The 209,089-nt window shown below is 63.5% G+C and carries 196 protein-coding genes, 9 tRNA genes and 1 pseudogene (1 of these 206 only partly in view); 86 read left to right on the top strand and 120 right to left on the bottom strand.

Features of this window, described 5'->3' with window-relative positions; all coding sequences use genetic code 11:
* The 5 genes and pseudogenes from RQP55_RS12060 to accC form a co-directional block, all read left to right on the top strand.
* A pseudogene (locus RQP55_RS12060) lies at nucleotides 1-89 on the top strand (integrase catalytic subunit); the annotation flags it as partial.
* Nucleotides 90-125: 36 nt separating this feature from the next.
* The gene (locus tag RQP55_RS06100; RefSeq protein ID WP_315609290.1) at nucleotides 126-506 is read left to right on the top strand and encodes a hypothetical protein; all 381 of its coding nucleotides are present in this window, start codon (nucleotides 126-128) and stop codon (nucleotides 504-506) included.
* Nucleotides 507-580: 74 nt separating this feature from the next.
* Nucleotides 581-994 (top strand): holin family protein, encoded by a 414-nt coding sequence (locus RQP55_RS06095; RefSeq protein WP_315609289.1) that lies wholly within the window; start codon nucleotides 581-583, stop codon nucleotides 992-994.
* Nucleotides 995-1,184: 190 nt separating this feature from the next.
* Nucleotides 1,185-1,637 carry an acetyl-CoA carboxylase biotin carboxyl carrier protein gene (gene accB / locus RQP55_RS06090; RefSeq protein ID WP_410000271.1) on the top strand — a complete coding sequence of 151 codons (453 nt, stop codon included), beginning with the start codon at nucleotides 1,185-1,187 and terminating at the stop codon, nucleotides 1,635-1,637.
* A gap of 12 nt (nucleotides 1,638-1,649) precedes the next feature.
* Nucleotides 1,650-2,999 carry an acetyl-CoA carboxylase biotin carboxylase subunit gene (gene accC, locus RQP55_RS06085; protein ID WP_315609287.1) on the top strand — a complete coding sequence of 450 codons (1,350 nt, stop codon included), beginning with the start codon at nucleotides 1,650-1,652 and terminating at the stop codon, nucleotides 2,997-2,999.
* Nucleotides 3,000-3,010: 11 nt separating this feature from the next.
* Here accC and RQP55_RS06080 read toward each other — a convergent pair whose 3' ends face one another.
* Together RQP55_RS06080 and RQP55_RS06075 are read right to left on the bottom strand one after the other, a co-directional pair.
* Nucleotides 3,011-3,340, bottom strand: coding sequence for a hypothetical protein (locus RQP55_RS06080; RefSeq protein WP_315609286.1), 330 nt, complete (start codon nucleotides 3,338-3,340; stop codon nucleotides 3,011-3,013).
* A 4-nt stretch (nucleotides 3,341-3,344) separates the two neighbouring features.
* Nucleotides 3,345-3,809 (bottom strand): Lrp/AsnC family transcriptional regulator, encoded by a 465-nt coding sequence (locus tag RQP55_RS06075; protein ID WP_315609285.1) that lies wholly within the window; start codon nucleotides 3,807-3,809, stop codon nucleotides 3,345-3,347.
* Between the two features lie 192 nt (nucleotides 3,810-4,001).
* On the opposite strand from RQP55_RS06075, the gene RQP55_RS06070 reads away from it, so the two are divergent.
* From RQP55_RS06070 to RQP55_RS06050, 5 genes are all read left to right on the top strand, one after another.
* Nucleotides 4,002-5,666: a histidine kinase dimerization/phospho-acceptor domain-containing protein gene (locus RQP55_RS06070; protein ID WP_315609284.1), complete on the top strand. Its 1,665-nt coding sequence runs from the start codon at nucleotides 4,002-4,004 to the stop codon at nucleotides 5,664-5,666.
* A gap of 71 nt (nucleotides 5,667-5,737) precedes the next feature.
* Complete coding sequence (locus RQP55_RS06065; RefSeq protein ID WP_315609283.1) at nucleotides 5,738-6,718, top strand: polysaccharide deacetylase family protein; 981 nt, start codon at nucleotides 5,738-5,740, stop codon at nucleotides 6,716-6,718.
* A 42-nt stretch (nucleotides 6,719-6,760) separates the two neighbouring features.
* Nucleotides 6,761-6,837 (top strand) — tRNA-Ile (locus RQP55_RS06060).
* A 42-nt stretch (nucleotides 6,838-6,879) separates the two neighbouring features.
* Nucleotides 6,880-8,349, top strand: a complete 1,470-nt coding sequence (locus RQP55_RS06055) for a M20 family peptidase (RefSeq protein ID WP_315609282.1) — start codon at nucleotides 6,880-6,882, stop codon at nucleotides 8,347-8,349.
* A 20-nt stretch (nucleotides 8,350-8,369) separates the two neighbouring features.
* A tRNA-Pro gene (locus RQP55_RS06050) sits at nucleotides 8,370-8,446 on the top strand.
* Nucleotides 8,447-8,464: 18 nt separating this feature from the next.
* Here RQP55_RS06050 and RQP55_RS06045 read toward each other — a convergent pair.
* A complete protein-coding gene (locus tag RQP55_RS06045) occupies nucleotides 8,465-9,808 on the bottom strand; it encodes a M28 family peptidase (RefSeq protein ID WP_315609281.1) in 1,344 nt (447 codons plus the stop codon).
* A 112-nt stretch (nucleotides 9,809-9,920) separates the two neighbouring features.
* Here RQP55_RS06045 and ettA point away from each other — a divergent pair, with 112 nt between their 5' ends.
* A complete protein-coding gene (gene ettA / locus RQP55_RS06040; RefSeq protein ID WP_315609280.1) occupies nucleotides 9,921-11,600 on the top strand; it encodes an energy-dependent translational throttle protein EttA in 1,680 nt (559 codons plus the stop codon).
* 33 nt (nucleotides 11,601-11,633) lie between these two features.
* Here the strand turns inward: ettA and RQP55_RS06035 are convergent, their stop codons facing one another.
* Nucleotides 11,634-12,224: a pyridoxamine 5'-phosphate oxidase family protein gene (locus tag RQP55_RS06035; protein ID WP_315609279.1), complete on the bottom strand. Its 591-nt coding sequence runs from the start codon at nucleotides 12,222-12,224 to the stop codon at nucleotides 11,634-11,636.
* A 137-nt stretch (nucleotides 12,225-12,361) separates the two neighbouring features.
* On the opposite strand from RQP55_RS06035, the gene RQP55_RS06030 reads away from it, so the two are divergent.
* Entirely contained in the window at nucleotides 12,362-13,273 is a 912-nt protein-coding gene (locus RQP55_RS06030; protein WP_315609278.1) for an RcnB family protein, read from the top strand.
* Nucleotides 13,274-13,337: 64 nt separating this feature from the next.
* On the opposite strand, the gene RQP55_RS06025 is transcribed toward RQP55_RS06030, so the two are convergent.
* A complete protein-coding gene (locus tag RQP55_RS06025) occupies nucleotides 13,338-13,892 on the bottom strand; it encodes a cytochrome b (RefSeq protein ID WP_315609277.1) in 555 nt (184 codons plus the stop codon).
* Between the two features lie 85 nt (nucleotides 13,893-13,977).
* Between RQP55_RS06025 and RQP55_RS06020 the strand changes: the two genes are divergently transcribed.
* Nucleotides 13,978-14,652: a 2OG-Fe(II) oxygenase gene (locus RQP55_RS06020; protein WP_315609276.1), complete on the top strand. Its 675-nt coding sequence runs from the start codon at nucleotides 13,978-13,980 to the stop codon at nucleotides 14,650-14,652.
* Nucleotides 14,643-16,457 carry a DUF885 domain-containing protein gene (locus RQP55_RS06015; RefSeq protein WP_315609275.1) on the top strand — a complete coding sequence of 605 codons (1,815 nt, stop codon included), beginning with the start codon at nucleotides 14,643-14,645 and terminating at the stop codon, nucleotides 16,455-16,457. Before RQP55_RS06020 ends, RQP55_RS06015 begins: the two co-directional genes overlap by 10 nt.
* 1 nt (nucleotide 16,458) lies before the next feature.
* Here the strand turns inward: RQP55_RS06015 and RQP55_RS06010 are convergent, their stop codons facing one another.
* Nucleotides 16,459-18,051 carry a lysine--tRNA ligase gene (locus tag RQP55_RS06010; protein WP_315609274.1) on the bottom strand — a complete coding sequence of 531 codons (1,593 nt, stop codon included), beginning with the start codon at nucleotides 18,049-18,051 and terminating at the stop codon, nucleotides 16,459-16,461.
* A gap of 105 nt (nucleotides 18,052-18,156) precedes the next feature.
* Here RQP55_RS06010 and RQP55_RS06005 point away from each other — a divergent pair, with 105 nt between their 5' ends.
* On the top strand, nucleotides 18,157-19,842 hold the full coding sequence (locus RQP55_RS06005; RefSeq protein ID WP_315609273.1) for an amidohydrolase: 1,686 nt from the start codon (nucleotides 18,157-18,159) through the stop codon (nucleotides 19,840-19,842).
* Nucleotides 19,843-19,845: 3 nt separating this feature from the next.
* Here the strand turns inward: RQP55_RS06005 and RQP55_RS06000 are convergent, their stop codons facing one another.
* Together RQP55_RS06000 and RQP55_RS05995 are read right to left on the bottom strand one after the other, a co-directional pair.
* Complete coding sequence (locus tag RQP55_RS06000) at nucleotides 19,846-20,403, bottom strand: phosphoribosyltransferase (protein ID WP_315609272.1); 558 nt, start codon at nucleotides 20,401-20,403, stop codon at nucleotides 19,846-19,848.
* Nucleotides 20,393-21,412: an adenosine deaminase gene (locus tag RQP55_RS05995; protein ID WP_315609271.1), complete on the bottom strand. Its 1,020-nt coding sequence runs from the start codon at nucleotides 21,410-21,412 to the stop codon at nucleotides 20,393-20,395. The genes RQP55_RS06000 and RQP55_RS05995 overlap by 11 nt, the downstream gene beginning before the upstream one ends.
* A 76-nt stretch (nucleotides 21,413-21,488) precedes the next feature.
* Here RQP55_RS05995 and RQP55_RS05990 point away from each other — a divergent pair, with 76 nt between their 5' ends.
* From RQP55_RS05990 to RQP55_RS05980, 3 genes are all read left to right on the top strand, one after another.
* Nucleotides 21,489-24,200, top strand: a complete 2,712-nt coding sequence (locus tag RQP55_RS05990) for an ATP-dependent DNA helicase (RefSeq protein ID WP_315609270.1) — start codon at nucleotides 21,489-21,491, stop codon at nucleotides 24,198-24,200.
* Nucleotides 24,197-24,736 (top strand): SixA phosphatase family protein, encoded by a 540-nt coding sequence (locus RQP55_RS05985; protein ID WP_315609269.1) that lies wholly within the window; start codon nucleotides 24,197-24,199, stop codon nucleotides 24,734-24,736. Before RQP55_RS05990 ends, RQP55_RS05985 begins: the two co-directional genes overlap by 4 nt.
* Before the next feature lie 105 nt (nucleotides 24,737-24,841).
* Nucleotides 24,842-25,822, top strand: coding sequence for a nitronate monooxygenase family protein (locus tag RQP55_RS05980; protein ID WP_315609268.1), 981 nt, complete (start codon nucleotides 24,842-24,844; stop codon nucleotides 25,820-25,822).
* Between the two features lie 6 nt (nucleotides 25,823-25,828).
* On the opposite strand, the gene RQP55_RS05975 is transcribed toward RQP55_RS05980, so the two are convergent.
* The 3 genes from RQP55_RS05975 to RQP55_RS05965 form a co-directional block, all read right to left on the bottom strand.
* On the bottom strand, nucleotides 25,829-26,359 hold the full coding sequence (locus RQP55_RS05975) for an AHH domain-containing protein (RefSeq protein ID WP_315609267.1): 531 nt from the start codon (nucleotides 26,357-26,359) through the stop codon (nucleotides 25,829-25,831).
* The gene (locus tag RQP55_RS05970) at nucleotides 26,359-26,856 is read right to left on the bottom strand and encodes a hypothetical protein (RefSeq protein ID WP_315609266.1); all 498 of its coding nucleotides are present in this window, start codon (nucleotides 26,854-26,856) and stop codon (nucleotides 26,359-26,361) included. Before RQP55_RS05970 ends, RQP55_RS05975 begins: the two co-directional genes overlap by 1 nt.
* Nucleotides 26,857-27,230: 374 nt before the next feature.
* On the bottom strand, nucleotides 27,231-27,803 hold the full coding sequence (locus RQP55_RS05965) for a flavodoxin family protein (protein ID WP_315609265.1): 573 nt from the start codon (nucleotides 27,801-27,803) through the stop codon (nucleotides 27,231-27,233).
* Between RQP55_RS05965 and recJ the strand changes: the two genes are divergently transcribed.
* The 9 genes from recJ to phoB all read left to right on the top strand — a co-directional run bounded on the left by recJ (nucleotide 27,802) and on the right by phoB (nucleotide 37,077).
* Nucleotides 27,802-29,589 carry a single-stranded-DNA-specific exonuclease RecJ gene (gene recJ / locus RQP55_RS05960; RefSeq protein ID WP_315609264.1) on the top strand — a complete coding sequence of 596 codons (1,788 nt, stop codon included), beginning with the start codon at nucleotides 27,802-27,804 and terminating at the stop codon, nucleotides 29,587-29,589. The two genes, RQP55_RS05965 and recJ, sit on opposite strands and share 2 nt — an antisense overlap.
* A gap of 81 nt (nucleotides 29,590-29,670) precedes the next feature.
* A tRNA-Glu gene (locus RQP55_RS05955) sits at nucleotides 29,671-29,746 on the top strand.
* An 86-nt stretch (nucleotides 29,747-29,832) separates the two neighbouring features.
* On the top strand, nucleotides 29,833-31,026 hold the full coding sequence (locus tag RQP55_RS05950; RefSeq protein ID WP_315609263.1) for a sensor histidine kinase: 1,194 nt from the start codon (nucleotides 29,833-29,835) through the stop codon (nucleotides 31,024-31,026).
* A 57-nt stretch (nucleotides 31,027-31,083) separates the two neighbouring features.
* Nucleotides 31,084-32,118 (top strand): substrate-binding domain-containing protein, encoded by a 1,035-nt coding sequence (locus tag RQP55_RS05945; RefSeq protein WP_315609262.1) that lies wholly within the window; start codon nucleotides 31,084-31,086, stop codon nucleotides 32,116-32,118.
* A gap of 26 nt (nucleotides 32,119-32,144) precedes the next feature.
* A complete protein-coding gene (pstC, locus tag RQP55_RS05940; protein ID WP_315609261.1) occupies nucleotides 32,145-33,539 on the top strand; it encodes a phosphate ABC transporter permease subunit PstC in 1,395 nt (464 codons plus the stop codon).
* The gene (pstA, locus tag RQP55_RS05935; RefSeq protein ID WP_315609260.1) at nucleotides 33,532-34,761 is read left to right on the top strand and encodes a phosphate ABC transporter permease PstA; all 1,230 of its coding nucleotides are present in this window, start codon (nucleotides 33,532-33,534) and stop codon (nucleotides 34,759-34,761) included. Before pstC ends, pstA begins: the two co-directional genes overlap by 8 nt.
* Complete coding sequence (pstB, locus tag RQP55_RS05930; RefSeq protein WP_315609259.1) at nucleotides 34,761-35,546, top strand: phosphate ABC transporter ATP-binding protein PstB; 786 nt, start codon at nucleotides 34,761-34,763, stop codon at nucleotides 35,544-35,546. The genes pstA and pstB overlap by 1 nt, the downstream gene beginning before the upstream one ends.
* Nucleotides 35,546-36,229, top strand: a complete 684-nt coding sequence (gene phoU, locus RQP55_RS05925) for a phosphate signaling complex protein PhoU (protein ID WP_315609258.1) — start codon at nucleotides 35,546-35,548, stop codon at nucleotides 36,227-36,229. Before pstB ends, phoU begins: the two co-directional genes overlap by 1 nt.
* A 158-nt stretch (nucleotides 36,230-36,387) precedes the next feature.
* Nucleotides 36,388-37,077, top strand: a complete 690-nt coding sequence (phoB, locus tag RQP55_RS05920) for a phosphate regulon transcriptional regulator PhoB (RefSeq protein WP_315609257.1) — start codon at nucleotides 36,388-36,390, stop codon at nucleotides 37,075-37,077.
* A 26-nt stretch (nucleotides 37,078-37,103) separates the two neighbouring features.
* Here the strand turns inward: phoB and RQP55_RS05915 are convergent, their stop codons facing one another.
* From RQP55_RS05915 to RQP55_RS05900, 4 genes are all read right to left on the bottom strand, one after another.
* Nucleotides 37,104-40,649 (bottom strand): error-prone DNA polymerase, encoded by a 3,546-nt coding sequence (locus RQP55_RS05915; RefSeq protein ID WP_315609256.1) that lies wholly within the window; start codon nucleotides 40,647-40,649, stop codon nucleotides 37,104-37,106.
* Nucleotides 40,642-42,252 (bottom strand): DUF6504 family protein, encoded by a 1,611-nt coding sequence (locus RQP55_RS05910; protein ID WP_315609255.1) that lies wholly within the window; start codon nucleotides 42,250-42,252, stop codon nucleotides 40,642-40,644. The genes RQP55_RS05915 and RQP55_RS05910 overlap by 8 nt, the downstream gene beginning before the upstream one ends.
* Entirely contained in the window at nucleotides 42,155-42,829 is a 675-nt protein-coding gene (locus RQP55_RS05905) for a hypothetical protein (RefSeq protein ID WP_315609254.1), read from the bottom strand. The genes RQP55_RS05910 and RQP55_RS05905 overlap by 98 nt, the downstream gene beginning before the upstream one ends.
* A gap of 169 nt (nucleotides 42,830-42,998) precedes the next feature.
* Nucleotides 42,999-44,552 (bottom strand): amino acid permease, encoded by a 1,554-nt coding sequence (locus RQP55_RS05900; RefSeq protein WP_315609253.1) that lies wholly within the window; start codon nucleotides 44,550-44,552, stop codon nucleotides 42,999-43,001.
* 147 nt (nucleotides 44,553-44,699) lie between these two features.
* On the opposite strand from RQP55_RS05900, the gene panB reads away from it, so the two are divergent.
* Complete coding sequence (gene panB, locus RQP55_RS05895) at nucleotides 44,700-45,569, top strand: 3-methyl-2-oxobutanoate hydroxymethyltransferase (RefSeq protein ID WP_315609252.1); 870 nt, start codon at nucleotides 44,700-44,702, stop codon at nucleotides 45,567-45,569.
* 10 nt (nucleotides 45,570-45,579) lie between these two features.
* Nucleotides 45,580-46,650 carry a DUF475 domain-containing protein gene (locus RQP55_RS05890; RefSeq protein WP_410000269.1) on the top strand — a complete coding sequence of 357 codons (1,071 nt, stop codon included), beginning with the start codon at nucleotides 45,580-45,582 and terminating at the stop codon, nucleotides 46,648-46,650.
* Here the strand turns inward: RQP55_RS05890 and RQP55_RS05885 are convergent.
* The 6 genes from RQP55_RS05885 to RQP55_RS05860 all read right to left on the bottom strand — a co-directional run bounded on the left by RQP55_RS05885 (nucleotide 46,634) and on the right by RQP55_RS05860 (nucleotide 51,958).
* Nucleotides 46,634-47,563, bottom strand: a complete 930-nt coding sequence (locus RQP55_RS05885; protein WP_315609251.1) for a bile acid:sodium symporter family protein — start codon at nucleotides 47,561-47,563, stop codon at nucleotides 46,634-46,636. The two genes, RQP55_RS05890 and RQP55_RS05885, sit on opposite strands and share 17 nt — an antisense overlap.
* Before the next feature lie 25 nt (nucleotides 47,564-47,588).
* Nucleotides 47,589-48,647: a CaiB/BaiF CoA-transferase family protein gene (locus tag RQP55_RS05880; protein WP_315609250.1), complete on the bottom strand. Its 1,059-nt coding sequence runs from the start codon at nucleotides 48,645-48,647 to the stop codon at nucleotides 47,589-47,591.
* 80 nt (nucleotides 48,648-48,727) lie between these two features.
* Nucleotides 48,728-49,348 (bottom strand): hypothetical protein, encoded by a 621-nt coding sequence (locus RQP55_RS05875; RefSeq protein WP_315609249.1) that lies wholly within the window; start codon nucleotides 49,346-49,348, stop codon nucleotides 48,728-48,730.
* Nucleotides 49,349-49,376: 28 nt separating this feature from the next.
* Nucleotides 49,377-50,168, bottom strand: coding sequence for a hypothetical protein (locus tag RQP55_RS05870; RefSeq protein WP_315609248.1), 792 nt, complete (start codon nucleotides 50,166-50,168; stop codon nucleotides 49,377-49,379).
* Complete coding sequence (locus tag RQP55_RS05865) at nucleotides 50,132-50,491, bottom strand: hypothetical protein (protein WP_315609247.1); 360 nt, start codon at nucleotides 50,489-50,491, stop codon at nucleotides 50,132-50,134. Before RQP55_RS05865 ends, RQP55_RS05870 begins: the two co-directional genes overlap by 37 nt.
* A 75-nt stretch (nucleotides 50,492-50,566) precedes the next feature.
* On the bottom strand, nucleotides 50,567-51,958 hold the full coding sequence (locus RQP55_RS05860; RefSeq protein ID WP_315609246.1) for a short-chain fatty acyl-CoA regulator family protein: 1,392 nt from the start codon (nucleotides 51,956-51,958) through the stop codon (nucleotides 50,567-50,569).
* A 144-nt stretch (nucleotides 51,959-52,102) separates the two neighbouring features.
* On the opposite strand from RQP55_RS05860, the gene RQP55_RS05855 reads away from it, so the two are divergent.
* From RQP55_RS05855 to RQP55_RS05845, 3 genes are all read left to right on the top strand, one after another.
* Nucleotides 52,103-53,689 carry an isocitrate lyase gene (locus RQP55_RS05855; protein WP_315609245.1) on the top strand — a complete coding sequence of 529 codons (1,587 nt, stop codon included), beginning with the start codon at nucleotides 52,103-52,105 and terminating at the stop codon, nucleotides 53,687-53,689.
* Nucleotides 53,690-53,729: 40 nt separating this feature from the next.
* Nucleotides 53,730-53,906: a hypothetical protein gene (locus RQP55_RS05850; RefSeq protein ID WP_315609302.1), complete on the top strand. Its 177-nt coding sequence runs from the start codon at nucleotides 53,730-53,732 to the stop codon at nucleotides 53,904-53,906.
* Between the two features lie 127 nt (nucleotides 53,907-54,033).
* Nucleotides 54,034-54,585, top strand: coding sequence for a hypothetical protein (locus RQP55_RS05845; RefSeq protein WP_315609244.1), 552 nt, complete (start codon nucleotides 54,034-54,036; stop codon nucleotides 54,583-54,585).
* Nucleotides 54,586-54,588: 3 nt separating this feature from the next.
* Here the strand turns inward: RQP55_RS05845 and RQP55_RS05840 are convergent, their stop codons facing one another.
* The 7 genes from RQP55_RS05840 to efp all read right to left on the bottom strand — a co-directional run bounded on the left by RQP55_RS05840 (nucleotide 54,589) and on the right by efp (nucleotide 60,180).
* On the bottom strand, nucleotides 54,589-55,185 hold the full coding sequence (locus RQP55_RS05840; RefSeq protein ID WP_315609243.1) for a DUF3501 family protein: 597 nt from the start codon (nucleotides 55,183-55,185) through the stop codon (nucleotides 54,589-54,591).
* A 5-nt stretch (nucleotides 55,186-55,190) separates the two neighbouring features.
* Nucleotides 55,191-56,516, bottom strand: a complete 1,326-nt coding sequence (locus tag RQP55_RS05835; protein ID WP_315609242.1) for a heterodisulfide reductase-related iron-sulfur binding cluster — start codon at nucleotides 56,514-56,516, stop codon at nucleotides 55,191-55,193.
* A gap of 66 nt (nucleotides 56,517-56,582) precedes the next feature.
* On the bottom strand, nucleotides 56,583-57,008 hold the full coding sequence (locus RQP55_RS05830) for a rubrerythrin family protein (RefSeq protein WP_315609241.1): 426 nt from the start codon (nucleotides 57,006-57,008) through the stop codon (nucleotides 56,583-56,585).
* Between the two features lie 148 nt (nucleotides 57,009-57,156).
* On the bottom strand, nucleotides 57,157-58,494 hold the full coding sequence (locus RQP55_RS05825; protein ID WP_315609240.1) for an amidohydrolase: 1,338 nt from the start codon (nucleotides 58,492-58,494) through the stop codon (nucleotides 57,157-57,159).
* Nucleotides 58,495-58,643: 149 nt separating this feature from the next.
* Nucleotides 58,644-58,727 (bottom strand) — tRNA-Leu (locus RQP55_RS05820).
* Between the two features lie 63 nt (nucleotides 58,728-58,790).
* Nucleotides 58,791-59,609, bottom strand: a complete 819-nt coding sequence (locus tag RQP55_RS05815; protein WP_315609239.1) for an inositol monophosphatase family protein — start codon at nucleotides 59,607-59,609, stop codon at nucleotides 58,791-58,793.
* Between the two features lie 4 nt (nucleotides 59,610-59,613).
* The gene (efp, locus tag RQP55_RS05810; RefSeq protein WP_147090868.1) at nucleotides 59,614-60,180 is read right to left on the bottom strand and encodes an elongation factor P; all 567 of its coding nucleotides are present in this window, start codon (nucleotides 60,178-60,180) and stop codon (nucleotides 59,614-59,616) included.
* 139 nt (nucleotides 60,181-60,319) lie between these two features.
* On the opposite strand from efp, the gene RQP55_RS05805 reads away from it, so the two are divergent.
* On the top strand, nucleotides 60,320-60,691 hold the full coding sequence (locus RQP55_RS05805; protein WP_315609238.1) for a hypothetical protein: 372 nt from the start codon (nucleotides 60,320-60,322) through the stop codon (nucleotides 60,689-60,691).
* Here the strand turns inward: RQP55_RS05805 and thiE are convergent.
* Together thiE and RQP55_RS05795 are read right to left on the bottom strand one after the other, a co-directional pair.
* Complete coding sequence (gene thiE / locus RQP55_RS05800; protein WP_315609237.1) at nucleotides 60,688-61,305, bottom strand: thiamine phosphate synthase; 618 nt, start codon at nucleotides 61,303-61,305, stop codon at nucleotides 60,688-60,690. The genes RQP55_RS05805 and thiE overlap by 4 nt on opposite strands.
* Before the next feature lie 16 nt (nucleotides 61,306-61,321).
* Entirely contained in the window at nucleotides 61,322-61,981 is a 660-nt protein-coding gene (locus RQP55_RS05795) for a lysoplasmalogenase (protein ID WP_315609236.1), read from the bottom strand.
* Nucleotides 61,982-62,049: 68 nt separating this feature from the next.
* Between RQP55_RS05795 and trmFO the strand changes: the two genes are divergently transcribed.
* Complete coding sequence (trmFO, locus tag RQP55_RS05790) at nucleotides 62,050-63,411, top strand: methylenetetrahydrofolate--tRNA-(uracil(54)-C(5))-methyltransferase (FADH(2)-oxidizing) TrmFO (protein ID WP_315609235.1); 1,362 nt, start codon at nucleotides 62,050-62,052, stop codon at nucleotides 63,409-63,411.
* Nucleotide 63,412: 1 nt separating this feature from the next.
* Here the strand turns inward: trmFO and RQP55_RS05785 are convergent, their stop codons facing one another.
* Together RQP55_RS05785 and RQP55_RS05780 are read right to left on the bottom strand one after the other, a co-directional pair.
* The gene (locus RQP55_RS05785) at nucleotides 63,413-63,880 is read right to left on the bottom strand and encodes an EF-hand domain-containing protein (RefSeq protein ID WP_315609234.1); all 468 of its coding nucleotides are present in this window, start codon (nucleotides 63,878-63,880) and stop codon (nucleotides 63,413-63,415) included.
* An 18-nt stretch (nucleotides 63,881-63,898) separates the two neighbouring features.
* Entirely contained in the window at nucleotides 63,899-64,486 is a 588-nt protein-coding gene (locus RQP55_RS05780) for a hypothetical protein (RefSeq protein ID WP_315609233.1), read from the bottom strand.
* 199 nt (nucleotides 64,487-64,685) lie between these two features.
* Between RQP55_RS05780 and RQP55_RS05775 the strand changes: the two genes are divergently transcribed.
* Genes RQP55_RS05775 through RQP55_RS05765 form a run of 3 tightly spaced genes read left to right on the top strand, consistent with a single transcriptional unit; the run spans nucleotide 64,686 to nucleotide 67,935 of the window.
* On the top strand, nucleotides 64,686-66,665 hold the full coding sequence (locus tag RQP55_RS05775) for a TadE/TadG family type IV pilus assembly protein (RefSeq protein WP_315609232.1): 1,980 nt from the start codon (nucleotides 64,686-64,688) through the stop codon (nucleotides 66,663-66,665).
* A complete protein-coding gene (locus tag RQP55_RS05770; RefSeq protein ID WP_315609231.1) occupies nucleotides 66,665-67,261 on the top strand; it encodes a TadE/TadG family type IV pilus assembly protein in 597 nt (198 codons plus the stop codon). The genes RQP55_RS05775 and RQP55_RS05770 overlap by 1 nt, the downstream gene beginning before the upstream one ends.
* Nucleotides 67,258-67,935 carry a pilus assembly protein gene (locus tag RQP55_RS05765; protein WP_315609230.1) on the top strand — a complete coding sequence of 226 codons (678 nt, stop codon included), beginning with the start codon at nucleotides 67,258-67,260 and terminating at the stop codon, nucleotides 67,933-67,935. The genes RQP55_RS05770 and RQP55_RS05765 overlap by 4 nt, the downstream gene beginning before the upstream one ends.
* A 19-nt stretch (nucleotides 67,936-67,954) precedes the next feature.
* Here the strand turns inward: RQP55_RS05765 and RQP55_RS05760 are convergent, their stop codons facing one another.
* From RQP55_RS05760 to RQP55_RS05745, 4 genes are all read right to left on the bottom strand, one after another.
* Nucleotides 67,955-69,307 carry a pyruvate dehydrogenase complex E1 component subunit beta gene (locus RQP55_RS05760; protein WP_315609229.1) on the bottom strand — a complete coding sequence of 451 codons (1,353 nt, stop codon included), beginning with the start codon at nucleotides 69,305-69,307 and terminating at the stop codon, nucleotides 67,955-67,957.
* Nucleotides 69,307-70,374 (bottom strand): pyruvate dehydrogenase (acetyl-transferring) E1 component subunit alpha, encoded by a 1,068-nt coding sequence (gene pdhA / locus RQP55_RS05755; RefSeq protein ID WP_315609228.1) that lies wholly within the window; start codon nucleotides 70,372-70,374, stop codon nucleotides 69,307-69,309. The genes RQP55_RS05760 and pdhA overlap by 1 nt, the downstream gene beginning before the upstream one ends.
* 118 nt (nucleotides 70,375-70,492) lie before the next feature.
* Nucleotides 70,493-70,801, bottom strand: a complete 309-nt coding sequence (locus RQP55_RS05750; RefSeq protein ID WP_315609227.1) for an FtsB family cell division protein — start codon at nucleotides 70,799-70,801, stop codon at nucleotides 70,493-70,495.
* A 58-nt stretch (nucleotides 70,802-70,859) separates the two neighbouring features.
* The gene (locus tag RQP55_RS05745; protein ID WP_315609226.1) at nucleotides 70,860-71,099 is read right to left on the bottom strand and encodes a hypothetical protein; all 240 of its coding nucleotides are present in this window, start codon (nucleotides 71,097-71,099) and stop codon (nucleotides 70,860-70,862) included.
* A gap of 141 nt (nucleotides 71,100-71,240) precedes the next feature.
* On the opposite strand from RQP55_RS05745, the gene RQP55_RS05740 reads away from it, so the two are divergent.
* Together RQP55_RS05740 and RQP55_RS05735 are read left to right on the top strand one after the other, a co-directional pair.
* Nucleotides 71,241-71,450, top strand: coding sequence for a hypothetical protein (locus tag RQP55_RS05740; RefSeq protein WP_315609225.1), 210 nt, complete (start codon nucleotides 71,241-71,243; stop codon nucleotides 71,448-71,450).
* Nucleotides 71,451-71,717: 267 nt separating this feature from the next.
* A complete protein-coding gene (locus RQP55_RS05735; protein ID WP_315609224.1) occupies nucleotides 71,718-72,014 on the top strand; it encodes a helix-turn-helix transcriptional regulator in 297 nt (98 codons plus the stop codon).
* A gap of 231 nt (nucleotides 72,015-72,245) precedes the next feature.
* Here RQP55_RS05735 and RQP55_RS05730 read toward each other — a convergent pair.
* The 4 genes from RQP55_RS05730 to grxC form a co-directional block, all read right to left on the bottom strand.
* A tRNA-Arg gene (locus RQP55_RS05730) sits at nucleotides 72,246-72,322 on the bottom strand.
* A gap of 37 nt (nucleotides 72,323-72,359) precedes the next feature.
* Complete coding sequence (locus RQP55_RS05725) at nucleotides 72,360-72,818, bottom strand: DUF1178 family protein (protein ID WP_315609223.1); 459 nt, start codon at nucleotides 72,816-72,818, stop codon at nucleotides 72,360-72,362.
* Nucleotides 72,819-72,826: 8 nt separating this feature from the next.
* Nucleotides 72,827-73,645 carry a carbon-nitrogen hydrolase family protein gene (locus RQP55_RS05720; protein WP_315609222.1) on the bottom strand — a complete coding sequence of 273 codons (819 nt, stop codon included), beginning with the start codon at nucleotides 73,643-73,645 and terminating at the stop codon, nucleotides 72,827-72,829.
* A 9-nt stretch (nucleotides 73,646-73,654) separates the two neighbouring features.
* Nucleotides 73,655-73,918 (bottom strand): glutaredoxin 3, encoded by a 264-nt coding sequence (gene grxC, locus RQP55_RS05715; RefSeq protein ID WP_315609221.1) that lies wholly within the window; start codon nucleotides 73,916-73,918, stop codon nucleotides 73,655-73,657.
* A gap of 159 nt (nucleotides 73,919-74,077) precedes the next feature.
* Between grxC and RQP55_RS05710 the strand changes: the two genes are divergently transcribed.
* Nucleotides 74,078-74,548, top strand: coding sequence for an Hsp20 family protein (locus RQP55_RS05710; RefSeq protein WP_315609220.1), 471 nt, complete (start codon nucleotides 74,078-74,080; stop codon nucleotides 74,546-74,548).
* A 218-nt stretch (nucleotides 74,549-74,766) separates the two neighbouring features.
* Here RQP55_RS05710 and RQP55_RS05705 read toward each other — a convergent pair whose 3' ends face one another.
* The 3 genes from RQP55_RS05705 to tpiA form a co-directional block, all read right to left on the bottom strand.
* Complete coding sequence (locus RQP55_RS05705) at nucleotides 74,767-76,401, bottom strand: CTP synthase (RefSeq protein ID WP_315609219.1); 1,635 nt, start codon at nucleotides 76,399-76,401, stop codon at nucleotides 74,767-74,769.
* Between the two features lie 100 nt (nucleotides 76,402-76,501).
* Nucleotides 76,502-76,879 (bottom strand): preprotein translocase subunit SecG, encoded by a 378-nt coding sequence (secG, locus tag RQP55_RS05700; protein ID WP_315609218.1) that lies wholly within the window; start codon nucleotides 76,877-76,879, stop codon nucleotides 76,502-76,504.
* 72 nt (nucleotides 76,880-76,951) lie between these two features.
* Nucleotides 76,952-77,710: a triose-phosphate isomerase gene (gene tpiA / locus RQP55_RS05695; RefSeq protein WP_315609217.1), complete on the bottom strand. Its 759-nt coding sequence runs from the start codon at nucleotides 77,708-77,710 to the stop codon at nucleotides 76,952-76,954.
* A gap of 192 nt (nucleotides 77,711-77,902) precedes the next feature.
* Between tpiA and RQP55_RS05690 the strand changes: the two genes are divergently transcribed.
* The 10 genes from RQP55_RS05690 (at nucleotide 77,903) to lexA (ending at nucleotide 88,410) form a co-directional block, all read left to right on the top strand.
* The gene (locus RQP55_RS05690) at nucleotides 77,903-79,837 is read left to right on the top strand and encodes a peptidylprolyl isomerase (protein WP_315609216.1); all 1,935 of its coding nucleotides are present in this window, start codon (nucleotides 77,903-77,905) and stop codon (nucleotides 79,835-79,837) included.
* 11 nt (nucleotides 79,838-79,848) lie between these two features.
* Nucleotides 79,849-81,360, top strand: coding sequence for an anthranilate synthase component I (trpE, locus tag RQP55_RS05685; RefSeq protein ID WP_315609215.1), 1,512 nt, complete (start codon nucleotides 79,849-79,851; stop codon nucleotides 81,358-81,360).
* Between the two features lie 41 nt (nucleotides 81,361-81,401).
* Entirely contained in the window at nucleotides 81,402-82,463 is a 1,062-nt protein-coding gene (locus RQP55_RS05680; RefSeq protein WP_315609214.1) for an alpha/beta fold hydrolase, read from the top strand.
* The gene (gene pip / locus RQP55_RS05675; protein WP_315609213.1) at nucleotides 82,460-83,434 is read left to right on the top strand and encodes a prolyl aminopeptidase; all 975 of its coding nucleotides are present in this window, start codon (nucleotides 82,460-82,462) and stop codon (nucleotides 83,432-83,434) included. Before RQP55_RS05680 ends, pip begins: the two co-directional genes overlap by 4 nt.
* 143 nt (nucleotides 83,435-83,577) lie before the next feature.
* Complete coding sequence (locus RQP55_RS05670; protein ID WP_315609212.1) at nucleotides 83,578-84,162, top strand: aminodeoxychorismate/anthranilate synthase component II; 585 nt, start codon at nucleotides 83,578-83,580, stop codon at nucleotides 84,160-84,162.
* Between the two features lie 10 nt (nucleotides 84,163-84,172).
* On the top strand, nucleotides 84,173-85,138 hold the full coding sequence (gene trpD, locus RQP55_RS05665) for an anthranilate phosphoribosyltransferase (RefSeq protein ID WP_315609211.1): 966 nt from the start codon (nucleotides 84,173-84,175) through the stop codon (nucleotides 85,136-85,138).
* On the top strand, nucleotides 85,135-85,911 hold the full coding sequence (gene trpC, locus RQP55_RS05660; RefSeq protein ID WP_315609210.1) for an indole-3-glycerol phosphate synthase TrpC: 777 nt from the start codon (nucleotides 85,135-85,137) through the stop codon (nucleotides 85,909-85,911). Before trpD ends, trpC begins: the two co-directional genes overlap by 4 nt.
* Nucleotides 85,912-85,948: 37 nt before the next feature.
* Nucleotides 85,949-86,422: a cyclic pyranopterin monophosphate synthase MoaC gene (gene moaC / locus RQP55_RS05655; RefSeq protein WP_315609209.1), complete on the top strand. Its 474-nt coding sequence runs from the start codon at nucleotides 85,949-85,951 to the stop codon at nucleotides 86,420-86,422.
* Nucleotides 86,422-87,624: a molybdopterin molybdotransferase MoeA gene (locus RQP55_RS05650; RefSeq protein ID WP_315609208.1), complete on the top strand. Its 1,203-nt coding sequence runs from the start codon at nucleotides 86,422-86,424 to the stop codon at nucleotides 87,622-87,624. Before moaC ends, RQP55_RS05650 begins: the two co-directional genes overlap by 1 nt.
* Nucleotides 87,625-87,720: 96 nt before the next feature.
* Complete coding sequence (gene lexA, locus RQP55_RS05645; protein ID WP_315609207.1) at nucleotides 87,721-88,410, top strand: transcriptional repressor LexA; 690 nt, start codon at nucleotides 87,721-87,723, stop codon at nucleotides 88,408-88,410.
* Here lexA and RQP55_RS05640 read toward each other — a convergent pair.
* Nucleotides 88,407-90,617, bottom strand: coding sequence for a ComEC/Rec2 family competence protein (locus RQP55_RS05640; protein ID WP_315609206.1), 2,211 nt, complete (start codon nucleotides 90,615-90,617; stop codon nucleotides 88,407-88,409). The two genes, lexA and RQP55_RS05640, sit on opposite strands and share 4 nt — an antisense overlap.
* A 28-nt stretch (nucleotides 90,618-90,645) precedes the next feature.
* Between RQP55_RS05640 and gltX the strand changes: the two genes are divergently transcribed.
* The 3 genes from gltX to RQP55_RS05625 all read left to right on the top strand — a co-directional run bounded on the left by gltX (nucleotide 90,646) and on the right by RQP55_RS05625 (nucleotide 93,818).
* Nucleotides 90,646-92,088, top strand: coding sequence for a glutamate--tRNA ligase (gene gltX, locus RQP55_RS05635; RefSeq protein ID WP_315609205.1), 1,443 nt, complete (start codon nucleotides 90,646-90,648; stop codon nucleotides 92,086-92,088).
* 13 nt (nucleotides 92,089-92,101) lie between these two features.
* Entirely contained in the window at nucleotides 92,102-93,385 is a 1,284-nt protein-coding gene (locus RQP55_RS05630; RefSeq protein ID WP_315609204.1) for a citrate synthase, read from the top strand.
* Nucleotides 93,386-93,614: 229 nt separating this feature from the next.
* Nucleotides 93,615-93,818, top strand: a complete 204-nt coding sequence (locus RQP55_RS05625; RefSeq protein WP_315609203.1) for a hypothetical protein — start codon at nucleotides 93,615-93,617, stop codon at nucleotides 93,816-93,818.
* On the opposite strand, the gene RQP55_RS05620 is transcribed toward RQP55_RS05625, so the two are convergent.
* The 4 genes from RQP55_RS05620 to RQP55_RS05605 form a co-directional block, all read right to left on the bottom strand.
* Nucleotides 93,771-95,210: a HAMP domain-containing sensor histidine kinase gene (locus tag RQP55_RS05620; protein ID WP_315609202.1), complete on the bottom strand. Its 1,440-nt coding sequence runs from the start codon at nucleotides 95,208-95,210 to the stop codon at nucleotides 93,771-93,773. The two genes, RQP55_RS05625 and RQP55_RS05620, sit on opposite strands and share 48 nt — an antisense overlap.
* Nucleotides 95,211-95,213: 3 nt before the next feature.
* The gene (locus tag RQP55_RS05615; protein ID WP_315609201.1) at nucleotides 95,214-96,167 is read right to left on the bottom strand and encodes a hypothetical protein; all 954 of its coding nucleotides are present in this window, start codon (nucleotides 96,165-96,167) and stop codon (nucleotides 95,214-95,216) included.
* Between the two features lie 25 nt (nucleotides 96,168-96,192).
* Nucleotides 96,193-97,371, bottom strand: a complete 1,179-nt coding sequence (locus RQP55_RS05610; protein WP_315609200.1) for a hypothetical protein — start codon at nucleotides 97,369-97,371, stop codon at nucleotides 96,193-96,195.
* Nucleotides 97,372-97,476: 105 nt separating this feature from the next.
* Nucleotides 97,477-97,776, bottom strand: a complete 300-nt coding sequence (locus tag RQP55_RS05605) for an Hpt domain-containing protein (RefSeq protein ID WP_315609199.1) — start codon at nucleotides 97,774-97,776, stop codon at nucleotides 97,477-97,479.
* Between the two features lie 71 nt (nucleotides 97,777-97,847).
* On the opposite strand from RQP55_RS05605, the gene RQP55_RS05600 reads away from it, so the two are divergent.
* Nucleotides 97,848-100,454 carry an ATPase gene (locus tag RQP55_RS05600; protein WP_315609198.1) on the top strand — a complete coding sequence of 869 codons (2,607 nt, stop codon included), beginning with the start codon at nucleotides 97,848-97,850 and terminating at the stop codon, nucleotides 100,452-100,454.
* Between the two features lie 36 nt (nucleotides 100,455-100,490).
* Here the strand turns inward: RQP55_RS05600 and RQP55_RS05595 are convergent, their stop codons facing one another.
* The 23 genes from RQP55_RS05595 to rpsB form a co-directional block, all read right to left on the bottom strand.
* Nucleotides 100,491-102,452 carry a potassium transporter Kup gene (locus RQP55_RS05595; protein WP_315609197.1) on the bottom strand — a complete coding sequence of 654 codons (1,962 nt, stop codon included), beginning with the start codon at nucleotides 102,450-102,452 and terminating at the stop codon, nucleotides 100,491-100,493.
* Nucleotides 102,453-102,541: 89 nt separating this feature from the next.
* Entirely contained in the window at nucleotides 102,542-103,210 is a 669-nt protein-coding gene (locus tag RQP55_RS05590; RefSeq protein ID WP_315609196.1) for a tetratricopeptide repeat protein, read from the bottom strand.
* Nucleotides 103,207-103,620 carry a cytochrome c-type biogenesis protein gene (locus RQP55_RS05585; RefSeq protein ID WP_315609195.1) on the bottom strand — a complete coding sequence of 138 codons (414 nt, stop codon included), beginning with the start codon at nucleotides 103,618-103,620 and terminating at the stop codon, nucleotides 103,207-103,209. Before RQP55_RS05585 ends, RQP55_RS05590 begins: the two co-directional genes overlap by 4 nt.
* On the bottom strand, nucleotides 103,617-104,165 hold the full coding sequence (locus RQP55_RS05580) for a DsbE family thiol:disulfide interchange protein (RefSeq protein WP_315609194.1): 549 nt from the start codon (nucleotides 104,163-104,165) through the stop codon (nucleotides 103,617-103,619). Before RQP55_RS05580 ends, RQP55_RS05585 begins: the two co-directional genes overlap by 4 nt.
* Nucleotides 104,162-106,105, bottom strand: a complete 1,944-nt coding sequence (locus RQP55_RS05575) for a heme lyase CcmF/NrfE family subunit (protein ID WP_315609193.1) — start codon at nucleotides 106,103-106,105, stop codon at nucleotides 104,162-104,164. The genes RQP55_RS05580 and RQP55_RS05575 overlap by 4 nt, the downstream gene beginning before the upstream one ends.
* Complete coding sequence (ccmE, locus tag RQP55_RS05570) at nucleotides 106,102-106,548, bottom strand: cytochrome c maturation protein CcmE (protein ID WP_315609192.1); 447 nt, start codon at nucleotides 106,546-106,548, stop codon at nucleotides 106,102-106,104. Before ccmE ends, RQP55_RS05575 begins: the two co-directional genes overlap by 4 nt.
* Nucleotides 106,545-106,685 (bottom strand): hypothetical protein, encoded by a 141-nt coding sequence (locus RQP55_RS05565; protein WP_315609191.1) that lies wholly within the window; start codon nucleotides 106,683-106,685, stop codon nucleotides 106,545-106,547. Before RQP55_RS05565 ends, ccmE begins: the two co-directional genes overlap by 4 nt.
* Nucleotides 106,678-107,433 (bottom strand): heme ABC transporter permease CcmC, encoded by a 756-nt coding sequence (gene ccmC / locus RQP55_RS05560; protein ID WP_315609190.1) that lies wholly within the window; start codon nucleotides 107,431-107,433, stop codon nucleotides 106,678-106,680. Before ccmC ends, RQP55_RS05565 begins: the two co-directional genes overlap by 8 nt.
* Before the next feature lie 65 nt (nucleotides 107,434-107,498).
* The gene (locus RQP55_RS05555; RefSeq protein ID WP_315609189.1) at nucleotides 107,499-108,563 is read right to left on the bottom strand and encodes a Glu/Leu/Phe/Val family dehydrogenase; all 1,065 of its coding nucleotides are present in this window, start codon (nucleotides 108,561-108,563) and stop codon (nucleotides 107,499-107,501) included.
* Between the two features lie 43 nt (nucleotides 108,564-108,606).
* Nucleotides 108,607-108,683, bottom strand: a tRNA-His gene (locus tag RQP55_RS05550).
* A 254-nt stretch (nucleotides 108,684-108,937) separates the two neighbouring features.
* The gene (rpmE, locus tag RQP55_RS05545) at nucleotides 108,938-109,162 is read right to left on the bottom strand and encodes a 50S ribosomal protein L31 (RefSeq protein ID WP_315609188.1); all 225 of its coding nucleotides are present in this window, start codon (nucleotides 109,160-109,162) and stop codon (nucleotides 108,938-108,940) included.
* A gap of 208 nt (nucleotides 109,163-109,370) precedes the next feature.
* A complete protein-coding gene (fabZ, locus tag RQP55_RS05540; protein WP_315609300.1) occupies nucleotides 109,371-109,850 on the bottom strand; it encodes a 3-hydroxyacyl-ACP dehydratase FabZ in 480 nt (159 codons plus the stop codon).
* A gap of 37 nt (nucleotides 109,851-109,887) precedes the next feature.
* Nucleotides 109,888-110,631: an OmpH family outer membrane protein gene (locus tag RQP55_RS05535; protein ID WP_315609187.1), complete on the bottom strand. Its 744-nt coding sequence runs from the start codon at nucleotides 110,629-110,631 to the stop codon at nucleotides 109,888-109,890.
* Nucleotides 110,631-113,321 (bottom strand): outer membrane protein assembly factor BamA, encoded by a 2,691-nt coding sequence (gene bamA / locus RQP55_RS05530; protein ID WP_315609186.1) that lies wholly within the window; start codon nucleotides 113,319-113,321, stop codon nucleotides 110,631-110,633. The genes RQP55_RS05535 and bamA overlap by 1 nt, the downstream gene beginning before the upstream one ends.
* Before the next feature lie 149 nt (nucleotides 113,322-113,470).
* The gene (gene rseP / locus RQP55_RS05525) at nucleotides 113,471-114,586 is read right to left on the bottom strand and encodes an RIP metalloprotease RseP (protein WP_315609185.1); all 1,116 of its coding nucleotides are present in this window, start codon (nucleotides 114,584-114,586) and stop codon (nucleotides 113,471-113,473) included.
* Nucleotides 114,583-115,740, bottom strand: coding sequence for a 1-deoxy-D-xylulose-5-phosphate reductoisomerase (locus tag RQP55_RS05520; RefSeq protein ID WP_315609184.1), 1,158 nt, complete (start codon nucleotides 115,738-115,740; stop codon nucleotides 114,583-114,585). Before RQP55_RS05520 ends, rseP begins: the two co-directional genes overlap by 4 nt.
* The gene (locus RQP55_RS05515) at nucleotides 115,740-116,417 is read right to left on the bottom strand and encodes a phosphatidate cytidylyltransferase (protein ID WP_315609183.1); all 678 of its coding nucleotides are present in this window, start codon (nucleotides 116,415-116,417) and stop codon (nucleotides 115,740-115,742) included. Before RQP55_RS05515 ends, RQP55_RS05520 begins: the two co-directional genes overlap by 1 nt.
* On the bottom strand, nucleotides 116,404-117,048 hold the full coding sequence (uppS, locus tag RQP55_RS05510; RefSeq protein ID WP_315609299.1) for a polyprenyl diphosphate synthase: 645 nt from the start codon (nucleotides 117,046-117,048) through the stop codon (nucleotides 116,404-116,406). Before uppS ends, RQP55_RS05515 begins: the two co-directional genes overlap by 14 nt.
* 44 nt (nucleotides 117,049-117,092) lie before the next feature.
* Nucleotides 117,093-117,650 (bottom strand): ribosome recycling factor, encoded by a 558-nt coding sequence (gene frr / locus RQP55_RS05505; RefSeq protein ID WP_315609182.1) that lies wholly within the window; start codon nucleotides 117,648-117,650, stop codon nucleotides 117,093-117,095.
* Nucleotides 117,651-117,654: 4 nt separating this feature from the next.
* Nucleotides 117,655-118,371: a UMP kinase gene (pyrH, locus tag RQP55_RS05500; protein ID WP_315609181.1), complete on the bottom strand. Its 717-nt coding sequence runs from the start codon at nucleotides 118,369-118,371 to the stop codon at nucleotides 117,655-117,657.
* A 100-nt stretch (nucleotides 118,372-118,471) separates the two neighbouring features.
* Entirely contained in the window at nucleotides 118,472-119,488 is a 1,017-nt protein-coding gene (locus RQP55_RS05495; protein ID WP_315609180.1) for an aldo/keto reductase, read from the bottom strand.
* Nucleotides 119,489-119,622: 134 nt separating this feature from the next.
* Nucleotides 119,623-120,549: a translation elongation factor Ts gene (gene tsf, locus RQP55_RS05490; protein ID WP_315609179.1), complete on the bottom strand. Its 927-nt coding sequence runs from the start codon at nucleotides 120,547-120,549 to the stop codon at nucleotides 119,623-119,625.
* Nucleotides 120,550-120,638: 89 nt separating this feature from the next.
* Nucleotides 120,639-121,424, bottom strand: a complete 786-nt coding sequence (rpsB, locus tag RQP55_RS05485) for a 30S ribosomal protein S2 (protein ID WP_315609178.1) — start codon at nucleotides 121,422-121,424, stop codon at nucleotides 120,639-120,641.
* Nucleotides 121,425-121,763: 339 nt separating this feature from the next.
* On the opposite strand from rpsB, the gene RQP55_RS05480 reads away from it, so the two are divergent.
* On the top strand, nucleotides 121,764-122,012 hold the full coding sequence (locus tag RQP55_RS05480; RefSeq protein ID WP_315609177.1) for a hypothetical protein: 249 nt from the start codon (nucleotides 121,764-121,766) through the stop codon (nucleotides 122,010-122,012).
* Here RQP55_RS05480 and RQP55_RS05475 read toward each other — a convergent pair.
* Genes RQP55_RS05475 through RQP55_RS05465 form a run of 3 tightly spaced genes read right to left on the bottom strand, consistent with a single transcriptional unit; the run spans nucleotide 121,966 to nucleotide 124,619 of the window.
* A complete protein-coding gene (locus RQP55_RS05475) occupies nucleotides 121,966-122,730 on the bottom strand; it encodes a phosphatidylcholine/phosphatidylserine synthase (protein WP_315609298.1) in 765 nt (254 codons plus the stop codon). The two genes, RQP55_RS05480 and RQP55_RS05475, sit on opposite strands and share 47 nt — an antisense overlap.
* A gap of 8 nt (nucleotides 122,731-122,738) precedes the next feature.
* Nucleotides 122,739-123,488, bottom strand: coding sequence for a phosphatidylserine decarboxylase (locus RQP55_RS05470; RefSeq protein WP_315609176.1), 750 nt, complete (start codon nucleotides 123,486-123,488; stop codon nucleotides 122,739-122,741).
* A gap of 3 nt (nucleotides 123,489-123,491) precedes the next feature.
* Entirely contained in the window at nucleotides 123,492-124,619 is a 1,128-nt protein-coding gene (locus RQP55_RS05465) for a beta-ketoacyl-ACP synthase III (protein WP_315609175.1), read from the bottom strand.
* Nucleotides 124,620-124,768: 149 nt separating this feature from the next.
* Between RQP55_RS05465 and RQP55_RS05460 the strand changes: the two genes are divergently transcribed.
* A tRNA-Tyr gene (locus tag RQP55_RS05460) sits at nucleotides 124,769-124,854 on the top strand.
* Nucleotides 124,855-124,895: 41 nt separating this feature from the next.
* A complete protein-coding gene (gene rlmB, locus RQP55_RS05455; RefSeq protein ID WP_315609174.1) occupies nucleotides 124,896-125,702 on the top strand; it encodes a 23S rRNA (guanosine(2251)-2'-O)-methyltransferase RlmB in 807 nt (268 codons plus the stop codon).
* Between the two features lie 4 nt (nucleotides 125,703-125,706).
* On the opposite strand, the gene RQP55_RS05450 is transcribed toward rlmB, so the two are convergent.
* Nucleotides 125,707-126,324: an energy transducer TonB gene (locus RQP55_RS05450; protein WP_315609173.1), complete on the bottom strand. Its 618-nt coding sequence runs from the start codon at nucleotides 126,322-126,324 to the stop codon at nucleotides 125,707-125,709.
* Between the two features lie 86 nt (nucleotides 126,325-126,410).
* Between RQP55_RS05450 and argJ the strand changes: the two genes are divergently transcribed.
* Entirely contained in the window at nucleotides 126,411-127,637 is a 1,227-nt protein-coding gene (argJ, locus tag RQP55_RS05445; RefSeq protein WP_315609172.1) for a bifunctional glutamate N-acetyltransferase/amino-acid acetyltransferase ArgJ, read from the top strand.
* Complete coding sequence (locus RQP55_RS05440; RefSeq protein ID WP_315609171.1) at nucleotides 127,634-128,437, top strand: inositol monophosphatase family protein; 804 nt, start codon at nucleotides 127,634-127,636, stop codon at nucleotides 128,435-128,437. The genes argJ and RQP55_RS05440 overlap by 4 nt, the downstream gene beginning before the upstream one ends.
* On the opposite strand, the gene trxA is transcribed toward RQP55_RS05440, so the two are convergent.
* The 9 genes from trxA to RQP55_RS05395 form a co-directional block, all read right to left on the bottom strand.
* Entirely contained in the window at nucleotides 128,434-128,754 is a 321-nt protein-coding gene (gene trxA, locus RQP55_RS05435) for a thioredoxin (RefSeq protein WP_315609170.1), read from the bottom strand. The two genes, RQP55_RS05440 and trxA, sit on opposite strands and share 4 nt — an antisense overlap.
* Nucleotides 128,755-128,821: 67 nt before the next feature.
* Nucleotides 128,822-132,319 carry a double-strand break repair helicase AddA gene (gene addA / locus RQP55_RS05430; protein WP_315609169.1) on the bottom strand — a complete coding sequence of 1,166 codons (3,498 nt, stop codon included), beginning with the start codon at nucleotides 132,317-132,319 and terminating at the stop codon, nucleotides 128,822-128,824.
* Nucleotides 132,316-135,309 (bottom strand): double-strand break repair protein AddB, encoded by a 2,994-nt coding sequence (addB, locus tag RQP55_RS05425; RefSeq protein ID WP_315609168.1) that lies wholly within the window; start codon nucleotides 135,307-135,309, stop codon nucleotides 132,316-132,318. The genes addA and addB overlap by 4 nt, the downstream gene beginning before the upstream one ends.
* Complete coding sequence (locus tag RQP55_RS05420) at nucleotides 135,302-136,009, bottom strand: nucleotidyltransferase family protein (RefSeq protein ID WP_315609297.1); 708 nt, start codon at nucleotides 136,007-136,009, stop codon at nucleotides 135,302-135,304. Before RQP55_RS05420 ends, addB begins: the two co-directional genes overlap by 8 nt.
* 20 nt (nucleotides 136,010-136,029) lie before the next feature.
* Complete coding sequence (locus RQP55_RS05415) at nucleotides 136,030-137,013, bottom strand: aminoglycoside phosphotransferase family protein (protein ID WP_315609167.1); 984 nt, start codon at nucleotides 137,011-137,013, stop codon at nucleotides 136,030-136,032.
* Nucleotides 137,004-137,432, bottom strand: coding sequence for a tRNA (adenosine(37)-N6)-threonylcarbamoyltransferase complex ATPase subunit type 1 TsaE (tsaE, locus tag RQP55_RS05410; RefSeq protein ID WP_315609166.1), 429 nt, complete (start codon nucleotides 137,430-137,432; stop codon nucleotides 137,004-137,006). The genes RQP55_RS05415 and tsaE overlap by 10 nt, the downstream gene beginning before the upstream one ends.
* A 17-nt stretch (nucleotides 137,433-137,449) precedes the next feature.
* On the bottom strand, nucleotides 137,450-139,807 hold the full coding sequence (locus RQP55_RS05405; RefSeq protein WP_315609165.1) for a PAS-domain containing protein: 2,358 nt from the start codon (nucleotides 139,805-139,807) through the stop codon (nucleotides 137,450-137,452).
* 85 nt (nucleotides 139,808-139,892) lie between these two features.
* Nucleotides 139,893-141,296: an adenosylhomocysteinase gene (gene ahcY / locus RQP55_RS05400; RefSeq protein ID WP_315609164.1), complete on the bottom strand. Its 1,404-nt coding sequence runs from the start codon at nucleotides 141,294-141,296 to the stop codon at nucleotides 139,893-139,895.
* A gap of 119 nt (nucleotides 141,297-141,415) precedes the next feature.
* Complete coding sequence (locus tag RQP55_RS05395) at nucleotides 141,416-141,874, bottom strand: S-adenosyl-L-homocysteine hydrolase (RefSeq protein ID WP_315609163.1); 459 nt, start codon at nucleotides 141,872-141,874, stop codon at nucleotides 141,416-141,418.
* Nucleotides 141,875-142,047: 173 nt separating this feature from the next.
* On the opposite strand from RQP55_RS05395, the gene RQP55_RS05390 reads away from it, so the two are divergent.
* Both RQP55_RS05390 and RQP55_RS05385 read left to right on the top strand, forming a co-directional pair.
* On the top strand, nucleotides 142,048-142,527 hold the full coding sequence (locus RQP55_RS05390; RefSeq protein WP_315609162.1) for a peroxiredoxin: 480 nt from the start codon (nucleotides 142,048-142,050) through the stop codon (nucleotides 142,525-142,527).
* A 173-nt stretch (nucleotides 142,528-142,700) separates the two neighbouring features.
* Nucleotides 142,701-144,260, top strand: a complete 1,560-nt coding sequence (locus RQP55_RS05385) for a S10 family serine carboxypeptidase-like protein (RefSeq protein WP_315609161.1) — start codon at nucleotides 142,701-142,703, stop codon at nucleotides 144,258-144,260.
* A gap of 38 nt (nucleotides 144,261-144,298) precedes the next feature.
* On the opposite strand, the gene folE is transcribed toward RQP55_RS05385, so the two are convergent.
* The 4 genes from folE to RQP55_RS05365 all read right to left on the bottom strand — a co-directional run bounded on the left by folE (nucleotide 144,299) and on the right by RQP55_RS05365 (nucleotide 147,149).
* The gene (gene folE / locus RQP55_RS05380; protein WP_315609160.1) at nucleotides 144,299-144,898 is read right to left on the bottom strand and encodes a GTP cyclohydrolase I FolE; all 600 of its coding nucleotides are present in this window, start codon (nucleotides 144,896-144,898) and stop codon (nucleotides 144,299-144,301) included.
* Between the two features lie 2 nt (nucleotides 144,899-144,900).
* Nucleotides 144,901-146,412, bottom strand: coding sequence for a phospholipase D-like domain-containing protein (locus RQP55_RS05375; protein ID WP_315609159.1), 1,512 nt, complete (start codon nucleotides 146,410-146,412; stop codon nucleotides 144,901-144,903).
* Between the two features lie 228 nt (nucleotides 146,413-146,640).
* Nucleotides 146,641-146,717 (bottom strand) — tRNA-Arg (locus RQP55_RS05370).
* Between the two features lie 45 nt (nucleotides 146,718-146,762).
* Nucleotides 146,763-147,149: a (deoxy)nucleoside triphosphate pyrophosphohydrolase gene (locus RQP55_RS05365; protein WP_315609158.1), complete on the bottom strand. Its 387-nt coding sequence runs from the start codon at nucleotides 147,147-147,149 to the stop codon at nucleotides 146,763-146,765.
* Nucleotides 147,150-147,246: 97 nt separating this feature from the next.
* On the opposite strand from RQP55_RS05365, the gene RQP55_RS05360 reads away from it, so the two are divergent.
* Together RQP55_RS05360 and RQP55_RS05355 are read left to right on the top strand one after the other, a co-directional pair.
* Nucleotides 147,247-147,441: a Flp family type IVb pilin gene (locus tag RQP55_RS05360; RefSeq protein ID WP_315609157.1), complete on the top strand. Its 195-nt coding sequence runs from the start codon at nucleotides 147,247-147,249 to the stop codon at nucleotides 147,439-147,441.
* Between the two features lie 94 nt (nucleotides 147,442-147,535).
* Nucleotides 147,536-147,706, top strand: a complete 171-nt coding sequence (locus tag RQP55_RS05355) for a Flp family type IVb pilin (RefSeq protein ID WP_315609156.1) — start codon at nucleotides 147,536-147,538, stop codon at nucleotides 147,704-147,706.
* A 75-nt stretch (nucleotides 147,707-147,781) separates the two neighbouring features.
* Here the strand turns inward: RQP55_RS05355 and RQP55_RS05350 are convergent, their stop codons facing one another.
* The 5 genes from RQP55_RS05350 to RQP55_RS05330 all read right to left on the bottom strand — a co-directional run bounded on the left by RQP55_RS05350 (nucleotide 147,782) and on the right by RQP55_RS05330 (nucleotide 153,260).
* Nucleotides 147,782-149,275: a M48 family metalloprotease gene (locus RQP55_RS05350; protein ID WP_315609155.1), complete on the bottom strand. Its 1,494-nt coding sequence runs from the start codon at nucleotides 149,273-149,275 to the stop codon at nucleotides 147,782-147,784.
* A gap of 118 nt (nucleotides 149,276-149,393) precedes the next feature.
* Nucleotides 149,394-150,341, bottom strand: coding sequence for an acetyl-CoA carboxylase carboxyltransferase subunit alpha (locus RQP55_RS05345; protein WP_315609154.1), 948 nt, complete (start codon nucleotides 150,339-150,341; stop codon nucleotides 149,394-149,396).
* A 9-nt stretch (nucleotides 150,342-150,350) separates the two neighbouring features.
* Entirely contained in the window at nucleotides 150,351-151,253 is a 903-nt protein-coding gene (locus RQP55_RS05340) for a tyrosine recombinase (RefSeq protein ID WP_315609153.1), read from the bottom strand.
* Nucleotides 151,240-153,129 (bottom strand): hypothetical protein, encoded by a 1,890-nt coding sequence (locus tag RQP55_RS05335; RefSeq protein WP_315609152.1) that lies wholly within the window; start codon nucleotides 153,127-153,129, stop codon nucleotides 151,240-151,242. The genes RQP55_RS05340 and RQP55_RS05335 overlap by 14 nt, the downstream gene beginning before the upstream one ends.
* Nucleotides 153,126-153,260, bottom strand: a complete 135-nt coding sequence (locus RQP55_RS05330) for a hypothetical protein (RefSeq protein WP_315609151.1) — start codon at nucleotides 153,258-153,260, stop codon at nucleotides 153,126-153,128. Before RQP55_RS05330 ends, RQP55_RS05335 begins: the two co-directional genes overlap by 4 nt.
* 78 nt (nucleotides 153,261-153,338) lie before the next feature.
* Here RQP55_RS05330 and RQP55_RS05325 point away from each other — a divergent pair, with 78 nt between their 5' ends.
* Both RQP55_RS05325 and aroB read left to right on the top strand, forming a co-directional pair.
* On the top strand, nucleotides 153,339-153,908 hold the full coding sequence (locus tag RQP55_RS05325) for a shikimate kinase (protein WP_315609150.1): 570 nt from the start codon (nucleotides 153,339-153,341) through the stop codon (nucleotides 153,906-153,908).
* Nucleotides 153,899-155,005, top strand: a complete 1,107-nt coding sequence (gene aroB, locus RQP55_RS05320; RefSeq protein ID WP_315609149.1) for a 3-dehydroquinate synthase — start codon at nucleotides 153,899-153,901, stop codon at nucleotides 155,003-155,005. Before RQP55_RS05325 ends, aroB begins: the two co-directional genes overlap by 10 nt.
* Before the next feature lie 16 nt (nucleotides 155,006-155,021).
* On the opposite strand, the gene RQP55_RS05315 is transcribed toward aroB, so the two are convergent.
* Nucleotides 155,022-155,882, bottom strand: coding sequence for a sterol desaturase family protein (locus RQP55_RS05315; RefSeq protein ID WP_315609148.1), 861 nt, complete (start codon nucleotides 155,880-155,882; stop codon nucleotides 155,022-155,024).
* Nucleotides 155,883-155,956: 74 nt separating this feature from the next.
* Here RQP55_RS05315 and RQP55_RS05310 point away from each other — a divergent pair, with 74 nt between their 5' ends.
* Nucleotides 155,957-156,604, top strand: coding sequence for a Crp/Fnr family transcriptional regulator (locus RQP55_RS05310; protein ID WP_315609147.1), 648 nt, complete (start codon nucleotides 155,957-155,959; stop codon nucleotides 156,602-156,604).
* Nucleotides 156,605-156,949: 345 nt separating this feature from the next.
* Nucleotides 156,950-158,473, top strand: coding sequence for an oligopeptide:H+ symporter (locus RQP55_RS05305; protein ID WP_315609146.1), 1,524 nt, complete (start codon nucleotides 156,950-156,952; stop codon nucleotides 158,471-158,473).
* Nucleotides 158,474-158,475: 2 nt separating this feature from the next.
* On the opposite strand, the gene RQP55_RS05300 is transcribed toward RQP55_RS05305, so the two are convergent.
* The gene (locus RQP55_RS05300) at nucleotides 158,476-159,252 is read right to left on the bottom strand and encodes a thioesterase family protein (RefSeq protein WP_315609145.1); all 777 of its coding nucleotides are present in this window, start codon (nucleotides 159,250-159,252) and stop codon (nucleotides 158,476-158,478) included.
* A gap of 46 nt (nucleotides 159,253-159,298) precedes the next feature.
* Between RQP55_RS05300 and RQP55_RS05295 the strand changes: the two genes are divergently transcribed.
* Nucleotides 159,299-160,066 (top strand): cyclase family protein, encoded by a 768-nt coding sequence (locus RQP55_RS05295; RefSeq protein WP_315609144.1) that lies wholly within the window; start codon nucleotides 159,299-159,301, stop codon nucleotides 160,064-160,066.
* On the opposite strand, the gene RQP55_RS05290 is transcribed toward RQP55_RS05295, so the two are convergent.
* From RQP55_RS05290 to RQP55_RS05265, 6 genes are read right to left on the bottom strand one after another with little or no spacing between them, the layout of a single operon-like run.
* Nucleotides 160,063-161,067 carry an alpha/beta hydrolase gene (locus tag RQP55_RS05290; protein WP_315609143.1) on the bottom strand — a complete coding sequence of 335 codons (1,005 nt, stop codon included), beginning with the start codon at nucleotides 161,065-161,067 and terminating at the stop codon, nucleotides 160,063-160,065. The genes RQP55_RS05295 and RQP55_RS05290 overlap by 4 nt on opposite strands.
* Nucleotides 161,068-161,074: 7 nt before the next feature.
* A complete protein-coding gene (locus RQP55_RS05285; RefSeq protein WP_315609142.1) occupies nucleotides 161,075-163,093 on the bottom strand; it encodes an acetyl/propionyl/methylcrotonyl-CoA carboxylase subunit alpha in 2,019 nt (672 codons plus the stop codon).
* A gap of 11 nt (nucleotides 163,094-163,104) precedes the next feature.
* Entirely contained in the window at nucleotides 163,105-165,222 is a 2,118-nt protein-coding gene (gene scpA, locus RQP55_RS05280; protein ID WP_315609141.1) for a methylmalonyl-CoA mutase, read from the bottom strand.
* A gap of 37 nt (nucleotides 165,223-165,259) precedes the next feature.
* A complete protein-coding gene (locus tag RQP55_RS05275) occupies nucleotides 165,260-166,048 on the bottom strand; it encodes an enoyl-CoA hydratase-related protein (protein WP_315609140.1) in 789 nt (262 codons plus the stop codon).
* A 46-nt stretch (nucleotides 166,049-166,094) separates the two neighbouring features.
* Nucleotides 166,095-166,547: a methylmalonyl-CoA epimerase gene (gene mce / locus RQP55_RS05270; protein ID WP_298183236.1), complete on the bottom strand. Its 453-nt coding sequence runs from the start codon at nucleotides 166,545-166,547 to the stop codon at nucleotides 166,095-166,097.
* Nucleotides 166,548-166,557: 10 nt separating this feature from the next.
* Nucleotides 166,558-168,090 (bottom strand): acyl-CoA carboxylase subunit beta, encoded by a 1,533-nt coding sequence (locus RQP55_RS05265; RefSeq protein WP_315609139.1) that lies wholly within the window; start codon nucleotides 168,088-168,090, stop codon nucleotides 166,558-166,560.
* 109 nt (nucleotides 168,091-168,199) lie between these two features.
* Here RQP55_RS05265 and RQP55_RS05260 point away from each other — a divergent pair, with 109 nt between their 5' ends.
* Nucleotides 168,200-169,600, top strand: coding sequence for a short-chain fatty acyl-CoA regulator family protein (locus RQP55_RS05260; RefSeq protein WP_315609138.1), 1,401 nt, complete (start codon nucleotides 168,200-168,202; stop codon nucleotides 169,598-169,600).
* Here the strand turns inward: RQP55_RS05260 and RQP55_RS05255 are convergent.
* From RQP55_RS05255 to pgi, 4 genes are all read right to left on the bottom strand, one after another.
* Nucleotides 169,597-170,613: an NAD-dependent epimerase/dehydratase family protein gene (locus RQP55_RS05255; protein WP_315609137.1), complete on the bottom strand. Its 1,017-nt coding sequence runs from the start codon at nucleotides 170,611-170,613 to the stop codon at nucleotides 169,597-169,599. The two genes, RQP55_RS05260 and RQP55_RS05255, sit on opposite strands and share 4 nt — an antisense overlap.
* Nucleotides 170,614-170,626: 13 nt before the next feature.
* Nucleotides 170,627-171,349: an SDR family oxidoreductase gene (locus RQP55_RS05250; protein ID WP_315609136.1), complete on the bottom strand. Its 723-nt coding sequence runs from the start codon at nucleotides 171,347-171,349 to the stop codon at nucleotides 170,627-170,629.
* Between the two features lie 64 nt (nucleotides 171,350-171,413).
* Nucleotides 171,414-172,760: a glutathione-disulfide reductase gene (gene gorA / locus RQP55_RS05245; protein WP_315609135.1), complete on the bottom strand. Its 1,347-nt coding sequence runs from the start codon at nucleotides 172,758-172,760 to the stop codon at nucleotides 171,414-171,416.
* A gap of 43 nt (nucleotides 172,761-172,803) precedes the next feature.
* A complete protein-coding gene (gene pgi / locus RQP55_RS05240; protein ID WP_315609134.1) occupies nucleotides 172,804-174,318 on the bottom strand; it encodes a glucose-6-phosphate isomerase in 1,515 nt (504 codons plus the stop codon).
* 160 nt (nucleotides 174,319-174,478) lie between these two features.
* Here pgi and lepB point away from each other — a divergent pair, with 160 nt between their 5' ends.
* From lepB to era, 3 genes are read left to right on the top strand one after another with little or no spacing between them, the layout of a single operon-like run.
* Nucleotides 174,479-175,336, top strand: a complete 858-nt coding sequence (gene lepB, locus RQP55_RS05235; RefSeq protein ID WP_410000268.1) for a signal peptidase I — start codon at nucleotides 174,479-174,481, stop codon at nucleotides 175,334-175,336.
* Between the two features lie 7 nt (nucleotides 175,337-175,343).
* A complete protein-coding gene (rnc, locus tag RQP55_RS05230; RefSeq protein ID WP_315609133.1) occupies nucleotides 175,344-176,012 on the top strand; it encodes a ribonuclease III in 669 nt (222 codons plus the stop codon).
* A 50-nt stretch (nucleotides 176,013-176,062) separates the two neighbouring features.
* Nucleotides 176,063-176,971, top strand: coding sequence for a GTPase Era (era, locus tag RQP55_RS05225; protein WP_315609132.1), 909 nt, complete (start codon nucleotides 176,063-176,065; stop codon nucleotides 176,969-176,971).
* A 3-nt stretch (nucleotides 176,972-176,974) separates the two neighbouring features.
* On the opposite strand, the gene RQP55_RS05220 is transcribed toward era, so the two are convergent.
* From RQP55_RS05220 to plsY, 4 genes are all read right to left on the bottom strand, one after another.
* On the bottom strand, nucleotides 176,975-177,154 hold the full coding sequence (locus tag RQP55_RS05220) for a hypothetical protein (protein WP_315609131.1): 180 nt from the start codon (nucleotides 177,152-177,154) through the stop codon (nucleotides 176,975-176,977).
* On the bottom strand, nucleotides 177,154-179,694 hold the full coding sequence (topA, locus tag RQP55_RS05215) for a type I DNA topoisomerase (protein ID WP_315609130.1): 2,541 nt from the start codon (nucleotides 179,692-179,694) through the stop codon (nucleotides 177,154-177,156). Before topA ends, RQP55_RS05220 begins: the two co-directional genes overlap by 1 nt.
* Before the next feature lie 94 nt (nucleotides 179,695-179,788).
* Complete coding sequence (gene dprA / locus RQP55_RS05210; RefSeq protein ID WP_315609129.1) at nucleotides 179,789-180,877, bottom strand: DNA-processing protein DprA; 1,089 nt, start codon at nucleotides 180,875-180,877, stop codon at nucleotides 179,789-179,791.
* Nucleotides 180,877-181,458, bottom strand: coding sequence for a glycerol-3-phosphate 1-O-acyltransferase PlsY (gene plsY / locus RQP55_RS05205; RefSeq protein WP_315609128.1), 582 nt, complete (start codon nucleotides 181,456-181,458; stop codon nucleotides 180,877-180,879). The genes dprA and plsY overlap by 1 nt, the downstream gene beginning before the upstream one ends.
* A 75-nt stretch (nucleotides 181,459-181,533) precedes the next feature.
* Here plsY and murI point away from each other — a divergent pair, with 75 nt between their 5' ends.
* The 3 genes from murI (at nucleotide 181,534) to hemA (ending at nucleotide 184,526) form a co-directional block, all read left to right on the top strand.
* On the top strand, nucleotides 181,534-182,337 hold the full coding sequence (murI, locus tag RQP55_RS05200; protein WP_315609127.1) for a glutamate racemase: 804 nt from the start codon (nucleotides 181,534-181,536) through the stop codon (nucleotides 182,335-182,337).
* Entirely contained in the window at nucleotides 182,337-183,248 is a 912-nt protein-coding gene (locus RQP55_RS05195) for an MBL fold metallo-hydrolase (RefSeq protein WP_315609126.1), read from the top strand. The genes murI and RQP55_RS05195 overlap by 1 nt, the downstream gene beginning before the upstream one ends.
* A 63-nt stretch (nucleotides 183,249-183,311) precedes the next feature.
* Nucleotides 183,312-184,526: a 5-aminolevulinate synthase gene (hemA, locus tag RQP55_RS05190; RefSeq protein ID WP_315609125.1), complete on the top strand. Its 1,215-nt coding sequence runs from the start codon at nucleotides 183,312-183,314 to the stop codon at nucleotides 184,524-184,526.
* Nucleotides 184,527-184,602: 76 nt separating this feature from the next.
* Here hemA and RQP55_RS05185 read toward each other — a convergent pair whose 3' ends face one another.
* The 4 genes from RQP55_RS05185 to RQP55_RS05170 all read right to left on the bottom strand — a co-directional run bounded on the left by RQP55_RS05185 (nucleotide 184,603) and on the right by RQP55_RS05170 (nucleotide 189,614).
* Nucleotides 184,603-185,793, bottom strand: a complete 1,191-nt coding sequence (locus RQP55_RS05185; protein WP_315609124.1) for a type III PLP-dependent enzyme — start codon at nucleotides 185,791-185,793, stop codon at nucleotides 184,603-184,605.
* A gap of 128 nt (nucleotides 185,794-185,921) precedes the next feature.
* Nucleotides 185,922-187,166, bottom strand: coding sequence for a serine hydrolase (locus RQP55_RS05180; RefSeq protein ID WP_315609123.1), 1,245 nt, complete (start codon nucleotides 187,164-187,166; stop codon nucleotides 185,922-185,924).
* 37 nt (nucleotides 187,167-187,203) lie between these two features.
* Nucleotides 187,204-188,403, bottom strand: coding sequence for a carboxynorspermidine decarboxylase (locus tag RQP55_RS05175; RefSeq protein ID WP_315609122.1), 1,200 nt, complete (start codon nucleotides 188,401-188,403; stop codon nucleotides 187,204-187,206).
* A complete protein-coding gene (locus tag RQP55_RS05170; protein ID WP_315609121.1) occupies nucleotides 188,403-189,614 on the bottom strand; it encodes a saccharopine dehydrogenase family protein in 1,212 nt (403 codons plus the stop codon). Before RQP55_RS05170 ends, RQP55_RS05175 begins: the two co-directional genes overlap by 1 nt.
* A 49-nt stretch (nucleotides 189,615-189,663) precedes the next feature.
* Here RQP55_RS05170 and RQP55_RS05165 point away from each other — a divergent pair, with 49 nt between their 5' ends.
* From RQP55_RS05165 to RQP55_RS05155, 3 genes are all read left to right on the top strand, one after another.
* The gene (locus tag RQP55_RS05165) at nucleotides 189,664-190,641 is read left to right on the top strand and encodes a threonine/serine dehydratase (RefSeq protein ID WP_315609120.1); all 978 of its coding nucleotides are present in this window, start codon (nucleotides 189,664-189,666) and stop codon (nucleotides 190,639-190,641) included.
* 70 nt (nucleotides 190,642-190,711) lie between these two features.
* Nucleotides 190,712-191,143, top strand: a complete 432-nt coding sequence (locus tag RQP55_RS05160) for an MAPEG family protein (RefSeq protein ID WP_315609119.1) — start codon at nucleotides 190,712-190,714, stop codon at nucleotides 191,141-191,143.
* Nucleotides 191,144-191,161: 18 nt separating this feature from the next.
* Nucleotides 191,162-191,593 carry an MAPEG family protein gene (locus RQP55_RS05155; protein WP_315609295.1) on the top strand — a complete coding sequence of 144 codons (432 nt, stop codon included), beginning with the start codon at nucleotides 191,162-191,164 and terminating at the stop codon, nucleotides 191,591-191,593.
* Nucleotides 191,594-191,636: 43 nt separating this feature from the next.
* Here RQP55_RS05155 and RQP55_RS05150 read toward each other — a convergent pair whose 3' ends face one another.
* The gene (locus RQP55_RS05150; protein ID WP_315609118.1) at nucleotides 191,637-194,126 is read right to left on the bottom strand and encodes a TonB-dependent receptor; all 2,490 of its coding nucleotides are present in this window, start codon (nucleotides 194,124-194,126) and stop codon (nucleotides 191,637-191,639) included.
* A 251-nt stretch (nucleotides 194,127-194,377) separates the two neighbouring features.
* Here RQP55_RS05150 and infA point away from each other — a divergent pair, with 251 nt between their 5' ends.
* From infA to RQP55_RS05125, 5 genes are all read left to right on the top strand, one after another.
* Nucleotides 194,378-194,626, top strand: coding sequence for a translation initiation factor IF-1 (infA, locus tag RQP55_RS05145; RefSeq protein WP_147090742.1), 249 nt, complete (start codon nucleotides 194,378-194,380; stop codon nucleotides 194,624-194,626).
* A 9-nt stretch (nucleotides 194,627-194,635) separates the two neighbouring features.
* Nucleotides 194,636-195,214 carry a nucleoside triphosphate pyrophosphatase gene (locus RQP55_RS05140; RefSeq protein ID WP_315609117.1) on the top strand — a complete coding sequence of 193 codons (579 nt, stop codon included), beginning with the start codon at nucleotides 194,636-194,638 and terminating at the stop codon, nucleotides 195,212-195,214.
* Nucleotides 195,207-196,157 (top strand): ribonuclease E/G, encoded by a 951-nt coding sequence (locus RQP55_RS05135; protein ID WP_315609116.1) that lies wholly within the window; start codon nucleotides 195,207-195,209, stop codon nucleotides 196,155-196,157. Before RQP55_RS05140 ends, RQP55_RS05135 begins: the two co-directional genes overlap by 8 nt.
* Nucleotides 196,154-196,324, top strand: coding sequence for a DNA gyrase inhibitor YacG (gene yacG, locus RQP55_RS05130; protein ID WP_315609115.1), 171 nt, complete (start codon nucleotides 196,154-196,156; stop codon nucleotides 196,322-196,324). Before RQP55_RS05135 ends, yacG begins: the two co-directional genes overlap by 4 nt.
* An 84-nt stretch (nucleotides 196,325-196,408) precedes the next feature.
* Nucleotides 196,409-196,484: transfer RNA gene (locus tag RQP55_RS05125), tRNA-Phe, on the top strand.
* 61 nt (nucleotides 196,485-196,545) lie between these two features.
* Here the strand turns inward: RQP55_RS05125 and RQP55_RS05120 are convergent.
* The 5 genes from RQP55_RS05120 to RQP55_RS05100 form a co-directional block, all read right to left on the bottom strand.
* Entirely contained in the window at nucleotides 196,546-197,148 is a 603-nt protein-coding gene (locus RQP55_RS05120; protein WP_315609114.1) for a MarR family transcriptional regulator, read from the bottom strand.
* Between the two features lie 270 nt (nucleotides 197,149-197,418).
* Complete coding sequence (locus RQP55_RS05115; protein WP_315609113.1) at nucleotides 197,419-198,504, bottom strand: LLM class flavin-dependent oxidoreductase; 1,086 nt, start codon at nucleotides 198,502-198,504, stop codon at nucleotides 197,419-197,421.
* Nucleotides 198,505-198,575: 71 nt separating this feature from the next.
* Nucleotides 198,576-199,490, bottom strand: coding sequence for an aldo/keto reductase family oxidoreductase (locus tag RQP55_RS05110; protein ID WP_315609112.1), 915 nt, complete (start codon nucleotides 199,488-199,490; stop codon nucleotides 198,576-198,578).
* Complete coding sequence (locus RQP55_RS05105) at nucleotides 199,490-200,500, bottom strand: LacI family DNA-binding transcriptional regulator (RefSeq protein WP_315609111.1); 1,011 nt, start codon at nucleotides 200,498-200,500, stop codon at nucleotides 199,490-199,492. Before RQP55_RS05105 ends, RQP55_RS05110 begins: the two co-directional genes overlap by 1 nt.
* Nucleotides 200,497-202,488 carry an alpha-glucosidase gene (locus tag RQP55_RS05100; protein ID WP_315609110.1) on the bottom strand — a complete coding sequence of 664 codons (1,992 nt, stop codon included), beginning with the start codon at nucleotides 202,486-202,488 and terminating at the stop codon, nucleotides 200,497-200,499. Before RQP55_RS05100 ends, RQP55_RS05105 begins: the two co-directional genes overlap by 4 nt.
* A gap of 200 nt (nucleotides 202,489-202,688) precedes the next feature.
* Between RQP55_RS05100 and RQP55_RS05095 the strand changes: the two genes are divergently transcribed.
* The gene (locus RQP55_RS05095; protein WP_315609109.1) at nucleotides 202,689-205,079 is read left to right on the top strand and encodes a TonB-dependent receptor; all 2,391 of its coding nucleotides are present in this window, start codon (nucleotides 202,689-202,691) and stop codon (nucleotides 205,077-205,079) included.
* 226 nt (nucleotides 205,080-205,305) lie between these two features.
* Here the strand turns inward: RQP55_RS05095 and RQP55_RS05090 are convergent, their stop codons facing one another.
* Nucleotides 205,306-206,547, bottom strand: a complete 1,242-nt coding sequence (locus tag RQP55_RS05090; protein WP_315609108.1) for an MFS transporter — start codon at nucleotides 206,545-206,547, stop codon at nucleotides 205,306-205,308.
* Between the two features lie 70 nt (nucleotides 206,548-206,617).
* Between RQP55_RS05090 and RQP55_RS05085 the strand changes: the two genes are divergently transcribed.
* Nucleotides 206,618-207,721: a YeiH family protein gene (locus RQP55_RS05085; RefSeq protein ID WP_315609107.1), complete on the top strand. Its 1,104-nt coding sequence runs from the start codon at nucleotides 206,618-206,620 to the stop codon at nucleotides 207,719-207,721.
* A gap of 99 nt (nucleotides 207,722-207,820) precedes the next feature.
* Nucleotides 207,821-209,089: the 5' portion of a S46 family peptidase gene (locus RQP55_RS05080; protein WP_315609106.1), read on the top strand. It continues 864 nt past the right edge of the window; 1,269 of the gene's 2,133 nt are visible here — the first part of the coding sequence; it begins with the start codon at nucleotides 207,821-207,823; its stop codon lies beyond the right edge, outside the window.

The following is a 209,089-nucleotide window of genomic DNA, read 5'->3' as shown; positions in this document are numbered from 1 at the left end:
CAGAAACAGCGCCATCGCCATGGCTGCCCTCCGGTTCCGCTTCGCTCCACCTACGGCCAGCCATGGCGCAGGAGGCGATCATGCACTAACAAACCGAACGGACCACTCAGTGGGGGCCGGTCAAAATGATCGACCTTGCAGACAATGGCCGGGTCATCCTGACCAGCCTGGAATACGATACGACCGAAGCAAAGCAGTTCATCCATTGGCAGCGCTGCGTCGGCGATCTCGACAAGTCTTCCGACTATGGCAATGACACAACTAACAACGGCCTGAATGGCGACGAGATCACGGCAATCGGAAACGGCACGCAGAAAGTCTCTGCCGCAGAGGATTCAGCCGTGATGTTCGCCGAAGTATTCTATAAGCATAAGGGGCTCTTCGGAACCTTGTTCATTGACGACATAACGATGAAGCGAGAGGCGGCCTTCATTATCAGGGATGACCGAAACCTTGACCCCGGTATTACCGGCACCGGCGGGACCTCTGCCTGCTCCAACTCGTAGCCCGGCCCATAAGTTTTCCTACACCGCGCAATTGGTATAACTGGATCGGCTTCTTGCAACGCAAAGGAGCCTCCATGCCCATTCTCGAAGCCCTGATTGGCCCCGTCGCCGCCATCATTGACAAGGTCATCCCTGACAAGGGCGCGCGCGACAAGGCCAAGCTGGAACTGCTGCAACTCCAAGGATCGCAGGCCCTGGCTGAGATCGAAGCACGGCTCTCGGCCATTGTCGCAGAGGCCAATTCGCGGGACCCGTGGACCAGCCGGGCCAGGCCGAGTTTCCTCTATGTCATGTATTTGCTGATCCTGTGGGCCCTGCCGATGGGGGTGATCGCAGCGTTTCGGCCCGACACGGCGCAAGCGATCGCCTCTGGCATGACCGCCTACCTCTCTGCCATGCCCGAAGCGCTCTATGCGTTGTTCGGCACCGGCTACCTTGGATACACCGCGGCGCGCCAATGGGGCAAAGTGGCCGGATCTGATCGATAGGGCGCGGCCCATTGGCCGGGCTGCTACCCTGCCCGGCCAAGGCCTCCAGCCCTTTCGATCCTGTGGGTTGCTAACATTCCGTAGCGTCTGGGGTCTTGCCTAGGTTCGCTGGCCCGCGCATAGGCGATCGCCAAAGCAACCAGTCGAGGAACGCATGGCCGACAGCAAGGCAGGCAGCCGCCCCACCGGAATGAACATCGATACTGCGCTGGTGCGCGAACTGGCGGAAATGCTCGCCGAAACCGGCCTCACCGAGATCGAGGTCGAAGATGGTGACCGCAAGATCAAGGTCTCGCGCGGTGGCGGCATCGCCCCGGTGATCCACCACGCCCCGGCACCGACTGCGGTACCGCAGGCTGCTCCGGCCGCCGCCGCTGCACCTGCTGCCCCGGTTGCTCCGGCCACTGATCCCAATGCGGTCAAATCGCCGATGGTCGGCACGGTCTACATGGCTCCCGAACCCGGCGCGGCGAACTTCGTCAGCATCGGCCAGGCCGTCAAGGAAGGCGATACGCTGCTGATCATCGAAGCGATGAAGGTGATGAACCCCATCACCGCACCGCGTGGCGGCACGGTCACCGCGATCCTCGTCGACAATGCCCAGCCGGTCGAATTCGACCAGCCGCTGGTCGTGATCGCGTAAGGCGCACCATCCATGGGTATCTCGCGAATCCTGATCGCCAATCGCGGCGAGATTGCGCTGCGCATCCACCGTGCGGCCCATGAAATGGGGATTGAGACGGTTGCCGTCCACTCCACCGCCGATGCCGATGCCATGCACGTGCGGCTGGCTGATCATGCGGTCTGCATTGGCCCGCCGGCGGCAAAGGATAGCTACCTTAACGTCGCAGCGATCATTTCTGCGGCGGAAATCACCCAGGCGGACGCGATTCACCCCGGCTATGGCTTCCTCTCGGAAAACGCGAAGTTTGCCGAGATCGTCGAAGCGCATAACATCACCTGGATCGGCCCGAAGCCGGAACACATCCGCACGATGGGTGACAAGATCGAGGCGAAGCGCACAGCCGGCGCACTGGGTCTGCCGCTGGTGCCGGGTTCGGATGGTGCCGTCTCTGATATCGAAGAAGCCAAGCAGATTGCCGAAGCCGCCGGCTATCCAGTGATCATCAAGGCCGCATCGGGCGGCGGCGGGCGCGGGATGAAGGTCTGCAATGGCCCGGACGAGCTGGAAACGCTGATCCAGCAGGCCGGCAGCGAGGCCAAGGCCGCCTTTGGCGATGCCACCGTCTACATCGAAAAGTACCTCGGCAATCCGCGCCACATCGAATTTCAGGTGTTTGGCGATGGCAATGGCAATGCGATTCACCTGGGTGAGCGGGACTGCTCGCTGCAGCGCCGCCACCAGAAGGTGCTGGAAGAGGCCCCCTCGCCCGTGATCTCGCCCGAAGAGCGTGAGCGGATGGGTGGCATCGTTGCCAAGGCCATGGCCGACATGGGCTATCGCGGTGCGGGCACGATTGAATTCCTTTGGGAAAACGGCGCGTTCTATTTCATCGAAATGAACACCCGCCTGCAGGTGGAACACCCGGTCACCGAAGCGATCACCGGCGTTGACCTGGTGCGCGAACAGATCCGCATCGCTGATGGCAAGCCGCTTTCGGTTGCCCAGGAAGATATCGAATTCAACGGCCACGCGATCGAATGCCGCATCAACGCGGAAGATCCGTGGACCTTCGCCCCCTCACCCGGTCTGATCAGCAGCTATCACGCAGCTGGCGGGATGAATGTCCGTGTCGATTCAGGGCTTTATGCCGGTTACAAGGTACCGCCTTATTACGACTCAATGATCGCCAAGCTGATCGTCAAGGGCCGCACCCGTGAAGGCTGCATCATGCGGCTCAAGCGTGCGCTTGAGGAAATGGTGATCGGCGGCGTCAAGACCAGCATCCCGCTGCATCAGGCACTGATGAGCGAGCCCGATTTCATCCACGGCGATTACACGATCAAGTGGCTGGAAGAGTGGTTGGCGCAGCGAGCGAGTTAGCTGGATCGATTTCAGCCGCCGCGACGGATCAACCAGATATGGAGCAGGTGGGCAGCAACAAATGCTGTGGCCACGACTGTCATTACGCCTAGCATTGCCGGCACATCAGGCTCCCACTGCACTGGGATCAGGAACGCGATTGCCAGCATCGTCAGTGAATATAACGCCGGCGTAAAAGCCAACGCCAGTTTGCGAGGCGCGCTCCAGGTTGGACGACCGTCAAAACCCCATTGCATTGGCAACTCGGCGGAATTGGGCAGAGAACGGTTGGCATGGATCGAAATGCCCGCCAACAGCAATCCAAAAAGAGTGACCAGCGCAAAGTAGGCTACCAGCGCCACACGCCTAATCCAGCGGGACTCCGGGGATCTGCTTGGCGGTGCGGATGGTTAACGAAGTCTTCACGCTTGCCACGTTCGGCGCCGGGGTCAGCTTGCTGGTCAGGAATTCCTGGAAGCTCTGCAGGTCCTTGCTGACGATCTTCAGGATAAAGTCGATCTCGCCGTTCAGCATGTGGCATTCGCGGACTTCGGGCAGGCCCTTCATCGCATCCTCAAACTGACGGAGCGAATCTTCAGCCTGGCTCTTCAGCGAAACCATCGCGAACACGGTAATCGCGAAGCCCAGCTTCGAGGCATCCAGATCGGCGTGATAGCCGCGGATTACGCCCGATTCTTCCAAGGCACGAACCCGGCGCAGGCACGGCGGGGCAGTCAGGCCGACCCGCTGGGCCAGCTCCACATTGGTTACGCGCCCTTCGTCCTGCAGTTCCGCAAGCAAGCGCCGGTCGATTCCATCAAGATTAGCCATCAAACCCACCCTTTTCGCTTCCATCTGCCACCGCGCGGCCAAAAGCTCGTAATTTTTACAGCCCCACATGCAGGATCGCGATAATAATATTGTTTCATATCGTAACCGTCCCGCTTTGCAACGCATCAATCGGAACGCTATGGCGCAAGCGGGAGTTTGCTATGGCGACCTAGTAGAAGAGCCAGTTCGAACTTGAGCGATACCCCAATGCATTTTGACGATCGTCTGGCCACCGTTCTTCGCCTGCGTGCGCAGGGAACGGCGCTGGCCCGCATTCAATATCGCCAATTGCTTGACCTGCTGGGGACTCAACCAAGCGACGCACGCAGTGACAGCATCGAGGCCGCCTATCAGCGGCTGGCAGAACTGTCCGCCATGATCCCGGCCCCGGAACGCGCCACAATCCTGCGCGACAAAGCGATGCGCCTGCGTTCACCCCGGCTGGTTGCGGCACTCAGTGCGACCGAGCCTGTGCTGGCTGGTGCGGCCATTGACACAGCCCGGCTTGAACCAGCCGAATGGACTGATCTGCTTCCCGCCCTCCCTCCCACCGCGCGCGCGCGGCTGGGCAGCCGCAGCGACCTTGTCCCGCTGCTGACCGAACAACTGGAGCGGCTTGGCATCGCCCGGACCAGCCTGCCGCCCACCCAAGCGGCTGCCATCACCAAAGCAGGCCTTGAACAGGAGCCGGCAACCACAGCCACCGCGCCAGCGGACGGCGAAGGCTCAATCTCAGCAATAGTAAAGCGGATCGAAGCCTACCGGAAATCGCGCAATCCCGAAGTTACCGGGGAATCGCCGCGGCTGCCGTTGGACGAGGAGCACGTCCTGCATGTCCCGCCAGAAGCACGCGCGTTTGATTTTGCCACGAATACGAACGGCCAGATTGTCTGGGCGGATCCGGGCGTAGCTCCGATGATCATCGGCCAGCACCTGGCGGCCCCCGGGGCACCCGATCCGCTGATTAACGCCATCGCCCGCCGCCAGCCAATTGGCGGGATACGGATCGAGCTGGCGGGAAGCCCCGGAATTGCCGGCGCCTGGCGGGTCGATGCGAGCCCACGGTTTGATCCATTGAGCGGACAGTTCCTTGGTCATCAGGGACGGATGCGTCGCTGGCCAAGCCTGGTGGCTACGGCGCCGACGCCCTCCCCAGACAGCGAAGCCGAGCGCATCCGCCAGTTGCTCCATGAGCTGCGGACACCTGTAAATGCGATCCAGGGCTTTTCGGAAGTGATCCAGCAGCAGTTGTTTGGCCCCACTCCGCATGAATATCGCGCCCTCGCCGCCGGTATTGCTGGAGACGCAGCGCGGATGCTGGCAGCCTTTGAAGAACTGGAACGTCTGGCCCGGCTAGAAAGCGCAGCAATGCAGCTGGAAACGGGCGAATGCGATCTTACCGAAGTATTCACCGCAACAATTGCGCAGCTTGCCGCCCACACCGGCCAGCGTGGCAGCAGCTTCACCCTCTCCGCAGGACCAGACCCTTGCCGCGTTGCACTCGCCCGGCTTGAGGTAGAGCGCCTTGCGTGGCGGCTCCTTGCCACTCTTGCCGGAACTGCTGCGCCTGGCGAAACGCTCGACATAGCGATCGCTGAGAATGTGGCCGGCTTCCGCATGGCGCTTAGGCTGCCGGCCAGCCTTGCCACACGCTCTGATCAGGACCTGTTTGAAGCCGCACCGGGTGCTGTCCCGCAGGCAATTTCCGCTGGCGTCTTCGGTGTTGGCTTCGCCTTGCGCCTCGCCCGTGCCGAAGCCTCGGCTGCTGGCGGCGACCTGACCCGAAGAGGCTCAGATTTGATTCTCACGCTCCCGGGCTTGACCGGGATTTCAGAGCATCATAGCCACGCATCGTAACGCCGCCACGGTCACGAAGTACCTGGCGGAAAAGGGGAACCCCAATCGTACCGCAGGCGCGCATCACCGATTTGCCGGGCCATTCGCAAAGGGTCCGCTTCCCGGCTGATTTCGGCCAGCGCTTTCTGCTGACTGTCGATACCGAAGAGGAATTCGACTGGTCCCGCCCAATCCGGCGCGAAGGTTATACCCTCCATTCGGTTGCCCGGCTCGCCCGCTTTCAGGAATTCTGCGAGGGCGCCGGCGTCGTGCCGGTCTATCTGGTCGACTTTCCCGTGGCGACATCTCCCACCGCCCGCGCAGCACTGTGCAATGCGGTTGCGCAAGGCAAGGCCGAAATCGGCGTGCAGCTGCATCCCTGGGTTAACCCGCCCCATGATGAGGATGTGACTGAGGCCAATTCCTTTGCCGGAAACCTCCCCGTCACGCTTGAGCGCGAAAAGTTCCGCCGACTGCGCAGCGCGATCGAAGATGGCTTCGGCACCACCCCGCTGATCTATCGCGCCGGGCGATATGGCCTGGGCCCTGGAACCGCCGACATGCTGATTGAGCATGGCATGGCAATCGATACGTCGGTCCGTTCCCGGTTCGATTACAGCGCCGTTGGCGGGCCTGACTATCGCGATCACCCGGTAAGCCCCTGGTGGGTTGATCCGGACCAGCGATTGATGGAGCTCCCCCTGACCACAGTCTATTGGGGCCTGCTGCGCCAATTCGGGCCAAAGCTCTACCCGATGATGTGGCGCATGCCGCAACTGCGCGGTCTGCTGGCCAAGACCGGGCTGCTCGAACGCATTCCGCTAACGCCCGAGGGCATCACCCTGGAGGAAGCGATCCGCGGGATCGATATTGCCCTGGACGAGGGGCTGGCAGTACTGGTCTTTGCCTTTCACAGTCCCTCACTTGCCCCCGGTTTCACGCCCTATGTCAGCAGCGAGGCAGATCTCGACGCTTTCTATGACTGGTGGCGCGGCGTGTTCGCCTATCTACGGCAACGCAATGTCGCATCAACCTCTGTCAAAGACCTCATGCAAGCCGTCACCCTTGCCTAAGAGCATCGCCCCGGCTAACCCGGCAACCGCCATCGCGCAGATGGGCCTGTAGCTCAGTTGGTTAGAGCTGGCCGCTCATAACGGCTAGGTCGCGGGTTCGAGTCCTGCCGGGCCCACCATCCCCCACAGTCCACGCGTGAGTGACCGGGAGGGGAAAGTATATGCGTAAGAAGATTGCTTGGGCGGTTCTGCTTGGGCTTGGTGTGGCGGCCGGTGTGGTTGCCTGGAATACGGCTACGTTTTCGCCCGAAGGCCTCGCACAGGCCAACGATATCAAGCTGGCCCCGGCCATCGAACCTGACGTCAATGCCGCGGCAAGCCGGCTCGGCGCTGCAATCCGCTTCGAGACCGTTTCGAACCAGGATCCGGCCCAGAACCGCTTGGACCAGTGGCAAGGCTTCCAGGCTTGGCTCCAGGCCACTTATCCCGCTGCACACAAGGCGATGCAGCGCGAGTTCGTGGGCAAGGCCACCCTGCTCTACACCTGGCCCGGTAGCGATACCTCGCTCCAGCCCATCATTCTGATGGCCCACCAGGATGTGGTACCCGTCACCCCCGGCACCGAAGGGGACTGGAAGCACCCGCCCTTCGCTGGTGTCATTGCCGACGGCGCAGTCTGGGGGCGCGGCGCGGTGGATGACAAGGGCTCGCTGGTCACCCTGTTCGAAGCCGCCGAACTGCTCGCCGCCAAGGGCTTCAAACCCAAACGGACAATCATCATCGTTTCCGGCCACGATGAGGAAGTTGGCGGCACCGGCGCGCAGGCCGCGGCCGAGGTGCTCAAGGCCCGCGGAGTCAAATCGCTCTTCACGCTCGATGAAGGCAGCGCAATCATCAACGATGCTCCGATCATTAACGGACCCGCAATCATGATCGCGGTTGCCGAAAAGGGCTATGCCACCCTGCGCGTGACAGCCAAGGCGCCCGGCGGTCACTCGTCGATGCCGCCTGAGGAAATCGGTACGGTTACGCTCGCCAAGGCGATCACCGCGATCCACGCCAGTCAGTTCCCGGCGCGGCTGGATCAGCCGGCCTTTGGCACGATCGAAGCCCTTGCCGCCGAAAAGGGCGGACTGATGAAAGTTCTGGCCGCCAACCCCTGGCTGTTCGGCAGCCTGATCAAGTCGCAAATGGGCAGCTCGCCCGCCGGCGCGGCGCAGCTTCACACCACGATCGCCCCAACCATGCTGCAGGGCAGCCCCAAGGAAAACGTCCTGCCGCAGGAAGCCTTTGGCCTGGTCAATTACCGGCTGGCACCCTGGGATAGCTCGGCCGACGTATTGGCCCGCGCCAAGCAAGCCGTTGGCAAGCTGCCGGTGACGTTCAGCTGGGAACGCGAGCCGCGCGAAGCTTCGCCGGTTTCCTCAACCACCTCGCAAGGCTGGAAGCTGATTCGTGCCGCTGCCGAAGCTGAGGCCCCCGGCGCGCCGGTGGCCCCGTTCCTGGTCGTAGGCGGGACCGACAGCCGCTATATGAAGGATGTGTCGCAGGATACCTATCGGTTCCAGGCGCTACGGCTCTCCTCCAAGGAGACCAAGATGATCCACGGCACCAATGAGCACATCTCGACGGAGAACCTTGCCAGCATGATCCGATTCTTCACGCGCCTGATTGCCACCAGCGCAAGTTGAGCCTAAGGGGCCCACACGGTCGGGGAGTGGCGCAGCCCGGTAGCGCGCTTGCTTTGGGAGCAAGATGTCGCAGGTTCGAATCCTGTCTCCCCGACCAAATCCCTCTCAGCCCGGCTTAACTCCCGCCCAGCGGGCCTGCCTCGTTCGCCACGATCGCCAGCACCCGCCGCCAGGCTTCGACATTCTGCGCAAGTTGCGCCGGATCAACCTTGTCGAGCGTATCGTCCGGGGTGTGGTGCAGATCGAAATAGCGGGTGCCATCCTGGCTCAGGTCCACCACGGCAAGCTTCTGCGCGCGGGCAATCGCACCCACATCGGCCCCGCCATTGGCCTTGCCACCCGCCCGGACCACGCCGATCGGTGCCAGCGATGCCGCGATCCGATCAGCCAGCGCGGCATTGCCCGGACCAAAATCGAACTGGACGCGCCAGACCTTGTCCGCGCCGAAATCGCTTTCCATCGCCAGGGCGTGGGGTTCGTTCTTGTGCGCCTCGGCATAGGCCGCGCCGCCAAACACGCCGACCTCCTCGGCCCCGGCCCAGAGCACGCGGATCGTGCGAAGCGCCTTTGCGTCCTTCTGTGCGGCCAGCGCGGCCTCGGTGATGATCCCGCAACCTGCCGCATCGTCGAAAGCACCGGTTCCCAGGTCCCAGCTGTCGAGGTGACAGGCAACCAGAATCGGCGGCAGCGAGGGATCGCGCCCTGGCAATTCGGCCACGACATTGCCCGACGGCAGCTTGGCCACCGGCTTGCCCTCAAGCTGCAGGCTCAAGCTCATTGGCTTGCCGGTCTTGGCAATGCGAACAATCAGGTCGGCATCGGGGTTGGACACTGCACCGGCCGGAATCGAGGTCACGTCCTTGCTCCAGCTGGTTGCGCCGGTGTGCGGATTGCGCTGCCAGTCGGTACCGATTGAGCGGATCACCACGCCGGCCGCACCCTTGGCGGCAGCGATGGACGGGCCCTGCCGCCGGGCAGCGCCATAGGGACCATAGCCTGCACCATCCTGCGCGGCGCGCATGGCATGGTCGATACAGGCGATCTTGCCTTTCAGCGAGCCCTCGGGCGCAGCCTTCAGTGCTTCCAGCGTCGGGAAATAGACCAGCGGCGCGGTGATCCCGCCCTTTGGGGTTGGCGCGCTATAGCCCAGCGCGGCGATGGCCAGCTTGTGCGGATAGGGCGCGGTCAGCATCGCGCTTTCCGGGCCGCGCACCCAACCATCGAAAGTGAACGGTTCAATCCGCACGCTCTCGAAGCCCAACGCCTTGAGCCGGGTCACGGCCCAATCGCGGGCCGCGGCTTCGCGATCCGATCCGGCCAGGCGCTGGCCGATCTCGGTCGTCAGGCCTGCGGTAATGTCCCAAGCCACGCCCGAACCTTCAGTCGGCGGGGCAGCGTGGGCGGCGGTGGTGAGCAGCAGGGCGGAGAGCGCAGCGGCGCGGGTCATGGTCTTGAACATGCCCCTGCTTTACCCAGCGCCCGATCAAAGGCAATCCGCTTGCCCACTGCCGCGCCAGCTTGTACTGGCGCGGCCAAATCCCAGTTTGTGATACTTTCCAGAGGACCCCCTGATGGCCGCCCAATACGCCTATGTCATGAAGGGCATGACCAAGACCTTCCCCGGCGCGCAGAAGCCGGTGCTGAACGACATCAGCCTGCAGTTCTATCAAGGTGCAAAGATCGGCATCGTCGGTCCGAACGGCGCGGGCAAGTCCACGCTCATGAAGATCATGGGCGGGATCGATACCGACTTTACCGGCGAAGCCTGGCCGGGTGAGAACATCACGGTTGGCTATCTTCCGCAGGAGCCGGAACTCGACAAGACCAAGACCGTGCTGGAAAACGTCAAGGACGGCGCGCGTGAAACTGCTGACCTGGTCGACCGCTTCAACGAAATTTCCAACATCATGGCCGATCCGCCAGAGGACGCGGATTTTGACGCGTTGATGGAGGAAATGGGCGAACTGCAGGGCAAGATCGACGCGGTTGACGGCTGGACGCTCGACAACCAGCTCGAGATCGCAATGGAAGCCCTGCGCTGCCCACCGGGGGACTGGTCGGTTGATAACCTGTCCGGCGGTGAAAAGCGCCGCATCGCGCTGACCCGGCTGCTGATCCAGAAGCCGGACATCCTGCTGCTCGACGAACCAACCAACCACCTTGATGCCGAAAGCGTCGAATGGCTGGAAAATCACCTGAAGGAATATGCCGGCGCGGTGCTGATGATCACCCACGACCGCTACTTCCTCGATAACGTCGTCGGCTGGATCCTCGAACTCGATCGTGGACGTTACTTCCCTTACGAGGGCAACTACTCGACCTACCTGGAAAAGAAGGCCAAGCGCCTTGAACAGGAAGACCGCGAGGAAAGCGGCAAGCAGAAGGCGCTGCAGCGCGAACTGGAGTGGATCCGCCAAACCCCGGCCGCGCGCCAGACCAAGTCCAAGGCCCGTATCCGCAAGTTCGAGGAACTGCAGAACGCCCAGGACAACCGTCCGATCGGCAAGGCCCAGATCGTGATCCAGGTGCCCGAGCGCCTTGGCGGCAAGGTGATCGAGGTCAAGAACATCTCGAAAGCCTATGGCGACAAGCTGCTGTTCGAAGACCTGTCCTTCATGCTGCCGCCGGGCGGCATCGTTGGCGTGATCGGTCCGAACGGTGCGGGTAAGTCCACCCTGTTCAAGATCATCACCGGCAAGGAAGTGCCCGATACCGGTACGATCGAAGTCGGCTCAACGGTACACCTCGGCTATGTTGACCAGAGCCGTGACCACCTCGATCCGAAGCACAACGTCTGGGAGGAAATCTCCGACGGGCTCGATTACATGAAGGTCAATGGCCAGGACATGTCGACCCGAGCCTATGTTGGCGCGTTCAACTTCAAGGGTGCGGACCAGCAGAAGAACGTTGGCAAGCTCTCCGGCGGTGAACGCAACCGCGTCCACATGGCCAAGATGCTGAAGCAGGGCGGCAACGTGCTGCTGCTCGACGAACCGACCAACGACCTTGACGTCGAAACCCTCGCCGCGCTGGAAGAAGCAATCGAGAACTTCGCCGGCTGCGCCGTGGTCATCTCGCACGACCGCTTCTTCCTTGACCGCCTGGCAACGCACATTCTGGCCTTCGAAGGCAACAGCCACGTCGAATGGTTCGAAGGCAACTTTGCGGCCTATGAAGAAGACAAGCGCCGCCGCCTGGGCGATGCAGCCGATCGCCCGACCCGCCTGGCCTATAAGAAGCTGACGCGCTGACGCGCTAGGGCAAGAAGCTGACGTGCTAACCGGTCAGGGGATCACCCAGGTCCCCTGCCAGTCCTGACCCGCCCCGCCCCGCGTGAACTGCGCGCGGCGGTGGCCGTCATGCGCCAGGTAGAGCCAATCGAGCGAGACAGGCTCAATCACCAGGACGGCAAAGTTTTCGCGCGCGGGAAGCAGCTGTTCCTCGCTGGGCCGAATACCCTCAACGGCTTCGGGCAATCCCGACATCGGCCGTTCGGCTGGCGATCCCGGGGCGGCAACAGCCAGATAGCATCGCCGCGCATAGGGCGATGATGCCGCCCAGGCAGCATCGGCAACCGGCCCCGCGCACTCGATCCGGGCAGAACCCTTTACACGCAACTGGATCTTGGCTTCGGCATCGAAAGCCAGGACGCTGGCCACCGCGTGGCTGCCAAGCTGTCGTGCCTTGGGGCTGCGCGCATCGGTGTGAAAGCGCAGCAAGCCGATGTCCGGATCGCAGGCCCGCAGCACCATCATTCTCAGGTCGCCATCACCCGTGCCGACCACGGGCACGTGCATCGGCGATTTCCGGTCCCGCGCGGCGCGAGTCAGGTGGGCGGCGGCATCGGCCAGCACGGCATCAAGCGTTTCGAACATGCCAGCCCCTTAACCGGCTTGGTGTGATTCCTGAACAAAGAACCATGCTTGCCATTCAGCCTGGCGACAGCGCGAATCACTTAGCTGGTTGTTCTTGGTCGTCGTCGATGGTGCGGCGCGTTGGATGGAGAGCGGCCATGGCCGTGAAGCTCAAGTCGATTGCCGGCAAGGTCAGCGCCCTGGCGCTTGCAGTCTCCGCCCTGGCACTGCCGCTGAATGCGCAGGCGCAGGAAGAAGGCCGCCGGTTCCGCGATAGTGAAGCCGCCGGCAATATTAGTGGTGACTATCAGGCTCGGCCTGCGCCCCGGTCGGCCCCGCGCGAAGACCAGGGCAGAGGGTGGGCCCGTCCCGCACAAGCCGCTCCGCAGGCCGCTCTCGTCGGCGATTTCCAGCAGAGCCGCGCGGCCCAGGCGCCCGGGTGGAACCGCAGCGCGGATCGCCGCGCCGAAAACGGCGGGAACGGCAACCCGCGCGGCTGGGACAACCGCGGTGGCGGCAACGGGCATGGCAATGCTGCCCGCCCCGCAACCCTCCCGCAGCCGGAAGCCGCGCCTGCACCCGCTGTTCGAGCGCGTGGCTGGACCGACCGCCAAACCGATCGTTCGCAAGACTGGTCACGCGGGGATGCGCGGCGGAGCTATTACGAAGCCTACCGCCGTGTTGAAAATCGCCGCGACGCAGCCCGCCAGTGGGACAATCGAGGTGATCGCGCCCGCTATGCCGCCCAACAGGACTACCGCCGCTGGGACAACCGCTGGCGCGATAACCGGCGCTATGACTGGTATTCCTATCGCCGGACCTATCCCAGCACGTTCCGGGTGGGGATCTATTATTCGCCTTTCCGGAATTACAGCTATCGTCGGCTGAACATCGGGTTCTTCCTCGATTCGCTGTTCTATTCGAACCGGTATTGGATCAACGATCCTTGGCAGTACCGCCTGCCCGACGTCTACGGACCCTATCGCTGGGTGCGGTACTATGATGACGCCCTGCTGGTGAACACCTACTCCGGCGAAGTCGTGGACGTGATCTACAGCTTCTTCTGGTAACGGTCCGAGAGTGGACGGACCCCGCGGAGCCCCTGCCCGGACACGGGTGGGGGCTCTCCTGCGTTCAGCGTCCGAAGGGCTTCATGCGGGCCAGGGTGCCATCGCGATCCAGGAACTGGTGCTTCAGCGCCGCCGCAACGTGAAGCCCAAGCAAGACCAGCATCGCCGTGGCCGTCACCTCGTGCAGTTCATGGAATAGCCCGATGGTCGGCTTGTCGATCCCGACCGGCAGGGCTGGGAAATCGAACAGGCCAAAGATGCTGACAGGCTTGCCCTGTCCGAAGGCCGAATGCAGCCCCAGCCCGGCCAGCGGCACGGCCAGCATCAGCACATAGAACAGCGCGTGTGTGACCCGCGCGAGCGCCGCCTCCCAGGTTTTCAGCGTCTCAAGCAGCGGCGGCGGAGGATTGATCAGGCGCCAGCCGATCCGCACCAGTGTGAGCAGCAGGATCACAATGCCCGTTGCCTTATGATAACCCATCATGATCATCCGCTGGTCGCGCGGAAGATCTTCCGATGTCCAGGCCCCAACAAAGTTGCCAATGATCAAAAGCGCGATCAGCCAGTGAAGGATGATTGCTCCGCGCGAATAGCGCGCTGTGCTGTTGGTTGTGCTCATGGATCAGGAAGTTGGCGCAAGCCGTGATTGTCTGCAAGCAGCTTTTGCTTGCTCTGCCGCGCAGCCGGACGATAGGCATATTTGCATGGACTACCCCCCCTGCCCCAACCCGGACAAGGTCGCGCTGATGCGGCTGGGCGCCCATGTCCGCCGCCGCCTGGAAGGCGATCCAGCGGCACACAAGGTTCCCGTCGATCGCGCTGAAATCTGGGCCCTGGGTGACTTTGTCAGCCCTGATGAATGCGATCAGCTGATCGCCATGGTGGACCGAACCGCCCAGCCTTCGGCCGTGCTTGACCACGGCTATGCTTCAGACACCTGGCGCACGTCCTATTCCGGCGATGTCGATCGCAACGATCCCTTCGTCAAAATGATCGAGCGCCGGATCGACGACCTGCTGGGCATTCCGCACGAATTCGGTGAGACGATGCAGGGACAGCGCTATGCCCCGGGGCAGGAGTTCAAACCCCACCAGGACTGGTTCTGGACCAAGGCACCCTACTGGAAAACGGAAAGCAAGCGTGGTGGCCAGCGCTCGATAACGGCGATGATCTATCTTAACGATGTTGAGGAAGGCGGGACGACTGACTTTCCCAAGATCGGCGTTTCGATCCCGCCCCAGCGCGGCGCATTGATCGTCTGGAACAACAGCTGCCCCGATGGCTCGCTGAACCAGGACACGCTGCACGCCGGGACCCCGGTGATCAAAGGCACGAAGTACATCATCACCAAGTGGTATCGCACCCGCAAATGGGGCTGACCCGTGCATTCCTGTTGGCGGGACTTTTGCTGGCGGCGATCGCCCCGGCTCCTGCGCCCGCGGCTGCCCCCGCACTCACTGCCGTGCCCCGGCAAGACGAAGACGCCCGGTTGCTGGCGCTGCTCAATTCCTTCGCCCGCGCGCAGGAAGCACTTGATCCCCTGGGCGCCCTGGCGCGGGGCGACAACAGCAATCCGCAGGCGCTCCAGCGGCTGTTCAGCGATGAACTGGCAGCAGCACAGCGCACCGAGCTGCGCCGCGAACTGATCGCGCTCGCCCGCATCGACCGCGCCCGGCTCAGCCCGGAACGGCAGCTGTCCTACGATGCCTTCCGGGAGCAGAACCGCGAAGCCCTGGGCTGGCTATCGCCAGACATCGTTGCACTGACCCTTGTGCGCCCTTTCAACCATTTCGGCGGGCTGCATGAGGAATTTCCTGCCCTGATCGGCGCGGGCGGTAGCCTGCCCTATCGTGATGAGCACGATTACCGCCGCAACCTGGCGCTGCTACGCACCTTCCCCACCGTGCTGGACCGGGCGAGCGCCCGCTTTCGCCAGGGCATGGCCAGCGGTGTGGTCGAAACCCGCCTGACAACGGTCAACATGATCGCCCAGCTTGATGAAGTGCTGGCGCGTCCGGCCGAGGAGTCGGTCTTCACGGCGCCGCTGGCCGAAATGCCCGAAGCGATCCCGCCTGCCCGCCAGGCACTGATCCGGGCAGACTGGATCGAAGTGGTCGGTCAGGATGTTCTGCCGGCCTATCGCCGCCTGAGCCGTTTCCTGGCCGAAGAATATCTTCCCGCAGCCCGGACTGAACCTGGCATCTCCGCCATGAAAGGCGGCGCAGGTATCTATCGCCGACTAATCCATCGGCACACAACCCTGCCGCTGGAGCCAGAGGCAATTCATGCCCTGGGCCTGCGTGAAGTGGCCCGGATCCAGGGCGAAATGGAACAGGTCAAGGCGCAGTTCGGCTATAACGGCACTTTGCCAGCCTTCTTCAACCACATTCGCTCTGACCCGCGCTTTCACCCCAAGACGCCAGACGAACTGACCGAGGGCTATGCCAAAGTGGCACGTTCGGTCGATGCGCAGCTCCCGCACCTGTTTGACCGCCAGCCACGCGGACGGATGGGCATTGCCCCTTACCCCGCCCACCGCGGCAAGTTTGAGGCCGGGGGCTCCTATTCGCTCGGCTCGCCTGATGGACGCCGGCCCGGAATGTTCTACTTCAACACCTATGACCTGCAGAGCCGGTTCCTGTCCGGTGTCACCACGCTCTACCTGCACGAGGGCATCCCGGGGCACCACTTCCAGACCAGCCTGGCCGAGCAGGACCTGACGCTGCCCGATTTCCAGCGTTTTGGCGATAATGCCGCCTATGTCGAAGGCTGGGCGCTTTATGCCGAAACCCTTGGCTATGAGATGGGGCTTTACACCGATCCGCTGCAGCACTGGGGCACGCTCGATGACGAGATGCTCCGCGCCATGCGGCTGGTGGTCGATACCGGCATCCACGCCCAGGGCTGGAGCCGCAGCCAGGCGGTGGCCTATATGCTCGGCAATTCCGGCATGGGCCGCAGCGACGCCGAGGCCGAGGTTGATCGCTACATCGCCAATCCCGGCCAGGCATTGAGTTACAAAATCGGCGGATTGACGATCCAGCGGCTGAGGCGCGAGGCCGAGGCAGCCCTTGGCCCGCGCTTCGATCTGAAGGCCTTCCACACGCAGATTTTGGGCAGCGGCGTCCTGCCGCTGCCGGTGCTGGAAACCAAGGTCCGCCGCTGGATCGCCGCTGTGCGCTAGATCAGCCCAGTGCCTCGGCGATCAGCTTGCGGGTGTTGGCGATCCCGTAAAGCGCGATGAAGCTGCCCATGCGCGGCCCCTGCGAGGAACCGAGCAGCGTTTCGTAGAGGCACTTGAACCAGTCGCGCAGCTGCTCGAACCCGTAATGCGGGTCCTTGCCGATTTCATAGACCAGGTTCTGCAACTCTTCCGCAGTGGCATCATCGCTGGTCGCGGCCAGTTCTTCGTCTAGCGCGGCGAGTGCCTGAGCCTCGCTGCCCTCTGGCTTGCGGCGCAGGAGCGTGGGCGCGATGAAATCGCGATTGTAGGCCAACGCATTGGTAACCAGCTTATCCAGCTCAGGATGCGCCGCCGGATCGGCATTCTCGACATAGTTGCCAAGATAGGACCAGACCTGCTCCCGCGTCGCCTGGGCACCCAGCACGCCAACCAGGTTCAGGAGCAAGCCATATGTCACCGGCAGCTTATCGCCCGCCCCGCCCTGATCGCCATTGGCGCGCAGCAGGTGCCAGACCGGGTTGCCTAGCTGTTGCTCAATCGGCTGATCGGCCAGCTTTTCGCGGAACTGCCAATATTCATCGACCGCGCGCGGGATGATGCCGACGTGCAGGCTTTTGGCGCTCTTCGGATCACGGAACAGGTAGAAGCCAAGGCTCTCTTCACTGCCATAGGTCAGCCACTGTTCGATCGTCAGACCATTACCCTTGGACTTGGAAATCTTCTCGCCGTTCTCATCCAGGAACAGCTCGTAGATCATCCCTTCGGGCGCACGGCCGCCGAGCGCGCGGGCAATCTTGCCGCTTTCGCGCACGCTGTCGGTCAGGTCCTTGCCGCACATTTCATAGTCGACGCCCAGCGCCACCCAGCGCATCGCCCAATCGACCTTCCATTGCAGCTTGGAATTGCCGCCCAGGATGCAGCTTTCGACCATTTCGCCGTGATCCTCGAACCGGACCATGCCGGCCCCGGCATCGACCACCTCAACCGGCACCTGCAAGACCTGCCCGGTCTTGGGGCTGACGGGCAGGACCGGCGAATAGGTCTGGCGGCGTTCCTCGCGCAGGGTCGGCAGCATGATGTCCATGATCGCCTGCCAATTGCGCAGCACGCCGCGCAGGGCATCGTCGAACTGGCCCGAATTGTAGCGATCGCTGGCCGAGACGAATTCATAATCGAAGCCGAAGCGATCCAGGAAGTCACGCAGCATCGCGTTGTTGTGGTGCGCGAAGCTTTCGTACTTGCCGAAGGGATCGGGAATGCGGGTCAGCGGGTGGCCGAGATAGGCGGCCAACAGCCCCTTGTTCTCGATATTGTCTGGCACCTTGCGCAGGCCGTCCATGTCATCGCTGAATGCCACCAGCCGGGTCGGCGCGCCGCCAGTCAGCGTTTCAAAGGCGCGGCGGACCAGCGTGGTGCGCAGCACTTCCTGGAAAGTGCCGATATGCGGCAGCCCCGATGGGCCATAGCCGGTCTCGAACAGCACGGGGCTGCCATCGGGTTTGCCCTCCGGATACCGCTTCAGCAGCTTGCGGGCCTCTTCGAAGGGCCAAGCCTTGGAAACCTGTGCGGCGGTCAAGAGAGCTTCTTCAGTCATGCGCGGCCCTTTCGCGCCAAAGCGCCTGCGTTGCAAGGTGCGATTGCCCCTTGCGCCAGACCGACGCACGCCCGAAAGCGGTCGGAACAACGTGAAGGGGTAACTATGCGCATCGCAACCTGGCTGGCCGCCGCAGGGCTGACACTGGCTGCGCCGGCAGTCGCGAAGGACCCCGGCGCAACGCTGTGGCATGGCGGCTCCATCCTCACGATGGATGGCGATGAGCCAACAATGGCCGAGGCCGTGGTCGAGCGCGAGGGCAAGATCGTCTTCGTCGGTCTAGAAGCCGAAGCGCGCGCGGTGGCGGGCAAGGGAGCGAAGCTTCATAATCTCAAGGGGGCCACCCTGCTGCCTGGCTTTGTCGATGCCCACTCGCACTTCGCGATCGGGCTGCAAACTGCCGGCGGCCTTGATCTAGGTGATCCGGCCACTGGTGACACCGCTTCGGTGGCTAAGCTGCTGGCAGCGGTAAAGCGCTATGGTGCATCGGTGCAGAAGGGCGGCTGGGTGGTCGTCTGGCGTTATGACGATGCCAGCCTGGCTGAGCGCCGCCACATCACCCGCGCCGAACTGGATAGCGCGCTGCCCGATCGCAAAGTCGTGCTGATGCACATTTCCGTCCATGGCCTTGTTGCCAACAGCGCTGCACTGGAAGCCGCAGGACTGCGCGATGGGATGAAGCCCCCGGCCGGCGGAGTGATGCCCAGCGACGCGGCGGGCCATTTGACCGGGCTGGTCTTTGAAAAGGCCATGTTACCCATCGCTACTGTTCTGCCGCAGCCAAGCAATGCCGCGCGTCTTGAAACGCTTGACCATCTGCAAATGCGCTATGCCCGCGAAGGTTTCACCTGGGCGCAGGACGGCGCAACCAACCCGGTCGACCTGGCCTTCCTCACTTCACCGGCCGCCCAGCAAAGGCTCAAGATCGACCTTGCCATCCTGCCATTCGCCATGACCGGAATCGATGCCATGCTCGAAAACCCGGCGATGAGGCCCGGTGCCCATTTTGGGCGGGTCAAGCTGCAGGGGATCAAGTTCACGCTCGATGGATCCCCCCAGGCGCGAACCGCCTTTTTCACGCGTGACTATGCCTTGGGCTCGCCCGATGGCCAGCATCCCTGGCACGGCCAGCCCGTAACCACGGACAATGCCTTCCAGACGCTCGCCCGCAAGGTTCATGAACGCGGCTGGCAAATCTTTGTCCACGCCAATGGCGATGCGGCGATCGATATGGCGATCCGCGGCTTCGATGCCTTGGGGATCAAGGCCGCCGATGATCGCCGTCCGATCGTGATCCACTCGCAGTTCATGCGGCCTGACCAGATCCCGGCCTATGCCCGGATCGGAGTTGGCCCGTCCTACTTCTCCAACCACACCTTCTATTTCGCTGACACGCATCGCCGGAATTTCCCGGACGAAGTGGTCAATTTCATCAGCCCCTTCGCGGCGAGCCGGGCGGCAGGCCTGATTGCGTCCAACCATTCGGACTATCCGGTTACCCCGCTCGATACCCGAGCCCAGTTGTGGAGCGCGATGAGCCGCACCTCGCGCACCGGTGTGGTCAGCGGGGAAAGCCAGCGCGAGGATGCCTGGCACGCGCTTCAGGCTCTCACCACAGGACCGGCCTGGCAAGCGTTCGAAGAAGGCCGCCGCGGCCGGATCAAGCCGGGCCTGCTGGCAGACTTCGTGGTGCTGGATCGCAATCCGCTGACCACTCCGGTTGCCGAAATTCGTGCGATCCGGGTGCTGGAAACGGTCAAGGAAGGCGCAACCATCTGGCGCGCCGAATAGGCCTCAGCCCTCGCGCAGGATGATCGCCGCCCCCGGCTTGTGGGCGCGGATTTCCGCTTCGGTCAGCCCGCAGATCTCGTGCGGGAAGACCAGCCATTCCTCGGTCTCATGCACGTAGAAATCGGGCTTGAGCGCGGTCTGGTTGCGGCTTGGCTTGTAATAGGCCGTGGCGATCTTGATGGTTTCGGGGGTGTTGTGCCGGCAGCGCGCTTTCAGTTCGCGCAGAAAGGCTTCGACCGAGCGGCCGGTATCGAACACGTCATCGATCACCAGCAGCCGGTCATCCGGATCCAGCACGTCGATCAGGTAGCCCAGGGCATAGACCCGCACTTCCTTGTCCTGCTTGTCGATCCCGGAATAGCTGGCGGTGCGGATCGCGATATGATCGGTCTCGACCCCGCGATAGGCCAGCAGTTCCTGAACCGCGATCCCCACCGGCGCGCCGCCGCGCCAGATGCCGACGATATGGGTCGGCACAAACCCGGCATCGAGCACCGTGTTGGCCAGGGCAAAACTGTCTTCCAGCAGGCGGTCAGCCGTCAGGTAAACCTTATCGACCACCGGCCACCTCCGCGATTTCGGCCAGATGCTGGATCTGGTCCGCCATCGGCAGGAACGATCCGGTAAAGCTGTTTTCCGCCAGCTTGATGATCTCCGCCTCGGACAGGTCCAGCGCATCGGCGATCGCGCGGAAGTTGTCGTTGATATAGCCGCCGAAATAGGCCGGATCGTCAGAATTGACCGTGGCTTTCAGACCAAGCTCAAGCATCTTGCGTACCGGGCTTTCGCCAATGTCCCTGATCACGCAAAGCCGCAGGTTGGAAAGCGGGCAAACCGTCAGAGTCAGCCCCTCGTCGGCAATGCGGCGGACCAGCGTGGCGTCTTCCAATGCGCGGTTGCCGTGATCAATCCGCTCTACCTCCAACAGGTCAAGCGCCTCGTGGACATATTCGGGCGGCCCTTCTTCACCGGCATGGGCAGTGACATGCAGACCCAGCTCGCGCGCCTTGGCAAAGACCTGCTGGAACTTGCTCGGCGGGTGTCCAACTTCAGACGAATCCAGCCCGACGCCGTGGATGCGATGAAGGTGCGGCATGGCCTGATCCAAGGTGGCAAAGGCTTCTTCCTCGCTCAGATGACGCAGGAAACACATGATCAGGCGGTAACTGATGCCCAACTGCGCCTCGCCGTCCTTGAGCGCACGTTCGATGCCGTTCAGCACCGTCTCAAATTCGACGCCCCGCTCGGTATGGCCCTGCGGATCGAAGAAGATTTCGACGTGGCGAACCGTGTCATCCGCCGCGCGTTCCAGATAGGCCCAGGTCAGATCGTAAAAGTCCTGCTCGGTCAGCAGCACCGACATACCCTGGTAATAGATGTCCAGGAAATCCTGGAGGTTCGAGAATGAATAGGCCGCCCGAACCGCCTCGACCGAGGCGAACGGGATTGAGACTCCGTTGCGCTGGGCGAGCGCGAACAGCAGCTCTGGCTCAAGCGAGCCTTCGATGTGGAGGTGGAGCTCAGCCTTGGGCAGGCGGGCGATCAGCGCGTCACGCGAGGGATTCGACATTTTCCGACGCTTAACCTTCACGGCTGCCCGGTCAACAGCTTGCCCTGCGTTCCAGTTCCGTTCTATCGCAAGGCGCGTGACTACCGCCCTGCCCCTGCCCGCGATTCACGCCAGCCATTCCGGCTGCTGGCTACGCGACAGCCATGGCAGCACCCGTGCCACCGGCAAGGGTGAAGCGATCATTGCCGCGGCCGATACGCCGCTACTGATGCTTAATGCGCCGCTGGTGGCAACGCGGCTGGGCTATCCAGACCTTTCCGGGCTTGATCTGCTGGAGCTGTTCGCCTTCATTCACCCGGCGCGATTCATGGTCCCGACGCCGAAGGGCCTGGCCCACGTGCTTGATCTGCCCGAGCCAGACGGAGACGATGCGGTCCCGGCCCTGCTCCAGATCGCGGCTGAGACGCTGCTGGCAACCTGTTCCGATCCAAACTGGCCCGAACGCGAAGGTGCGTGGAGCGCGCTGCAGAACCTGACCCGAATGCGCTGGCCTTGGGCACCGCTGCTCGCGGCGCGGCTGGCAACTCCGGCGAAGGCCGAACGTTGGCTGTTCGCGCGCCTGCCCGAGTGGGAGGAAGCGCCAGAACGACCACAGCCGGCGCAGGTCGCCCTTGCCCCCGAAGCCATCACCCAGCGGCTGGGGCAATTGACCGGCAGCGGAGCTGAAGCGCGACCAGCCCAGGTGGCCTATGCCAGCGAGGCGGGCGAAGTCTTCGCTCCCCGCCGCCGCGAAGGCCTGCCGCATGTACTGCTGGCCCAGGCTGGCACCGGCATCGGCAAGACGCTGGGCTATCTGGCCCCGGCCTCGCTCTGGGCCGAGCAATCAGGGGGCACGGTCTGGGTTTCAACCTATACCAAGGCCCTGCAGCGTCAGCTCCGCCGTGAAAGTCGCCGCGCCTGGCCGGGCCAGCGCGGTAACGGAACGCAGCCCGTAGTCGTGCGCAAGGGTCGAGAAAATTATCTTTGTTTATTGAATCTTGAAGATGCTTTGCAAGGTGGTTTCGCAGGTCGCGCTGCCATCATGGCCCAACTGGTGGCGCGCTGGGCGGCCTATAGCCAGGACGGCGACATGATCGGCGGCGATCTGCCGGGTTGGCTTGGTACCCTGTTCCGCCAGCGCGGGATCAAGGCGCTGACCGACCAGCGCGGCGAATGCGTCTATGCCGGCTGCCCGCATTACCGGAAGTGCTTCATTGAGCGCGCCGCCCGCGCCTCGGCTCAGGCCGATCTGGTGATCGCCAATCATGCGCTGGTGATGGTCAACGCCGCCCGGGGCCGCGACCATGCCCAGCGCCCCACCCGACTGGTCTTCGACGAAGGCCACCACGTGTTCGAAGCGGCTGACTCCACTTTCGCCGCAGCCCTGACCGGCGCGGAAACGATCGAGCTGCGCCGCTGGGTTATCGGCCCGGAACGCGGCTCCAAAGGTCGCCGCAGGGGCCTGTCGGCGCGCCTCGCCGATGTTGCCAGCTATGACGAGGCAGGCGGCAAGGCGATTGCGGCGGCCCGCTATGCTGCCGAAGCCCTGCCCGGCGATGGCTGGCTGCAACGCCTGGCCGAAAATGCGCCATCCGGCCCGTTGGAGGAACTGCTCGCCGCCGTCCGCGCCACGGTTTATGCCCGCGATGAAAGCGGCGGACAGGAAGCTGGCTATGGCCTTGAGACCGAGGCGGCCCAATTCGAAGGCGCCTTCGTCGAACGCGCCCAGGCCGCGCAAGAGGCGCTAGCCGAGCTGCGCGTGCCGCTTGTGCGCCTGGGCGTGCGCCTGGAAGCAATCCTGGCGGAGCCACCGGATTGGCTCGACGGCGCGGGCCGCGCGCGGATTGAGGGCGCCCGCCATTCGCTGGCCTGGCGGATTGACCTGCTGGCCGCCTGGGAAGCCCTTCTCGATCGGCTCGGCGGCCCGGCCGACCCCGAATTCGTCGATTGGCTTGCGGTGGAACGCAGCGAGGCGCGCGAATTCGACGTTGGCATCCACCGCCGCTGGCTCGATCCGATGAAACCCTTCGCCCGCACCGTGCTGGAAGGCGCACACGGGGTGATGATCACCTCCGCAACACTGCGTGATGGGGCCAACTGGGATACCGCCATCGCCCGCAGCGGCGCAGCGGCGCTGGAAATCGCGCCGCGCCTGTCCAGTTTTGATAGTCCGTTCGACTATGCCGGGCAGGCCGAGGTGCTGATCGTCACCGATGTTCCCAAGGGCGATGTAGCAGCCCTGGCCGGAGCCTATGGCCGCCTGATCGAAGCCTCAGGCGGCGGCGTGCTGGGCTTGTTTACCGCAATCCGCCGCCTGCGCGTGGTCTATGGCCGGATTGCCGACCGGCTCGCCCGGACCGGCCTGCCGCTCTATGCCCAGCATGTCGATCCGATCGACACCGGCACCCTGGTCGACATTTTCCGCGACGATCCGCGCGCCTCGTTGCTGGGCACCGATGCGCTGCGCGACGGTGTTGATGTGCCGGGTCATTCGCTGCGATTGGTGGTGATGGAACAGGTGCCCTGGCCCAAGCCTTCGATCCTGCACCGAGCGCGGCGGCTGGCCGGTGGCGGCTCTGCCTATGATGACCAGATAATCCGCGCCCGCCTTGCCCAGGCCTTTGGCCGCCTGATCCGCAGCAAGGAAGATCGCGGGCACTTTGTCGTTTTATCTTCGGCATTTCCCAGTCGACTACTCTCAGCCTTCCCTGACGGGACGCCAATCACCAGAGTAACACTGGACGAGGCTTTACATCGCGTCAGCGGCAGTGTTTCTGCACGTACCATTCGTAGCGAGAGCCCCGCGTGAAACTCCTCGGCCTGTTCCGCCATGCCAAGTCTGACTGGGGTGATCCCCGGGCGCGGGACTTTGATCGCCCGCTGAATGAGCGCGGGCGCGCCGGGGCGGCAATCATGGGCCGGCACATTCGCGACCATGGCATGCTTTGGAACCGCGTGCTGTCATCACCCGCCGTGCGCTGTGCCGAAACGATAGAGCTGGCCTGTCATGCTGCCGGCCAGCCGGTGAAGGTCAACTGGGATCGCCGGATATACCTGGCCAGCAGCGTTACCCTGGCAGACGTATTGCGCGAGCAGGAAGGTGATCCTGCGGCGATCCTGATGGTCGGCCACAATCCAGGGCTGGAGGACCTGATTTTTGATCTGGTCCCCGATGATGGCAACAACCCGCTGCGCGACGCGGTCGAGGAGAAGTTCCCGACCGCCTGTTATGCGGTGCTGGAACTGGACATAGATCGCTGGGCCGATCTACGCGATCGTTGCGCCCGGCTGGTCCACCTGACCCGACCGCGCGATCTTGATCCTGCGCTGGGGCCGGTTTTCTGATCGCCCAAGGGCGTGGATTCCTTCACCTTCCCCCACTCGACAGCGCCCCGCCCTCTGCTATGACGCCGCTTAACCGTTCGATTAAGCTTCCGGAGAAAATCGCCCATGCCGTTGCCCGCCCCGTTTGATCGCCTGCGTCTGCCCGTCATCGGTTCGCCGCTGTTCATCGTCTCCGGTCCCGAACTGGTGATAGCCCAGTGCAAGGCCGGGATCGTTGGCAGCTTCCCCGCGCTCAACGCCCGTCCCTCGGGTGTGCTGGACGAATGGCTACACCAGATCACCGAGGAACTGGCCGCGCACAACCGTGACAACCCGGATCGGCCGGCCGCCCCGTTCGCCGTCAACCAGATCGTCCACAAGACCAACAACCGGCTTGAGGAAGACATCGAGGTTTGCGCCAAGTGGCAGGTACCGCTCACCATCACCTCGCTCGGCGCGAGGGAGGACATCAACGCGGCGGTCCACGCCTGGGGCGGGATCGTTATGCACGACGTGATCAATGATCGGTTTGCCCGCAAGGCGGTGGAAAAGGGCGCGGACGGCCTAATCCCGGTTGCCGCCGGGGCCGGCGGCCATGCCGGCACCCTCTCTCCCTTCGCGCTGATGCAGGAAATCCGCGAGTGGTTCGATGGCCTGGTTGCGCTGTCAGGCTCGATCTCCTGCGGCCACTCGGTCCTGGCGGCGCAGGCAATGGGTGCGGACTTTGCCTATATCGGCACGCCCTGGATCGCGACCAAGGAAGCCAATGCGGTTGACGGCTACAAGGAGAGCATTGTCGCCAGCAAGGCCGAGGACATTGTCTATTCGAACCTCTTCACCGGGGTTCATGGCAATTACCTGCGCCCCTCGATTGTCGCTGCCGGGCTTGACCCGGACAACCTGCCGGAAAGCGATCCGAGCAAGATGAACTTCGGCTCGGGCGGCAATACCGAAGCCAAGGCCTGGAAGGACATCTGGGGTTCGGGCCAGGGGATCAACGCAGTGAAGGCCGTGGAAACCGTGGCCGAACGCGTGGCCCGGATGGAAGCCGAATACGACCGCGCCCGTACCGAACTGGCCGCAAAGGCGCGGATGGCGCTGGCCTAAGCCAGACTAGGGCCCGCTAACTTCGGTTGCGGGCCACAGTTCATCCACCAGGGCATCAAGCTCGGTAAAGTCTGCCCCGCTTCCCAGCGGATCCTTGCGGCTGAGTAACAGCCTCCGCCGCTGGTCCAGCAGGCGCCGCCGCAGCGCGCGTTGCAGCAATTCCAGCCGCGCAAGTGCGTCAGAAATCGCAACCTGGGGTGAAACACGTCGGCTTCGGGCCCATCCCGCCTCGATCTGGCCGACCCGTTCGCTGACCATCTCGTTATAAGTGCGATGCGGCCCCCGGTGCAGCGGCAGCCCAACCCGCAGCGCAGACCGATCCGTGGCCGGAAGCAACAGGCCGTTACGCCTGAAATCATCAAATCGTAGCTGGTCACGCCCAACTGCGTGAAACAATGCCGCCGTGCCGCCTTGGCGCAACAGCTGCATGGGAAGCAGATGGTGGCGCTGCATGCCGGGATCAAAACCCGGCCGGCCACGCAGGTTTACGGCACGGAATGGCAGCCACCCCCGATCGCAACCTCGATGCCCGCTCATCACCCGTTGCCAAGACCGCTCAACAGGATCCGGATCTGCGTGCCATCACGCACAGGCACAGCCAGAAGATGTTCCCCTTCGGGACCTTTAAAGTCCCGCTCAAACATAAGCGGACCGGACTGCACCAGCTCGTGGATCAGACGGACAGCAAGCCGCGCCATCGCTGCGCTCGGTAAGCGCTTGTCTGGCTCAAAGCGGACTTCCTGCCCAATAAGCAAATGAAGCCCGCGCGAAACCATCGCGCCATTCCGCTCCCGCTCAAGCGAGGTCAGCGCCAACCCCGGGAATGCGCCACCCGCCAGCCAATCCCCAATCGAACGGCGAAATAGTTCAGGGGCGACCCATGATGCGGCAGGGGACCAGACAAGCGCCTTAACGCCGGGCAATGCCGCAAGTTCAACCCCCAGCCGGGCAATTGCCTGAAGCACCGGCAGCAGCCCCGCTGCTCCCGCCAGGTGGGGCCCGGGCGCGAGAGCAATCACCTCACCCGCCGGCATTGATCTAAGTCCGACGGGCGTACCAACCGGAGGCTGTGGCTCATCGGGCCCAGGCGCCAACCCGGTACAATCGAAAGTCAGACCATTGGAAAGGATTTCCGCCCAATCGGCATTGGCGCCGTGATGCGAAATACTGAACGCAGCTCTGTGTTTCGATAGCAGCTGAAGCGCGCGCAAATCGGGCCGAGTACCGGGCGCAAATACCAGACACAGCCGCGGTGCCTGTCCATCAGCCTGGTTGTCCCGCTGTGCTTTGATAGTCATTCCCCCCAAGACCCAAAATGTCTGGCATTTTTAGCCGCAACAAGTCGAGTCCTTACGGCCCAGTTACCTCTGCTTCGGACCTATTTTCTGACAGCGGATTGCACGGCACTTCAGAAAACGCCCATCGCAATCCCTTCGGCAATGGCGGCGCCCAGATTGGCAGCCGCAACCAGCGCGGAGCTTGGCACGATCTTAGGCGCCAGGATTGCCTCCGGCGTCTGTGCGCCAAGATTGACAATCATAGGCTCAGCCACCCGTCGTAGCCGCCAGCCGGTCACGATCCGGTCAAGCTGGGCCTGGGCACCCTGACCGTCAGTGCCTGCACTTATAATCGATGCATAGGGCCGGCCTTCAACTCGGCCTAGCAAGGGATAGTAGTTGCGGTCGAAGAACTCCTTCATCGCCCCGCTCATCGTGCCAAGGTTCTCTGGGCAGACGAGTAGATAGCCAGATACCGCCAAGAGGTCTGCGGCCTGCACCAATTCTGCTGGCAGCAGACGGGATCGCCCCTTGCTCGCCACGTGGGCAGCTTCGGCCAGGGCGCGAGCGGCGCCAGTGCGGCTGTGCCAGATAATCGCAAGCATGACAGAGATCATGGCCCAGCCGCGCGCACCTGCAAAGCCGTGAAAAGCCGAAGTGCGCCCCTTCTCACCGACCGCTGGTTCGGCTAGCCCGAACGGCATGGCATCTGCCCCTTCATCCATTCTCGGCATTGAACGCTCTCTAACCGGGCGTGTCTGGCGCTGGCGTGGAGGGAATATGGACCTGTCGAACAGCCAAGCCTCGCTCGACCATGATCTGGTAACGCAGTTGCTGCTGGCCCGCGGCGTAGCCCACGATGATGTCGAACGGCACCGCAACCCGTCACTGCGCGCCTTTTTGCCCGATCCCTCTGCCTTTCGCGATATGGACCAGGCAGCTGACCGGCTGGCTCAAGCCGTCATCACCGGTGAAGTACTGACAGTCTACGGCGATTACGACGTCGACGGGGCCACCAGCGCAGCTTTGTTGATCCGCCTGTTGCGCATGTTGGGGCACCCGGCGCGCTATTACATCCCTGACCGCCTGCTAGAAGGCTATGGCCCATCGGGCGAGGCGCTGGTTCGGCTTGGGCAGGAAGGGTCGAGCCTGATCGTTACCGTCGATTGCGGGGCGATGGCATTCGAAGCGCTGGAAATGGCACACGCTGCCGGGATCGATGTAATCGTGGTCGATCATCACAAGTGCGCGGCCGAATTGCCCCGTGCCATGGCGCTGGTGAACCCCAACCGCCTTGACGAGGATGACCTGGCCGCCGCGCATGGCCATCTTGCAGCGGTAGGCGTTGCATTCCTGTTGGCCATCGCAACTGTGCGTGTTCTACGCCAGCGCGGGTTTTTCGAGACGCGTCCAGAGCCGGATCTATTCTCGCTGCTTGACCTTGTCGCCCTGGGCACGGTCGCAGACGTTGCTGCACTGCACGGTCTTAATCGCGCGCTGGTGGCGCAGGGACTAAAAGTCATGGCCCGGCGCGAAAATATCGGGATGGCTGCGTTGATCGATGCCAGTCGCTTGAGCCGCGCGCCCACATGCAGCGATCTGGGCTTCGCGCTCGGCCCGCGGATCAATGCTGGCGGCCGCGTGGGCGAGGCGACGCTGGGCGTACGCCTGCTGACCACGGAAGACCCCGAAGAAGCCCGCGCCATTGCCGCCCAGCTATCGCAATTGAACGAAGAGCGGCGCGCAATCGAAGCCGCCGTGCAGGAAGCTGCTGAAGCGCAGCTTGAAGCGCAGCACAACCGCGCGGTCGTGCTGCTGGCCGGCGCTGGCTGGCATCCCGGCGTGATCGGGATCGTGGCAGGACGGATCAAGGAGAAGTCCGGCCGGCCGGCGATTGTCATTGCGCTTGATGCCGATGAGCACGGCCACGGCAAGGGTTCGGGCCGCTCCATCGCAGGGGTTGACCTTGGGGCGGCGATCATCGCTGCGCGCGAGGCCGGTCTGCTGGTTGCGGGAGGTGGCCATGCCATGGCCGCCGGCCTGACCATCGCGCCGGACCGACTGAGCGCCCTTGCCGAATTCCTTGATGAGCGGCTTGGCGCGGCGGTCATCACAGCACAAGCGGGGCAATCGCTGCAGTTGGACCTGGCGGTTGCGCCGGGCGGCCTGGTGCCGCCACTGGTCGAAACGCTGGAAAGCGCCGGACCCTATGGCATGGGCTGGCCGGGGCCGCGCGTCGCGGTCGGGCCAGTGCGGCTGATCAAGGCAGACCTGGTTGGAAAGGACCATGTTCGGCTGATCGTCCGCGGTGATGATGGAGCCAGCTTCAAGGCGGTCGCTTTCCGCCAGGCTGAGACCGAGTTGGGTCAGGCTTTGCTCAATCGCGCTCAGGGCCGCCGATTCTGGCTCGCCGGTCGAGCCAAGATCGACGATTGGGGTAGCCGCCCCGCCGCGGAACTGCACGTTGACGACGCCGCCTGGGCCGATTGAAACATTCTTTTAAAAACCGGCTTGACCCCCTCGGCTCGCTTCCCTAAACGCCCGGCCTGCCTGACGGCCTCAAGCCGGTTTGGCCCCTTCGTCTAGCGGTCTAGGACGCGGCCCTTTCACGGCTGAAACACGGGTTCGAGTCCCGTAGGGGTCACCACCACATCCCGGCAGATTTTGCCGGTCGGTGCCGGTAGAATTGCCATCTGGCTTGCTTGGCCTGGACAGACTAATCATCCACTCCGCATGACCGGCAAGCGCACCCCTCCGATTGCAGGACTGTCTCTTGCCGCGCTGGCTGCGCTTGGCCTTATCGTTGCCGGCGTAGATCTATGGCTGGTTGGTGCCGTTGCCTTGGTCTGGTGCGGATCGCTGTGGCTGACCCTGCCTGAACCCGAAATTGCCGAGGCCCGCGTCGACAAGGCCGAAGTTACCCGAGATGCGGTGCGCGAAACCATCGAATCGCTCGGAGCGCCACTGCTGGTGTTGGAGGGCACACGAATCGTGATGGCCAATGCCGCAGCCCGCGCCGCGCTTGGTGATCACGTCCAGGGGCAGGACGCACGAATCGGCCTGCGGCATCCGGACGCCATGCGCCTGCTGGAGATGGGCGACGGTGATTGTGTAACCATCCCTGGGTTCACTGGCACCCGCAGCCTCTGGCAACTGACGCGCCGCAGGATCGACAAGCAGCGCTGGCTGATCGAACTGGCTGATCGCACCACTGAAGCCGATGTGAGCCGCGCCCACACAGACTTCGTTGCCAATGCTAGCCATGAACTGCGCACGCCGCTGGCCGCGATCATCGGCTATGTCGAAACGCTTGAGGAAGGCGGCCCTGCGGTCGATGCAGAGGCAGAGAGGCGCTTCTTGGGTATCGTCCTGCGCGAGGCACGGCGGATGCTGTCGCTGGTCGAAGACCTGCTATCCTTGAGCCACGCTGAGGCCGAGAAGCACGATCACCCGACAGAACCGCTTGATTTGGGCAAGCTTGCCGCTCGCGTGGTTGGCGAAGTCGCCTCGCTGCGCGGAAAGGAACGCGTACACCTAACCGGCGTGACTGATGACGCCATGGTCGCCGGCGATTCGACCCAGCTTGAACAATTGCTGCGCAACCTGATCGACAATGCCTTGAAGTATGGCGGCGAAGATTCGCCAGTCGAAGTTGCCGTTTTAGCCGATGGTTATGATCGCATCACACTGTCGGTTGCCGACCATGGCCCAGGCATTGCGGCCGAACACCTGCCCCATTTGACCCGGCGCTTCTATCGTACTGATCCGGGCCGCAGCCGGGCCTCGGGCGGCACGGGTCTGGGCCTTGCGATTGTTAAGCATTATGTCGAACGCCACCGCGGCACGCTGGATATCACCAGCGTCCTGGGAGAAGGCACCAAGGTGACAATTTCGCTTCCCGCCCTGCGCGAAATCGAATTGTCATAAACCTGTCATGGAACTCCGCCAGAGCGACCAGGTCATCGCCAAGAAGGGGCTGATTCCATGACCAAGACCAAGCTGCTCATTGCTGCCGCCACCGCCACCCTGCTGGCTGGTTGCGGCACCCAGTCGACCTCGCGCGACCAGATCCGCGCTGTCGGTTCATCGACCGTCTATCCTTTTGCCAAGGCAATTTCGGATTCGCTTGCCAAGTCGAACGCCGAAATCAAATCGCCGATAATCGAATCGACCGGTACAGGTGCCGGCATGAAGCTGTTCTGCGCCGGCGTAGGCGTGCAGCATCCCGACATCGTCAATGCCTCGCGGCGGATGAAGAAGTCGGAGTTTGAAGACTGCCAGAAGAACGGCGTCAAGGACATCATCGAAGTCCAGGTTGGCCTTGACGGTATCGCCTTTGCCGAAGCCAAGAATGGCCCGTCGATCACTCTTACCCAAGCCGATGTCTACAAGGCGCTGGCCGCCAATCCGTTTGGCAAGCCCAACACGGCCAAGACCTGGGCCGATGTGAACCCTGCCCTGCCGGCGATTCCGATCCTCGTCTATGGCCCGCCCTCGACCTCGGGCACGCGTGACGCGCTCAAGGAACTGGTCCTGATGAAGGGCTGCGACACCGATCCGGCGATGAAGGCACTGAAGGACAGCGACAAGGAAAAGCACGAAAAGATCTGCACCGAAGTGCGGAACGACGGTGCCTATGTCGATGCCGGCGAAAACGACAACCTGATCGTTCAGAAGCTGGAAGCCAATCCCAAGGCGCTTGGCGTGTTCGGTTTCTCCTACCTTGAAGAAAATGCCGACAAGCTGAAGGGTTCGCCGATGAACGGTGTGCTCCCGACCTATGCCTCGATTGCCGATTTCAGCTATCCGGGTGCACGTCCGCTTTACATCTACGTCAAGGCGGCGCACGTCAGCGCGATCAAGGGGCTGAAGGAGTTCCTGGGCGAATGGGCCAAGAACTGGAGCAAGGGCGGTCTGCTCGCGCGCCAGGGCATGGTTGTCGCCCCGGATGATGTTCAGGCCAAGAACGCCAAGGTGGTCAGCGATCTGGCCGTCATGGACGCTAGCGGCCTCAAGTAAGCGTGTAACAGGGACCAAGACGAACGATGTCGCCAGCCATTCCTCTCCTGCTCGCCCTTGGGTTGGGCCTGATTGCATGGCTGGCGGCGCGTTCCAAGGCCTGGATGTTCAAGCGCGCGGCCCCGGCGGGTACGCGCGCTCCGCTGCATTCGCTGCCCAATTACCATGGCTGGTACGTCGCGCTATGGACGGTGGTTCCCGCCGCCCTGTTTGCAATTGTCTGGAATGGCATCAGTCCTGGCCTGATCCTGACCCAAGTAACCAGCAACCCGGCCGCAGCCAGTCTTCCGGCCTTCGGGATTGAACGCGATTCGATCCTGGCTGAGGCCTATGCCGTTGCGGCTGGCACTGCTTTTGGAGCCTTCAACCCGGCAGCCAACGCACTGGTTCAGCCGTTCCGCGAGGCCTTGGCTCTCTATGGAACGATCGGGGTCGTCGTTACCCTGCTGCTTGGGCTGATTGGCGGTGCCTATGCCTTCCTCAAGCTTCGCGCGAATTTCACAGCTCGCACCCGGGTCGAACGGGCTGTCATGATGGCTCTGCTCATGGCTTCGCTGGTTGCGATCCTCACGACCTTTGGGATCGTCGCCTCGCTGCTGTTCGAAACGATCCGCTTCTTCGGCTTCGTCAGCCCCGGTGAATTTCTGTTCGGCACCCATTGGGGGCCCGATCCGATGGCCACTCCGGGGGCCAACCTGGGGCAGGATTATGGCGCGCTGCCGCTGTTCTGGGGCACGATCTTCATCGGCGCGATCATCGCCATGCTGGTCGCTATCCCGCTGGGCCTGATGAGCGCGATCTACCTTACGCAGTATGCCAGCGCCAATGTCCGCAAGTGGATGAAACCGCTGCTTGAAATCCTCGCGGGTGTCCCGACCGTGGTTTACGGCTATTTCGCCGCACTGACTGTCGCCCCGTTGGTGCGCGATGCCGCGCAGGCTGCCGGCATCGCCAGCGCCTCCAGCGAAAGCGCAATGGCCGCGGGCCTTGTCATGGGGATCATGATCATTCCGTTTGTCTCGTCGATGGCCGATGACAGCATCGCCGCGGTCCCGCAGGCGATGCGTGATGGCAGCCTAGCGATGGGCGCCACAACCTCGGAAACGATCAAGAAGGTGCTGATCCCGGCCGCCCTTCCGGGCATTGTCGCCGGGGTCATGCTCGCCGTCAGCCGTGCGATTGGGGAAACAATGATCGTGGTGATGGCTGCAGGCGCGACTGCGCGCCTCACGGCCAACCCGTTCGAATCGATGACCACGGTGACATTCCAGATCGTTGCCATGCTGACCGGCGAAGGCAGCTTCGATCACCCGGCAACGCTATCCGCCTTTGCATTGGGCTTCGTGCTGTTCTGCGTCACCCTCGCCCTTAACTTTATCGCCCTGCGCGTCGTAAAGCGGTTCCGCGAAGCCTATGAGTAACGTCTCCTCCGCCCGCCTGAAGGCCCGCTATGCCGCCGAGCGCCGCTTCCGCGCGCTGGGTCTGATAGCTGTGCTCTTCTCTGCGCTGGTCCTGGCCTTCCTGCTCGTTACGATGACTGCCAACGCGGTTGGCGGGTTCAAGCGGGCTGAATTGCGCTTTCCGGTTAATCTTGCTGCTAGCGGGATGACCGTAGATCCGGCCAACCTCTCCTCCGGCGATGCTGTCTCGCAGCTTGAAACCGCTGGGCTGCCTGATGTTGTGACCGCAGCCGCGGCCTCGGCGCTTGGCGTCAATGCCGCAGCAGAGCTTGATCCACAGGCCTGGCGTGAACTCGCAATGACAATCGCAGCCGACCCGCAGTCGCTCCGTGGCTCGGTCAATGCGGAATTGCCCGCCAGCGACGACCTGGCCGCAGCACTGCGTGGCGATGGCGCTTCGGATGACCTCAAGGCGATGGCCGCCAAACTGCGCGCCGAAGGTAAGCTCGCCCAAGCCTGGGATCTGGGCTTCCTGACCCGCGCCGATGCCACCGGCCCGCAGGCAGTCGGGATCTGGGGAGCGCTCAAGGGTTCGATGTTGACGATGCTGATTACCCTCGTCCTCGCCTTCCCAATCGGTGTGTTGGCAGCGGTTTATCTTGAGGAATATGCCCCAAAGAACCGCTGGACCGACATTATCGAAGTATCGATCAACAACCTGGCCGCCGTTCCTTCGATCATCTTTGGCCTGCTTGGACTGGCAGTGTTCCTGACCATCTTCCCGAACTACCGGTCTGCTCCGTTGATCGGGGGCATGACCCTTGCGCTGATGACCATGCCGGTGATCGTCATTTCGGGGCGCAACGCGATCAAGGCCGTGCCGCCTTCGATCCGCGATGCCGCGCTGGCTGTAGGGGCCAGCCGGGTCCAGACCGTGTTCCACCATGTCCTGCCGCTGGCCCTGCCCGGTATTCTTACCGGCACCATCATCGGCATGGCCCGCGCCCTGGGCGAAACCGCGCCGCTGCTGATGATCGGCATGCGGGCCTTCGTAGCTACACCGCCGGAAGGGTTCACTTCGCCGGCCTCGGTTCTCCCGGTCCAGATCTTCCTCTGGTCCGATGAAATTGACCGCGGCTTCGTTGAGCGGACCTCGGCCGCGATCATCGTCCTGCTGGCATTCCTGCTGGTGATGAACGGCCTCGCCATCTACCTTCGCAACCGTTTCGAGAAACGCTGGTAATGACCACGACCCATTCCCTTGATCCCGTGAACGCCAAGATCAGTGCGCGCAACGTCTCCATTTTCTACGGAGAGAAGCGCGCGATCGACGACGTTTCGATCGACATCCCGACCGACTATGTCACGGCCTTCATCGGCCCGTCGGGCTGCGGCAAGTCAACCTTCCTGCGCTCACTCAACCGGATGAACGATACGATCGTTGGCGCCCGGGTAGAAGGTGAGATCACGCTCGACGGCGAAGACATTTACAAGTCCGGCATGGACGTGGTGCAATTGCGCGCCCGGGTCGGGATGGTGTTCCAGAAGCCCAACCCTTTCCCCAAGTCGATCTATGAAAACATCGCCTATGGCCCGCGCATCCACGGCCTTTCAGGCAGCAAGGCTGATCTCGACAATATCGTCGAAAAATCGCTGAAGCGCGCCGGCCTGTGGGACGAAGTCAAAGACCGGCTGACTGACAGCGGCACGGCCCTGTCTGGCGGTCAGCAGCAGCGCCTGTGCATCGCCCGCGCGATTGCGGTCGATCCTGAAGTTATCCTGATGGACGAGCCCTGCTCGGCGCTCGATCCGATCGCCACGGCCCGTATCGAGGAGCTGATTGGCGAACTGAAGGGCCGTTACGCCATCGTTATCGTCACCCACTCGATGCAGCAGGCCGCGCGCGTTTCGCAGCGTACGGCCTTTTTCCACCTCGGCAAAATGGTGGAATACGGCAAGACCAGCGATATCTTCACCAATCCCCGCGAAGAGCGGACCAAGGATTACATCACGGGACGGTACGGCTGATGGCACAGGAACACACAGTCAAAGCCTTTGACGAAGACATCACCCGCCTGCGGGGCCTGATCGCCGAAATGGGCGGCCTGGCCGAAGTCTCTCTGGCCGAGGCGATGGAGGCTCTGGTCAAGGGCAACAGCGAACTCGCCAAGGGCGTGATCGCCCGTGACAAGCGGATCGACGCCCTGGAAGCCGAGGTCGACAAGCTGGCAATTCGCGTGATCGCCCTGCGCGCACCGATGGCCGATGACCTGCGCGAAGTGATCGCGGCGCTGAAAATCGCCGGCGTGGTCGAACGGATTGGCGACTATGCCAAGAACATCGCCAAAAGCACCGATAAGATCGAACATCGCAAGAAGTTCGATCCACTGACCCTGATCCCGGCCATGGCCGAAGTGGCCGGTGAGATGGTCCACGATGTGATGACCGCCTTTGCCGCGCGCGATGCTGCCCTGGCAACCGAGATCGTGGCCCGCGATGACAAGGTCGATGCCTTCTACAATTCGATCTTCCGCAACCTCGTCAGCCATATGATCGAGAACCCCACCTCGATCAGCAGCGCAGCCGAACTGCTGTTCGTCGCCCGCAACATCGAGCGGATTGGTGACCATGCCACCAACGTGGCCGAAATGGTCCACTATGCGGCAACGGGCTCTTACTTGACCGACCGGGAAGATACGACCGGGGCCTGACAGCTGAACACCCGTTTGCTATCGCTGCGCCACCCCGCACCTGCTTCGCCGGTCGGTGACTTCGCGCGCGGGGCGGTTGTGAAGCCGCGCTCTGTCACGCAATTGCAATCAAACCGCTCCAACGGCTTTGGCAGTGCGATTGATGGAGCGTACTTTAGATGAGCAAGCCGCGCCTTCTGCTGGTTGAGGATGATCCGGCGCTGGCCGAGCTGCTGGAATTCCGTTTCACTGCGGAAGGCTATGCCGTAACCGTCACCCCCGATGGTGATGAAGCCCTGTTGCTCGCCCAGGAAGAATCCCCGGATCTGGTCGTGCTGGACTGGATGGTCGAAGGCACCAGCGGGATCGAAGTCTGCCGCCGCCTGCGCCGGGACAAGGCCACCGCCCATGTTCCAATCATCATGCTGACCGCCCGCGGCGCCGAGGATGACAAGATCCGCGGCCTTGAAACAGGGGCGGACGACTATCTCACCAAGCCATTCTCTCCGCGCGAACTAATCGCCCGGGTTGGCGCCATTATGCGGCGGATCCGCCCGGCGCTCGCAGGGGAGACGATCACGGTCGGCGATCTCTCGCTCGATGCCACGGCGCACAAGGTTACGCGGCGCGGTCAGGTGATCCAGCTTGGTCCCACCGAGTTCCGCCTGCTGAAGTTCTTCATGGAGCACCCCGGTCGGGTCTTCAGCCGCGGCCAGCTGCTCGATGCTGTCTGGGGCACCGAAAGCGAGATCGAACTTCGCACGGTTGATGTCCATATCCGCCGCCTGCGCAAGGGTATCGAACTGGACGGCGCGCCCGATCCGGTACGGACCGTTCGTTCGGCGGGCTATGCTCTGGAAGCGGTCTGAGAGTTCCCCAAGCAGGCATTTGCTGATCAATGAAAATCCCGCGATTTCGGGATGACCCGCGCATCGCGGGGATGACCGGCACGATGGTAAGGGGATAGGCGCCCCTGGATAGGCCGTCGAACCTCATCCGCGCGGTCCAGTGTCGGCGGCAGAAGATCATCCGATAGCGCATGGAGTGCCGAGGTAGCGTCGGTCAGGTGAGTGGCGATCACGTGGACCACCTCGTCATCGTATTCGACCCGGCCCTTCACCTCGATCAGCCGCGCGCCCATGATCACCTTGCGCTGTTTCTCCATCAGGTCAGGCCAGATCACCAGGTTCACCACCCCGGTCTCGTCCTCCAGCGTGATGAAGCAGACGCCCTTGGCGCTGCCTGGACGCTGGCGGATCAGCACAACGCCCGCCACCTGTACCGCCGAACGGTATTTGCGTTCCCGCAGTTCCGAGGCGCGGACAAAGCCCCGGTCGGCCAGGCTGGCGCGCAGGAAGGCCAGCGGATGGGCCTTCAGGCTCAGCCGCTGGGTCTGGTAATCGGCCACCACCTCTTCCGACAGGGGCATAGCCGGCAGGCGGGTGGCGCTGCGCTCCGTCCCCTCGTCGCGCGCGGCCATGGCGGCGAACAACGGAAGGTCGGGCGCGGTGACCAGACTGCGCGCATCCCACAGTGCCTGCCGGCGGGTCAGCCCCAACGAATTGAAACAGTCCGCCGCAGCCAGCCGCTCAATCAATGCCGGTGACAGCCCGGCCCGCTCCTTGAGTTCGCGCACATCGCGAAATGACCCCGTCTCCCGCGCCGCGACGATCCGCGCGGCGGCAGCCTCGGGGAAACCATCGACCTGACGCAGGCCAAGGCGCAGGGCGCCGTCCTCGAGCGCATTGTCCCACCCGCTGGCATTCACATCGACCGGCAGCACCGCCACACCGTGCTCGCGCGCATCGCGGACGATCTGGGCCGGTGCATAAAATCCCATCGGCTGTGAATTAAGCAGCGCGCAGGCGAAAGCCGCCGGGTAATGGCACTTTAGCCACGACGAGACATAGACCAGCAAGGCAAAGCTGGCGGCGTGGCTTTCCGGAAAGCCGTATTCGCCAAAGCCCTTGATCTGGCTGAAGCAGCGCGTGGCAAAGTCCGGATCATAACCGCGCGCCACCATCCGCCCGACCATCAGGTCTTCCAGTTCATGCACCATGCCGCGGCTGCGGAAAGTGGCCATGGCCTTGCGCAGCCGGTTGGCCTCCAGGCTGGAGAACTTGGCAGCATCGAGCGCGATCTTCATCGCCTGTTCCTGGAAGATCGGCACCCCCAGCGTGCGGCCGAGGATGGAGGTCAACTCATCGGGCGGGCCATGGGCCGGACCCGGAGCGGGAATCGCTACCGCTTCGGCCCCGCGCCGCCGCTTGAGATAGGGGTGGACCATGTCGCCCTGGATCGGCCCGGGACGGACAATCGCCACCTCGATCACCAGGTCATAGAAGCAGCGCGGCCTGAGGCGCGGCAGCATGTTCATCTGCGCCCGGCTTTCAACCTGGAAAACGCCCAGCGAATCCCCCCGGCACAGCATGTCGTAAACCGCCGGATCCTCTCGCGGGACCGTGGCGAGCACCAGGTCCTGCCCGTGAGACCCTCGCAACAGATCGAGGCATTTGCGGATGCAGGTCAGCATGCCCAGCGCCAGCACATCGACCTTGAGGATGCCCAGGGCGTCGATATCGTCCTTGTCCCATTCGATGAAGCTGCGATCAGCCATGGCGCCGTTGCCTATCGGCACGGTTTCGGTCAGCGCCCCCTCGGTCAGGATGAATCCCCCGACATGTTGCGATAAATGTCTCGGCATTCCAATCATCTGCTGCGTTAATGTAAGAACGCGCTTAAGATGAGGGTCGCTGATATTCAGGCCGGTTTCAGCCATGTGTCGCTCCTCGATCGAACGGCCGTAACTGCCCCAGACCGTGCGTGCGAGCATGCTGGTCACATCCTCGGACAGGCCCATCGCCTTGCCGACTTCGCGGATCGCCATGCGCGGACGATAGTGGATCACCGTGGCGCACAGGCCGGCGCGGTGGCGGCCATACTTCTCGTAGATGTGTTGGATCACCTCCTCGCGCCGCTCATGCTCGAAATCGACGTCGATATCGGGGGGCTCGTCGCGATCCTCGGAAATGAAGCGCTCGAACAGCAGCGCATGCTCGACCGGATTGACCGAGGTGATCCCCAGGCAGAAGCACACCGCCGAATTGGCCGCCGAGCCGCGCCCCTGGCACAGGATCGGCGGCTGGCGGCTACGGGCGAAATCGACGATTTCCTTGATGGTCAGGAAGTACTGCGCGAGTTGCTTCTTGCCGATCAGCGCGAGTTCCTTGTGCAGTGTCTCGGCCACGCTTTCCGGCACACCGGTGGGGTAATGCAGCGCCGCCCCTTCCCAGGTCAGCCGCTCCAGATAGGCCTGGGCATCGAGCCCATCGGGATAGTCCTGCCGCGGATATTCATAGCGCAGCTCATCCAGGCTGAACCGGCAGGCATCGGCCAGTTCCCGCGCCGCGCCGATCGCATGGGGCCAGCGCGCGAACAGCCGCTGCATCGCTTCGGGCGATTTCAGGTGCCGTTCGGCATTGGCTTCAAGCAAATGCCCGGCTGCCGCAACCGTGGTCTTGTGTCGGATCGCCGTCATCACATCGTGCAGCGGGCGGCGCTGAGGCGCGTGATAGAGCACCTGGTTGGTGGCGAGCAGCGAAAGACCTTGCGCTTTCGCCAGGGCGTCGAGCCGGGCAATCCGGGCCAGGTCATCGCCAGTGTAGAGATAGCTGGCAGCCAGGTAGCGCAGACCGGGCAAGCAGGCGACCAGGTGCGGGAGCAGATCCGGGAACGGGGCGGTGAGCAAGGACGGCTCACGCATAGACGCAAAGGCGCGAAGATCTTTTGCCTGCTCCCTATCGTCATCTCCGCGAAGGCGGGGATCCAGCTTTGGCGCAGGAGATGGGTCTCCGCCTTCGCGGGGATGACAATGGATTTTTGCGCTTTGCGTATTTGCGTCTTTGCGCGAGTCAAATCGCGAAAAGGGAACCACATTGCTATCCACCGCGATGGTGAACCGCGCATCCAGATCATCCGGCGGCATCAGCACCAGGTGCAGCCCCTCCGCATGCTCTGCCAGCAGAGCCAGGTCGATGTCGCAGGCGCCCTTGCCCTGCCATTCGCCGTCCAGCGTGCTCATTCGCCCGGTCGAGATCAGGCGGCAGAGCCGGCCATAGGCAGCGCGGTCCGATGGGTAGGCCAGGAACCCCAGCCCTTCGACCGTTTCGATCCGGCAGCCGATCACCGGGGTCAGTCCCAATGCCTTGGCCTCGGCATGGATCCGCACCACCCCGGCCATGGTATTGGCATCGGCAATCCCGATCGCGTCATAGCCCAGCGCCCGCGCCGTGGTGACAAGATCAACCGCATCAGATGCTCCGCGCAGGAAGGAAAAGCAGCTGACCAGTCCCAGCTCGACGAACGGGGCGCGCGACGGCGGGCCAAGGCCAGGCTGCGGACTGGCTCTTCGGCGTTCAGGAGTAAGCGGGGCCTCAGGCATAGAGCCCCTGCAGGAACCATTCGGGAATACCGCCCCGGCCATCATCGGGCAGGCCATTGCGGTAGATCCAGTAACGCCGCCCTTCCCCGTCCTCGATCCGGTAATAGTCACGCAGCCGCACGGTGGAGCGTTCGCGCCACCATTCCGGCGCGATCCGCTCTGGCCCCTCGGCCCGGGCGATCTCGTGCACCTGCCCGCGCCAGCGGAACCGCCGCGGCAGGCCATCGGGGCTGGCATAGAGCACGGCAATCGGTTCAGCCCGGTCAAGCAGCTTCAGGGGGCGATGTCCTTGTCCAGCCTCACGGCTGGAAGCTGCATCGGCCAGCCGGTGCAGCAAGCCATCAACGGATGTCGATGGCGCACCCAACAAGGAAACCCATTTCTGGGCGCGTTCCGGCACATGGCTGGCACGCGGGGTCGGCCGCCGCACAGCATCAGGACCAAGCCGGATCACCAGCCGGTCAATACAGGCGGCAAGCGAAGTGCCATGCGCCTCCGCCGCCGCCTCGAAATCACGCTGGCTGAGCGGCAATGGCTCGGTCCAGGGCGCGCGCAGGCGGGCCAGTTCGATCCCAAAGCCCGCGTCGAGATCGTCAAGCTTGCGGCCGAACAAGGCGGCGATATGGGCCGGATCACGGCTGGCGGCGGCGAGTTCGAGGCGGCGCTGCAGCACCTCGCCATCAACCTTCCACAGCGCCAGCTCCAGCCGCCGCGCGCCCAGCGCCCGCCCTTCCAGCACCCGCACCAGATCGGCGCAGAGATCGCCCAGCACCTGATCGAGCAGGCTGCGGTGGCGGATTGGCTCCATCAGCCGCCGCTGGACCAACGGGACGTCGACCGGCAGGACCGGCAGCAAGGGTTCCGGGACCCGGCCCAGCAACTGGTCGAGCCGGATCAGCGGATTGGCCGCGGGTGCCTTGTGGTTGCGGAACCGCCGCGCCAGCGCATCGCGCGCAACGCCAGACAGCTCCCCAATCCGCTTGAGGCCGAGCCGCCGCAGTACCAGCACGGTGGCCGGATCGAGGCGCAATGCTGCGACGGGGAGAGCATCGAGATTGTCACCGGGATGCAGAATTGCCCCTTCCTGCCCATAATGCGCCAAGGCCCAGGCCGCCCCGGCAGTCGGCGCAATCGCCAGCCGGGCAGCAAAGCCCCGCGCCGCTAGCGACTGCGCGGCATCCTTGATCAGGCCGGCTTCCCCTCCGAACAGATGCGCCACGCCGGTCACGTCAACCACCAGCCCATCGGGCAGGTCAAGCGCCGACCACGGCCCCCAGCGCTGCGCCCACAGCGCAAGGGCTTCCAAGGCGGCGCGGTCGCCCACCGGATCGGCCGGGCTAACGGCCAGCGCCGGACACAGTGCGCGCGCATCGGCCAGGACGGTGCCCACTTGCACACCCTCCGCCAACGCAGCCGCGTTCGCCGCGGTAATCCGCGGGCCGTGCGCAGTCTCGCTGATCAGGGCATGGGGAACAGCATCGCCGCCTTCCCCCGCGCGCAGTCCTTCAGCCAGCCGCCAGCGGTCGATCGCCAACCGCACCAGCCAGATCGACAGGATGCGTCGACTGCTGGGCCGGCTGGGCGATGAGGGCCTGTCCGTCATCGCGCAGGATCCATTCTCCGGGCGGGTGATTGCGGGCGCGGAACAGTTCGGCGCGCCAGGCAGCAGTGCCGGGCGCCTGCGCGTTCCAGCGCGGCGGGAGCGAGGCGGCCGGGCGCAGGGCCCAGCGCTGGCGGGCAGAAGACAGGTCGCGCCCTGCCCCCACCCGCACCAGCCACAGCGGCACGCCATGCTTTTCCGCCATCAGGCTGAGCCGGCGCTGGGCGGTGAGGGAAAGTGCGCGGGGATTGCCGGCGATCTCCCCCACCACAAAAGCCAGATCGCGGCAGCGCAACCCTTCTTCCAGCGCGAACAGCGCATCCTCGGGCGTGGTGACGGCAACATGAACCAACCTGTGGCGCAGTGCGCGCGGCAGGCCGGGGCGATAGGGCCGGCCGGTTTGCCGCAAGCTGGCACGATCCTGCACCCACAGCCAGGGTCGCTCATCGCCAGGCAGGGTACGGTGGCCTTCCAGCGCCAGGGCAAAGGCCGCCCCGGCACAGTCCTGCGCCCCGGTAAACAACTCGGCATGGGTCGCTCCGCCCGATGCGGGGGCAAGCACATCGGGCAAAATCGGCACAGGGGCGGGAACAGCGGCAATCATCGAATCGGGACCTTTCGTTCCTATTATGTTCCATTTTACAGAACAGGCAAGGGAACTCCGCTCCGGATGCCAGCCAGGAAAAAGGCCGCTTCCCTTGCAGGAAGCGGCCCCTCTCTCCCCACCCCTACGGGTGAACTGGAATGCCTCAGTCGAGCTTGGCGCCCGGCAGCGGCGGAACCGGCTGCGGCGGGATGCCGGCATCCTGTTCGTGCACTTCAACCAGACCGCGGCCAACGTGGCTCTTGCGGCGGCCATAAGAGAAATAGACCACCAGGCCGATCGCCGCCCAGCCCAGGAACATCAGTTCCGTATAGCCCGAGAGGTTGAAGAACAGGTAGGCGCAGCCGGCTACAGCAGCCGGACCGACCACCCAGACGATCGGCGTGCGGAACGGACGATGACGATCCGGCGCAGTGCGGCGCAGGATGATCACACCGATTGCCACGGTCATGAAGGCGAACAGCGTGCCCGAGTTCGAGATGTCAGCCAGCTGGCCAACCGGGAAGAAGGCTGCGGCGGCCGTCACGAAGACGCCGGTGATCATGGTCACCACGTGCGGCGTCTTGAACTTCGGGTGCACCTTGGCCAGGCCTTCAGGCAACAGACCATCGCGGGCCATCACGAAGAAGATGCGGGTCTGGCCGAACAACATCATCAGCACCACCGAAGGCAGCGCCAGGAAGGCAGCCAGGCCGATCAGGTTACCGACATTGACGTACCCGATCTCACGCAGAACGTGGGCCAGCGCTTCATCCGAACAGACCAGCGGGGTGTTGCCCGCACCAGCCAGCGCGGCGCACTGAGCCTGAAGTTCCTTGCTACCCGTAGCCAGCGCCTGCCCGGCGGCATCAACCACCGGCTGCGCGCCAACGGCACCGATCGCACCAGCAGCAACCAGCAAGTAGAAGATGGTGCAGATCACCAGGCTGCCGATCAGGCCGATCGGCATGTTGCGCTGCGGGTTCTTGGTTTCCTCGGCCGCGGTCGAAACCGCATCGAAGCCGACATAGGCAAAGAAGATCGAAGCCGCAGCTGCCGAAACCCCACCAAAGCCCAGCGGCGCGAAGGGTTCAAAGTTCTCCATCTTCATCACTGGCACAGCCAGGATGATGAAGGCGGTCAGCGCGACGATCTTGATCACCACCAGCACGGCGTTGAACGTGGCCGATTCCTTGGTGCCGACTACCAGCAGCGCGGTAACCGCCAGCGCGATGAACACAGCCGGCAGGTTAATCCCGCCGCCCACAGCGGCAAGCGCGCCCTTGGTAAAGAAGGTTGGCAGCTCTATCCCCAACCCGGATTGCACCAGGCCAATGAAATAGTTGGACCACCCGACCGACACGGCCGAGGCCGCGATCGCATATTCGAGGATCAGCGCCCAGCCGACGATCCAGGCCACGATTTCGCCCATCGAGGCGTAGGAATAGGTGTAAGCGGAGCCGGAAACCGGCACCATTGACGCCATTTCAGCATAGCAGAGCGCCGCCACGGCACAGACGAAACCGGCGATGATGAAGCTTATCATCATGCCCGGCCCAGCCTTTTGCGCGGCTTCCGCAGTCAGCACGAAAATCCCGGTGCCGATGATGGCCCCGATCCCGAGCATGGTCAGCTGGAAGGCACCGAGCGAGCGGTGCAGCGATTTCTTTTCGGCTGTGGCCAGAATGGCGTCGAGTGATTTGACGCGACCGAACAACATGCAATTCCCCTAGAATTAACGAGGCCGGTTACGCTTTGCGCCCGGCCTTCCTGTCCCTGGTGCAGGAAGCTAGCGGCAACCCAGCCATTGGCAAGCGCAAATCGCCGCACTTCCCCAGCTTTGCGAGACAGTCTAAAGGCCACTCCCATGTCCACGACCTTCCAGCTCGATACAGCGACCAGTCGCGCCAATCCCACCCCGGCGCCCATGAAGCGCCTGACGATCCCCGCGATCCGCAAGCGCAAGGTGGATGGAGTCACGGCCGATCCCGTCGTCATGCTCACCGCCTATACTGCGCGGCAGGCGCAATTGCTCGATGCCCATTGCGATCTGCTGCTGGTCGGGGACTCGCTGGGCCAGGTCATCTATGGCCTACCTTCGTCAGTGCCGGTGACGCTCGACATGATGGCGGCGCATGGCGCGGCCGTGGTGCGCGGATCCTATCACGCCGCGGTCGTGGTCGACATGCCATTCGGAGCCTATGAGGCTTCACCCCAGCAGGCCTTTGAAAGCGCCGCCCGGCTGCTCAAGGAAACCGGGTGCGCAGCGGTAAAGCTTGAAGGTGGTGCGGCCATGGCTGAAACCGTTGCCTTCCTGACCCAGCGCGGCATTCCGGTGATGGGCCACGTCGGGCTGACCCCGCAGGCAGTCAACGTGCTGGGTGGCTACAATGCCCGCGGCCGCAGCGATGCTGAAGCCGCCAAGATTGTGACTGACGCCCAGGCGCTCGATCAGGCCGGGGCCTTTGCCATCGTGGTCGAAGGCGTGGTCGAACCGATCGCCATTGAAGTGACCAAGGCCGTATCCTGCCCCACCATCGGCATCGGCGCCTCGGCCCAGTGCGATGGCCAGGTTCTGGTGACCGAAGACATGCTCGGCATGTTCGACCGCGTTCCCCGTTTCGTTAAACGGTACGAGGAGATCGCCGAAACGATCTCTGCCGCGGCAGCCCGCTATGCCGCCGAAGTTCGGGACAGATCGTTCCCGGGCATTGAACAGACTTACCAGCCGAAATAGGAACGCCCCCATGCTGATGCGTTTCTATAAAGGTTCGATCCTCTTCACCCTCGCCTGTCTGGCGCTTGGTGTCTGGTACGGCTGGACCATGACCGGTAACATTGCCGCGACCGCCTCGATGTTGTGGATCATCCTGGTCCTCTCGATCCTCGAAGTATCGCTCTCGTTCGACAACGCTGTCGTGAACGCGGCGGTTTTGAAGGACATGGACGATGTCTGGCAACGCCGGTTTCTCACCTGGGGCATGGTCATTGCCGTCTTCGGAATGCGGATCGTCTTCCCGCTGGCCATCGTGGCCATTGCCGCAGGACTTGGGCCGATGGACGCCCTTCAGCTTTCCCTGAACAACCCGGCTGAATACGAACGGATAGTCAGCAGCGCCCATGTCGGGATTGCCGGCTTTGGGGGAGCTTTCCTGGCCATGGTTGGCTTGTCGTTCTTCTTCGATGGCGAAAAGGACGTACACTGGATCGAATGGATTGAGGAAAAGCTTTCGCTCGTCTCCAACATCAAGGCTGCCGAAATCGCGCTGCTGTTGCTGGTTCTCTATGCCATCTCAGGAATGCTGCCGGCAGATGAGGCGCTGACCTTCATGGTTGCGGGCGTGCTGGGCCTGGTCACATTTATTGCCGTAGAGGCGATCAGTACGATCCTGGAAATGCGCGAAGAAGCGCTGAAACTGCAGGGCGCGGTAGTGCGCTCGGGCCTGGGCGGGTTCCTCTACCTCAATATCCTTGACGCCTCGTTCAGCTTCGACGGCGTGATCGGCGCCTTCGCCCTGTCCAACAACATGGTGATCATTGCGCTGGGCCTGTCGATCGGCGCGATGTTCGTGCGTTCGATGACGATCCACCTGGTCAAGCAAGGCACCCTGGCGGAATATCGCTATCTTGAGCACGGCGCCTTCTGGGCGATCATCGCCCTGGGCGTGATCATGCTGCTTTCGGCCAAGTTCCACATTCCTGAAACGGTCACTGGGCTGATTGGTGCGGTGCTGATCGGTCTGTCGCTGTGGTGGTCGATCCGCCACAACCGGCGTTATCCGGACGGCGAAATCGAAAGCGCTATGCGGGCCGATTGAGCCGCGCCGCAATTGGCGCGGCAATCACCAGCTGAACCAGATGATAAAGCAGGATCGGCAGCAGCACGATCCCGGCTGCAGCGGGCGCGAATAGCACGGTTGCCAGCGGTGCCCCCATCGCGATGCTTTTCTGGGCACCGGCAAACAGGAAGCTGATCCGGTTGGCACGATCGAGCCGGACCGAGCCGCCAACCAGCCAGGCCCCGAAATGGCCGAAGACCAGAAACAACGCGGTACCACCGGCAAGCCAGGTCCAGCCTACCGCATCGATCCGTTCCCAGAACCGCTGCACGACAGCACCCGAAAAGGCGACATAAACTGCAATCGCGATCGATGTTCGATCCATCCGGGTCACCAGTGGGCGATGCCCGGCCACCCAGGCGCCCAGCTTCCCCTGCAAGGCCTGCCCCAGCAGGAAGGGGATCAGCAGGATCGTCACGACCTTGACCAGCCCTTCAGCGCGGAACTCTGCAGCCCCGCTTCCAGCCAACAGCGAAAACAGCGGCGCCGTGATGAAGACGCCGAGGATATTCAGCAAGGCCGCCGCAACGACCGAGCTTGCGACATTGCCACCCGCCAGTGACGAATAGGCCGTAGCCGACTGCACGGTTGAAGGCAGGCAGCCAAGGTAAAGAAATCCCAAGGCAAGCAAATGCGGCATCCAGCCCTGCCCGCCCTGCCAAAGTAGCCAGCCGGCCAGCCCCATTGCCCCGAAAACCCAGCCAACAAGCGGCCAGAGCAGCCGGTGGTTGCCCATGCCGGCGCGCACATCGCCGCGCGGCAGCCGCAGGCCATTGAGGAAGAACAGCAGGAAAACTGCCCCGTTGGCGACGAACTGCGCCAGGTCCCTCGCGGCACCCTGCACCGGCAAAACCAGCGCCAGGCCAATCGCCAGCGCGAGCAGCCGCACCATCGGGTCGATGCGGCTAAGCAAGGGATCAGCGCCCGGCCAGCTTTACAGCCGGTGCCGGCGTAACAGAGAACCGCGGTGCCGGAGCTGGTTGAACCATGCCGCCATCCTCCACGAAGGTGCTGCGTGCCACATTGTGCGGATGCTTTGGCGCTTCCTTGAGGCTCAGCACAGGGGCAAAGCAGATGTCAGTGCCGTCCATGATCGCGCACCATTCGTCGCGGGTCTTGGTTAGGATCAGCGCAGTCATCCGCTCCTTGAGTTCATCCCACTTCATCGGGTTCATCTGCTGCGCAAAGTCCGGATCGCCAGCAAGGCCCGTTTTCTCGAGCAGCAGCGCATAGAACTGCGGCTCGATCGAACCGAGCGAAATGTACTTGCCGTCGCGGGTTTCATAAGTGTCATAGAAGTGCGTGCCGCTGTCGAGCAGGTTGACCCCCCGCTCATCGCGCCACTGGCCATTGCCCAGGAAGGTATAGGTCATGGCTGAAAGGATCGCCGCACCATCAACCATGGCGCAGTCCACCACCTGCCCCGGCCCACCCGAGCGGGCATGGAGGATCGCGGCAACCACGCCAAACGCCAGCATCATGCCGCCGCCGCCAAAGTCACCCACGGCATTTACCGGGAAGCTGGGCTTCTCCCCTTTGCGGCCATAGGAGTGGAGAGCGCCGGAAAGCGCTATGTAATTGATGTCATGCCCGGCCAGGGGCGCCATCGGCCCATCCTGGCCCCAACCGGTCATCCGCCCAATCACCAGCTTGGGATTTACCTCCAGCAGGACATCTGGGCCGATCCCCATGCGTTCGATTACGCCGGGGCGATACCCCTCGATCATGGCATCGGCGGTCTTCACAAGCGCCTTGAGCTGTTCGATTGCTGCGGGATCCTTCAGATCAAGCTCGATCCGTTCGCGGTTGCGATTAAGGATGTCACGATTGCCGCTATCGCCAAAGCGGCTGGCCGTTCCAGGGCGCTCGACCCGGATTACCCGCGCTCCGTGGTCGGCCAGCATCATGCCGCAGAATGGCCCCGGGCCGATCCCTGCCAGCTCGATCACGGTAACCCCAGCCAGAACCCCAGACATGTCGCTTCCTCCAAAAATTTAATCGCGCGATTAGTTTTGGCGAGAGCCGTGCGGATTGTCGAGTGGAAAGCGCCCCGATGTTAATCCCGATGTTCGTTGACTTGCATGACCGTTGGGTTGGTGCTGCCGATTGCCTGAGCCTTGTTAAGCAAGCTGGCAGCCTGCGTCGGATCCGGTCCTAGCCTCGACAGCACCAATCCCAGCGCATGGGCCGCATCCGGGCTGGAACGGTGCTGGCGATAGGCAGCTGTTGCCGAAGTGAGCGCCGCTTGCGGATCGCCGCCCTGCAATTGCGCCAGGGCCAAGTCGGCCAGTAACCGGGGGTCGCTCAGTCCTTGGCGCCGGTTCGCATTAGCCAAAAGCATGCTGGCCCGGTGCCAATCCCTGTTCTGCACAGCAGCCTGAGCGGCCAATCGCGGAGCCAAAAGGCTGTCAGGAAATGCCGCAAGGTACCGATCCGCCATGCTCAGAGCTTCCACACCCCCGACAGCATAGGCAAACCGAAGCATCAGCCATTCGGGATATCGCAACCCAGCGGCCTGTCGATAGGCCATGATAGCGGCTTCATGCCCACCCTGCAGCAAGGCAGCATCACCGGCGGCAACAAAAGACTCAAACGAGCCGAAACTGGTGCCGAAATCGGGGCGCTCGCGCATCGGCAGCGGTTCAAGGTTGGCAGTCGCCGCGCGATCAAGCAGCATCCCTGCCGTTTCACGATCGCCTGTGCGTTCATTGCCAGCGGCCCGCAAGCGCCAGACCGTCGTGCTCGGTCTTGATGAGCAGCAAGCCAGCAGGACTGCCTGTCATATCGGCCAGCACCCGGATCACACGCTCGTGCAATGACCCGGCCCCCGGTTCCACGCTGGCCATCGTCCGGGTGAAGCGGAGCCACTCTTCTCGATAATCATAGCGGTGCTGAAATAGGTGCTTGGTCAGCGTAACCCGCAGCCAGCCCCTTATGCCGCTTGAACTAGCGAACACCGCGAGGGCGATCACGGCAGCACCAACAAAGACCAAAAGCAACTCGCCGGTCAGTTCCTGCCCGATCCAGGCCAGCCACCGGGCAATCGTCACCATGAAGACCAGATAGGCACCAATCAGCATCAGCGAGGCGGATTGAAACATTACCGCGCGCGACGGGCTGAACCGCAGCGCGTCGCTTCCGCGGCTCAGGCCAATTCCCAGCAACACCCCAAATCCCAGAGCTCCAAGGCCACGGATCGCGATCAACCCGCTCAAACTGTCGGCCAAGAGGTAGGTGATGGTGTGATGATTGAGATCGAACACCCATAACATGGCAAAAGCCAGCGCGGGCCAACGCAGCGCCAGCCGGGTCTCGACACTTGCACCACTGTAAAGGTTGTGGACCAGAGCAAGACCGCCTGTCGCCACGAGGATGCGAAACAGCGTCACAGTCTGGAAGGCCATATCCGCCCAATTTCCGTGAGTGAGATAGGCCTGAAAGATAGACAGCAGCGACCACATCAGCTGCAGAAGTTCCACAAATCCAACTGCCAGCAACAGGGGGCGAACCGCCGCAAGGCTCTTGTGCCGGCCATCAACGGCGAAGAGCCGATAGATTGCAAACAGCCAGGCCAGATTGCGCAAGCAGTCGACCAGTTCGGCTGAGCTTGACGCTGGCCCACAGCAATCATCGCGCCAAGCATCACACCGGCCTGACCGGCCAACTGCCAGAACCGGTCTGCGATCGAGCCTGGATCCATCCCAATCTGTTCTGCACGCAGGCGCCAAGACAAGTCTCCCGCCAGGTAAAGCAGAACCACATCGAGTACCCCGACCAGGAATACCGCATGGGAGATGTAATGCTTGAACAGCCGGATCATTCGCCCTGCAACCCTGAGAACCTCCGGGCTTGCTTAACGGGCACTTATGAAATGTCGGTAAACCTTACAGCGACTTCAGTCGGCGAAGGCGAACGGGGTCAATCCGCGCGACCGCTCATCAAAGGCTAAAGCGACCCCCCGCGGCGGAAGCGAGCGCTGAGCACAATCCTTTTGGTGGCAACCCGCGCAGCCGGGCCCGATCGGGATTGCATTTGCGGTTTCGAGTGAAAGCCCCCGCGCCTGCGCCAGGGTTCCTGCCAAGCCCGCTTCAATGCCAAGCGCAACAACGAATCGTGGCCCTTCGGCGCCGGGCGCGCTGCTTCCCTCAACGGTCCGGGCGATGGTCAGCCACTGGCTGGCGGTGCCGCTGGGTTCAACAAAGCTGGCAAGCTGCACGCACAGTTGCCCCGTCTGCTCAAAGGCGCGATGCGCAACCCAGAGAGGGCAACCGGTATCGCTATCAAGCAACGCCGTTCCGCTGGCCCCAGCATAGCGCTTCGAGAATTGCCCCGCCCGGTCGACGCGGGCCATGAAGAACGGCAGCCCACGCTGGCCAACGCGTTGCAGCGTGGTTAGTCGGTGGGCCAATTGCTCAAATCCCACGCCAAAGCGGCGCTGCAGGATCGGCAGGTCGTAGCCCGTGGCCTCGCAGGCGCGGATCAGCCGGCCATAGGGCATCAACACGGCAGCGGCAAAATAGGCGGTCAGGTGACGGCGAAACAGCCGCCATGCCGCCCGGTCCGCAAACTGCGCGCCATTGGCAATCGCAGTGATTTCGTCGCGCTGTTCCAGCAGTGCAAGTTGCAGTGCGATCTGGAAATTGCGCGACGCCGGATCGAGCAGCTCTGAAAGCTGCAACTGGCGGGCATGAAGATCGAGCCGCCGCAACGCGTCAGGCATGACCTCCACGGGCAACGTGCGCACCGCAAGCTGGTGCTTCTGACGCAGCCGTTCGGTCAGTGCGGCTCCCATATCGGGGTTGGATAGCCGGAGTTCATCCGCCAGCGCCTCAGCTGCAGCATCCAGGTCAGGGAAATGGTTACGCCAGCGTTCGATCTCACGCCGCACCAACTCCATTGGCTCGTCCGCCGCTCCTGATGCGCTACCGCCGCCGCTGCTATCGAACAGCCGTGCAAAGGCGATCGCGGCCTGGGGTGCGGCACTAAGCCATTCGGCAATCTCATCGCGGTCAATCGCCAGATCGGCAAAGCGCGCATCGGCCAAGCGGCGGCGCAGACCGTCAATCCCACCAACGGCCTCATCCTGGCGCAGGCTGCGGGGGTCAAAATCATAGGCTTCGGCCAGCCGCACCAGCAGGCGCGCAGTCAGCGGGCGCTGGTTGCGCTCAACCAAGTTAAGGTAACTCGCGGATATCCCAAGCTGCGCAGCCATTGCTGACTGGGTCAAACCTTCGCGCTTGCGCAAGCGGCGCACGGCAGGTCCCGCGAGGAGCATGGTTTCGGCCATAACCACTTTTGTAACTTTATTTACAATATTGCAAGCATAAGGCGAATTCGATCCGCTGTTAGACAAGTTTTTTTGTAATTTGTTGGACAGCGACTCAGATAGACTGGGTTAGGCCGGGGCCGTTCAAACCCTTGGAGGTTCCCCGTGTCCTACACCGATACCATCACCGCCGCTGACGCCCAGATCAGCCGTTTCGCCAATTGGGATGGGATCGATGCTGAATCGGTCGCCCGCATGCAGCTGCAGAACCGTTTCAAGACTGGTCTGGAGATTGCCAAGTATACCGCCAAGATCATGCGCGCCGACATGGCTGCCTATGACGCGGATCCGGCGAACTACACGCAGTCGCTGGGCTGCTGGCACGGTTTCATCGGGCAGCAGAAGCTCATCTCGATCAAGAAGCACTTCGGCACCACCAAGGGCCGTTACCTTTACCTCTCGGGCTGGATGATTGCCGCGTTGCGCAGTGAATTCGGCCCCCTGCCCGACCAGTCGATGCACGAAAAGACCAGCGTTCCGGCGCTGATCGAGGAACTCTACACCTTCCTGCGCCAGGCCGACGCGCGCGAACTGGGCATGATCTTCCGCGAACTGGACGATGCCCGCAAGGCCGGCGATGCAGTAACGGCCAAGGCAATCCAGGCCCGGATCGACAACTATGAAACCCACGTGGTGCCAATCATCGCCGATATTGACGCCGGGTTCGGCAATGCCGAGGCAACCTATCTCCTTGCCAAGAAGATGATCGAAGCAGGCGCCTGCGCGATCCAGATCGAAAACCAGGTTTCGGACGAAAAGCAGTGCGGCCACCAGGACGGCAAGGTTACCGTCCCGCACGAAGACTTCCTCGCAAAGATCCGCGCAGTCCGGTATGCCTTCATGGAACTGGGCGTGGACGATGGCATCATCGTCGCCCGCACTGACTCGCTCGGCGCCGGCTTGACCAAGCAGATCGCCTACACCCGTGAAGCCGGTGACATCGGCGATCAGTACAACAGCTTCCTCGATTGCGACGAAGTGACTGAAATCGCCCACGGCGAAGTTCTGATCAGCCGGGACGGAAAGCTGCTTCGACCAAAGCGCCTGCCCAGCAATCTCTTCCAGTTCCGCACCGGAACCGGCGAGGATCGCTGCGTGCTCGATTGCATCACCAGCCTTCAGAACGGCGCAGACCTGCTGTGGATCGAAACCGAAAAGCCGCACATCGGCCAGATCGGCGGCATGGTCAGCCGCATCCGCGAAGTCATCCCAAATGCCAAGCTGGTCTATAATAACTCGCCCAGCTTCAATTGGACGCTCAACTTCCGTCAGCAGGTCTTCGATGCCTGGCAGCAGGAAGGCCGCGACCTGTCTGCCTATGACCGCACCAAATTGATGAGCGTGGATTATGACGGCACCGATCTGGCTGCCGAAGCCGATGAACGCATCCGCACCTTCCAGCGCGATGCCGCAGCCCAGGCTGGGATCTTCCACCACCTGATCACCCTGCCAACCTATCACACCGCCGCGCTCAGCACTGATAACCTGGCGAAGGAATACTTCGGTGAGCAGGGCATGCTGGGTTACGTCAAGGGCGTGCAGCGTCAGGAAATCCGCCAGGGCATTGCCTGCGTGAAGCACCAGAACATGTCCGGTTCGGACATTGGTGACGATCACAAGGAATACTTCGCCGGTGAAGCCGCACTCAAGGCCGGCGGTGAGCACAACACAATGAACCAGTTCGCGGCCTGAGGCCCCTCAACCAAGTAACTCGCAGCAAGGAGAAGGTACGATGACAACCATGACCGCTACCGAAACCCGCGAACCGCAGCGCGCCCGCGCACTGCTTTCGACGGCGGACTTCCAGCTGCTCCGGGCAGCCCTGGCCAGCCACGCCAGGGCCGTAGAGGCCCCGGAAGAGATCGCGCGGATCAACGCGCTCTACCATCGGCTCGGCACTTACAACTGAGCCTCCATTCTCCTGGGGAGGAGAAACGACGGCCGTCGGGGTGCCCCTTTCACCCTGGCGGCCGTTAACTGTTTCATAACCATATCAAAAAAATCGGACTTTAACTTTTGGGCGTTAAGCCGGTCCCATGCGCCGCGCTGCACCAGATCTGCCCATTTCGCCCAAGCTGCTGAAGCATTTTGCCGTGGTTACTCTGGCTTTAACCGCAGTGCTCGCCGTGTTCGCAAACGAGCAGGAATGGGGTGCCAAGGCCCAGATTAAGACCATTACGGATCGAAACCAGCTACTGAAAACCGAAGCGGAAAAGTTTGGACCGCGCGCGCTGGTGAACAATTTCAAGATCGCGAATAGCGCTGGGAAGGCCAGCTCCTGGGGTGATGATCAACCGGCATCTCCCCCGGAGACGGTGATCAGCTATGATCGCACCAGCGACCATAGCTCGGCTCCCCTCCCACTACGCCTTTCCAGTGAAGGCCCATTTGTGCCGGACCTGCCCCAAAAACCCGGCGCGAGCATTACAGTTACCGGCATGGACGCAGAAGACTTGCCCAATGCCGATCCCAAAAAAAAGAAGCGCAAGACCGGCGAGCAGTACCGCCCGATCAGCCCGGAAGAACTTGAAGCGTTGAAAGCGGCATCACGCCTGCGCTCGGGCGCACCGTACAACGAAGGCGAGTAATCCTCAGAAGCACTCCCGGCCCAGGTATTCGCGGCTGTCAGCGCTGATGATGGCCGCATGGCCATAGTTCGAGTGGTCAATCACCAGCATCGCGTTGCCCTCGCCCGACCGCCAGGCGGCAATCGCGGCATCATTGAAATCAAAGTGCAGGAAGTGAACCGCGCTAGCCTTGCCATCGCTTTCACGGGTGCGTTCAACATCGCCTTCAGCGCGCGCCTTGATCACCTGGCCGCCGACCTGGATCGAGATATGATCCTCAACCCCACCGATTGTGCGCAGGAAGGCATCGCGGCGCACCGGATCCTCGATCTCGAACAGCAGGGTGCAGGTCAGCTCGCGGCCCTTGGGCACCATCGGATCATAGGCTGACAGCTCGTCCACCAGCTGGTCCGAGCCGCCCTTTTCAATCCGCAGCATTTCCTGAACCTGAAGCCACATCGAATCCCAGGTTTCGAACAGTGCCGTTGCATGCGGGCCAACGCCCATACGGGTCAGCTTTTTGCGCAGCAGTGCTTCCTGCTTCTTGTCATTGCGGATCAGCTCATAGCGATCCAGCGGCAGGATATCATCGGCAGTAATGGTGCGGGCGTTTCGTGGCATGATCTTTACAGTCCATAAGCCTGGGCCATCACCTCGATGGGGTGGCCGATGCGGTCGGGCGCTTGCGCCCCAGTGGTTTCGATCACCTGCTTAAGGTGCGGGCCAGCCAGCGGGCATTCGCTGACAATCACGTCGGGCTCGCTCTTCAACAGGTTTCGCGCGGCGGGCTTGCCCACCTTTACAGCGCGATCAAAGTTCTCCTTGAATATCCCCCACTTGCCGCCATGGCCCGAGCAACGCTCGGTCAGTGCGGGCTTGGCTTCGGGGATCAGCTTGAGCATTTCCATTGCCTTCGGCCCCATGTTCTGGGCGCGGGCGTGGCAGGCAAAGTGCACGGCGATCGACGCCGGCATGGCTTCGATCGGCGCGAGCCCCGTCTCCTTCGACAACGCCACGACATATTCGGACACATCAAAGCAGTGCTTGCTGAGCAGCTTCACCGCCTCGTTCTCCGGCTCGATCAGCGGCCATTCGAACTTCAGCATCAACGCGCAGGACGTGGTGAGCGGAACAATGTCCCAGCCCTGTTCGATCAGCGGCTGGAAGAAGGCGGAAATGCGGGTCGCGGCGCTGGCCACGGCGGGAAGGTCGCCGTTCTCGAACTTCGGCATGGCACAGCAGTCAGGGTATTCCACCCGCACCTGCACGCCGTTGTGCGCCAGCACCTTGATCGCGGCCTCGCCGGGGGTACCGTCGTTAAAGTTGTCATGGCAACCAGCGTAGAGCACCACCTTCTTGCCAAAAGCCGGGCCATCCGGGTTCGGCTGCGGGATGATACCGGCGGCCTTGTTGACCAGCGGCACTTCGGCAAAAGTCGGCACGTGAGCACGGCGATCGATCCCGAGGGTCGATTCCATCAGCCCGCGGGTCATGCCGTTGTCCGGGTCAGTCGCCCAGTTGGCAAGCCCGGCAACGGCTGAACCCAGCTTGCCGTTGCGCGTCATCTTCGCGAGTTCGCGGTCTGCCAGCGAGGTTTCACCCTTGCGGTTTTCGATCGCGCGGGCCCGCAGCATAAGGTGTGGGAAATCCAGGTCAAAGCTGTGCGGCGGCACATAGGGGCACTTGGTCAGGAAGCACATGTCACACAGCGTGCAGGCGTCAACGACGGCCTGAAGCTGCGGCTTGGTCAGGTCCTCGACTTCCTCGTTCGGGCTCTCGTCAATCGAGTCGAACAGGATCGGAAAGCTGTCGCACAGGTTGAAGCACCGCCGGCAACCATGACAGATGTCATAGACGCGGCGCAGCTCGGCATCGAGCGCGGCTTCATCGTACCAGGCTTCATCCTGCCACGGGATAACGTGGCGGATCGGCGCCTCAAGGCTGCCTTCCATATCGAGAACCCCTGTATTCAAGAATCAAACGCCGCCCCGGGACAATCCCGAGGCGGCGCTAATGCATCACGCGTCAGCGAGAAGCGTGTCGAGCGTCTTCTGGAACTTACCAGCGTGGCTCTTTTCAGCCTTCGCCAGGGTTTCGAACCAGTCAGCAATTTCATCGAAACCTTCGTCGCGGGCGGTCTTGGCCATGCCCGGGTACATATCGGTGTACTCGTGGGTTTCGCCGGCGATCGAAGCCTTCAGGTTGGCAACAGTATCACCGATCGGTTCGCCGGTGGCCGGGTCGCCGCATTCTTCGAGGTATTCGAGGTGGCCGTGAGCGTGGCCGGTTTCGCCTTCCGCGGTCGAGCGGAACACGGCGGCAACGTCGTTGTGACCTTCGATGTCGGCCTTCTGTGCGAAGTACAGGTAGCGGCGGTTCGCCTGGCTTTCACCAGCGAAGGCTGCCTTGAGGTTTTCCTCGGTCTTCGAGCCCTTGAGTCCCATGTTGTGTCTCCTTTGGCGGGGAATCGTGACACTTGCGCAATGCGCAATCGCCCCCTTTAAATCCAAAGGAAATTTCCGCGCCCAGTAATCGACAAACCCGATCAACTTAATGCGAATAATTCGCAATCATGATCAACGTGCCGCTGCGCTACTTGCGCGGCATCAGTTCCAGCGTCGAAGCCACCAGCGCCTCGGTCCCGGCGGCAATCACCTTGTCCGCCTCGGGTGCCCAGAACGGGCTGTGCAGGCCGGGCAGCTGCTTGCCTTCCTTGGCCGCCGCCTCCATCTCGGCCGCTGAACGCCCGCCGATCCACAGGATCAGCGATTGGGTGTTCGGCCCAGCCGCCCGGGCGATCTCGCCAAAGTCTTCACCCGCCATCGACGGTTGCGGGCTGGCCACACGATCCGCGCCAAAGCGCTGGGTCAACACGCCGCGCATCCGCTCAGCCAGTTCGGGCGTATTCCAGGTGGCGCGGGCATAGGGTTCGGCAATCTTGATGACCGGCATCCGGTCTTCCGGCAGGCCAGAGGCAATGGCCTCGGCCCTGGCGATCCGCTTGATCCCGTCCAGCAGCAGCTTGCGCGAGCTGTCCGAATAGGACCGCACGGTCAACTGCAGCTTCACCTCGTCGGAGATGATGTTGTGCTTCGCCCCGCCGTGGATCGCACCAACCGTCACCACGCTGGCTTCAAACGGATTGCTCTCCCGGCTCACCAGCGTTTGCAACCGCATCACGATTGCACTGGCCAGGACGATCGGGTCCTTGGTGGTGTGCGGATAGGCCCCGTGGCCGCCCAGCCCCTTGACCGTGATGTCAACCGAATCGCCATTGGCCAGCGCGAAGCCCGCCTTCACCCCGACCACGCCCGACGCCAGTTCGGCGCTGTCATGGAAGGCGATGGCATAGTCCGGCTTGGGGAAACGGGTCAGCAGCCCATCCTTCAGCATTTCCAGAGCGCCAAGGTTGATCTCTTCCGCAGGCTGGCCAACCATGACCAGGGTGCCCGACCACTTGTGCTTGTTGGCCGCTAGGACGCGGGCAGCGCCAATCCAGCCGGTCATGTGCGTATCGTGACCGCAGGCATGCATGATCCCGCTTTCGACCCCGGCCGTCGAAACGCCTCGCGCCTTGGAGGCATAAGCCAGTCCGGTCTGCTCCTCTACCGGCAAGGCATCCATATCGGCGCGGACCAGCACGACCGGCCCCGGCCCGTTGCGCATCACGGCAACCACGCCGGTCTTGCCAACGCCTTCGGTCACTTCAAAACCGGCCTTGCGTGCAGCATCGGCCATAATCTTGGCCGAGCGGGCTTCCTGGAAGCTCAGCTCCGGGTTCTGGTGAAGATCGCGGTAAATTGCCATCAGCGACGGCATTTCGCTTTGTACCTGCGCGCGGATCGGGTCCGTCTGGGCGGCGGCCGGCGCCCCGGCCAGGGCAGAAAGGATCAGGGCGAAAGCGGCTGTGCGCGAAACGATCTTGGTCATGGCGCGCAGACCTAGCCAGCCCGATCCAAAGCAGCAAGCAAAGAGCTTGTCCGCTCGTTCGCCGGACCGTTTTCAATTTGGCTTGAAGGGTGTCGGCCTGGCCGGTTTTCGGCCAGCAAAGCGGGCCCGGTTGGGCTGCTTGCCGGAAATGGTGCCCCTGGCCCGACTCGAACGGGCACGTCTTTCGACAAACGATTTTGAGTCGTTCGCGTCTACCATTCCGCCACAGGGGCTCCTGCAACGCCGCGCGGCTTAGCCGCCCGGCCTCACGGGTTCAAGTAATCCGTTCGCTTCGATCAAGCTTTCAACGCACCAACCAGCGCTTTGTGCAATTTGGAATGCAGCGCATCGTTGGCAGCAAGAACCTGGGTGTCACAGATTGGCTGCGAAACCCCGCGCCAATCGGACACGAAACCGCCCGCTTCGCGCACCAGCAGGCAGCCCGCCGCCGTGTCCCATGGGGCAAGCCCGCTTTCCCAGAAGCCATCATAGCGACCAGCGGCAACCCAGGCCAGATCAAGCGAGGCCGCACCAAAGCGACGGATACCTGCCACTTGCGGGGCAAGTGCGGCATAGATCTTCGTCCATTCCAGACTGTCACCGCGCCCGGCAAATGGAATGCCTGTGGCAATCAAGCTTTCATCCATGTGGCGGCGCGAAGAAACGCGCAGGCGGCGATCCTGCAACCAGGCACCGCGGGCCTTTTCCGCCCAGAAGCTCTCGTCCGTCACGGGCTGGTAAACCAGCGCAGCGGTGACTTCGCCCCAGCCCTTCCCGTCGAGTCGCGGCTCCTGCACCGCGATCGAAATCGCAAAGTGGGGAATGCCGTGGAGGAAGTTGCTGGTGCCATCGAGCGGATCGATGATGAAGCGCGGCTTGCCCTCTTCACCGGCAATCTCACCGCCTTCTTCCATCAGGAAGCCCCAGCCCGGACGGGCAGCGCGCAGCTCGTCCCACAGGGTGCGCTCGGCGTGCTGGTCAGCCTTGGACACGAAGTCCGCCGGGCCCTTGCGGCTGACCTGGAGGTGCTCGACCTCGCCAAAGTCACGCCGCAAGCGACCACCCGCCTTGCGGGCGGCCTTTTCCATCACGCGCATCAGGCCAGAAAGGGCCATGGGGTTAGCCCGCCTTGCCGACGTAGGAGCGTTCGTAAACGTCCACCACGATCCGCGTGCCGCTTTCGATATGCGGCGGCACCATCACGCGCACGCCGTTATCGAGGATGGCCGGCTTGTAGCTGGACGAGGCGGTCTGCCCCTTCACCACGGCATCGGCTTCAACAATGGTCGCTTCAACCTGTTCGGGCAGCTGGACCGAAATCGGGCGCTCGTCATACATTTCCAGCAGCACGGTCATGCCGTCTTGCAGGAAGGCCGCGGCATCGCCCAGCAGGTCCGACGGCAGCGTAATCTGGTCATAGGTTTCGACATCCATGAACACCAGGTCATCGCCCTCGGCATAAAGGAACTGGAAGTCCTTCGTATCAAGGCGAACGCGTTCGATGGTATCCTGACTGCGGAAGCGGACGTTGGTCTTGCGGCCATCGATCAGGTTCTTCATCTCGACCTGCATGAAGGCCCCGCCCTTACCCGGCTGGGTGTGCTGGGTCTTGGCAACCTTCCAGATGCCCTTTTCGTATTCGAGAATGTTACCGGGACGGATGTCCACGCCGCTGATCTTGGCCATAACGCCTGCCTTGCTGGATTGAGAAAGAGCCGCCCGCCAGTGGCGGGTGAAGGCGCGCCCTTAGCGCCTGCACGCGCCCGGGGCAAGCCGGGGCTGACCCCGCTGGCAAGGCTGCGCCGGTGCTGCTAAGCGGAAAGGCATGACCCGTGCCCTGATCCTGCTTGCTGGCCTAGCCACCTGCGCCCCGGCGCAAACCATTCGCCCCGTGCCTGGGGGAGAGATCGGCGTGCTGCAACAGGGGCTTTATATTTGCGAGCTGCCCGGCGATGCCACAGGCGCAGCCGGCATCCGGCAGGAAGCGCAGGATTTCACCGTCCGCAACGGTTCACGCTATTCCACTGCAGAGGGCCTTGGCACCTATCTGCTGACCGGTGATCGGGTGGAAATGACCAGCGGACCGAAAAAGGGGCAGCAATTCCGGCAGCTATCGGACAATTTCCTGCGGGCCCTTGATGCCACCGCCAAGGAGACGGACCTGCGCTGCGTCCGGCAAGTGCAGAACAACCGCTAATCCGCGGCCAGCACCTGCGCAAAGGCGCGTATGGCCTCTGCTTCGTCCCCGTTCCACACCGCGCCTGACACGGCGATGAAATCGGCCCCCGCCGCAATCAGCGGCGCGCAGTTTTCGGGGGTTATCCCGCCAATGGCAACACAGGGAATCTCCATGATCGCCTGCCACCATTCCAGCAGGTCGGTGCCGGCCTGGTGCTTCACCGTCTTGGTCGTGGTCGGGAAAAAGGCCCCGAAGGCAACATAGTCTGCCCCGGCCTCGCCGGCTTCCATCGCCAGGTGACGGCTGTCATGGCAAGTGACGCCGATCTGCGCCTCGCGCCCTAGCCGCTGGCGGGCTTCTTCCACCGTTCCGTCATCCTGCCCCAGATGAACGCCATCGGCGCCCAGCCGCTTGGCCAGGCTGATCGAATCGTTGACGATGAAGGCCACTTCGCGCGTCGCACAGATCGCCTGGAGCGGCGCAGCCAGCCGCGCGGCTTCGTGTTCGTCGATGCCCTTCACGCGGAACTGGAAGGCCGCGACCGGACCGGCATCAAGCGCGCGGGCCAGCCGCTCGGGAAAGTTGCCGCCGACGTCCAGCGGAGAGATCAGGTAAAGCTGGCAGTTGCTCATGATCTGGCGCCCTAGGTCAGGCTTGGCCAAGCGGCAAGTGCTCACGCCGTCGCAGTTCGCCCACCACGCCCACGCAGATCAGGAACTGGCCGAAATAGTATAGCGGCCAGATCAGCAAATCCGGCAGTGGGCTCTGCGCCAACAAGCCCATCCGCGCAAAAATAAGCAGGTCGGACGCGACGAACATCACCGCGCCAAGCCCAACCCGATAGCGGCTGAAGCTGCTGAGCCAGGCCGTGGCCGCCATGCCGCCCAGACCCAGCGCATAAAGCGCCACCATTGCCCCGCCCAGCTGGAATGACGCCAGCGGAGTCAGCACCAGCAGCGCCAGCGCGGCCGCTTGCTGCAAGCGGGTGGGAGATGCTCGGCGATGCTGCCAATAGAGGCGGATCGCGATTAGGTGGCCGATCAGGAAGGCCACCGCGCCCGCCTCTAGCCGGAACTCGATCAACACGTCACCCAGCGCGCCAAAGCCCATGACGGCCGCGATCGTATTGGCATCGTGCCCCTTGTGGCGGTTGAAGGCATATATCGCGAGCAGCGCCACGCCAGCGCCCTTGAGCACGATCTGGTAAAGCCCCGGCAGCCCGCAGTCCTTGAGCAGCCAGAAACCGACCCCCGCAGCCAGGCTGGCCAGCAGCCAGGGTCGTTTCTCGATCAGAGCGCGATGCAGCATGCTTGTTCCCTCCCTTGCGTCTGGCTTGCCGCTGGATTGTCGCGCGCGCAAGCGTTAGGGGCGGCGCCATGCACTATGACGTTCACATCATCGGCGGCGGCATGGCCGGAACCGAGGCCGCCTGGCAACTGGCCAAGCGTGGCCTGAAGGTGCGCCTTTCGGAAATGCGCGGCGGCGGCGACATGACCCCGGCGCACCAGAGCGCGGGTCTGGCCGAACTGGTCTGCTCCAACTCCTTCCGGTCCGACGATGATAAGAAAAACGCCGTTGGCCTGCTCCATTATGAAATGCGGCAGCTGGATTCGCTGATCATGGCCGCTGCGGCCAAGGCCCGGGTCCCCGCCGGTTCGGCGCTGGCGGTGGATCGCGATGTCTTCTCGGCCGAAGTCGAAGCTGCACTCGCCGCCCAGCCCACACTGGACGTGGTGCGCGAACGGATCGACGTGCTGCCATCGGCCGGCTTGACCATTGTCGCCACCGGCCCGCTCACCGCCGAAGCACTGGCCCATTCGATCGGCGCAGCAACCGGTGCGGACAGCCTGGCCTTCTTCGATGCCATCGCCCCGATCGTTTACCGCGACAGCATCGATATGGATGTCGCCTGGATGGCCAGCCGCTGGGACAAGGGCGCCGAGGCCTCGCTCGAAATGGGCGGCGACGGGCGCGATTACATCAATTGCCCGATGACCAAGGACCAGTACCTGGCCTTCCGGGAAGAGCTGCTGGCAGGCGACAAGACCGAGTTCAAGGAATGGGAGGCCAACACCCCCTATTTCGACGGCTGCATGCCCGTGGAAGTCATGGCCGAACGCGGGGTTGAAACGCTGCGCTTTGGGCCGATGAAGCCGGTCGGCCTCGACAATCCGCACTGGGCCACGCCCGAACACCCCAACGGGCGCTGGCCCTATGCCGTGGTGCAGCTGCGCCAGGACAACAAGCTGGGCACCCTGTGGAACATGGTTGGTTTCCAGACCAAGCTGAAGCATGCCGAACAGGTCCGCGTGTTCCGCACCATTCCGGGGCTTGAGCAGGCGGAATTTGCCCGGCTCGGCGGGCTGCACCGCAACACCTTCCTCAATTCCCCTACCCTGCTCGATCGCCAGCTGCGCTTGAAGAAGGCCCCGCACATCCGCTTTGCCGGACAGATCACCGGCTGCGAGGGCTATGTCGAAAGCGCCGCTGTCGGCCTGCTGGCCGGACTGATGGCCGCGGCCGAGGCCAGTAGCCAGGAATGGTCAGCGCCGCCGCGCACTACCGCGCTGGGCGCGCTGCTGGCGCACATCACCGGCGATGCGGAAGCTGACAGCTATCAGCCGATGAACGTCAACTTCGGGCTGTTCCCGCCGGTCGATCCGGACGTGAAGAAAAAGGTCCGCAAGGAAGCCTACACCGCCCGGGCCAAGGCCGACATGGCGGCTTGGCTGGGCTGATCTAGCAGCGACAGGCGGGCCGCTGGACCTGCTTGGGTTTGGTCGTCGCAAATTCGGCGCGGGTCAGGCTGCCGTCACCATTGGCATCCCCGCTCTTGAAGCGGTTCGAGGTCGCAACGGCCCATTCCTCGAAGCTCAGCAGGTTGTTGCCGTCCTTATCGAGCTTGCGAAACATGGCGACGCGCGGCTGCAGCGCCTCGCCGCGGGATATCAGGTTATCACGGTTGCGATCGAGCCGGTTGAAGCGGCGCTCTTCGCGGGTTGCTTCGTTCGCTTCGGGCAAGTCCCCGCCCATAAGCCCGGCCCCATCTTCGGTCGGGATTGCTTCAAGATCGCTTTCTCGCGGGATCTCGGCCAGGGTGGGCGGCGGCGGTGCAGCGCTTTCGACTGCCGCCCGGCCCTGCCACCAGAACAGGCCAGCCGCTGCCAACAATAGCGCGCCGACTGCACCCAGCACGGTCCGGTTCATCCGCCTTCTCCCATATTTTCAGCGCCCTATCATGCCAATCCGCATCGCTGCTGCCAAGGCTATTGGGCCATCCAGCAAGGGCATCTTGCCGCCTCTCCGCCGCGCCAGGCCATACAACACGGCGACAGCTCGCAAGCTGCGTGGGAGTGACAGCGCAGGCAAACTGCCTCCTTCGCCAAACGCGGCAAGGCTCCAGCCATGCAGCGCCACCCCAGCGCTTTCAGCGGCCACCGCTTCGTCAGCCTGATATGCTAACCCCCGCCCCAGCGCGGCCCGTCCCATCGCCAAGGCCTGCGGGTTTGGCTGATCGGGGTCAAGCATCGCCTCCCACCCATCGATCAATGCGATGAGCGGATCGACCGCACCGGACCAGACCGAGAGCGCAGTCAGCAAAGGCTCGCCCTGCGGACGTTGCGCTGGCGCCTCGGCCAGCCGCTCGCGCCACCAGGCCAGCTTGATTTGGGCCAGCAGCAGCTCACGCGCATTGCCAACTATTCCAGCCAGCTTCGCATCTAGAGCAAAAGCAGCAAGCTGGACCGAACGCACGCGGTCGGGAGCATAGGCCAGGGCAAGGCGGACGTCTGGGGTAAGACATGCTTCAAGCATCGGGGGTATCCGAAATGATTGTTCGCCCCTTTGCGGGGCAAGGGTCGCGCTGGCAAGGGCGACATTGGGGCAAGTCAGGCCGATCCAAGCCAGATTAGATCGCCCGTGACGCGAACAGCCAAACTTCAGTTAAATCGCGATTTTTAAGCAATTTTACAGAACGTTAACCATACTTGTTTGGCAAGCCGATAGTCCACGCGTGGTAAATCCCACGCCAACTGAGATCGGGGCGCAAGCAGGAATGGTCAGACTTTCACACAATGCAGAGGCTTTGGAAGACGCGCGCTTCCTGTCGCGGCTGCGGCGTGACATTGCCGGCAATACCCTTGCCTTACTAGCGGCAGGGCTGTTTCCGCTGCTCGCTTTGGTCGGCGGCGGGATTGATATGGGCCGCAACTATCTGGCTCAGACACGCCTGCAACAAGCCTGCGATGCCGGTACGCTGGCAGCGCGCAAAAAGCTGGGCACACAGGTGGTAACTGACGGCAACGTACCGGCTGACGTTGTTACGATCGGCAACAGGTTCTTCAACCTGAACTACCGCTCGGGCGCATACAGCACCACTGACCGCAGCTTTCAGATGACGCTGCAGCCGGACTACGCGATCAAGGGCAATGCGTCGGTCACCGTTCCGACCACGATCATGCAAGTGTTTGGCTACGACAAGCTGGACCTCTCGGTCGAGTGCGAGGCCCAGCTGACCTTCGCGAATACCGATGTGATGATGGTACTCGATACAACCGGCTCGATGGCAAGTACCAATGCAGGCGATACTAAGCCCAAGATCGAGGTGCTGCGCGACACCGTGCACAATTTCGTCACCGAACTGGAGGGCAGCAAAGGCCCTGGAGTGCGCGTCCGCTATGGCTTTGTGCCATATTCCAGCAACGTCAATGTTGGTTACCTGCTGAAGTCGGACTGGCTGGTGGACAGTTGGACCTATCACGGCCGTGAGGCCACGGGCAGCGGCCAGTACACCACCACTTACACTACCGACACTGTCTACACCTACATCTCTGGTTCGCGCACGCCGATCGCACCCTTCAATTGGCCCAACTGCCCCTCCAGCCCATATACCTCGTCAACCTCTGGGGCGGGGAGCAACCCCGATGGCACAACCTTCGGGACGACCGTGGAAGACGGCAAGCAATACGCGTGCAGCCCCAACAATGACGGAACGGTTACTGTGACCGGCTGGGACAACGCGAATTACACCTATTCGTGGGTGGCTGGTGTGCAAACGCCGCAAAACAAGGAAATCATGACCTGGCTGTACCACGCGATGAACTTTGACACGACCTTCGTCAAAGGCGCATCGGGCAATGATCCAGCCCAGTACGGGAAGATCAAGGTGCCGATGCTTGGTCTGCCCGATAATCCTGATCTAATGTACGCCACCTTCCACGGCTGCATTGAAGAGCGCGATACCTACGAAATTGACGATTACAGCAACGTCAATTTCAATCTAGCGCTGGATCTCGATCTCGATACGGTGCCGACCCGCGGCAAGGCAAGCACCCAATGGCGGCCGATCATCCACGAGTTGTCTTGGGTGCCGGAGCTCGACGGTAATACCGGTCTGGGTAACTTCAACTCCAATCCAGTGAAGAACACCGACAACTTTTTCATGGCCGGCTGGAGTGATTACTCACCTTGCCCCGCCCCCGCGCAAAAGCTGCAGGAAATGTCGGTTGCTCAGGTCGACGCGTACACGGCAGGGCTATACGCCCGCGGCGGCACTTATCACGATATTGGAATGATCTGGGGCGGACGACTGCTTTCGCCGACCGGGCTGTTCGCCAGCGAAAATGCCGACATGAAAGGCAAGCCAACCAACCGTCACCTGATCTTCCTGACCGACGGGCAGACTGCGCCTTCAGACATGACTTACGGTACCTACGGAATTGAGCCATTAGATAAGCGACGTTGGGATCCGAGTAATCCCAAGGGAGGCCTCACCCTCACACAAGTCGTCGAAAAGCGCTTCACCGTCGCGTGCAACGAAGTCAAAAACCGCAATGTCACGGTCTGGGTCATCGCCTTCGGGACCAGCATCAATCCGATCATGACCGAATGCGCCGGATCTGGACACTATTTCGAGGCCAACAGCTCGGCAGAGCTGGGTTCCGCCTTCTCAAAGATTGCCAAGGAAATGGGCAACCTGCGGGTCGCAAAGTGATGCGCAAACCAGGCACAAGGCTGGCAGATAATGAAACGGGCGCGACGATCGTCGAGTTCGCACTCATTCTGCCGCCGTTACTCCTGACGCTGATGGGCCTGTTTGACATGGCGCATAACATGTACACGGCCCAGATCCTGAACGGTGCCGTGCAGGAAGCGGCGCGGGATTCGACCATTCAGGGCACCAAGAGCAATCGGCAAGCGCTCGATGCGGCTGTGACCAAGTCCGTGCGCGCAATTTCCCCGGGCGCCAAACTCACGTTCTCGCGCGCCTATTTCCAGAACTTCTCCAACATCGGACGGCCTGAAGATTGGAGCGATCTGAATAACAATGGCAAGTGCGACGGCGGTGAACCGTTTGAAGACGTCAACGGCAACAGCAAGTGGGACCAGAAACCCGGTCTCGGCGGCATCGGCGGCGCGCGCGATGCCGTGCTTTACAAAGTATCGATCACCTACACACGGCTCTTTCCGATCGCGGCACTGATCCCCGGACAGTCGAAAACCATGCAGATGGAATCCGTGACCGTGCTGCGCAACCAGCCCTATTCCGCGAACCAGCAGACTGCTCCAGCTACGGGGAATTGCAAATGAGCCTGCTTCACAAGCTCGTATGGAACCGCTCTGGGGTGGCGATGATCGAATTTGCGCTGGGTGCGCCGATCGCGTTGCTTGCCGGCCTGTGGGGCACCGAAACAGCCAATCTGGCGCTGACCCATATGAAGGTAAATCAGCTAGCCTCGCAGATCGCCGACAACGCCTCACGCATCAGCGACCAGTCCGCCTTGCAAACCCATCGGGTCTATGAGGGCGATATCAACGATGTGTTTTATGGCGCGCAACTGCAGTCCGGCAAACTGGACCTGTTTCGCAATGGCCGGGTCATCATTTCCAGCCTGGAATTCAGGCCCAACGGCACGACCCAATATATCCATTGGCAACGTTGCCGCGGCGCGAAGCAGGCCGCGTCAAGCTATGGGCTGGAGAACGAAGACCGGCCCAATGGCATGGGGCCGGTTGGGGAAGAAGTGCTGACCCAGCCAGATGAGGCGGTGATCTTCGTCGAAGTGCTGTTTGATTATCAGCCGCTCTTTTCCGACCGGTTCATCCCCAGCGAGACGATCCGCTCGATTGCCTCGTTCACGGTCCGTGACCAGCGAGATCTGACGCAGGTCTACCAGCAGGATCCGAATGCACCCGATCCGGTTCAGAGCTGCAGCGATTTCAAAGGCACCATGTCATTCAGCAGTTCGGGGCAGATGACCTGATCACCCGCCCCTGAACTGATCAACGATAGCAAACCTTGCGCACGGCCGCAGCGATGCGGCTGGCATCGATGATTGCCGCCTTTTCGAGGTTGGCAGCATAAGGCAGCGGCACGTCCTCATCGCAAACCCGCAGGACCGGGGCGTCGAGGTGATCGAAGCCTTCCTCCATGCAGATCGCCATAATCTCGGACGAAATCGAGCACTGCGGCCAGCCTTCTTCGGCCACGACCAGGCGATTGGTCTTGGCGAGCGAGGTCAGCACGGCTTCCTTATCGAGCGGACGCAGGGTGCGCAGGTCGATCACTTCGGCATCGATCCCTTCAGCGGCCAGCGATTCGGCGGCTTCCAGCGCCAGGCCAACGCCGATCGAATAGGACACGATGGTCACGTCCTTGCCTTCGCGCATGGTCCGCGCCTTGCCAATTGGCAGGACGTGGTCGTCAAGCTCAGGCAGTTCGAAGCTGCGGCCATAAACCAGTTCGTTTTCCAGGAAGACCACCGGGTCCTCGCAGCGGATCGCCGCCTTCAGCAGCCCCTTGGCATCGGCCGCATCATAAGGCGCGATCACTACCAGGCCGGGGACATTGGCGTACCATGGGCCATAGTTCTGGCTGTGCTGCGCGCCAACGCGGCTCGCGGCACCGTTGGGGCCACGGAACACGACCGGGCAACGCATCTGCCCGCCCGACATGTAATTCGTCTTCGCGGCTGAATTGATGATGTGGTCAATCGCCTGCATGGCGAAGTTGAAGGTCATGAACTCGATCACCGGACGCAACCCGCCCATCGCCGCGCCCGCGCCGATCCCGGCAAAGCCGTATTCGGTGATCGGCGTGTCGATCACGCGCCGCGGTCCGAATTCCTCAAGCAATCCCTGGGTGACCTTATAGGCCCCCTGGTACTCGGCCACTTCCTCGCCCATCACGAAGACGCGGTCGTCGCGGCGCATTTCTTCGGCCATGGCATCACGCAGCGCTTCGCGTACGGTCGATACCTTCATGTTGGTACCAGCCGGGATCGTCGGATCAGCCTTGCGCGGTGCCGGGGCCGGCCGTTCGGCGACCGGTAGCGGAGCGACCGCCACCGGCGGAGAAGCTGGCGTTTCTGCGGAAGGAGTGGATGCCGTCACACCCTCGCCGCCAATCACCGCGATGACCGTGCCGACCTTCACTCCCTCGGTTCCTTCGGCAACCAGGATCTGGCCAATCACGCCTTCGTCGACAGCTTCGAATTCCATCGTTGCCTTGTCGGTTTCGATCTCGGCCAGGATGTCACCGGACTTGACCGTATCACCTTCCTTGACCAGCCACTTGGCCAGCGTCCCTTCTTCCATGGTCGGGGACAGCGCGGGCATCTTGAGTTCGATCGCCATCAGTAGCTCTCCACCAGCACGTCGGTGTAGAGTTCGGTCATTTCAGGCTCCGGCGAATTTTCAGCAAAATCTGCGGCTTCGGCAACAAGGCTGCGAATGCGTTTATCGATTTCCTTGATCCGATCCTCATCGATTCCGCGGGCCAGCAGTTCGGCCTTGGCGCCCTCGATCGGATCGTGCTTGTCGCGCATTTCCTGCACTTCCTCGCGGCTGCGGTACTTCGCCGGGTCGGACATGGAGTGGCCGCGATAGCGATAGGTATTCAGTTCCATCAGCACCGGGCCATTGCCGGCGCGAACATAATCCAGCGCGATGTTGGCAGCCTGCCGTACTTCCAGCACGTCCATCCCGTTCACCGCCATGCCGGGGATCCGGAAGGCGGTGCCGCGGCGATAAAACTCGGTCTCGGCCGAGCCGCGCTTAACCGCGGTGCCCATGGCATAGCCGTTGTTCTCAACCACGAAGACAATCGGCAGCTTCCAAAGCGCCGCCATGTTGAAGGCTTCATAGACCTGGCCCTGGTTGGCTGCGCCATCGCCGAAATAGGCCATGCATACGCCGCCATCACCGCGGTACTTGTGGGCGAAGGCCAGCCCTGCTCCCAGCGGCACCTGGGCACCAACGATGCCGTGCCCGCCGTAGAACTTGTGATCGACGCTGAACATGTGCATCGATCCGCCCTTGCCCTTGGAAATCCCAGCGGCGCGGCCAGTCAGTTCAGCCATGATCACCTTGGGATCGATGCCATAGGCCAGCATGTGGCCATGGTCGCGATAACCGGTGATCACGCTGTCCTTTTCACCATCAAGTGCTGACTGCAGCCCTACGGCAACGGCTTCCTGACCGATGTAGAGGTGACAGAAACCACCGATCAGACCCAGACCATACAACTGCCCGGCCCGTTCCTCAAAACGCCGGATCAATACCATCTGTTCGTAGAAGGCCAGCAATTCATCATCGCTGGCTTGGTAACGCTTGTCAGCGGCGTGCGCCTCTTGCAGGCTGCGCAGCGCAAAGCCCTCGTCGGCAGCGGCTGCAGCCTTGGTGGCAGTCGGTTTCTTGGCCAATGGTGGTCCCCTGGGGTGGAATCCTATAGCGCGCCTATAGGCCGCCAGCGCCGTAAGGGAAACCGGTGCATTCGTATTTTTGACCGGGCTTTAGCGCAAGGGCAGGCACAGCCCTCGGTCAGTTCAGCATGATCACCACTTCGTCGGGGTGAACAACGTTCAGATCCTTGCGCAGCAGTTCGCCGGCCATGTCAGGATCGACATTCTCTGGGTTCAACAGCCCTACGCGGTTCTTGAGTACGTCACGCTCGGCCTTCAGCTTTTCAACCTGGGCCTGCTTCTCAGCCAGCGCGCGATTGTATTCGCTCCAAGCGAGGATCCCGCTCGGCCCGGCAAGAGCGATACCAAGCAGGAACAGCAGGCCAAGGAGGGGCGAAGCCTGCCGCACATGCTGATTGAAAATCTTTGGTTCGTTACGCCCACCCATAAAACCCTTAGAATCATATTCGATTCAGCGATTCAAGCGCAAATTATCAAGAATCCTCTCAATCAATTGCGCCACCAAAAAAATGAATCATTTTCAGCCATTTGCCGCCTGACAAAAAGCGATTGGGCCAAAGTACACACCCGTCCCTCACTTCAGGAAGGCCAACTCTGTTCGCACCCGCAAAGTCAGAATCACAACCAATGTTACAGACAGGCAATTGCTCGTTTGATGTTGCAGGACTGGCGAGGTCAGCCAAGGCACTGACAATCCAGGCGCGGAAATGCGTAAAGGTGCGCAAGTCCGATTATCCCCTCGCCCGCACGAACTTCTGGACAAGCCGCCAATGATCTTATTTTTTCGACTTTATCTTTCTAAGTTCGAGCCGTAGTTTCCGATCCGGAAGAAGGGGGTCGCTCAACGCCATTGAGGACCCAACGCCATGAAATCTGCCTTAGAAATAGTCGCCTACACGAATGCGACCGAAACAGAGGGCACTATTGCCCTGCTGGAAGTTGCCATCGCCGCGCTAAACCGAACAGGCTTTACAGAATGTGCGGAGATGGCTGACCAAGTCCTGGACCAGTTTCTGGAAGAATCCATTCTCAGACTGAAGGCCAACTCCTGCTTCCCAGCGCTTACCAAACACTAAGTTTGGCGGGAGCCCTGCAAGCTACGACCGCCCAGGGAGCAGCATAGTACGGGTTGCGCCAGAGCTTTTACGCGGCACGCTGACCTGGCGGCATTCCCAGCCTAGATCCGACGGCCGCGAAGAGCCCGAATATTACCTCCAGTTCAAAACAAGTTTTTTTACGAATAATCGGTTTCGCCAGACCTGATAAAGCCCGATGCATCTTTGAGATGCCATCAGGGAGCCCCGGCTTAAATGGTTACCAAGCCCGCGGACCAGACGGCCGCCATGGCGCAGCTCGAAATGATTACAGATCGCCAGCGCGCGGTGCTTGATCTGGTCGTGCAGCACTGGACATCGAAGGAAATCGCGCGCGAGCTCGGTATCTCGCCCAACACCGTCGATCAGCGCATCAATGCCGTGCGCACCAAATTGGGGGCAAGGGATCGCGCCGAAACCGCAAGGCTCTATGCCGAACTGAACGGCATATTCATAGCCTCGGTCGCTATCAGAGGACCATTCCGCAACTGCTTCAGAAGCAGCCACAGCAGCATCAGTTGCCGCGGCGAATGGAAGAGCTGCTAGCGTGTGGCTTGTTGCCGAGCTTCAAACAAACGGAGTAGCAACACCACGCCCTTGGGCGGATGATGGGTGCCAGCCGCCCAGAGGCGGATCGTGCGGCTGGTCACCCCAAGCACCTCGGCTAGCCTCTCGCGGGTGCAGCCGAGGCCGTCCATCAGGGCGACCAGGTCCGCCGCGGCAATCGTCTGTGGGTTAGGCCTTAACGATTAACCGGCTGTTCCCTCGGGGAAAAATTGGTGCGCCCGACGGGATTCGAACCCATGGCCCCCAGATTAGGAATCTGGTGCTCTATCCTGCTGAGCTACGGGCGCACTCGGCCCCCTTACGGCGCGGCGCTTCCGCTGGCAATCAGTTCGCCTGATCGGGCGGAACCACCGGGAACGGCAGCGGCATGATTGCCACGCCCTCTTCCAACAGCTCCTTCGCCTCTTCCAGCGTAGCCTTGCCGTGGATCGGTTCGGCCTCGCGCTCGCCATAGTGGATCGCGCGGCTCTGTTCGGCGAAATCCTCGCCAACCCAGCGCGATTGCTGGAGCGCTTCCGCCTGCAGCTTCGCCAGCTTATCCATCACCGCCTGCGCTTCTGGCGGGAGGCCTGCGGCAACCGGCGCTGGCTGGGCCGGGGTCGGCAACTGGTTGCCCTTTTTGGGCACGGCCGGGGCCATTGGCGCCTTGGATACGGCCGTGGTGCCGCAATGCGGGCAATCGACCAGCCCGCGCTGCTGCTGCGCAGTAAAGGCTTCTGATGAGGCAAACCAGCCTTCGAAGCGGTGCCCAGCAGGCTGGCAAATCAGATCAAACACGATCATGGCGCGGCCTATGTGTGCATTGGCCGGCGATTGGCAAGGCTTGGCAGCTGCGCACGGACTTCGGCGATGCGGCCCGGGTCGATTTCGGCGAAGCCCAGCCCCGGCTCCACGCCGCCCAGATCAAGCAACACTTCACCCCAGGGATCGACAACCAGGCTGTGACCATAGGTTTCGCGCCCGTCCTCATGCCGGCCCACCTGCGCCGCAGCGATGACATAAGCACTCGCCTCGATCGCCCGCGCGCGCTGCAGCACGTGCCAGTGCGCCGCCCCAGTCGGACGGGTAAAGGCCGCCGGAATGGCAATCGCATCGCAGCGCGCCGCGCCCAGCGCTTGAAACAGCGCGGGAAAGCGCAGGTCATAGCAAATTGTCAGACCCAGCCGCCCAACCGGGGTTTGATCGACCGTCACCACCCGGTCGCCCGGCGCATAGGCATTGGATTCACGCCAGCTTTCCCCGCTCGCCAGATCGACATCGAACATGTGGATCTTATCATAGCGCGCAGCGATCGCGCCGGTCGGATCGATCGTGAAGCTGCGGTTGGCCCAGCGGCCATCATCACGGGCAATCGCCAGGCTGCCCAATGCCACCCAGATACTCGCTCCGGCCGCCGCCTCGCGTACGGCGGAGAGCACCGGATTGTCCGCCTCTGGCACGATATGCTGGGTCCCGCGCACCCGGTCGCGGTCAAGCAGACCCGACATTTCGGGCGTAAACATTATGCTGGCCCCGCCGCTCGCCGCCGCGCCGATTGCGTTGACCAGCGTCTGGGCATTGGCCACCGGGTCGATCCCGGTGGTCATCTGCAAAACCGCAATACGGGCCATCAGAACTGATTACAGGCCGAGCAGCGGGTCAAGCTTGCCCGCGGCATCGAGCGCATGGATATCGTCGCAGCCACCAAGCGCCTGATCATTCACCAGCACCTGCGGAACAGTGCTCGCCCCGGGAACCCGGCGAACCATCTCTTCGCGGTCCTTGCCGCCCATGGTCACATCAATTTCGGTATAGACGACACCCTTCTGATCGAGCAGCGCCTTGGCGCGCACGCAATAGGGGCAGCCCCACTTGGTGTAGATCTCAACTTTAGGGGCAGACATGTTGGCTCCTCTTGAAACGGGCTGCGGCTATCATACATCGGGGTCGGTGTCATCGCCCGCAAGGATGTCCAGAGCATACCGAAGCAGGGATAATGCCGAACCGCAGGGTGCCATGACGGATCCTGCACAAACCAGAATTGCTCATTGGAGGATTTTGCTATGAACCGTTTCGATTTCACCCCCTATCGCCGCACGATGGTAGGCTTTGACCGGCTGTTTGACTTGCTGGAAAACCACAACCGCCTGAACAGTGGGGACAATTACCCTCCGTTCAACATCGAGCGCCGCGGCGAAGAAAGCTATCGCATCACCCTGGCCGTTGCCGGATTCAAGCCTGCGGATATCGAAATCACCGCCCAGCAGAACCTGCTGGTAGTTCAGGGCCGCAAGGGTGAAGAACCACAGTCCGGGCAGTTTCTGCATGTCGGCATCGCCCAGCGCGGGTTCGAGCGCCGCTTTGAACTGGCCGACTATGTCCGCGTAGAGTCCGCCAACCTGGAAGACGGGTTGTTAATCATAGATCTGGTTCGCGAAGTGCCGGAAGCGATGAAGCCCAAGAAGATCCCGGTCGGCACTCAGAAGGCGCTTTCGGTTGTCAGCGATGCTGATGAAAGCAGCGCCGCAGCCTGATTATATATGATTTTTCCGAATGGGGGTGGAACCTTGCGGTCCCACCCCCGCGACGCTTTTGCGCCGCCCTGTCGCGTCAGAAATCGCCCGGGTCGCAATAGACGATCAACGCGCGACAAGCTTTGAAGCTCTTGTCGTTACGAAACCGAGCTAGGGTAATCCCTAGGTTGATTGCAAGCGCAATTTTGGAAACCGCTTAGTCTATATTAACTATAACTTCAGACCAGACGCGCTTGCTGTACTGCCGCCGCCACAAACCCGGCGAACAGCGGGTGGGGTTCAAACGGACGGCTTTTCAGTTCTGGATGGAACTGCACGCCAATGAACCAGGGATGGTCAGGTCGTTCGACGATTTCCGGCAACAACCCGTCAGGCGACATGCCCGAGAAGACCAGGCCGCCCTGCTCCAGGGCTTCGCGGTAAGCGGCGTTGACTTCGTAACGGTGCCGATGACGCTCTGAGATCGTGGTAGCACCGCCATAAACGGCAGAAACGTGGCTGTTTGCGCTGAGCTTGGCTTCATAGGCACCCAGCCGCATAGTCCCGCCCAGATCGGTATCGGCGCCGCGCTGCTGAAGTCCTTCGGGGCTCATCCATTCGGTGATGATGCCCACGATCGGTTCGGCCGGTTCGCCAAATTCGGTCGAGCCCGCCCCGGCGATCCCGGCCGTGTTGCGCGCACCCTCAATGCAGGCCATCTGCATGCCAAGACAGATGCCGAAGAACGGCACCTTGCGTTCGCGGGCAAAGCGGATCGAGGCGATCTTGCCTTCCGAACCGCGCACGCCGAACCCGCCGGGCACCAGAATGCCGTGCATCGGCTCAAGCCGCGAGACGATTTCATCGTCACCAGCCTCGAACAGCTCGGCATCAATCCACTTGATATTGACCTTGACCCGGTTGGCCATGCCGCCGTGGACCAACGCCTCGTTAAGGCTCTTATAGGCATCGGGCAGGCCCACATACTTGCCAACAACGCCAATCGTAACCTCACCCTCGGGGTGCTGATAGCGATCGACAATGTCCACCCAGCGCGAAAGATCCGGCGCAGGGCTTGCCATGCCAAAGTGATGAAGCACTTCGGCGTCCAGCCCTTCGGCATGGTACTGCAGCGGCACGGCATAGATGCTGCTGGCATCGAGCGCCTGGATCACCGCTTCCTTGCGGACGTTGCAGAACAACGCGATCTTGGCGCGCTCATTCTCGGGCAGCGGGTGTTCGCAGCGGCACAGCAGCACGTCGGGCTGCACACCCAGGCTCGTCAATTCACGAACCGAATGCTGGGTCGGCTTGGTCTTCAACTCACCAGCCGCCGAAACATAGGGAACCAGCGTTACATGGACCGAGCAGAACCGGTCACGTCCCAGCTCGTTGCGTAGTTGGCGAATCGCCTCGATGAAGGGCAGCCCTTCGATATCACCCACAGTCCCACCGATTTCGCACAGCACGAAATCGAGGTCATCGGTATCGGCAAGGGCGAACCGCTTGATCTCGTCCGTTACGTGCGGGACCACCTGGACCGTCGCGCCCAGGTAATCGCCCCGGCGTTCCTTGGTGATGATGTCGCGGTAGATCCGGCCCGAGGTGATGTTATCTGCCTGGCGCGCGGAAACGCCGGTGAAGCGCTCGTAATGGCCCAGGTCGAGATCGGTTTCCGCCCCATCGTCCGTCACATAGACTTCGCCGTGCTGATAGGGGCTCATCGTCCCCGGATCGACGTTCAGATAGGGATCGAACTTGCGGATGCGGACCTTGAATCCGCGCGCCTGCAGCAATGCTGCGAGGCTTGCCGCCATGAGACCTTTGCCAAGCGAGGAGACCACGCCGCCGGTAATGAAAATGAACCGCGCCATGGGAGTCGGGCCTTAAGCAATGAATGGGGGAACGGGCAAGCGCTGCTTGCCGCAATCCACAATTGAAATGAAACGGCCCGACGAAAAAACGGGCCAACGCTTACTGCTTGGCAGGGGCGTCCTGCGGGGCTGCGGCCGGCGCAGCGGCCGGGCTGGCAGCCGGTGCCGCCAGCGGATCGGCGCTGACCGGCGGACCAGCCGGAGCCACGGTGCGGTTCAGCGACGTATCAAGGCCGCTGCCGCCCGAAGAGGCATTAACCGCCAGCGCCGCCAGAGCGATGCTCAGCAGGACAAACAGCGTTGCCAGAACCGCCGTGGAGCGGGTGAGAAAATCGGCCGCACCACGCGCCGACATCAGGCCTGCCGGGCTTCCGCCCACGCCAAGGCCGCCGCCTTCCGACTTCTGCATCAGGATCACGGCGACCAGCAATGCGGCAACAATGGCCTGTACGACGGTCAGGAAGACAAATAGCGACATTGGCGGCTTTCCGCTGGAGGTAACTGTTGCCCGCGCATCTAGGCGCGCGAAGCCCGGGTTGCAAGCGTGGCGCTACTCCTCGCCGGGACCAGCGGCGGCCAGCACGATCGCCAGAAAGCTCTCTGCCTGCAGGCTCGCGCCGCCGACCAGCGCCCCGCCGACTTCGTCAGCTGCCAGCAATTCCGCCGCGTTGCCAGCGTTGACCGATCCGCCATAAAGGATCGAGATGCCCGCACCGTCCGGGCCATAGATCGTCTCGAGCCGGGCGCGAATCGCCCGGTGGATTGCGCCGACATCGCCAACCGAGGGCACGCGGCCGGTGCCGATCGCCCAGACTGGCTCATAAGCAACGGTAACGCGGGCCGCGACGCCCTCACCCACCGGTAGCGAGCCGTCGAGTTGGGCGCAGACCACGGCTTCGGCCTGACCGGCATCACGCTGCGCCTCGGTTTCGCCGACACAGACAATCACTTCCAGCCCAGCAGCCAGCGCGGCCTCGGCCTTTGCGCGCACCTGGGCATCCGTTTCAGCGTGCATGGCGCGCCGTTCACTGTGGCCCAGGATTGTATAGGTTGCGCCGGCATCGGCCAGCATCGCAGCCGAGACATCACCTGTAAAAGCACCGCTTGCCGCAGCGTGGCAATCCTGCCCGCCAATTGCCATGGCCTCGGCGTTTTCCGCCAACGACTGGATCAGGGTGAACGGCGGCGCCACGGCCACACGCACGCCGGGATGGCGCGCCGCACCGCGATCAATGGCCCGTGCTTCGGCCAGCATCGCTCGCGTACCATTCATCTTCCAGTTGCCGACAATAAAGGGCCGGTTCGCCATGCGTAATTTCCTGCAATATGATTGAGCCCCGGGGGTGCACTCCGGATCAGCCCGCGCCTAGGCCAGTGGTGCCGCCCTTGTCAAAGCTGTCTGTGGAACAGCAAGCAGGATTGCCCGCGCGGCAATTGCTGCCTAAAGCCCCGCCATTGACCCGCTTGTTGCGGGCATTTGGTCTTGTTTTGGCGAGTTCGCATGCTGCAGATATTCCGCAAGTCTCTAGGTTCCAAATTGGGCGCCGGTCTCGGGTTGGGTTTCCTCCTGATCCTCGGCATGGCGTTTGCAGCGGGCGATATTGCCGGCAACAGGAGCTTTGGCGGCAGTGCGGGCGGCGATCGGGCTGCAACGGTTGGCAATGGCCGCGTCGATAGCACTGACGTGGAACGAGCCGTCAGCCGGACGCTGGAAAACCTCCGCCGCGAACAGCCGACCGTCACGCTGAAGGATTTCGTTGCCCAGGGCGGGTTCGACCAGGTGCTGCGCAACGTGATCGATCTCGCCGCGATCCACGAATTCGGCCAGAAGCACGGCATGCACATCGGCAATCGCCTGATCGACAGCGAAATCGCAAAGTTGCCGGACGTTCAGGGCCCGGACGGCAAGGTCAGCGACCAGCTCTACCGAGCCTTCCTGCAGCAGCGTGGCTTGACCGACGCCCAGCTGCGGCGTGAGCTCGGCAATTCGTTGATGGCGCGCCAGCTTGTTGCCAATGCCGATTTCGGCGTGGTGGTGCCGGGTACGCTGGTCCAGCGTTATGCCGCAGTCATCACCGAACGCCGCACCGGCCAGATCGGCCTGCTGACCTCAGCGGCCTTTGCCCCCAAGACCCTGCCGAGCGAGAGTGATCTGGCGAGCTGGTATGCCGGCAACCAAAAGGACTTTATGCGGCCAGAGCGACGCGTCATCCGCTTCGCAACTTTCACCGACGCCGTGCTGAAGACTGTTCCAGCCCCGACCGAGGCGGAAATTGCCGCAGCCTATGAAGCCAAGAAGACCAAGTACCAGGCCAGCGAGAGCCGCAAGGTCAGCCAGTTGATCCTGCCGACCGAATCCGCCGCCAAAGCCGCACTGGCTGAAGCGGCAGGCAAGTCGCTTGAAGCCGTTGCCGCAGCAAAAGGCTTAAGTGTCGCGGCCCTCGCCCCGCTCGAAAAGTCCGCTCTGGCAATTCAGACCTCGCAGGCTGCCGCCAACGCCGCCTTCGCCGCGCCGAAGGGCAAGGTGCTCGGCCCGATCAAGGCACCGCTGGGCTGGGTGCTGCTGCGTGTTGACGCGATCGAAGGCAAGGCCGGAAAGACGCTGGACCAGGCGCGAAGTGAACTGCTGCCCGAACTGGTCGCTCAAAAGCGCCGCGCCGCGCTCACCGATTTCTCGGCCCGGATTGAGGAAGAGTTCGATAATGGCTCGACCCTCACCGACATCGCCAAGGAACTGGGCCTGACCCTCAACGAAACAGCCCCGCTGCTCAGCACCGGTCAGGTCTTTGGTCAGAACGGCAAAACCGCCCCGACCGAACTCACCCCGGTCCTGAGCACTGCCTTTGCGATGGAAAGCGAAGGTCAGCCGCAGTTGGCCGAAGTTGAGCCAGGCAAGCAATTCATCGTCTTTGACGTCGCCCAGATCCAACCCTCGGCCGCAGCGCCGCTGGCGGAAGTCAAACAACAGGTCTTGACTGAATATCAGCTGAGCAAGGGCGCAGTCGCCGCCCGCGCCGCTGCGCTCAAGATCGAAGCCATGGTCAAGCGGGGGGCCGACCTTGGCACCGCGCTCGCCTCGCTCGGATTGCCGCTGCCGGAGGTTGAGCAGGTGAACCTGCCGCGTGAGCAGGTTCAGCAGATGGGCCAGCAGACCCCGCCGCCATTGGCTATGCTGTTCGCGCTTGCCAAAGGGCAGGTCAAGCTGATGGCTGCTCCGCGCAACCGCGGCTGGTACGTGGTCAAGGTAACCGACGTGATCCCCGGCAAAGTGGCTCCGAACGACCCGCGCCTCCCGCAGTTCCAGCAAACCATGGCCAGTGTCGCTTCGCAGGAGTACTCGCTCCAGCTGCGCGCGGCCATGCGCGCCGACGTGGGTGTGAAGCGCAACGAAGCCACGATCAACGCGCTCAAAACCCGCCTCTCTGGCGGTAACTGAGCGGGGCGCTGGTGCCGGGCCTGAACAACCGCGACGCAGCACTGGCCGCGCTGGCGGTCGGCCGCCCGGCCCTGGTCTGGCAGCGGCTGATCGCTGACGCCGAAACCCCGGTGGGTGCGGCGGTCAAGCTGATCGAGCCGGGCCGCGGCGATTTCCTGCTCGAATCGGTCCAGGGCGGTGAAGTTCGCGGGCGTTACAGCCTGCTCGGTCTTGATCCCGACCTGGTCTTCCGCGCGACGGGTGCAGCCTGCGAGATCAACCGGGCCTGGCGGCAGGATCGCGAAGCCTTTGCCGCGTTACCCGGTGACAGCCTGACCGAGCTGCGCGCCCTGGTTGAAGCTTGCAAGATCGACGTGCCGCAGCCCCTCCCCTCGGCCCTGGCCTGCCTGGTCGGCTATTTCGGTTACGAAACTTACGGCCTGATCGAAAGCCTGCCGCGCCCCGCGCCCAACGCGCTGAACCTGCCCGACATGCTGTTCGTGCGGCCAACGCTGCTGCTGGTGTTTGACCGGCTCAGCGATGAGCTCTTCGCGATTGCCCCGGTCTGGCCAGAAGGCGGCAGCCCGGACCAGTTGGTCGAACAGGCCGGCGAACGGATCGAGGCCGCGCTCGCACGGCTCGCCAGCCCGGCACCAGCCGCCACCCGCGCCGCCAACCTTCCTGAACCCACGCTTCAGCCGGCAGTGCCGCGTGAACGCTATGCGGAGATGGTACACAAAGCGAAGGACTACATCGCCGCTGGAGACATCTTCCAGGTTGTGCTGGCGCAGCGGTTCACCACGCCCTTTGCTCTCCCCGCGCTGGACCTTTACCGCGCGCTGCGGCGGATCAACCCTTCACCCTTCCTCTATTTTCTGGACTTGCCCGGCTTTGCCCTGACCGGGTCGAGCCCGGAAATCCTGGTGCGCGTTCGCGATGGCGAAGTAACGATCCGCCCGATTGCCGGCACCCGCCCGCGCGGCAAGTCCCCGGAAGAAGACCGCGACAACGAGGCAAGCCTGCTGGCCGACCCCAAGGAACGCGCCGAGCACCTGATGCTGCTCGATCTGGGCCGCAACGATGTGGGCAGGGTGGCCGAAGCCGGGTCCGTGCGGGTGACCGAAAGCTATACGGTCGAACGCTATAGCCATGTCATGCACATCGTCTCCAATGTGGTCGGCAAGCTTGATGCCACCAGCCACGATGCGTTGGATGCCGTCTTTGCAGGCTTCCCGGCTGGCACGGTCAGCGGCGCACCCAAGGTTCGCGCCTGCGAGATCATCGCTGAGCTCGAACCCGAAACCCGCGGTGCCTATGCTGGCGGGGTCGGATATTTCTCGCCCGATGGCAGCCTCGATTCCTGCATCGTCCTGCGCACCGGGGTGGTCAAGGACGGCACCCTGCACGTCCAGGCCGGGGCCGGGATCGTGGCCGATAGCAACCCGGAATATGAACAGCGCGAATGCGAGGCCAAGGCCGGCGCTCTGATCGCCGCGGCGCGCGAGGCGGTGCGGGTGGCAGGCGAATCCGGCTACGGACAGTAGGCCGGGTTGACCCGGAGCAATGCTCCGCTAGCTTGCTGGTCATGCGCAAGATTCTGCTCCCCCTGCTCGCCCTGATCGCCACGCCGCTTCACGCGGAGGACTGGCGTGCCAAATCGACCGAACGCGATGTCGTCCTGAAGGACTTCGCCTTTGCCGAGGGCGGCAAGATGGACGTGAAGATGCACGTCACCACGCTTGGCACGCCCCGCAAGAACGCGGCGGGTGAGATCGAGAACGCCGTGATGGTGCTCCACGGCACGGGCGGCAGTGGCCACCAGTTCTTCCGCCCGCAATTTGCCGAAGAACTCTTCGGCCCTGGCCAGCCGCTCGACCTTGCCAAGTATTACGTGATCCTGCCCGACAACATCGGCCATGGCAAAAGCTCCAAGCCCAGCGACGGGCTGAAGATGGCTTTCCCGCGCTATAACTATGCCGACATGGTCGCGGGGCAGCACCGGATGCTGACCGAGGGTCTGGGCGTAAAAAAGCTCAAGTTGATCCTCGGCACCTCGATGGGCTGCATGCACGCCTTTGTCTGGGGCACCACCCGCCTCGGTTTTGCCGAACGGCTCGCCCCTTTCGCGTGCAACGCGATGGAAATCGCCGGGCGCAACCGGATGTGGCGCCAGATGTCGATCGACGCGATCAAGGCCGATCCGCTTTGGAACCAGGGCAATTACACCAGCGCGCCTGAAAGCGGGCTGCGCACGGCCCGTTACATCTCGATGATTGCCGGGGCCAATGCCTGGGCACTGCAGAACGAATACCCGACCCGCGAACAGGCTGAGGCCGCGCTGCGCACCGGCTATGCCGCCCGCGCCACCAGCGATACCGATGCCAATGACCAGATCTACCAGCTGGACAGCTCGCGCGATTACAATCCGGCACCGAACCTGGCCAAGATCACCGTCCCGGTGCTGTGGATCAACAGCTCGGACGATTTCATCAACCCGCCCGAACTAGGCATGGCACAGCAGCATGTGAAGCTGATGCCCAAGGCGCGCTTTATCCTCTTCCCCTTCAGCCCTGATACCAAGGGCCATGGCACACATACCTGGGCCAAGTTCTGGAAGGCCGATCTGGCCGAACTGCTGTCGAAGTGAGCGCGGCCGCCTCTTCGGACCGCCGCGGCCTTTATCCGCCGGTTGAGCCTTTCGCGAGCGGCATGCTCGACGTCGGTGATGGACACAGCATCTATTGGGAGCGCTGCGGCACCCCCGGCGGCAAGCCGGCGGTATTCCTGCATGGCGCCCCCGGCGGCGGGTGCAGCGCCAAGCAGCGCCAGCAATTCGACCCCGCGCTTTACGATGTGCTGCTGTTCGACCAGCGCGGCTGCGGTCGGTCCACGCCATTTGCCAGCCTTGAGTCCAATACCACCTGGCACCTTGTCGCCGATATCGAGGCCCTGCGCGAACTGGCCGGGCACGATCGGTGGATGGTATTCGGCGGTTCGTGGGGCTCAACGCTCGCGCTCGCCTATGCCGAGAAGCACCCGGAGCGGGTAACCGAACTGGTGCTGCGCGGGATCTTCCTGGCCAGCCAGCAGGAGGCCAACTGGCTTTACAAATATGGCGCAAGCGAACTCTACCCCGAAACCTGGAGCGAGTTCGCCGGACATATCCCCGCAGCGGAGCGCCATGATCTCGTCGCCGCCTATCACAAGCGGCTGACCAGCGACGATCCGGCCGTGCGCCTTGCTGCGGCCAAAGTCTGGTCGATGTGGGAGGGCGTCACCGTGACCCTGCTCCCCGATCCCGAGATGCTGGCAGACTTCACGGCAGACGATCACGCCGTCGCCGTCGCCAGGATCGAGAACCACTATTTCAGCCATGATTGCTGGCTGGAGCCCGGACAATTGCTGCGCGACGCGCACCGACTGCGCGGCATTCCCGGGGTGATCGTCCAGGGTCGTCACGATTGCTGCACGCCGCCGGCCGCGGCCTGGGCGCTGAAGCAGGCCTGGCCCGAAGTGGAACTGCAGATCGTGCCCGATGGCGGTCACCTGTTTACCGAACCCGGGATCACCGATGGCCTCGTCCGCGCAACCGATCGCTTCGCGGGCAAGGCGGGATAACTCCCCTTTATCCGTTCGTGTCGAGCGCAGTCGAGACACCTAGGGCCACCGTGTCTCGACTACGTTCGACACGAACGGGCTTGGGAAGAGTTCGATAAAGGCTGGCTGGTCTTTCGTGGCAGCCGCCGCTAAGGCTCCGAGCCATGATCCTCGTTATCGACAATTACGACAGCTTCACCTGGAACCTGGTCCATTACCTGATGGAACTGGGGGCTGAGGTTGAGGTGGTGCGCAACGATGCGCTGTCGGCGGGGCAGGCAATCAGCACCGGGGCTGAAGGCTTCTTGATTTCACCCGGCCCCTGCACGCCGAACGAAGCGGGGATCAGCCTGGATCTGGTTGGCGCCTGCGCCGATGCCGGCAGGCCCCTGCTGGGCGTCTGCCTGGGTCACCAATCGATCGGCCAGTATTTTGGTGGCAAGGTGGTGCGCGGTGGACTGATGCATGGCAAGACCTCGCAGGTTACCCATGATGGCACGGGTCTGTTCCAGGGCCTCCCCTCGCCCTTCACCGCAACGCGCTATCACTCGCTGATCGTTGAAGACATTCCGGACAGCCTGGTGGTCAACTGCCGGTCCGACGATGGCCACGTGATGGGCTTCCGCCATGCCAGCCTGCCGATCCACGGCGTGCAGTTCCACCCGGAAAGCATCGCCACCGAGCACGGCCACGCCATGCTCGCCAACTTCCTCGCGATCTGCGGCATCAAGGCGAAGGAACTGGCGTGAGGCATTGCCCATGAGTTTGGCGCTGGGGGAAGCCGAGGCGCTATTCGGGCGCATGCTCGATGGCGGTATGGCCGATGATCAAATCGCCTCTACCCTGATCGAGCTGGCTGACCGCGGTGAAACGGCTGCCGAAGTCGCCGGCCTGGTTCGCGCCATGCGGGCACGGATGAAGCCGGTCAGCGCTCCCACCGGCGCGATCGATGTCTGCGGCACTGGCGGCGATGGCCAGCACAGCCTCAATGTGTCGACCGCCGTGGCGCTGGTTGTTGCGGCTTGCGGCGTACCTGTGGCCAAGCATGGCAACCGCGCGGCATCCAGCAAGGCCGGCGGGGCCGATACGCTAGAAGCATTGGGCCTGAACCTCGCCCGTGCTTCAGACCTAGCCGAGCAAACCCTGCCCGACCTTGGCATCGCCTTCCTGTTCGCCCAGGCGCATCACCCCGCGCTGGCCCGCGTTGGTCCAATCCGCAAAGCGCTGGGGCGCCGGACAATCTTCAACCTTTGCGGCCCACTGGCCAACCCTGCCGGGGTAACGCGCCAGCTGGTCGGCGTCGCCCAGCCGGGCCTGATCGCGCTCTACAAGCAGGCGATGGAACTCCTCGGCACCGAGGCGGCACTGATCGTTTCGGGTGCGGAAGGGCTGGACGAACTTTCGATCGAAGGCACCAGCTATCTGGCCGCAATCGGCCTGCCCCCGCTGCCCGCCGAACTCCGGCCCGAAGATGCCGGCCTGCCCAGCCATCCGCTGGAAGACCTGCGCGGCGGCGATGCGGCCTACAATGCCGAGGCATTGCGCCGCCTGCTGCTGGGTGAAGCCGGGGCCTATCGCGACGCCGTGCTGCTCAACAGCGCAGCCGCGCTGCTGGTCGCTGGGCAGGCCGAAGATTGGTTCGAAGGCGTCGAGGAAGCCGCCGAAGCCATCGACAAGGGCCTCGCCAAGGCGCTGCTGGACTGCTGGATCGAGACTGTGAAATGACCGACAAGCTCGCCGAAATCTGCGCGACCAAGCGCGTCGAACTCGCCGCCCGCAAGCCGCAGGGGCTCAGCCACTGGCCCACCCCTTCACCCGTGCGCGGGTTTGAGGCGGCGCTGCGTGCCAAGGCCGCCGAAGGCTTCGCCCTGATTGCCGAGATCAAGAAGGCCAGCCCCTCAAAAGGCCTGATCCGCGCCGATTTTGATCCGCCGGCCCATGCCCGCGCCTATCAGGCGGGCGGCGCAGCCTGCCTCTCGGTACTGACCGACGCGCCTTACTTCCAGGGGCACGAGGATTACCTGATCGCCGCGCGCGCTGCCTGCGACTTGCCGGTGATCCGCAAGGACTTCATGGTCGATCCCTGGCAATGCGCCGAGGCCCGGGCGATGGGGGCCGATGCGATCCTGATCATCGTTGCCGCGCTGGAAGATGCCATGATGGCCGAGATCGAGGCCGCCGCCCGCGAGCAGGGCCTCGACGTGCTGGTCGAAGTACATGACGAGGCCGAGATGGAACGGGCGCTCAAGCACCTTCAGTCAAAGCTGGTCGGCGTCAACAACCGCAACCTCAAGACCTTCGAGGTCGATCTCGCCACCACCGAACGCCTCGCCGCGTTGGTCCCCGGCGATGTCTTGCTGGTCTGCGAAAGCGGGATCGGCAGCCACGCCGATTGTCAGCGCATGGCGCGCAGCAATGTCCGCACTTTCCTGGTCGGAGAAAGCCTGATGCGCCAGGCAGATGTCGAAGCGGCAACCCGCAGCCTGCTGCTCGGATAGGCTGGTCCTGCGCTGCGCTTTCTGACAAGACTGCGCCATGACCAAGCTTTCCCACCTCGACGATGCCGGTAATGCCGCGATGGTCGATGTTTCAGCCAAGCCCGCCACCGAGCGCGAGGCTATTGCCGAGGGCCGCATCACCATGTCGGCCGAGGCACTGGCCGCAATCCGCGCTGGTGCAGTTAAAAAAGGCGATGTGCTGGCGACGGCGCGGGTTGCCGGGATCATGGCCGCGAAGAAAACCAGCGAGCTGATCCCGCTGTGCCATCCGCTGATGCTGTCCAAGGTGGCGATCGATTTCGCATTTGAGGCCGATGGGCTGCGGGTCACCGCCATGGCCCGGCTTACCGGCCAGACCGGCGTGGAAATGGAGGCCCTTACAGCAGCTTCCGTCGCGCTCCTGACAATCTATGACATGGCCAAGGCGCTCGACAAGGGCATGACCATCGGCAACCTCCGCCTGCTTGAAAAGCGGGGTGGCAAGTCGGGCGACTGGAAGGCCCAGGATTGATGCCGGCACCGCTGCCGCTGGAAGAAGCCCAGGCGCGCCTGTTGGCACTGGCCGAGCCATTGCCGCTGGAGCGGGTTGATCCTCCCTCCGCGCTGGGACGCTGGCTGGCCGAGCCGCTGGTCGCGGCGCGCACCCAGCCTGCTTGCGCTGTCTCCAGCATGGATGGCTATGCCGTCGGTGAAAACGATCTTGATGGTCCGTGGCAAGTCATTGGCGAAAGCGCTGCAGGGCACCCGTTTCAGGGCCTCGTCAGCACCGGCCAGGCCGTGCGCGTCTCCACCGGCGCCGTTGTGCCCGGCGGCGCAGGTGCCGTGGTGGTGCAGGAAGATGTCACGCGCAATGACGACACGCTGATCCTGACCGGCAGTGGTCCCAGCCTGCCCGGCACATACATCCGCCGCGCCGGATCTGACTTCTCTGAAGGCAGGATGCTGGCCGAACGCGGCAAGCGGCTTGGTCCGGCGCAGGTCGCGCTCGCTCTCGCGGCGGGGCACAGGCACATCGCGGTGCGTCGCGTTCCGCGCCTCGCCATCATTGACAGCGGGGATGAGCTGGCCGCCGATCCTGCGAACTGCGCAGCGCATCAGGTCCCAGCAAGCAACGGTGCAATGCAGGCCGCCCTCGCCGCCAGCCTGCCTTGCCGCATCACCCGGCGCGAACCGGTACCCGACAACCTGGACCTGCTGATTGCCGAACTCGACGCCGCATCATCAGCAGATGTGATTGTTACCAGTGGCGGCGCATCGGTGGGGGATCACGACCTGATGATCCCGGCCTTGCGAGCCTGGGGGGCGGAGCTCGATTTCTGGAAAGTGGCGATCAAGCCGGGCAAGCCGCTGCTGGTAGCCCGCAAAGGCCAGCAAGTCGTGCTCGGCCTGCCGGGCAATCCGGTTTCAAGCTTTGTAACCGCATGGCTCTTCCTGCTGCCCTTGCTGCGCCGCCTGTCCGGTGCGCAGCAGCCGCTCCCGGTGCGGCACGAGGCGCGCCTCGCGACAGCCATGGCCGGCGGGGGCGACCGACGCGAGTTCCTGCGTGGCATCCTGAGCGGTGGCGAAGTGACCCCGGCGCTTGGCCAGGATAGCGGCGCACTTGCCGCGCTGGCAGCCAGCAATTGCCTGATCGACCGGGCCGCCAACAGCCCCATTTTGCCCGCCGGAACGCCGGTTTTCATCTATCCGCTCGAAAATGGCGGAATTGCTTGACTTGGATTCAGATGTTGCTTACCTGTTCCACATTCGTTCACTGAACGGCACGGGAACAGAGGTGTTCTCCCGGCCGCGAATGGGAGGTTAAGGGCGATGCTGACGCGTAAGCAGCATGAATTGATCCGGTTCATCCAGGTAAAGCTTGAAGAGACCGGCGTCTCCCCTTCGTTTGAGGAAATGAAGGAAGCGTTGGACCTTAAGTCCAAGTCGGGCGTCCACCGCCTGATCTCTGCGCTGGAAGAGCGCGGTTTTATCCGCCGCCTGCCCAACCGCGCCCGTGCGCTGGAAGTGCTCAAACAGCCGGAAGACGTGGTAACGAAGGCGCCGCGCGCTGCCAATTCGAACAACGCCGCTGCCGCCGTGATCCGCCCGCCAGAGGCCAAACCCGCTCCGGCTAACGACGTGATCGAGATCCCGCTGCACGGCCGGATCGCGGCCGGCGTGCCGATCGAGGCGATGGAAACCAGCGCCATGCTGCCGGTACCCGCGGCACTGCTTGGCTCGGGCGAGCACTATGCGCTTGAGGTTTCCGGGGATTCGATGATCGAAGCCGGGATCTTTGATGGTGACTATGCTCTGATCCGCAAGACCGACACCGCCCGCGATGGGGAAATCGTCGTCGCTCTGGTTCGCGGCGAGGAAGCGACGCTCAAGTACCTGCACCGCGACAACGGGATGATCCGGCTCGATCCAGCCAATGCCGCTTACGAGCCGCAGGTCTATCGTCCGGGCGAAGTGATGGTTCAGGGCAAGCTGGCTGGCCTGCTGCGCCGCTATCACTAACGGGTTGAGACGGGCCGGGGCCTGCGTGGTTCCGGCCCGATCCACCAACCATGGTCGCCCTGGCTATCGGCCACGCTGACCACCGTGCGATCCGCCAGATCGATCGCCAGCCCTCCACTCCGTTCCAGATAGTGCCGATCCGCCTTAAGCCATCTAGGCCGGCAGGATCGCGGCAACCACCGATCTGAAATCACCACATCCACCTGCCTGCACGCTGCGGCCAAGGCGCGCGCGGGCAGCCGGTCGCGCGTGCGTGTCAGGAGCAAGGACCAAACCCGCCCGCCGCGGCGAATCTGCACCAGACACAGATCAACGTTGCAGTGCGCCCCAGACCATTGATCAAGCGGACGCGGGGTTCCACTCATCCCGGCTAATTCCAAAAGCGTATCGCGCGCATAGCCTTCGCGTCCCGCACGCAGCACCAGCACTTCTCCGGGTAGTACCCCGGTCAGCCCAACATGGCGGCCATCTCCCGAAACCAGCAGATCAGGTGGCTGCAGCGTCAAAAGCAAGACCGCACCGATACCCGCTGGCACCAGCCCCCACAGGCGCACCCTGCCCGGCCACAGCGCCAGCCACAGTCCGCCCGCCACAAACAGCAGGAAGGCCCCGCGTCCCATCGCTGGAAGGGTAGTCACCGCACCCGGCTGGCTGGCGGCAAAGTGCGCCAGTCCAAGCAGCGCATCGAGCGACTGTCCGGCAAGCCACCAGGCCGGTCCGCCAAGCCCGATTGTATCGAGCAACAGCGCCAGCGCGATCAGCGGCATGGAAACGAAAGTGGTTAGCGGAATGGCGATAACATTGGCCAGGGCCCCGTAAACCCCCGACTGGTGGAAATGAAACAGGCCGATCGGCATCAACGCCAGCTCGATCACCACCCCGGTCAGCAGCAGCATGGCAAGGTTGCGCATCATCCGCGCCAGCCAGCCCTCCTCGCGGGGGGCAAGGAAGGCCTGGATCGGAGCGGCACCATGCAACGCCACGATCGCGATCACCGCCGCAAAGCTCATCTGGAAGCTCGGCCCGACCAGCGCTTCAGGCCAGAACAGCAGGACCACAAATGCCGCCACCGCCACCATCCGCAGCGACAGCGCTTCGCGCCCCAGCACCAGCGCCAGCAGCACCAGCAGAGCAGCGATGCACGAGCGCACCGTCGGCACTTCACCGCCGGTCAGCAGGGTATAACCGATCCCAGCGATGGCCCCACCCGCCGCAGCTGCCAGCGGCAGCCGCACGCGCAAGGCCAGCCAGGGCCAAAGCGCGCCCAGCCTCATTACCATGACATAGACCGCTGCGATCACCGCGCTGACATGCAGCCCGCTGATCGACAGCAGGTGGGCAAGCCCTGAATTGCGCATCGCCTCTTCGTCTGCCTCGGAAATGGATCCGCGGTCACCACTGGCATAGGCCGCCGCAATTGTCCCTGCCGATCCCGAAAGCTGAGCGCGGACATGGGCGGATAGTGCGCGCTGCACATCTTCCAGCCCCCGGCCTTGCCCACCCGACCGAAGAATGGAAATTGGCCCAAGTGCTGCGCCGGTCGCGGCGATCCCCTGAAACCAGGCCGCGCGGGCAAAGTCATAGCCCCCCGGCAGCATCGGCGGAGCGGGCGGGACGAGCCGCGCCCGGAGACGCACCGCGGCGCCAGGACGCAGCGCGGCCTGATCCAGAGCCAGGGGCACGTTGATCCGCGCCCTGATCGCCTTTCCGCTATTCGGATCACGCGTGGCCAGCAGCAGCCGCGCCCGCCCCTCCGCAGGCTGTTCCTGGCGTGACAGGACCGTGCCGACCAACTCTGCCACTTGCGGCCGCGCAATCGGCGCTGCACCGACCAGGCTGGACTTCACCCAGACGTGGCCACAGCCCAGCGCGATAGCCAGCGCGATTGCAGCCAGCGCCTGACGCAGGAAGGGGAAAGCCCCGTCCTCGCGCAGCCATATGAGCACCCCGCCGGCCATGGCGGCGCAGGTCAGCATCAGGCCCAGCCACCACCCGGCCGATGGCAGCGCAAACCACGCGCCAATCCCGGTAGCAAAGCCCACAACCAGCCACGGCGCGCGGGCAAATCCGGCGCGCACGAGGGAGCCTTCAATGGCACTAAGTCCGCTTGCCAAGTCCACGCGCTTGCGCCAAGGGCCATGCTGCATTGCAGCGACCCCTTCGGGGGCGCTCTCAAACGGCACTTCTGGCAGGGCTTCCTGGGCCATGCCCCGACAAGACAGGATGGATCGTGTAATGGCAAGTAGCGGAGCAACAAGCGAAAAAGCGGCCGGTCGTCCGGTCGTCACCCGCTTTGCCCCCTCGCCCACTGGCTATCTGCACATTGGCGGTGCGCGCACGGCGCTGTTCAACTGGCTCTACGCCCGCCACCATGGCGGCACCTATCTGCTGCGGATCGAAGATACCGACCGCGCCCGGTCGACCGAACCGGCCATTGCGGCGATCTTTGACGGGCTGGAATGGCTGGGCCTGGCCGGCGACGAACCCGCCACCTTCCAGTTCGCCCGCTCTGACCGCCATGCTGAAGTGGCCCGCCAGCTGCTCGACGCTGGCCATGCCTATCGCTGCTACCTGACCCAGGAAGAGCTCCAGGCCCGGCGCGAAGCTGCCCAGGCCGAACGCCGCACCTTCCGCATCGACAGCGAATGGCGCGATGCCGATCCGGCGACAGCGCCCGCCGGGCAACCCTTCGTGGTCCGCATCAAGGCCCCGCGCGAGGGCGAGACGGTGATCGAGGATCAGGTCCAGGGCCGCGTCGCGGTGAGCAATGCCGAACTCGACGATTTCGTCCTGCTCCGCTCTGACGGCACGCCCACATATATGCTGGCCGTGGTGGTGGACGATCACGACATGGGCGTAACCCACGTGATCCGCGGCGATGACCACCTCAACAACGCTTTCCGCCAACTCTCGATCATTCGCGCCATGGGCTGGCCCGAGCCGACCTATGCCCACGTCCCGCTGATCCACGGGCACGACGGAGCCAAGCTTTCCAAGCGCCACGGCGCGCTGGGGGTCGATGCCTATCGCGATGAACTGGGCGTGCTGCCCGAAGCGATGTTCAATTACCTGCTGCGGCTCGGCTGGGGCCATGGCGACGAAGAAATCATCAGCCGCGACCAAGCGGTCGAATGGTTCGATATTGCCCACGTCGGCAAGAGCCCGTCGCGCTTTGATCTTGCTAAGTTGCTTAATCTGAACGGCCACTATCTGCGCGAAGCAGACGACGTGCGCCTGGCCGCGCTGGTCGCTCCGCGGATGGCCGGGCCGGTCGATGAAGCCTTGCTGGCCAAAGCCATGCCCGTGCTCAAGGTGCGGGCCAAGGACCTTAACGAGCTGGCAGCCAATGCGGCCTTCCTCTTCGCCCAGCGCCCGCTGGCGATTGAGGAAAAGGCGGCAGCGCTGCTGACCGAGGATGCCCGGGCGCTGCTGGGGCAGGTAAAGACCCGTATTGAAGTGGAAAACGACTGGACTCTCGAAAGTCTCGAGGCCAGTCTGAAGGCAATGGCGGAGGAGCTTGGCCTCGGTCTCGGAAAGCTTGCGCAACCCCTTAGGGCCGCGCTAACGGGCCAGACAACCTCTCCGGGTATTTTCGACGTATTGGTTCTGCTTGGTCGGGACGAAAGCCTGGCGCGGATTGCCGCCCAGTCGGTTCCGGCCGGTGCGGCGCAGGTTTGAAGGAGCAAGTTAGGTGGGCAACCAGGTAAAGCTGAACGCGAACGGCCAGGATCACGAATATCCGGTGCTTTCGGGCAGCGTCGGTCCGGACGTGATCGACATCCGCAAGCTCTATGGCCAGACGGGCATGTTCACGTTTGACCCGGGCTTCACCAGCACGGCCAGCTGTGAAAGCGCGCTGACCTACATCGATGGCGATGAAGGCGTGCTGCTGCACCGCGGTTATCCGATCGGCCAGCTGGCTGAACATTCCAGCTTTATGGAAGTCAGCTACCTGCTGCTCAACGGTGAACTGCCGAGCCAGACCGAACTGGGCGATTTTACCCGCACCATCACCCGCCACACCATGCTGCATGAGCAGCTCGCCACCTTCTATCGCGGGTTCCGCCGCGATGCGCACCCGATGGCGATCATGTGCGGCGTGGTTGGTGCGCTGTCGGCCTTCTACCACGACAGCACCGACATTTCGGATCCGATGCAGCGCAAGATCGCCAGCCATCGCCTGATCGCCAAGATGCCGACAATTGCGGCGATGGCCTACAAGTATTCGGTCGGCCAGCCGTTCATCTATCCGGACAACAACCTGTCCTACACCGGCAACTTCCTGAAGATGACCTTCGGCGTTCCGGCCGAAGAATATGAAGTGATCCCGGCGGTTGAACGCGCGATGGACCGGATCTTCATCCTTCATGCCGACCACGAACAGAACGCCTCGACCAGCACCGTGCGCCTTGCCGGTTCGTCGGGCGCGAACCCGTTTGCCTGCATCGCGGCTGGGATTGCCTGCCTGTGGGGCCCGGCGCATGGCGGCGCGAACGAGGCCGCGCTCAACATGCTCAAGGAAATCGGCACGCCCGACAAGATTCCACACTACATTGAGCGCGCCAAGGACAAGAACGATCCGTTCCGCCTGATGGGCTTCGGTCACCGCGTCTACAAGAACTATGACCCGCGCGCGACCGTGATGCAGAAAACCGTGCGCGAAGTGTTCGATGCGCTGAAGGTTACCGATCCGCTGTTCGAAACCGCGCTTCGCCTTGAAGAGATCGCGCTCAGCGATCCCTACTTCATCGAAAAGAAGCTGTTCCCGAATGTGGACTTCTATTCGGGCATCATCCTTTCGGCGATCGGCTTCCCGACCACCATGTTCACCGCGCTCTTCGCCCTGGCCCGCACCGTCGGCTGGGTGGCGCAGTGGAACGAAATGATCAGCGATCCAGGCCAGAAGATCGGGCGTCCGCGCCAGCTCTACACCGGCCCGACGCAGCGCGATTACGTTCCGGTGGGCAATCGCTAAACGCCGGTTCGGCGCAGCCGCAAGATTTCTTGTGCCCGGTTTCTCAAGAGAAACCGGTTGGCTGCGCCAGCTCAACACCGGCCCGACGCAGCGCGATTACGTTCCGGTGGGCAGGCGCTGATCGCCTTGCAGGACGTTACGCCAACGTCCTGCTCGACAAATTGCCGAATAAAGCAGACACTCCCTCGATCAGGCAGCCAACAACGGCGCCGATCGGGGGAGTTCTGTTATGGCCGTCATTCGTTTTCTGCTGAGCGTTATCGCCGTTCTGGCGATTGCCATGGGGCTGTTGTGGATTGGCCAGGGTCTGGGGATCATCATGTGGCCCAGTTCCAGCTTCATGCTGGCTGACCGCCAGTGGGCCGTGAACGGGGCAGTTCTGGCGCTACTCGGCGCAGTCGGACTCTGGCTGCTGCGCCGTCGTCGGACGTAGCGCCAGCAAATCAGCCGGCACATCAAGGATAAACCGCGCGCCTTGCCCGGGTGCGCTGTCTATCATCAGGTCCCCGCCCATGGCGCGGGCCAGGCGCCGCGAGATGTAAAGGCCAAGACCAGAGCCGCCATCTTCATTGCTGCGGCCGAGCCGCTCAAACTTTTCGAACACCTTGACCTGCTGCTCGCTTGAAAGGCCCGGCCCCTGGTCAGCCACCACCAGCCGTGCCCGCGAACCGGCATCTTCCAGCCGGATCCAGACCTGCGAATTGTCCGGGGCATAGCGAATCGCATTGCCAACCAGATTGAGCAGGATCTGCAGAACCCGGCGAAATTCGGCGATCGCAGGCAGGTGCTCACCCGGTTTGGGAGCGTCAATTGAGATTCCGCGCTCCTGCGCCCGTACGGTCAGGATTCCGGCCGCACGGCGGGCCACATCCGCCAGGTCGATCCGGTCCGGCGCGGTATTGAAATCATCGGATTCGACAACCTCAAGATCGGTCAGGTCCTCAACCAGCGAGAGCAGATGCTGACCTGCTGCGGCGATATCTGCGGCATAGGCAGCATATTCTTCGGCCAGCGGCCCGGCCAGACGCGTACGGATCGTTTCGGCATTGGCGATGATCCGGGCAATAGGCTGGCGCAACACAGGGGCAATGTCACGTCCAACAGGGCCAGGCTCGTTGCTGGGCATGCGCGCTTCGCCAATTGCTGGTAAGGGCGGCGAAACAGGGACAGGCAGGACCGTCTCGGAAGTCAGGCATAGTTCAAAGGCCTGAATTTCGCCCGTGACATCGGCTTTTGGGATCAGGGTGGCGCGCCATTTGCGCTCCGAACCGGGAACGCGGACCTCTGCCCCGTCAAGCAGGCGCCAATGGACCGGCTGGCGGTGCGAACTGCCCTCAACCGCGATAAAGTCTGTCCAGGGGCGTCCGACCCCGGCCAGCATTGCTTCGCACAGTTCACCGAGGTCCGAAGCCTCGGCGTTGACGGTGATGATGTTCTGTCCGCCATCCAGCACGGCGATCAGTTCAGCCACGGTCCGATCGATCGCAATGCGGCGCGCCACTGTCTCGTTCAGGTTCTCCGCCGGCAGCGGCGTGGCCTGCCAGCTAACGATGCCAATCTGGCACGAACCGGTCTCAGGATCGGGCTCAACCTCAACCCATGCCGAAATGGCATCCTGCCCGTCGGTGGCTTCCATGCGCCGCGCCAGTTTGAGGCCAAGTATGCGCGCGCGCTGAACGAGGTCACGCAGCGCCGGAATCGCGATCGGACCGGGAACATCACCGCCGCAGCGTTCCTGTAGCGTCGCCACAACTTCGTCGGCCGATGTCAGCACATCGGTCCCGTCGCACGAAGCGCGGGCCAGGAAGGCGCCGCCGGTGGTCATCGCTTAGCGGCCCACCCCCGCGAAAGAATGTGTAAGCAGCGCGGCAGCGCGGTCAGCGCCAAGGCTGCTCAACCCTTCTGGCAGGGAAACATCGGGGTGGATCGCCAGGAACTGTTCCTCAATCCCGTCGGGCCGAACGCCCGCAGCGCGCAGCGCCAGGGCAAGGCGGGCCAGCTGCCCCTCATGCGCCGCCAGCGCGGTGAGGTCGCGATCCTGGCCAGAGCCAAGCGATAGCGCCGTCAGGAACAGGCCAACCCCGGCGTGGCTGACCGCCAGTGCCGCGGTCGCCCCGCCGCCCATGCCAATCACCAGCCGCGACATCAAGCCAAGCCGGCTGCGCCCTTCGTCATAGCCGGCACGCAGCGCGGCTTCTGCCTTGGCGATCACCTCAACTTCGGCCTCAACCGTGCGCAGCACCTGCAAGATAATGTGAAACAGATCGGCCGGCAGCTCGTCGAGCGGCAATTGCATCCGGCGCTGGGCCTGGACGAACCGCGCCTGCGCGGCCAGCAGGGCCATCGCGCTGACCGCCGTGGCGTTGTCCGGGGAGGCAATCAGGGCCTGCAGCAAGGGCGATAGCACTGGATCAAGCGCAAGCCGCGCCTGCAGCCGTTCAGCCAATTGGAATTCCAGCGCCTGAGCATGAACGTGCGCCAGCAGCGCCGATCGACCGACCAATGCGGAAACTACGTGCTCAATTGTTTCCTGAGTGTATTCGCGGCGCGGCGTGCCCTGTGCATCCTCGATCGCATCAAGCATCTGCCTGACTAGATGATCGATCATCCCACGCACCCGGGCGACAATCTCGTCGTTGAACAGCGAGTGGTCATCGTTCGCCAGAAAATGCTGCAAAATCGGCCCAATTGAACCAATTACGGCATCGCCCTGCGCCAGCTCTTCGCGCAGCACGTCCTCGACGGTGGGTTCGACCCGGCCCGGTGCAAACATCTCGCTCATCCGGCAGCTCTTAGGTCAATTTTGGTTAAGATGGCGTTAGCCTTGCAGCCCCAGTAGGCCACAGGATTCCACAGGCTGCGAGTAAAAGCGCAAGTCCGTAAACAACCGGAGCAGCAAGCCCAGCCAAGAGCGCCAGAACGATCACCAGCGCCAGAAAAGCCCGGTCTTCCAACCAATATGTCCAAGGTGCCTGGGTCACACGCGGAACGATCCGTAACAGGGCCATCAGGATCAACGGCGCAAAGAACCGATCCAAGCCCGTTTGCCACGGTGTTGCCGGCGCAGCCCAGCCAATCAACAGCACCATCAGCGCATCGGTGCTCCAATCAAACAAGCTATGCCAGTTGACCCCACGGCCTGGCGGCACCACCCGGTCCGCCTCAATCCGCTTGAGCACCACGCTTGCCTCCCCCAGCAGCCAGGCGAGTGCGGCCAACCCCAGCGCAGGTCCCGGCCAGCCAAGCCAACCCGTCCCCAGCGCAAGCACCAGCAGCATCACCGCTGCCCCGGTAACAAAACGTGATCCGCTTCCAGCGTGAAGCAATGCCGGACCAAAACTGCGCACAAGCAAGCGTGCAAGGCCGCGGGTGGGATTGAACGGTCGCGCGTGCCGGATCCGGCGGCGGATCCACAGTGGTTCAAGGGCATGGGCCTGCTCTTCATTGTCGAGCAGTGTCCAGAAACCGTCACCCTGGCCGGCGGGCGGGAGCGGCCGCTGCGCCACCCCGGCCTGCAAAGCAATCCGCAAGAGCGCCGAAAAGGCGTCGCAGTCATGCGGCAGATCAGCCAAGCGTTCCACCAGACGCCCCGGGATGCGCAGGGCACCGCCACTCGCCTGGGTTGGATCAATCCGCTCAAACCCTGCTTCCACACCGGTCGCGGCCGGTTGCACCAGCACCGCCGCACCAGGTTCAAGCAAGGCAACGGCATCGCTGACCGAGGCAAACAGGCCGTCGGCCAGCGCGATCACCTCATCCATCGCGGTAACCTGGCCCAGCAGGCCATGTGGCCCCGGGATCAGCTGAAACCGTGCCCCGGCGCGCTCTGCCTCATGCTGAAGCGCGGCGATCTCTGGCGTCATCCGGTTGGCCAGGCAGAAAATCCGCTCGCAACCCATCGACAACACCAGGACCAGCTGTTCCAGCGCCACCGAAACGCCACCCACGCGCAAGGCACCGCGCGGGGCGGTACCAGTTTCCAGCATGGAGATGAGCGCGACCCGCAGTTCGGCCTCCGCAATGATCGAGTTGAGGGAAGAGCCGGCAGACTACCGGCTCAATCCGCGCGACACAAGTCGCGAGCCCTCCGATCAGGCGGCGTATTCGTCCAAAAAGGCCTTGATCCTGCGAACCGCCAGGGGGTCACCGGGCGCGGCATCCAGTGCTTCTTCAGCCAACCCGATCAGCGCATCGGCGTGAAAACTGGCCGCCAAACCTTTGATCCGCATCGCAGTAATTTGCCAATTGCCATCGCAGCGCGCCCGCCGGAGCAGGTCCACTTGCCGTGCAAGGCTGTCAACAAAAGCCTGCCGCAGTTCGGCAAACAGCGCCGCATCTTCACCAGCAGCGGCCGAAAGCGTGGCATCAAGGGATCCAACTTCGTAAGCCATGGTCAAGACCTATGGCAGGAAAGGGTTAAAGTGGGGTTTATTAGTGGCTTTTGCGTGGTAACAGGTTAACCATGACGAGAAGATCACGCATAACTGCGATCGATGCAGACATGCCGAACGGCGTGTCGCCCGAAGCCGAATCCGATCTGGACGCGTTCGTGTCTGAGGATGCGTGGTTTGAAAGCCCCGGCACGGACGATCTGGTCGAAATTGATGACAGCCCAGCCCCCCGTCGCGCCTGGTGGCCCATCGCCGCCGCCACGCTATCAATCCTGCTAATAGCGGGCTGGACGGCATTGTTTTTCATCGCGCATCAGGCGGAACTGCTCGCCGGCGGAACACCGCAGCAGTGGGCCACCTGGCTGACTGACTGGTCGGCTCCGGTGCTGCTTGTTGGGGTTTGCTGGCTGCTGGCGCTGCGACATAGCCGCCGCGAGGCCAGCCGCTTTACCGACGTCGCACGACACCTTTCTCAGGAATCTGCGGCCCTCGAAATGCGACTCAATACGGTTAACAGCGAACTGAGCCTGGCCCGTGAATTCATCGCCGCCCAGGCCCGCGATCTCGATTCGCTTGGCCGTGTTGCGGTTGAACGGTTGTCGGAACATGCCGCGCAACTCGCCACACTGGTCGCGGACAACGGCACCCGCGTTGAAACGCTCGGTTCGGTCAGCGCCGCAGCGCTGGAGAATATGGAAAAGTTGCGCGGCCAACTGCCTGTCATCGCCAGCTCAGCCAAGGATGTGACCAATACCATCGCCGCCGCGGGGCGGACGGCCCATACGCAAATCGAGGATCTGGTCACCGGCTTCAACAAGCTCAACCAATTTGGCCAGGCCAGCGAACGACAGGTTGCCGCCCTCACCGATCGGATCGACGCGGCCATTGCGGAATTCACCCGCCAGACAGAGCAGCTTGATACCATTGCCAGTGCCCGTTTCGCCGAATTGGCAGAGCGTGGCGAGGCTTTCCGCGGCGAACTGGATGCCCACGAAGTGGCGGCCTTGACCAATGTCCGCACGCGCGCCGCAGCGCTCGCCGCTGAACTTGCAGAAACGCGCAGCCTGTTGGATCGCAGCGAAGAAGAAAGCCTCTTGTCGTTGCGGTCGCGTCTCAACGCCGTCCGCGATGAAGGGTCCGCGATCGGTCGATCGCTGCGCGAGGCCGAAGCAACCGCGCTTGAAGCCTGGAAGGGTGCCACCAGCCGCTTGGTTGAAGACCTGCGCATTGCCATCAGCCAGATCAGCGAAATCGATGAGCAGGGCCTTAAGTCTGCCCGCAAGCGCCTGACCGAACTGGCCAAGGAAGCTGAGGATGTCGACCAGCGCCTGGCCGAGCGCGACCGCCTCTTCGCTGAGGAACTTGAACGCCGTCGCAGCGATCTTGCCACGCGGCATGAAGAATTCGGTGATACGCTCAAACTCCAGATGGATGCGCTGGACCAGGTGCTGGCGGAACGCCGCGCCGAGCAGGAAGAGCGAGCCCGCCAGATGCTGGCCTATACCACCGAGATAGCCAGCCAACTGGAAACCTTCGGCGAAAGCATGAACCAGGCGGCATCGCAGGGCAGCGCTGCGCAAAGCAATCTTGCCGCAAGCTTTGCCAATCTGGCCGAGCGCCTTGCCGCCAGCCAGGACGCCTTGGCCGTGACCGACAAGACCGTTCTGGAGCTGACCGACAATTCTGTCCGCTTGCTTGAGTTGATCCAAGCCAGTGCAACCCACGCAGCAAATGAGCTTCCGGTTGCAATGGGCGCCAGTGAAGCCAAGCTCGCTGAAATAGAACAACGCACCGCCGCACTGCGGGAAGCGGCCAAGGACGCTGAGGAACGCGGTGCCGGTCTGCTGGGGAATATCGAGCGCAGCGATGCTCTGCTCGGCGAAATCAAGGGCAAGACCGAAGACCAGGCCAATGCTTTGAGCGCAATCCAGCAAACGTTGGCGGCCACCCGGGGCGAAAGCCTTGCCTTGGCCGAACAGGCTCAGGCCGAATTGAGCACTGCGATTGAAGCGCTGATCAGCAAGGCCCGCGAAGCGGTTGGAGAGCTTGAAAGCGGTAGTGCAGGGGCAGTGAACGCACTGGCAGAGCAACTGGCCGCGCAGAGCGGTGCTGCGATTGATGCCGCGGTACGTGCGCGTACGGTTGAAGTGGCGGAGCAACTTGAAGCGGCCGCTGCACGGGCTTCGGGCGTAAGCCGTGAAGCCGCAATCCATCTGCGTGACCAACTGGCCAAGGTCAACGAATTGGCAAGCAATCTCGAACGCCGCGTGGCCCAGACCCGCGCGCGCGCCGAAGAGCAAGTTGACAATGACTTTTCGCGCCGGGTGGCATTGATCACCGAAGCCCTCAATTCAAACGCCATCGATATTGCCAAGGCAATGGACGCCGATGTCGCTGACACGGCCTGGGCAGCTTACCTGAAAGGAGACCGTGGCGTCTTTACCCGCCGCGCTGTCAAGCTGCTGGAACCGGCTGAGAGCAAAGCCGTTGCGCGTCTGTTCCAGGACGAAGCAGGCTTCCGCGAGCATGTCAGCCGCTACATCCACGATTTCGAAGCTATGCTGCGCCAGCTGCTATCGACCCGCGATGGCCATGCCATGGGCGTGACCTTACTCAGCAGCGACATGGGCAAGCTTTATGTCGTCCTGGCCCAGGCGATTGAGCGGCTGCGGAACTGAGTTAGATCCAGATACGGCGCCAACCGGCGCCGTATCCTAAATCTCGACCTGGCTGCCCAGCTCGACCACGCGGTTGGTGGGCAGACGGAAGAATTCCATAGCGCTGGCGGCATTGCGAAGCATCCAGGCGAACAGCTTTTCGCGCCACAGCGCCATGCCCGGCTTGGCCGAAGGCAGCAACGTTTGGCGCGAGAGGAAAAAGCTGGTCTTCATCATTTCGAACGGACCGCCGCAGATGTCCGAACGCTTGAGTGCAGCCGGCACGTCAGTCTCTTCCAGGAAGCCATACCGCAGCGACATCCGGTAGAAGCCCTGCCCCAGGTCCTTGACGCTGCACCGTTCCGCCTCGTCAACAAAGGGCACGTCCTGGATCGCCACAGTCAGGATCACCACGCGTTCGTGGAGCACCTTGTTGTGCTTGATATTGTGCAGCAACGCCGAAGGCACCCCCGATGCCGTGGAGGCCATGAAAATCGCCGTACCCGGCACCCGCGTCGCGCTGGAATGCGCGCTCTTGGCGAAGACCTCCATCGGGATCGCGCCTTCGGCCATTGATGCCCGCATCAGCGCCCGCCCGCGCGACCACGAGGTCAGCAGGGTAAAGATCGCCAGGCCGATAACCAGTGGCACCCACCCGCCCGAAGGCACCTTGAGCAGGTTGGCACCGAGATAGGCCATGTCGACAATGATAAAGGCCCCCACCAGCGGGGCAGCCTTCCAAAGCGGCCAACGCCACAGGCTAACCAGCACGGCCGCCAGCAGGATCGTGTCGATGAACATCGCCCCCGTCACCGCAATGCCATAGGCCGCCGCCAGATTGCTGGATGACTGGAAGAACAGCACCAGGAAGATCACCGCGATCATCAGGCCCCAATTGATCACCGGAATATAGATCTGCCCTGCGGCCGAGGCGCTGGTATGCTTGATCTGCATGCGCGGCATGAAGCCCAGTTGCACCGCTTGCTGCGTCAGGCTGAAGGCGCCGGAAATGACCGCTTGGCTAGCGATGATCGTGGCCAACAGTGCCAGGAAGATTACCGGCAGGCGCACTACATCGGGGATCATCAGGAAGAACGGATCCTTGATCAGCAACGCGGCCTGCTCAGGCGTTTGCGACAGGACCATTGCTCCCTGCCCCATGTAGTTCAGCATCAGCGCCGGCAGGACAAAGGTCATCCAGCTGACCCCGATCGGCTTGCGCCCGAAGTGGCCCATATCAGCGTACAGCGCTTCGGCCCCGGTCACCGCCAGGACGACCGAACCCATCGCGACAAAGGCCCGGAACCCATCGGTAACGAAGAAATTGATCGCGTTGAGCGGGTTGATTGTTTCCAGCACGATTTGCGGCATGGCAGCCAGGTGCATCACACCCAGCGCGGCGAGGGTCGCAAAATAGAGCAGCATGATCGGCCCGAATAGTCGGCCGACGCGCTCGGTCCCGCGCGACTGGATCGCAAACAGGCCAAACAGGATCGCCACGGCGATCGGCACAATCCAGGCTTCGAACCCCGGATTGACGTATTGCAGGCCTTCGGTGGCCGAAAGCACCGACATGGCCGGGGTGATCATCGAATCCCCATAAAACAGCGCTGTCGCGAACACGCCCAGCAGCACGAAGGGGCCGGTCCACTTGCGGTTTTCCGACTTGCGGTTGATCAGCGCGAGCAAGGCCAGACTTCCGCCCTCACCCTTGTTATCGGCCTTCATGATGGTCAGGACGTACTTGAACGTCACCACGATCATCATCGACCAGAACACCAGGCTCAGCACCCCGTGGATGTGGACCGGATCGACCTGGATCCCCGGAACGCCGTGGTGCGAGGCAAAGGTTTCACGGAAGGCATAGAGCGGGCTGGTGCCGATATCGCCGAACACCACGCCGATCGCTCCCAGCGCCAGTTTGGCGAGGCTGCCCTGGGCATGGCCCTGCCCATGCCCATGTTCGTGAGCAAACTGGGCGGCGGCAGCTCCGCTCTCGGAATTCGCGGTATCAATCATCATTGCGCCCCATGTTCGGCGAGACTCGACCCGCCCCCTGCCGCAAGGTGTGTGCGATTAGCAGTGTGTTGAAATACCCGCAACGCAGCTTAACGGGCCACGCCGGGCGCCGCCGCAGCCTGCTGCTGCGCCTGCATGGCGATAAAAGCATCAAGCCGTTGCAGCCGTTCGGCCAGGTCCGCCCGCCACGGCGCATCCTTGGGGCTGCGGGCCAGCAATTCCGCCCAAAGCCCGCGCGCCTCGGCCAGCTTGCCCGATTGTGCCAGCCCCAGACCCAGGAAGAACGGCGGCCCTGGATGTGCTGGATCGGCCTGCGCCGCACGGCCATAGGCATAGAATGCGGCCGGAGTCAGATTCCCCTCGGCGTGTCCGACAAGTGCATTGGCCATGGCCAGCCAGGCATCGGCGTTCTTGGGATCCCGCTCAACCGCGCCCAGGATCACGCCCGCGGCTTCGCCATATTGCCCATTGCGGGCCAGGGCATCGCCGATCACCATCCAGCGGTTAAGCCCCTGCCCACTTGCTTGTGCCTGGGCCAGTTGTTGCCGCGCTTCAACCAGCGCCGCACCGCTCTTGGCCGCTTGCTCCGCAGCTTGCTTGGGTGCGCCGGGAAGCCCGGGAGAGGCCTGGAAGGCATAGCCCGCAATGCCGACCAGCAGCGCAGCACCAATCGCCTCCCACCCCTTGCGCGGGGCACGAAGCAGCACGGCCAGTGCGAAGGCTGCCAGTGCAGTCAGAATAACGAGAGCCCAGGTCATGCCCCACCTCCCCGGCGCAGGCGCCGCCGCAGTACCAGACCGACAATCAGCAGCAGCACCAACGGAATGGCATACAGCGGCCAGGTCAGGCTGGTGACCCGCGGTTGATAGCTGACATAGTCCCCATACCGTTCCACCAGCCAGGCGCGGATCGCTTCGGGATCTTCGCCCGCAGCGATCCGTTCGCGCACCAGGCTGCGCATGTCTCCGGCCATCGACGCATCGGAATCAGCGATCGACTGGCTTTGGCACTTCAGGCAGCGCAGCGTCAGCATCAGCGCGTGGGCCTTGGCCTCCTGCGCCGGATCGGACAGTTGGACATTGGCATAGGGGGCCGGCGGCACGCCGTCCTGCGCCGCAGCGGGCAGCGCAAGGACCAGCGCAAAACAGGCCAGCAAGAACCGGATCATCGCGCCGCTTCCATCAGCTTTTCGCGCAGCAGCGGCAGGTGCTCTGGCCGGATTTCACCGATGTGTTGATAGTGGATGATGCCCTTGCCATCGATCACGAAGGTTTCTGGCACACCCGATGAGCCAATCCCAAGCTGGACCTCGGAGCGGTCATCCGCGCCGATCCGGCTAAACGGATTGCCATTGCGGGCCAGGAACGTGGCAACATCCTCGGGCCGGTCGCGGATCGCCACACCGGCAATCTCGACCCCTTCAGCCTTAAGCACAGCAAGCTGCGGCGCTTCGACCGCGCAGGGCACGCACCACGAGGCAAAGATGTTGAGCAACCGCGGCTTCCCATCGGCAAGATCAGCACGGGCAAGGCCCGGCCGGTCTGCCGCTGCCGGACGAAGCGTGAACTGTGGCAGCGGCTTGCCGATCATGGCGCTCGCCACTTCGCGGTCTGCCGGGCGGTAAAGCCCGATCATGACCAGGCCCACAAAGGCGGCGAACATCGCCAGCGGCAACCACAGCGTCCAGCGCGCGCCTGGTTTGGCTTTGCTCATCGGCCCTGCCTCATCCGGCGGTAAGCGATCTTGTCGCGGGCAACGAGGCGCTTCAGGTCGCTCGCCAGGCGGCCGAACAGGGCCAGCAATCCGCCCAGCGCGATCAGCACGCCGCCGTACCAGATCATCGGCACAAACGGCTTCCACCACAGCCGCAGCTGCCAGCGCCCGCCGGTCGATTCCTGACCCAGCACGGCATAAAGCTGGCCATTCCAGCGGGTCTTGAGGGCGGCTTCGTTGGTCTCGTTCGGCGGGGCCCAGAAGGTCCGCGCCGCCGGGTGCAGCTCGGTGATCGCGCCGCCCTTGTAGCTGACCGCCAGATCGCCACGCAGCGCGGTCCAGTTCGGACCGGCGACGGGTTCGATCCGCTGCAGCTGGACCTGCCAGGGGCCGACTTCAACCGCATCACCCGGCTTCACGGCCACCAGCCGTTCGGTGGTAAAGGCCACATCGCTCGCCATACCGAGCAGCGAGACCGCGATCCCGAAATGCGCGATCACCATGCCCCACAGCGGCAGCTTGACCTGACGCAGCTTGCGGCCCTTGAGCGGCAGCAGGCTGGCCACGGCCAGTGCAGCTGAAAGCGCCAGGCCCAGCGCGGGCAACAGGCCCACGGCCTGGCTCGCCGCCCAAATCAGCGTTCCAGCCAGCAGCAGCGCCGGAACGGCAATCTGTGCCCTGATCCGCTTCAGGCTATCGCGCCGCCAACGCAGCAGCGGTCCGACCGCAAGCACCAGCAACATCGGCACGGCAAAGATCGCACTGACCGGATTGAAATAGGGCGGACCGACCGAAACCTTTGCGCCCAGCGCCTCTGCCAGCAATGGGTAGAGTGTGCCAACCAGCACGATCCCCAGGATCGCGCTGAGCATGACATTGTTGAACACCAGCGCGCCTTCGCGGCTGGTCACAGCGAAGCGCTCACCCTCGGTCACGCTTGAGGCGCGCAGGCCAAACAGCACCAGCGCGCCGCCGATATTGAGCGCCAGCAGGCCCAGGATGAAGCTGCCCCGCTCCGGATCGACCGCAAAGGCATGGACCGAAGTCAGGATGCCCGAACGCACCAGAAAGGTTCCGACCATCGACATCGAGAAGGCAACCACGCCCAGCATCACCGTCCAGGCGCGCAGCGCGTTGCGGGCCGCCAGGACCGAAACCGAATGGAGCAGCGCGGTTGCGGCCAGCCATGGCATCAGGCTGGCATTCTCGACCGGGTCCCAGAACCACCAGCCGCCCCAGCCCAGCTCATAATAGGCCCAGTAAGACCCTGCGACGATCCCCAGCGTCAGGAAGATCCACGATCCCAGCACCCATGGCCGCATCGCGCGGGCAAAGGCCGGCCCCACCTCACGGGTAATCAGGGCACCGATCGCAAAGCTGAAGGCCACCGACAGCCCGACATAGCCGATGTAGAGCGGCGGCGGGTGGAAGGCGAGGCCAGGATCCTGCAGCAGCGGATTAAGCCCCGCCCCTTCGATCGCGGGTGAACTGAGGCGCGTGAACGGGTTGGATGAAATCAGCAGGAAGGCATAGAAGCCCAGGCTGACAAAGGCCTGTCCGGCCAGCGTTGCCAGCATGGTCGACTCTGGCAACCGGCGCTCCACCGCGGCGACGAAGCAGCCCGACAGGCCCATGACCATGACCCACAGCAGCATCGAGCCTTCATGGTTCCCCCAGGTGCCGGTGATCTTGTAGATCAGCGGCTTCATCGAGTGGGAGTTCTTGGCGACCAGCTCAACCGAGAGGTCGGTCTGCGCAAACAGCGTGACCAGCGCGGCGAACGACAGCGCCACCAGCACACCCTGCACCATGGCCACCGGGCGCACGATCGCACCCAGCGCGGCCCCGCGCGGGGTCAGCGCCAATGCCCCGGCGATCAGCTGGAGCGCGGCAAGCGCCGCAGCAAGCCACAAGGCAGCAAGGCCGAATTCAGCGATCATTCGGTCTCTGCAATGGCCTTGCGGGCCTGTTCGTTGGTCATGTCCTTCATCTCGCGCGGGACATAGTTCTCGTCATGCTTGGCCAGGACATTGTCGGCCAGAAAGCTGCCGTCCGGCTGGCGACGACCTTCGGCGACGGCACCCGATCCTTCAACAAACAGGTCCGGGACAATGCCCTTGAACGTCACCGGGACGCGGGCCTTGTCGTCATGGATGACAAAGCTGATCGTCACACCATCTGCAGCCGTCTTGATCGAGCCCTTCTCCACCATGCCGCCCAGCCGCACAGCGCGGCCCGCTTCGGGCGGATTGGCGGCATATTCAGCCGGCAGGTAGAAGAACGAAGCCTGGCTGCGCAGTGCCCATGCGGCAAGCGCACCCGCGCCCAGCAGCGCCACCAGCGCAATGAGCGCAAGGACCAGCCGTTGATGCTTGGCCTTCACTTGCCGCGGCTCCGGTCACGACGCGCTTCGGCGCGGCGCATCGCCAGCCACGATTGCACCACGAGTGCCAGCGTGCCGCCGATCCCCAGCGCGAAGGAAGCGGCGATAAACGGCCAGTGATCAAGGCCCTCACGCATCTTCAGTTTCCCCAAAATCATCTTGGAGCGCTTTGCGGCGCAGACGCGCATCGGCCTGGGCATTGGCCAGGATCGCCCGCATCCGCGCCAGCACCACCCCGCCGAAGATCAGCGAAAAGCCCAGACTGGCCGCCAGCAGGCCATAAAGGAACACCGGCGCCATCGCCGATTTGCCCATGGCGATGCTGGGCGGTTGGTGCAGCGAATTCCACCACAGCACCGAATAGTGGATGATCGGAATGTTGATCGCCCCAACCAGCCCGAAGATCGCGGGAATGCGGCTTTGCCCCGAACCGTTCCCACCATCGCGGTCCGCCGCTTGGGCGAGCGCGATATAGGCAAGATACAGGAACAGCAGCACCAGCATGGAAGTCAGCCGGCCATCCCAGACCCACCAGGTACCCCAGGCCGGACGCCCCCACAGCGAGCCCGTGGTCAGGCACAGCGCGGCGAAAAACGCCCCCGGCAAGGCTATTGCCCGCGCCCCGATCGCGGCTAGCGGATGGCGCCAGACCAACTCGGTCAGGCTGGCTATCGCCAGCGCCGTCCAGCCGCCCATGCCCAACCAGGCGGCGGGCACGTGGACAAACAGGATCTTCGCGGAATCGCCCTGCAACCGCTCAGCCGGTGCGGCGAGCAGAGCCCAGGTCAGCGTGATGCCAGTGATGGCCAGGCCAGCCCCCAGCAGCAACGGCGTTAACCAGCGCGCAAGACGCAGGAACCGAGCAGGATTGGCGAAGCCGTGCATGGGGTCAGTGATGCCCGAAAAATGGTCCGCGCCCTTTGGCAGGGCGCAGAGATTCGGGCAAGCGCCTAACGTCCGATCAGCGTCTGCGCCATGCTGTCGGCCACCTGGTCGGCCGAGCGGCCGCTGGCCTTGCTCTCTTCCCAAATCGCGGTCAGTCGGCCGGGGATTTCCTCCAGCCGGCGGTGCACTTCCTCCAGCGAGCTCGGCTGGTCGTGCTCGCGAGCAAGGTATTCCAGCGCAACGGCGATGATCCCGCCAGCGTTGATCACATAGTCAGGCGCATAGAGGATCCCGCGCGCGGCGAGGACCTGGCCGTGTTCGGGCCGCGCCAGCTGGTTGTTGGCCCCGCCCGCCACGATCGGCGCACGCAGCCGGGCAATCCCGGCATCGTCAAGGATCGCACCCAAGGCATTGGGGCTGAACACATCGCATTCGGTGTCCATGATCGTCTCGGCCGCGACCGCCGTCCCGCCCAGCTCGGCAGCGAGCGCCCGGGCGCGATCAGCGTTGACATCGGCCAGAGTCAGCCGGGCGCCTTCGCCGGCGAGCAGGCGGGCAACACCGCCGCCAACGCTGCCGGTGCCTTGGATCGCAACATGGACGCCGGCCAGGCTATCTGCGCCCAATTTGTGAGCGACCGCCGCCTTGATACCATAAAAAATTCCGCGTGCCGTGAACGGTCCCGGATCGCCGCCGGCCTGGCCGTTACCTGCGGCGGGCAGGCCGGTGACATGGCGGGTCTGCTGCGAAATGGCGACCATGTCTGCCTCGCTCATCCCAACATCTTCGGCAGTGACATAGCGCCCGCCCAGCGCGTCGATCGCGCGGCCAAAGGCGGCCAGCAGCTCCGGCGTCTTGTTGGCGCCCGGATCGGCCAGGATCACTGCCTTGCCTCCGCCCATCGGCAGGCCAGCCATGGCGTTCTTGTAGCTCATCCCGCGCGACAGGCGCAGCGCATCGCGCATGGCCATGGCTGGGTCGGCATAATGCCAGAAACGGGTACCGCCAGCACCGGGCCCAAGATGGGTTGAATGCAGCGCGATAATCGCTGTCAGCCCACTGGCCCGATCGCGTACCACCTCGACCAATTCGTGATCGTCGAAATCGGCTTCTTCCCAGATCGCAGGCACGCGCGTCTCCTTCTGTCCGGGGGCGAAGGATGAAAGGGGAAAATGGGGCGATCGATGGGGTTCGAACCCACGACCTCCGGTACCACAAACCGGCGCTCTAACCAACTGAGCTACGATCGCCATATCCCCCGGCACCTGCCGGACTGCGCGCTGTTAGGCAGCGCCCGCGTCCCTCGCAAGCAGCGATTGGGAGAGGCGCGCCCTCTTGCACAGGACCTGCCCGATGGGAAGCGAAAAATCGCAAGTAGCAACCATGCGTGAAATTAAATTACGTGGGCCATCTCGCCCTGTCTGGCTGGCGAATCACCATGCCTTCGCCGCATAGCAAAAGGGCGGCCAATGGCCGCCCTTCACCGATTCCAGAGGAACCTGGCTTACTTCTTGAGCGTAAGCCCGCCGAAGCGCTTGTTGAACTGGGCAACGCGGCCGCCCTGATCAAGCTGGCGGGTGCCGCCGGTCCATGCCGGGTGCGACGTGGGGTCGATTTCCAGAGCCAGCGTGTCGCCTTCCTTGCCCCAGGTGGAGCGGGTTTCGAACACGGTGCCGTCGGTCATCTGCACCTTGATCATGTGATAATCGGGATGGATATCGGGCTTCATCGTTCAATCTTTCGCTAGGGCCGGTTCCGACCGGCCTGAAAAGGAAGCGCGGCGCTTAGCCTCGCTTTTGATTCTTGTCCAGCCTGTCGGCTGTGGCCTAGCCAGCCCGCCCTCAGCCAAACCACCCGATAAAGGTACCCTGTGGGTGGTTGGGCCAGGGGCGCGGGCCGGCAATGCAAGGATAAGCCGGATGGCTCATCCTCAACAATCAAGACTCAGGCGGATCCGCGATCATGGCGGTGAACTGCACTTCGCAGGTCACCTTGCCTTCGATCGAAGCCTTGCCCCAGAACTTGCAGACCCGGGCCCGCTTCTGGACGAAGCCGACTTCGAGATCGAGCAGGACACCTGGCTCTACCGGCGCGCGGAATTTCGCTTCCTCGATCGCCATGAAGTAAACCAGCTTATTCGATCCGGCCAATTCCAGCGACTCAATCGCCAGGATTGCCGCAGCCTGGGCCAGCGCCTCGATCTGCAACACGCCCGGCATAATCGGGCGACCCGGGAAGTGGCCCTGGAAAAACTGCTCGTTAAAGCTGACCGCCTTTACTGCGTGGATGCTCTCGCCGATTTCCATCGACTTGACGCGGTCCACCAACAGCAGCGGATAACGGTGCGGCAGGGCGTTCAGGATCTGCCGGATGTCCCGGGCCGACGCGGAAGGTTCCGCGCCGGCCTGGTTCGACATTTCGCTCTCGCTCATCGTTGCCCCCCGGCCGACTTGCTTAGCGGCCTTCGGGCTGCGGACCAGCCGGAGCGGCCGGAGCAGCGGCAGGGCGATTGCCAGCCTGCTGGGCGGCCTGCTGGGCGCGCGCTTCGCGGATTTCACGCGGTTCCCAGCCCTGCGGCGGGACCAGCTGCGCGGTCGGCAGCAGGGCGTTGAGTTCGGCGACGATCTCCTCCGTCAGGTCATAGGCGTTGGCGCGGGCCAGCACGGCATTCGGCTGCAGCAGCAGGCTGACGCGGCTCTTTTCCATGGCCTTCTGCACGGCCTGGTCCAGCTTGTCTTCGATCTGCTCGTTGACGAAGGCTTCCGACAGGACGGCAGGCAGCAGGATCTGCTGGATTTCCTGCTTACCCTTTTCCTGCAGTTCCTGGATCGCGCGGGCCTGGGTCTGCAGCTGCTGCTGCAGAGCCGGCGTATTGGCTGCCTGGCGAGCCGCGTTGAAACGGTCGACCATTGGCTTGATCTGGGCTTCCAGCGCGTTGCCGCGGGCCTGGGCCTGATCAAGCTGCGGCTTGTAGGTAACCGGACGCTGCTGCGAAGCAACGCGGTAGGCATCGGTGTTGGCGATGGCTGCCTGCAGGTTGGCAACGCCGATACCCTGGACAACGTTGCTGGCCGGGGCCGCGGCAGCCGGAGCGGCGTTCTTGTTGTCCTTGTCCTTCTTCTCGGCCGAGGCAGGCTGGGCTGAAAGCGCGGCAAGCGAGATCGCGGCGACCAGCGCCGAATTACGGATCAGTTTCATTAGAATTGTGTTCCCACGTTAAAGGTGAAGCTCTTGGTATCGTCTCCGGGGCGCTTCATCAGCACCTTGGCGAAATCGATGCGGAACGGCCCGAAGGGCGAATTCCAGTTGACCCCAATGCCGACAGAGACGCGCGGGCGCGCCGAATTGCCGACAAAGACTTCCTGAAATGGACCGACGTTATTGCCCAAGGCCGTGTTCGCAGCCGAGCTAAGGCAGGTCGCCGGAGCCGGGTTAACCGCGTTGATCACCTGCGAGGTCTTGGTCGCCGTGCAGTTGGTGTCAACTTCGTCAACCTGCAGGTAAAGCTGGTTGCCGCTGGCATCGCGCGTCGGAATGAAGATCCCGTTCGGGAACGGACTTGCTTGCAGCAACGGCCGGTTGACGCCCCAGACCGAGCCGACATCAAGGAAGATCGATGGGCGCAGGCCCAGCTCGCGGGCACCGGAACCCAGCGGAATTTCCAGCTCAACGTGGCCCAGATAGTAGTACCGGCCACCCAGCGCGTCATCGATCACCGAATTGCGATCATCGATCACCAGCGGATTGCCGTTGCCATCATCGACAATCGACTGACGCAGCACGCGCGGACCGACCCCGCGGATGTCAAAGCCGCGCATTTCCGGCTCACCCAGGTAGAAGCGATCCGTCAGGCGGACAGGATCAACACCCGCGCCGCGGTTTTCAAACGACTTGATCAGCCCGCCTTCGCCGCGAACCGAGAAAATCCAGCCCTTCGCGATCGGCCAATACTGCGAAGCGTTGGCGCGCAGGCGGCCGTATTTCACCGAACCACCAAGACCGGCAAATTCCGCAGTCACCGAGGCTGCCCGGCCGCGCGAAGGCCGGATGCGGCTATCGAGCGTGTCGTAGATCAGCGACATGCCAAGGATCGAGCTGGTGCGATTGCCGATGGCTTCACACAGGTAACGACCCGCCAGCAGCGCATCGCATTCCTGCACGCCCGGGGTTACCCGGTCGGTAAAGAACTGGCCGCGATCAAGCGTCACATTGTCGACGTTGAAAGTGTAGCTGCCAACCGCCGAGACATATTCCGTCAGCGGCACACCAGCGCGCAGCTGGAAGCCGGTGGTGGCTTGCTTGTAAGTCGTGTTGCGATCGTTGTTCAAGTAGTTGAAGCTGTTGTAATCGCGGCGATAGACGTTGAAGCCCAGCGACACGTTGCGATCGAACAGATAGGGTTCGGTAAAGCTGACTTCGGCGCTCTTCGAATAGTTCGAATAGCTTAGCGAAAGGCCAATGGTCTGGCCGCGGCCGCGGAAGTTGCGCTGCTGCACCGATCCCTGGAAAATCAGCTTTTCAAGGCTCGAATAACCAGCCGAAAGCTGCAGTTCCCCTGTGGGTTTCTCTTCAACGTTGGCTTCCAGAACGATCCGATCGGGTGCCGAACCCGACTTTTGCTCAATTTCAAACTTCTCCTGGAAGTATCCAAGCGAGTTGATGCGGCTGGTCGAACGCTTAACCTGCAACGAGTTGAAAGCGTCTCCTTCAGCGAGACGGAACTCGCGCCGGACCACCTTGTCCTGGGTCAGCGTATTGCCGTTAACGTCGATCCGCTCGACATAAACGCGCGGCGCCTCGGCGATCTGGAACGTGATGCCCATCGAGAGGTCATCCTTGTTACGATCGTAACTCGGACGGACATCGGCGAAGGCATAGCCAAAGGCACCGGCGGTATCGTTGAGCTTTTCGATGGTGTCTTCCACCATCTTGGCGTCGTACCAGTCACCCTTTTTCATTGGCAGCTGGGCGGCCAGGCGATCACTATCGAAGTCACGCAGCTGACTGTCGACCTTGACCTCACCAAATTTGTAGCGCTGGCCTTCTTCGACCACGTAGGTCAGGATGAAGTCCTTCTTGTCCGGCGTCAGTTCGGCGACCGCCGAAATGATGCGGAAATCAGCGTAGCCCTTGGTCAGGTAGAACTGACGCAGCTTCTGCTGGTCAAACGCCATCCGGTCCGGGTCATAGCTGGTGCCCGAACTGAAGATCTTGGTCAGCCCGGTTTCCTTGGTGACCATTTCATCCTTCAGATCACCATCGTCAAACTGTTCGTTGCCGATGATGTTGATCTTGCGGACTTTGGACTTGGGGCCTTCCTGGATTTCGAACACGATATCGACGCGGTTCTGATCCAGCAGCACCATCTTCGGCTCGACCTGCGCCGCAAAGCGCCCCTGGCGCTTGTAAAGCTCGATGATACGGGCAACGTCAGCGCGGACCTTGGAACGGGTGAAAATCTGGCGTGCTGCCAACTTGATTTCGGGGAGGATCTTGTCCTCCTTCAGCCGCTTGTTCCCCTCCAGGATAATCCGGTTGATCACCGGGTTCTCCTTGACGGTGATCGTAACGTTGCCGCCATCGTTGCGCAGCTGCACATCGGAAAACAGCTCGGTCGCAAACAGGTCCTTCAGCGCACCGTCAGCGGCCTGCTGGCTGTATGGCTGTCCGATCCGCAGCTTGATGTAAGAGCGGATGGTATCGGGTTCGAGCCGCTGCGAACCGGTGACCGTGATCGACTGGATCGGGGCGGCTGCTTCGGTTGCGGCGACGGGTGCCTGCTGCGCCAGCGCGGCTTGCGGCAAACCGCCAAGGATCGAAGTGCCCAGCAGTGCCGCGGCAATGCGAAGGGAATACTGACGATGGCTGGCAATTCGGTTCTTCGGCACGGCAGTTCCCGTCTAGATGCTCAACGCCCTCGCCCACCCCAGGCGATAACGCGGGCGCGCTACTGGCAGTTCGCCGCCATTGCCCGATGCAGCCACGCCGATCAAGCAAACTTCCGGCGTTTTGCCCGTAGTTTTACCCTACTCTACGCCTAGCCGCCGAAGATCGACAGCGAGGCAATGTCGTTCAAGGTGACGAACAGCATCAGGGCCAGCATGAATGCCAGGCCGGTGCGGAACGCCCACTCCTGACTGCGCGCACCCATCGGCTTGCGACGGACAGCTTCTGCCGCGTACATAGCCAGGTGCCCGCCGTCGAGCGTGGGGATTGGCAGCAAGTTAATGAATGCCAAATTAATTGAGATCAGCGCGGCGAAAGAGACGAACGAAAGCCAGCCGAGCGAGAACTGCTCGCCAGAGAATTTCGCGATCTTGATTGGCCCACCCAGCTCATCCAGCGGACGCTCACCCGTGACGATCTGGACCAGTCCTGCGGCCATCGTGCGGATGATGCCCATCGATTGATCGAGCCCCGTGGCGACAGCCGTGATCAGACCAACATCCTGAAACTCCATCGCTGCCGGGCGAATACCCAGCAGGCCGCGACGGATCTCGTTGCCAAAGCGGTCCTTCTGCACGTCGGTGGCAAGCTTGACCGGCTGGACGAAGCTGACCCCGCCGCGCTCGGCCGCAAGGGTGATGGTCCGGCCAGGATAGAGCGCAACACGTTCGGCAATGTCCATAAAGCTGTCGACCCGGGCACCGTCGACCGCGACAATGCGGTCACCGGTCTTGAAGCCGGCAGCCTCGGCCGCCGAACCCTTCGAAAACGCGCCGATCACCGGTGCGGCCGTTGGCACGCCATAGGCCAGGTTGAAGGCTGCGAAGATGCCGACAGCAACAAGCAGGTTCGTTAAGGGCCCGGCAAGCACGATCAGCGCGCGTTGCCACAAGGCTGCATACTGGAACATGCCGCGCTTTTCTTCCGGCGTGGCCTTGGCCGCTTCCGGATCGGGCACCGACGTCGCGTTCATGTCGCCCGCGAATTGCACGAAACCGCCCAGCGGCCAGGCCGCCAGCCGCCAGCGCGTGCCGCGCTTGTCGGTCCATCCCGCCAGTTCCTTGCCGAAACCGATCGAGAAGACATCGGCCTTCACTTTGAAGGCCCGCCCGACCAGATAATGCCCCAGCTCGTGCAGGACGACCAGCGGCCCCAGCACCAACAGGAAGGCACCGATCATCATCAAGACTGAGGGGGATTCGCTCACGGCCTTAGCTTCTCCAGAAAACCGCGGGCTTCAGCCCGGGCTGCAGCATCGACGGCCATGACATCGGCCAGCGAAGCGGGTGCCGGCGGGATATAGCGTGCCAGCACCTGCTCCACCAATACAGCAATACGCGTGAATGGAAGCTTGCCGTCAAGGAACGCGGATACCGCAACCTCGTTGGCGGCATTGAGCACGGCCGGGGCCGCCCCGCCAGCCTCTGCCGCCGCGCGGCACAAGCGGGTGGCGGGAAAGCGCTCCTCGTCCGGTGGGCGGAAGGTCAATTCCCCGATTGCTGCCAGATCAAGCGGCGCCAGCGGCGTGTCCATGCGGGCCGGCCAGGCCAGACACGAAGCGATCGGCACCCGCATATCTGACGGCCCCAGCTGCGCCAGTGTCGACCCGTCGCGATATTCGACCATTGAGTGGATCACCGACTGCGGGTGGACAATGATCCGCAGCTTCTCGAGACCAACCGGGAAGAGATGATGCGCCTCGATCAGTTCAAGGCCCTTGTTGAACATGGTCGCGCTGTCGACGCTGATCTTGGCGCCCATCGACCAGTTGGGATGCTTGATCGCCTGAGCCGGGGTCGCGTCGTGGAGCTGTTCCAACGTCCAATCGCGGAATGGCCCGCCGCTGGCGGTCAGGATGATAGAGCGGACATGATCGTAACTATTGCCGGCAAGGCACTGAAAAATAGCATTATGCTCGCTGTCGGTCGGCAATAGCGTGGCACCACTGCGGGCAACCGCCGCGGTCATCACCTCACCTGCGGCAACCAGTGCTTCCTTGTTGGCCAGGGCCACCGTGCGTCCCTGCTCGATCGCCGCCATGGTCGGAGCCAGGCCGGCACAGCCGACAATGGCCGCCACCGTCAGGTCGGCGGGGCGCGCCGCGGCTTCTACCAACGCCGCCTCACCGCCAGCGGCAGCAATCGCCGTACCCGCCAGTGCCGCACGCAGCGCCGGCAGCGCAGCTTCATCGGCAACGACGGCAATCTCGGCCGAAAACTCACGCGCCAGCTTGGCAAGGTCGGCGGCACTGCCGTTCGCGGTCAGCGCCACGACCCGCCACTGCCCCGGCTGGCGCCGGATCAGATCGAGCGTGGAGGCACCGATCGATCCGGTTGCCCCAAGGACGGAGATCCTGCGCATTACAGGACAGTCAGCGCCGCCAGCAGCGCGGCCAGGAAGCTGACCGCGATCAGCCCGTCGACACGGTCGAACAGGCCGCCATGGCCGGGGATCAACTTGCCTGAATCCTTCACCCCGGCACGGCGCTTCATCCAGCTTTCAAAGAAATCACCGGCTTGGGCCACCACAGCAACCAGCACCGCCAGCCCCAGCACCTGCCACCAGGCCGGAGTTGCATCGCTGAGCTTGGCAGAGAGGGTCAGCACGGCCAGCGCGCCCAGAATGCCACCCAGCAAGCCCGCCCAGGTCTTGGAAGGGCTGATTGCCGGGGCAATCTTGGGCCCACCCAGTGCGCGGCCGGTGAAATAGGCTCCAATGTCGATTGCCGCGACTAGGGCGATCAGCGTCAGCACGTCGGCAAAGCCGCGTTCGCCTTCGCGCATCAGCATCAGCATGGCTGCGGCCGGGGCCAGGTAAAGGATGCCTGCCAGCGTCCAGGCCGTCTCGCGCAAAGGTGATGGGTTAAGCGCCCGCACCAGCGCGCGCCATTCGTACAGCACGCCGCCGGCCACGATCATCGCAAAGCCAGACCAGACCCAGCCCCCCAGCCATAACGCGGTCAACGATATCGCAACGATGACGACGGCTGAGACCGCCCGCACCGGCAGGTCGGAATTCTTGCCCTTAGCGTCCGCCATAGCGCCGCTCCCGTTGGCCAAAGGCCTCCAGCGCCGCGCGCAGGTGGTCCGGGGTGAAATCCGGCCAGAGCACGTCAGTGAACCACATTTCGGCATAGGCCGCCTGCCACAGCAGGAAGTTCGACAGCCGTACTTCGCCAGAGGTGCGGATCAGCAAGTCGAGCGGCGGCAGCCCCGCAGTGTCAAGCTCCGCCTCAATCGCCGCGGGGGTGATCGGCCCCTTGCTGGCAGCCTTGGCAGCGGCGCGGGCAATCTCATCCTGCGCACCGTAATTGAGCGCGATGACCAGGGTCGTACCGTCGTTGCCCGCCGTCCGCGCCACCGCATCGTCGAGCAGCGTCACCACATCGGCTGGCAGTGCCGAGTGATCGCCAATGATCCGCAGCTGCACATTGTTGGCCACGAATTCGTCGATATCCGCCACGATATAGCGCTTGAGCAGCCCCATTAGGGCCGAAATCTCATCTTCCGGCCTGCGCCAGTTCTCGGTGCTGAAGGCGTAAAGCGTCAGCGCTTCGAGGCCCATCTCGCGCGCCGCACGCACCAGGGTGCGCACGGCTTCCACCCCGCGCTGGTGCCCTACGGCGCGCGGCAGGTGGCGCTTTTTGGCCCAGCGCCCGTTGCCATCCATGATGATGGCGACGTGACGCGCGCCGCACGAGGCGCGCCCATCCGTCACTTGCCGAGGATTTCCTGTTCCTTCTGAGCCGCGACCGTTTCGACATCCTTGATCATGTCGTCGGTCAGCTTCTGGACCTCGGTTTCACCGCGCTTGCGATCGTCTTCCGAGATTTCCTTCTTGGTTTCATCGGCCTTGAGCGCGTCGATCCCGTCGCGGCGCACATTGCGGATCGCGACGCGGGCCTTCTCGGCATAGGAATGGACCAGCTTGGCCAGTTCCTTGCGGCGTTCCTCGGTCAGGTCGGGGATCGGCAGCCGGATATTGTTGCCATCGTTGATCGGGTTGAGGCCCAGGCCCGCCGAGCGGATCGCCTTTTCAACCGGCGCAATGTTCGACTTGTCCCAAACCTGCACCGACAGCAGCCGCGGTTCCGGCGCCGAAACGGTCGCTACCTGGTTGAGCGGCATCTTGCTTCCATAGACCTCAACGGTGATGGGATCGAGCAGCGCCGTGTTGGCGCGGCCCGTGCGCAGGCCGCCCAGATCGCTGCGCAGCGATTCCACGGCGCCCTTCATGCGGCGTTCGAGATCGGCCTTATCGTACTTGGCCATGGTTCTAACCCTTCTTCACGATAGTTTGCGTCCCCGTCCCGCCGAGCACCTTGGCCAGGTTGCCCTTTTCGCGGATCGAGAAGACGACGATGGGAATGTTGTTGTCACGGCACAGGGCGACAGCACTGGCATCCATAACCTTCAGGTTATCTGCCAAAACAGTATCGTAATCCACTGTATCGTAACGCTTTGCCTGCGGATTTGACTTGGGGTCGCTATCATAGACCCCATCGACCGAGGTGCCCTTGAACAAGGCATCGCACCGCATCTCGGCGGCGCGCAGCGCGGCCCCGGAATCGGTGGTAAAATAGGGTGCGCCAACCCCGGCGGCGAAGATCACCACCCGGCCCTTTTCAAGGTGGCGTTCAGCCCGCCGACGGATGACCGGTTCGCAAACCTTGTCCATCTCGATCGCGGACTGGACACGGGTCGGAACGCCCAACTGCTCCAGCGCGTTCTGCATGGCCAGCGCGTTCATCACTGTGGCCAGCATGCCCATGTAATCGGCCTGCGCGCGGTCCATCCCCTTGGCCGCACCAGCCATGCCGCGGAAGATGTTGCCGCCGCCGATAACCAGACAGATTTCAAGGCCAGATTCCTTGGCCGCTTTCACCTCAGCCGCCAGTTCGGCAACGAATTCGGGATCAATGCCGAACTGCTGCTGGCCCATCAGCACTTCGCCTGAAAGTTTCAGGAGGATACGCTTATAGGGCTGGGTCATGGGCTGGATATCGCTCTCACAGGGGTTTGGGCGGCCTTATACCGAGGGCTGCCCAATGCCAAGCCATGAGGCACTGCAACCACCCGGCAAAGGCGGTTGCTCAGCCCATCGGATAGCGGATCTCCTTCGACACTTTGTCGATCGCTTTCATCACATCGTCCGACAGGATCAGATCGCCGGCAGCAAAGATGTCATCAAGTTGATCCTCGCGCGTTACGCCAACAATGGTCGAGGCCACAAAGTCGTGCTGTTTGGACCAGGCGACAGCCATGGTGGTCGGGCTCATCCCGGCTTCCGCCGCAATCGCCATGAATCGCTCGGTCGAGGCCAGCGAACGCTCATTCACGAAGCGCTTGGCCATCACCTGCTGGCGGCCTTCCATCCCCAGATAGCTTGAGAAGCGCGCGCCATCGGGGCGTGCACCGGCCTGATACTTTCCGCTCAGCACCCCACCGGCAATCGGCGAATAAGGGATCAGGCTGACCCCTTCCTTGCGACAGACCTGAGCCAGCTCATCCTCGAACCGGCGGTTGTTGAGGCTGAAATTGTTCTGGATCGTCTGGTAACGCGCCGTGCCAAGCCGTTCGGCCGTGGCGATCGACTTCATCAGGCCCCACGAAGTTTCGTTCGAGCAACCGCTAATCCGTACTTTCCCCTCGCGAACCAGCTCGTCGAGCACTTCCATCGTTTCATCATAGGGCGTGTCGTGATCGGGCCAGTGGGTCTGGTAAAGATCGATGTAATCGGTCTGCAGCTTGCGCAGGCTTTCCTCGACCGCAGTGATGATGTTGCGGCGATCCAGCGCCGTCATGCCCGACCGCTTGGGGCTTTTGAACCAGACATGGCTGGGGCCGGAAACCTTGGTCGCCATAATGATCGCATCGCGCGGCTTGGTCTTCATCCAGCGGCCCACGATCTCTTCGGTGCGCCCCACCCACTTGGGATCGGGCGGCACCGGATAGCCCTCGGCCGTGTCATAAAAATTGATCCCGAAATCAAAGCACTTGTCCAGGATGCGGTGGGCAGCAGCCTCGTCCGTCTGGCTGCCGAAGGTCATTGTCCCCATGCAGATATCGGTGACGGTAATAGCCGATTTGCCAAGGCGGCGGGTTTGCATCGAATTCTCCCTGATCCTGTTTGAGACATTGATGGCTTGCCCAGTCGGCTCGCGTCAACTGCGCACAAACAAAAAGGGCCCGCCTTGCGGCGAGCCCTCTCTGTTCGTGTCCGGGACCAGCCCGGCAGCAAGCCTTAGTTCAGGCCAGCAGCAGCGGCCACTTCGGCCGCGAAGTCGCTGACTTCCTTTTCGATGCCTTCGCCGAGCTGGAAGCGAACATAGTCCTTCAGCACGATCTTGGTGCCGGCGGCCTTACCAGCCTGCTCAACCACCTGGGCAACCGGGGTCTTGTTATCCATGACGAACAGCTGGCTGAGCAGCGCGTTGTCCTTGGCGAACTTGGCAACCGCGCCATCGACCATCTTGGCCTGCACTTCAGCCGGCTTGCCGCTCTCAGCAGCCTTTTCGGCTGCAATCTTGCGCTCGCGCGCAATCATGTCGGCATCAAGGCCATCAGCATCGAGCGCCTGCGGGAAGGCCGCCGCGATGTGCATGGCGATCTGCTTGCCCAGCGGCTCCAGAACGTCGGCACCGGCATCCGATTCGAGCGCAACGAGCACGCCGATCTTGCCGAGCATCGGCGCGGCAGCATTGTGCATGTAAGGCACGACCAGGCCGTTGCTGACCGAGACGGTCTTCATGCGGCGAACCTGCTGGTTCTCGCCGATGGTCGCAACGTTGTTGGTCAGCGTGTCAGCCACGGTGCCGCCGCCCGGATAGGCAGCAGCCTTCAGCGCTTCAACGTCATCCGAACCGAGGCCCAGCGCCGCTTCGGTGGTCTTGCGCACAAAGTCCTGGAACTGGTCGTTCTTGGCGACGAAGTCGGTTTCCGAGTTGACCTCTACGGCCACACCCTTGGTGCCGGCAACAGCCACGCCAACCAGGCCTTCAGCGGCGGTGCGGCTGGACTTCTTGGCAACCGCGGCAAGGCCCTTGGCGCGCAGCAGGTCAACGGCGGCTTCCATGTCGCCATTGGTGTCGTCGAGCGCCTTCTTGCAATCCATCATGCCGGCGCCGGTGCGCTCGCGCAGGTTCTTCACGTCAGTGGCGGTGTAAGCCATTGAACTGGTCCTTCTTGAATGGAACTGGCGGCCGGGACCATTGGCCCCGGCACGCTACAGGTTTGTGACTGAAGCTGTCCCGGAAGGGCTCAGGCTTCGGTCGAAGCTTCTTCAGCGGCGACTTCAACCACGGCTTCTTCAACCGGGGCTTCTTCCATCGCACCGATATCGACGCCCGAATTCGCGACGCCTTCGCGGCGGCCCTTGGTGGCAGCAGCGGCAACGGCTTCGCAGTAAAGGCGGATAGCGCGGCTGGCATCGTCGTTCGCCGGGATCGGGAAGGCGATGCCATCAGGCGAAACGTTCGAATCGAGGATCGCGACGACCGGGATACCCAGGACGTTGGCTTCCTTGATCGCCAGTTCTTCCTTGTTGGCGTCGATCACGAACATCACGTCCGGGATGCCGCCCATGTCACGGATACCGCCCAGCGACAGTTCGAACTTGTCACGCTCACGCGTCAGCTGAAGGACTTCCTTCTTGGTCAGACCAGCCGTGTCACCCGAGAGCTGCTCTTCCAGCGCCTTAAAGCGCTTGATCGAGCCCGAGATGGTCTTCCAGTTGGTGAGCATGCCGCCCAGCCAGCGGTGGTTGACATAGTGCTGGCCCGAAGCGCGGGCAGCCTGGGCGATCGGTTCCTGCGCCTGGCGCTTGGTGCCGACGAACAGCACCTTGCCGCCAGCCTGGACAGTGGCCGAGATGAAGTCGAGCGCACGGGCCATCAGCGGAACGGTCTGCGACAGGTCCAGGATGTGGATGCCGTTGCGGGCGCCGAAGATGTACGGCTTCATCCGCGGGTTCCAGCGGTGGGTCTGGTGGCCGAAGTGGGCACCGGCTTCGATCAATTGCTGCATGGTGACGACGGGAGCCGCCATAGGTAATTCCTTTCCGGTTTACTGCCTCTGGAAAGCTGGGACCGTGCGGAGCTCCCGCTGCGGAACCGGTATGTGTGCTTTCCATGTGGATTCGCTGTCACCAGAGGGAATCCCTGGATCAAGCGGAGCCGCCCTTAGTGCCTGTATTCCGCAGAATCCAGCCCAAAAGCACGAAGCCACGCCATCAGGCGCAAAAAACCCGCTTGACAGGATGGAACAAAACAGGAACATTGCGACTCACCAGCTGGCAGTCGCTGTTCAGGTGGATGACTTATCAACAAGCTGTCCACAGGGCAATCCATGTCTTGCGGGCCAGGCCTGAAACGAAGGAACGACACGATGACCGCGGTTCTGATCCTGGCCCTTACCGTTCTGGCACTCTCTTCGGGTGCGATTGCCTCCACCTGGCAGCGTTACGGGCAGGCAGCGATGACCGCCCGGCAGGACCGGCGCGATTGCCCGCTGACCCGCGAAGTGCGTTTCCAGATTGTGCAGTATGGCGCGAAGCCCGGCGGGCAGGTTATCGCCCTGCCGATCAAGCCTAAGGCTGTTCCGGCCTATCAGCAGCCGCTGCGCGCTGCCGCGTAACCCGGGTATAGATCGCCATGCCCACCGGCAGCAGCGCCAGGTAAACCACGCAGAACGCCACCAGGGTCCACCATGGCTCGGTCAACAAGGCCGCGCCTACCAGGCCGAACAAGGCCAGGACTTCGAGGCGGACCGAACGGCGCGGGCGCAAGCGCCCCCAGGTCAATGTTGGCAAGGCAGAGATCAGCAGGAAGCCGACAAAAACCAGCCAGCCACCAACCAGCAGCGGGTTGCGCAGTTCTTCACTACCCGTCGCAATCCAGAGATACATCGGCAGGAAGGCCAGCCCGGCCCCCAGCGGGGCGGGAACGCCGGTCAGGAAGCCGGCCGCCTTGCGCGGCTCATCCGCCATATCGATCCGGGCATTGAACCGGGCCAGCCGCAGCGCACAACCGATCGCAAAGGCCAGCGCCGCGAACCAACCCAGCCGCGGCAGGTCTTGCAGCGACCACAGGAACAGCACCAGCGCCGGCGCCACCCCGAACGAAACATTGTCGGCTAGGCTATCCAGCTCTGCCCCGAACCGCGATTGCGCCTTGAGCAGGCGGGCAATCCGGCCATCGATGCCGTCCAGCACCCCGGCAACCACGATCGCCAGGATCGACTTCTCCCACTCACCAGTGATGGCAAAGCGGATCCCGGTCAGCCCCATGCAAAGCGCGGCGGCGGTGATCGCATTGGGCACCATGGCCCGCAATGTCAGTCCCCCGCGCAGCATGGGATCGGTCACTGGCTGATGCCCTCAATCAAAGGCACCTGTCCGATTTCGGCCAGCACGGTTTCCCCGGCCACGATTTTCTGGCCCATCAGCACCCGCGGCTCCGTCCCGGCGGGCAGGTAAACGTCAACCCGGCTGCCAAAGCGGATCAGGCCAACGCGCTGGCCGGCAGCAAGCATGTCACCCGGTTTGACGAAAGGCACGATTCGCCGCGCGATCAGACCGGCAATCTGGGTAAAGCCAATCGCCACCCCATCGCCGCGCTCGATCAGGATGTGCTGGCGCTCGTTCTCTTCGCTCGCCTTGTCGAGATCGGCGTTCATGAACTTGCCCGGCATATAGACCACCCGGCGCACCGTACCGCCAATCGGGGCGCGGTTGATGTGGACATCGAACACCGACATGAAGATCGAGATCCGGGTCACCGGACCGGGCGCCAGGCCGCGGGTGCCGCTGCCATCGTCCATCACCAGCTCGCGCGGCGGCTCAACCTGCTGGATCAGCGTGACCAGGCCATCGGCCGGGGCAACGATAAAGCGATCGTCCTGCGGCGTGACGCGAACCGGATCGCGGAAGAAGGCGCAGATCCCCAGCACCAGGAAGCCCAGCGGCCAGGCCAGCGTTTCCCAGGCAAAGAACGCGGCGGCGGCACTGGCAACCCCGGCAATCGCTGCAAACTTGTGCGCTTCGGGGTGGATGCGCGGCCATTGCCAGGTGGCTTCACCCCGCCCGCGGTTGTCGAGAATCTCATTGGCCATGGATCAGGCTACCTTGCGCACGAAGACGGTGCCAGCAGAATAGCCTGCGCCGAAGGAACAGATCAGCGCGGTATCGCCCGCCGTCAGATCGCTGTTGTGAAGATGGAAGGCAATGATCGAGCCTGCGCTCGAGGTATTGCCATAGGTGTCGAGCACGGTCGGGCTTTCATCCTCGTCCGCTTCATGCCCCAGCACGCGCTGCGAAATCAGTCGGTTCATCCCCGAATTGGCCTGATGCAGCCACAGCCGGCGCAGTGAAGTCGGATCGATTCCCAAGTCACCGGCATGTTCGACGATCATGGTTGCGACCATCGGCACCACTTCCTTGAACACCTTGCGCCCTTCCTGGACAAACAACTTGTCCGGCGTGCCGATGGTTTCCGGTGTGGCAAAATTCAGGAAGCCAAAATTGTTACGGATATTGTTAGAAAACACCGTTTTCAGACGGGTTCCGACAATTTCCCAATGCCGCGCGGGGGCAATATCCTTAGCCTCGACCAGCACGGCGGTCGCCACGTCACCGAAGATGAAGTGACTGTCGCGGTTCTTCATGTTGTTGTGACCGGTGCAGATTTCCGGGCTAACCACCAAGACCGAGCGGGCATTGCCGGCGCGGATGAAGTCGGCCGCGGTCTGGATGCCAAAGGTGGCCGAAGAACAGGCCACATTCATATCAAAAGCAAAGCCTTCGATCCCCAGCGCCTGCTGGATTTCGATCGCCATGGCCGGATAGGGCCGCTGCATGTTCGATGCAGCGCAAAGCACGGCGTCCACATCCTTGGGATCACGGCCGATCGACTGCAGTGCATCCAGCGCCGCCTTCACACCGATCTCAGCCATGATCGAAATTTCGTCGTTCGAGCGCTCCGGCCAGCGCGGCCCCATGCATTCGGGATCGAGCGTGGACGCCTTGCTCAACACATGGCGCGACTTGATGCCGCTGGCCTTTTCGATGAACTCCGCGGAACTGGGCTGCAGTTCCTGCACTTCCCCCGCTGCAATGGCTGCCGCGTTGCGGGAATTGTGGAGTTCCACATAGGCGTTGAAGCTGACAACCAGCTCTTCATTCGAGATCGTCTCGGGCGGGGTGTAGAGGCCCGTGGCCGAGATCACAGGGGTGATTTCCTTCATGGCGGGGCTTCCTATCGGGCAGGAAGGCACACGACAAGTCGATTGGCCCATTGACAGCACGCTCCACCTTGTCCAAAGGCGCGCTCTCTCGGCCGGACGGTCCCCTCGGGGGCCACATTCCGGGGAAACCCGGCACCGGCAATTGGTGTGGACAGGTGGCCGAGTGGTTAAAGGCAGCAGACTGTAAATCTGCCCGCGCAAGCGTACGCTAGTTCGAATCTAGCCCTGTCCACCACCATCCCCTAGTGAGCCACCAACAGACAGGGGATTCGCCACATGAGCCGCAATCGTGACACCAAGCCCAGCCGCGCCCTGCGTGGCCGCGCGGGCCGCATGCAGGGCGGGCGCGGTTCGGGCCGGGCCAGTGCCGGGGCGGTGCGGCTGTGGGGCCGCCACGCGGTCGAAGCCGCACTCAAGAACCCGGATCGCAACCACCGCAAGCTTTGGGCAACCCGCGAAGGCATTGCCTCGCTTGATGGCGAACTGCCCGCCGATTTCCCGGTCGAATATGCCCAGCCGGCTGACCTGGCCCGGCTGGTCGCGCGCGATGCGCCGCATCAAGGGCTGGTGCTCGATTGCGATGCGCTGGAGGATGTCTTCCTTGATGAGGTACTGAGCAGCGACCCGGCCCGTCCGCTGGTGGTGCTCGATCAGGTTACCGATCCGCACAATGTCGGCGCCATCATGCGCTCAGCTGCGGCCTTCAATGCGGCCGCAATTGTCACGCAGGATCGCCATGCCCCGCCCGAGAGCGGCACCCTGGCCAAAAGCGCTTCGGGCGCGCTGGAAGTCGTGCCGTGGATCCGGGTGGTCAACCTGGCCCGCGCGCTCGAGGAAATGGCCGAGGCAGGCTATTGGCGCATCGGCCTGGACGGCGAAGGCAAGGCCACCCTGGCCGAGGCCCTCCCCGTCGGCCCGATCGCCCTGGTACTGGGTGCGGAAGGCGAAGGCATGCGCCACAACATCATGCAGCACTGCGATGCGATTGCCCGCCTTCCGATGTCCGGCGCGGTGGAGAGCCTCAACGTTTCGAACGCCGCAGCGATTGCGCTTTATGCCCTGGCCACCCGCCCGCAGGATTGACGCGCTATTCGACCGTGACCGTGGTTGTTATGGTGACTTTTCTGGCAACAGGCTGACCATTTTTGTCGGTATAGGGTTTCATCCTCCGGCCGTCGACACAGACATTGGTCATTCGACCGGCCTGTGAGGCGGCGGCACCTTCCATCGTCACCTTGCAGCCGGAAACTTCACCGCTCTCTGCCACGCTGTATCCGATCTTCACCATTCCAGGTTCAGGTCCGCTACCCAACGGGAGCACCCAGCGCACCCGGTTTGCATACTCCCCGTCTTTGGGTCGGCCTTCCGCGTCGACCGCAGGGCGGAACCGAGCCCGACGTGTGACCAGCGAGCAGGTTGCTTCATCCAGACTGGCAGAGCCGCTGGATGCCTTGATCGTGCACTCCGAAACGCGCCCCTCTTTGTCTACACGAAGCGAGAATCCGGTTGCGCCTTGCTCGTTCGCTCGCATGGCCGCGGCAGGGTAGTCCAAGGTCGTTACCCAGGCGGCAGGGTTGCCGAGCGGCATCGGTCCGCGCGGATCAGCTGCATCGCGCGGCAACACTATAGTCTCCACCGCCGGCGGCGGAGCAGTAAGTGGCGCGGCGGCGGCCTGAAGCATGAGGAGATTGGCTAATAAAGTCATGCCTTTGTGATAGACGCGCCGCAGGCCTTGGCAAGCAAAACCGCGACTGCCTTGCTCCTTTCGCTATCGCGCCATAAGGACCGCCCATGGCCCACCCCGTTTCGCCCCTTGCCCGCCCCTTCCCCGCGATCCCCGCGATTGCCGGGGTCACCCCGCGCGTCGCGCGTGCCGGTTACAAGGACTGGGGCCGCTGCGACCTGACCTTTATCGAGCTGGCCGAAGGCACCGCCGTGGCCGGTGTGTTCACCCGCAATGTCTGCTGCTCTTCCGAAGTCGAACTGGGCCGACAAAACGTCGCCCACGGCCGCGCGCGGGCGCTGGTGGTCAATGCCGGCAATTCGAACGCCTTTACCGGCTATCGCGGGCGCGAAGCGGTGGAAGCGATCATGGCGCAGGTCAGCCAGCACCTTGGCTGCCCGCAGGAACAGGTCTTCGTTTCCTCCACCGGAGTGATCGGCGTGCCCTTGCCCAAGGACAAGGCCAAGGCCGGGATCGAGGCTGCACTGATGGCCGAGCCCTGCGATTGGCAGGCCGCCGCCAATACGATCGGCACTACCGATACCTTTGCCAAGGGCGCCATGGCCCAGGCCGTGATCGATGGCCGCACGGTCACGCTGGGCGCCATCATCAAGGGCAGCGGCATGATCGCGCCCGATATGGCAACCATGCTGGGCTATGTGTTCACCGACGCCGCCGTGGCACCCGCTTTCCTGCAAGAACTGCTCTCCGCCGCCAACCAGCGCACATTCTCGTGCATCACGGTCGATAGCGACACCTCGACCAGCGACACGGTCCTGGCTTTTGCCACCGGCGCTGCGGGCAATGCGCCGCTCACCTCGTTTGACAGCGTCGGGGCCGATGCCTTTGCCGCCGCGCTCGAAGACGTCTGCCGGCAGATGGCCCATCTCGTCGTCCGCGATGGCGAAGGCGCGCAGAAGTTCATCGCCTTGACCGTCAGCGGCGCGGTGAGCGATACCAGCGCCCGCAAGGTCGGGCTGGCGATTGCCAATTCGCCGCTGGTGAAGACCGCCATTGCCGGCGAAGATGCCAATTGGGGCCGCGTGGTCATGGCCGTGGGCAAGGCCGGCGAACCGGCGGACCGCGACCGCCTCTCAATCGGCTTTGGCGGCACCTGGGCCGCACGTGAGGGCCAGCCGCTCGCCGATTATGACGAGGCGCCGGTTGCCGCACACCTCAAGGGGCAGGACATCTCAATCGAGGTCGATCTGGGCATGGGCGGAGGCCGTGCCACGGTCTGGACCTGTGATCTGACCCACGGCTACATCTCGATCAACGCGGATTATCGTTCATGACCCAGACCCTTGATGCCGCCGTTCTCGCCGTCATCAAGGACGCTTCGGCCCGCGCTGTCATGCCGCGCTACCAGCAGCTTGAAGCCCACGAAGTGATCGACAAGTCGGCTGGGGAGCTGGTCACCGTCGCCGACCGCGAGGCCGAGGTGATCCTGGCCGAAGGGCTGGCTGCAATCCTGCCCGAAGCGGCCATCGTGGGCGAGGAAGCCTGCGAGGCGAATCCTGCGCTGATGGACCGGCTGGGTGATGCGCTGTGCTGGATCATCGATCCGATCGACGGGACCAACAACTTCGCCAGCGGTAAGCCGCCCTTCGGGATCATGGTTGCCCTGGCCGAAGCCGGAGAAACGATTGGCGGCTGGATCTATGATCCGCTGCGCGGCCGGCTCTGTACGGCTCACAAAGGCCAGGGTGCCTTTATCGATGGCGAACGGATTAGCGCCCGTGCCAGTGGCCAGACCCCGCCGGTTGCGGCCATTTCACTGGTCTTTGCCGATCCGGCGCGGCGCGAGGCGCTGAAAACGCATATCGCCCCGCATTACACGCTGGTGGATATCCCGCGCTGCGCCGCAGAGCAGTATCCCCGCATCGTGCTGGGCGAAAATGACATCACGATCTTTGAACGCACACTGGCCTGGGATCACGCGGCAGGCGTGCTGCTGCTCAACGAAGCCGGGGGCAAGGTAGCACGGCCCGATGGCCAGCCCTACCGGGTGGACGAGCACCTGCGCCCTAGCCTGATCGGCGCTGCCAGCCCGGCCCTGTGGGACGAACTGGCGACGCGGATGCAGGCGCTTTAGAGGACGCTTTCCAGCCAGCCCTTGAGCTGGCCCTTGGGCGCGGCACCCAGCTTCTGGGCAACCGGCTGGCCATCCTTGAACAGGATCATCAGCGGGATCGACTGTACGCCGAACTGGGCGGCAGTGTCGGTGTTCTCCATGATGTCCACCTTGGCGATGGTCACCTGGTCAGCCAGCTCTTCGCTGATTTCCTCGAGCGCCGGGGCGATCATCTTGCACGGGCCGCACCAGTCTGCCCAGAAATCGACCAGCACGGGCTTGTCGGACTGCAGCACATCGGCGGCGAAACTAGCATCGGTAACGGCTTTGGTGGCCATGGGGAATCTCCTGAATGTGTTGCTGGTTTATCTAGGGTCGCCGGATCGCTTCGGCAATCGCTGCGGATCAAAAGCTTTCCTCATCCCCTCGCAATGCCTGCTTGTGCACCGCCAGCAGATCATCGGGCAGCGCGATCAAGCGCGGGACCTGGGTGTAAAGCAGCGCAGCTTCCACCGCGCGCCCCGGATAGGCCGCTTCGAGCGCGGCGGCGTAGGCCGCCATCTGGCGCAGGATCGAAACCGGCACGGTATCAAGGCTTTCCGGAGGGCGCCGCGCGGTCTTGAAATCGACCAGCCGGATCCGGTCGGGCAGCACCACCATCCGGTCAATCGTGCCGACCACCACCTGTCCGCCAACAGTGGCCGCAATCGGCACTTCGGCCAGTGCGCCCGGCGCGAACAGGTCCGCCCAGGCCGCCTCATCAAGCACCGACAATGCCGAGCGGACCATTTCCGCCCGGTCCGGCGCGGTAAAATCGCCGCCGTTGCGTACAAGCCAGGCCTCGGCAGCGGCCTTGCGCTCGGCCTGAGGCAATTCAGGCAGGCGCTCAAGCAGCTTGTGCAGCAGAACCCCGCGCGCGGCTGCCTGCCCTGCTCCTGGTGGAAATGGCGGGTCAGTCGCCAGGTCCTCACCCAGTGCTGAAGGAGAAAGCGGACGCGGCGGACGCGGCTCTGCGGCAACCGGGCGTTCCAGCCAGGCGGGTAGCAGCGGCAATTCGCCGCCAAGCCCAACCCGGGCCGGCGCCGTAACCGCGGGACACTGACCATAGGTTGCAGTCCGGCCCCAGTGCGGGTCTTCAAGCCACTCGTCAGCGGCGAAGAGCGCAGCCAGCCGCGCGTACCAGCTTTCATCGTGGGGCTGCTGCTCGGTTGCAGTCAACGCACCACCGATGAACAGAGCTTCCTCGGCGCGCGTCATCGCAACGTAGAGCAGCCGCCAGTGCTCCTCCATCTCGGCCTTGGTGTTCGCTTCCACCACCTCGGCAATCCGGCCCAACTGCTGGCTTTTGGGCAGACCAGGAAGCGGGATCAACTTGCCACTGAGCGGGTCCTGCAACTCAACCGGGCTGCCCCTGCCGCGCGTTGGATTATCCGCTGCGTCAGCCAGAATTACGATCGGCGCCTGCAAGCCCTTTGAACCATGGACGGTCATCACCCGCACTTCGTCACGGCTCTTTCCAGCCTCACGCTTCAACTCGGTCGTCCCCGCATCGAACCATCGGATGAAGCCGGTCAGACTGGGGACGGAACTGGCAGCATAGACCCCTGCCGCGTTGAGCAATTCGTCGATGGGATCGTTGGCCTCTGTGCCCAGCCGCGCGACCAGCCGCTTGCGGCCCTGCCATGGCCCAGTCAGGATCCAGTGCAGCAAGGTGCGTGGCGGTTCATAGTCGGCAATCCGCAGCAATTCGCCCAGTTGGTGCCAGGCCCGGTCAACCTCTGGCGTCCCGCGTGACTTGCGCAGGTGCTCGTAAAGCCCCACCCCTTCGGGCCGCCAGCCCCAGCGCAGCAGGTCATCCTGGCTCCACCCCAGCAAGGGCGATACCAACAGGCAAGCCAGGTTCAGATCATCGTGTGGCTGAACGGCAAAACGCAGCGCCGCCATCAGGTCCCGAACTGCCAGCGGAGTGGCGAGGCGTAGCCGGTCAACCCCGGCTACTGCCACGCCCGCCGCGTGAAGCCGGGCGACGATCAGGCCCGCCAGCTCCTTGCGTTTACGCACCAGCACCATGACGTCGCCGGCCGTGGCACGGCGGGCCTGACCAGCGGCCTCGCCTTTGACCAGCGGAAAGCCTTGATCGAGCCAGACACGAACCTGCTGGGCGATCTTGTCGGCCATGCGGCGGTCTCCGCGCGAAAGCCAGCCTTCGGACCCTTCGTCAGCCGCTTCACCGGGATCGCCGCCGCCTTCGTCGCGCTCATCGGCATCGCCGTTCTTGCTGCCGATTACGCCCCACAGTGTTACGCGACCGGGGCGATTCTCGCCCTTATGTTCGGCTGGACAGGAAGACAGGCCAAGCCCTTCGTACCCAATCTGATCGATCGCCTTGTCAACGAATTCAAGGATCGGCCGTGCGGTGCGGAAACTCTGGCCAAGGTCAAGATCGCGCAGCTCTCGCGCCGCACCACCGCCGCGCTGTTCGGCAAGGTTGGCTGCGGCATCGCGCATCATGTCGGCCACACGCGCCTTGGCCTTGGCGAAGTTTTCCGGGCTGGTGCCCTGGAAGCGGAAGATCGCCTGCTTGTAATCGCCGACCACGAACAGGGTGCGCAGTTTGTCATCCCGCGCGCCCTTGCCGGCAAAGAACTCGTCGGTCAGCGCGCCGATGATCTGCCACTGCGCGGCATTGGTATCCTGCGCTTCATCGACCAGGATGTGATCGAACTGCCGGTCCAGCTTATACCGGATCCATTCCGACAGCTCGCTGCGGGTCAGCAATTGCGCGGCCTGGCGGATCTGATCATCGAAATCGATGTAGCCCGCGCGCGCCTTCGCCTCGCCCCAGGCAAGCGCAAATTTACGCCCCACTTCCAGCGCGGGGACAAGGAAATCGACCAAATCGAGCAGCGCGCGGCGTTGCTGAACGGCAAGACTGCTGGCCATAACGGCAAGTCCAGCTGCTTCGATCCCGTCTTCGAACTTGATCAGCGACTTGGTATTCTTGACCTGCCCTTTTTGGCCGAACAGTTCCTTATGCAGGGTCTCTAACCCAGCAAGCCGCTCTGCCGGGCCGCTCTCTAGCCAATCCCGGATCAGTGCTGAAACCTTGGCTCCAGTCGGTGCGGTCCAGGCGCTGTACGCCGCAAGACAACATTGCAGCGCGTCGGTATCGAACACCCCGTCGCTGCACAGATCGAGCAGATCGTCCGGCCCCGCGTCGATTGGCAGGTCCAGCAGGCGCAGCACCCCGTCGCGCATTGGCGGTTGCCAGCCGGCCGAGCCTTCCCAGGCTTCATGGGCCGCGGCGCAGCGCAGCAGCCAGGCGGGAACCTTGTCCGCCCCCATCCGCACCGACAGTCTTGCCAACGCATCGAGCGTGGCCACGTCATTCGTGCGTTCGGTCGTCAACAGCAATTCAGCCAGCACTTCGCGCAGCAGCAGGTCGCGGTCGCGGTCTTCCATCGCCTTGGCGCCGGGGAGCAGTCCGGCCTCGTTCGGAAAGGCCGCAAGCAGCCATTGCGCGAAAGCATGGATCGTATCGATCCTGAGTCCACCACCGGGACAATCGAGTACTGCGGCGAAAAGCTTGCGGGCGCGGGCAACGGTTTCGGGCCCGTGATCGGCTCCAATCGCCAGCAAATCCTTGGCCAGCGCCGTGTTATCAAGCCGCACCCAGCGCGCCAGCACCTCGTTGATGCGCGCGGCCATTTCGGTGGCCCCGGCCTTGGTGAAGGTCAGGCAGAGGATCTGATCGGGCCGCACGCCCTCTTCCAGCAACAGCCGCAGCACGCGGGCGGAAAGCACCTGGGTCTTGCCCGTCCCGGCCGAGGCCGAAAGCCAGACCACTTCGGACGGTTCGACCGCCGGCCGCTGCTCATGGGTCAGAGGGTAGACCTTGCTCATGCCTCCTGCTCCCCGCGAGCCTGCCATTCATCCAGCCGCATCAGTTGGTCATAATCGTTATAACCCGGCAGGTCGGGGTTCAGCCGGGCGGTAAAGGGGGCGCTGCCCTTGATCCACTTATCGATCGCTTCGCGCAGATAACGCTCGGTTTCGCTAAGGAACTTGTCGCGCGGGATACCGCTCCTCTTGGGAGGCTCCAGCACTGGTTCGGAATAACACCCAAACCCTGTTTCGCTCTCTTCGCTTTTGGCGAAGGACCAGTATTCAAAACCGTTCGGCGTACCGACAATGCCTTCGAAGCCATTGGCTGCGGCCATCAGCCCCAGCGTGCCGAGCTGAAGGGCAAAGCCATCTTGCACCTGCTTACCGGTCGGCGCCTTGCCGGTCTTGTAATCGACCACGATCAGCGCGCCATCGGCACCCCGGTCGATCCGGTCGGCACGGCCCTTGATCGTCACGCCCGCCAGCTGGAAATGGCCCTTGATCTCACTCGCGAGCACCTTGCGCCCCTCGCCGGCATCGCGGGCGATCTTGGCGTCGATCCATTGCAACGCCCGTTCCAGCCGCGGCCACCACAGGCTGCGCGTGACCGGATGAGCCTGCATCTCGGCCAGCTCTTCAGAGGCCAGCGCCAGCAGCTCGCCCGCCCGCCCCCCGGCCTTGTGCCAGCGTTCCATCACATTGTGGACCACCGTGCCCTGCCAGGCGGCGCTGGGATCGGCATCAAGCCCGTCGAGCGAACGCAGCCGCAGGATCGCCTGGGCATAGAACTGGTAGGGATCGCCGCGCAGCCGGTCGACCGCAGTCACCGCCAGTGCGACATCGCGCTGCGCCGCAGTCGGCATCGGCTGGGGCTGCGGATAGGGTGGCAGCAAAGCCGCATGATCGATGGTCCGCGCCAGCTCAACCGCACGGCGTTCCCGATGCGCCGCGGCCAGGTCGCCCAACATGGCCTCCACCCGCAAGACAAAGCGGCTGGGGATCACCGGCCCACCCTCGTCGCGCTGGGCCCAGCTTAGCACCACCTCGGGCGCGCCCAGTGCCCCGGCCAGGTCATGCGCCGCCAGGCCAATCCGGAACTCGCCCGATGGGACACCCAGGGCGCGCAGCACGGCCGGCGGCAACAGCGGTTCAGGCGAAGGACTGGCCGGCCAAGAGCCCTCGGTCAGTCCCGCGCAGATCACCAGGTCAGCGCGACTCATCCGCGCTTCCAGCAAGCCATAGACCGCCACGCGGGGATGGCCGCCCCACGGCGGACGCACTGGCACGCGGTCCATCGCATCGCGCAGCACCTGCGTCAGGTCGGCCCGGCCAAGGCGCGTGCCAATCGCCGCACTGGCATCGCGCAGTTCCTCAAGCCACCCTGCCAGCGCGCGGCCATCGGCTTCACCCCACAGCCGGGCGCCGCACAGCGCCTCGCCCGCCGCGGCCAGCACGTCCAGCGCCTCTGCCAAAGCGGCATCTTCCGGCAAGGCAAAGACGGGCGCCAGCACCGCGGCAAGGCCCTGCCACCAGCCGGCAATGTCTTCACCCTTCCCGCGCTTGGCGAGCCGGTCCACGGCTGCCTCAACCGGGACGAGGCCCGGCTTGGGCCGCGGGCCGCGCAGTTCCAGGTCCAGCGCACGGGCATTTTCCAGCCAGGCGGCGCGCCCTTCCCCAGCGCCGACCAGCGGATGGACAAGCAAGGCCAGCAGCGGCACCGGCGAAGCTTCGCTGGCGGCCAGTTCGGCCAGCAGCAGCAAGACGCGCCCGGCCGTGGTCTGCGGCAATGGCTGTCCGGCCGTATCGTCGGCGACGATGTTCCAGCGCCGCAGATGAGCCACAACCCGGCCTGCAAGCCCGCGATCGGGCGTGACCAGCGCCACGCGCTTTTCCGGCTGATCCAGCGCTTCGCGGATCAAGATTGCGATCGCCTGCGCTTCCTCGCCCGGATGCGCGCTTTCCATCAATCGCACACCCGAAAGGCGGCGCTGCTCTGCCCTCAGATCGACCCAGCGCGCGCTGCCCTCGGGCGGCAGGAACAGGTTGGAGATCGCCCGGCTCCGCTCCGGCGGCGCGGCGGCAAGGCCGGCGCGGTGCCAGGGATCAACCTCCGCGCGGTTCACCCCCATCCGGTTGAGCAGCAGCTTGAGGTGATACTGCGGGTGGGTCAGCGTATCGCGCTCGCCAAAAGGCGGACCACCTGCTTCGCCGGGAATGCCTGCAGAGCCCAGCCCGTCCCAAATGTCCTGATCGAGCGATAGGTCCAGGTCCGGTAGGATCACCGCGCCGTTCGGCAGGTCAGCAATCGTCCGCAGCAGCCGCGCCAGTGCTGGCGAGGCACTGGTGATCCCGGCGGCAACCACTGGCTGATTCGGGGGCACTTCGCGCCAGCGCCTTGCCGCATGGTCGAACAGCAGGTTCCGCCGCACCGGGGGATCCACTTCACCCCGGGCGGCCAGCTCGGCCAGCCAGTGCGCCTGGACCCGGGCAAAGTTGCGGGTCGAATCCTGCCAGTGCATGGCCAGATCGCCAACGATCCCAGCCACGCGTTCCTGCAGCAGATCGCCCAGCTCGATCCCCTCGATCGCCAGCCGGTCCATTGTCCGCGCCGTCTCAAAGGCAAGGCGCAGCAGGCCGGGGGCCTTGGGTGTCTCCTTGCCCAGCTCCGCGCGAAGCAGTTCGGCCAGCCGCAGCCAGCGCCGCACTGGATCCGCTGCGGGTGGGACTGCAGAGCCCGCTCCCAGCGGATCGAGCAGCGGCCCCAGCGTTTCATCCAGATCGAGGTCGCCCACCACCGCCATGCGCGGCAGCAGCAGACCGCCACCGGACAGCCGAACGAAAGCTTCGGTTACGATCCGCTCGGCGCGGCGACTGGGGAGCAGCAGGGTAAGCCGGGCCAGACCAAGCTCCGGCTCGGCGTAACGCGGGATCAGCCCCGCCACCAGTGCATCGGCAAACCCGCGGTGCGCGGCGATGGAATAGACGTTGGGCCCGGCCGGCTCAGCCATCGGCGGTCTGGGCGCTGGCCAGCGCGGCCTCGGTCAGTCCGATGGCTTCGGGATAGCCGACATCGAACCATTCGCCCTCATGCACCAGCCCAAAGCAGCGCCCGGCGGCAATGGCGCGGTCCCAGAATACGTTGGTGGAGAATACGTCCTCGGGCGGATCGACGATCATGTGCTTGGACAGCAGCTGCACCCCGGTCCAGTCATGGCCGCGCGGCCGCTTCGGCCCTTCGCGCGAAAGCCGGCCGTCATCGCCCAGATCGAAATCCCCGATGCCCTTGGTGTTGTGGGCGCGCGCGTGCGGAACAACCAGCATCAGCACGTCCATCTTGGCCGGGTCCCAGGCTTCGGCCAGCCGAACCAGCGGATTGGCACCGCGCCAGGTAAACCAGTTATCGGCATTGATGCAGAAGAACGGATCATCCAGGATCAGCGGCAGCGCCTGCACCAGGCCGCCCCCGGTATCTCGCAGCAGTTCGCGCTCGTCCGAAATCGCAATCTGGAAACGGTCTTCACCGGCCAGGTGCGCCTCGATCTGCTCCGGCAGGTAGTGGACATTGGCGACAATCCGTCCGACCCCGGCATTGGCCAGCAGGTCCAACACGTGATCAAGCAGCGTCGTACCCGCCACCGCCACCAGCGGCTTGGGCCGGGTGGCGGTAAGCGGCATCATCCGCGTGCCCTTGCCCGCGGCCATGATCATCGCGGTGCCGGGTAGGTTGCTCACGGCTGCCAGCTGCCCCCGCCCGCTTCGCGCAGTCCGGCCGGCACGTTGGCATCAAACCAGCGGGCCACGGGTGCGAGTGCCGGATGAGCGAGGTCCCGCTCAAGTAAGGCCCAGACGCGGGGGATGTAATCGAGGTAGCGCGGCTTGCCATCGCGCTTCCACAGGCGGACGAAAATGCCGACTATCTTGGCATTCCGCTGCGCCCCCAGGCGGGCATAGTCTGCCGTAAAATCAGCGCCTGCACCGGTCTTGCTGAGATAGTAATCAAGCATCTGCGCCTCAAGCTCGGGCGCAACGTCGCGGCGGGCATCCTGCAACAACGAGACCAGGTCATAGGCCGGATGGCCAACCAGCGCGTCCTGAAAATCGAGCAGACCCTGATCGCCCAGGGACCCCAGCAGCATGATGTTTTCGGCGTGGTAATCGCGCAGCACCACCACACCGGGGCGCTGGCGCGGCAGCATCGGGCTGAGGACCTCTTCCCAGGCCGCAGAATAGCTGGCCGCATCGACATCAAGACCGCGCGCCGAGCAGTACCAGTCAACGAACAGCTTGGCCTCGCGCTGATACTCGGCCAGCGAATAATCAAGGAACGGCCCCGGCGGAAGGCGGCGCAGTTCCACCAGCGCGTCAATCGCGGCCCGATAGACCTCCGCCTCATCAGCGGGCCACTGATCCAGATATTCGCGCACCCGAACTTCGCCGAAATCCTCAAGCAGCACCAGCCCACGGGGCGCATCTTCAGCCAGGATACGCGGCGCGCGCAGGCCATTGGCATCGAGCCACTTTGCCGCCCGCAGGAACGGCGCGGGATCCTCGGTCGGCGGCGGCGCATCCATCAGCATCGCGCTCTGCTCGCCCAGGCGAAGGCGGAAATAGCGGCGGAACGAAGCATCGCCCGCCAGCGGTTCGATCACCGCATCACCCCAGCCGGCAGCGGCCAGAAATGCTTCGAGTCCCTCGGGAAGTTTCACGTCCATCCCGGACGCCCTAGCCAATTCGCCCCCGGCTCGACAATTGCCGACCGGTCCGTTTCCGCAGTTTCGATAGTGATCGAAAGGCAGCCTGGCTCATGGGCAAAGCCCCCGGCGTGTTCGGGCCATTCGGCGATCAGCGCGGCACCTTCGCGGTAATCGTCCAACCCGATCTCTTCGGCCTCCTCGGGCCGGTCCAACCGATAGAAATCGGCATGAACCAGTGGCAAGCGGACGGCGGGCGTATCGTACGTCTCGATAATCGCAAAGCTGGGCGACGGCACCTCGCCGTGATGGCCCAGTGCGGCGATGATCGCCCGAGCCAGCGTGGTCTTGCCGGCCCCCAGACCACCTGACAGCGCCACGACATCGCCGGGCTGGAGCACGGCGGCGATCCGCGCACCCAGTGCCGCGGTCGCGGCCATATCCGGCAACGCAATCCTCACGGCAAGTCGATGATTGCCGCGGTGCCATGCCCCGGCTCTGACAACAGTTCCAATGTCCCGCCATGCGCCTCAACCAACCGCCGCGCCAGCGGCAAGCCCAGCCCCTGACGCCGCGCGACCACTGTGCCATCGGCGGAAAGCTTGATGCCTTCAAGCGCACGGGCCAACGTGGCAGCATCCATCCCAGGTCCATTATCGGAAATGACAATCCGAGCGCGCCCCTTGCGGCCGGACAGTTCAACCAGCACCCGCCCGCCATTGGGGGTAGCCGCCAGGGCATTTTCCAGAACATGGCCAATCGCCCGCGCCAGCCGCCGGCTATCACCGGTAATCCGGCCGACGCCCTTGTCCCCGCGCAGGTCCAGTGTCAGCCCGGCCTCGCGGATACGCTTGGCGCGGTCCTCAACCAGGCGGGTGACCAGCGGGTAAAGTTCCACTTCTTCGCGGACCAGCGGCAGCAGGCCAGCCTCGCTCTGCGACAGATCAAGCACCGATTCGATCTGTTCGCCCAGCCGCTCGACCGAAGCGAGGATCGCGGCGACATACTCATGCCCCTGCGGCGAAAGCTCGCCACCCAGGCCCGTTTCAAGCAATTCCGCGAAGCCACCGATCGAGGTTAGCGGCGTGCGGAATTCATAGCTCATATTGGCGAGGAAGCGGGTCTTCAGCGCATCGGCTTCTTCCAACGCAGCAGCGCGCTGCTTCAGCGCTTCCTCGGCCTTCTGGCTGTCGGTGATGTCAAGCACGGTCAGCAGGCCATTGCCATCGGGCAGCGGCACCCCGGCGAATTCCAGCGTGCGCCCATCAGCCAGCACAACACGCCCACCGGTCTGGCGGCGATCCAGCGTGGCGGCGCGAACAACATCGCCCACCGTCTTCGCCCGCTCTGGCTTCTTCAGACGGGCAGCGATCCGTTCAAGCAAGGCGTCGATCCGTGGGTGGCCATCAAGCAGACGATCATCGAGCCCCCAATCCGCCGCGAACCGCCGGTTCCACAGTTGCAGCTTGCCATCTGGCGCGAAGACCGCGATCGACTCAAACAGGCTGTCAAAGGTCGCCGTGCGGGTGCGGAGCAGGGTATCGCGATTGGCTGAGAGGCGCAGCTGTTCAGTCCGGTCTTCGGCAATCAGCAGCAGGCCGCCGTCCGGCAGCGGCTGGGCAACGACGCGCAGGTGCGTGCCATCGGCCAGAGTCCAGGCCTCTTCCTGCGCCACGCTGGCCTGGAACCATCCGGCTCTTTCCCGCCGCCAGGCCGGGAAGTCACGCGCTTCGGGCACACGGCCGCCATCGCGGGCCAGATCAAGCAGGCGCTCGAATGGCGAAGGGTCTACCAAAACAGCGGGCTTGAGCCCAAAGATTCGCAGGAACGGCTGGTTGGCAAAGGTCAGCTGGCGGCGCGCATCGAACTGTGCAACCCCGGCCGAGAGCTGATCAAGCATCGAGCGCTGGGCATCGCGGAAGGCCCGGAAATCACGGCCGAGTTGCTCCATATCCTCGATGTCGTTGGCATATCCGGCGATGCCTTCCTGCCCCAGCGGCAGGTCGGATACGCGCAGCGACCGCCGCTCACCCTTGATCGTGGCTGCCACGATCCTCTCGATCGGCAAGTTCTTGCCCGCGGCTTGCAGCGCGATCTGCTTGGCGGACAGGCCATCGACATTCTCGACCAGTTCCACCCCGTCCGCAACGACCTGCCGCGCGTCGTCGCCGGCCACAGCCTCGACGTAAGCCGAATTGACCAGCCGCAGATCACCATCGGGGCCGCGAAACCACATCGGCATCGGCGCGGCTTCGATCAGCCCAACCAGCGCGGCAAAATCGTCCTGCGCGCGGCGCGCTTCCTCACGCAGCTGGACCAGTTCGCTTTCGCTGTCGGAAAAGTCGAACACCCAGACCATCGCCGCGCCACCCGGCGAAATTTGGGGATCAGCCAAATGCCCGCGCAGGGCCAGGCTGCGCTTGGAACCCTTCGGCGTGATCACCATGCGAAACGGATTGGCGGTGCGCTGACAGCGCCGCACGGCTTCGCTCAGTTCGCGCAGCTGCTCATCGGTCAGGCCGCCCCCACCGCCATCGATCCGGCCGCCATCCAGCTCGGTCAGGAACTGCGGGACCACTTCCAGCCCCAGCCAGTTGGCCAGCCGCTGCGGCGCCTCGATCCGGCCATCGGCGCGCACCAGCAAGGGAATGGCGGGGCTTTCATCCACCATCCGCGCCAGCCGCCGGGCTTGACGCTGGCCGCTTTCGGCCCGTTTTCCGCGGGCCCGCGCGGCCAGCACGGCCCAGGCCGCCGCCACGGTCCAGGCCGAAAGCAGCAGCCCGATCAGCACCAGCACGGTCGGGGTCAGTGTCATGATTTCCAGCTATGCGCGAGGGCGCGCAATGGCAAGCGCAGCCCTCGCGATATCGTCATCCCGGCGCGTGGCCGGGACGCGGCGATCAATAGCGGTAGTGATCCGGCTTGAACGGGCCAGACTGCGAAACGCCGATGTACTTGGCCTGCTTCTCGTTCAGCTTGGTCAGCTGCACCCCCAGCTTTTCCAGGTGCAACGCGGCGACCTTTTCATCGAGGTGCTTGGGCAGGACATAGACTTCGTTCTTGTACTGCTCGCTCTTGGTGAACAGTTCGATCTGCGCCAGCGTCTGGTTGGTAAAGCTGGCCGACATGACGAAGCTGGGATGGCCGGTGGCGCAGCCCAGGTTCACCAGCCGCCCCTTGGCCAGCACGATGATCTGCTTGCCGTCCGGGAACTCCACCAGGTCGGTGCCCGGCTTCACTTCGGTCCACTTGTAGTTGTCGAGCGCCGAGATCTGAATCTCGCTGTCAAAGTGGCCGATGTTGCAGACGATGCTCATCGGCTTCATCGCCTTCATGTGCTCGGCGGTGATCACGTCCTCGTTGCCGGTGGCGGTGACAAAGATGTCGCAGCGCTTCACGGCTTCTTCCATGGTGACAACTTCATAGCCTTCCATGGCGGCCTGCAGCGCGCAGATCGGGTCGATTTCGGTGACCATCACGCGGGCGCCGCCCTGGCGCAGCGAAGCGGCCGAACCCTTGCCGACATCGCCGAACCCGGCAACGCAGGCCACCTTGCCGGCCAGCATCACGTCGGTCGCGCGGCGGATCGCGTCAACCAGCGATTCCTTGCAACCATAGAGGTTGTCGAACTTCGACTTGGTGACGCTGTCGTTCACGTTGATCGCGGGGAACGGCAGCTTGCCGTCCTTGGCAATCTGGTAAAGCCGGTGGACGCCAGTGGTGGTTTCTTCCGACACGCCCTTGATGTGGGCAACCGACATGGTGAGGTAGCCCGGCTTGCGCTTCAGGAAGTTCTTCAGCGCGCGGCAGAATTCGATTTCCTCGGCATTGCTGGGTTCGAACAGGTCTTCACCCGCTTCGACGCGGGCGCCCCACAGCGCGAACATGGTGGCATCGCCGCCATCGTCCAGGATCATGTTGGCGGTCTGATCACCCCAATCGAAGATGCTGCCGACATAGTCCCAGTAATCGGCCAGGCTTTCACCCTTGATTGCAAAGACCGGGATACCCGCCGCCGCAATGGCGGCTGCGGCATGATCCTGGGTGGAGAAGATGTTGCAAGTCGCCCAGCGGACCTCGGCACCCAGCGCCACCAGCGTTTCGATCAGCACGGCGGTCTGGATCGTCATGTGCAGCGATCCGGTGATCCGCGCACCCTTCAGCGGCTTGGATGCACCGAATTCCTGGCGCAGCGCCATCAGGCCGGGCATTTCGGTTTCGGCAATACGGATTTCGGCGCGGCCGAATTCGGCCAGGCCGATGTCGGCAATGGCATAATCGTGGGTTTGGGCAGCAGTGGCCAAGGGACTTCTCCTGAACGTCAGGGCGCCCGGCAAAAACAGCCAAAGGCGGCGCCAATCATGACGCCGCCCTTAGCCGCTCAGCGCCTTAGAGGCAAATATAAAGATTGCTTTATATGATCTCAACGCGCCCAGGCAAAGCGGGCGGAGCCGCTGCTGGCCAGCAGCTGGTCTGCCGCCTCGGCCAAGACCGCCACGCCCCGCGCCTCGGCCAGGCTGCGGGTGGCAACCTTCAATTGCGCGCAGCTGAGCCAGGGGTGCCCCTGTCCGTAAGTGTTGGCCATGGTCACGCTGATCTTGTCGAGCGCACGGGCGGCATTACCCGGTCCGAAACGCTGTGCCAGCTGGTCCTGCATCGCATGGCTGGCGGCGTTCAGTTCGGTGATGTGGTTGGTGGTGAAGCGGCCATAATCGGCCTGAAAATTGTCGGGCGTGTTGCGGCAGCGCAGCCCCGTAACCATCAGCATGATATCCAGCCGGCGCAGCTTTTCGGCCTCTTCAAACGATCCGGCGCTGGCCGGCCCGCTGGCCAGCATACCCAACAGGGCGGCAGTGCCCACCAATCCCTTGGCAATCCCCATGTGCAGTCTCCCGGCGGGACCTTGTTCCCGCACCGTCAGACTGCCGCGGCAAATTTACCGCTTTTTAAAATGGCGGGGTAAAGCGGAATTAACGATGCCAAGCGTTGCCGTGTCCGCATCGTGACCTATATCAGGACAGCAATTTCCCGCCCCTTCCTGACAGGAGAATAAGAATGACGATTGCTGTTGGCGACAAGCTGCCCGACGTAAAGCTGGTCAAGGCCACCGAGAACGGCCCCGAAGCGGTGCAGAGCGCCGATTATTTCAAGGGCAAGCGCGTTGCGCTGTTTTCGGTCCCGGGCGCTTTCACCCCGACCTGCTCGGCCAAGCACCTGCCCGGCTATGTTGAAAAGGCCGGCGAACTGAAGGCCAAGGGCATCGACGAAATCGCCTGCACGGCGGTCAACGATCCCTTCGTGATGGGTGCCTGGGGCAAGGCCTCGGGTTCGCAGGACGTCGCCATGCTGGCCGATGGCAACGGCGATTTCGCCAAGGCCGTGGGCCTGACCATGGATGGCTCGGGCTTTGGCCTGGGCCTGCGCGGTCAGCGCTTTTCCATGGTGGTCAACGATGGTGTGGTCGAACAGCTCCACGTCGAAGCCCCGGGCGAGTTCAAGGTGAGCTCGGCCGAACACCTGATCGAAAACCTCTAAGTGCAAACGGAACTGGCGCCGGCCGGGCTGGCGCCAGTTTCCTGCCGATACCGGCCACGCCGCCCATCGGGCCGCGTTGGCCGTTTGCGGAAGCTCCGCACCCTCCCCCTTGCGACACCGGCCAGCCCGCGCCATCACGGCGCCGGGTCACACCAATGGGGGATCAATATACCATGCGCCTTGCCGCCAGCCTGCTGTTGCTTGCCACCAGCGCCCTTACGCTCGCCACTCCGGTTCTGAGCCAGGACAAGCGACCCGAGGCCGCCAAGTCCCGCAAAGAGGCGATGATCGCCGAGGTCGAACAGGCCTGGGTCAAGCCACCGGTCGAGGAAGCCAGCGCCGTCAGCAAGGGCACCGCAACCGTGCGCGGGGTGAAGATCCCCTATACCGCCACCGCCGGCACCCTCACCATCCGCGATGATGACGGCAAGCCTACCGCCAGCCTGTTCTACACCGCCTATACCAAGGACGGCGGCGGCAACCGTCCGGTCACCTTCTTTTTCAATGGCGGTCCGGGTTCACCCACGATCTGGCTGCATATGGGCAGCTTTGCCCCGATCCGGGTCCAGACCGGCGATCCGGTCTATGTCGCGCCATCGCAATATGCCCTGCGCCCCAATCCGGACAGCCTGATCGACAAGACCGACATGGTTTTTATCGATGCAATCGGCGCGGGTTGGTCGCGTCCGCTGGGTGACAAGACCGGCAAGGATTTCTGGGGCGTCGATCAGGATGCCGATGCCTTTGCCCGCGCGATCACGCGCTATGTGGCCAAGAACAACCGCTGGCTGAGCCCCAAGGTGCTGTTTGGCGAAAGCTATGGCACGCTGCGCGCCGGGGCGATCGGTGCGCTGCTGGAACAGCGCGGGATGAGCCTGGACGGGATCGTGATGTTCTCCACGATCCTCAACTATGGCGTGCGCCAGCCGGGCTATGACCAGAACAGCATGATCCTGTTCCCAACCTATGCCGCTACGGCCTGGTATCACAACCGCCTGCCCGAGCGCCCGGCCAGCCTGGAACAGTTCCTCACGGAAGTCCGCGCCTTTGTCGCCGGTCCCTATGCCGCAGCACTGGCCAAGGGCGATGATATCAGCCCAGATGAAGCCCGCAAGGTCGCCGGACAGATGGCCAGGTTCACCGGCCTGTCGGTCGATTACCTGCTCCGCTCGCGGCTGCGGGTTTCGCTCGGCCATTTCCAGACCGAACTGCTGCGTGATCGCGGAGTGGCAACCGGCCGCCTTGATACCCGCTACCTGCTCAACGTGGCCGACGCCAATGCCGACAGCCCCGACGAGGATCCGGCCAGCACCGGCATTACTGGCGCTTACATTGCCAGCTTCCAGGACTATGCCGCCCGCACCCTCGGCTACAAGACCGACATGCCCTACAAGCAGTCAGCCCGCGACAGTTCGTTCGATTGGGACTGGCGCCACCGTGCCCCTGGCGAGCGCGGCGCCCAGACTTCGCCCAACACCGGGATCGACCTCGCCTATACGATGCGCACCAACCCGCACATGAAGGTGTTGTTCCTCAACGGCTACTATGACGCGGCAACGCCGTTCTACAGCACCGAATACGATGCCGCGCACCTGGGCCTGACGCCCGAACTGCGCCGGAACATCGCGTTCAAGTATTACCAGAGCGGGCACATGATCTACCTGAACCCGCAAGCCCTCACGCAAATGCGTGATGACCTCGCGGCCTGGTACGAAAGCGCGACGAAGCGGTAATCCAGCCGTTGCGGTCCCCGGCCTTGCGCCGGGGGCCGTCAGTAACCCATCAGGCTGAGCACTTCCTTGCGGCTGCGATGGTCATCCAGGAAGCAGCCAAGCAGGCGGCTGGTGACCATGCCCACGCCGGGAGTGCGGACCCCGCGCCCGGTCATGCAACCGTGCTCCGCCTCGATCACCACGGCCACACCATGCGGCTGAAGATTGTCCCAGATGCACTGGGCGACTTCGGCGGTCAGCCGTTCCTGGATCTGCAGGCGGCGGGCATAGCCGTGGAGCACGCGGGCCAGCTTGGAAATCCCGACCACGCGGTTCTTCGGCATATAGGCGATCGCCGCCTTGCCGGTAATCGGGGCCATGTGGTGTTCGCAGTGCGACTGGAACGGGATGTCCTTCAGCAGAACCAGTTCATCATAGCCGCCCACTTCCTCGAACTGGCGCGACAGGTGCTGGGCCGGATCCTCGCCGTAACCCTGGCAATATTCCTTCCACGCCCGCGCCACCCGCGCCGGGGTATCGAGCAGGCCTTCGCGCTGCGGATCATCGCCCGACCAGCGGATCAGGGTGCGGATCGCCTCCTGCACCTGGTCTGGCACCGGCAGCTTGCCGTTCTCATCCCGTTCGTGATCGCATCCCATGGTCAAACCTCCATTCGCGGACGGCGCAGGAAGCTGCCGCGGCGAAACAGCCCCTGGCGCTTGCTGAACGGTTCGAACATTTCTTCGGGCCGTTCGGGATCAAGCAGGGCGTTATCGGCCACCGCTCTCTCCGTTTCGGTCAGGGGACGCAAGGCAAAAGGTTCAAGGTACTTGCCCCGCCGCGGTGCCCTGGCGATCAGCGCCAACATCGACGGATCCTGCTCCAGCGCGGCCTCGACCTCGCGCCGTGGCAGGCCCAGGTGCTCGGCCAGCAGCGCGTGGCGCAGCTTGGTGATCCCGCTGCGGGCATGGCCATTGCCCGGACGCGCCGCATCGATGAACATGTCGCATTCGCTATCCAGCCCCAGCGAGCGGTTGTTCATGTTGGCCGAACCGATCCGCAGGATCTCGTCATCGACGATCATCGTCTTGGAATGGACATAGATCGGCGTTCCTGCAGCATTAAAGGGAACGAAAATCCGGAACCGCCCCCGGTGATCGACGTCTTTGATTGCGTGCGCCAGCCGAACCCGCGCCCCGTCCATCGCCACCACTTCCAACCAGCCTTCGGCGGTCAGCGGATTGATCAGCACGACCTCGGGCGGGTCTGGCTCCGCCATCCGCCTGGCAATCGCCTCGGCGATCAGCCTTGAGGCGAAGTATTGGCTTTCGGCATAGATGAAGCGCCGGGCCCGGGCGATATGCTCCAGGAACAGCGCCTCGATCTCGCGCACTTCGCTTACTGTGTTCCAACGCGATCGGGTCCGCGAAATGCCCACTTCAACGTCGTGAAAATCGGCCTTCAACGCCGAAGGCCAGGGGCTGGACACCTGCGGCGCGCAAGGCTCCATCGGCTTGCCGCCCGCCTGCTGCCAACGCTCGCGCCCCAAATCCCCCAGCGCTGTGGCCGCATCGCCCTCCACCATCAGCGTCAGGTCATGCCATGGACCGAACAGCCGCGGCGAGAATGGCAGGCGGCGGCGCAGGTCCCCCTCCTTATGTTCAGGCGTGTCCCACCGCCCGGCAGTCATGTCGATCCCGCCGCAGACGGCGAAGCGATCGTCGATCACCACGATCTTCTGGTGATGGCTGCACCCCAGCGGGTGCGCCGAATCGAACTTGAAGTCGATCGCCGGATTGCGCCACCAGCGATAGAGGTCGAGGATCATCGAGCCGCGGAAGATGAACTTCAGCGCCCCGAAATTCCATTTCAGCACCCGTACCTCCAGCCCGCGCGTGCGCTTGCACAGCCAGATAACAAAGGGCCCCAGCCGCGCCGGGTTGGCCAGCTTGTCGGGCAGGTTCCACCACCGCCGGCCCTGGCCCAGCAGGATTCGGGTATCAAAATCCCAACCGATCATCATGATCCGCTGCCGCGCGCGCATCAGCGCCTGCTGCATCAGCGCAAAATAGGGCGCCGCATCGATTACCACGTGGACACGGCTGGCCCTGGCATAGCGCCAGACCGATGGTGATGAGCCCGAATGTGCTGAAACTGTCGGTTCTTCGGCCACAGGCCCTCATAGCTGCTCAAGGGAGGCTGGGCAGCAAAAACCGTGCGGGCAAGGGATTGGTTGCGCAGTAGGCCGCGGAAGACGGCAATCGTGGCGGTCCCGGCGCCCGGAACGATTGTCCTGGTTTACGGCTCGATCGTCTTCGCTTCGCTCAGACTCCGAAATTCGACGCGGTCCGTGATCCGCAAATACAAAACGGGCCCACCTTGCGGTGAGCCCGTTTTGTAATGGCGCGCCCGGAACGATTCGAACGTCCGACCCTCAGATTCGTAGTCTGATGCTCTATCCAGCTGAGCTACGGGCGCGTTGGAGTGGCGCTCATAGGCAGGTCGTTCGGGCTTGGCAAGCGGCTAAATCGACGAAATCAACGTCCGCGCCAAAGGCACATCGAGCGGCGGCATTTCCAGCCCCAGCAAGTCGTCCGGTCGCACCCACGCCAGAGCCTCCCCGGCCAGGCAAAGCGGCTCGCCCGTCCAACTTCGGCACATGTAAAGCATGATGACATGGGGGTTTTCGGGCTCGCTCGACTGGTCAAGGTAATGCAGATCGCGGGCTTCAACCTCGATCCCCAGTTCCTCCGCCAATTCGCGAATTAACGCCGAATAGGGGTCTTCACTTACCTCGACCTTACCGCCGGGGAACTCCCACAGCCCACCCAAAGCGGTGCCGAGCTTGCGTTGGTGCATCAGAATCCGGCCATCCCCATCGATCAGCGCCGCCGCGACCACCAGAACCATTGTCGGATTTTTTTGCACTTTAAGGTCCGTTCTCAATCAATCGTTAGGGTTGTGATGCGAAGTCATACCTACCCGCACAAATCGCGGAGAGGAAAGCATGTTAGCCGCATTTGCCAAGAACCTGATCAGCGATGAGCGCGGCACTTCAGCCGTAGAAATGGGGCTGATCTGCGGTCTCATCGTTCTGGCCATGCTTTCGGCGCTGCAGAGCTTTGCCAATGAGAATTCGGCGTTGTGGACGAGCATCGCCAGCAAGGTTTCGGCTTCAAGCCAGGCGGCGGCAGGCGGTTAAATAATTTGCAAGACTTATCACCTAATCCGGAGATCGCTCGATCTGGGTGACAGGAAAAGAGCCGGGTACTTAAGACTGCTACAGGAGACTGACCATGAAGTTCATCAACAAGCTGTTTCGTGACAACGCTGGTGCCACCGCCATCGAATATGGCCTGATCGCCGCTCTGATCGCCGTTGCCGCGATCACCGCAATGCAGGGCCTGGGCAACCAGCTGAAGACCACCTTCAACAAGACCGCGACCGAAATGGCGAAGAGCAACTAAGCGCTCGTCATTCGACTACGCAACAAGAGGGCGGCGGGGAAACCCGCCGCCCTTTTCGTTGTTGGCTAGCAGCGCTCAATAGGTAACCAGCTTGACCTTCTGCCCCGCAGTAATCCGGCTTGACGCAGTCAGCCCGTTCAAGACCAGGAAACGATCCAGCGGCGCATCGGTATAAGCCATGCGGCTGGCCAGCGATTGCACGGTATCGCCTGCCCGCGTCGTAATCACCGCCAGCCGCCGCGGCTTGATCGCCGCAGCCTCTGCCGCGGTTATCCGCCGCATTGATCGATACATCGAATCAAACACGCCCGCGCCGCCGGCCTGGGCAATCGTCACAAAGTGAAACGCCTGGTCTGCTGCAAACTGATAGGCAAAGATCGTCACATCGACCATGCCGTCGCCGGTGTTAACCCGCGCCGTGGAATAGGCCGCCGGCAAGCCATTAACCGTGGTCCGGTTGACCTGCCCCGGATCGATCTGCTGCTGCCCCTGCTCGGTCAGACCGGCAAATGCGCTTCGGACATAGGCATCAAGATCGCCCGAAAACGGGCCGGTGGTAAACTGCCCGCGCCCGGATTGGCCGTTGATCGCCACCGCGCGGGTGCCGTTCATCATGTAAAAGCCATTGGGCGCTTCATAAGCCAGCTTCAATCCCGGGTGCGAAAACTTCCGCCCTTCGACCACGCCCTGCTTTGGATCGTCGCCATAGGTCAGGCCGGTAATCCGGGTCAGGAATGTATCGCGGTTAGTCAGCCCGGTGGCATTGCTGCCCGCCCGGGCCAGCGCCGTGCGGACGCGCGAGGCCGGATCGGGGTGGGTCGAGGCCCAGGCCGGAACCTGGTTGCTTGATCCCATCAGCCGCGCATCCAGCGCATTCTGGTTGGCCAGCGATTGCAGCACGGTGCTCATCGCGCGCGGATCATACCCGGCCTTGCCGAGATAACTGATCCCCAGATTGTCGGATTCGGTCTCCTGCGCTCTGGAGTACTTGAGCGTAAGCAGCTGCGAACCTTGCAGGAACCCGCGCTGGAACAGCTGGCCCACCTGGCTGTTGCCAAGCACCGCGCCTGAAATCACGGCACCCAGCACGCCAAGGATGGTATTCTTGGTCGCCGCGCTCTGCCGCTTGGCGGCATGGCGGGCGGCCACGTGGCCCACTTCATGCCCCAACACCCCGGCCAGCTCCGCCTCGTTGTTCATCAGCGCCACCAGTTGGCGGGTAACGTAAATATAGCCGCCCGGAATGGCGAAGGCGTTGTTCACGGGTGAATTGAGCAGGGTAACGGTAAAGTCACCCCGCGCGTTGCTGAGGCCAGATTGCACCGCCACGTTCTTGCCAATAGCTTCAACATAGGCCGCCTGTGGGCCGGCATCTGCTCCGCCGAATTCTTCCAGCAGTTGCGGGTGGGCCTTGGCTCCTTCGGCCTTGTCCTTGGCGCTGATGGCTTGAACCGCTGCGGCCTGCGGCACCGCCTGCGCACTGGCCGCCCCGCCGCCACATGCCGAGGAAGCCAGGATCGTCGCACAGCCGGCGGTAGCCAGCGCGATATATCTGAAATTGCTAGACATGAGCAGCTGCTCCCATTCCGTTTGACCCGATCCTATTGCTAGACCGGCTGAACGGAATTGGAACCGTAAAAGTTCCCGCTCTGGCTATCTAAACCCTTCGCACGCCAGCTTTCGCTGATCAGCCTTCGCCGATCCGCAGGAAGCGTTCTTCGCGCAGGGCGCGCAGCTTGGCCGGGCTATGCTTGGCCAGCGCATCCAGCTCCTCACCGATGGCCTTGGCCAGGCCATCAATCGCCAGCTGCGGATCGCGGTGCGCCCCGCCAATCGGTTCCTTCACGATCCGGTCGATCACGCCCAGTTCCAGCAGGTGCTGAGCGGTCACGCGCATGGCTTCGGCCGCGTCGGCCGCCTTCTCCGCAGTACGCCACAGGATCGAAGCACAGCCTTCGGGGCTGATCACCGAATAGACGGCATGTTCGAACATCAGCACGCGTTCGGCACTGGCCAGCGCCACCGCACCGCCCGAACCGCCCTCACCCACGATCACGGCCACCATCGGCACCTCAAGCGCCAGGCAGGCCTCGGTCGAACGGGCAATGGCTTCGGCCTGTCCGCGTTCCTCGGCCTCAACCCCCGGAAACGCGCCAGACGTATCGACCAGGGTCACCACTGGCAGGCCGAACCGGCTGGCCATTTCCATCAGGCGGATCGCCTTGCGATAGCCTTCGGGCTTGCCCATCCCGAAATTGTGCTTGATCCGGCTTTGGGTGTCGTGCCCCTTTTCATGGCCGATCACCACCACCCGGCGGTTGCCCAGCTTGGCCAGGCCGCCAATGATCGCGTGATCCTCACCATAGCAGCGGTCACCCCCCAGCGGCACGAAATCGGTAAAGGCCCCGGCGATGAAATCGCGGAAATGCGGGCGCATCGGGTGCCGGGCGACTTGTGTCTTCTGCCAGGGCGTCAGCGCGGCATAGGTGCTGGCCAGCAGGTCCGCGCTCTTCATCTCAAGCCGGCGGATCTCCGCGGCAATGTCAACATCCCCGCCTTCGGCCGCGGCGCGCAGTTCGGCGATCCGTGCTTCAAGCGTGGCGACCGGCTTTTCGAATTCAAGATAGGAAATCATGCTTCTGCGCTAGCCCGCCGGGCGGCGATGGGCAAGAGGATGCCGCGCGTTAACCAGTTCAACCAGCCGTGCCGAATCGACATGGGTATAGATCTGGGTCGTGGCGATATCGGCATGGCCCAGCAGGGTCTGCAGCACGCGCAGGTCGGCGCCGCCTTCCAGCAGGTGCGTGGCAAAGGCATGGCGCAGCACGTGCGGGCTGACCCGTTCGGGATCGAGCCCGGCGCGCAGCGCCAATTCACGCAACAACTGGAACAGGCGCACCCGTGTCAGGTGTCCGCTCTTGCCGGTCGAGGGAAACAGCAACCGCCCCTTGTCCCCACGCAGCGCCAGCCAGCGCGACAACGCCTGCCGCGCGCGCGTGCTGACCGGAACCAGCCGCTGCTGCCCGCCCTTCCCAGTAATGTTCAGGAACGGCGCATCGCGCGGGACGGCGTTGAGCGGCAGCGAGACCAGTTCGCTCGCCCGCAGGCCCGAGCCATAAAGCAGCTCCAGCAGGGCCAGCAGCCGCACGGCATCGGGCCGGTCGCCCTCAGCCTCGAGCTCGGCGGTCTTGAACAGCGCCTCGACATCGCCGTGCCCCAGGATCCGCGGCAGCGGGCGGCGGGTGCGCGGGCGCGGCAGCGCCGGCGAAGGATCATCCCCGCGCCAGCCTTCATCAACCAGAAAACCAAAGCACTGCCGCAGCGCAGAGCATTTGCGCGCCAGGCTGGCAGGGGCAAGGTCAGACCAGACCCCGGCCAGCCGCGCCAGATCCGCGCGGTCCACTCCGGTCAGCGGGCCAATCGCGGCCTCTGCGGATTCGAGATCGCGGCGATAGGCCGCCAGCGTGTTCGCGGCGGCCCCGCGTTCCGCCGCCAGCATGGCCAGGAACGCATCGACGGCGGCTGACAGCGGCCTACCCCCGGGCAACCGCCTCGGCCGCGATCATCCGGGCTTCGGCGGAAAGGCCGACGCGGTTAAGCGCCGAAACGATATGGTACAGGTGGACGCTGGTCATCTTGTCCCAGCCATCGCCCTGCATCCCCACGCCCGCCAGGAAACAGACCAGCGCCGGATTGTTCACATCGGCGGCCTGATCGATCAGCCGCGTCCAGCGGGTCCGGCGGTCGAGGTTGATTTCAAGCTTGGAAGCGAAATCGGCAGCCGTCGCCTGTTCGACCCGGCCCAGCCCGGCCAGCCCGGCCAGCAGGAACCGTGACTTGCGGTAATTGTCGCTCTCATCGTCGGAATGGAAGGATTCGAGCGCGCCCGACGGTACCGGGTTCCCGCGGTTGGGCGAAGCCAGAACCAGCTGCGCCCAGGCCAGCGAGCCAACTTCGGCCTGGCTGGCCCAGCGCAGCGCATTGCCATCGAGCCCCGCCGCCAGCATCGAGGCGACAAGATCGGCCGACTGGTCGGCAAAGCTGTCGTCCACCGGCATGCGGGCCGCAGCATAGGCGGTCAGCACCAGCCGCGAATAGCGCACCCGGCTATCCTTGGCTCCGTCCCACAGCTGGGAAATTGCCGCCATGCGATCCGAGGCCGCTTCACCCGTATAGGCCGTGCGGAGCAGCCCCGCCCGGTCGGCCCAATCACCGGTGATGTCGTCCTGCGCGTAAATCTGGCTATAGAGATCGACCATCGCCGAGCTCGACAGGATGCCCGCCGCTGCCGCCTTGTCCGCCCCTTCGGCCCGCGTGGTCAGTGGCACCATGGGCGCCAATGCCGCGACATAGGCATAGCGATCGGGTGCATTACGCATCAGCGCCGCCGGCGGCTCCAGCCCGGTGGCGATGGTGAAGGCATAGCGCCACGGTGTCATCTCGCTGACTCCGTCCCACTCGATCGTCACCGCCCGGCGCGATTTGCCCGCGGCACCGGCGTATTTCTGCGCCAGCAGCATGTCGATCTTGGGCCAGACGCCCCCACCCTGCATGCGGTCAAGCTGCGCCATGGCCGCCGTGCCATCGCCCTGGAAGGCCTGGCAAACGCTGCGCAGCACGCGCCATTCGGCATCCTTGCGTGCGCCGCCCTGCACGGTGATTGCCGGGCAGATCCCGGTAATGTCGGCGGTAAAGGCATAGGCATCCAGCGCAGCGCGGGTCAGGCTGTCGGTATAGTTGCCGGCGTCAACATCCTGCACCACGGCGCGGGCCACTTCGCCCTCACCCATTCGCACCAGCAGCGCCGCGCGGCTGGCCGCGAAATCGGCCGGGTTCATCCCCTGCGGCGCATCAAGCCGCGAGGCGAGTGCCCGGCGCAGCAGGATATGCCCCCAGCGCGAGACCAGCTGCCCCTTGTTGCCATCCAGCGTAGCCCTGACCAGCGCCCCGCTCTGCCGGGTCAGCGCCCCGGCGGGCAGCCCGCCTTCGTAATCGGCCAGCACCCCGACCTGCTTGAGCGAGCGGCGCGCAGCCGGCGGCATATCGGACCGTGGCTTCAGACCCAGCAGCTGGTCCAGCTCATCGGGTGACATCGCCTCAAGCTCTTGCAGCGTGGGAATGCGCACCCCGGCCGGCAGGACCGGTGCCGCAGCCGCACTCGTCCCGCCCGGCACCGGCTGGACGACGGGCACGGAAATGCTTGCCGCGCCGCCATTCCCACCCGCCGAACTGCCCCGTGTCACCGTGACCGGCGCAGCAGCCGGCCGCGCTGGTGGCTGCGGTGCAGTAGCGCGCGAAGGCGCGGCTCGCGGCTTGTCAAAGCCGGGCGGCAGCAGCGATTCGGGCGCATTCTGCGCCAGGACCAGGGCAGAGCTCAGCGCCAGCGCCGAACCCAGTGCCAGCAGGGCCATGTTCCGCTTCATCGATTAACCCCCGGCAGCGCAACAGGTTCGGCAATCAGGCGCTGCGGCTGTTCGCCGCCATCGTGCCAGGCCCAGCCGAGCAGCGTCGCAACGGCCACAGCCAGCACCAGCCATCCCTTGCGCACCCTCACCGCCACGTTTTGCCTTTCTGCCCCGAAACCTGTCCAATACTTGCGAACCCGGTTAGCCCATCTATAGGCAGGGCCGCAATGGACCATGACGAAACCGAACAGTCGAGCACCGATGTCGACGCCCTCGCGCGGCGGATCGATCGTCCGGTCGTGCTGGTCGGGATGATGGGCACCGGCAAGTCGAGCATCGGCCGGCGGCTATCTGCTTTGCTTCACCTCCCCTTTGTCGACGCGGACGAGGCGATTGAGCAGGCCGCTCAGCTCTCCATATCCGAAATTTTTGACCGCCACGGCGAAGGCGCCTTTCGCGATGGGGAACGCCGCGTGATCGCCCGGCTGATGGATGGTGAGCGCAAGGTGATAGCCACCGGCGGCGGTGCCTTCATCAATCCCGAAACCCGCGCGCTGATCCTGGCAAAGGCGATCACCGTCTGGCTCGATGCCGATATCGATACGCTGGTTGAGCGCACCACCCGCAAGGATACCCGTCCGCTGCTGCGGCAGGGTGACCCGCGCGAAATCCTCACCCGGCTGCGCGATGAGCGCCGCCCGGCCTATGCCGAGGCGCCAATCCACGTTACCTCCGGGCGCGGCCCGCAAGCGCGCACCGTGGCGCGGGTCCTGAAGGAAATTGACGCATGGCTGTAATCCCGGTCGACATTGCTGGCCGCCCTTATGAGGTTCACGTCGGCTCCGGTCTGCTGCCCCGTCTGGCCGAGATTGCCGGACCGCGCCTGCGCAAGCGCCGCGTGCCGATCGTGACCGACGCCAATGTCCACGCCGCCTGCGCCAGCATGGTCGATGCCGCCCTAGCCGCCGCCGGCCACGAGGCTGCATGGCGCGTGCTCCCCGCCGGGGAAGCCAGCAAAAGCTGGAACCAGCTCGCCGCCACGGTTGACTGGCTGCTGGCCGAAGAGGTCGAACGCGGCGATCACATTATTGCGCTGGGCGGCGGCGTGATCGGGGACCTGACCGGGTTCGCCGCCTCCATCCTCAAGCGCGGCTGCAATTTCATCCAGGTGCCGACCTCGCTGTTGGCGCAGGTCGATTCCAGCGTTGGCGGCAAGACCGCGATCAACACCCCTGCGGGCAAGAACCTGGTCGGCGCCTTCCACCAACCCGCACTGGTCCTGGCCGATCTTGATCTGCTGAACACCCTCCCCCGGCGCGAGCTGCTGGCCGGCTATGCCGAAGTGGTGAAATACGGCCTGCTCGGCGATGCCCGGTTCTTTGACTGGTGCGTGGCCCATGGCGCAGCGATGCTGGCGGGCGATGCGGACCTGCGCGAACAGGCGGTCGCCCACTCGGTCGCGGCCAAGGCAAAAATCGTCAAGGCGGATGAGCGCGAGACCCTGGGCCTGCGCGCCCTGCTCAACCTGGGCCACACCTTTGGCCATGCGCTTGAGGCGCAGACCGGCTTTTCGGATCGGCTGCTCCACGGTGAAGGCGTTGCCCTCGGCATGATCCTAGCCGCGCGTTTCTCGGCCCGCCGCGGGCTGATCACCGCCGCCGCCGCAGACCGGATCGCCGCGCACTTCGCCGACGTCGGCATGGCCAGCGAGATCGCCACCCTCGGCCTCAACTGCGATGGCCAGGCGTTGGTGGCGCATATGCTCCACGACAAAAAGATGGACGCCGGCACCCTGCCTTTCGTTCTGATGAAAGATATCGGCGAGGCCTTCCTGGCGAAGGACGTCGATCTGGCCGAGGTGGCGACCTTCCTTGGCGATCAGTTGACCCGTTAGAACCAGACCCTCGCGATCAAACCTGTGCCGCGATCTGAGCGGATGCAGGCGAGGCCCCCGGCACAAGGCGGTCCATATCGGTGTTTTCGGGGAAGATCGGCCACAGCAGTTGCTGACCCAGTGTGGCATCGGGGAGGTTTTCCACCCCATAGCTGGTCGGATAGGTTCGCGTAATCCGCGCCGTGCCGAACAGCACGTCCCAGAAGAACAGCAGGTTTCCGTAATTGCCCTTGTAATGGACCGCCGGGTCGCTGAGGTGGCGACCGTGGTGTGCATGGTGAGTGGCCGGGGTCGAGATTGTCCGCTCGACCAGCCACATTACCGGCGAAAGCCACTTGATCCGATACAACGAGGCATCCCATGCAATGTCGCTGTGCGCGCCGATGATCACCAGCATCTTGACCACCAGGTAACCCGCATAGAACCAGCCAAGGCCAAGGTAGATCAGCGCCCCGGCAAACCACAGGCTGGGCATCATCGCGTAGTAGATCACATTGTTGCGATAGACGAGCCGCACACTCATGTAGCGGGCGTTGTGGTGTGCGCGGTGCAGGTTGTAGAGCCAGGCGAAACTGTGTGAGGCGCGGTGCCACCAGTATTGCATCATATCCTCGAACACGAGGAACAGCATCAAAGCTGGCAGAATGCCGATCTGCGCCAGCGCGCCCTGGTACTGCGGGAAGTAACGCGTTCCTATCAGTCCGGCGGCAACTATGATCAGCGGCTGGGTCACGGTTAACAGCAGCACGGTCGACACCGCCTCCACGATCCCGTCGTTGCGACATTGCTCCTGCTTGGAAAACAGGTCCGACCGGACCAGTTCGAGCAGCCCGAAGGCGATGTAGATACCAATTACCAGCCAGCTCGACGCAGTCATGGCTCCCTCTCCCGTGCCCGAGCTTGCTGCTCGTTTCTTGCTAGCCGCATTATAAAGGTGCATCGCAGCAAAGAATGCAAAGTGTTTATCATTTATCTGCAATCGGCCCGACCCGTGCCGATCCGGCACTGGCCGCGGTGCTGCGCCAAGCCGGACGGAAGATCGTGTTCTCCGCCGGGCAGTTCATTCAGCAGCAGGGCGATGGCAGTGACGGGTTCTGGATGATCGAAGCCGGACGCGTCGCAATTTGTAGGTACGGGGCCGAAGGCGCGGTTACTGTCTTTGCCGTGCTGGGCGCTGGCGATCTGTTCGGCGAACTGGCGCACTTTGCTGCGACACCCCGCCAGGTCGATGCCGTTGCGCAAGAGCGGTCTGTATTGGTCCGCGTGAGCGCCGCGCAGGTTGATCGCTTGCTGGCGGACGAGCCTGCCTTTGCCCGGGCCCTTCTCACCTCGCTTGCCCACCAGCTGCGGCTTGCGCTCGATTTGATCGATCGGGAGCGCAGCTTGACAGCTGAAGCCCGAATTGCCCGCCTCTTGCTGGATCTGACAGAGCGCGAAGGCTGCGAATTGTCGCTCACCCAGCAATCGCTGGCAGATCGCGCCGGCGTGTCGCGGGTGACAGCAGGGCAAGTGCTGGCTCGGCTCGAGCAAGTGGGAGCAGTGCGCCGGGCTTATCGCAGGATCGCTATTACCAACCGTGCGGCGCTGGAAAAGTTCTGACGAGCGGCCATTTTCCTACCCCACTGAAACCTGTCATCCTACTGGCCATGCCAAAGGTAAGCCCCGCGCGATGGGTCAGAATGCAGCCAGTCCTGCCAGCCACGGGGCGTGGCGACTGCACGGGTCCGGTCTATTCCGCACCGGTTTTTTTGTTCGTCCAACTGTACAAGCCGCTCAATTCAAGCCGAAACCTCAGCATTCCTGCCGATCTCGCCGTGTTGGGAAAAGTGGACGCAGTGTCCACTGTGTCCACTTCTTCGTCACGCTGGTGCCGCACCGCGCGCGCTTGCCAGCACTGGCACAGGCGGCTAGCCCCTCGCCCATCAAACCATCCGGGGGGATGACATGACCGTTGCCGAAACCACGCCAGAGCTTGATGCGCCTGCGCCCAAGCTGGACAAGAACGACCGGGCCTTTCTGGGCCATCCCAAGGGGCTGGGTTACCTGGCCTTTGTCGAAGGGTGTGAGCGTTTCTCATACTATTCCATGCAGACGCTGTTGGTGCTCTACATGGTCAAGTACCTGCTGCTGCCCGAACATATCGGCGGCGTTCTGGGCCTTCAGTGGCTGCAAGGCGCGGCCTATGGCGGCAAGGAGGGCCAGCCGCTCGCCTCGGCGATCTTTGGCGATTACACCAGCCTGGTCTACCTGACCCCGATCGCCGGCGGCCTGATTGCCGACCGCTGGCTGGGGCGGCGGGCAACGCTGCTGGCCGGGGCTGTCGTCATGGCGCTGGGCCACTTCCTGATGGCGTTTGAGGGGCTGTTCCTGTTCGCCCTGCTCGCACTGGTGGTCGGCGTCGGGCTGTTCAAGGGCAATATCGCCAGCCAGGTGGGTGAACTTTACGGCCCCAATGACCTGCGCCGGGCCATGGCGTTCCAGATCTTTTACATCGCGATCAACGTCAGTGTGATCGTCGCGCCGCTCATTTCGGGCACGCTGGGTGAGAAGGTTGGCTGGCATTACGGCTTTGGCACGGCCGGGGTGGTGATGGTGGCGGGGCTGCTGCTTTACATCAAGGCCGGGCCCTGGCTGCCCAGGGAAGACCGGGCGGCAGAGGCAAAGGCATCGGCCGATGGGCTCGACAGCAAGCGGCTGCTGGGCTTCACCGCCGCGGCGCTGGCCCTGCTGTTCGCACTCGGCCGGGTGGTGCCAGACCTGGCCGCGATTGGCCTGTCGGGCGAAGTCGGCCTGGCCGTGGCGCTGGGCCTGCTGACGGCAGTGAGCGCGGCGGATCGCCCTCGCGTGTTTGCCCTGCTGCTGCTGATCCCGATCCTGGCGCTGGCCATGCTGACCAACCAGCAGATCTTCAACGCCTATCTCGTCTGGGCCGACGCGCATTTCCAGCTGACCTTCTTTGGCACCACGCTGCCCACCAGCTACATGATCACCATCGATGCGGCGCTCAGCTTCTCGATGCTGGCGGCGGTCGCGCTGTTCTGGAAATGGCGCAGCGATCGTGGCGGCTGGGAACCCGATGAAATCGGCAAGATGATCCTGGGTTCGGTCTTCGTGATGGCGGGCGGCCTGTGTCTTTACCTCGCCGCGCTGACGCAGGGTGATGCCAAGATCGGCCTGTTCTGGCCGGTGATGTTCCACCTGCTCAACGCCATTGGCTTTTCGCATATCATGCCGGTCAGCCTGGCGCTGTTCACCAAGGTGGCCCCGCGCTCCATCGTCGCGACGGTGGTGGGGATCTATTACCTGACCTTCTTCGCTGCCAACAAGACGGTGGGAATCATCGGCGGCTGGTATTCAACCATGGATACCCCCACGTTCTGGCTGATGCACGTCGGCACGGCGGCGGCGGGTCTGGTGGGCTTTGCCGCATTCAGGCTGGTGATGGGCAAGCGGCTGGCAGAGGCCTGAGCCTAGCCGAACACGGCGATCGACTGCATCCCCACGGCGACCGCCTCGCCCCGGGTGTTCCAGATCGCCATGTTCTGGCTGGAGCAGCCCTTCTCGGCATAGTTGCCAAGCGCCTGCAGCAGGAACCAGCCGTCGTCGGTCTGCGGCAGCGGGGTGAGCAGGTTGACCAGCCAGGTCATTGAACTGATCGGCACCGAACCGGTCAGCGGCATGACCCCGGGCGGGAGCGCATCGGCCAAGAGGATCAGGGCGACCATCGGATCGAGGCCCTCGGTGTCCCTCAGCCGTTCCCACCACAGGATCTCGGGCACTTTGGCTTCGGTCCGCGGCTGGGCGAAGCGGCGCTCGAAGTTGGGGGCAAAGCTGGGGCCGGCCCGCTCGGGCAGCGGCACGGCCTGGTCCAGCGGGATTGCGTGGCCGGGCATTGGCACGTCGTGCAGGTGCAGGCTGCTCGCCTCGACCGGGCCCATGAAGACAAAGGTGGCGGTCAGGCCGACGCCGCTCTCATTCGCCACCTCGGCGCTGATCCAGCTGGCGTTGCGGCCCCGGCGCAGCACCTTGGCCCGCACCTCAACCGCGCCGGCCAGCGGGCCGACGAAGTTGACCGTGGCGGACCGCAGTGGCGGCAGATCGGGCGCGATGCGCTGCGCTGCGACGAGGGCGAGCGCCGCGGAGAACCCGCCATAGCTGGTGCGCCCCTGCATCCAGTCTTCCGGGATGGTAGCGGCAAAGCCACCGTCGGTCGGCCGCGCGGCGGCAAGGGCTTGGGGCAAAGACATGGTGCTTTCCATTGACGTAAACGGAAACCGGGTCAATCCTTCGTCCATGACCAAGTTCATCGACCTTTCGATCCCGATCACCAACGATGTGGTCTCTGACCCGCCGGTGATGCGGCCGCAGATCCACTACACTACGCACGAGAGCAGCTGGGAACAGATCGCCCTGTTCTTCCCGGGGCTTGCAAAGGACGACCTGCCCGATGGCGAAGGCTGGGCGGTGGAGACGCTGACGCTCTCCACCCATAACGGCACCCACATGGATGCGCCGTGGCATTACCACTCGACCACGGACAGCGGGGCCCGCCGGGCGCCAAGTATCGATGAAGCCCCGCTCGACCGGTTCTTCCGCCCCGGGGTGAAGCTGGACTTCAGCCACCTGCCCCACGGCACCGTGGTCAGCGCTGCACAGGTGGAGGCAGAGCTGGCGCGGATCGGGCATGATCTCCAGCCGCTCGATATCGTGCTGGTCCAGTCGGGCGCGGTCTATGGCACCGAGAACTTCACCGATCAGGGCGTTGGCCTGGGCGCCGAAGCCACCCTGTGGCTGACCGAGCGCGGGGTAGAGGTGGTTGGCACCGATGCCTGGTCATGGGATGCGCCCTTCAGCCACACCGCGCGCCGCTGGGCGGAAAAGCGTGATCCGGCGATCATCTGGGAAGGCCACAAGGCCGGCCGCATCCGCCCCTATTGGCAGATCGAAAAGCTGACCAACCTGGCCGCCCTGCCCGCGCACGGCTTCACCCTCAGCTGCTTCCCGGTGAAGATCGAAGGCGCCAGCGCCGGCTGGATCAGGGCCGTGGCGCTGGTCGACTAGTTCGGCTTGCCGAGGTTGCGTTCCAGGAACCGCAGCACGCGGGCCTTGAGCGTCAGCTTGGTCATGTCACTGCCCAGGCTGGGCGCGCCCATCGGGTAAAAGTGCCCGAAGCCCGGCATCCACGCGCTCTCGGTCTTGATCCCGGCGGCACCAAGACCGGCCTGCACCCCGCGATTGCCCAGCTGGACGCCTTCCAGATCGTTTTGCCCCGTGATCAGCAGTGCCGGGGCCATGCCCGCCTTGGCGGCCTTGGCGATGTTGAAACCACCCATGCCGCCCGAGAACGAGACCACCGCCTTCACCGGCACGCCAAAGCCATAGGCCGCATTGACCGCGCTGGCACCGCCGGCCGAGAATCCGCCAACCGCAATCCGCTCTGGATCAATCCCCAGTTCAGCGGCATGGCTGCGCGCATAGCCAACGGCCATGCCCAGATCCTGGGCAGCAGCAAAGACCGTGTTCCACAGCTGCTCACGGCTGCTATCGTCAAGCAGCGGTAGGCCCATCCGGCCACGGATGACGTCGATCCGCGCCGTCGCAACCGGATCCTTGAGCATCGCCTTGGGCATCAGGACCGCCGGATCAAGCCCGGCCGGCAGCGCCGGATCCTCTGGCATCAGCCGGTATTCGATCGACAGGCAGACATAGCCCGCCGCCGCCAGAGTCTGGCACCAATCACCCATCGAGGAGTCCGATGCGCCATCCTCTTCAAACCGCATCGTCCCCTTTGACCCGCGCAGAAACGCACCGCCAAAGGCCAGCACCACAGCCGGGCGGCCAGCGACCGGCTTGCCGTTCGCGATGGGGCGATAAATGTCCAGCTTCAGGTCTCGATAATACGGCTTGGTGCTGGTCGCACCGACCATGCCCTTGCCGTAAACCACATCGGGGCTGACCGAGACGGTATAGGCGCCGCCAACCATGTCCTCGGCCGAAAGTGCCGTCGGGGCCGTCATGCCCAACAGGGCGCCGGTGGCCCATGCGATCGAAAACCGGATCATGGCGGTCCTATTCCAGTTCGAGGATAATCGCATCAACCGCCAGGCTGTCTCCGGCCTTGGCGTTGACCTTCTTCACGGTCGCTGCCTTCTCGGCGCGGAGGATGTTCTCCATCTTCATCGCTTCGACTACGGCCAGCGGTTGCCCGGCCTCGACCTTGTCACCTTCGTTGACATGAAGAGCAACAAGCAGGCCGGGCATCGGGCAGATCAGGAACTTGGACAGATCCGGCGGGACCTTTTCGATCATGTGCTGGGTCAGGTGAGCCACGCTGGCGGGAAGGATCTGCACCTTGTGGATCGCGCCGCGGGTGGTCATGCTTAGGCCGGTTCGGCTGGATTCGACCTTCACGCCATAGCTGATGTCACCCACTTCGGCCTCGACCAGACGTTCACCCGGCGTGTACTCCAGCGCCAGGTCGATCTCTTCACCATCGACAGTGATCTCTTCGTCCAGGCTGACGGCAAAGGTCTGCCCGCCGATCACCACCGACCAATCGTAGGGCGGCTCCAACTCGCCATCGAGCTGCTGATCAATCTGCCGGGCGCGATCGGCGCGAGCTGTGGCAATAAACCCAGCAATCGCGGCGAGGTGCTTCAGTGTCTCACTATCTGTCGCCGCGCCGGTGAAGCCATCAGGGTATTCCTCGGCAATAAAGCCGGTGGTCAACTCACCCGAGCGGAAGCGCGGATGCTGCATGATCGCGGAGACGAAATCGACATTGTGGCCCAGCCCATCGATCTGGAACCGGTCGAGCGCGGCGATCTGCAGATCCGCCGCCTCGTCGCGGGTCTCGCCCCAGGTGATCAACTTGGCGATCATCGGGTCATAGAACATCGAGACTTCGCCGCCCTCGTAGACGCCGTCATCCACACGCACCCCGCCCAGGCCGCGGCGACCATTGGCTTCGCCATCGTCCTCCCAGCCCGGCACCGGGGGCTGGTAACGCACCAGGCGGCCCGTGGAAGGCAGGAACCCGCGATAGGGATCCTCGGCATAGACGCGGTTTTCAATCGCCCAGCCATCGATCTTGATGTCATCCTGCGTCATGGCCAGCTTCTCGCCGGCGGCGACGCGGATCATCTGCTCAACCAGGTCAATCCCGGTGATGCATTCGGTGACCGGGTGCTCCACCTGTAGGCGGGTGTTCATTTCGAGGAAGTAGAAGCTCTCCCCGCTCGGGTCCGCGCCTGAAACGATCAGCTCGACCGTACCCGCGCTGTAATAGCCCACCGCGCGAGCCAGGGCGACGCACTGCTCACCCATCGCCTTGCGCATTTTGGGCGTGACGAAGGGCGACGGCGCTTCCTCCACCACCTTCTGGTGGCGGCGCTGGATCGAGCATTCGCGCTCGTTCAGGTAGAGGATGTTGCCGTGCTGGTCGCCCAGGATCTGGATTTCAATGTGGCGCGGGTTGAGGATGAATTTCTCGATGAACACGCGGTCATCGCCGAACGAGTTCAGGCCTTCGCGCTTCACGGCTTCGAAGCCCTCGCGCACGTCCTTTTCGTCATAGGCCAGGCGCATGCCCTTGCCGCCGCCGCCGGCGCTGGCTTTCATCATCACCGGATAGCCGATCTCGTTCGAGATGCGCACCGCGTGCTCGGTATCCTCGATCTCACCGACGAAACCGGGGACGACATTGACCCCCGCCTCCTTGGCGAGCTTCTTGGACTCAATCTTGTCCCCCATCGCCGCAATCGCGCCGACCGGCGGGCCGATAAAGGCAATGCCCTCGGCCTTGAGCTGCTCGGCAAAGCTGGTGCGCTCAGATAGGAAGCCATAGCCCGGATGAACCGCCTCAGCCCCAGTCGCCTTGCAGGCTGCGATGATCTTTTCGGCAATCAGGTAGCTTTGCGCCGCGGGCGACGGGCCGATGTGCACCGCCTCATCCGCCATCTGCACAAATGGCGCGCGGGCATCGGCATCGGAATAGACTGCTACAGTCTGGATACCCATGCGGCGGGCGGTCTTGATGACCCGGCAAGCGATTTCGCCGCGATTGGCGATCAGGATTTTCTTGAACATCGTATCGTTCCTCAGGCCTCAAGAGGCGGCATATTGTGGCCAAGCAGGCGGAGCATATCGGCAGCGCATTCGACGACGTTTGAGCCCGGGCCGTAAATGCCCTGAACCCCTGCTTCGCGCAGGAAGTCATAGTCCTGCGGCGGGATCACGCCCCCGGCGATCACCTTGATATCAGGCCGACCGGCTTCCTTGAGCAGACCGATCAATTGCGGGATCAGCGTCTTGTGCCCGGCCGCGAGCGAACTGGCGCCCACCGCATCGACATCCTTTTCCAGAGCCAGGGCAACGGTTTCCTCGGGCGTCTGGAACAGCGGGCCAGAGGTCACGTCAAAGCCCATGTCGGTGAAGGCACTGGCAATCACGTTGGCGCCGCGATCGTGGCCGTCCTGGCCCATCTTGGCGACCAGCAGGCGCGGCTTGCGGCCCAGACGGCGGGTGACGGCCTCGACACCTTCCAGCACCTGGTTGTAGCGCGCGTCCTCGGCATAGGCGGGGCCATAGACCCCGGTCACCGGCACCGGCTGGGTGCCATAGCGGCCGAACACGCTTTCCATCGCATCACTGATTTCGCCCAGCGTGGCACGGTGACGCGCAGCTTCGACGGCAAGCGCCAGCAGGTTGCCCCCATCTTTGGCCCCGGCTGCCAGCGCGGCCAGCGCGGCCTGGCACTTGGCCTCGTCACGCGCGGCCTTGACCGCCTTGATCCGGGCGATCTGGGCTTCGCGCACGGCGTGATTGTCCACTTCCAGCGTGTCGAGCTGATCTTCCTGCGCCAACTTGTACTTGTTGACGCCGACGATCACATCCTCGCCCCGGTCGATCCGCGCCTGCTTGGCGGCGGCGGCCTGTTCGATCCGCTGCTTGGGCATGCCGGAAGCGACCGCCTTGGTCATGCCGCCCAGCGCGCCCACTTCCTCGATCAGCTTCCAGGCTTCGTCCACCAGCGTGCTGGTGAGCGCTTCGATATAATACGAGCCGCCCAGCGGATCGACCACCTTGGTGATCCCGCTTTCCTCGGCCAGCACGATCTGGGTGTTGCGGGCAATACGAGCCGAGAAATCGGTCGGCAGGGCAATTGCCTCGTCCAGCGCGTTGGTGTGGAGGCTCTGCGTGCCGCCCAGCACTGCTGCCATCGCCTCGATCGTGGTGCGGATGACGTTGTTATAGGGGTCCTGCTCTTGCAGCGAGACGCCCGAAGTCTGGCAGTGCGTGCGCAGCATCTTGCTGCGTTCGTCCTTGGCGCCAAGCCCGTCCATCACCCGGTGCCACAGCGTGCGCGCGGCGCGCAGCTTGGCCACTTCCATGAAGAAGTTCATGCCGATGCCGAAGAAGAAGCTCAGGCGCCCGGCGAACTTGTCGATATCCAGCCCGGCAGCCATGGCCCGCTGGACGTATTCCTTGCCGTCGGCGATCGTGAAGGCCAGTTCCTGCACCGCCGTCGCTCCGGCCTCGTGCATGTGATAGCCCGAGATCGAGATCGAGTTGAACTTGGGCATTTCCGCCGAGGTATAGGCGATGATGTCCGAGACGATCCGCATGCTCGGTTCTGGCGGGTAGATATAGGTGTTGCGGACCATGAACTCCTTGAGGATGTCGTTCTGGATGGTCCCGTCGAGCAGATTGCGGGCGACCCCCTGCTCTTCCCCGGCAACGATGAAGAAGGCCAGCACCGGGATCACCGCGCCGTTCATGGTCATGGAGACCGACATCTGATCGAGCGGGATCCCGTCAAACAGGATCTTCATGTCCTCAACCGTATCGATCGCCACCCCGGCCTTGCCGACATCGCCAACCACGCGGGGGTGATCCGAGTCATAGCCGCGGTGGGTGGCAAGATCGAAAGCGACCGACAGGCCCTTTTGCCCGGCCGCCAGGTTGCGGCGGTAGAAGGCGTTCGATTCCTCGGCGGTCGAGAAACCGGCATACTGGCGGATCGTCCACGGGCGGCCCGCATACATCGATGCGCGCACGCCGCGGGTGAACGGGGCAAAACCGGGCAGGCCCGGATCACCGGCGTCCTCTGCCGTGTAAAGCGGCTTGATCGCGAACCCCTCTGGGGTGTTCCACGTCAGGTCCTTGCCCTTCACTTCCTTGGCCGCAGCGGCTTGCCAGTCTTCAATCTTCGCCATTATCTTCCCTCTTCCTACCCCACCGCGGGGAAGGCGATTACTTGCCCTTGAACTCGGCCTTGCGCTTCTGGAGGAAGGCCATGCCGCCCTCAATCGCGTCCTGGCTGGCCCCGGCCACGCGCTGGCCTTCGGCCTCGGCCAGCAGGACCTGCGGCAGGGTGCCATCGAGCGCGGTCTGGATGTTGTTCTTCATCGTCGCATAGGCCAGCGTCGGACCGTCAGCGAGACGCGTGGCGAGCGCCATCGCCTCGTCCATCAGCGCCGCATCGTCGACCGCCTTGTGGATCAGGCCCCAGTCCTCGGCCTGGCTGGCTCCGATCTTCTCGCCCAGCATCATCATGCGGGTGGCGCGGGCGCGGCCGATGGCGCGGGCCAGCAACCAGGTCGAGCCGCCATCCGGCACCAGCCCGATGTTGACGAAGGCCTGCAAGAAATAGGCGCTCTGCCCGGCCAGCACGAAATCGCCAGCCAACGCGATCGAGCAGCCCACACCCGCCGCCGCGCCGTTGACCGCGGTCACCACCGGCACCGGTGCGCGCAGGATCTGCGTGACGACCGGGTTATAGAAATTCTGCAGCGCGCGGTGGCTGCCGCCCTTCTGCTCCAACGGGCTGCGATCGCCGCGCGCCGCAAGGTCCGCGCCCGAGCAGAAGCCCTTGCCCGCCCCGGTGATGACCACCGCCCGCGCATCGCCGAGGTCATACAAGGCCGCGCCCAGCTCTTCCGCCAGCTGGATCGAGGCAGCATTGAGCCGCTCCGGCCGGTTGAGCGTGATCTTCAGCACATTGCCCACGCGTTCTGTCAGGATCGTTTCGTAATCTGCCACTTTCCAAACTCCCTCTCTTGTCTCGTTGCCCAGCAAGGGCCCGGCCTTAATTTGACCAGTGCGTGTCCTCGCTTGGTGTTTCCATGATTTCGGTCAGCACCCCGCCCATGTCCTTGGGGTGGACGAAGAAGATCAGTGTCCCGTGGGCGCCAATCCGCGGTTCGCCCAGCACCCGCTTGCCCATGGCCTCGAACTCGGCCTTGGCGGCGTGGATGTCGGGCACTTCGTAGCAGACGTGGTGCTGCCCGCCGGCGGGGTTCTTCTCGAGGAACCCGGCGATCGAGGTATTGCCCGGCAGCGGCTCGATCAGCTCGATCTGCGTGCCGTTCAGTTCGCCATCCGCACCCGGCGTATCGACGAAGCAAACCTTCACGCCCTGCGATTCCAGATCGAACGGCTCGTGAATCTTCGTCGCGCCCATGACATCGCGGTAAAAGACGATCGAGTCCGCGATGGACGGTGTTGCCACGCCGATGTGGTTAAGACGGCCTAGTTTCATGAGCTGATCCTCACAGCGGAATATTATCGTGCTTCTTCCAAGGGTTCTCGAGCTGCTTGTTCCGCAGCTTGCGCAGCCCCAGAGCGATCCGCCGCCGTGTATTCCGCGGGTGGATCACCTCGTCGATGAAGCCCTTGCTCGCCGCCACGAAGGGGTTGGCGAAGGCATCTTCGTATTCCTTGGTGCGCTCGGCAATCTTGTCGGGATCGCCAATGTCCTGACGGAAGATGATCTCCACCGCCCCCTTGGCACCCATCACGGCGATTTCGCCGGTTGGCCACGAATAGTTGAGATCGCCGCGCAGGTGCTTTGAGCTCATCACGCAATAGGCGCCGCCATAGGCCTTGCGGGTGATGACGGTGATCTTCGGCACGGTTGCCTCAGCATAGGCGAACAGCAGCTTCGCGCCGTGCTTGATGATCCCGCCGTATTCCTGGGCCGTACCGGGCAGGAACCCGGGCACGTCAACAAAGGTCAGGATCGGGATCTCAAACGCATCGCAGAACCGCACGAAGCGCGCAGCCTTCTTGCTGGCATTGATATCGAGCACGCCGGCGAGGACCATCGGCTGGTTGGCAACCACGCCCACGGTGCGCCCCTCAACCCGGCCAAAGCCGACGATGATATTGGCAGCATGGCCCGGCTGAATTTCGAAGAAATCGCCCTCGTCCAGCACCTTGCGCACCACTTCGTGCATGTCATAGGGCTGGTTGGCGTTGGCCGGTATCAGGGTATCGAGGCTCTCCTCGATCCGGTCATAGGGATCTGTGGTCGGCCGTTCGGGTACGCCGACACGGTTGTTGGCCGGCAGGTAATCGATCAGGTCGCGCGCGGTCAGCAGCGCCTCGATATCATTTTCCAGCGCCAGATCGGCGACCGAGGTCTTGGTGCTGTGCGTTACCGCACCGCCCAGTTCTTCTTGCGTCACGATCTCATTGGTCACGGTCTTGACCACATCAGGACCGGTGACGAACATGTAGGAACTGTCCTTCACCATGAAGATGAAGTCGGTCATCGCCGGCGAATAGACTGCCCCGCCCGCGCAGGGGCCCATGATCAGCGACAGCTGCGGCACCACGCCGCTGGCCAGCACGTTGCGCTGGAAGATTTCGGTATAGCCGCCAAGGCTCGCCACGCCTTCCTGGATCCGGGCACCGCCGGAATCGTTTAGGCCGATGACCGGCGCGCCGACCTTCATCGCCATGTCCATCACCTTGCAGATCTTCATCGCATGGCGCTCGGACACGGCCCCGCCGAATACGGTGAAATCCTGGGCATAGACATAGACCAGGCGACCGTTGATCGTGCCGGAGCCAGTGACCACGCCATCGCCGGGAATGGTCTGTTCGGGCATGCCGAAGTCCACACAGTTATGCTCGACATACATGTCCAGCTCTTCGAATGAGCCTTCATCGAGCAGCACGGTCAGCCGCTCACGCGCGGTCAGCTTGCCCTTGGCGTGCTGCGCATCGATACGCTTTTGCCCACCGCCCGCCCGGGCAGCTTCGCGGCGACGTTCCATTTCGGCAATATTTGCGGACATTGTGCCCCCTTGGACTTCTGCAAGCCGCTGGGATGGAACCGCAGTGCAGCAATGTCCAATGTGAATTTGCGAAGTTGCGAAGTAAGAGTTTGCAAACTACGACAGAGGCATGACGCCGCGCCGCCTTTTCGCCGGAAGCCGCCTGCGGGCAATCCGGGCAGAGCATCGCCTCAAGCAAGCGGAGCTGGCTGCGCGGCTGGCGATCAGCACCTCCTATCTCTCGCAACTGGAGAACGACGACCGGCCGCTAACCCCCACGCTGGTCGAACGCCTAAGCCGCGCCTTTCCGCTCGATTGGCGCGAAATTGGCGCCGGCGATGCCGAGACGCGCCTGGCCGCCCTGCGCGAAGCAAATGCCGATCCCCTGTTTGCCGAACCGATGGATGCCGCCCAGCTCGCCCGCTTTGCCGAGCAGCAGCCCGCACTGGCCGAACGCTTCATTGCCCTGCACGAAGCCTATCGCCGGTCTGGGCAGCGGCTGCAGATGGTGGACGAGGCGCTGGCCAGCGAAGGGACCGGCGTGGCCCGCCTGCCGTGGGAGGAAGTGCGCGACTGGTTCCACCTTGCCAACAACTATGTCGACAGCCTGGACCGGGCGGCGGAAGATCTGGCCGAACGGCTCGGCACCCCCTCCCCCGATACAGCCGCGATTGAGGGCTACCTGAAAGGCGCGCTGTCAGTCTCGTTGATCTATTCCGGGCAGGCTGGCCTGCGCTCCTACGATGCGGAGATGGGCCACCTGACGATCGACCCCGGCCAGCCGACCGAAACCCGCCGCTTCCAGCTGGCGCACCAGCTGGCCGCGCTGGCGCTGAAGGATGAAATCGCCGCCGTGGTGGAAAGCGCCGCGCTGCGCGGCGCTGCCAGCCGGCAATTGCTGTTCGTTGGCCTGTGCAACTATGCCGCGGGGGCCCTGCTGATGCCCTATCGGCGGTTCCGCGCCGCCGCCCGTGCCGTGCGCCACGATATCGACCGGCTGGCCCAGCAATTCGGCGTGAGCTTCGAACAGGCCTGCCACCGCCTCTCCACCCTACAGCGCGAGGATGCGCGCGGAGTGCCGTTCTTTTTCTGCCGGGTCGACATGGCCGGCAACATCACCAAGCGCCATTCCGCCACCCGGCTACAATTCGCCCGGTTCGGCGGGGCCTGCCCGCTATGGATCGTGCATGAGGCCGTGGCGATCCCGGACCGGATCCTGGTCCAGCTGGCCGAAACGCCCGATGGGGTGCGCTATGTCTCGATGGCCAAGGGGCTGGTGAAGCCATCTGGGTCCTATGATCGCGCCCCGCGCCGCTATGCCGTGGCGCTGGGCTGCGAGGCGGAGCACGCCAGCGAGTTCATCTATGCCGATGGCCTTGACCTGCGTCCAACCAGCGCCGCGGCGCGGATCGGCATTTCCTGCCGCATCTGCCCGCGCCCTGATTGCGACCAGCGCGCCTTCCCGCCAAGCGACCGGACAATCAGCGTCAATCCCGACCAGCGCGGGGTTGTGCCTTACCGGGTGGGCTAAACCTTCACGATCCCCAGCCGGATCATGTCGCGTGCCGTATCGAGGATGCTTTCCTCGGGCGGGCGCGGGTTCCAGCCAAGCTTGGTGCGGGCATGGCTGATGTCGGTATCGCGGACATTGCCAAGCTCGCCCAGCACCTGCCGCACCACCGGATCGAACCGGCCGACCAGCCGCATGACCCAGTCTGGCAACTTGCGCTTGGGGATCTTCCGCCCTTCTTGCCCCAGGCCCTGGCGCAGTATCGCTGCAACATCCGCCATCATCAGGAACGGGCCAGAACAGATGAACCGTTCCCCGGCCATGCCTGGCATGGTCAGGCAGCGCACGTGCATATCCGCCACGTCGCGAACATCGACGATGCCAAAGCCGAAATTGGGCAGCCCCGGCATCGAGCCTTCCAAAAGCTTCTTGATCGCTTCGAGCGAGGTTGAAAAATCTCCCGATTGCAGCGGCCCCAGCACCAGCGCAGGGTTCACCGTCACGAATTCCATGTCGCCGCCTTCGGCCGCCACCCAATCGCGCGCGGCGCGTTCGGCGATAGTCTTGGACCTGACATAGGCATAGGCGTCCGGACTGGTGGGATCGGTCCAATCGGCTTCGGTGAACACGCTTTTTCCCCGACCGTGGCCATAGGCAATCGCCGCCATCGAACTGGTCATGACGAACCGTTTGACCCCGGCCGCCTTGGCCGCCTTGAGCGCCCGCAAGGCCCCGTCGCGCGCCGGGACGATCAGTTCATCATCGCTCTTGGGCGCATTGCTGGGGAGCGGCGAAGCAACATGGGCCACATGGCTGCACCCGGACATCGCCTCGGCCCAACCGGCGTCGCTCATCAGGTCGGCGGCGAAGAACTTCAGTCTGCTGTCGTCCACCGTCAGGCTCGCGCGCACTGCGCTTTCCCTGGCCAGATCGCGGATCGAGGTGTGGACCGTCCAGCCCTCGACAATCAGTTGGCGGATCAGGAACCCGGCGATGTAGCCGCTGCCGCCGGATACGAAGACCTTGCCTGCCATCGTCCTTCTCCCTTCAGAACCGGATCATGATCTTGCGCGCCAGCTTGGGCGAGATCGAGTGCACCAGTTGCAGCACCTTGACTGCCCCGACGTTGGCCTCTTCGGCGTTGCTTTCCATTCCCGCAACAATCTGGCGGGCACAAGCATCGGGCGCCATCTTTTTCGATCCGCGCCCAGCGGTCAGCTTGGTTTCAACCACCGGGGGCAACGCCTCGAGCACATGCACAGTCGTGCCCTGCAACTGATGCCGCAGCGCCTGCGAATAGGACCGCAGCGCTGCCTTCGTCGCGCAATAGACCGGCCCGCCCGCGCGCGGTGCAATCGCCAGACCGGAAGTGACGTTGACGATCATCGCCTCCGGCCGCGCCTTCAGCACCGGCATCAGCGCGGCGATTAGGCGGATCGGGGCATTGAGGTTCAGGAAGATCGTCGCATCTGAAGCAGCCAGATCAGGCGCGGCTTCACGGAAATCATGATCGACCCCAGCTCCGGCATTGTTGACCAGAATATCGATCTGGCGGCCCTGCACGCCCGCCAGAAGCGTATCGACGCCCTTCTGGCTCGAAAGGTCAGCCTGGATCACCTCGAACCCATCGGCTTTGGTTGCCGCGCAGCGCTCTGCATTGCGGCCCTGGGTAATCACGGTCGCACCCTTGTCGCGCAACTGGCGTATCAGTTGCGCACCGATCCCGTCGGTTCCGCCGGTTACCAGCACGGTCTTGCCCGAAAGCTGCATCGAAAGTCTCCCCGTTGTTCTTTGCAGGGAGACTAGCATTTAGGTTGCAGGTTGCAACCGAAACCTAGCGCATCAGCACCAGTTCTTCAGCCATGCTGGGATGGAGCGCGACAGTGGCATCAAACTGCGCCTTGGTCAGCCCGGCCTTTACGGCGATGGCGGCCGCCTGGAGGATTTCCGGGGCGTCGGGGCTCAGCATGTGGACCCCCAGCACACGGTCGGTCGCGCCATCGACCACCAGCTTGTAATAACCCCGCTCCGCCACGTCAGAGAACATGTTCTGCATCGGCCGGAAGTCCGACTTGAACACCTTGATCTCGCGATAGTTGGCGCGGGCCTCGGCCTCGGTCAGGCCGACCGCGGCGATCGGCGGCTGGGTAAAGACCGCGCTGGGGATATGGTCATAAGCGGTGGTGCGCGGCATGGCGCCGAACACGGTATCGGCAAAGGCATGGCCTTCACGGATCGCCACCGGGGTCAGTTGCACCCGGTCGGTCACATCGCCGACGGCGTAGATGCTGGGGCAAGCGCTCTGGTTGTACGCATCAACCGGCACTTCGCCGTTGCGGCCCAGCGCAATCCCGACATTTTCCAGCCCCAGACCGTCAGTCTTTGGGCGGCGGCCGGTGGCGACCAATACCACATCCGCCACGATCGGCTCCCCCTCGCCGCCATGAACCAGTAGCGAGCCGTCGGCCTGCTTCTCGACCGCGCGGATCGGCCGGTTGAAGCCGAATTCGATCCCGCGCGCTTGCAGGATCGGCAGCAAGCGGTCGGTCAGATCATGGTCATAACCGCGCAGGATCTTGTCGCTGCGGTTGACCACGGTCACCTGGCTGCCCAGCGCGTTGAACACGCCGGCGAATTCCAGCGCGATATAGCCCGCGCCCTGGATCACCACCCGCTTGGGCAGTTCAGGCAGGTTGAACACCTCGTTCGAGGTGATGCAGTGCTCCACTCCGGCAAAGTCCGGCAGCACCGGCCATGCGCCCACCGCGATCAGGATGACCTTGGCACTGATTTCCCGGCCACTGGCCAGCCGCACGGTATTCGGTCCGGCCACGGTGGCGCGTTCGTGGAAATGCTCAACCTTGTTGCTGTCCAGCGTCGAGGTATAGGCCCGTTCCAGCCGGTCGACATCGCTGGCCACGAAATCGCGCAGCTTCGCCCAGTCAAAACTCTGGCCCTCGATCGTCCAGCCATAGGTTGGCGCATCGTGGAGCGAGTGGGCGAAGTGGCTGGCATAGACCAGCAGCTTCTTGGGCACACAGCCACGGATCACGCAGGTGCCGCCAACGCGGAATTCCTCGGCCACGGCCACCTTCGCCCCGTGCGAAGCGGCAATCCGGCTGGCGCGCACGCCGCCCGATCCTGCGCCAATCACGAAGAGGTCGTAGTCGAATCCTGCCATGGGAAAACTCCTTGTTGGCAGTCATATGGGGCCTAATGCTGGCTTAGGCCAGTCCCGCCTCGGCCAGTAGCGCGCTGGTGCTGGCATCAAACTGCGCGCCCGCCGTGCCGATCGACTTGGCGATTTCCTTGCCCAGCTCAACCCCGAACTGGTCGAACGCGTTGATCTCCATCAGCACGGCACCGGCAAAGGTGCGATGCTCATGAAAAGCAATCAGCGCACCCAGCGTCGCAGCGTTGAGGTCATCGCACAGGATCGTCGCCGAAGGACGGTCGCCCGGATAGGCCCGCGCCGGATCATCAGCAGGCTTGCCCGCCATCAGCGCCGCCCCTTGGGCAAAGCAATTGGCCAGCAGGTTGCGGTGATGATCAGGCGCAAGCTCATCGCCCGCGGCGATGCAGGCGATGAAGTCCACCGGCACCACGTGGGTGCCCTGGTGCAGCAGCTGGAACACCGCGTGCTGCGCGTCGGTCCCAACCCCGCCCCAGGTGATCGGCGCGGTTGGGCCATCAACCTGGCGGCCATCGGCCTTCACGGCCTTGCCGTTGGACTCCATCTCCAACTGCTGGAGGTAGGACGGGAACAGCCGCAGCCGCTCGTCATAGGCGAACACCGCGCGGGTCTGGCAGCCGCGCAGGCGGGCATAGGTCAGGTCGGCAAAGGCGGCACGCAGCGGCAGGTTGTCTGCCCCGTCAGCCTCCAGGAAGTGCCGGTCCATCGCCGCCGCGCCATCGAGGAACTCGGCAAATTCATCCCAGCCCAGCGCCAGGGCAATCGGGAACCCGATCGAGGACCACAGCGAATAGCGCCCGCCCACGCTTTCCCCAAAGGGCAGGACGCGGGTCTCGTCGACCCCCCATTCCACCGCTTTTTCGGGATAGGCCGTCAGCGCGATCACGCGGCCATAGGGGTCTTCCACCCCGTTCTCGCTCAGCCATGCCAGCGCCGAGGCGGCATTGGTCATGGTTTCGGTGGTGGTGAAAGTCTTGGACGCAACGGCGATCAGCGTGGTGGCAGGATCGCACTTGGCAAAGGCGGCTTCCAGCGCACACCCATCGATATTGGCAACCACATGGACATCAACCACCGCCCCGTCGCGGGTCAGCGCATCAATCGCCAGGGCCGGCCCCAGCGCCGAGCCGCCGATGCCGATGTGGATCAGGTGCCGCACGTCACCCAGCGCGCCGCCATGGATCGCGGCGACCAGCCCGGCCATCCGAGCATGAAGTGCCGCGGCTTCCTCAACGCTGCTGTCGCGGCCAACGCCGCGCAGCGCGGTGTGTTCAACCGCGCGGCATTCGGTGACGTTGATCTTTTCGCCCGCAAACATTGCGCCGCGCGTCTGCTTGAACTGCACGGCCTCGGCCAGGGCGGTGAAGCCCGCCAGATGCGCGGCGTCGAGATGGGTCTTGGACCAGTCAAACCGGATCGCCCCACCGGGCAGCTCAAGCCGGGACGAAAGCAGATCCAGCCGCGCCGGATCGGCGAACAGTTCGGCCAGGGTCGGGCGGCCCAGATCCCGCAGGTTCTGCCAGGCTGCAGCCACTGCATCACTCATCGTCGTGCTCCTTCAGGTTGGCGCCCTAATGCCCGCCCGGGCACGCAAGGGAAAGACCGATAAAAACGTATTCGGGCCAGTGAATTGCCGATGTGGCGTCCAGTGCATCCGATCAACCTAACCCTTGACGCGCGCCGCCGGCCCGCCGATGGACAGGCAGATGACCGAACCGGCCACCACCCCCGATGCTGCGGTACCGCCGCAAGCGACTGACCAGGCGACAGAAAGCGCACCTGCGCGCAAGGAAGACAGCTTCCTGATCTTCCTGCTCAAGCTGGTGGTGATGGTCGCGATCTTCCGCAGCCTGATATTTTCGCCCTTCAACATTCCCAGCGAATCGATGCTGCCGCGTCTGGTGAATGGCGATTACTTGCTTGCCGCCAAGTGGCCCTATGGCTTTTCGCGCTATTCGCTGCCGTTTAACCTGCCGATCCTGCCGGAAGCGCGCGTGCTGGCAGGCACTCCGCAGCGCGGCGACGTTGTAATCTTTAAGCAGCCCCCGCTGAAGGAACTGGACTATATCAAGCGCGTCATCGGCCTACCGGGCGATACGGTGCAGATGGTCAATGGCCAACTGTACCTCAATGGCGCGCCCGTGCCGAAGCAGCGCATCGGCGATTTCGAGATTGAAATCACCCTGAACACGCAGTGCTATTCGCTCCAGTTCGTCGCCCGGCGCGGCGATGGCACCGATATCTGCCGCTATCCGCGCTATCGCGAGACGCTGCCGAATGGCCGCAATTACGAAGTGCTCGATCTTGGCCCGCGCGAGATGGACAGCACGGCACCGGTCGTGGTGCCTGAAGGCCACTTGTTCTTGATGGGCGACAACCGTGACAATTCCGAAGACAGCCGCTTCCCGGCTGAACCCGGGCGTGGCATTGGCTTGGTGCCGATGGATAACCTGGTTGGCCGCGCGTCAATCGTGATGTGGTCAACCGATGGCAGCGCCGAGTGGGTCAAACCATGGACCTGGTTCTCCGCAGCGCGTTGGGATCGTATCGGCGGAACCTTTTGACCCCACCATGTTTGCCAAAGAAACCCATGCATTCCTGACCGAGATCGCTGGCCGTCCGCCAGTGGATGAGGCTTTGTGGCTGGAAGCCCTGACCCACGGCTCGACCGGAGCAGCTCGCGATTACCAGCGGCTGGAGTTCCTGGGGGACCGGGTACTCGGGCTGGCTATTGCCGAATGGCTCCATGCCGCGGAAACGGGCGACGAAGGCCGCCTATCGCAGCGGCTCAACGCCTTGGTTTCCCGGGCCACCTGTGCGCGCATTGCCCGGAGCATCGGTCTTGGCAGCCATATCCGCCTGGGCAAGCAGGCCCGCGACGATGGCGGGGCCGATAGCGACAATATCCTCGGGGACGTCATGGAAGCCCTGATCGGCGCCAGCTTCGTTACCCACGGCTTTGAAGAAACCCGTGCAATGGTCCGCCGGCTGTGGGCCGATGCGGTCAGCGGCCAGACCGGCCAGCGCAAACACCCCAAGTCGGCCTTGCAGGAATGGTGCGCCGGCAACCGCCGCCGCATGCCGGAATACCGCCTGGTGGAGCGCTCTGGCCCCGATCATGCCGCGCGCTTCACCGTCGCCGTCAGCGTCCCGGGCGTGGGCGAGGCAGAGGCTATTGCCGGCAGCAAGCAGGAAGCCGAAACCAAGGCCGCCGAAGAATTCATGCGGCGTTTCGGCTAGAACCGAGGCACCCTTCGACATTCCGGCCCCAGTCCGGTATGGCGCGCGCAATGACTGAAAACTCAACGCTCGAACGCTGCGGCCTGGTGGCCGTGCTTGGCGCCCCGAATGCGGGCAAGTCCACCCTGGTTAATGCACTGGTCGGCCAGAAGGTGGCGATCGTCTCGGCCAAGGCGCAAACCACCCGTGCCCGGTTGATGGGCATCGCGCTGGAAGACACCGCCCAGATTATCCTGGCCGATACCCCGGGCCTGTTTGAACCGCGCCGCCGGCTCGACCGGGCCATGGTCAACGCCGCCTGGGAAGGCGCCGCAGAGGCCGATGCGATCCTGCTGATCGTCGATGGCCGCAAGAAGAAGCTCGATTATCTCGAGCCGATCCTGACCAGCCTCGAAGGCCGCTCGGAGCGCAAGATCCTGGTGCTCAACAAGGTTGACGAAGTGGCCAAGGAGCCGCTGCTCGTCACGGCCCAGTCGCTCGCAGGCGAGGGTCAGTTTTCCGAGGTGTTCTTCATTTCCGCGCTGACCGGGGATGGCGTGCCCGAACTCAAGGCCCGGCTGGCCGAACTGATGCCCGAAGGCCCCTGGCACTATCCCGAAGATCAGGTTTCCGATGCCAGCGAACGCCTGCTCGCCGCCGAAATCACCCGCGAACAGCTGTACCGCCAGCTCCATGACGAGCTGCCCTATGACAGCACCGTCCGCCCCGAAAGCTATACCCAGCGCAAGGACGGATCGGTTGAAATCCACCAGCAGATCGTGATCGCGCGCGATAGCCAGAAGGGCATCGTCCTGGGCAAGGGCGGCTCCCGGCTGAAGTCAATCGGCGAAGCCGCGCGCAAGGAACTGACCGAGCTGCTCGGCACCAAAGTCCACCTCTTCCTTCACGTCAAGGTCGACGAGAAATGGGGTGAGGACAAGGAAATCTATGAGGAACTGGGGCTGGAGTGGGTGAAGTAGCGCCTAGCGCAGCTTCGCAATCCCGATCCCGTCGATCTTGGCGCGCTCCTTGGTCGATTCCTCGCTGCGGTTAAGCGCCTTGGCGATTTCCTTCAGCCCCTTGCCCTTGGCGGCAAGGGTGCGCAGCTTGGCCACCTCGTCCGCCTTCCACGGCTGCTTGTGCTTGGCGAACTTGTCCGACATCAGTCCGCCTTCTTCTTCGCCGAGGCCTTCTTGGGTGCGGCCTTCTTCTTGGGCGCGGCTTTCTTGCGGGCGCCCTTCTTGGCCGGTCCCTTGGCGGCCTTCTCAGTGATCAGCGTGGCCGCCTCCTCGGCCGTCAGGGCTTCAGGCTGCTTGTCACGCGGCAGGGTGGCATTGGTCGTCCCATCGGTGACGTAGGGACCATAGCGCCCGGCCATCAGCTTCATCTCGCCACCACTTTCGGGATGCGGGCCAAAGGTCTTGAGCGGTTCGGCCGCCGTGCGCGCACCGCGACCGCCGCCGCTGGCCGCTTCGGCCAACTTGGCAACAGCACTGTTCATGCCTGTTTCGAAGATCTCTGCGGTCGAACGCAACTTGGCGTACTTGCCCTGGTGCGCCAGATAGGGGCCATAGCGCCCCAGGCTGGCGGTAATCGGCTCACCCGATTCAGGATGGCTGCCGATCGTGCGCGGCAGGCTGAGCAGCTTGACCGCCCAATCCAGATCAAGTTCGCCAATGTCCTTGGGGATTGAACTGCGCTTGGCTTCCTTGCCACTGCCCATCTCGACATAGGGACCGAACCGGCCAACCTTGCGCGTAATCGGCTCGCCCGTTTCGGGGTGCTTGCCCAACTCGCCATCGGCTTCGGCACCGGCGCCGCCAGGCTGGGCGAACTTGCGGGTGAACTTGCATTCCGGATAGTTCGAACAGGCCACAAAGGCGCCGAACCGTCCGCCACGCAGCGCCAGCCGCCCCGTGCCGCAGTTGGGGCACTTGCGCGGATCGCCGCCGTCTTCCTGTGCAGGGAAGAGGTAATCGGAAAGGTACTCGTCCAGCGCCTCGGTCACTTCCGACGGCTTCTGGCCCATCACCTCGTCGGACTTCGGCTTGAAGTCTTTCCAGAACGCGGCAAGCACCGATTTCCACTCGGCGCGGCCGCCGGAAACGTCGTCGAGTTCCTCCTCCATCCCGGCGGTAAAGTCATAGGCGACATAGCGCGGGAAGAAACGTTCAAGGAACGCTGTCAGCAGCCGGCCGGATTCCTCGGCAAAGAAGCGGTTCTTTTCGGTGCGGACATAGTTGCGGTCCTTCAGCACCTGGATCGTTGCGGCATAGGTCGACGGCCGGCCGATGCCGAGCTCTTCCAGCCGCTTGACCAGCGTCGCTTCGGAATAGCGCGGAGGCGGCTGGGTGAAGTGCTGGCTGGCCTCGACCCCGCGCTTGGCCGGGCTATCGCCCTTGACCATCACCGGCAGCAGGCCGCTGTCGTCTTCATCGTCGCCGGGCTTCTGGTCCAGGCTTTCGTCATAGACGGCAAGGAAGCCGGGGAACTTCACCACCTGACCTGTGGCGCGCAGCTCATGCTGCCCGGTGCCGTCGCGCAGGGTGACTGTGGTGCGTTCGATATTGGCGCTGGCCATCTGGCTGGCGATCGCGCGCTTCCAGATCAGCTCGTAAAGCCGTGCTTCATCGCCGCTGCCAAAGTGATCGCGGCCGAAATCGGTCGGGCGGATCGCTTCGTGGGCTTCCTGCGCGTTCTTCGCCTTGGTTTCGTAATGGCGCGGTTTTTCAGGAAGATAGTGGCCATTGTTATAGCGATCACTGATCGCCTTGCGTGCGGCCGAAATTGCACTGGGGTCCATCTGCACCCCGTCGGTCCGCATATAGGTGATCGCACCCGCTTCATACAGCGTTTGCGCCACGCGCATGGTGTGCGCGGCCGAGAAGCCCAGCTTGCGCGCAGCCTCCATCTGCAGGGTCGAGGTGGTGAACGGCGGCCAGGGGTTGCGGCGGGTCGGGCGGGTATCGACTTCCTCGACGCGGAAGGCCCCGCCCTCAACCGCGGCCTTGGCCCGGGCGGCGCTGCCCTGGTCGCCCAGGCTCAGCTTTTCCAGTTTCTCGCCCTCAAACTTCACAAGGCGCGCGGCGAATTCGGTTCCATCATGCTCCAGCTTGGCGGCAACCGACCAGTATTCCTGCGGACGGAACAGCTCGATCTCGTGCTCCCGCTGGCAGATCAGCCGCAGCGCGACAGACTGGACGCGACCGGCGCTCTTCGCACCCGGCAGTTTGCGCCAGAGCACGGGAGAAAGCGTGAAGCCAAACAGGTAATCCAGTGCGCGGCGGGCCAGGTAGGCATCAATCAGGTCCTGATCGAGCGCACGCGGCTGCCCCATCGCCGTGGTAACCGCATCCTTGGTAATCGCATTGAAGGTAACCCGCTGCACGTCCTTGGGCAGCGCCTTGCGCTTGGCCAGGAGTTCCTGGACGTGCCACGAAATCGCCTCACCCTCGCGGTCAGGGTCAGTCGCAAGGATCAGGCGGTCAGCCGACTTGGCCGCATCGGTGATCGCTTTCACCCGACTGGTCTTGTCGCCGTAAAGCTCCCAGTCCATCGCGAAATCTTCGTCGGGACGGACCGAGCCATCCTTGGGCGGCAGATCGCGGATGTGACCATATGATGCCAGGACAGTGAAGTCCTTGCCCAGGTACTTTTCGATGGTCTTGGCCTTGGCCGGGGATTCAACGATGACAAGTTGCATAATGGTGGGTTGCAATCCTTACGCGTATACGTACGCGCGAGGGTGGGGAGCAGCGGGGGCCATCGTCAAGGGGGGGGGCGATCACCAGCCTTGACTAGGCCCGACTGACCCGCCCGCCAGCGTGGCGCACCAGTCTTCCGCCAAGCTCCAGCTCCAGCAGCGCCAGTTGCACCGCTCCAGCGCTTGCCCCGCTTTGCCGCACCAGCTCATCCACTGCGACCGGGGCAGTTGTCAGCAAGCCGGCGATGTCAGCGGGATCTTCGGTCTGTTCGGGCAGCACGCCCCATTCGGCGCTGACTTCGCGCAGGATCGAGCGGGGTTGGCCCTGAAAACCGGTAAGCAGTTCGATCACATCGTCGGTCCGCTGCACCAGCGTGGCGCCGTCGCGGATCAACTGGTTGCAGCCTTGTGAGCGGCTGTCGAGCGGCGAGCCCGGCACGGCCATCACCTCGCGCCCGGCCTCCCCCGCCAGCCGCGCGGTGATCAGCGAACCAGACTTGGGTGCGGCCTCGACAATCAAGGTCCCGGCCGCGATCCCGGCGATGATCCGGTTGCGTGAGGGGAAATGCCGCGCCAGTGGCTCGGTCCCCGGCGGCTGCTCTGCCAGCAGCAGGCCCTGACTGGCGACGACTTCCTGCAAGTCGGCATGCTCAGGCGGATAGGCCACGTCGATGCCGCTGGCGATTACGCCGATCGTGCCGCCAGACAGGCTGGCCTGATGCGCCGCGCCGTCGATCCCGCGAGCCAGGCCGGAGACGACCACATAGCCTGCTTCGGCCAATTCGCCCGCAAACATCCGCGCCAGCTTAACCGCCGCGGCGGAGGCATTGCGCGCCCCGACAATCGCCACGCAGGGCCGCAGCGCCAGGTTGGCGTCCCCCCGGCAGGTCAGGATCGGCGGCGCGCCGTCCTGTTCGGCCAGCAAGGGCGGATAGTCTGGCGAATCATGAAACAGGTAACGCGCACCGGCCGTCCGTACGGCTTGCACTTCGGCGGCGATGCGATCTTCTGCGGCCGGCCGATAGCCTCCGCCGCCGCGCTGGATGAGGTCCGGCAGCGCTGACAGCGCCGCCTCTGCAGCACCAAAGCGGTGGAGCAATTGCCGGTAGGAAACCGGGCCGACATTGGGCGAGCGCAGCAGGCGGATCCGGGCAAATGCCTCCGCCTGGCTGAGCCCCTCCATCAGCCCTTGCTACCCACGCGGGGTTCGGTGCCGGCCGCAAGCCGCTGGATATTGCCGCGGTGCAGGATCAGGATCAGCACTGCGATCCCGGCGAGGACCAGGGCATAGTTACCATGCCCGAGCCACCAGGCCATGACGGGGGCAACAAGCGCCGCTGTCATCCCGGCCAGCGAGGAAATCCGCGTGATCGCCAGCAGCCCAAGCCAGGTAACGGCATAGGCCAGACCAATCGGCCAGGCGAGGCCAAGCGAGGCCCCCATCATCGAGGCGACGCCCTTCCCGCCCTTGAAGCGCAACCAGACCGGGAAGCAGTGCCCCAGGATCGCCCCCAGAGCGGCCAGCCCCTCATGCCCGGGCCAGAAGTGGCGGGCCAGCAGGACGGCGGCAAGCGCCTTGAGCAGGTCGAGCAGCAGGGTTGCCGCAGCAATCCCCTTGCGCCCGGTGCGCAGCACATTGGTGGCGCCAATGTTGCCCGAACCGATCGAACGCAGATCCCCCGCCCCCGAAAGGCTGGTCAGGATCAAGCCAAAGGGAATCGATCCCAGCGCATAGCCCAGCACAAGTGCGAGCAGGTTTTCCATTCCAACGATCCCTTCCCTTTATCGCCTGATCGTAGCTACAAGGACGGCACACCGGCAAGTCCGGCCCGGGGGAATATGTCCGAAATCGATCCTGCTTCACCTTTGCTGCTGTTCGATTCCGGGGTCGGAGGCCTCTCGGTGCTGGCCGAAGTGCGCAATCTGCTGCCCGCTGCGCCGGTGATCTACGCTGCGGACAATGGTGGCCTGCCCTATGGCCCCAAGACTGAAGCCGAGGTCGCGGCGCGCGTCTGCGGCCTGCTGGGGCGGATGGCCGAACGCTATCGCCCCCGGCTGATCTGCATCGCCTGCAACACGGCATCGACCATCGCGCTCGGCATGGTCCGCGACGTGCTGGAGATCCCGATCGTCGGCACTGTCCCGGCAATCAAGCCAGCGGCAGAGCAGACCCGCAGCGGCACGATCGGCCTGCTCGGCACCGCGGCAACCATCCGTCAGCCCTATGTCGATCGCCTGGAGGCAGAGTTTGCGCAGGGCATACTGCTGCTGCGCGCTGCGGCGCCGGACCTGGTGACCGCGGCCGAGGCCAAGCTGCGCGGCGAACCTGTAGATCAGAGCGTTTATCAACGCGCCGCCGCCGCGCTGCGCGACCAGGCCGGTGGCGAAAGGATCGATACGGTCGTCCTGGCCTGCACCCACTTTCCCCTGGTCGAGGCCGAACTGGCGGCCGCCTTCGGCCCCGGTGTCCGCTTCGTTCATGGCGCGGCCGGGATTGCCCGGCGGATCGACCGGTTGACCGATGGGCAGGCCATGGCTCGGCCTGCGCCCGATCTGGCCCTGTTCACCCGCGCTGAACCCGGCCTGCCCACGCTGGCGCCGGCCCTTGTCCGCTATGGCCTGACCCGTATGGAGGTGTTGTGATGCGCCGCAAGATCAACCTGACGCTGCTGATCCTGGCCCTGCTGATCGGGTTGCCTTATTACTGGCTCCTGCTTGACAACCGTCCCGGCGAAAGTGAGCCAAAACCGCTCACAATCGCGGAATTGCGGACCCTCGCCGCATCGTTACCCGGCCCTGCCCCAACGGCAGTAGAGGTTGAGCTCGTCGGTTATCGCCATCTGCCGCGCAACCTTTTTGCTGCCGGGCATGGCATGAAACGTGCGCTCATCGGGGTGATGGCCTGGCAGCTGCCTGTACCGGGATATCGGCCCGTGATCATCGACACCGGGCTCCACCCGATCGATGCCGAAACCATGGGGATGACCGCCTATTGGCCGGAGCGACAGCGCAAGGTGGATCGAGCGATGGCTGGCGCTGGCCTGATCCTGGCCACGCACGAGCATCCTGATCACCTTGGCGCCCTGGCCCGCGCTGGCGGCGCCCCCTTGCTCAAAGCGGCGATGCTCAATGCCGGGCAGCTACCGCAGTCACCTTTGGCCGCACAGCTGCCATGGCGGGGGGAGCGTCCACCCGCGAAGCTCTCCGCCGCCGCGCCGCATGCCGTGGCTCCCGGAGTCGTCGTTATTCCCGCACCCAGCCATACTCCCGGCTCGCAAATGGTCTTTGTCCGCCTCGCCGATGGCCGCGAGATTCTTTTTGCCGGAGATATCGCCACACTGGCCGCCAGCTGGAAGGACTTGCGTGCACGATCGCGGCTGGTTGGTGATTATCTGGCGCCGGAAAATCGCGGGGAAGTATATGCTTGGCTGAAGACGATCCGCATCCTGAAGGGCCAGGCACCGGAAATGGTCGTGATCCCGGGTCACGATTACGAATGGATCGCCAGCAATCCGCAGGCGCGCGCGCTGGTGCACACGGGTTTCCGGCAATAAGTTGCTGGCGCCCGGCAGATGGTTGGGTTAGAGGCGCCGGAAAGCAGCAAGCGGAACCCGCTAGTGAACTACAACCAGATTTTCGACCAGGCGATCGATCGGCTGCATTCCGAGGGACGCTATCGCGTTTTCATCGATATCCTGCGCAACAAGGGCGCCTATCCCAACGCCCGTTGCTTTGCCGGGCATAATGGCCCCAAGCCGATCACTGTCTGGTGCTCCAACGATTACCTTGCGATGGGCCAGCACCCCAAGGTGATCGAGGCGATGGAACAGGCGCTGCACGATGTCGGCGCGGGTTCGGGCGGCACCCGCAACATCGGCGGCAACACCCACTACCACGTCGATCTTGAGCGTGAACTGGCCGATCTGCACGGCAAGGACAGCGCTTTGTTGTTCACTTCGGGCTATGTCTCGAACGATGCCACGCTCTCCACCCTGGCCAAGATCCTGCCGGGCTGCGTGATCTTCTCGGACGAGCTTAACCACGCCTCCATGATCGCCGGGATCCGCAATTCGGGCGCAGAAAAGAAGGTATTCCGGCACAACGATGTTGAGCATCTTGAGCAGCTGCTGGCCGAAACCGACCCGGCCCTGCCCAAGCTGATCGCCTTCGAAAGCGTCTATTCGATGGACGGCGATGTCGCCCCGATCCACGCGATCTGCGACCTGGCCGACAAGTACAATGCCCTGACCTACATCGACGAAGTCCACGCAGTCGGCATGTATGGCGCACAGGGCGGCGGCATTTCGGAACGCGATGAAGCCGCACACCGCATCACCATCATCGAAGGCACGCTGGGCAAGGCATTCGGCGTGATGGGCGGCTATATTGCCGCCGATGCCAAGATCATCGACGTGATCCGGTCCTATGCCCCGGGCTTCATCTTCACCACCTCGCTCTCGCCGGTACTGGTCGCGGGCGTGCTGGCTTCGGTCCGCCACCTCAAGCAGTCGAGTGCTGAGCGCGACGGCCAGCAGGCTGCCGCAGCGTTCCTCAAGCAATCGTTCGCCGATGCCGGCCTGCCGGTCATGCCCAGCACCACGCATATTGTGCCGTTGATGGTGGGCGATCCGGTCCGCGCCAAGCAGATCAGCGATATCCTGCTGGCCGAATACGGCGTCTACGTGCAGCCGATCAATTTCCCGACCGTGCCGCGCGGAACTGAGCGCCTGCGCTTCACCCCCGGTCCGGCCCACACCGAAGCGATGATGACCGCGCTAACCGAGGCGCTGGTTGAGATCTGGGAACGTCTGGAGCTTAAGCTCGCCGCCTAGGGCGATCTATCCCGATACAGCAAGGGCGGCCCCACCACGGTGAGGCCGCCCTTCTTGTTTCATGCCTCAGCCCGGCTCAGCGCAGGCTGACGACGTTATCGCTCTGGCGCGGATCAGCGCGGTCACCACGGTACAGGCTGGCCATCGGCTCATCGGTTGCGCCGATCGCCTGGGCCTGGCCAAAACCGTTGAAAGCGGTCTTCATGGCCGCGCCATAGGCACCCAGCATACCAATTTCGATATAGTCCCCGGCCTTGATATCGGCGGGCAGCTGGAACGGGCCTTCCATATAGTCGGCATCGTCACAGGTCGGGCCGTAGAAGGCGAAGCCGTCTCCAGCCTCATCGCGGCCTTCGCTGAGGCACTGCACCGGAAAACGCCAGCCAACATGGGCAGCGTCATAGAGCGCGCCATAGGCCCCATCGTTGATGTAGAGCTCATTCCCGCGGCGCTTTTCAACGCGCACGATCAGCGAATTGTATTCCGCGCAAAGCGCCCGGCCCGGCTCGCACCACAGTTCCGACGAATAGGACACCGGCAGCGATTCCGCCGCGCGGTGGATCACGCCGAAGTAGTCTTCAAGCGGCGGCGGCTCCATGCCCGGATAGATCGAGGGGAAGCCCCCACCGACATCGATGATATCGATCGTGACCGAAGCGTCGACAATCGCCGCACGGACCCGCTCCATCGCCTGGACATAAGCGAACGGCGTCATCGCCTGGCTGCCAACGTGGAAGCAAATGCCCAGGCTATCTGCAACCTGACGGGCGGCCTGCAGCAGCGGCGCGGCATCGGCCAGGTCGACCCCGAATTTCGAGGCGAGGCTCAGCTCCGAATAGTCGGACGAGACGCGCAGGCGAACGCACAGCGAGAGATCGGTGGCGTTCTCGGTCGCCTCGACGATCTTCTCCAGCTCTTCCTGCGAATCGAGGCTGAACACGCGCACGCCGTGCTGGCGATAGGCCTCGGCAATCGCGCCGGGAGTCTTCACCGGGTGCATGAAACACAGCACGGCTTCAGGCAGCGTGGCGCGCACCAGCCTGACCTCGGCGATCGAGGCAACATCGAAATGGGTTACGCCAGAATCCCACAGAACCTTGAGCAGGTCCGGCGAGGGATTGGCCTTTACCGCATAGAGCGACTTGCCCGGGAACTTCTCGACAAAGAAGCGGGCGGCGCGCGAGGCGGCGTGCGGGCGGTTCAGGATGACCGGTTCTTCGGGCGCAAGCGCGCGAACTACGGACAGAGCGTCAGGATACTGCTGCAACTCAAGGGACCCCCAATAGGCCTGACGGCCAGGTAACACGAAGACGAGGCTGCCTTGCGGTTATTGGAAGTCCCCTTGGGGCAGCGGGGGCGGGCTATAAAGATTCGCGCCTTAATCGCAAGTGAAAATCACCCCCTTGAGAGGTGCTCCGCCACCGCCCGGAAAGCCGGTAGCGAGGTGGGATCAAAGGCCGTGTTTGCGGCAATCGGATGGGACCCGAACCGGGCGATCACCACCTCTGCCACAGGGTCGGCATAGATCGCCTGACCATGAATTCCACGGGCCGAAAAAGCGCCGTGATTTCCGGGCATTATCCACCACTGGCGGGTGTAGGAACCGTCCTGCAACCACCGATATCCGGCCGGCGCGAAGGCCGCTTTGCTGCCCCCTGCCTTCACCGCTGCAACCGCTTCGCGGGCAATAATCTGGCCGCCATTTCCATGCCCGTCGCAGCGCATTGTTTCGCCAAATCGGGCCATGTCGCGCAGCACGGGATTAAGTCCACCACCGGCAAAAGGCATTCCAGTCGAATCGATCAGGAAATCGGCATCCTGTTCCATCCCCAGCGGAGCCCAGATTCGCTCGGACAGCACCTGATCGATTCGCTTGCCTTCGGTGCGGGCCACGATCCAGCCCAGCACCTCGGTATTGCAGGTCCGGTAGGTGAATCGCTCGCCGTGATTGCCGCTTTTGCGAATCGTCGGGAGAAACGCGTAGACGTCATCCGGGCCGCGATAACCCGGTGCCCTCGGGGTCAGCCCCAGGGCATTGCTCATCGCCCCGATGCCAGAGCTGGGATCGGTATACTCCTCCGAAAAATCGAGCGCGGTGGTCATGTCCATCACCTGCGCGAGGGTGGCATCGGCAAAGCCGCTACCGGCCATCTCGGGCAGCAGTTCAGCCACGGGGGCGTTCGGATCAAGCCGCCCTTCCTGCACCAGCATTTCGGCTAGGGTGCCGACAAAGCTCTTCGTCACCGAGAAGGCGATATGCGGCGTGTCCTGTCGCGTTACCCCCAGGTAGCGTTCGTACACGATCGTGCCTCGGTGCAGCACCAGCACGGCATCAGTGAAATGGACCGCCAGCGATTCCGCCCAGGTCAGCTCGCGGCCATCGTCCATCGCCTTGAACGTGATTGCATCGATATCGTCGCGCAGCGCCACCGGCAGCTGCCAGACCGGGCCTGATCCGCGCGAGACCCGCGCCGTCGGCAGGAATTCGCGCATCCGCGAATAGGCATAGCGGTGCGTGGGAAAGCGCATGTGATCAGCCCGGGCCCAGGCCAGCCGCTTGTCCGGCGCGGGCGGCAGCCCTTCCATCCAGCCCATGGCGACGGGATCGGACGAATGGGCATCAAGGATCTTGTCAGGCACTGCGCTCTCCGGCTTTTGTTCTGCCAAGAACCTTGCCTCAGGAAAGCCGGTTGCGGAAGTCCTCGTAGCCAAAACGCCGGACGCACGCGAGCTCGTCCGTCGCGCTGTCCCACAACCAGATCGAGGGCAGCGGCACGCCATTGAAGGTCGTGGTCTTGACCATCGAATAATGCGCCTGATCAAGGAAGGCAAAACGCTGGCCCACTTCCGGGCCGCTGGCGAAGCGGTAATCGCCGATCACGTCGCCGGCCAGACACGATGGCCCGCCCAGACGCACCGCCCCGCCCGCACCTTCATCGGTTTCCGTATCAAGCGGCGGCAGTTCGCCCAGCATGGCCGGGCGATAGGGTGCCTCGATCACGTCGGGCATGTGGCAGGTGGCCGAGATATCGGTGATCCCGATCGGCATGCCGTTCCAATGCCGGTCCAGCACTGTGCCGACCAAGATCCCGGCGTCGAGCGCCACGGCCTCGCCCGGCTCAAGATAGATCTCGCAGCCGGTCTGGGCCTTCACGGCCTTGAGAAAGTCGACAAGCTGGTCGCGCTGGTAATCGGCGCGGGTGATGTGATGGCCGCCGCCGAAGTTGAGCCATTCGAGCTGCGGCAGGAACCGCGCGATCCGCGGCAGCAGCGCTTGCCAGGTCCGTTCCAGCGGTTCGAAATCCTGTTCGCACAGGGTATGGAAATGCAGCCCGGTCACGCCCGCCATCTGCGAGTCGGTCAGCTGATCGACCGGAAAACCCAGCCGCGAATGCGGCGCGCAGGGATCATACTTGGGTACTTCGCCCTCGGCGTGGAGCGGATTGATCCGCAGGCCGATATCAAAGGCATCACCGCGTTGCCGCGCCTGTTCAATCAGCGGCGCAAAGCGGGCGATCTGGTCGGGCGAATTGAAGATCACGTGGTCCGACAGGCGGCAGATTTCGGGCAGGTCTTCGGCCTTGTAAGCCGCGCAATAGGTCGCGATTTCGCCCTGATAGTGCTCCGCCGCCAGCAGCGCTTCCCACAGGCCCGAGGTGCAGACCCCATCAAGGTATTCGCCAACAATCGGCGCAACCTTCCACATCGAGAAGGCCTTGAGCGCCGCCAGCACCTTGATCCCGGCGCGATCCCGCACGTCCGCCAGCACGGTCAGGTTCGCCCGCAGCTTCGCGGCATCGACCACGAAGGCGGGGCTATCGACCCTGCTGAGATCGAAATGGGCGAAGGCGCCCGGATCGCCCGCTCTGGTTTCCATTAGAAGTCCAGCGGCCCAGCCAATTCCTTGACCTGCCACGGCAGACCCTGGGTGTTCAGCATGTCCATGTAGGGATCGGGATCCATCTGCTCCATGTTGAACACGCCCTCACCGCGCCATGCGCCGGTCAACATCATCGCCGCGCCGATCATCGCCGGAACGCCAGTGGTATAGCTGATCGCCTGGTTCCCGGTTTCGTGGAACGCCTCTTCGTGATCGCAGATGTTGTAGATGTAATAGGTCTTCTCACCCGATCCATCGAGCGCCATACCGGTCGCGATATCGCCGATATTGGTCTTGCCCGTGGTGGTTGGCCCCAGCGTTTCCGGCTTGGGCAACACGGCGGCGAGGAACTGCAGCGGCACAATTTCCTTGCCCTGGTAGTTGATCGGTTCGATCCCGGTCATGCCAACGTTCTGCAGCACGGTCAGGTGGTTGATATAGGCATCACCGAAGGTCATCCAGAAGCGGCCGCGCTCCAGCTCGGGCAGGAACTTCGCCAGGCTTTCCAGCTCTTCGTGGTACATCAGGTACATATTCTTCGGGCCGACGGCCTCGAACTCGAAGTTCTGGCGGATCGTCATCGCCGGGGTTTCGACCCACTCGCCCTGGTTCCAGTGGCGGGCCGGGGCGGTCACTTCGCGGATGTTGATTTCCGGGTTGAAATTGGTGGCAAAGGCTTGGCCATGATCGCCGCCGTTGCAATCAAGGATGTCCAGCGTGCGGATGGTCTTCAGCTTGTGCTTCTTGAGCCACATCGCAAAGACCGAGGTCACGCCAGGGTCAAAGCCTGACCCCAGCAGCGCCATCAGGCCCTTTTCCTTGAAGCGGTCCTGATAGGCCCACTGCCAGCTATATTCGAACTTGGCCTCGTCCTTCGGCTCATAGTTCGCGGTGTCGAGGTAATCGACGCCAGCCGCCAGACAGGCGTCCATGATCGGCAGGTCCTGATAAGGCAGCGCCAGGTTGACCACCAGCTTGGGGCCGATCTGCTCGATCAGACGGGTCAGCGCGGGCACTTCCTCGGCATCGATCTCATAGGTCGAGACGGTAACGCCGGTGCGTTCCTTGACCGATGCGGCAATCGCATCGCACTTTGACTTGGTACGGCTGGCGAGATGGATTTCGCTGAAAATCCCGGCGTTCATCGCCATCTTGTGGACGCAGACCGAGCTGACGCCCCCTGCACCGATCACCAGAACCTTGCTCACCTGTATCTCTCCTTTGCCCGCGGCGAAGGCGCGCATATAGGCTGGTTTCATGACGACACAACCGATGCGCGCTCCGACCAGCGAAGGCGTGGCTCGCGCCGCCGCCAAGATTGCCGAATTGCTGGTGCAGACACCACTCCTTGAGACCGAGGTCAACGGGGCAAAAGTGTGGTGCAAGGCCGATAGCCTCCAGCCCATCGGCGCCTTCAAGATTCGCGGCGCCTGGCACCGGCTTTCCGACCTTTCGGACGCCGAGCGCAAACGGGGCGTGGTTGGCGTTTCCAGCGGCAATCATGCGCAGGGCGTGGCCTGGGCCGCGCAGCGGCTGGGCATTCGGGCAACCATTGTCATGCCGGTCGACGCCCCGCAGGTGAAGCTGGAAGCCACCCGGGCGATGGGCGCGAACGTGGTGCTCTATGATCGCCCCGGCGGCGAAGACCGCGATGCCGTGGCGCAGAGGCTGATCGACGAAACCGGAGCCACCCTGGTCCATGCCTATGGTGATCCCTGGGTGATCGAGGGGCAAGGCTCCGCCGGTATCGAAATTGCCAGCCAGATGCGCGCACGCGGGCTTGGGGGTCCGAGCCGGATCGTCGTTTGCTGCGGAGGTGGCGGGCTGACCGCGGGGCTCGCGCTGGCCTGCCCCGATGCCGAAATCGTGCCGGTCGAGCCGGAAGGCTGGGATGACGTGGCGCGCAGCCTTGCAACCGGTGAAATCCAGCACGTTGCCAAGGACGCCCCGCCAACTGCCTGCGATGCCCTGCAAACCCCGGCGACCTGGCCGATCAACTTCGCGATCCTGAAAGATCGGTGCCGCTATGGCCTGTCGGTCACCCCGGCCGAAGTGCGCGCGGCGCAGCGCTTTGCCTTTTCAAAGCTGCACCTGGTGCTTGAACCTGGCGGCGCCGCGGCGCTGGCAGCGGCGCTGGCCGGCAAGGTGCCGCTTGATGGGCGAACCGCGATCATGCTGACCGGCAGCAACACCGATCCAGCCAGCTTTGCTGCGGTCCTCGCCCGCACCGACTAGTTGCATTTGACAATCGGAATCAGGCGGAACACCCTGCAGCGCACGGGTTAAGGAAATAAAGGGGGAGACAATGCAGGCTCAGATTCTGGCGCCAGCCGCCGTGTTGGTGCTCTGGTCAATCGTGATGCTGTTCTGGATGGCCGGAACCCGGCTTCCGGCCATCGCCAAGCGTGGCGGGCTGGGAGCAGCGAAACCCGGCGGACGCGGTCAGGACCTTGAGGGGGTGATCCCCGACCAGATCAACTGGAAATCGCACAACTATGCGCACCTGATGGAACAGCCGACGCTGTTCTATGCCACGGTCGCGATCCTGGCGATCATGGGACCGGTCGAACACGATGTGCTGTTCGCCTGGGGCTATGCCGTGCTGCGGATCCTGCACTCGCTGTGGCAGGCAACGGTGAACAAGGTTCCGGTGCGCTTTGCGCTCTTCATGCTATCGACATTGTGCCTGCTGATGCTGGCACTGCACGCAGCCAAGCTGACCCTGCTTGGCGCATAACAACGGGGGAGAATGACAATGATTGGAATGGAAATCCTGAAGCCGGTGGCTGTGCTGGCCGGCTGGACGATGGTGATGTGGCTGTGGATGTACGCCACCCGCATCCCGGCCATGGCCAAGGCCAAGATTGATACCAAAAACCTGATCGGCGGTACCGGCCAGTCGCTGGACAACGTGCTGCCGGCGAACACTCAGTGGATCGCCCACAACTATAACCACCTGCACGAAGCGCCGACCGTGTTTTATGCGGTTGCGCTGGCTCTGGCCCTGATCGGGCAGGGTGACGGTATGAATGCCTCGATTGCCTGGGCCTATGTCGGCCTGCGGATCGCGCACTCGATCGTCCAGGCCACCTGGAACCGGGTGTTGGTCCGCTTCATGCTGTTCGCACTCTCCAGCGTCGCGCTGATCGCGCTCTCGCTGCACCTGCTGATGGCCGTGTTCCACTAATGCTGATTTGCCCCGACCGGTTCCGGCCGGTCGGGGCCATTTGTTAGAACATCTTGCGGAATTCAATCTCGACCATGCGGCCACGCGGATCGATCAGATCCGCCTGATAGCCGATCGGTACAGCGCCGGTCCCGTCGGTCACCTTCTGCCGGCTATCGAACAGGTTCTCGAAGCGCAGCGCCACCTGCGACCCTTTGAAGAACGGCGCCTTTTTGACCAGCCCTTGTTGCTGCCCAAGCGCCGCAAAAAAGTTGATGTTCATCCGCGTCACGCTGCCAAAGCGCAGGTTGGCCGCCCCGGTCAGCCGCGAAGGCCCGGTCCAGGTGCCGTTGAAAAATGTGCCAAAGCCATTCTTGAACAGGCCACCGTTGAATTCGATCGTGTGGCGCGGCGATCCGGTCGACGAGAGCGAATCCCCATTGAGCAGATCAAGCTGCGGCACGCCCGGCGCGATCAGCACCTGACTGTCAAACTGCGCCGTGTGGAACAGACCCAGGCTCCAGCGACCGGGCCCGCGACCGCCGCCCATCATTGCCATCATGCCGCCGCCGCCGCCGCGACCGGCTCCGCCACCTTGCGGGCGCGGATTGGCGGGTGGACTGGCCGTACCGGCAGGACGCTGCGGCGCCCCGCCGCCCATCATGCCCATGAAGCCGCCACCGGCGGGCGCCTTTCCGATCTGGCCCGACAGGTTCAGGCCCCAGCGCAGCCGCGAGGCACGCTGTTCGGCAAAGGTTACCGGGCGCTGGTCAATTGAGACCAGCCGACCACTGGCATCGCGCGACACCCGCCCCGCGAAAGCGGCCTCGATCGCGGGCGTCAGCAGCGGAAAGCTGGCGGTGACATCGTCTGACCGGTTGCGAAAGTATTCGACCACCAGGCTTGAGTTCTGGAGGAACGGCAGCTGCCAGTTTGCCCCGAATTTCAAATCGCGCTGCTGCTCCTTGCGCAGTGCCGGGTTGCCGCCGCCGATCACCGTTGCCAGCACGGTTTCCCCGCGTGTCAGGTCAAAGATTGGCACGTTGAAGGTGGTGGTTATCGGATTGCCCAGCTCTGACAGGCCTGGCGCCATCTCGTTGACCAGGTAGCTTGCCGTCAGGCTCAGCTTCTCGAACCGCAGTGGAGACCAGGTCAGGCCCGCACTCCAATCGTTGACCGAGCCGAAATCGGACAGATGGTCCCAGCCAAGACTGAAATTGAGCGACAGGTCACCCAGCCCCGCGCCAAAATTCTCGCGTCGGCTTGTGATTGGCACGCCCACGTTGGTGCCGGCAGTCAAGCGGTTGCGGCGCAAGCTGACCTTGCCAACCGCGCTGCGGCTATCCTCGGTATCGAACGACAGGAACGTGAAGCCGGCCCGCAGTGTGGCGGTCACTTCGCCGCCCGGCAGCCTCACCGGCCGCCCGATCAATGTCAGCAGGCCATCAAGCCGATCAGAATTCGACAAGGCCAGGTCCTGTCCGGCATTGGCGACGGCCGGCAGCGGAGCGGTAACCGCCAAGGTGCCCGCGGCAGCGGAAGCCACGAGGCCCGCAGTATTGGCGCGGCGGTCGATCACCGTGCGGCTTTCGGTGTGATTGCTATCCAGCGTCGCGCTGACCTGCCAGTTGCCGAGCCGGGTGTTGACTGCGCCTCCGCCCTGCGCCGATGTGGTCCGCGTGGTCCGCTCCAGCGGATCGGCAAGCGTGCGGACCGCGGTGGCACCACCGGGCGCTGTCAGCACGACGACATCAAGACCCGAATTGCGGCGACTGTCGGTGCGGGTAAGGTTGCCATTCAGGCTGACATTGCCGCCCAGCCCATCCTTGCCAAGGCCCCGCGCCAGCGAAAGGTTGAGCCCCAGCTCGCGGCTGTCGGCAACCAGCGACCGGAACAGGGCCGGGTTGGGATCGGTCGATACCGTCGGGCTCGATCCCGCTGCCTGGGTCACATCTCGCTCGGCTTCAGTCAGTTCGGAGGTATCGTCGATCTTGGCGGTGACACTGAAGCGTTGCGGGCCATTGATGCGCAGCGCTGTGGCCTCAACCTCATAGGTCTGAAAACCGCCGCGGGTGGGGACCGCAGTCTCCACCTCGATCGTTTTCGACGCGAAGTTGTTTTTGAGGATCATGTTGACGACGCGGGTGTTGGCGGGAAATCCGAACCGCAGCGCCACTTCCTCGGGCAGGATCTCGATACGCCGGATCGCTTCCTGCGGAAAATTGCGCATCTCGCGAAAGTTGCCGATCCGCTGACCGTTGATCAAAACCACCGGCGGCCCGCTGATACGGCCACGGCCAGAACCGGTCTGCGGCGCCAGTTGCGTCAGCACATCAGCCAGTGTCGTGGCGCCAAGCGCCTGAATATCCTTTTCATCCAGTACCGCGATCGGCGGAGCCGGGCTTTCAACCTGGCCACGAATGCGTTCTGCCACGACCAGGATTTCACTGCCTTGCCGCTCGGCGCTGTCCGGAATGGTCTGTTGCGCCGCCGGTTCAGCAGCCTCCGTGATCTTCTGGTCAGCCCCCAAAACCGGGACGGAAAATAGGATCATCGGCAAGGGGACAAGAGCAAAACTACGCATTAAATCTCCGTGATCGCACGATATTTACGATCTGGCAGCCCCGACCCGGCTCCGCAGATGGGAGGTAGGCGCGCTAATGGCAAGTCCTTCCCGCGTAATAGAATGTCGCAAGTCGACAAACGACAAATGGCGCGGGACAGACGCCCAAGGCTTTCCTTTTCAGCCTTCGGTCGCTATGGCGCGCCGCAATGCAGCCGAACAACAACGGAATCTAGGCCCGGATGGCGAAAGAAGAACTCCTCGAAATGCGCGGAACGGTAGTTGAACTGCTGCCCAACGCGATGTTCCGCGTCCGCCTTGAGAATGACCACGAGATCCTCGGCCATACCGCCGGCAAAATGCGCAAGAACCGCATTCGCGTGCTCGTTGGTGATGAAGTTCTGGTGGAACTGACCCCTTACGACCTGACCAAGGGTCGCATCACCTATCGCTTCATGCCCGGCCGTGGCGGCCCCGGACAGTTCGGCTAAGCCCTGCGGGTGACCGCGCCGCAACTGGTCCTGGCCTCGTCCTCGCCGCGCCGGCGCGACCTGCTCGCCCGGATCGGTGCCTCGCCGGCCCGGATCGCCAGCCCCGATATCGACGAAACCCCGCTGAAAGGCGAACTCCCGCGCGCCTACGCGCTGCGGTTGGCGCAGGCCAAGGCTGCCGCCATTGGGCGCTCGGCCGATGAAATCATCCTTGCCGGCGATACCACAGTGGCGCTTGGCCGCCGGATCCTGCCGCCGGCAGAAACCGAAGATGTGCAGCGCAAGCTGCTGGGTCTGCTCTCTGGACGACGCCATCAGTGCATCTCGGCCATCTGCGTGATCGATCGCGCAGGCCAGGCCCGCACCCGCATCGTTGAAACCGTGGTCGCCTTCAAGCGGCTGTCGGACGCAGAAATCGATGGCTACATCGCAAGCGGCGAAGGTCTGGGCAAGGCTGGCGGCTATGCCATCCAGGGCCGCGCCGAAGCACTGATCCGCTTCGTTTCCGGCAGCCATTCGGGCGTGATCGGCCTGCCGCTGTTCGAAACCCGCGCCCTGCTGCTTTCGGCGGGATACCCCCTTGGCTGAGTGGCTGGTCGAAGCCGGGATTGGCGAAACCCGCGCAATCCTGGTCGAAGCTAGCGATGTTATTGCCGCCCGGCTCCATTGGCCCGGCGGACTTGCGGCGGGGCAGGTGGAAGATGCCGTACTGATCGCCCGCGCCGCCGGTTCGCGCCGCGGCACCGCGCGGTTTGCCAGTGGCGAGGAGGCGCTGGTTGACCAGCTGCCCGCCGATGCCGCCGAAGGCGCGCCAATCCGGCTGAAGGTCATGCGTGCGGCCATGGCCGAAGCGGGACGCCTGAAACGCGCCCAGGCCCGGCCCACGAAAGATGCCCCCTGCCCCGCTCCGCCCCCAGCCGGCAAGCTGGTCCAGCACTTCCCGGCCGGGCTGTGGGAAGATGTCTGGTCCGAAGCCTGGCACGGCACCGCCGATTTCGCCGGAGGAGCGCTGACGATCAGTCCAACCCCGGCGATGACCGTGATCGACATCGACGGAACTCTGCCTGCCGCGTCGCTGGCTCTGGCAGCGGTCCCGGCGCTGGCCCAAACTCTCCGCCGCCTCGACCTGGCTGGATCCATCGCGATCGATTTTCCCACCCTGGCGGAAAAGGCAGACCGGCAGGCAGTCGACGCGGCCCTCGCCAGCGCCTTGAACGGCTGGCCGCATGAACGCACCGCCATGAATGGCTTTGGGCTGGTCCAGCTGGTTACCCGACTGGAGCGGCCATCGCTGCTGCATCGGCTGACGGCAAACCGGCCTGCCGCAGCGGCGCGGATGCTGCTGCGGCGCGCCGAACTGGTCAGCGATGCCGGCGCGAGCCTGCTGCTCAGCGCACACCCCGCCGTGCGCCGGGCTGTCTCGGCAGGATGGGAAGCCGAACTTGCCCGCCGAACCGGACGCGCGATCCGGTGGCAAGAGGATCCCGGTCTTGCGCTGGAAGGCGCTTTCGCGCAGGCGCTGCAAGCATGACCAGCACCGTCGTTCGCAAGTGCCCGCTCTGCGGCAAGCCGCGCAATCCCGAACATGCGCCGTTTTGCTCCACCCGTTGCAAGGACCGCGACCTTATGCGGTGGCTGGAAGATGGTTATGCCCTGCCCGGGCCACCTGCACTCGACGAGGAAGAAGGAAAGGCTTGAAAGCCTCTTGCCAAGCTGCGCCAGCTTCGCCATAGGCGCGCTTCCAAACGCGAAGCGGCCTGCATGGTCACTTCTGGATGCGTTGCCCGGATAGCTCAGTTGGTAGAGCAGCGGATTGAAAATCCGCGTGTCGGTGGTTCGAATCCGCCTCCGGGCACCACTCCCCCAGATCGATAAAAAGGCCCTGTTCGCAGAAGCCTAATGGCGGGATCCCGCGCGGATCAGGCCGCCCGCTCCTGCAAGGCAGTGATCACATCTTCTTCGGCCCGGCGAACGGCACGACGACCGCGGATCAGGCAGCCCTGGGTATATTCGGTCATGGCCGCCACGGCCCGATCGGTCAGGCTGACCCAGGTCGATCGGTGATCGGTCAGGTTGCGGCTGCGCTCAACCAGTCCTTCTGTTTCAAGCACGCCGATCCAGCGCAGAGCCGTGGAAAGCGGCACATCGGCGCCAATGCAAGCGCTGGTTACGCTGATGCTCTTGCCTTCAAGCCGGGCCTGAAACAGGTCTAACAGAAGATCCCACGCCGGCTCGCCAAACAGTTCGGCAGGAAAGAACCGACGCCGAGCGCGGCGATTGCCATAATCCAGCGCCGCGCGATCCAGCAGCATCCGCTTGTCGATGGACAGTGCTCCATGCGCGGCCGGCCCTTCGCCAAGGGTCGCCCGCCCCGCAATCAAACTGTCGTGATCAATCTGGTTAGCGACTGCAAGCAAGCTCTTGGCCAAAGATCGCAATGTCTGGGCGCGCTCGCCAGGGTCGGCACAACTCTCACCGCCAGCAATTCCGGCCAGATCGCCCTGTCCCTCGTGGAGCCCCATACCCTCACCCCGCCCTTATCGAAGTAACACGTAAACGATAGGACAAAAATGGCACTTATCTATTCGTATAAGTTCTAGTTTTTATCGGAAAATGCCCGAAATTGCGCTTATGCGAACGAAGTTTTGGCCAACCTTACTGCCTCAATGGCAGCATCGAGGCGCGCAGCCGCCAGCGACTGCCCAAGCGCGTCAAGTTCCGCCTGGGCCGCCAGCAGAGCAGTTAAAACACGCTCGAGCTTGGCAGCGTCCCCGTCCCCGGCAGGGGGTGCATCAGCCGGGAATGGGCGCGTGCTGGATCTGGGGAAGGACATAGCGGGCGAACATATCGCATTCCTGCACATGCGGATAGCCTGAGAGGATGAAGGCCTCCATGCCGGCCTCCTGATAGGCCCGCAGCTTGGCGATAACCTGATCCGGGTTGCCAACAATTGCGGCACCGCAACCCGAACGGGCGCGGCCGATCCCAGTCCACAGATTCTCTTCGACAAAGCCGTCGCCATCGGCCGCACTGCGCAGTTCCTGCTGGCGCTGCACACCGTAATTGGCGGCATCCAGGCTCTTTTCGCGGATTGCACGGCCCATTTCATCATCCAGCTTGGACAGCAGGCGATCGGCATAGGCGCGGGCTTCGTCCTCGGTCTCGCGCACGATCACGTGGGCGCGATAGCCGAACTTGAGCGTGCGCCCCTTGGCAGCGGCGCGCGCCTTCAAATCGGCCACAACCTCGCGGACGTTCTCCATCTTGTCGGGCCACATCAGGTAAACGTCGGCCGCTTCGGCCGCACATTCGCGCGCTTCGTTGCTCAGCCCGCCGAAATAGAGATTGGGGCACTTGCCCGAAATCGTGCTGATCCGCGCCGGGTCGAGCTTGAGGTTGTAGAACTCGCCCTGGAAGTCGAGGTGCTCCCCGTTCAGCAGCGTGCGGATGATCTTCATCACCTCGGTCCCGCGCCGATAGCGCGGCCCGCTCTCCATCGTTTCGCCCGGCATCGGCGAGGAAATGATATTCACGTTGAGCCGTCCGCCCGTGCCAGCGGCATTGGGGCCCAGGATCCGGTCGATCGTGGCAATGCGGCGCGCCAGCTGCGGCGGCCAGTCCTCACCCATGCGGGTTGCCCACAGCAGTTTGATCCGCTTGACCTGCGTTGCCACCGCGGCGGCAAAGGCCGTGGTATCAACCCCCAGCTCGTAACCTGACGGCAGCAGGATGTTGTCAAACCCGCCCTCTTCCGCGCGCAGCACGATATTGCGGCAGTGCTCCCAGCTGGACTTGAGGTACTGATCGGGGACGCCAAGAAACTCGTAATCGTCGTCGCACAGGGCAGAGAACCAGGCGATTTCGGGCGGGTTGGTCATGGCAAGTCTCCGTCAGGTCAATTTGGTAGCGGGCCATTGCAACAATCTGCACCGGCCCGCTTTGATTGGTATCAAGGCAGCGGCACGCCGCGGGCGGCAACCAGGACGGCATACCAGTCGGTGCGGGTCCAGCGAACCTTGAGCGCGGCAGCGCCCTCGGCAATCCGTTCCACCTGCTGCGAACCAATGATCGGAATAATTCCGGCCGGGTGCGCCATCAGCCACGCATAGGCCGCAACCGAGCGGGAAACGCCCTGTTCGCTGGCAACCTTATCCAGCGCCGCGCAAATCGCGTGATCGCGCGCGTTTTCCGGCTTGGCCAGGCGTCCGCCACCCAGCGGTGACCATGCCAGCGGGGTCAGCCCCAGCATCATCGCCTGATCGAGTTCCCCGTTCTCAAAGCAGTCAATCCGCAGCGGACTGATCTCGGGCTGGGTCGAAACCAGCTTGTGGCCCAGGAACTGGTTCAGCGCCGCGGTCTGGTGCACGGTGAAGTTGGACACGCCCAGCGTGCGGATCTTGCCCGCTGCCACCGCATCATCCAGCACCCGGGCCACTTCCTGCGGATGGGCCAGGATATCCGGACGGTGGACCTGCCAAAGCTCAACCGTGTCGGTCCCCAGCCGCGTCAGCGAGGCATCGATCGCCTTGCGCAGGTAATCGGCGCTCTGGTCATAAGGCAGCGGCGGCATGATCCCGCCCTTGGTGGCAAGGACCATCCGGCTGCGCAGCCCCGGCTCCGCCGCCAGCACTTCGCCCAGCAGCGCCTCGGCATCGCCGAACCCGCCGCTGCCGTTGAAGCCATAAATGTCAGCCGTGTCGAGGAAGGTAATTCCGGCATCGAGCGCGGCGTGAACCAGCTTGGCAGCATCGGCGGCGCTGCGGCCATTTTCGGCCAGGCGCCACATGCCCCAGGCGATCGGGGAGACGGTAAGGCCGCTGGTGCCGAGCTGGCGGCTGGCGGGCGGGAGAGGCAGTTCGCTCATCATATCTTCCTGACTGGCGGCGCGACAGAGGCACGCTCGATTAACTGATGGGGCAGGCGGCGATGGGTAATATCGCCTCCTTCGATAAGGATTTCCGTCGCCGTCTGGGCCAGTTCGGCCATCGGCTGGTGGATCGTGGTCAGCGGCGGCCAGACGGTGCGGGCCAAGGTGGTGTCATCGAACCCGGCCACCGACAGTTCGGTCGGCAGGTTCATGTTGCGATCATGAGCAACGGCCAGCACGCCGGCCGCCATGTCGTCATTCGAGGCAAAAATCGCGGTGGGCGGTTCGGGCAAGTCCAGCAGGCGATTAGCCCCGCGCACGCCGGAATCGAAATCGAACTCACCGTCGCAGATCAGTTCGGCGGCATAGCCGATCCCCGCCCGGTCAAGCGCACGGCGATAGCCTGCCAGACGGTCTTCCGACCCCTTGTGATTGGGGTGCCCCTTGATGAAGCCAATCCGGCGGTGGCCGGCATTGATCAAGTGAGTCGTCATGTCATCCGCCGCCTGGGCATCGTCCATGAAGACCGAGCTGGTCAGCGCGTGATTGGATCCGGGCGAGATGCGGACAAAGGGAATATCCAGCGCCTCAAGCGCGCGCAGCACCGGCTCGCAATCGGTCACCGGGGAAGAAAGGATGATCCCGTCAACCTGCGTTTCCGTTACCAGCCCGCGGATCTGATCGCCTACGCCCGGATCGGCCACATCGACCGGCTGGGCCAGCAGGCGGATACCCTTGGCGCGGCAGACGTCCCAGCAGCCGGTCTGAATCTGGAACATGTAATAGGGGCTGTGATTGTCGTAGATCAGCGCAACCTGGTTGCTCTTGGCCCCCGACAGAATCCGCGCGGCGACGGAAGGTCGGAAGTCGAGCGCCTTCATCGCCTCTTGCACCCGCGCCTTGGTATCGGCCGAAACATAGGGGTGATCGTTGAGCACACGGCTGACGGTCTTCACTGCCACCCCGGCCCGCGCCGCCACATCCCGAATGTTCGACCGTTCGCTCACAGTTTGCGAAGTCCAGTAAAGAGTTCGGTGTAAGCGCTTCCCATGGCATAGAAAACCGGCGGGCAGCCAATCGGCGCCGCTACCCTGTGGGTGCCAGCCGGATAGACTTCACCCGTGAAGGCATGGACCCATTCCCCCTCGTCCGGCAGGATCACCTGGCGCGCACGTGCGCCCTCCTCGATCACCGGGGCGACGACCAGGTCCGCGCCATAAAGGTACTGGTCCTGCACCACGTAAAGGCTCTCGTCCGCAGCATAGTGCAGGAACAACGGCCGCTGCGCCGGCAGGCCCAGTTCGACGGCCTCATCGCACAGGTGGCGCACATAGGGCGCAAGGTGTGCATGGACCCGGCTCCAGCGCGCAAAGCAGGCCAGCAGTTCGGGCGTGCTGTCATATTGCAGGTTGTCGTCGGGACGGTTGCCTTCATGGCTGCGCATGACTGGGGCGAAGGCCGACAGTTCGCACCACCGCTCCATCAGCTCGACCGTCCGGACGTTGCCAAGCAGCGAGGTGTAACCCCCGCAATCCGAGTGGCTATAGGCATTGCCGACCAGCCCCGCGGAAAGCGCGGCGGTGATCACCGTGCCGATCCCGTCATGCCGGGTGAAATCGACCGATTGGTCGCCGGCCCAGAGCAGCGGGCAATGGCCCTGCACGCCCGAGAAGCCGGCGCGCATGAAGAACACGGCATCGCCGGTCTTGCCGCGGCTTTCCACCGCCTGGGCATTGACCTCGGCCCACAGCACCGGCCAGCGATTATGCGCCTCCATCGGGTCAGAACCATCCGCCAGCCGGACGTCGGTCGGCAGATATTCGCCGAAATCGGCCATCCAGCCGGAGATGCCAATGTCGAGCATTTCCTTGCCCAGCACCTTCTCAGCAAACCAGTCGCGCGTTTCCGGGCGGGTGAAATCGAGCACCCCGCAGTCAAACTCGCCAAAGTCGACCAGGTAAACCGCATCGCTATCGGGCTTCAGGCAGAAATGCCCACCCTCCAGCGCTTCTTCATAGAGGATGCCATCGTTGCACAGGTAGGGGTTGGCATAGGCCAGGAAGCGGATCCCGCGCGCCTGCAGCGCGGCGATCCGCTGCGGCAGATCGGCATAGCGCTGGTTGTCGCGCCGCCAGTCCCAGAACAGGCGACGACCAAAGCTGGTTTCGCGAATGCCCGCCCAGTCCTCGCACCACAGGCCAGATACGGCAGTGCCGGCCTTGATGAAGTCTTCCAGCCGTTCAAAGCTGCGGGTCCCGTCCTTCAGGCCTACGATCGCCCCGCTAATGGCCCAGTCAGGCAGCGGCGGTTGGCGGCCAAAACGCTTGGAAAGCTGGCCCACAAGGTCAATCGGAGTTTCCGCAGCATAGAGTTCGAAATTGGCGCTATCGCTCCACACTTCAAACGCATGAGCAGCCGGATCCGTGCAGTCGATCACGCTATAGCAGGCTGCATCCAGGTGCACCGCCAGCCAGCGCGAGGTCAGGATCGTCGGCTGCGGGTAATTGGTGTGGTAGTAATCGCCGCCCGCCATGCCGCTCTCATCCATTTGGCGGGTGAGTTCGGTGGTCTTGTCGCGACCTACGCCCGGCTCGCTGGTCCACATCGGGAAGGAACGGCCATTCAGGGCAAGGTAGCTCATCTGCTCACCTCCGCCCCACACCGCCTCGCCCGGCTCAGCATGCCAGCGCAGCCGGATCCGGTCATGCCCCGGAGTCAGCAGGGCGACGGCCAGGCCATTGCCGACGAGCTCAAGCCGAGCCACAGCGGTGCCGTCGTGCAGCAGGGTAACGACAGTGTCCTCCACTGCGCAGTCGCACGGGGTAACCTGTTCCGCGGGGGCATCTTCGATCTTGAAGTTGCCGCGGTACATCGTGACCGCAGGATTACCGCGAGCAGAGTCGAGCACGGCCGCATCGGCGCGATGGCGCAAAACCAGCCGCCCCGCAAAATGCAGGTCAAACCCGCCTTCAACTGCCGAAAATGCGGCGTCCAACTTCAATCCCCCTAGCTCTTGGCAGCGCCTGTTGCGACAATGTCACAAACTCTGCGCGAACCTTGCCTGTCCCATATGACACCGCTTGACATATCGGGCGGCTGTCAGCAATTCAAGCACCAACCGGAAGGGTGCGCCCTGTCCGGCAGAGGAGAATACGCCGCGGGGCAGGAGGCCCCCGGTTGAAGGGAGGAACATCCATGAAGTCGATGCTTCGTACCTCGTCGGCCCTGCCATTGGCAGCGCTGGCTATGGTTGCTTTTGCCGCCCCAGCGTTCGCGCAGGACACGGCCAACGACGACGAAGGCGCCCCCGGCGAAATCGTCGTTACCGCTCAGAAGCGCTCGGAAAACGTTCAGGACGTGCCGGTTGCTGTTTCGGTGCTTAGCGGTGAACGTCTGGCCGAAGCTTCGCGCCCGTCGATCGAAAGCGCCTCGCAGATGGTGCCATCGCTCAACTTCCTGAAGTCGGGCACCACCCTGAACCAGACGATCTTCCTGCGCGGTGTCGGTACCGCCACGTTCTCGATCGCGGGTGAACCTTCGGTTTCGACCGTGGTGGACGGCGTGGTCTATTCGCGTTCGGGTGAAGCCTTCTCTGACATGGTCGACGTGGCCCAGATGGAAGTGCTGCGCGGTCCGCAGGGCACGCTGTTCGGCAAGAACGCATCGGCTGGCGTGATCAACATCACCACCCAGATGCCGAAGATGGACTTCGGTGGCTCGGTTGAAGCCAGCTACTTCGATCGCAACGAATTCCGCCTGAAGGGCGCGGTCAACCTGCCGCTTGGTCAGGACCTCGCCGCCCGCTTCACCGGCTTCTATGGTGAGTATGACGGCAATATCCGCAACACCACCACCAATGAGTGGGTGAACGGCTACAAGCACTACGGCCTCCGCGGCCAGTTCCTCTACGAGCCGAGCGACGATCTGCGCCTCTACCTCGCCGCCGACTATTACAAGAACGACGACGATTGCTGCGCCGACATCATCGCCACTGGTCCGCTGACCGGTGCCGGCGTGCCGACCACCAGCCTTGGTTTCCAGGCGCTGCCACCGCAGTCGGGTGCAGACACCCGCGCCGTTGCGCAGAACCTCGTCACCTCGACGCTGGAAGAAGGCTGGGGCGTTTCGTTCCAGGGTGACCTGGCTCTGGGCGAACACACCCTGACCAGCATCACCGCCTATCGCGGCTGGGACAACACCGAAATCCGTGACGGTGACTGGCTCGATCGCGCTTATGTCGGTTTTGCCCAGCTGCATGACTCCGGTCCGCAGACCTCGAACACCTTCACCCAGGAACTGCGCCTGACCTCGCCGGCCGACCAGACGCTGTCCTATGTGCTGGGTGCGTTCTATTCGCGTGCGGAGTCCGAACGTACCTTCACCCGCAACGTGACCCAGTGCACGGCCGCTGCCGGCGCACCGACCACCACGTTGGTTCCCTGTGGCAGCACCTTTGCCAATGCCGCGACTACCCCGAATGGTTCGGCCAACTTCGGTTCGACCTTCAAGAACATCGCGGTCTTTGGTCAGGCAACCTACAAGCTGTCGGACACGGCCCGCTTCGTCGCCGGCCTGCGCTATACGCACGACAACCTGTCGGTCTTCCACAAGCGCGTTTCGCCGCTGACGGGCCCGGGCATCCAGCCGAACTTCGACCAGGGCGTCTATAACGAGTACCTGCGTCTGGTCGGTCTGGGCACCTCGCCGACGGCTGCCGCCAGCTCGGCTGTCGCTTCGTCGAACGGCGTTCCTTGGACCACTGAAACCAGCAACGACAACCTGTCGGGCAAGGCCACGTTCCAGTTCGACCTGAACGAAGACACCATGGCCTATGCCAGCTACGCCCGTGGCTATAAGGGTCCGGCCTACAACGTCTTCTACAATCTGACGGGTACCGGCACGAACGTGATCGAGCCGGAAACCTCGAACTCGTATGAGATCGGCCTGAAGAACACGCTGCTTGACGGCGCGCTGACCTTCAACATCGCCGCCTACTATGCCCGCTACAACAACTTCCAGGCTAACAACCCGGATCTGGTGGCTGGCGTGGTTGTCACCCGCTTCACCAATGCTGGCGCGGTTTCGACCAAGGGCATCGAAATCGACATGGCCTGGCGCGTTGGTCGCAACACCAACCTCAGCGGCGGCCTTTCGGTTAACGACGCTCACGTCGTGAACTTCAAGGCTCCGCTCGGTTCGACCGCAGCGATCCCGGCCGGCACCAAGCTGGGCTATGCCCCGACTTGGAAGGGCTCGATGGCTGTTGACCACACCATCGAAACCGGTGGCTTCGCCAACGTCGCCTTCGGTGCTTCGATGAACTTCCAGAGCAGCCAGCTCTCGCTGTTCGCGGCCGATGCGGTGCAGCGCCAGTTCGGGACGATCCCGGCCTATGCGCTGGTCAATGCCAACGTCGGTCTGGTTGACCCGGACGACAAGTGGAAGCTGACCTTCGTAGTCCGCAACCTGTTCGACAAGGCCTACCCGGCTGCGATCGTCAACGGCGGTGTCGGCGGTTCCTACCGCTACCAGATCCCGCGCGATGCGGATCGCTACTGGGGCGTGACGGGCCGGTTCAGCTTCTGATCCAGCCCGGCCTTACGGCCATAAAGAAAGGCCCCCTGCCGCGAGGCAGGGGGCCTTTTCTTTTGCCTGAACCGCTTGGCAGTTCAGAGGACTTCCCCATTCCCGCTCAGGCTGAGCTTGTCGAAGCCCCCTCGGCAATGCGCCGCGCAGGGCCTTCGACAAGCTCAGGCCGAGCGGAAGTTGTAGTGAGCGGCTATTGCAAGATCAGGCTGGGCGGCCTCCGCCCTCACCCCTCATCATGCGCCACAATCCGCGGCACCAGGAAGTGGATCAGCGCCAGCGCCGTCAGGTAGGAAACCGCTGCCCCATAGAAGAGCGGCGCATAGCCGTGGCCGTTGGTGAGCAGCCAGCCAGTGGTTTCCTGAATTCCAAAGCCAGCCAGGTTCCCGGCAATTGCGCCGATCGCCATCACGGTTCCAACCCGAACCGAAGGCACCGCATCGGCAGCAAAACCGAAGATGTTGGTGGAAAAGCCCTGATGCGCGAACAGCGCCATGCCAATGATCGCAGCGGCGGTCCACGGGCTGTCAGCAGTCAGTGCCAGCGGGATCGGCACAATGATCAGGGCATAGATCAAGAGCGCCGTCTTGCGGGACCGGTTGACGCTCAAGCCCCGGGCCAACAGCCGCGGGAATACCACCCCGGCCGAGAGCGCGCCAATGGCCGCCAGCGTAAAGGCCAGCGCGGTCGGGCCGATCAGTTCCTTCTGGCTCAGCCCGAAGACTTTGACGAACAGGTCGGGCAGCCAGAAGGTGAAGAACCACCAGAACATGTCAGTCAGCGCCTTGGCCCCGGCGATCGCCCAGGTGACCTTGTCCTTCAGCGCGTCGCGGAACGATGGTTTGGCGGCTTCGACGATGGTTTCCGCCACGGGCTGCAAGCGGCGCGTGCCACCGATCCAGAAAGCGAGCCAAACGAATCCGATCAGGCCGGTAACAATGAAGGCGGCCTGCCAGCCAAATACTGCGGCAAAGGGAATAACCGTCAGCGGCGCGATGATATTCCCAAGATTGGGGGCGGAATTGACGATCCCCATGGCCATTGAGCGTTGCTTCAGTGGCAGGAAGACGGCCGCAGCCTTGACCGCAGCCGGCGTATTGATCGCTTCAGCTGCAACCAGCGCCACGCGGGCAGAAACGAACTGGGTGACCGTGGCCGCAAAGGCATGCGCAATGCCCGCCAGGCTCCACAGGCCAACAGCCGTGCCATAGGCGCGGCGCACCCCGAACCGATCCAGCAGATAGCCCACGAAGATGAGCGCCGATGCCGCCGCCAGCTGCGACATCGAGGCAAAATGCGCGAATTCGGCATCGCCCCAGCCGTACTCGGCTTCAATGCTCGGCTTGAGCAGCGATAGCACCTGACGGTCGACGTAATTGATGATGGTTCCAAAAAATAGCAAACCGATCAGCAGGTTGCGTGAACGGATCAGGCTTGCTTCGGTGTGATTGTTGGCACCAATGGCCATAGCTCTTCCCCAGACTTTGTCTTTTGCTTGCTTGCAGACTAACGTTTCGCCGGGATAAGGGAAGGTCAATATGACACCGCAGGACAGAAACGCGGCCACGCGCTCCGCGATCGACTGGGATGCACTGCCCCAGGGTGGTGACCTGTACGGTGAGTTGCACCTTGCGGAACTGTCGGCAAAGGCCGACCAAAAGGATAGCCTGTTTCCGGGTCTGGCCATTTGCGGCGTAGGAGCAGCGGCGGCGGCCTGGCTTTCCGAACATTATGGCTTCCCGATCATTCTGCTGGGTCTGCTGATCGGCCTGTCGCTCAATTTCATCGCGCGCGAACCACGATCGCACCGCGGGCTGGACTTTGCCTCGCGCACCTGCCTGCGCGTCGGGATCGTCGTGCTGGGCCTGCAAGTGACAGTGGAACAGATCTCTGCGCTGGGCGCCGCACCGTTCCTGGCCCTGCTTGTTGTGATGGCCACCACCTTTGTGGCCGGGATCATGGGTGCCCGCATCGCAACCCAATCGCGTTACGCCGGAATGCTCGCGGGCGGATCAACCGCTATTTGCGGCGCCAGCGCGGCGCTCGCGCTGTATGGCGTGATCGGCAAGGAACGGCTCAGCCAGGCGCAGTTCGCGCTGACCCTGGTCGGCATCAGCCTCGCCAGCGCCTTTGCGATGTCAGTCTATCCGGTGCTGGCTGCAGAGTTGCACCTGACCGACCAGCAAGCCGGCTTCCTGATTGGCGCCTCGATCCATGATGTCGCCCAGGCAATCGGCGGCGGATATGCCTTCTCCGATGCCGCCGGGTCCTATGCCACGATCGTCAAGCTGGCTCGCGTTGCCCTGCTGGCCCCGATTGTCGTGCTGGTCAGTTTCATGATGCGCGGCAGCGCCGGTGGGGGAGAGGCTCAGCCATTGTGGCGGCGCCTTGCCCTTCCCTGGTTCATCACCGCATTCCTGGCCACAGTCGCACTCAACAGTCTGATCACCATACCGCAAGTGGTCAGCCACTATGCGCTGATCGCCAGCAAGAGCCTGCTCTTGCTGGCTGTCACGGCCACCGCAATGCGCAGCCGGATGGACCTGCTGCTCGATATGGGCTGGCGCGCGACGATCCCCGTGGTCACTGCCACTCTGGCAAGCTTTGCAACCGCGTTGGGCTTTGCACTTCTGCTGCTTTAGGCCGATCATCTGTCTTGTGCCCGCGGCGAAGTTGCGCTTTGTCCGCGTTCATTGGCGGCCGGGCGATTCCGGACCGCAGCTTTCTTCGGGAGTGCCTGAATGACGTTTCGCTTTATTGCCGCCGGTGCCTCGCTACTGGCCCTTGCCGCACCAGCCCTGGCTGACGAGGGAATGTGGCTGCCAAGCCAGATGGGTGAAGTCGCCGCGAAGATGAAGGAAGCCGGCGCACAAGTTCCGCCCGAACAGCTGGCAGACCTGACCAAGGCCCCGATGAACGCGATCGTCTCGCTGGGGGGCTGTTCGGCCTCGTTCGTTTCACCCGAAGGGCTGGTGGTGACCAACCACCACTGCGTCTACGGCTCGATCCAGTACAATTCGAAGCCCGGCCAGGATTACCTGACCGACGGCTTCCTCGCCAAGGACAAAAGCGCTGAAGTGCCCGCCGCACCCGGCACCCGGATCTTCGTGATCGAAGCCTTGCGCAATGTCACCACCGACATGCTCAAGGGCGTGACCGTGAAGATGACCGGCCGCCAGCGTTATGACCGGATGGATGCCAACCGCAAAGCGCTGATCGCCACTTGCGAAAAGCAGCCCAACCGCCGCTGCGATGTGCGCAGCTATTTCGGCGGCGAGCGGTACTTCCTGCAACAGCAGCTTGAGATCAAGGACGTGCGCCTGGTCTATGCACCCGCCGGCGGCCTGGGCAATTTCGGCGGCGAAACCGACAACTGGCAGTGGCCCCGTCATACCGGCGATTTCGGCTATTACCGGGCCTATGTCGCCCCCGATGGCAGCTCGGCCGCCTTTTCAAAGGACAATGTTCCCTACAAGCCCAAGTCGTGGCTGACGATCGCCAAGGAAGGCCTCAAGGAAGGCGATTTTGTGATGCTGGCGGGCTTCCCCGGCAACACCAACCGCTGGCGCATGGCGAGCGAAACCAAGGCGGTCTTCGCCGATCGCTATCCGCTCAACCAGAAACTGCTGTCGGACTATTCCGACCTGGTGAACAAGCTGACCGCCGGCAACCAGGCCGCGCAGATCAAGTATGCCAGCAGCGTCAAGGGTGCCGATAACACCAAGAAGAACCTGCTCGGCCAGATGGCCGGGGCCGATGCAATCGGGCTGATCGAGGCAAAAGATGCCGAGGATCAGGCCTTCCGCGCCTGGGTTGCCGCCGATGCCAAGCGTCAGGCCACCTATGGCCCGGCGCTGGCCAAGCTCGACGCGCTGCTCGCCGCGCAGGACAAGCGCGCCGTGAATGACATCCATATGGGCCAGATCGGCCGGGCGCAGCTGCTTTCGGCCGCGACCACGCTCTACCGCTGGGCCAAGGAGCGCGAAAAGCCCGATGCGCTGCGCGAAGCC

Origin of the sequence: Novosphingobium sp. APW14 (genome assembly GCF_032337075.1) — a bacterium.
In the GTDB taxonomy this organism is placed as follows: domain Bacteria; phylum Pseudomonadota; class Alphaproteobacteria; order Sphingomonadales; family Sphingomonadaceae; genus Novosphingobium.
This window is presented reverse-complemented; position numbering and strand designations above follow the sequence as displayed.

Bases quoted from the DNA above. Each gene is read 5' to 3' on its own strand.
- RQP55_RS06100 (WP_315609290.1), top strand. From the start codon at position 126: ATGATCGACCTTGCAGACAATGGCCGGGTCATCCTGACCAGCCTGGAA.
- RQP55_RS06095 (WP_315609289.1), top strand. From the start codon at position 581: ATGCCCATTCTCGAAGCCCTGATTGGCCCCGTCGCCGCCATCATTGAC.
- accB (WP_410000271.1), top strand. From the start codon at position 1,185: ATGAACATCGATACTGCGCTGGTGCGCGAACTGGCGGAAATGCTCGCC.
- accC (WP_315609287.1), top strand. From the start codon at position 1,650: ATGGGTATCTCGCGAATCCTGATCGCCAATCGCGGCGAGATTGCGCTG.
- RQP55_RS06075 (WP_315609285.1), bottom strand. From the start codon at position 3,809: ATGGCTAATCTTGATGGAATCGACCGGCGCTTGCTTGCGGAACTGCAG.
- RQP55_RS06055 (WP_315609282.1), top strand. From the start codon at position 6,880: ATGCGTAAGAAGATTGCTTGGGCGGTTCTGCTTGGGCTTGGTGTGGCG.
- RQP55_RS06045 (WP_315609281.1), bottom strand. From the start codon at position 9,808: ATGTTCAAGACCATGACCCGCGCCGCTGCGCTCTCCGCCCTGCTGCTC.
- ettA (WP_315609280.1), top strand. From the start codon at position 9,921: ATGGCCGCCCAATACGCCTATGTCATGAAGGGCATGACCAAGACCTTC.
- RQP55_RS06035 (WP_315609279.1), bottom strand. From the start codon at position 12,224: ATGTTCGAAACGCTTGATGCCGTGCTGGCCGATGCCGCCGCCCACCTG.
- RQP55_RS06030 (WP_315609278.1), top strand. From the start codon at position 12,362: ATGGCCGTGAAGCTCAAGTCGATTGCCGGCAAGGTCAGCGCCCTGGCG.
- RQP55_RS06025 (WP_315609277.1), bottom strand. From the start codon at position 13,892: ATGAGCACAACCAACAGCACAGCGCGCTATTCGCGCGGAGCAATCATC.
- RQP55_RS06020 (WP_315609276.1), top strand. From the start codon at position 13,978: ATGGACTACCCCCCCTGCCCCAACCCGGACAAGGTCGCGCTGATGCGG.
- RQP55_RS06015 (WP_315609275.1), top strand. From the start codon at position 14,643: ATGGGGCTGACCCGTGCATTCCTGTTGGCGGGACTTTTGCTGGCGGCG.
- RQP55_RS06010 (WP_315609274.1), bottom strand. From the start codon at position 18,051: ATGACTGAAGAAGCTCTCTTGACCGCCGCACAGGTTTCCAAGGCTTGG.
- RQP55_RS06005 (WP_315609273.1), top strand. From the start codon at position 18,157: ATGCGCATCGCAACCTGGCTGGCCGCCGCAGGGCTGACACTGGCTGCG.
- RQP55_RS05995 (WP_315609271.1), bottom strand. From the start codon at position 21,412: ATGTCGAATCCCTCGCGTGACGCGCTGATCGCCCGCCTGCCCAAGGCT.
- RQP55_RS05980 (WP_315609268.1), top strand. From the start codon at position 24,842: ATGCCGTTGCCCGCCCCGTTTGATCGCCTGCGTCTGCCCGTCATCGGT.
- RQP55_RS05975 (WP_315609267.1), bottom strand. From the start codon at position 26,359: ATGAGCGGGCATCGAGGTTGCGATCGGGGGTGGCTGCCATTCCGTGCC.
- RQP55_RS05970 (WP_315609266.1), bottom strand. From the start codon at position 26,856: ATGCCGGCGGGTGAGGTGATTGCTCTCGCGCCCGGGCCCCACCTGGCG.
- recJ (WP_315609264.1), top strand. From the start codon at position 27,802: ATGGCATCTGCCCCTTCATCCATTCTCGGCATTGAACGCTCTCTAACC.
- RQP55_RS05965 (WP_315609265.1), bottom strand. From the start codon at position 27,803: ATGCCGTTCGGGCTAGCCGAACCAGCGGTCGGTGAGAAGGGGCGCACT.
- RQP55_RS05950 (WP_315609263.1), top strand. From the start codon at position 29,833: ATGACCGGCAAGCGCACCCCTCCGATTGCAGGACTGTCTCTTGCCGCG.
- RQP55_RS05945 (WP_315609262.1), top strand. From the start codon at position 31,084: ATGACCAAGACCAAGCTGCTCATTGCTGCCGCCACCGCCACCCTGCTG.
- pstC (WP_315609261.1), top strand. From the start codon at position 32,145: ATGTCGCCAGCCATTCCTCTCCTGCTCGCCCTTGGGTTGGGCCTGATT.
- pstA (WP_315609260.1), top strand. From the start codon at position 33,532: ATGAGTAACGTCTCCTCCGCCCGCCTGAAGGCCCGCTATGCCGCCGAG.
- pstB (WP_315609259.1), top strand. From the start codon at position 34,761: ATGACCACGACCCATTCCCTTGATCCCGTGAACGCCAAGATCAGTGCG.
- phoU (WP_315609258.1), top strand. From the start codon at position 35,546: ATGGCACAGGAACACACAGTCAAAGCCTTTGACGAAGACATCACCCGC.
- phoB (WP_315609257.1), top strand. From the start codon at position 36,388: ATGAGCAAGCCGCGCCTTCTGCTGGTTGAGGATGATCCGGCGCTGGCC.
- RQP55_RS05915 (WP_315609256.1), bottom strand. From the start codon at position 40,649: ATGCCTGAGGCCCCGCTTACTCCTGAACGCCGAAGAGCCAGTCCGCAG.
- RQP55_RS05910 (WP_315609255.1), bottom strand. From the start codon at position 42,252: ATGACGGACAGGCCCTCATCGCCCAGCCGGCCCAGCAGTCGACGCATC.
- RQP55_RS05900 (WP_315609253.1), bottom strand. From the start codon at position 44,552: ATGTTGTTCGGTCGCGTCAAATCACTCGACGCCATTCTGGCCACAGCC.
- panB (WP_315609252.1), top strand. From the start codon at position 44,700: ATGTCCACGACCTTCCAGCTCGATACAGCGACCAGTCGCGCCAATCCC.
- RQP55_RS05890 (WP_410000269.1), top strand. From the start codon at position 45,580: ATGCTGATGCGTTTCTATAAAGGTTCGATCCTCTTCACCCTCGCCTGT.
- RQP55_RS05885 (WP_315609251.1), bottom strand. From the start codon at position 47,563: ATGGTGCGGCTGCTCGCGCTGGCGATTGGCCTGGCGCTGGTTTTGCCG.
- RQP55_RS05880 (WP_315609250.1), bottom strand. From the start codon at position 48,647: ATGTCTGGGGTTCTGGCTGGGGTTACCGTGATCGAGCTGGCAGGGATC.
- RQP55_RS05875 (WP_315609249.1), bottom strand. From the start codon at position 49,348: ATGCTGCTTGATCGCGCGGCGACTGCCAACCTTGAACCGCTGCCGATG.
- RQP55_RS05865 (WP_315609247.1), bottom strand. From the start codon at position 50,491: ATGATCCGGCTGTTCAAGCATTACATCTCCCATGCGGTATTCCTGGTC.
- RQP55_RS05860 (WP_315609246.1), bottom strand. From the start codon at position 51,958: ATGGCCGAAACCATGCTCCTCGCGGGACCTGCCGTGCGCCGCTTGCGC.
- RQP55_RS05850 (WP_315609302.1), top strand. From the start codon at position 53,730: ATGACAACCATGACCGCTACCGAAACCCGCGAACCGCAGCGCGCCCGC.
- RQP55_RS05845 (WP_315609244.1), top strand. From the start codon at position 54,034: ATGCGCCGCGCTGCACCAGATCTGCCCATTTCGCCCAAGCTGCTGAAG.
- RQP55_RS05840 (WP_315609243.1), bottom strand. From the start codon at position 55,185: ATGCCACGAAACGCCCGCACCATTACTGCCGATGATATCCTGCCGCTG.
- RQP55_RS05835 (WP_315609242.1), bottom strand. From the start codon at position 56,516: ATGGAAGGCAGCCTTGAGGCGCCGATCCGCCACGTTATCCCGTGGCAG.
- RQP55_RS05830 (WP_315609241.1), bottom strand. From the start codon at position 57,008: ATGGGACTCAAGGGCTCGAAGACCGAGGAAAACCTCAAGGCAGCCTTC.
- RQP55_RS05825 (WP_315609240.1), bottom strand. From the start codon at position 58,494: ATGACCAAGATCGTTTCGCGCACAGCCGCTTTCGCCCTGATCCTTTCT.
- RQP55_RS05815 (WP_315609239.1), bottom strand. From the start codon at position 59,609: ATGGCCCTTTCTGGCCTGATGCGCGTGATGGAAAAGGCCGCCCGCAAG.
- efp (WP_147090868.1), bottom strand. From the start codon at position 60,180: ATGGCCAAGATCAGCGGCGTGGACATCCGTCCCGGTAACATTCTCGAA.
- RQP55_RS05805 (WP_315609238.1), top strand. From the start codon at position 60,320: ATGACCCGTGCCCTGATCCTGCTTGCTGGCCTAGCCACCTGCGCCCCG.
- thiE (WP_315609237.1), bottom strand. From the start codon at position 61,305: ATGAGCAACTGCCAGCTTTACCTGATCTCTCCGCTGGACGTCGGCGGC.
- RQP55_RS05795 (WP_315609236.1), bottom strand. From the start codon at position 61,981: ATGCTGCATCGCGCTCTGATCGAGAAACGACCCTGGCTGCTGGCCAGC.
- trmFO (WP_315609235.1), top strand. From the start codon at position 62,050: ATGCACTATGACGTTCACATCATCGGCGGCGGCATGGCCGGAACCGAG.
- RQP55_RS05785 (WP_315609234.1), bottom strand. From the start codon at position 63,880: ATGAACCGGACCGTGCTGGGTGCAGTCGGCGCGCTATTGTTGGCAGCG.
- RQP55_RS05780 (WP_315609233.1), bottom strand. From the start codon at position 64,486: ATGCTTGAAGCATGTCTTACCCCAGACGTCCGCCTTGCCCTGGCCTAT.
- RQP55_RS05770 (WP_315609231.1), top strand. From the start codon at position 66,665: ATGCGCAAACCAGGCACAAGGCTGGCAGATAATGAAACGGGCGCGACG.
- RQP55_RS05765 (WP_315609230.1), top strand. From the start codon at position 67,258: ATGAGCCTGCTTCACAAGCTCGTATGGAACCGCTCTGGGGTGGCGATG.
- RQP55_RS05760 (WP_315609229.1), bottom strand. From the start codon at position 69,307: ATGGCGATCGAACTCAAGATGCCCGCGCTGTCCCCGACCATGGAAGAA.
- RQP55_RS05750 (WP_315609227.1), bottom strand. From the start codon at position 70,801: ATGGGTGGGCGTAACGAACCAAAGATTTTCAATCAGCATGTGCGGCAG.
- RQP55_RS05740 (WP_315609225.1), top strand. From the start codon at position 71,241: ATGAAATCTGCCTTAGAAATAGTCGCCTACACGAATGCGACCGAAACA.
- RQP55_RS05735 (WP_315609224.1), top strand. From the start codon at position 71,718: ATGGCGCAGCTCGAAATGATTACAGATCGCCAGCGCGCGGTGCTTGAT.
- RQP55_RS05725 (WP_315609223.1), bottom strand. From the start codon at position 72,818: ATGATCGTGTTTGATCTGATTTGCCAGCCTGCTGGGCACCGCTTCGAA.
- RQP55_RS05720 (WP_315609222.1), bottom strand. From the start codon at position 73,645: ATGGCCCGTATTGCGGTTTTGCAGATGACCACCGGGATCGACCCGGTG.
- grxC (WP_315609221.1), bottom strand. From the start codon at position 73,918: ATGTCTGCCCCTAAAGTTGAGATCTACACCAAGTGGGGCTGCCCCTAT.
- RQP55_RS05710 (WP_315609220.1), top strand. From the start codon at position 74,078: ATGAACCGTTTCGATTTCACCCCCTATCGCCGCACGATGGTAGGCTTT.
- RQP55_RS05705 (WP_315609219.1), bottom strand. From the start codon at position 76,401: ATGGCGCGGTTCATTTTCATTACCGGCGGCGTGGTCTCCTCGCTTGGC.
- secG (WP_315609218.1), bottom strand. From the start codon at position 76,879: ATGTCGCTATTTGTCTTCCTGACCGTCGTACAGGCCATTGTTGCCGCA.
- tpiA (WP_315609217.1), bottom strand. From the start codon at position 77,710: ATGGCGAACCGGCCCTTTATTGTCGGCAACTGGAAGATGAATGGTACG.
- RQP55_RS05690 (WP_315609216.1), top strand. From the start codon at position 77,903: ATGCTGCAGATATTCCGCAAGTCTCTAGGTTCCAAATTGGGCGCCGGT.
- RQP55_RS05680 (WP_315609214.1), top strand. From the start codon at position 81,402: ATGCGCAAGATTCTGCTCCCCCTGCTCGCCCTGATCGCCACGCCGCTT.
- RQP55_RS05670 (WP_315609212.1), top strand. From the start codon at position 83,578: ATGATCCTCGTTATCGACAATTACGACAGCTTCACCTGGAACCTGGTC.
- trpD (WP_315609211.1), top strand. From the start codon at position 84,173: ATGAGTTTGGCGCTGGGGGAAGCCGAGGCGCTATTCGGGCGCATGCTC.
- trpC (WP_315609210.1), top strand. From the start codon at position 85,135: ATGACCGACAAGCTCGCCGAAATCTGCGCGACCAAGCGCGTCGAACTC.
- moaC (WP_315609209.1), top strand. From the start codon at position 85,949: ATGACCAAGCTTTCCCACCTCGACGATGCCGGTAATGCCGCGATGGTC.
- RQP55_RS05650 (WP_315609208.1), top strand. From the start codon at position 86,422: ATGCCGGCACCGCTGCCGCTGGAAGAAGCCCAGGCGCGCCTGTTGGCA.
- lexA (WP_315609207.1), top strand. From the start codon at position 87,721: ATGCTGACGCGTAAGCAGCATGAATTGATCCGGTTCATCCAGGTAAAG.
- RQP55_RS05640 (WP_315609206.1), bottom strand. From the start codon at position 90,617: ATGGCCCAGGAAGCCCTGCCAGAAGTGCCGTTTGAGAGCGCCCCCGAA.
- gltX (WP_315609205.1), top strand. From the start codon at position 90,646: ATGGCAAGTAGCGGAGCAACAAGCGAAAAAGCGGCCGGTCGTCCGGTC.
- RQP55_RS05625 (WP_315609203.1), top strand. From the start codon at position 93,615: ATGGCCGTCATTCGTTTTCTGCTGAGCGTTATCGCCGTTCTGGCGATT.
- RQP55_RS05620 (WP_315609202.1), bottom strand. From the start codon at position 95,210: ATGACCACCGGCGGCGCCTTCCTGGCCCGCGCTTCGTGCGACGGGACC.
- RQP55_RS05615 (WP_315609201.1), bottom strand. From the start codon at position 96,167: ATGAGCGAGATGTTTGCACCGGGCCGGGTCGAACCCACCGTCGAGGAC.
- RQP55_RS05610 (WP_315609200.1), bottom strand. From the start codon at position 97,371: ATGCTGGAAACTGGTACCGCCCCGCGCGGTGCCTTGCGCGTGGGTGGC.
- RQP55_RS05605 (WP_315609199.1), bottom strand. From the start codon at position 97,776: ATGGCTTACGAAGTTGGATCCCTTGATGCCACGCTTTCGGCCGCTGCT.
- RQP55_RS05600 (WP_315609198.1), top strand. From the start codon at position 97,848: ATGACGAGAAGATCACGCATAACTGCGATCGATGCAGACATGCCGAAC.
- RQP55_RS05595 (WP_315609197.1), bottom strand. From the start codon at position 102,452: ATGATTGATACCGCGAATTCCGAGAGCGGAGCTGCCGCCGCCCAGTTT.
- RQP55_RS05590 (WP_315609196.1), bottom strand. From the start codon at position 103,210: ATGACCTGGGCTCTCGTTATTCTGACTGCACTGGCAGCCTTCGCACTG.
- RQP55_RS05585 (WP_315609195.1), bottom strand. From the start codon at position 103,620: ATGATCCGGTTCTTGCTGGCCTGTTTTGCGCTGGTCCTTGCGCTGCCC.
- RQP55_RS05580 (WP_315609194.1), bottom strand. From the start codon at position 104,165: ATGAGCAAAGCCAAACCAGGCGCGCGCTGGACGCTGTGGTTGCCGCTG.
- RQP55_RS05575 (WP_315609193.1), bottom strand. From the start codon at position 106,105: ATGATCGCTGAATTCGGCCTTGCTGCCTTGTGGCTTGCTGCGGCGCTT.
- RQP55_RS05565 (WP_315609191.1), bottom strand. From the start codon at position 106,685: ATGCGTGAGGGCCTTGATCACTGGCCGTTTATCGCCGCTTCCTTCGCG.
- ccmC (WP_315609190.1), bottom strand. From the start codon at position 107,433: ATGCACGGCTTCGCCAATCCTGCTCGGTTCCTGCGTCTTGCGCGCTGG.
- rpmE (WP_315609188.1), bottom strand. From the start codon at position 109,162: ATGAAGCCCGATATCCATCCCGATTATCACATGATCAAGGTGCAGATG.
- fabZ (WP_315609300.1), bottom strand. From the start codon at position 109,850: ATGTCGAACCAGGCCGGCGCGGAACCTTCCGCGTCGGCCCGGGACATC.
- RQP55_RS05535 (WP_315609187.1), bottom strand. From the start codon at position 110,631: ATGAAACTGATCCGTAATTCGGCGCTGGTCGCCGCGATCTCGCTTGCC.
- RQP55_RS05520 (WP_315609184.1), bottom strand. From the start codon at position 115,740: ATGCGCAGGATCTCCGTCCTTGGGGCAACCGGATCGATCGGTGCCTCC.
- RQP55_RS05515 (WP_315609183.1), bottom strand. From the start codon at position 116,417: ATGGCGGACGCTAAGGGCAAGAATTCCGACCTGCCGGTGCGGGCGGTC.
- uppS (WP_315609299.1), bottom strand. From the start codon at position 117,048: ATGGATGGCAACGGGCGCTGGGCCAAAAAGCGCCACCTGCCGCGCGCC.
- frr (WP_315609182.1), bottom strand. From the start codon at position 117,650: ATGGCCAAGTACGATAAGGCCGATCTCGAACGCCGCATGAAGGGCGCC.
- pyrH (WP_315609181.1), bottom strand. From the start codon at position 118,371: ATGACCCAGCCCTATAAGCGTATCCTCCTGAAACTTTCAGGCGAAGTG.
- RQP55_RS05495 (WP_315609180.1), bottom strand. From the start codon at position 119,488: ATGCAAACCCGCCGCCTTGGCAAATCGGCTATTACCGTCACCGATATC.
- tsf (WP_315609179.1), bottom strand. From the start codon at position 120,549: ATGGCTTACACCGCCACTGACGTGAAGAACCTGCGCGAGCGCACCGGC.
- rpsB (WP_315609178.1), bottom strand. From the start codon at position 121,424: ATGGCGGCTCCCGTCGTCACCATGCAGCAATTGATCGAAGCCGGTGCC.
- RQP55_RS05480 (WP_315609177.1), top strand. From the start codon at position 121,764: ATGACCGCGGTTCTGATCCTGGCCCTTACCGTTCTGGCACTCTCTTCG.
- RQP55_RS05475 (WP_315609298.1), bottom strand. From the start codon at position 122,730: ATGCTGCGCGGGGGACTGACATTGCGGGCCATGGTGCCCAATGCGATC.
- RQP55_RS05470 (WP_315609176.1), bottom strand. From the start codon at position 123,488: ATGGCCAATGAGATTCTCGACAACCGCGGGCGGGGTGAAGCCACCTGG.
- RQP55_RS05465 (WP_315609175.1), bottom strand. From the start codon at position 124,619: ATGAAGGAAATCACCCCTGTGATCTCGGCCACGGGCCTCTACACCCCG.
- rlmB (WP_315609174.1), top strand. From the start codon at position 124,896: ATGAGCCGCAATCGTGACACCAAGCCCAGCCGCGCCCTGCGTGGCCGC.
- RQP55_RS05450 (WP_315609173.1), bottom strand. From the start codon at position 126,324: ATGACTTTATTAGCCAATCTCCTCATGCTTCAGGCCGCCGCCGCGCCA.
- argJ (WP_315609172.1), top strand. From the start codon at position 126,411: ATGGCCCACCCCGTTTCGCCCCTTGCCCGCCCCTTCCCCGCGATCCCC.
- RQP55_RS05440 (WP_315609171.1), top strand. From the start codon at position 127,634: ATGACCCAGACCCTTGATGCCGCCGTTCTCGCCGTCATCAAGGACGCT.
- trxA (WP_315609170.1), bottom strand. From the start codon at position 128,754: ATGGCCACCAAAGCCGTTACCGATGCTAGTTTCGCCGCCGATGTGCTG.
- addA (WP_315609169.1), bottom strand. From the start codon at position 132,319: ATGAGCAAGGTCTACCCTCTGACCCATGAGCAGCGGCCGGCGGTCGAA.
- addB (WP_315609168.1), bottom strand. From the start codon at position 135,309: ATGGCTGAGCCGGCCGGGCCCAACGTCTATTCCATCGCCGCGCACCGC.
- RQP55_RS05420 (WP_315609297.1), bottom strand. From the start codon at position 136,009: ATGATCATGGCCGCGGGCAAGGGCACGCGGATGATGCCGCTTACCGCC.
- RQP55_RS05415 (WP_315609167.1), bottom strand. From the start codon at position 137,013: ATGGACGTGAAACTTCCCGAGGGACTCGAAGCATTTCTGGCCGCTGCC.
- tsaE (WP_315609166.1), bottom strand. From the start codon at position 137,432: ATGGCCGCGACCGCGGCACTGGGTGCGCGGATCGCCGCCGTGCTCCAG.
- RQP55_RS05405 (WP_315609165.1), bottom strand. From the start codon at position 139,807: ATGACACTGACCCCGACCGTGCTGGTGCTGATCGGGCTGCTGCTTTCG.
- RQP55_RS05395 (WP_315609163.1), bottom strand. From the start codon at position 141,874: ATGGGGATTGCCAAGGGATTGGTGGGCACTGCCGCCCTGTTGGGTATG.
- RQP55_RS05390 (WP_315609162.1), top strand. From the start codon at position 142,048: ATGACGATTGCTGTTGGCGACAAGCTGCCCGACGTAAAGCTGGTCAAG.
- RQP55_RS05385 (WP_315609161.1), top strand. From the start codon at position 142,701: ATGCGCCTTGCCGCCAGCCTGCTGTTGCTTGCCACCAGCGCCCTTACG.
- folE (WP_315609160.1), bottom strand. From the start codon at position 144,898: ATGGGATGCGATCACGAACGGGATGAGAACGGCAAGCTGCCGGTGCCA.
- RQP55_RS05365 (WP_315609158.1), bottom strand. From the start codon at position 147,149: ATGGTTCTGGTGGTCGCGGCGGCGCTGATCGATGGGGATGGCCGGATT.
- RQP55_RS05360 (WP_315609157.1), top strand. From the start codon at position 147,247: ATGTTAGCCGCATTTGCCAAGAACCTGATCAGCGATGAGCGCGGCACT.
- RQP55_RS05355 (WP_315609156.1), top strand. From the start codon at position 147,536: ATGAAGTTCATCAACAAGCTGTTTCGTGACAACGCTGGTGCCACCGCC.
- RQP55_RS05350 (WP_315609155.1), bottom strand. From the start codon at position 149,275: ATGTCTAGCAATTTCAGATATATCGCGCTGGCTACCGCCGGCTGTGCG.
- RQP55_RS05345 (WP_315609154.1), bottom strand. From the start codon at position 150,341: ATGATTTCCTATCTTGAATTCGAAAAGCCGGTCGCCACGCTTGAAGCA.
- RQP55_RS05335 (WP_315609152.1), bottom strand. From the start codon at position 153,129: ATGAAGCGGAACATGGCCCTGCTGGCACTGGGTTCGGCGCTGGCGCTG.
- RQP55_RS05325 (WP_315609150.1), top strand. From the start codon at position 153,339: ATGGACCATGACGAAACCGAACAGTCGAGCACCGATGTCGACGCCCTC.
- aroB (WP_315609149.1), top strand. From the start codon at position 153,899: ATGGCTGTAATCCCGGTCGACATTGCTGGCCGCCCTTATGAGGTTCAC.
- RQP55_RS05315 (WP_315609148.1), bottom strand. From the start codon at position 155,882: ATGACTGCGTCGAGCTGGCTGGTAATTGGTATCTACATCGCCTTCGGG.
- RQP55_RS05310 (WP_315609147.1), top strand. From the start codon at position 155,957: ATGCAAAGTGTTTATCATTTATCTGCAATCGGCCCGACCCGTGCCGAT.
- RQP55_RS05305 (WP_315609146.1), top strand. From the start codon at position 156,950: ATGACCGTTGCCGAAACCACGCCAGAGCTTGATGCGCCTGCGCCCAAG.
- RQP55_RS05300 (WP_315609145.1), bottom strand. From the start codon at position 159,252: ATGTCTTTGCCCCAAGCCCTTGCCGCCGCGCGGCCGACCGACGGTGGC.
- RQP55_RS05295 (WP_315609144.1), top strand. From the start codon at position 159,299: ATGACCAAGTTCATCGACCTTTCGATCCCGATCACCAACGATGTGGTC.
- RQP55_RS05290 (WP_315609143.1), bottom strand. From the start codon at position 161,067: ATGATCCGGTTTTCGATCGCATGGGCCACCGGCGCCCTGTTGGGCATG.
- RQP55_RS05285 (WP_315609142.1), bottom strand. From the start codon at position 163,093: ATGTTCAAGAAAATCCTGATCGCCAATCGCGGCGAAATCGCTTGCCGG.
- scpA (WP_315609141.1), bottom strand. From the start codon at position 165,222: ATGGCGAAGATTGAAGACTGGCAAGCCGCTGCGGCCAAGGAAGTGAAG.
- mce (WP_298183236.1), bottom strand. From the start codon at position 166,547: ATGAAACTAGGCCGTCTTAACCACATCGGCGTGGCAACACCGTCCATC.
- RQP55_RS05265 (WP_315609139.1), bottom strand. From the start codon at position 168,090: ATGTCCGCAAATATTGCCGAAATGGAACGTCGCCGCGAAGCTGCCCGG.
- RQP55_RS05260 (WP_315609138.1), top strand. From the start codon at position 168,200: ATGACGCCGCGCCGCCTTTTCGCCGGAAGCCGCCTGCGGGCAATCCGG.
- RQP55_RS05255 (WP_315609137.1), bottom strand. From the start codon at position 170,613: ATGGCAGGCAAGGTCTTCGTATCCGGCGGCAGCGGCTACATCGCCGGG.
- RQP55_RS05250 (WP_315609136.1), bottom strand. From the start codon at position 171,349: ATGCAGCTTTCGGGCAAGACCGTGCTGGTAACCGGCGGAACCGACGGG.
- gorA (WP_315609135.1), bottom strand. From the start codon at position 172,760: ATGGCAGGATTCGACTACGACCTCTTCGTGATTGGCGCAGGATCGGGC.
- pgi (WP_315609134.1), bottom strand. From the start codon at position 174,318: ATGAGTGATGCAGTGGCTGCAGCCTGGCAGAACCTGCGGGATCTGGGC.
- lepB (WP_410000268.1), top strand. From the start codon at position 174,479: ATGACCGAACCGGCCACCACCCCCGATGCTGCGGTACCGCCGCAAGCG.
- rnc (WP_315609133.1), top strand. From the start codon at position 175,344: ATGTTTGCCAAAGAAACCCATGCATTCCTGACCGAGATCGCTGGCCGT.
- era (WP_315609132.1), top strand. From the start codon at position 176,063: ATGACTGAAAACTCAACGCTCGAACGCTGCGGCCTGGTGGCCGTGCTT.
- RQP55_RS05220 (WP_315609131.1), bottom strand. From the start codon at position 177,154: ATGTCGGACAAGTTCGCCAAGCACAAGCAGCCGTGGAAGGCGGACGAG.
- topA (WP_315609130.1), bottom strand. From the start codon at position 179,694: ATGCAACTTGTCATCGTTGAATCCCCGGCCAAGGCCAAGACCATCGAA.
- dprA (WP_315609129.1), bottom strand. From the start codon at position 180,877: ATGGAGGGGCTCAGCCAGGCGGAGGCATTTGCCCGGATCCGCCTGCTG.
- plsY (WP_315609128.1), bottom strand. From the start codon at position 181,458: ATGGAAAACCTGCTCGCACTTGTGCTGGGCTATGCGCTGGGATCGATT.
- murI (WP_315609127.1), top strand. From the start codon at position 181,534: ATGTCCGAAATCGATCCTGCTTCACCTTTGCTGCTGTTCGATTCCGGG.
- RQP55_RS05195 (WP_315609126.1), top strand. From the start codon at position 182,337: ATGCGCCGCAAGATCAACCTGACGCTGCTGATCCTGGCCCTGCTGATC.
- RQP55_RS05175 (WP_315609122.1), bottom strand. From the start codon at position 188,403: ATGGAAACCAGAGCGGGCGATCCGGGCGCCTTCGCCCATTTCGATCTC.
- RQP55_RS05165 (WP_315609120.1), top strand. From the start codon at position 189,664: ATGACGACACAACCGATGCGCGCTCCGACCAGCGAAGGCGTGGCTCGC.
- RQP55_RS05160 (WP_315609119.1), top strand. From the start codon at position 190,712: ATGCAGGCTCAGATTCTGGCGCCAGCCGCCGTGTTGGTGCTCTGGTCA.
- RQP55_RS05155 (WP_315609295.1), top strand. From the start codon at position 191,162: ATGATTGGAATGGAAATCCTGAAGCCGGTGGCTGTGCTGGCCGGCTGG.
- RQP55_RS05150 (WP_315609118.1), bottom strand. From the start codon at position 194,126: ATGATCCTATTTTCCGTCCCGGTTTTGGGGGCTGACCAGAAGATCACG.
- infA (WP_147090742.1), top strand. From the start codon at position 194,378: ATGGCGAAAGAAGAACTCCTCGAAATGCGCGGAACGGTAGTTGAACTG.
- yacG (WP_315609115.1), top strand. From the start codon at position 196,154: ATGACCAGCACCGTCGTTCGCAAGTGCCCGCTCTGCGGCAAGCCGCGC.
- RQP55_RS05120 (WP_315609114.1), bottom strand. From the start codon at position 197,148: ATGGGGCTCCACGAGGGACAGGGCGATCTGGCCGGAATTGCTGGCGGT.
- RQP55_RS05115 (WP_315609113.1), bottom strand. From the start codon at position 198,504: ATGACCAACCCGCCCGAAATCGCCTGGTTCTCTGCCCTGTGCGACGAC.
- RQP55_RS05110 (WP_315609112.1), bottom strand. From the start codon at position 199,490: ATGAGCGAACTGCCTCTCCCGCCCGCCAGCCGCCAGCTCGGCACCAGC.
- RQP55_RS05095 (WP_315609109.1), top strand. From the start codon at position 202,689: ATGAAGTCGATGCTTCGTACCTCGTCGGCCCTGCCATTGGCAGCGCTG.
- RQP55_RS05090 (WP_315609108.1), bottom strand. From the start codon at position 206,547: ATGGCCATTGGTGCCAACAATCACACCGAAGCAAGCCTGATCCGTTCA.
- RQP55_RS05085 (WP_315609107.1), top strand. From the start codon at position 206,618: ATGACACCGCAGGACAGAAACGCGGCCACGCGCTCCGCGATCGACTGG.